Raw genomic sequence first — 224,313 nt, 5'->3', positions numbered from 1 at the left:
ATTGTCGAGGGCCCTGGTCAGGGGCCTCGTCGAGCCTCTCTTCGGTATGGAGGAGGTCGGACGTGCATTCGCTCGCGGCCAGTGGCAGCAGTGGCCTGCCGAGCAGACCGCAGCGGTACGGGAATTCCTGAACGCCTGGTGGGCCCACACTCTCATTGACACGGATCCTGCTGTGCCTGCGCACGAAGTCCTCGCTCTGTGTGCCGAAGCCTCTGCCACGCTCAGCCCATGGCTGCACGTCTGGGAGGCGCAGACGTGCGCCGTGGCCGACCAGCACATCGCCGAAGCGGTGACGCACTGGGAGTACGACTTGCTGGGAGATCAACTCCCGTGGGGAGGCTGGGACAACGAGGAAGAGATGCGTACCGAGTTGGCGGCCTGGCTGATTCGTCACGCCCCTGCCCGACTCCATGCCAGGAACGCTCCCGTAGAGCTGCTTCACCGGATACGACTGCTCAGCCTTGCCGGCCCCGCCCGCTGGGAGGACCCTCACTGGCCTGGCCACCGCTACTGAGTCAACGCCCACCACGAATCGGCCACTCCTGGCCGTCATACAACACAAGATCCGGAACGTGCGCGGAATGATCTTCCCGCAATCGAGAGGGACCGCGCGATCACGCGCAGGTCAGCGTGTTCTTGGTCCGCGAAATGGCGATCCACTTTTAATCCGACGCTCTCGGCGTGCGCTTGCCGACCTCGGCGCGGCTGACGCCACGCTCGCGCATATGGCCTGGTGTGGGGTCCATTATGGCTGGCCGGTTGTGAGCGACCGCATGGTCGACCTGCGCATCGTGGCGCCGGGCGTCAAGGTCGAACCCCTGCCCTGACTTGGGCAGCGTGGGACTCACCGCGAGCAGGGTTATCACGCGGCGGCGGGTGTCGGCCAGGGCTGCTGATCTTGTAGATCGGCGATCGGCGGGGCCTTGACCTTGGTGACCGTTGCGGTGGCGAAGCGGAGGGAGGGGCCGACCTCGTCGGCCTCGAGTTCGTAGACGGTGCGCTTGTCGCCGGTGTCGGTCTCGTAGCTGCGCTGGCGCAGGCGGCCTTGGACAATGACGCGCTTGCCGCGCTGGAGGGATTCGGCGATGTGCTCGCCGAGTTCGCGCCAGGCGGTGCAGGTCAGGTACAGGCTGGTGCCGTCCTTCCACTCCCCCGTCTGACGGTCCTGGTAGCGGGGCGTCGACGCCACCCGGAAGCGCACGACGGCGTGGCCGCCTGTGGTGAAGCGGAATTCGGGGTCGTCGACGAGGTTGCCGACAATGGCGATGGTGGTCTCGTTGGCCATGGAGTCTTCTCCATTCATAAGGGTCGGATGCGTGAGGGCGCGGGGACGTGTGCCCCCGCGCCGATGCCGGGCCGCTACGCCTTCCGGCCGGCGACGGTCGCCAGGCGGTGGGTCTCGATGGCCTCGGTGATGCAGTCGTGGCAGCTCCAGCTGTTGCTGGTGCAGCGGAACAGCTGCTCGATCTGGGTCGTCTGGCCGCAGCGGCCGCAGGTGCTCAGGTCGGTCAGGCCGAGGGGGGTGTCGAGGGTGAGGGTCATGTCCTGCTCCTTGTCGCCGGGACCCGTGCCGGGGTCCGTGCCGTGTTCTGGTGGGGGAGGACCCGCAGGCGGAAGGGAGGGAGGGCAACCGGGCGGCCCGCGCGTGCAAGATGTTTTGCGACAGCAAAAGATCTTGTAGGCGCGGGGTGAGCGGAGCGAAAGCCCGGTTGCGTGAACGACCGCGCCTGCGACACTGACCGACCAGAACACTGGGCACGGCTGAACCCGGCATAACAAGGGACGCGGGAGGACATGGCTCCTCGACACACGGTCTGCCGCCGATCCGTCCCCCGGCCGTGCACGGCCGCGTCGATGCGGCCCCGCACTCTTGCCGCAGAGGCGGGGGTGGGTGCTCAGGCGCCGGCGGCGGCCAGGTGCAGGACGCGCATCGCTTGGGCCTCCATTTCGTGGGCGGTGTCGGCGTCGTCGAGGGTCTGGGCGACGCTGGTGACGGCGTGCATCACGCCACCCGCTGTGAGGTCGCCGCCGCGGATGAAGTGGCGCAGGATCTCGCGCTGCTGGTCTTCCGTGAAGCGCAGCTTGCTGGTGACCGCCTGGATGGTCTTATCGGGGTCGGCGATTTCGGCCCCGGCGGCGGCGGTTAGTTCGCGGATTTTGGTGGTGAGGTAGTCGGTGTCGAGGAAGGTGGTGATGGCGTCGCGGGTCTGGGCGGTGATCAGCTGCAGGTTCTTGTCCTGGGTGTCGCTGCTCCAGCGGACCGCGCCGCCGTCGTCGAGTCGGCCGCCGAGGTGGACGTGGCGGTGGGCGTCGGCGGTGATGGTCATGCCGTTGCGGCAGACCTGCACCAGCAGGCGCGGGGTGATGGTGAACGCGCCGCAGCCGGTCTCGCTGTTGCTGATCACGAATCCGGCGAACACCAGCGGGTTGTCGGCGCCGGCGGCGCCGGTGAACGGGCTGCGGTAATTCTTCAGCAGCTCGGGTGCCAGGGCGGCGACCTGCTCGCACACCACCCGCACATACATGCGCCGTTCGGTCAGGTCGCAGCCGTCGATGTCGATGTCGACCCCGGCCAGCCGTACGCCGTCCAGGGCGGCCATGAGCACGTCCAGGTTGTCGATGATCTTGTAGCGGTCGGACAGGAAGGCCCGCGCGACGCCGGGGGCGTCACCGGTGCCGCGCAGGCTGCGCAGCAGGAAGCGGCGGTCGTCGGAGCGCAGCCAGGTGTTGACGTTGGCCTCGTACAGGGCGGGCTGGTGGGCGCGCAGGCGCCGAAGATACGGCAGGGGGATGCCGAGCTTGTCGGCCAGGCCCTGGTCGCAGATCTCGGTCGGCAGGTACAGGCCGGTGCTGTCGCTCACCCCGGCCTCCGACAGTACGGGCGGGGTGTCGATCAGCTGCAGGTGCGTGCCGGACGCGCGGATCTGCGCGGCGGTGACCGGGACGTCGACCTTGCGGGCGTGCTGGTCGCGCAGCAGCGCGTGCAGCTCGGCCAGGCCCGCGTTGCGGGCGGTCAGCGGAACGGGGACAACGGTGCTCATCAGCGATTCCTTCCGGTAGGTAAGAGGAAGGCCCGGCCTGGTGGCCGGGCCTATCGGGTCCAGTTGCGGTGGAGTGGTGGGGCGAGCGGGTCAGGCGGCCGCCGAGTACGGGGCACCGTCGCCGGCGTCGGGATCGGTCTGTGGGTCTGCCCCGGCGTAGGCGTCCGCCGGCACGGCGGTGCTCGTCTCCTCCGCGGCGGGCTCGTGCGGCGGTTCGCCGGCGTCGGGCGCCTGCTCGGGCTCGAGCTCCTCGGCGGGGGCGTCATCGCGGTACGGGAGCCCGTCGACGATCGCCTGCTCGATCGGTGTCGGCTGATAACCGAGCTCGACCAGCAGGGACAGATAGGCCCGTGTGTCCGAGCGGCTGACCGCACCGGTCCGGTCGTGCCGCCAGATGTAGCGGGCCGAGTCCGGGACGGTCATCTGGTGCTCATAGGCGACGGCGATCGGTGCCAGGGCCAGCAGCGGCAGCCGCCCCGGCCGGACCGCGGCCGTGCTCGCCGCATCGATGTTGCCGGTCAGCTTCGCCCACAGGGTGGTGTGCCGGGCGCCGGTGAGCTTGTCCCGCAACGGGGTGGGCATCTCCAGCAGTTGCCGGGCGACCCAGGCCAGCACCGGTTTGGGTGCAGTGGCGCGGGCCAGCAGGCCCGCAACCCACTCTTGCCGCACGGTCGCGCTGGCCTTCCATGCCCGGTTGCCCTCGATGACCAGCTTCCGCTCGAGCTCGTTGGCCGTGGCCGGCGCGGTCGATCCGACGGCGGGAGCGCCCGGTGCTGACGGTGTTTCCGGCGGCGCGTAGCCGTGCTGCTGCGGGCTGGTGCAGTAGGCCAGTGGCGTGGCAGTGCCCCGGCTGCGCAGGAACACCCCGTGCCCCTCGCAGGTGGTGTGCGTGTCGGGGTCGAAGCCTTCGACGACATCGGCCAGGCGGGTGAGGGTGAGCGCCCCGGACGGGATGTCGTCGCTCACGCGGATCCCGGCCTGTTCCAGCTCGGCGCGCACCTGGGCGCGTTGGGCCGCCTCGGCCCGCTCGGTGCGTATGTACTCGACCGCGTAGCGGACCTTGTGTCCCCAGCCGACCCTCTGGTGGATCTCCGCCAGCGCGTCTTCGTCGCCGTCGAACTCGGTCAGCAGCGCCAGGTCCTCCAGCGTCCAGGCGTAGTCCATCTCCCGGGCGGCCTGACGGGTCGTCGCCGACAGCCGTCCCGCGGTGATGGCCCCCGCGACCTCTTCGCGGGTGCGGCCGGTGAGTTTGCGGATGCGGGTACGGCTGGCCCCGGCCTCATGCGCTGCGAACAGCGCCTGTGCCTGCTCGAACGCGGTCAGCCCGCGCCGGTAGTCGTCGTCGTTCTCGACCACCATGTCGATGAACTGGCCGGCGCGGTCACCGGCCTTGCCCAGGTCGATTAGGCACAACAGGTCGGACAGCTGCTGGTGGCGGGCGGCGGCCAGGCGCCGGTTCCCCTTCGTCACCCAGAACCGGTAGCACTCCTCCCCCTCACCCCGCAGATGGTCATCGGGGATCGGAACGACATGGACGGCGACCTGCTGCTCGGCAGCCAGGGACTTGCAGAACGCGTCGGTCAGCGCGTAGTCGGCCCGGACGTTCCCGGGATGATGATCGAGCAGGTGCAGGGGGATCCGGGCGAGGCGAACATTGCCGGCCTCGCGCAGACCGTTCTCCCAGTCGGCTGTTGCGGGCATACGAGCTCCTTCTTGATGTAGCGGCACAGGAACAAGAGGGGAAGGGCCGATGGCGTGCCGGTCTCGGCACGCCGCGGCGCGACGCATCTGTGCCGGTGACGGGGGGCGGGCGGCCCGGTCCAGGGCCGCCCGCAGGTCAGGCGGCCAGCGGGGTCGCGGGCCCGTCGACGGCTGCGGAGGCGCCCTGGGCCAGACGCCGGGGTGCGGCGGCGACCGGCCAGACGGCGGGCTCTTCGCGGACCGGGCTGTAGCGGGTGGCCAGCCCCAGATCGGTGGCGATCACCTTGACCGCCGCTCGCACGACCGGCTTGCCCTCGCGGTTCTTGGTCTCGTAGGTGCGGGGCATCAGGTCGCAGCCGTGCGCCATGACCAGGTGGCCCTTGCGGTAGGACTCGTGAGCCCGGATCGCGGCGACCCCGTAGACGACGACCTCCACCTGACGTGTGGGGACGTAGGTCGAGCCGTCGCGGCGCGGGGTGGGCGGCCCGTTGACCTCCAGCACCGCCGACCACATGGCCGGCGCCTCATGATCGGAGGCGAAAAAGCGTGGATCGTAGGCGATCCTGCCGGTCAGGCTGATGTGAATGTCGAGCACGGGTCCTCCCCCTCATCGGCGGCCCCCGGATGGGGGCCTGGTGTCTGAGGCCGGGGGGAGCCGCCCTGCGGCGGTGTCCCCGTTCCGGCGAGGAGCGGACGACGCGACGGCGTGACCGGAGCTGCAACCCGGGTGGTGGCGGGATTTCAAGATGTTTCGCGCAGCAAAAGATCTTGAAATCCCGCCACTCGCCCACCGCGGCCGCGGTGACACGCGGGCGAGAACCCGGGTTGCGGCGATGGGCTAAGCCGGCGCATAGTCAGCCGCCGGAACAGGGGGTGACGCCTCAGGCGTGACCACGCCCGGACACCAGGCCCGGCGAAGACCGAGAGCTCGAGGAGGACCCGTCCGACCCTCTGCACCAGACCTAGGGGGCGACCGCACATCGCGCGACTCGAAGGCTGCTCGCCTCGGTTCCGGTCCGCCGGTTTGTCCAGCGGGCAGCCTCCTGGCGTTTCGCCGCGCTTCACACCAAAAGGTGCCGTCCTCGCCGGGAGGGCCATTTATCGGAGGCAGGAGGCGGAGCAGGTTGACGCCGGACAACGGTTCTTGGATCGTCGGCAGCGAACCGGCCGGAACCCTATCCGCAGAAGGGTCGAACCCATGGCGATGCCGACCGTAATGCGAATCGTCTCCGATGAGGAGTACCGTCCCGAGCGTCACAAGGCCGGCTCGGCCCCTCGTCGAGGCAGCTGCAGCTGGCACGGCGGGCCGCATCAGATCACCCGATCGATGCAGTTGGAGGAAGAACGCGCGAATGGCGTACGGGTGGCGCTGTATGGGGTGTGCGATGCGGCACGTGCCGAGATCATCGAGCAGGTGCAGCGGACAGCCGGCGACTGAGCGATCACGAGCGGCCTGAGGCGACACGAAACGGCCAAGGACTGGATCCGGCAGTACGCAGCCGGGGCCAACAGCTGGACCGTCACCCGCTCGAGGCAGGGAGACTAGCCTTCCCCGGACCCTGGCTCTACTGAGCGGCGATTTGCCGACCCACGACGGCTAGGCTTGTTGCGAGATGTCGCGACTCGCGTGCTGAGTCAGGACACCTGTGAGCTGAGGAGGTAACGGCATGACCGCCGAGCCACACGACTTGCTCAGTGTCCGGACGCCTGAACAGATCGTGGAATCCCTGCAGGCCGACCGGACTCCGCGCAATATTCGCGCGTGCCTGCCTCCTGCCGACCGCGAGTACTTCGACAGGGACTATCGGCGGGCCATGGCCAAGGCCACCGAGGAACTGGACCTCGCGCCGGTGAACGCTCTGCTCGCGCACTGGTGGCACATGGCCAGGATGAAGGCGACTGGGGAGTACGAAGCGGTCCTGGAACGGGGTGCTCGTATCCAGGAGCAGATCGAACGTGGCGAATATGTTCCGGGCAGGCCGTTGCGGGAGGTCCTTGCCGAACGGGCATCCGTGCTCGGCGTGGAACTCGATCTCTAGATGTACACGGTCGGCATCAGCAAGCAGGTAGACGAGCAGATCGCCGCCCTGCCTGCAGAAGCGCTCGCGGCGTTCCACGAAGCGATCGTGTTCCTTCAAGTCGCGCCGTGGAACGGCAACCCCTTCGTGGGAGAACGGCCAGACGCCCCGATGCGGACGCGGACCTTTGGCGACGGCGGTCGAGGCATGGTCGCGTACCTGATCATCGAGTACCGGCGCTTGGTGGAGATCATTCAAGTCACCTGGTACGGCTGAACGCTCAGAGAACACAACAGCGCCATCGCTCATGCGCTCTGGGCCTGGTGGAGGCTCGATTCCCTGAGGTGATCGGGTAATGGCGCGTCCGTCCCCACCCGGCAGCACTTCGCGAGCGCGCGGTACGCATGGTCGCTGAGATCGGTCTCGGAACGACCCCATGCAGTGGGCTGCGATGAAAGCGGTCGCGGCGAATCGGCGTATCGGCGCGGCGGAGACGGTGCGCATGTGGGTTCGCCGGGCCGAAATGAACGCGGGTCAGCGGCCGGGAACGACGCCCGCGCAGGCCGAGGAGATCCAGCACCGGCCGACCTCGGCGAACCTGATGGTGGCGCCCTTTGAGACGAGGCGTTCGAGCCGTCCATGTAGCGGCAGCCCCATGTGGCAACCTCGCGGCGCAGGGAACGTGATGGGTACCGCCGCAAGTGTGGCCCTCCCGACCTGCAAGCCCCGTAGGCTGGGGGCCGCATGCCGTGACGCGAATGAGGTGCTTTGTCAGCCGTGACGACGGACCCGACCCAGATCGAGCTGTGCGCGCTACAGCGAAGGCTCGGCGCCGGCACGGCCGTCCCGCCTACAGCGGGGACAGCGTGCATGCACGCCCTCGGCGGTGGCAGGCGGCACAGCGCAGTCAGGGCCGATGAGACGCTCCGGCAGATGATTTCCTGCACCGGTGACGGCTCCGTCGAGCTACGCGGTCACGGGCAGGGGCCGCCTCACGTCCCGGCCGAACTCCTCGCCTCCTCGGCGCTTCCCACCAGCGGGCGTATGCGTGCCGTGATGTCTTTTCCGCGCGTTGGGTCCGTCGTCCCGACAGGGCTCGAGCGTTCTCGGCTGGTGAGATGGTCGCACCTCTGGGACGGGCGGGTGGTTGAGGGCACCCTGGTGCGGAGATGACAAACGCGACCCCTCATGATCGTCGGTGTCTAGCCAGTCGATCAAGAACAGGGGCCGCGTTCGCGTGCCATCATCCCCGATCGACGTGCTCTCCCGCCACCTGGAGCACGTCACCATCTCCGATCCGCTGTCCGACCTGCCCGCCCTGGCCGAGGTGCTGGATGCCGTACCCGACCCCCGCAGCCGCCGCGGGCGCCGCTACCGACTCGGCCCGCTACTCGCCTTAGCCCTGCTCGCCGTACTCGGCGGAGCGACCTCCCTGGCGAAGATCACCCGGTTCATCGCCGGATACGATCCCGAGCTGCGCACCCGGATCGGTCTGCCGGTCACCGCACGGCTGGCCGCCTCCACCTTGGGACGGCTGCTGGCCCGCCTGGACGGCGACGCCTTCGACGCTGCGACCTGCGCCTTCCTGTCCAGGCTGGCCGCCGCGCCACCAGTGACCGGCACGAACGGCACAACGGCGCTACTCGGCCTGGCCGTGGACGGCAAAACCCTGCGCGGCAGCCGCACCGGCAACGGCACCACCCACCTGCTGGCCGCCACCCGCCACGACACCCAGACGGTGATGGCTCAAGCCCAGGTCGCAGCCAAAAGCAACGAGATCCCCACGTTCACGCCCCTGCTGTCCGGGCTCGACCTCACCAGCGTGGTCATCACCGCCGACGCCCTGCACACCCAGCACGAGCACGCCCGCCAGATCGTCGCGGCCGGAGAGCACTACGTGTTCATCGTCAAGGGCAACCAGCCCACGCTGCTGCGCCGGCTCAAGGCTCTGCCCTGGCGCGAGGCCATCCTCAACGACCGCACCGACGAGACGGGGCACGGACGCCGCGAGATCCGCCGCATGAAGATCTGCACCGTCCGCCCGGGCCTGCCCTTCCCTCACGCCGCCCAGGCCATCCAGGTCAAACGACGCCGCACCGACCACGCCACCGGGAAGACCACCATCGTCACCATCTACGCCATCACCAGCCTGCCCCCCGGCCGGATCACCCATCCCCACCTCGCCGGACTGATCCGCGGCCACTGGAGCATCGAAGCCCTGCACCACATCCGCGACGTCACCTACCGCGAAGACGCCTGCAAGATGAGGACCGGTGCCGCACCCCGGATCATGGCGAGCCTCCGCAATCTGGCCATCGGCCTGGCCCGCCTGATCGGCTGGACCAACATCGCTGCCGCCACCGACCACTACCGCAGCCACCCCGCGGATGGACTTCAGCTACTCGGTCTCACAACCTGAGAACGCTTCAGCCCTGGTCGTCCCGACGACGCAGAGGGTGGCGTGATGCCGCCGGGCTGGTGGGTGGTTGACGGGCAGCGGGTCGTCGCGGGCCCGTTTGAGGATCGCGGCGAAGCCGACTGTTGCGACCTGCCGCCCGAGTACGTCGACGACGATGAAGCGATCAGCCGTTTGCGATCCGCGTACGGGTCGCCTCGCGCCGACGGCACCTTCGACGAACGGCCCAGTCCCGAGGATCGGGCGTGGGAGGCGCACCTGGCCGAGCAATTGGAACGCATCCCCGGCTCCCTCGGCAAGAGGTGGCTGGCGGGCGACCGGTCCCTCGAGGTGGCGGGGGCAGTTGCCGTCGCCACCGCCTTGGTCGAGGTGGGCCTGCCGCTGCATGACTGCGAAGGTCATAGTCCGCTCGGCGGAGCGTGTGTCGCACCGGCACAGGACAGCATTTCCGTCACCTGGTCTCAGCACCGTCGTGCCATCTTCAGAGCCTCTGAACTCGACGGGCGCTTCCATGCCGTCCAGGACGTGATGACCATGGTGATCACCGACGTCCTCGCCGCCTGCCTCGGCGTCACCATGCACGGTGACGCATATGAGGCAGGGAAAGCGCACCCTGCTCTCCTCGATCGTGAGACTGCAGAGGAACGAGCGTGGCAGGCGCACCTGGCCGAGCAGTTGGAACGCATCCCCGGTTCCCTCGGCCACCGCTGGCTGGCAGGCGACCGCAGCCCGCAGGTTGTGCTGGCCGCGGAGATTGCCAGTGCAGTATTCGAGGCCGGTCTGCCGCTGTACGACAGCGACCGCCAAAGCTCGCTCGGCGGTGTGTACGTCGGCCGCGCATGGCAGGCAGACGGCTACACCGTCGTCTGGGCTCAGCACGACCGGCAAGCCCACCTTCACGTGCGCGGCTATCGGGTGTTCGACGACGTGCAGAACGTGATGAACGATACGCTCCGCGATCTCCTGCGCGTGCTCGGATTCCGTGTCGAGCCTGATGGGGAGGAGAGCGGGTTCCTGGTCACCGGGCGCGCTCGCGGGTAGGGCCAATTCGCCCCTCCTCCCGGGCGGGGTCTAGAGGCGGACACCGGTCCAGGCTTGGCATCCGAGGCGCTTCCCCTGGCGCCGTTCGTCCTCCCCGAGGCCCTGCGAGAGTGATCACTAGGGCCATCGGGGTCCGACTGCTTCCGCGCAACGTGCGGGGGTACCGCGGGCGTGGCCCCTACCACCATTGATCAACTAGCGATAAGCTCACTTACCGCTAGTTGATCAACTCGAAGTCAGCTCGATCAGCCACGCCTTGGTGTGCAGCGACCTGGCACCTTCCAAGCCCGAAGTCGAACAGATGACCAGCTACGTGCTCCGGTCCTGCAACCAGCGGAGCGTTCACACCGGCTCTTCCCCGTCACGGATCCGGTCTTCTCCTACTTTCGGCCGGTCCTTCTCTACTGTGGATCACGTCAGATCGCCAGACCTGACGTCCTCCAACGACGTAGGAGCCCACCCCCCTTGCGTTACCGCTCCCGCCGACTCGACGCCCTTCTCGGCGTGCCCCTCGCCAGTTCCACCTTCGCAGACTGGGCAGCCCTGGAGAACAACCCGGCCGCCGCCGAAGCCGAAGACCTCGACTACAAAATCAAATACGAGGCAGATAAGGCCACCGGAGACTCCGCCGCGGACTCAATCGCCATCGACGTCGCAACCTTCGCCAACCACATCGGCGGCGTCATCGTCGTCGGCATGGCCGAAGTGGACCTGGTCCCGTCCAAAGCTCTCAGGGTGGACCTGTCGGAGAAGACCCTGCGGATTTACACCGACGCCGTCGCGGCCAAGGTGTCCCCGCTGCCGCTGTTTGACGTCGTCCCTCTAGAAGACCCCGACACTCCCGGCACCGGTTTGATCCTGATCGCCGTCCCGCCGAGCCCTCGCGCGCCTCACGCCGTGATCATCAACGCGAACAGCGGCGTGACCAAATGGCCGCGCCGAGTCGGCGCCCGGAAGGTCTGGCTGTCCGAGTCTGAGGTTTACGTTGCCTACCAGCGGCGCTTCACCGGCCTCGCCAACCGGGCCGCTCGCCTGACCCAGGTTGAAGCCGACGTGGTCCGCCGTCTGGTCCTTAAGCGGTCGGGCCTGAGCCTGCCTCAGCCGGTGCTTATCGTCTCGATGGTGCCCGACCTGCCCGGCGACATGACCATCAACAACGCCGCCCTCGCCAACTTCCGTTCCGACCTCGCCGACGACCGCCTCCTGCCCGGCGCTCTGTCGCCGATGCTGACGAACCAGACGGTCGGGCCCAGGCGTCTGATTGGATACGAGCCACACCGGGACGGCGTGGCATGGGCGGAGTTCCACGCCGACGGCTCTGCGTCCATCGCCATCCCCATCGCCAAACTCAGCGGCTCTAATACCTATCAGGTGCATGACGCCGAGATCATCCTCTGGATGATCGGCACGCTGCGCCTGATGGCCCGGCACGCCACAGAGAAGACCGCCACGACCGGCACCGCCACCCTCTCGGCGCGGCTCCTCGCCGACGTTCTCACCTACGACACCGACGACGCCGAGTTGGGCCAGATGATCAGTGGACGGTTGAGACATCAGGAGTGGGGTGGCCCGGCGGGAATCCAGGTGGTCACCTGGCCTGCCACCCACGGCGCGGCGCTGCGCTCGATCGGAAACGGCGATGCCAGCAATAACGCCTACGCCGAGTCGTCGGCCATCCTCGAGGACCTGGCTGCCGACGGCCGGCCGCTCACGGCTGCCGCCGCGGAGTTGGCGTCCGCGCTGTTCCAGAACTTCGGCGCCGCCGAGGCTCTCCAGATTTGGCCAGACGGCACGGTGAACCCCACCACCTGGGGGAGCTACTGGGAGACCGCTCAGCGCTGGGTCGAAGAGAGCAACATCCCCTGCTCGGTGCAGCCGCCCACCGTGGCATTTGCCGGAGAGTAAGCGTTGCCAGGCGACGTCCCGTTCCCGTCGTAAAAGGAGGGGCAGGCCTCTCCATCGAGGCCTGCCCTCCTTCCGGGTCGCGATTGTCTGCGCCGCGCCGCCAGCGGAGTCGAACGGGGCGGGCGAGCAGCACCTCGACGGTGACAAGGCTGTCGGTCCAGCAGTCACCTTAGGAGGAGTTCAGCGGGGGCGGGAGCCGTGTGCCCAGCCCGCCGTAACAGCCGAGGCGTCGCTCCGCTTGCTCGTCCTTGAGGGGGTAGAGCGGGTTGAATCGCGCGTCTCTGAAAGCAGCCAGGACCATCAGGCGGGTCCCCGATCTCCAGAGGTTTGCAAGGGTTACCGGAGCGGCCGTGAGGATGATCCCGCGAAGTGCCAGCGTTCCTCGTCGCTCAGTTCCTGCCAGCAACCCGGACATGTCGTCCCCCTTCGAATTGCCGGTGCTGTTCGACCTCCGGCACAGCTCGAGACGCCGATAGTCCCCTACCCCTTGATTCGATGGATGTTGAATTCCGATAATGTATGTTATCGGAAATCAGCTTCGAGGATCTTGAGGTAATTCGGACATGCATGGCGAAGTGGAGCGAGAACCGGCTATCGAGGGACGTATCGTCCCGCGACCCCTGGACCTCGCCGCCGTGGAGGAGGTCCTGAGCGACGAGGCCGCCGAACTGCTCCAGCAGGCCCGCTCGGACAACACCCATCGGGCCTACACCGGGGACTGGGCGAGGTTCTCCGACTGGTGCGCCGCCAACGGCGCATCCCCGCTGCCGGCCACCACGGCGACGGTCCTCAATTACATCGCCTACCTGACCACCCTGGGCCGGGCCCCGGCCACGGTCGACCGGGCAGTCTCGGCGATCTTGTCCATTCACACCGACACGGGCGCCGAGCGGCCGAACACCCGGCCGATCCGGGAGGCCCTGCGCGCCTACCGCAAGCTGCGGGCCAAGGCCGGCTTCCGTCCGCGGCGCTCGCTGCCCATCACCATCGAGATCCTGCGGGCGATGATCGAGGCCCAGCCGGAGGACACGCCCGCAGGACAGCGCAACCGGGCCATCCTGACCGTCGGGTACGCGGCGATGACCCGCCGGATCGAGCTGCACAATCTGAACATCGGGGACCTGACCTTCCTGCGGGAAGGGCTGGAGATCTTCATCGCGATGTCGAAGACCGACCGCGACGCTCGCGGCGTCAGCGTGCCGCTGCCGTACGGCTCTCATCCGGGGACCTGCCCGGTGCGGGTCGAGTCGGCATGGCTGGAAGTCCTCGCAGAACACGGCATCACCAGCGGACCGGTGTTCCGCGCGATCGACAAGAACGGCCGGATCGCGGGCGCGATCGGCGACGACGGCATGCCCGTACGGCGGGCCGGCCGCGGCGACGGTATCCGCATGACCCCTGAGGCGATCAACCTGGTAGTGAAGGAAGCCGCCCGAGCTGCCGAGCTACCGCACGCCGACCGCTACTCCGCGCATGGCCTGCGCGCCGGCGGGGCCACGGACGCGGCCGACGCCGGCGCAACGATGTCGGGAATCTGCCAGCACGGCCGGTGGTCGGAGAAGTCCCCGGTGGTGATGCAGTACATCCGCCATCGCGACAAGTGGAAGAACAACCCGATGCTGCGCGTGGGCCTGTGACCGGGGCGGCGACTGTGCAGGGGGACAAGGCACCGCGACTTGGTCCGGGCTGTCCATGTCCCTCGGCATGACCAGTTGGCTCGAGACATCGCTGATCTGTCCAGCTCCGTACATGTGACGGGCGTCATGCGTAACAACCCAATGTGGCGGGTTGGCTTATGCCCGCCGCTGAGTAGTTCCGGGAAGTGTGCTTCCATGAAGTAGGCGAGGTGACACCGGCACCTGATCGCACTGATCGTCCCGGACAAGGGGGTACGTCTCCGGCGAGCTGGACGCCTACCTAGCCGAACGAGAGGTGCGGCTGCCGCGCGTCCTACCGCAACTGCACACCCCGCCCCGGCGAGCAGCACCTCAAGCGAGCAGCACCTCAAACCGATCCGCAGCTCATCGAGTTGGACAATGACACCCTGAAAGGCCAGCTCGACCTTATGGATAGACGATCCTCAGGCGTCGGTTCGCGAGCACAGATTTAGATGATTCGACGCGAGAAAGGGCGGGACGCCAGTCACACCGCCGTACTGGGCGGCCACCCGCACACTGCCTGCGATGGGTTTAAAACCCAATCACAGAACTTGCCCGAAGGCAACCCTTTGACTCCCGGCTCGACAGTCGAGAACAGTTGACCTGTGCGTTCGCTACCCAGTATGGGCACGCAGCACGGATAGCAGTGTTTCCATAATAGTCTGTGCCGCCGTTCTATCCTCGTCTTTCTTCCAGCTTCGCCAGTACCAACCATCTGGGGGAAACGTTACTTCCATTGCTTGCGCAGCTGCGATGGCAAGATCAGGCGGGATTGGCTTGTCCAGCCATTCCGTGATGGCATAATCCTCATTCTCATTCCAAGATAGATTCCTCCCTGTTGGCATATTGGCTGCGACGACGGCGGCAGCGGCTGTCACCTCCTCAGGTAGCACCTCGATGGTCGAACTACCGGGTGCCTCCACGGCAGTACCGAAGATGCGTTGCAGAGTGGTCAGCCGCTCCATCGCGGACTGATCCTCTAGTTCCTCTAGGAAGTCCTCGGCAGTGTCGCTGTCGAACGGCCCCGAACCCCAGGTCCCCATTCATTCACCTCGGCATCCAAGTCATTAGTAGTAACCGCCCATAGGGACGGCTATTTCGGGGTCTCTAAGATTTACAAGGCGAAATCCTTGCAGCTTCATGCCTTCCATCACAGTCTGCTCCATGCGGCGAAGGGCAGTCTTACTCGTTCCGGGAGGCACGTTGAAGTAGGTTACGTTGACTATATCGTCCATTGTATAGCCCGCTTTCCTGACTGCATGCCTTGAACTCATAGACTTGTTGGTCCTATCTCGCATGCTCTTGGTAGCGCTTCCTACATATTTGCTGCCGTCCTTGAAGTGAATGACATAGACACCAGGCTGGGCTGGTACATTGAACTTTGTTCCCGGCCGGCAAGGTGCATTGTGCACCAAGATCGGCGTGTTGTCGACTACTACGAAGTACGTATGAACAGCCGCGATCGTGAGGTTGTGCACCTCCTGATCGTGGGCAGTCCAGCTCTTGACTGCAGTGATCTGGACGTGAGTGCCGGCAGCTGTACGAAGCCATGTTCCAGGGTCGAGGTGCTTAGCGTTGACCCAGTGCCCTTGGTCCTCGGACCAGAACGGGTGCTGGTCGGTGGCGAGAATGACACCCGTCTTATCGCCGCTCGGACCGTCGATATCGACGGTAATTTTAATGAGATCCTTGTCGCCCCTACCCTCGATGACATTGAGGACCGGCTCAGCCAGCACTTCCCCGATAACTGGGTCGGCGGCCAGGACTTCGTCACCGATTCCTACCTCTTCGATGGGCTTGTGACTGCCGTCGGCCATGAGGATTTCGGTGCCGGGGACGAAGCTATTGCAGCCTAGCTTGCCCTTGCCGAAACGACCCGAGTTACGTCCATAACGGTAGTTGCTGCCGATAGTACGGTCATCGCCGTCATACATTCCTATGGCGCTGTTATTAGCATGAAAGCCATTCAGGAGGTAACCGATGAACGATTTCGGACATCCTATATCCCAGCAAATGCTTAGGGCGAGTGCATACTCTTCTGATTGCTGAATGCCGGGGTAGTGAATGCCTGGAGAACCAAGGACCTGATCGTGATACCTCTTTACCCACTCTTTTGTAAATTTATCTTTATCTACACCTGCCGGCAATTTCAGATCGATAGAGCCAAAGCCGGTTTCCACCCAGTGGCCATTAACCAACTTGTGGGTGGTCATCCATTCGAGGCAGAGCTGACTTGGGTTGGCCTTGCAATTTTCAGGCTCCGGGGAAAGTCCGGTTGGATCGGACGTGCCAATAGGGTTGTTTCCGGCATAGCCGTAGGGGTTTGCCCATTGGGGTTTGCGGAGGTCGAGGAGGGGGTCGGTGTTTAGGAACTTGGCGATGGCAGGGTCGTAGTAGCGGGCGGACAGGTAGTCCAGGCCGGTGGAGTCGTCTTCTGTTTTGCCGAGGAAGCCTCGGTCAGTGAAGGGGAGGTCGTCGGCACCGCGGCGCTGACCATAGGGCAGGTAGCGTTCGCGGGAGACTTTGCCGGTGGTGTCGTCGACGGCGAGCTGGGTGGAGCCGTGCAGGCCGGACATCAGCCAGGTGACGCCGTCACCGCCGGTGCGCATGGCGATGGTGGCGCCGTCGGAGGCCGTGTAGTAGCGCTTGCCGGTGATGCTGTCGCCGTTGACCTCGATTTCCATGGAGCCGAGGTACAGGGTGGCCTTGCCACCGGGGGCCCGGCGGATGAGGCGTTCGCCGTCGGCGTCGTACACCATGGTGGTGTCCTGGCCGTCGATAGTGGCCTTGTCCAGCTGGCCGAGTTCGTTCCAGGTGAAGGTGCCGGCCTTGCCGCCGACGGTGCGGGAGGTGAGCTGACCCGCGTTGTCGTAGGCGTAGGTGTCGGTGCCGGTGGGACGACTGATGGCGGTGACCGCGTTGGGACGGACCGCATCGGTTCCCGGTTGGGGATAGTCGTAGATGGCGGCCTGACCGTTGGAGGTCAGGCTGGTGATATTGCCGGCGCCGTCGTAGGTGTAGGACTGGGCGTAGGGGTCGATGCCCTGGTTGTCGGCCGAGGCCGTGCCCTGGCCGCAGTCGGTCGCGGTCGTGGTCCAGGCCTGGGACAGGCGGTGCAGGCCGTCGTAGGTGAAGCATTCGTACTGGCCGGTGCTGCCGCCGCTGGCTGCGGCGGCGTCGAGGATCTTGGTGATCTCGTCGGAGAGGTCGTAGGTGTAGCGGTCGTCCTGCGCCGTTACGGGGCCGCTGGTGTCGGCCTTGGTCGTGGTGGTGACGCTTTTGATTCGCCCGGTGTTCGGGTCCCAGTCCAGGTGCCGCCTGATCTTCCCGCCTGCTCCATAGGCGCGGTCGGTCAGGCGTCCGGTGCCGGAGTAGGTGGTGGAGTCGATGTAGGTGAACCCTCCGCCCAGACCACTGGTCATCCGGGAGGGGAGGTCCAGGTCGGTGTAGGTGGAGGTGAGGGTCTCGGTGGGGAGGCCGCCGGCGGCGGGCATGGTGTAGGTGGCTACCTGCCCGGTGGTGGTGTAGGTGGTGGCGAAGGTGTAGGTGCCGGCCATTAGCCCTTCGGACGAGGGGATGGTCAGCGTGGAGCCGGTGGGCCGGCCCATCTCGTCGTAGCCGGTGATGGTGTCCACGTAGGCGTTGCCGCCGAGGTACCGGGTCGCGGAAGTGAGTTCCCCCTTCCCATTAGTGGTGACCGTGTCGTAGACCCACTCGGCCAGCTTGGTGCCGCTGTTGGGCTCCCCGGACCACACGGCGGTCTTCCTGCCGATGTCATCGTAGGAGTAGGAGACCTTCTGGCCCTTGCCGTTGGTCGACCACAGCAGGTGGTCAGCATCGTCGTAGGCCTGCTGGGAGTCGCCCGCGTCGGGGTCGTGGGATGCGGTGCGGCGGCCGAGTAGGTCATAAGTGAAAGTGCTGACATTGCCGTTGGCGTCGATCAGCTTGACCGTCTGTCCGTCGCGGTCGTACTCGAAGGTCGTGTCGTAGTGGTTCGGCACGCTGACGGTGACCGATTGCCAGGCGGTCCAGTCCGAGTCGATGCCGTTCTTGACAGCGCGGGCGCGCCAGCGAACCTTCCACCCGTTGCTGAGAGTGCCGGCAGGGATGGTGACCGTGGCGTCGTTGCCGGAGGTCACCCCGTTGACAGAAGTGGTCCAGATCTGGCCGGTGCCATGCTGCGTGTCGGCGGGGTCGTGCTCGACTTCGAATTCGGCGCCGAGCTGCCCGCCCTGCGCCGAGCTGACGGTGGCCAGCAGGGCGGGAGTCAACGTGATCGTCGTGCCGTTGTTGGCAGGGCGGGTGCGGGGGTTGCCTACGACCGGGATGAGCGAGCCGTCGGTCACGGTCAGCTGCTGCCAGTCCGACCAGGCGGAGGTACCGCCAGCGGTGACGGCGCGGGCGCGCCAGCGCACCAGCCACCCGTCGGACAGCTTGCCGTCGGGGACGGTTACGGTCGCCTGCGTGCCGGAGGTCACGTCGTCGACCGCGGTGGTCCAGATCTGGCCGTTGCCCTGGCCTTCGGGGGCGGCGGGGTCGTGCTCCAGCTCGAACTCGGCCCGCACCTTCCCGCCTGCGGGGTCGGTGACCTGGGCGAGCAGTTGCGGGGTCAGCGACGAGCTGACTGTCTTGCCGTCCACGGCCTCGGACGGGGTGACCTGCAGGGTGCCCAGCACGGGGTCGGGCTGGTCAACGCGGACGGTCTGCCAGTCCGACCAGGATGAGGTGGTCTCGCCGGCGACGGCGCGGGCGCGCCAGCGCACTAGCCAGCCCTCACTCAGCGTGTCTGCGGGGACGGTGACCGTCGCCTGGGTACCGGCGGGGACGTCGTCGACCGCGGTGGTCCAGATCTGGCCGGTGCCGTGCTCGGTGTCGGCGGGGTCGTGTTCGAGCTCAAACTCCGCCCGCATCGTGCCGCCGACGGGATTGGTGACCTGAGCGAGCAGTTGCGGAGTCAGCGACGAGGTCACTGTGGTGCCGTCGACGACCTGGAAGGGAGCGACCTGTAGCGCGCTCACCGCCGGCTCAGACGGGACATTGCCAATGTCGACGGTGGCCGACTGCCAGTCCGACCAGGCGGACGTCACCTGGGTGGCGGTGTTGAGCGCGCGGACACGCCAGCGGATTCCCCACGCGTTGTTCAGTTTCCCACCAGGGACGCTAACCGACGCCTGGATGCCGGAGGCGACGTTGTCGACCGCGGCGGTCCAGATCTGGCCGGCGCCATGGGCGGTGTCGGCAGGGTCGTGTTCGAGTTCGAACTCTGCCCGCAGCGGCTGCCCGTAGGTGTCGGTGACGGTGGCCAGCAGCTGCGGGGTGAGCGAGGTGACAGTGGTGGTCTGCCCGGACGTCTGGGCGGGAGTGATCTGCAGCTGGGAGACGGTGGCGGCTGGGACCTTCACTGTCAGGGCCTGCCAGCCGGACCAGGCGGAGGTGTTGGATCCGGCGGCGACCGCGCGGGCGCGCCAGCGGACCTTCCACCCGTCGCCGAGTTTTCCTGCGGGGACGGTGAGGGTGGCCTGGGTGCCGGAGGCGACGTTGTCGACCACCGGGTCCTGCGCCGCCCTGATGGTGGCAGCCGACCAGGCCGACCAGGCCGAGGAGGTAGAGGTGCCGGTGTTGGTGGCGCGGGCCCGCCAGCGGATGTGCCAGCCGTCGCTCAGTTTCCCGGCCGGGACCACCGCGGGGGCATCGTTGCCGGAGGTGACGCCAGCGGAGCTGCCCGCCCAGATCTGACCAGTGCCTTCTGCGGTGTAGGCGGGGTCGTGCTCGACCTCGTAGTCGGCCCGCAGGCTCCCGCTGGCAGTGTCGGAGACGGTGGCGTGCAGGGTCGGCGTCAACGACGACACCGCACCCCCGGTAACGGGGGTGATCGACAGGTTGCCGAGCGTGGGAGACGACGACGGCAGCGAGTAGGTCACGGTCAGCTCCGGCGCCTGCGAGTAGCCAGGGTAAGCGACGGCACCTTCGGAGGAGTCGTAGACGCGCCAGTCCTCATCCGCGTTCTCGTCCGCAGCTCGCATCTGCAGGCCCCACCTGGGTTGGCCGACGGCCCAGTCCTGGGCGATGCCGGTGACGTCCCACGTGACCGGTATCCCGCCCATGCCGTTGTCGCCACAGCGTTCGATGTCGTAGGCGTCCTGGCGGGCTACCGCGTCCTCGCTGGTTGCATACGGCTGGCTGTTCCAGGTGACGGTGTAGGGGTCCCAGGCGGAGGTCACCCTCCTGACCTGAATGCCAGAGCCGAACGGCGCGCACTGAGGGGCACCATAGTTGAACAGCGACAGTTGTGCCTGCGCCACCGTCGCACCGGTGAGGAATGCGGTGTCAAAGTTGAGGTAGCCGCGCGTGACGTCGCCGCCGTCAACGCCGATATCGAGGTAATTGTCATCGGCGTGGGTATCGCCGACGCTGTCCCAGTTAGCGACGAAGGTGTCGGCTTGAGGTGAGAAATCCACTGTCGGGTCGACGGTCACCGGGTAGGTGAGCGTGGGGTCGGCCAGGAACGCCGCGTCCGGGGTCAGCTCCAGCACCTGGTGATCACCTTCACCGGTGAGGCGGGTGGCGATACGGCCCATGCGCCGGTGCCGGCCCTTGGCCTCCTTAGTTCTGGCGTCCGCCTTCGCATTCGCGTTGGTCCCGGCCTGGGCGTCCCCCGCCTTCCTCTCTCCACGGTCGGACACGGGGTACATGACCGGCTGTGCCAACGGGGCGACCAGCTTGCCCGTACTGTCGGTCAGCGTGAGCCGGCCCTGGCCGTCCTGCTGCAGCTTCCACCCGGTGGTCTTCACGTTGATGCGGTAGTTGAGTTGGGCAGTGGGGCGCTCGCGCAACTCGATGTCATGGCGGACACCACCAGGCAGCACCGTCACCACCAAATCGGCACCAGGACCAGCCGCATCGGCATAACGGGCCTTGTTCCGCTCGACCATCGGCTTGGGCAGCGGGGCCGGCCAGCTCAGCGCAATCGAATTACCCGCCTCATCGGCCACAGTGGCGAACGGCCCGTCACCACCGTTGGACACCTTCACCTGGGGCCCGGCCTTGGGCACCAAGGCGCCGTCCTTGTCCACCAAGCTGGTGTCGATCGGCACCCACGCCCCGTCCCGCTTGACCCTGGCCGGACGGGTGCTGAGCGTCGTGGTGAACGTCTTGCCATCCGGGTTGGCCACAGTCGAACTCGTCGCCGAGGTCAACCCTGCCACCGCGACCGGCTTACCCGACCGCTTCGCCTCAACCGACGCACCCATGCGCGCGTCGTCCTGCACGTGCGATGGCGGCGCATCCGCGGCCGGCGCGTTCGAGGCTGGCACGTTGGCGGCGGGGGCGGCGCCAGCCGCTGCGGACTTGGCCGTCCCTGTCTGCGTGTTGCCGATGGTCCAGATGCTGCCGGTGCCATGGGCGGTGTCAGCCGGGTCGTGCTCCAGCTCGAACTCCACTCGCGACGCCCCCGCGTCGGGTGTGGTTACCCGGGCGGCCAGCGCAGGAGTGAGGGTGGAGGTAACAGTCTCCCCCGACAGCACCTGCGACGGGGTCACCTGGAACTGGTCCACCAGCGGGTCCGGCACGTTCACGGTCGTGGTTTGCCAAGCCGACCAGGCCGAAGAGACGGAGGCTCCGGTGTTGGTGGCCCGGGCCCGCCACCGGATGTGCCACCCGTCGGTGAGTTTCCCGGCCGGAACGACGGCGGGGGCATCGTTGCCGGAGGTGACGGTGGCCGAGCTGCCGGTCCAGATCTGGCCGGTGCCTTCCGCGGTGTAGGCGGGGTCGTGCTCGATTTCGTAGTCGGCCCGCAGGTTTCCCCCGGCGGGGTCGGAGACGGTTGCGTGCAGGGTCGGTGTCAGCGACGACACCGCGGACCCGGTGACCGGGGTGATCGACAGCTTGGAGGCCGCGGGGGCCGAGGGCAGGGTGTAGGTGACACTCAACGTGGGAGGGTCGCCGTAGCCGACCTCGGACGATGCGAACCCGACCTCATAGTCGGCGGCGTTGCTCTCATCAGTTCCGCGCAGTTCGATGCCGTAGTTCGCAGTCCCCGACGCCCACGCCTGCGCCATCGAGGTGACCCTCCACGACATGGACCGGTCGCCGGAACAGCCACCGGTCTCCGACGCCGTGGCCTGGCCGCTGGTGGTCGTGGTGGGCTTGTTCGTCCACAGGACGGTGCTGGGGTTCCAGCTGGAGGTCACCCGCGCCGCGACGATGCCACCGGTGGCGCATTCGAAGGAATCGACCCACATCTGATAGGCGCTGAGCGTGGCGCTTGACACGGTCGCGCCCGCCAAGGAGCTGGTGTCGAACTTCAGATAGGAACGCGCGACTTCGACACCGACGAAGTTGAAGACCGCACCGGCGACGAGCTCGGAGTCACCCGCGTGAGTACTGCTCTCGCCCTTGATGACGTAGGTGTCGCTGCTCAGCGGAAGCGTGGTCGTGGGATCGATCGTCACCGGATAGGTGGTGGCCGGGTCAGCCAGGAAACCGGGGTCGGGCTGAAGCACCAGCACCTGGCGGCCCTGCTCCTGCACGACACTGGTGGTGATCTTCCCACGCTTTCGCGGGCGCCGCTTACCCTTCGCGTCCGCGCCGGCATCGGGCGTGGAGGACGCCCACATGACCGGCGTGGGGGCCGCCGCGACGACCGTGCCACCCTTGTCGCTCAGGGTCAGGCCACCGGTCTCCGCGGTCTTCAGGGTCAAGCCGGATGTCTCGACAGGCAGCCGGTATTCCACCGGACCGGACGGCCTGCGCCGCAGCACGACATCGTGCCGGAACCCGGTGGCCAGCGCGGTCACCACGAGATCGGCCCCCGGCCCTGCCGCATCGGCGTAGGTCGCCGTGTTCCCCTTCACGGAGGGGCGGGGCAGCGCGCTCGGCCACCACAGCGCGAAGACCGTGCCGTCCTGCCGTGTCATCTTCGCGAACACGCCTGTCCCTCCGGTGGAGAACTCCACCTGAGCGGCCGCGGCCTTCGGCCGCAATACCCCATCCTCGTCCACGAGCGAGGTGTCGATCGGCACCCAGGACTGCCCCTGCTTCACCCGGGAGGGGCCAGCGGTGAACTCGGCGGTGAAGGTCTTGCCATCCGGGTTGGCATACACCACCGAGGAATCGGTCGTCGCCGCGTCGACCTGCACCCGCTTGCCCTGCTTGACCGCGGCCTTGAGCGCCGCATCGGCAGCCGCCCGGACCTCAGGCTGCGCGGCAGCCCCGGAAGAGGCAGCGGACGAAGACGGCTGTGCGGGCGCGGCCTGCGACGTCGCCGAGGCAGTCACGGCAGAGGAGTTGGACGAAGAACCCGGCGGCACCGGCCCTGCCACAGCTGCCGCCTGCTGACCGCTGCCCCCGCCGCTCAGCCATTCTTCGATTTTGGTGACCTGGTCGGCGGCGTCGGTGTAGTACACCGTCTTGCCGCCCACCGGCGGAATCACCTCGTACTTGTCCGCGCCCAGGTAGTTGGTGGTCGTACGGCGGAACTCTTTCTCGCCGGTCGCGTCGGCCGTCATGTCCACCTGGGCGGTGACTCGGCCGAGCCGGTCGTACTCCTGCTTGGACCATTGCGGAACCGTGCTCCATGCGGGGTTCAGCAGGCCCGATCCAAGCGCGCTCCCGTTGTACACCGGAGCGGAGGTCCGCTCGGTCAGGCCGCGCTCGTTGTAGGCGGTGACCTGAACGATCCGGCCGCCTGTCGGCGAGGCGGTTTGCACCTCACGCTCGCGGCCGAAGCCGTCGCTGTAGGTGTAGGTGGAGGTGTATTTGGGGGTTCTAGTGCCGGCGCCGGACTGCAGGCGCGACACCATGGTCCGGGATGGCTGGCTACCGGTGACGGCGTAGGCGACCTTCGCCGCGGGGGGATTGTCGCTGAGGTCGGTGTCGTTGCGGTCAGGCTTGGGCGCATCCGGAGTCCACAGCTGCAGCGTTCGGCCCAGGACGTCGTAGTCGATGTTGACCTTGTTGTCGTTGGCGTCCTGCATGCCGACCGGCTGACCGTTGTACTGGGAGGACCAGGTGGTCACCTGGTGCTGGAGCGGATTTTTGACCGTCACGCCCTGCCATGGCCAGCCGACGGCTGGGGTGTAGGTCGTGGTGGTCTTCTTTGGGTTTTGCTCGGACGGGTCGGACGGCTCGGTCGTGGTGAGCGGCCGGCCGTAGTTGTCGAAGGTCGACTTGATCGTGGCGTAGTGAGTGGTGGTGGAGTAGGCGCGGGTTTCGGTGACGTTCCCATGGGTGGGAGTGTTGGCGGACGGGTCGCTCGCTCCGTCGTAGAGGTAGACGATACGGCTCAGCAGGTCACCGCTGGTGCAGTCGTCACCCGCATGCTTCTCCTCCGACGCGTGGTAGTTGAGCATCCACGTCGTCGTGTTGCGGGCGTAGGTGATGGAGGTGCAGGTGTTGTCGGACGCGATGCTGGTGTCGCCGTAGTCGTTGACCGTTTTCGGCAGCCCGTCGGAGTTGTAGGTGGTCTTGGTGTCGGTGTAGCGCCACCCGGTGGTGGTCTTCTCCCGGGACACCTCCCGCGTCTGGTTCACGCGAGAGGGGTTACGCGTGCCCGGGCCGCCGCCGGTCTCGACTACCTCGTACTCATACCGTGTGGAGGAGTTCTCCCCATTGCTGTCGCGGACTTGTTCCTGCAGGGTGCGCCCGTTCAGCTCGATGGGATCCGGGACGCTGTGGCCGTCGAAGTCGGTGATGGACCGGCCCAGGCCGCGGAAGAACTTGGCCGAGGTAGTGCTGACCCCGGAAGAGCCGGACCCGCCGCCGACGGTGGTGGTCACCTGACCGTAACCGCGCCATTCGGTGTAGTCCTCAGGCATGAACGGGTCGCGCACGGCCAGGGGGTTGTCCGGGACCGCCCAGCCCGGATCATCCTCATAGGAGTAGCTGGTGACCTGGCTGGGTGAGCCGCCCACCATGTCAATGTCGGTGACCGACGTCACCAGCCACTTGGCGTAGACCTCGCCGTAGTAGTACCAGTCGTCGTTGACGATGTCGTAGCGGGTGGTGATGAAGTAGCAGTCGTAGCCGGAGTCGTCCCAGATGTCGCTCGGGGGATACTGCGCCATTTCCGGGCAGGGGTTTTCCTGCTCGTACTCCACCTCACTGCGGCCGCCCAGCCCGTTGTTCACCGCGCCGATGCGGGGGAACTCCACCGAGTCCAGCTCGATGCTGACGGCATTGTTCCGGAAGGTCGCCTCGAACGTGGTCGGCGGCAGGGCGATCTGCGTTCCGTTGCCGCCGGCCAGGCCGACCTGCTGGATGGAGTCCAGCCACAAGATGGGGTACTCGTCCCCGTTCCAGCCACCGCCGTCCAGCCACTGATACGACAGGTCCCACCGGGTGACGTCCTCCCAGTCGTCGGTCGTGCCCGGGACCAGGGTCTGGGTGGTGATCGAGCTCAGTATCCGGCTTGTGTAAAACCGCGGCCCTGTGCCGTACACGCAGTCCGAATAGTCGCGCCCGTCCTCGCAGAACTCCGGCTCGTCGGTAACGCCGCCGGAGGCCCGATCAGAGGTGGTGAACACGATCCGCGCGGTCGGGCTCGAGCCGGGAACGTTGATGTTATGGCCGTAGCTCACCGCGGACACGTTGACGGCCCTGTCGTACTCCGGGTCGCACCTGCTGTCGTAGTCCAGCGCGACCGTGCAGTAGCCGTCTTCTTCCTTGTCGTAGGAGTAGTCGATCACGTTGCCGTTCGGGTCGACCTCCTGGTCCAGCATCCAGCGCCAGGGCTTTTCACAGAGCTGCTGAACGCTGTCCTCGCCGCTGCCGGGCTCGGGGTAGTACTGATGACACGGCTCGCCTTCGTCGTCACCGATGAACGCCATCGCCAGCGAGGAGTCGGTGTTGTAGCCGAACCGGTAGACCGAGCCATCCTGGGTGGTGATCCGCCACCACGACTGCGACGACATCGGCTCGATCTTCCAGCCGTAGTCCTCCACCGTGCGCCACTTGCCGGAGGTGTCTTTGACGATGTCGGTGGAACGGCCGTCCAGCGACAACGTCAGCTTCGAGGAGGTCGGATCCCCGTACGGCGACTCCCAGCACTTGTCCGGCCACCCCACCTGGGCGGTGTTGTAGCCCATCCGGCCCGACTTCGCATACCCCGAACACGACACGAACGACCGCTCGATGAACCCGGTGTTCAGCTCCCAGCCCATCCCGACCAGGCCGGACTGGTTGTTGGTCTGCGAGGTCAGCGAATCCACCGCCGCCGACGAATACTGCAACGCCAGCTCAGGGGCGTCCCCGGACGGGGCGGGCGGGGCCGTGATTGGGTAACTGTAGGAGAACGCCCCACCCGACTGGCCCGCCTGCCACGTCCCCGACGGCTTCAACGGCGACGCCGCAAAATCACCCGTCAACGACCCCGACGCCGTCGCCGCAGCAGAGGCCGCCACCGCATAGACGAACCCATCGGCGGAGCCGGCAGCGGTGTCTCCAGCGGCAGCAGCCCCGGCCGAGGCGCTTGCCGGAGGCGTGGCCTGCGCCCCACCGGTTACGGCGCTACCGGCCGCGGCCGTGGAGGTGCCGCCCGCCGCGGGGGCGACCTCGACCTCGGCCGTCAGATGGCCGGTCTTCACGTCGTTGACCACCGGCAACACCCGCAGCTGCGCCGACCGCTGCTTGGCGCACTCGGCCGTCAGCGGCTGGGCCAGCACACACGCCGGCAACCGCACCAGCGTCAACCGGGAGGCGAACCCACCCCCGCCCGCACCGCGAAACGAGGAGTAGTCCACCGTGACCTTCGCCGCCGCAGGAGCCGTGCCGCCGTCCGCTCGAGTCAGCTGCAGCACCATGCCGACACCGCCGACCTTTCGGGCCACGGTGTTGTCGAACGTCTTCACCGTTACAGAACCCGGGGTCGGCTTCACCGGTTCCTGCGACGGCGCAGCCTTCGGCGCCTTCTCACCCCGCGCGGCGGATGCCGGCTTCCTACTCGAGGGCGACGCGCCCGGCCGCGGCGTGGCGCTCGCTTTCGCGTCCGGCGCGGCCACCGTCACCGGCAACCCCGGTACGGCCGCGGCCTTGCCCGCCACCACGTTCACCCGCGCCGACCCGCTCTTCGGCCACACCGGCGCCGGCGGCTTCTTCGCCGGGTGGGACGCCTCCTCGCCCTTCACACGGGGAGTCGGGACCGCGACCGGACGGGCTTCCACGCTCCGCTCCTGCTGCGGTGCCTCCACGGCGGCGCTGGCCGGTGTGACCAACCCGTCCGGCACGCCGACCCCGGCGACGAACACTCCGAGGATGACCACCGCCCCAACCCACGCCCGAGAGAAACGGCCATGAATTGTGCCGGGCAGCAGTTTCCGGGCACGCGAAATCGGCACGCCGAGCTCCTCCGCACGCAAAGCGAAGCGCGCGGCAGGCATCGCCGCTCGCCCCAATAAAGCCGAAATAAAGAGACCAAACGGGATCATGCGTGCCTGACAACCCCAGGTCAAGACCTACTTCGCATCTGGATGATCACGTGCCGTTACGTGGACGGCAGGCCAGATTCCCGTCCATAACGCCCCACCAGGCGCGTTCCAAAAACGAAGAGGGGGCAGCGAAGCACAGGTGTGCGATCTACATCACATCGCCGAATCCCTCTTGACGTAACAGCGCAGGAGACGTGCCGGTAGTGCCTATGACGCCGGAGACTCACCCCTGTAGGCGCACGCCCCGAAACGGGATCGATACCAGGCCTGAGATACGGCCGTGGTTGCCGGGGGCGGGAGCTGAGGGGCTGGCCGCGGCCAGCCCGGTTGTCGCATCAGCTGCTCTGATCACCGCCGAAACCGCTTGGCGTAGCCGCACGGAAGCCATCAGGTGGGGCGTCGGGCAGAGGTGAGCCGTCCGTAGAGGGCGGCGGTTTCGGGGTGAGGGTCGCCGTCGGCGCTGACTTCGGCGATCGCCTTGAGGCAGGCCTTCCACGCCTCGTGGACCCTGCTCATGTTCCCGGCCTCGTACTCCGCCCGCATCAGCGCCCGCCACAGCTGCTCGGCGTAGGGGTCGGAGGTGAGTCCCTGCCGTGCTGCGCGTGCGGAGCGGTCAGGGCGGCCGGCATCGAGTTCGAGTTCAGCGAGCAGGTCGGCGGCGTCGACGATTTCGGCGCGAATGTTCTCGATTACTGGGGTTTCTAGCCACCAGTGGTAGCAGCCGTCCAGCACCGGCCCCCTGACCAGGGCAAGGGCGTCCCAGAGGTCGATGGTGGAGTTGCGTTTGGCGCCGCGGTCGGCGAGTTCCTGGAAGCGGGTCCAGTCCAGAGTGATGGCGTGGGTGCGGTAGACGTAGGTGGAGTCGCACAGGATGCGTGCCTGGCCGTCGGAGGCCTTTCCGAGTTTGCCGCGGGTGCGGGTGATGAGCTGGCGCAGCTGGTCGGAGGGCTTGGGGGTGTCGGGGTCGGGGCCCATCATGGCGGCGAGCTGGACGTTGCGTAGCCCGGTCGGCCCGGCCAAGGCCAGGGCGAGCACGAGCTCGGCCATCTTCGGCTGGAGGTCGGCGACTGTGCCGGTGATCTCCAGCGGCCCGAGGATGGACACCTGCACAGCGTTCTGTACCTCATCGCGCTGCGGCTCGGGCTGGGCAACTTCTGGCAGTGCGGGTTTTCCCCCCGACTCCCCGTCTTCCTGCTGGCTATCGGCCGCTCCAGCGACGTATGACCTGCTTGCTCCGCCTGCCAGCGGCAGCTGGCTTTCGTCCGCATACGCGTTATACAGCGGGGCGTCGGCGGCGACGTCGCTGATGTCGCCGGCAACGGTGAACAGTTCCCCGAGCCGCTGGTAGGACTCGGCCGAGATCAGGTGCGGCCGCACTGTGAGGCCGAGCGGGGTGACGTCCAGCCGCGGCCCCTGGTCGTCCTGCGACAGGGCGAACCGCGCGGGCGCGCCTGCGGCGTCTACGGGAACGAGGGCAGCCAGACCGCCGGGCAGGGCGGTGACGGTGTCGACCAGCCGAGCCATCTGATCGGGCGACGGAGTGGTCCTGCTGATGAGGACGGTGAGAGTCCAGTCCCCATCAGGGTCGTGCAGGCGCCGGCCGGACACGCCGGTTGGGCCGTCAGTGGTGGCGAGCCGTCCGCGGAGGTCGCGGGCCCGGTCGGCGAGCAGGCCGAGCGCTTCGGCCAGGTCCGTGCAGGGTCGGATGCGATCGCCGGCCGCCTGCAGTTCGGGAAAGCCCACGGCGAGCACGTCGAACCATGGCCCATCACCGGTGGCGAGTTCGGTGGCCGCGGTGGTGAGGAAGCGGTCGACCAGCTCATCGGGGCCGGTCGCGGTGGCGGTCTGCAGGCGTTCGAGATTCACCAGGAGTGCGTGTCCGTCGTCGAGGTATCCGGTGGTGAGCAGTGCAGGGAGCACGTCCCGGGCGCTGTCCGCGTTGGGTGCGCTGTCGAGGTCGATGCGCCAGGTCGCCTTCGTGCGGCCCTGGGTGAACGGGGCTGGTGGCGTGCCGGCGGGCTGGGCCAACAGCAGTTCGACGGCATCCACGCAGACGCGTGCGCCGAGCACGTGCGGCAGGTCGCGGCCGGCGGCGGTTAGGACGCCGCCAAGCGTGGCCAGGGCCTGGCGGGCGCATGTGCGGGCGTCGGGTGCGGCCAGGCGGCGCAGTTCCTGCTCGGTGCGCAGGGTGTCTGGGTCGGCGGGCAGGGCGATGCGGCGGCCGCGGCGGCGTGTTTGGCGTTGGGCGTGGCGGAGGCGGGCGAGGGTGAGCAGGGACCCTACGGCTACTCCCCCGGCGAACGCCGCAACCGGCGCGCTGGGACCGTTGTCTTCCGCCTCCCCGCCGTCGGTCAGCAGGATCGCGGTCGGTTCCGGCGCCGATGCACGCGCCTCGCCGGTCTGCGGTGTGCGTGCGAGCGGGGCCGCGTCTCGTACGGCTGCCGGTTGCTCCCCCGCCTTCGGGAAGTCCTGTGTGGCCGGTGGTTGGGGCGAGGAGGGAGCGCCATCGTGCGGGCGGGAGAACTCGGAGGCGTCGCTCGGGTGGCCGAGATGGCGATCCGGGAGGGGCGGTTGTGGCCGGTCGAGGTCGGTCGCGGCGGCCGGCATGCGCAGCACCCAGCCGGGACGGATCACGTCGGGCCGGGTGAAACGGGCGCCGTCGGTCATCACACGGCCCCTGTTGAGCTGGGCGATTTCGGTGTAGCGGTCGCCGTTGCCGAGGTGGCGTTCGGCGATGGTCCACAGGCAGTCGCCGCGACGCACCTGGTAGGCCGCGTGCGTGAGCCGCAGCACCCGGGCGTGCGCCTGGTCAGACGCGGTGTGCGCCCCAGTCATGGTGGGCTGTCCAACCCCCGATGGCACGTCAGCTCCGGCGAAGCGTGGCGGGTCGTGCCCGGCGTCCGGTGAGGCGGTGGTGGTGTCGGCCAGTGCGGCGGGTGCGGCGGCGACCACGGCGGCGGGCGGGACGGCGGCCATTACGAACGCGGCCGGCGAGCCGGCGGCGAGCGCGACCGAGGAAATGAGCTGGGCCGACAGCCATTGGGTGGCGCCAAGGCCGGGCAGGTGCGGCGTGGCGCGGCCGCGGATGCGGGAGGCGAGCTCGACCAGGGTGCTGGCCACGAAGCTCGCCCACGCCGCCCAGCTGACGACCTTCACGACAGTGAGGAAGAGGGTGCCGTCGTCGCGGTGGGTCAGCGCGTGGCCGATCTCGCCCAGGCTGGGGAGGTGGGCGGGTACGGGGGATCCGGCCAGCGCATACAACATGAGGGGTACGCCGGCGATGAGCGCGGTCAAGACGGCGGCCGCCAGCAGCGCCCGCAGCCCGTCCAGCAGACGGAACCTGATCATCGAAGTTCTCCCTCCACGCCGGGAACGAGGCGGGCGGTGGCCGACCCGGTCACCGCGATGTCGTTGATGCCGATCAGGGCCAGGAACAGGGTGGGTTCACTCACCCGTACGCGGACCTGGATGGCGTGGGTGCCGACCGGCGCGGCGGTCCCGGTGTGGCCGGTCGTGGCGAGGTAGGAGCGCGCGGCGCGCAGAGCGGCGACCTGGTCGACGATGTATCGGCCGTCGGTGTAGGCGGCGCGGCGGTCGACGTATCCGGCGCCAGCCCGGGCCGCCTCTTCCGCAATGTTGTAGGCCTCGCGGCCGGCGCGGAGCTTGGCGGTGCCGTCCCACAGGAAGCCGGCGAGCACCAGCATCAGCGGGAACACCGCCACGGCGGTAAACAGCGTGACCGACCCGCGGTCGCGTGTCCTGGTCATGTCGACGCCATCAGGGTCAGATGGCCGTGGTGGACCGTCTGGCCTGGGAAGGCGCTCAAGGACGGGGCGATGGTGACCTGGTCGACATGAGCGTTCACGCTGCCACCCGCTGCGCCGCAGCCCCCGAGTATCTTGGCCTCGTCACGTCGTGCCCTGTCAGTCGCGTCCGGCATCCTAAAGCGATGACGCGCTGGTTCCGCACCTATTGGGATGAAGAGGACATCTGGTTCTACTTCGAGGTTGATGCCGACGGTTGGGTGAACCGCCAGGTCGAACTCCGGGGACCGGACGGCATCCCCATCGTCGCGGCGTCCCTGACGGAATGGCAGCAGGCTCAGGCAGCAGGCCGGCTCAGCCAGTACGAGGCGACCTACGGCCTGACCGCGGAGAGCCCTGTGCAGGAGTGGGACGGATACGAGCCTCACGCTCTGACTGCGGCCGAGTTCGAAGACGTGTGGAACCGGGCCCGCCGGCACCTCCGCAGCAATCACTGAGCTCGCACAATCCGGCAGGCGGCTCGTCTCGGTCCGCTGGCTCACACCTTCACACACGGACGCCTCCCGTCTTGGCACGCTCGTTGCCGGCTGAGGAACCGCCAGGATCTGCGAACCCCAGAGCTCTCCCCCGGTAGGGGTCGATGGGCGAGGCGAAGGACGCGCGGACCGTCTTCTGGCCGGGCAGTCCGGGCAGCAGGTCGCCGAGCTGGACGGTGCAGGTCACGCGGGCGACGACCTGGGCAGGCGTGCCGACCTGCCGGGAGAATCCACTGGTGTCCACCGCGATCGACGGGGCGCAGCGCAGGCCCTCGCGGCGGAGCGCGGCGGCGGCACTGGTTGTGGCGGCGCGCCGGGCCTCGGCGGGGGCGCGGGCGATGGACGCCCGCCGGGCGGCGTCGCGAGCGGCCGACTCGACCGCACTGTAGGCGGTGGCGATGCGCCCGGTGAGGACGACCAGGGCGATGAGTGCCAGCAGTGCGGGGGCGAGGACCACCAGTTCCAGCGTTGCGCTTCCCCGCTCGCCGTCCTGCGGCGTGCGTCGGCAGCTCATGGGCGGTCCGCGGGGATGAAGCGTTCGACCGGGGCGCGGGCGACCTCCGAGACGGTCCACTGAGCGATAGGTAGGAACGACGGCACCCGGCCGGTGACGACGACTTCGACGGTGCCGGCGTCGCCGCCCGCCCGGGCGTCGGGGTGGGTGAGGAAGGCGCCGCCGACGCGGGTAGCGAAGCGCACCGCGGCGGCTGGTCCGGCGGAGCGGGAGGCGCCGTCGGTGCGGGCCGCGCGGACGCCTTCCTGCGCGGCCGCCTGGGCGGTGGAGTGGGCCTGGTAGACGAAGACGGCCTGGACCGCCGCGGCCACGACCAGGAGCAGCAGCGGGAACAGGATGACCATCTCCAAGGTGGCCGCCCCGCGATCGCGCAGCACCTGGCACCGCACGCCACGGCGGGAACGCCGCAAATCGGCGGCATCAGGAGTGGTCACGGGATCTTGGCGAGCCATTCGGTGACCTTGTCCTTCATCACCGCGGCGGCGGCGATGGCGATGCCGATGATCAGGGTGGTGAGGACGACCCATTCCAGGGTGCTGGCGCCGCGGTCCTCGCGCAGACGCTGCAGGCCGGCCTGCGCGCGCACGAGCAGGAGGGTGAGCTGCGAGGACATGACAGTGGGAAGGCGCATCGGTCTCCTTGAGGGGGTCAGCCGGCGATGGCCAGCCGGTAGATCTGGGGGAAGGTCAAAAGCAGCAGGAAGGCCGCGCCGAGCAGGGCGATGGGGATGACCATGGCGGTGGTGCGGCCGTTGGCCTCGGCTTTGGCGGCGGCCAGGGCCTGGCCGCGCATGGAGGCGGCCTTGCTGATGAGGGTGTCCAGGACGCGGGCGCCTTCCTGCCCGGCGAGGGCGGCGATGTCAGCCAGGTTGGTGAGCTCGGCGATGCCGACCTGCTCGCCCAGCCGGGCAAGTCCTTCCCAGGCGGGCCGCTGGTTCCGGCGGGCCAGCTCCAGCACGGCGGTGATGCGGGCGAACGCCCAGCCGTCGCTGACCGAGGCGGCCTTTTCCAGGGCGTCGACGGGTCCGGCGCCGGCGCTGCGTTCCAGGGCCACCAGGTCGAGGTAGCCGGTGATGGCGTGCCGGAAGTCGGCCCGTCGGCGGGCGGCCTCGGACCGCACGGTCAGGTCGGGGGCGAAGAACAGCACCACCCCGCCGAGCAGGGACGCTCCGGCGGGCAGCGCCACGCCGGGGGTGCTACCTGTGGCCGCTATCAGCGCGGCGATCCCGGCGGGCAGCAGCAGGCCGAGCACGGCCAGGCCGAGCTTGGTGGCGAGGAAGCGTTCGACCGGGCGGCCGAGCAGCGCCAGGTCGCGGTGGGGGCACGGCAGCGACCCCAGGTGGGTGGCCATGAGGCGGCCGAGCCGCTGGGCCAGGTCGCCGCTGGTGTCGGGTGGGACGTAGTCGGCGCGCAGGCGGGCGACCGCCTCCTCCAGCCGGGGCGGGGCCGGCCGCAGCTCGCGCACCAGCAGGAACAGCCCGAACCCGATCAGGGCCCCGGCCAGCAGGAACAGGTTCATCGCACTCCCCCGGTGAGGAAGCGGCCGGGTGGGCGGGCGGTGCCGAGGCGGTGCAGCCACCACAGCCCGACGGCGTAGCAGGCGACGACGACCGCAAGCGCTATTTGTCCGGCGGTGGTGCCGAACGGGGCCACGTAGTCCCTGTTCAACGCGGCGAAGCCGCTGTAGCCGAACAGGAAGGCCATGATCCAGCGGACGGTGGCGCGGTGGCGGGCACGTTCGGCTTCGACCTCCCGCCGGGCGGCGACGTTGGCTGCGACCATGGCCGCCAGATTGGTCAGCACCTGCCGTACGCCGGCGCCGCGCCGGGACGCGGCGCGGATGAGCGCGGCGGCGATCAGGTCGGCCACCGGGTCGTCGAGGGCTTCGGCGAAGGCGCGCAGCGCCTGCTCGGTGTCCGCCCGGGCGGCGAGTTTGCGGCCCAGGTCGCGCACTTCGGCGGCGATCGCCTCGGGCGGGTGCTCGACACTGCGGGCCAGGGCGTCCTCGAGCCCGGAGGCGGCGCCGAGCAGGTCGGAAAGGCGCCGCGTCCACTGCTCCAGCCCTTCCAGGCGGGCGATGCGCGAGCGGGCGCCGCGCCCTCCCGTCAGGCGTGGCACGGCGAAGCAGGCGCCGATGGCGGCGAGGCCGGCGACGGGCCATCCGGTCAGCAGGAACACCGCGGGGCCGAGCAGGATCGCTGCCCCGGCCTGCCGGCGCACTGCGACGTCGCCGGCCGCGCGGGCAAGGGTGGCCAGGTGGCCGTCCGGCCTGGGCGGCGCCGGGGCCCTGCCGCGTACGGCGAGCACGAGGCAGACGATCCCGGCCGCGCCCAGCCCGCCGGCCAGCGGCGCGAGCAGCGCGCCGGTCATGACGCCCTCCACAGCACGGCGGGGTCGAACCCGGCGGCGACCAGGTCGTCCAGGCACTGCGGGGAGGTCGCCGGGATCGCACGCCCGTCGGGGCCGGGGCGGTAGATGTGGTTGCGCGCGGGCGTCGGCGTGTCGGCGGGCGGCAGCACCTCCAGCACCTCGGTGACGTAGCGGCGGTTGGTGCGCACGTCGCGGCGCAGGTGGACGACGAAGTCGACGGCCATGCCAACCAGCCCGTGGATGTCCTCGGAATCCAGCACGAGGCCGCCGGAGCGGCACAGCATGAGCAGGCGGGGGAAGACCTTCTCGGCGGAGTTGGCGTGGATGGTGCACAGCGAGCCTTCCTGGCCCGAGTTCATGGCCTGCAACATCGACCACGCCTCGTCGGCGCGGACCTCGCCGACGATGATCCGCACCGGGTTCATCCGCAGCGAGTGTTTGATCGCCGCATCAAGGGTGATCTGGCCGTGGCCTTCGCTGTTGGCTTGGCGTGACTCGAAGGCCACCACGTCGCGGTGCCGGTGCGGCAGCTGGTCCAGGTAGAGCTCGTACTCGCTTTCCAGCGTGGCGATCCGCTCGTCGGGGTCGATCTCGGCGGCCAGGGCCCGCAGCATCGTGGTCTTCCCGGCGTTGACCCCGCCGGTGACCAGGATGTCCTTACGCGCCCGCACCGCCGAGGCGAGAAACGACGCCTGCCCGGCCTCGAGAGTGCCGAGCTCGACCAGGTCGGTCAGGGTGACGTCGACGTGCCGGTGGCAGCGGATCGACACGTGCGGGCGCGGTGTGATCGCCATGACCGCCGACAGCCGCACCCGCTCCTTCAAGGCGGCGTTGAGCACGGGGGTGACGGTGGAGAACTCCCGGGAGGTCTGGCCGCCGTGGACGCCCCACATGCGGATCCGCTGAATGAGTTCCTCGTCGCTGCCGGCGACCGCCGGACCGCGTACCTTGCGCCCGTCGGCGTAGGTGACCCAGACCTCGCGGCAGCCGTTGATGTCGATGTTCTGCACCGCCGCATCGGCGATAAGCGATTGCAGCGCGCCCAGGCCGTAGCGCTCGTCCTCGACCGCGCGGACCAGACGGGCGTGCGTCCCGGGTGAGATGACGACGCCGTCGGTGAGTCGCTCTCGGGACCAGGCGGCGGTTGCGGCGTCGATGAGCTGGACGGCCTCCTCCCGGCCGGCCGCCCCTTCCAGGGCGTCGGCCACGCGGGCGCTGATGTCGCCGACCGCCGCACGGAACGCCACGTCGTCGAGGCCGTCGTCGGTCGGGGTGGGGATGCCGGGGATCGGCGGCAGGCTTCCCGGCCCGGCCGGGCGGGCGGCGGGGGCAGCGGGAAGGTCCTCGGCCAGCCACAGCGGGTGCTCACTCATGCTCGCCCTCCCCCAGACTCGGCACCCGCGGCGGGGCCGGAGTGAAGGTCGGGGCCGGCGCCGAAGGACGCAGGTGGCACCACCCCAACCGCGGCGACCGGCTGCTCCTCGGGTGCCGCTTCGAGGCGCTCCCGCAGTTGGGCCCCGAGGTTGCCCACCGTCCGCAGCAGGGAGGACATCTGCAACCGGCCGGCCCACCTTGTGCGGCCGGCGGCGCCGTCCGACAGGATGTGCGCGGCCTTCGGCAGCATTGGGACCGTCCCCAGGATGGGCGTCCCTCCGAGCGTCCGGCTGACCTCCGCCGCGGGGTAGGGCCCTTCGCCGATCAGGAGCAGGAAGCGGGGCGTGGCGGCGAGGGCGCCGCGGCTGAGCGCCTCGATCCGCGGCCCGGCCATCGCAACGAACCGCACCGTCGGCCGCAGCACGAGCACCACGGCGTCCGCAGCGGTGAGGATCGCGTACGGCACGCTCTCCACGCCGAGCGCGCCCACGTCCGCGATGACGTCGCGTCCGGCGGTCGTCAACACCTGGGCGATCTGCGGCCAGGAGCCCTTGATCTGCAGGGCCTGCCGCGGGTCGGCCACCCCGGGCAGCAGCAGCCTGCGCCGGGCGTCCCCATCCAGCGGAACGGCCTCCTCGGCCAGCTGCACCCGCGCCGCCTCCAGGTCGCGCGCGGCCGTCATGGCCACCTCGGCGACACCGATCCGGTACGGCTGCTGCCCGGCGAAGTAGCCCGGCAACACGCCGCCGCCCGACGGGTCGCATTCGGCGAGCAGCACCGGGTCGGGCCAGGTGAACGCGGCGGCCAGGCACACCGTGGTGACCCCGGGCGCCCCTCCAGGAGACGTGACCGCGATCAGCGCCATCCGCCCACCTCCGAGCAGGACGGCAGCGGTACGGCGGACACCAGGGCGGCGGCCGGCCCGCGCGAGCCGTACCGGCAGCAGCGCGGCCACCGCGCAGAGGAACCTCGGCCGATCACGCCGCGTCCCTGCGGGAGGTGAGGATGAGGGCGATGTGGCCACCCATGGCCTCCCGCGCGATGAAGCCGCCGGCCCCGGGGCCGACCAGCAGGTCGACGACTCGCACCCCGTCGGGGTCTGCCTCCCCCACCCGATCGACGACGGCGGCCAAGTCCTTCGTCACGGCCCTGGTTTCCTGCCCGGGGTCGGCCAGTTCGGCGGCGACCAGGACGCGGTCGCCGGCACGCAGGCCCCGGGCTGGAAGCTGACCCGGCTTGAGCGCGAGCGGCACCAGCTGCTGACCGGGGCCCGGCGTCATCGCGTCCGTCGTCTGCGTCTCCGCCAGGAGCGCGCCGGCCGTCAGGTCGGCGGCCGCGACCCGGCCGATTGTCTCCGGCAGCCGCCCCGCCGGGACGGTGGCGATCTGGGGGTCCGCCGAGATCTGTACCGAGGCCAGGTCGTCGGCGGTGATCACCTGGCCGATCGGGACGTCCCGGGCGACCATCAGCACGGGGCTGCGCCGGTCGAGTTCGGTGTAGGCGTACTGCCCGGCCAGCACGCCCGCCCCGATGAAGACCAAGACGAGCAGGAACATCGGCGACCGGCGCCGCCTCGGCAGGGGAAGCGGCGTGACCGTATCGCGCGTACGCGTGCGCACCATCGGAAGGGAACTCCTCAAATTTCAGTCGGTGACCAGGGCCTGCGCCTCGGCCACGGTCAGGGCGTAGGAGGTGGACCGGCTGATCGGCGCCAGCGGGCCTCCCGCTCCCCCAGACCCTCGCCACGTCGCGCCCCACACGACCGTCACCGACACCCGGTAGGCGTTTCGCGGCTGACCGGCCGACGACCGCTCATACAGATAGGTGCAGCCGCTGTCCTGCTCCTGTGGCGGGCGATGCGGGTCGTACGGCGTGCCGGGGCCGTCGCAGACGACGTCGGGCAAGCCCGCGCCCGGCGAGATGAGAAGCCGCCGCGGGGACGCCGTCACCTCGGCCCAGACAGCCCCGACGTGCACCCGTTTGGACTTGGTCGTCCACTGCCCCGAGCCGTTCAGCCAGAACCACTGCCGAATGCCGACCATCCCCGGACGGCCGCGCGGTGGCGCGGTGCTCACCTGCGGCAACGGCAGAGCCAGTTCCTTTACGGCCTGGCCCACCAGCATCTGCGGGGTCACCCCGGCTCCGCCACCCGGCCGAATCAGCCCGCAGTAGAAGTCGTCGCTGCCCTGAGGGAAACCATCGACCATCGGAGCGCAGTCGGCGTCAACTTCCTTCTTCGCCTTCCGCACCGGGGCCGGACGGACAGGGGCCCGGCCGGGCGATGTCTCCTTGGCCCAGATCGACCAGCCCTTGGGACTGCGGCTGGCTCCGGCCCCACTGCCGGGATCCCCATTGGCTACCGCAGCAGGTGAGGCAATCAGCGCGAGGACGAGCAGGGCGGTCACCGCGTGCACTTCGATTCCAGTGCCTTCTTCTGAAGGATGCGCCAGCGCCCGTCCGCACCCCTGCGCATCGTGGCTTCAACCGAGAAGTAAGGAGTGCTGAGCGTGCCCGGGATGAGCTTGTGGGTGCGTGAATCAGCTTCTCCTGTCCGAGATGCATCCATGCAGTCAAGGACGGTGGCCGTGTCGCCCTTCACCGTGACCTTCTTGACGTGCACGACAACCTCCCCCCATCCCTCGCGGTCCATCTCCTGGTAGCGCGCGATGCCCTTGAGCTCGCCCTCGACCTGGTCGTCGGTCTCGTACTGACTGAGCAGTCGCCGCGCCTCCTCGCGCGGCAAGGTGACAGCACGGGTGCTCGCTGGCCAGTAGGCGGTGTAGGCCTCGACGATGGCGTCCTCCACGGTGGTCGCCCGTGCAGAGGGCGCCGCCAGCGGAGGACTCCCGGTCGGCGAGGCGGGGGGTGTCGCCGTACGACCGACCTCCTGCGAGGCGGTGCAACCGGAGACGGCGGCCAAGAGAGCAAGGAATCCCACTCGCCACGTCACACAAGACACTTCAGCACTCTCTGTAGTCGAATAATTGCGCGCTGTAGGGTAAAGGGGCGGCCTGATTTAGATCAAGAGCAAATTGCGGTTGGCGACCCAGCTTTAGCTCCGCGCCTTCCTGCGGAGGTATGAGAGTCGCGCGCAGTGGCGGACAACACGTCGCAAGGATCACGAGAACCCATTGCTTACGCCGTGACATCGGACGCGAGAAACAGCGAGCTGAGCCGATGACCGTGAACTTTCCACCGGCATTTCGGTCGTCCCAATTCGCCAGGAAGCACGCAGCTCTCAGAGAGGCCCTGTTGCTCGTGATCGCGAGGGCTGATCCCTCTCCCTGACCGCCGACGAGGCTTTTCAGCCGGAAGGGCGACGAGCAGCTTGTACGCTTCTCCGTGGACGCCGCGACTACTCGCCGCAGGTCACGCGATGACGGCGATTGCCCATGGCTGGGACCGGAGGGAGGAGACAGAGGCAGATCGGAAAGCCCAGCGTTCTCACCAGCGCAACCGCGCCGAGAAGACGTGGAGCTGAGGGCGATTTCCTCTGGCTCTTTAGAGGGTTTACGGGCGTGACGTTTGTCGGGAGAGTCCCGCCTCGGCAGAAGGAGCCGCAAGCCGCGATGCGACTCTCACGGTTGGGAAGCGCGGCGAGTTACTCTCCTGCACCCATACGGGCCGAGTATTCCAGCAGGTACAGATCCGCCGGCAACACGATGTCGGCCGTCTCGACCACCTTCCCGCGCGACTCGTAGACCCGCTCGATCGTCAGCATGACGGAGCCCTGCGGGTGAGCGAGCTTTGCGCACTCCTCGGCAGTGCCCAATCGCGCTCCGACGGTCTCCCTCCAGTCGTCGATGGGGTGGCCGATGACGAGCATCCGCTCGGCCACACCTCGCCCGGCGTGCGGACCCTCCTCCGGCATAGCGATCGGCGTGCCCCTGGTGATCTCGAGCGGTTCCCAACTCGTGGAGAGCATGACGGGTTGTCCGTCCGCGGAGAAGAGGTACTCCGTACGGAGCACATCGGGCAGGTCCCCGGTCGGTTCGCCGAGGCCCAGCCGTTCCCGAATTGACGTGGGCGCCTGCGCGGTGTGTGAGGTGTAGTCCCATGCGGCCCGACGGCCCTGGGCTTCCATCTCCGCGGCGAAGGGGCTGCCGGAGCGGTTGCCTCGGTACCAGGCCCGAACGAGACGCTGAAGTTGGGGCTTGCTGCGCACGTAGGTGCCGGAGCCGGGCTTGGCCACAGCCAGGCCCTCGGAGACCAGAACTCGGGCGGCCTGCTTGGCGACCGCATCGGACACGCCGAACTCGCGCATGATCTCCGGACGGGACGGCAGGCGTGCGCCCGGAGGCAGCTCACCCGTGCTGATCTGCTGCCGGAAGTGTTCGACGATGCGCAGCCATAGCGGGCGATCGGAATCCATCGGAACAGGTTGACAGGCTGTGTCCCCAGGCTGCAAGCTGAGGACTCAGAACGTAAATCAGTGTCACCAGCTTAGGCGGTCTCCTCCCATGTACAAGCGAACTTTGCCCGGGCTCCCGGAGGCGGCCGACAAGGTGCGATCGTGGGCACGCAGCACTGCCAGCAGGCATCGCCCGGAACTCGCTGATCGGTGCGAGCGAGTGGTGTCCCGACTCGTCGCGAACGCGGTGCCCCGCACGCCCGAGGACGGGGTGATCGCGGTCACGATCACTCCGTCTGCCGGCCGCCTCCGGGTAGAAGTCCACGACCCGGGCGAACCCGTGGGAGGCGACGAGAAGGACGAATGGTCAGAGGTGTCGGAGCTCACGCCGTGGTACGGCAGCAGCCGTACTCGGAACGGGCACGTGACGTGGGCTGAGCTAAAAGGACCGGCGCCGTGATAGGTGCGATCCCCACGCTCTGCGCCGGGTGAGTCGTACGCACCTCGGTCGGCAAAGAGCCTGCGTGCAAGTCAGCACCTGCTTGAACAGGCGCATCGAAGCTGCCCCGCTGGTCGAGTTGTCACGACTGGCGGGGCTCGGGCGGCCCCACACCTGAGGGGGTCACGGGGCCGCCCGCCCTATCCGCACGCTGGCCGCCGAAAAAGCGAGCCCGCCGCGGCGACGAAACCACCGGACGGGCTCTTGAGATCAGGAATCGAGGTCCTGACCGTGAACAACGATCCCACACGTTCCGCCCAGCCCGACTCCGATGACGATTCGTCGTTTCGCCGACTCGTTGACGCGTACCGCGACGACTGGGTGGTCCGACGCCAACCATGGCTGTCGGCGACCAGGCGACGTCAGCTCCCCTTCGGTGTGCTCAGGAAGAGCGACCTGGCCATGACGATCGAGGCGTCCAATCTCGCCGACCTCGCGCGGCAGCTCGAAGAGCAGACCCGGCTCGCGAACGACCACCTGGTGAAGGAATGATCCCCCCGCCCTACCACGGCATCCACGTCCCTGACCCGCAACCCGGCGCGGAGGAGCTGCGGTGGCTGAAGCCGCAGCGCCGCTGCACCCACATCAGGGTACGGCGGCACACCTGCGAGTGCCGGCCCGCATATATGAGCTGTGTCAGGCCGGAGGCCTCGTCTTCGTCCGGCGGACCAACCGGAAGAAGACAGAGCTGGAGGTGGCGGAAACGGAGTGGCTGCTGACCGCCCGGGCGCAGGAGCTGTGGCAGAAGATCCTCACCGGCCGGAGCGTGTGAGCTGACGAGGGTGACGGCTGGCGTCACAGGCGGTGCAATCCGACCGGCGCAGCGTCAGGGGCGTGGTTGATGAGGTTCGAGACCCCGAACGCCCCGATGCTGCGGCGCTGCTGGACATGGCCGCTCAGGAAGCCTCCCTGCTGCGCAGCGGCCAGGACTGGGCGCGGTTTCTCGACCTGGCCGCCAAGCATCGCGGGTACGGTTTCGCCGCTCTCCTGCTCATCCGCGCGTCACGGCCGGACGCCACCATGCTGGCCGACTACGACTCCTGGCGACAGCTCGGCCGCCAGGTGCTCAAGGGCGAGCGAGGGATCCGCATCGTCCAGTCGAATGGCACGCGGCCGTCAACTGTGTTCGACATCGGCCAGACCACGGCCATTCCGTCCGCCGACAGCTGGGTACCAGGTGCGGCGCCGCTCGAACCTGGAGAGGCTCTGGCCTCGCTCTCCGATTTCGCTGGACGGCTGGGTTTCCCCGTTGTGCGGTCGCCGTACGACGGCGTGGCCCTGACCGTGCTTAGCAATGAGCACGGGCGCCGCTTCATCCGCGTCTCCGACCATCTGGACGACAACACCGCCGTCGCCGCGGTGGCCCACGAGCTGGCGCACGTCCTACTGAAGCACCCGGCCGAAGCCCCCGCCGTCACCTCGCCCGTCTGCCGGGGCATCGCGAAGCTTCAGGCGGACTCGGTCGCGTACCTTGTCCTGCGGCGGCTCAGCATGGACGCCCACGGGATCGGCTTTCCGAGCGTGTCCAGCTGGGCGGGGGCCGACCCCCGGGCTCCGCGCTTCGGCACGATGCTCGCGGTCGGCGACCGCGTCCTCCTGACCGCGTCGCTCGTCACCACGCACATGGACAGCGCGTCACGCACGACGACCGACGTGCAGCAGGGTCGGACAAAGGACGTACGCCGAGCGGAGCCGGATACTGCCCAGGCCCTCGAGGCGACGTCTTCGGCGGCGCGGATGCGTGGGATTCACCGTCAGGCCGAACAGTTCTTCGCGGCCCAACTGAAGGGTGGCTGGGCCGTGCCGTACCTCGGCAAGCGCGGCATCGACGCGCAGACGGCCAGGGCATGGCGGATTGGATACGCCCCGGGTGGGCGGAAAGGGCTGGTTGCGCACCTCCGCGGCCGCGGGTACGAGGACGCGGTGCTTGAAGCGTCCGGCTTGGCCAGACGGCGCGGTTCCCGTCTGGTCGATGCGTTACAGGACCGCATCGTGCTGACTCTGCGGACGCCGGAGGGCGGCATCGCCGGATTCATCGGCCGCCACTCTCCACGAGGTCACGGACCGAAGTACCTTGCCAGCCGCGGCTCGGCGAAGGGCAATGTGTTGTACGGCCTGGCGGAGAACCGGCAGGCCCTTGCCGCCGGTGCCCGCCCTGTCATCGTCGAGGGCCCGTTCGACGCCATCGCGGTCACCCTCGCCGGGCGCGGGCGCTATGTGGGCGTGGCGACCTGCGGGACGGCCCTCTCTCCCGCTCAGGTCGACGCCCTCGGACAGGTCTGCGACCTGGGCACGACCGGGGCCGTGATCACGTTCGACGGCGACTCGGCGGGGATGCGGGGTGCCGTCAAGGCGTTCGAACAGCTGCGAGGCGCGGAGGCCGTACGTCTCCCAGAGGGGAGGGACCCCTCGGCGATCCTGGCGCAGGACGGCCCCGCCGCACTGCACCGGCTGCTGGACCGCAGCCGGGTGCCGCTTGCCGACATCGTGGTCGACGCCGCGCTCGCGCGATTCCCGCGCTTGCAGTTTGCCGAAGACCGGATGCGTGCCCTGCAGGCCGTCGCCCCGATCGTCGCGGGCCTGCCGTCGGGACAGGTCGCCCGCCAGGTCGTCCGTACGGCCACGCGATTGGGGCTGGAGGCTACGACGGTCAACGATGCTGTCGTGAACGCCGTCGAGCAGGCACGCTTGCAGTCAGGACGGGTGACCCAAAGCTTTAACCCGGTCGACGTGGCTGGCCTCGATGCCCAGCCTGGGCACGCCAAGCCATATGCCGAACCAGCAGTCGCCCGTCCGACCTCCTCGGCACACCGGCCTCCATATTCTCTTCGCCCGAAAACATGATCAGTGGGCAACTCGAAGTCTGGACGCTTCGATCACCCCACGTGCGGGGAGGATCCTGGATATTGACCTGTAACGGTCGTACACCGGCTCACCCCCACGTGTGTGGGGAGGACGCCCGGCAGGCTGCTGGCGAGGTAGGTGGAGCGGGCACGTGCGTGGAGAGGACGAACTCGGCGCCCAGGCGGTGAATGTCGGCCTCGGCTCACCCCCAACTGCGTGGGTGTCCGTGGCCTTGTAAAAGTAGCCGCAGGTGGCCGGGTTGAGGTCACCGCCGGTGGCCAATTTTAAGTCCCCACTCGTCTTCGTGCGTGTTCGCGTGTCGTGGGGAGGGGTGTGCCCCTGAACGGTGATCGTGACGGTGTCAGCCAGTCACAAGATCAACGCTCAGGCAGTCTGCCCAGCGCGACCAGCGCGCCGAACGACGACTCACCCCCACGTGCGTGGGGAGGACGCCTGGAGGTGGCGCTGGTACTCGGCCACACGCGGCTCACCCCCACGTGCGTGGGGAGGACGTGGCATGGCGCCACATTAGGGTCTGACTCCAGGGCTCACCCCCACGTGCGTGGGGAGGACACCCTGATGCGCCCCGTGGAGGTGAGAATCACCGGCTCACCCCCACGTGCGTGGGGAGGGCGTGTCGAGGCTGCGGCGCATCGCCGGGCCGACCGGCTCACCCCACGCGCGTGAGGAGGACGTGCCCCGCGTCGAGATTCCGTACGTCGGCACCGGCTCACCCCCACATACGTGGGGCGGACTCCACCTTGAAGTGGCCGCGACCGGTCTCGTCCGGCTCACCCCCACGTGCGCGGGCAGGACAGCCGCGTCACCTCGTCGCGGTAGGGCGTCCCCGGCTCAGCCCGACGGGCGTGGGAGGACGGCAGCTCCATCAGCCGGTCGTGCCGTGCCTGCGGCTCACCCCCACGTGCGTGGGGAGGACTCATAGCAAGCCCATGTTTCCTTACCACCGTCCGGCTCACCCCCACGTGCCTGGGGAGGACTCATAGCAAGCCCATGTTTCCTTACCACCGTCCGGCTCACCCCCACGTGCGTGGGATGACCAGTTCGGCCCGTACGAGGTGCCCGCCTACGGTGGCTCACCCTCACGTGCGTGAGGATGCCTTCCGCAGCGCCTCACTCGGCTCCCCGGAGCGTCGGCTGACCGCGACGGACGACGATTCTTCAGGACCAGCTCGGCCTCTTACGACTCACCCCCCACAAGCGTGGGGAGGACGGGTGATGTCCTCGACCCGGAACTGGAACATCGGTCACCCCCACGGCGTGGGGAGGACAACATTGCGGCAGCGGGATCCTGCCCACCTGCGGCTTACCTCCAGGTGCGTGGGATGGAACCCTCGAAATCGCTGTCGTCCTCGGTCGGCTCTCTCACCCCCACGTGTGTGGGGAGAACGGTTCCGCGCCTCGTGCTCCGCGGCTCACTGCTCACCCGCGTGGGACCGACTCGGCCCGCTTGAAGAGGTCCTCGCCCAGCCACGGCTCACCCCCATATTTGTGGGGAGGACGTTAAGCCCGGCTGGACGCCCAGCTCCGTCTTCGGCTCACCCCCACGTGCGTGGGAGGACACACTCGCGCGTCGCGCGTACGCGCGTCGCACCGGCTCACCCCAGGCGCGCGTGGGGAGGACGCGGCCGTCGTCGCCTACCTCGTCCTGCACTTTGGCTCACCCCCACGTGCGTGGGAGGACGCTTCCCAGGACAGGGGGAACCCGGCCTCGTACGGCTCACCCCACGTGCATGGGGAGGACTCCTGCCCGCCGTTGGTCTCGGTCTCCGGCTCCGGATCACCCCCACATGCGTGGGGAACGCCCTAAAGGCAGTCAATGCACACGATTTCCTGTGGGTCACCCCAGAGCTGGGAGAGCTGCCCCATGGGCTCTTCAGTTGTCAATCTGCGACTTGCTGATCACCGCGCTGCGGCGAGACTGATTAGGCCGCAGCCGTAAGCCTTGCCCCGGCCGACGCCGTCTCGGACAGCCGACGCGAACAGACCTGGGTCTGTGACAATCAGATGACCGTCGTACCGGACGTGATCGATGGTAACTTTCTGCGCCTCATCGCCGAAGTAGGTCTTCCCCTGCATGCGGAACGCCGGGGAGGGTGCGACGTCGGGTCGGCCGTTTCTGCCCGCTGGGACGACGAACCCGTTGCGTTCCCCCTGGCGGATCATCCAGTCGATTTGAGCCTCGGGGGTGCGGTGAACGACGCGGCGCGGTTGATCCCGCTTGCCTTGCTCAGCTCGCGCGCTCTGCTGTTTCTCGTCGCGCTTGACGGCTCTTGTGGGGTTGGCGACCAGGCGGAACGCGAAGCGTCGGCCACCCGTGATGGCGTCGAAGAGAGGTCGCAGATCCCGCACCTGGTGTGGTTCGGTGAGGTAGTGCTGCGGCAGGCGGGACCAGTCGGGCTCGACACGACTTTGCACATATAGGAGGTAGCCCTGCTGGCTGGGGTCCAGCCTCCAGAGCACGCCATGCTTTTGCCGTGGCGGCTGCTCGTCGTCGACCTGCGGGAACGCCGCCATTACGGTGCGGTGCATCTGATGCACGTCGGCGAAGTCGCGGCGGAACTCCCGCGAGGTCACGTCAATGTTGAGCTTGCTCAGGAACACCCGAGTCTCCTGCTGAAATCATGTCCTCAGTGAGTGCGACGTACCCGGGCAGTACAGCGCGGGTGGTGAAGCGCCGGTCGTGCCGGACAAGGGAAATGGGCTGGTCGTGTCTCGGTTCGGCTCCGGGGACGGCCGGGTCGCAATCGATCATCGTGCGCAGCTCGATGGTCTCGCCGCGCTGAAGGTCGGCGAGCGCCCAGGCGCGGGCTTTGGGGCGTGTTTCGAGCCAGGGGTGATCATGCAGGACCGTGTCGAGGGGCTTTTCCTGGAGGCCTTCACCGGTGCGTGGTCCCCCGGGACGGCCTGAGCGGGTCAGCGGGCGGGCCGGCACGAAGGGCTTGCGTCCGAAGCACAGCGGCCAGTGCGGGCGTTGCACGGCCGCGGCGGCTCTGGTGATCGTGGCTTCGTCTCCTTCGAGCACGACGAGGAACAGCGCGTCGGCGAGGTAGTAGCGCTCGCTGACCACGGTGCGGTGGCCCGTGCCCGCGGTGGTGGGGACGTTTTGGGCTGTGTGGTAGTCCCGCTCGAGGATGCCTTCGCGATCCACGCGCACGGCCATGCGTAAGCCGGCGAGCCGGCCCAGTTCCTTCTCGTCGTCGCGGGGGATGCCGAGGGCGGCGCCGAGCAGCCCCACGATGCCTGACTTGGTGGGTTCTCTGGTGGTCTCCCGCATGGTGAAGCGGGATCGGATGCCCCAGGACTGCATGGGTGCGTCGAGGCAAAGTGCCAGGGAGAGGGTCATGGCTCAGGCCTTGAGGGAAGCCAGGACGCGGTTGCTGAACTCCTCCAGGGTCGTGGCCCGTTCGGCTTCGTCGATGCCGGGGAGCGTGCCGGTGACCGATGCGGCCGTCACGGACAGGTCCTTGCCTCCGTAGAAGTTGCGCAACTGTCCCAGGTGCTCGATGAGCCGCTGGGTGGACAGGGCCATCAGGTCGGGGCCGGTGACCGGCTTGAGGAAGGCGTTGGCCAGGTTCCAAGCTCCCGTCTCGCGGGTGACGCCGATCAGCGTGTCCGGCATGGTGCGGGCCGCCATGGAATTCTGCTTGCCGGTGGGGACGGCGTGAACGAGGGCGTACAGCCATGCCTGTGCCGTACGTGCGGCCAGATCGGCGTCTCCGCCGAGGTTCTTGTTGAGCTGGCCCAGGTCGAGGTTGGCGTATCGGTAGTAGCAGGCGCTGTTGAAATCGACCGTGCCGATCATATCGGCGCCGGATTCGTCCTGCGGCTTGAGGTCGTCGACGGCGGTGTAGTAGTCGAACTCGTTGGCCACGGCGTGGGTGGACAGGGCATGGGCCACCTGGGAGGCGGCCTCGACGCTGAAGTCCTTGTTGTCGGCGATCATCCGCCCGAACAGTGCGATGTCGGCGACTTTCTGGGCATCCAGGATCTTCTGTGCCTCTGCCAGGGTCGCCTTGTCCGGCTTGATCTTCTTGCTCTTGGCGGGAGTCTCCGGCTCGGTAGAGTCCCCGTTCTTCTTCTTTTCTGCCGCCTTCTTCGCCTCCGCCGCCTTCTGTGCGGCGGCCTTCTCAAGCTTGTCCCACTCACGCTCGCAAAAGTCGGCCAGCAGTTCGCTCGCGCTGCGGCCGACGAACAAGAGGTATTGGGTGAGCCTGGTCTCGGCGTCGATACCGAAGCCAAGGGCCTCCAGGCCGGCTCCCGCCACGACCTGACTGCGCTCCCCGTCGCGGCCGTGCCGTTCGGCAAGCAGCTTTGCTGCATTGTCCAGGAGTCGCTTGGTGCGCACGCCTGTCTCGTCGACGCTGAGCCCGTACTGGTTGAACAATCCCCTGGCTGCTCTCTTGAGGCTCTGGCTGGAGATGCGCCCGCGGGTGACCCCGCCGAAGGTGGCCGTCTTGGGCTGCCCGATGTCGTCGCGGTTGAGGTTGCTGACCGGGAACGACTGCAGCAGGTGAAGCTCGATGATCACTAGTTCTCCTGGTGGGGGGACTGGTTAGGCAGTCGGGGCGACGGGGGCGTTCGCCGGGGTTTGGCGGAGCTGGCGATGGAAGTCGCGGGCCCACGTCAGCCGTACGCGGTGGGCGCGCTCGGGATCGTGGTGCTCGCTCATGAGGATCACCACGTCGTCCAGCAGCCGGTCGTAGTCGAGCGGGATGTTTTCGGTGTGCAGGAGTTGCACGGCCTGCCGGAGGTAGTGCGGCAGGGCTGTGCGGTCGACGCCCAGCAGCTGCAGGAATCTGCGTTCCGCGGAGCTTCGGCGTTCCACGAGCCGCCTCATGGACACGCCAATGGAGCGGGACGGCGGGCGTTGCGCACCTGACGGGCCGGGCGAGGTCCGGGGCCGAGGCTGAGGATGCAGCGCGAACAGACCGGCCACGAGCAGCCATGCCTGCTGCTCCTCGATCGGCGGGTCGTAGGGAAAAACCACCGCGTACGCGTCCGCCTCCTGACGGCCGCCAGCGAGGGAACGGCGCAGCAGGGCCAGGTCGCGCCGGGCCTCGGCGCTCTGATACTGCCGCCCGGACTCGAGCTTGGCGTGCAATCCGTACAGGTGGTTGACGAATCGGCGGCGCCGTTGGCGGATCTCCTCCAGTGAGGACGCTTGGGGGATCAAGAAGAGACCTCCTCGTCGACGTAATTCATGGCCTTGGCGGCGAACACTTCCGTGAGGTGGTGCAGCGCGCCTGTGAACCTGCCGAACTGCTTGCCGGCTTCGGAAAGGTTGCGCCCCTTGCGCGGCGATCCGTAGGCCCAGCGGTCGGCGACGGCGGTGGCCGCCTTCCGCACGGCCCGCGCCCATCCCTCGATCGCGTCCGTTTCCGGTTGCCCATTGCGGCGTGCCTCGGCCAGCGCGCGCAGGAACTCGTCGAAGGGCTGGGGGAGCTGCGTCCAGTACGGAAGGTCGATGCCCACGCTGCGGTCCGCGTGCATCGCCGCGCAGAAGTCGTGATCCATGTCACGAAGGGCGCCAGCGACCTGGTCGGCGAGATCGACGGCGTGGCCGATGATGGGGCCGACCGGCGCGTGGCGCGCGCGCAGCAGCGCGACCGGCGCGGAGACGGCCTCTTCCGCCCACGACTCCACCACCGCGCCCTTGGATCCGAGCTGCTGTCCGAAGACCCGGATCGTGTAGACGGTCTCCTCTGGGATCGTCTCGCTCTCGACGAGGTCCGCGATGTGGTCCAGCGGGCGGGGCCGGCGCCGCGTGTCCTCGTCCCCGGCCAACAGGAACGCCTCCGCATGCCGCCAAATCCCACGGCGCCCATCCAGGCGCACCGCGCGGAAGTCCTCGCGTTTCTTCTGCCTGGCCTTGCGCGGCGGCCGGCGGAAGGCGGCCATCAGCTCGATGTCCGCCAGGTCGCCTCGCAGACGCGTACCGGGGGTGATGACGACCTTGTCGACGGCTACGCCGGTGCCGTCGACGTGCGGGTGCAGAAGCACGCGCCGGGATGGCCAGGTGAGCAGGTCGGTCCACCCGAGGGGGGACCGCTCGTCCGGCTCCGGGTCGGGAGGGGAGTCTGCCTCCCACGGCGGCCGGTCGTCCGGGGAGGTGGGCTCCGGCTGCTCCCGCTCGGGGTTGTAGATCGGCATGTTGAGCAGCAGGGTCTCGTGGAGCGTCGCGCCTTCGACCAGCACCATTCCGAACTGGTTCGCCGGGGCGCGTTCCGATGACTTGACCTTCGTGTAGGGGGTCTTCAGGCCGCCCGGGTCGTACGCGTGGACCGTCACCAGCCACTGCGCGGCCTCCGCGGGTTCGAGGGCGACGCGATCATGTGCGGTGGTGTGATCGAACAGTGTGACGTTGTTGCCGACGGCGCGGCTGGGTACGAGCTTGGCCGCGCCTGTCGGCTCGCACGTGGCCAGGGCCGGGCATTGCAGGAATGGCCGGTCGGGATCGAACAGATCGAAGCGCCTGGGGTGCTGGGACAGGTAGTCATCCAGCTGTTTCCGAGCGAACTCCCCGTTCCACAAGGCTGCCCATGTCTCGCTGTCGGCTGGCCCATAGGCGCGATGTGCGAAGGCGAGCACCAGGCGGTAGAGCGCGGCCGTCACCGTGGGGGTCTCGGCCGACAGCCGCCTGATGTCACGTGCCTCCAGTAACAGCTGCCGCAGCCCCAGGCAATCGGGTGAGCCGTTCCTACGTTCGACTGGCAGCCACGGCTCCTCGACGAGATCGAAGGTCACGTTCGCCTTCCTGTTGTCCGGCGTCATTCACCTGTGTCCGTTCTGAGCAGCTCGTCGACGACGAGTCCGAGGCGTGGGCTGTACCTCATCTGGAAGGCACCCAGGGCCGCGCGGCCATCACGAAGGACCAGCGCCCGGTGCGCACGCAGCCAAGGCGTCCGCGTGAAGACCGCAGGAATCGGCACCTCATTGATGGCCTCGACGACCTCGTAGGGCACCTCGGAGGGCGCGGTGAGGCGCACGCTGGAGTCGAGCAGTTGGGCGACCAGCTCGGGTGTCGGGGGCGTGCCGGCGTCAAAATCGACAGCTATGTTCCCTTCGAGCGGGATGAGCTCCCCGCTGACCGGCCCTTCACGGAGGAGCACCACCGCGACCGTCGCGTCGATGCTTTCGGAGAAGCCGAGCGCGTCGGTCATGACGGGCGTCCTTCCCTGCGGGTCTGGCGGGAGCTTCCCGCTCGCCCGGTCATATCCCTGAGCGGCATGTCCCGGCGTGGCCAGGGCAGATAGAGCACGCGGGCGTCGAATCGCTGGTTGGCGTGCGACCTCTCCAGCGTGAGCGCCGCCTCAGCAAGGGCCGTCCACCCAGGCGGACAGGTCACCGGCTGCGGCCCGTACACCTTCTCGATCAGTTCGGCCACGTCGCCTGGCGAGTGGATCGCCGTACGGTCTCGCAGCAGCGCCCACGTACGCCACGTGAACGCCTTCGGATAGATGCTTCCCGTGTAGGGGGGAAGCTTCGGCCCCTTGTCGGTCTCCTCGACCCCGGTAATGGCCAGCGTCAACTCCGTCAAGTGCGCGGGGCGGGGATGCGCGTCTCCGCGACGGTGCACACGGCCCATGCGCTGGATGAGGCTGTCGATCGGGGCGAGGTCGCTGACGAGCAGGTCGAAGTCCAGATCGAGGCTGGATTCCAGCACCTGGGTGCCCACGACGATGGCACGAGCCGGCCGAGCAACCTCGCCTCGTCGCCCCTTGCACGGACTGTCCAATTCCTCTTCCCGGGAAGGAGGACCGAAGGCGCGACGAAGCTGATCTTCAACCTCGGACCGCGCCTTCGCCGACAGCTGGCCGGTGATGACGTACAGCTCCGGCCGTTCCTCGGCCGGGAGTCTGCTGATGGCTTCCTCGAGGGCAGCCTGCGTCTTCTCGACACGTCTCACCAGATTGTGAATCACGGCGACACAGCCGCCGCGACGTACCTGTTCCAGCAACCAGGTGACCATGTCCTCATCGGGGACCCGGATCACGGTCATGCGCCGATCGGCGTTGAGGCCGCTGACAGCGGTCGGGACCGTCCTGCTTGTCTCGGCGGTCGCGTAGGTGATGCGAGGGTAGGCGACCGTGGCGTCGAGGGCAGGGCTCGTCACGTTGTCGCCGAGCAGCCCCGTACGCCAGCTGCGGACAAGGTCATTACGCCGGTGGGCCGGCAGCGTGGCCGACAAAAGGATCACCGATACGCCGAGGAAGCCCAGCCACTGCAGGACCCGGTCCAGCATCGTGGACATGTACGGGTCATAAGCGTGCACCTCGTCGATCACGACGACCTTGCCGGACAGCCCAGTCATCCTGACAAAGACGTGGCGCGACCGGATCCCCGCCATCAGCACCTGGTCCACCGTGCCGACCGCGACCGGTGCCAACAGCCCTCTCTTGCGGGTGAACCACTCACGTGCGTCCGCCGCGACGGCCGGGTCCCCGTCCTCATCCACGGCGCTCGGCTGGAGGGCCTCGTCCTCCTGGTTCCGCATCCGCTCCGCGATAAGGAAGTCCTCCGCGCTGCTGTGCAGCAGTCGCACGGCGAGTTCGGGCTGGTGCCTATTGATGAGGTCATTGATCTCGCGATAGGCCTGATTGCTGGTTGCCCTGGTCGGGGTGGCGAAGTACAGCCCATCGCCAGAGCCGGAGCCCGGGCGGGAACGTGCCAAGCGTGCGGCAGCCTGCAGCGCGGCCTTCGTCTTCCCCTCGCCGGTCGGAGCCTCCACGATCAGCATCAGTGGAGCCTCGAGCTCATCGGTGATCTGTTCGACGTCGAGCTGCATCTGCCGAGGGTCCTCACCGAAAAGGCTCTTGTACCGGGCCCCTTCCGGCGGCTCCCAGGGGACCCACTCGAGCCGCCTCACGGCTTCGCGGGCCTGCTTCGCCGCGCGCTCGACGTAAGCAGCCAGGTCGACGTCGGCTCCGGCGTAGGGGAAGTTGCTCTCAGCGGAGGCGATCCAGTCGGAGACCGAGGTCAGTCCCGACAGGACCACCAGCAAGTCGGTCTCGATGTGCAGCTGCGCCCATGCCGCCTTTGCCGGCTTCGGCAGGTTCCGCAACTGGAGAACGTGCTCCGCGAATTCGACGCACCAGTCCTTCCAGAGGTCACCTCCGTGGTCGCGGACGCCGCTCCGGGCCTGCCGCAGGGTCTCGCTCCTCAGGAAGGAGCCGTGGTGCCCGCCGATCGCATTCGCCAGGTCCTGAGCCGTGCGGGCGCTGGCTCCCCACGCCCTGAGCATCGGTTCGACCCGCACCGCCGTCAGGACTCCATGCGGAGTATCAATACGTCCAACACGCTTGTAATCCGGCATCCGCCGGATGGCACCAGCCGCGGGCTCCCCCATCAACCGCACCGCCACATCGGCTCTCAGCGCCTGGAAGGCCGGCGACAACTTTCCAAGGTCATGAAGCCCACAGAAGAACGCCACCCACATACGCGCCTCACCGATCGGCGCGAACACTGAGGCGAACCTCGAGCGGAGCCGAGCGCTCAAGAGCTTGTCAAACAGCAGCTCCGCCACCGCCATGGTGTCGATCGCATGGCAGATCAGAGGATGCGGAACGTCGCTGTTGCCCAGCTTGCCCCAAGGAGCTCGCAGATCGATGACATGACTCAAACAGCACCATCCATCACTAGCAGGGCGGAAGGAAAGGAACTCGTCCCCGTAGGGCACGCCCCCACCACAGTGGGGAACTTGGCCAATAATCAGCTCGTACTGGCACACCCCCAACAACCCGGGGAGGCACCCTTCGGGAGCATTCGCCAGACACGCCCAGGGCATCACCGCTCTTGGCCGCCCCTCGCACGAATGTACGAGAGGACTATTGCCTGCGCCAGCCAAATCACCAAATCCACCACACCGAAGCATGTCAGGGCATGGCGCATAGAGCCCGCACTAGTTCGAGGCCTACAGCTTGAGGGATGAATGCCACAATTCGACACCACGTAGGGAAGTTTCCTACTTGCGCCGGTGAGGCATAGTTCGGCGGTCGCCACGTTCGCAGGTGTCAACGACGCTCGAAAACGGGATCAGGCACACTTTCCGTGAAGTGAACCCTGGTCAGTCGGCCAGCAGGAGGCGTTTGCGCAGGAGATCGGGGTTGGCGCGGCCGTACATCTGCCGCTTGAGCATCTTGGTCCGGTTGACGTGCCCTTCGACGGGTCCGGAGCTGTAGGGCAGGGTGAGGCCGGCGGTGACGGCGTCTTGGTCGCGGCGTAGCCCGGTGACGAAGGAGTGCAGGTCAGGCAGGTCGTCGTGGAGTACCGCGTTGATCCATGCCTCCAGGTCCCGGCCGCGGAGGTTCATCATCATTTCGGCGAACTGGCGCACGTGGTCCCGGAGCGCTGCCAGCTGGGGACTTAAGGCGGTGAGTGTGTCGAGCTGGCGTTGCTCGCCGGGTTCGAGGCGGGCGGGGTTGCGCAGGAACCAGCCGGTGGCCTGCCGGACCGTGGGCGGGCGGGGTGAAGCCGGGGTGGGTGGCAGGCCGGCTCGCCAGGGGCGGACGTATTGGCGGACGGCGGTGCTGCTGCCGCGGTAACCGACATTCCGCAGTTCACGGCAGAGGAGTTCGGCGTTGGTGCATCCCTCCGCCCACCGCTTGCGCAGGTAGGCGTCATAAGCGTCCAGTGCCTTGGGGCGCTGGCCGGTGCCGATGTGCACGAGCAGGTCTTCGGGGCTGCCGGCGCGGGCGAAACGCCGGACGGTGTTGCGGCCGAGGTTCAGCCGACGGGCGATCTCCCGGACGCCGTGGCCTTGCTTCAGCAGAGCGTGAACGACGGCATGCCGTTCCCGGGTGCGGACGGCGATCCGGTCATCGCGGTCAGCGGGCGACCGAGGCGGGGTGGGCGTCTGCGCAGGTGGAGCAGGTGTGCGCTGAGCGGTGAGCGTGGGGATCAGGGACGGCAGGTGATGGCGGTGGCGGGTGAGGGTGCGTTCGACGGCCTCGCCGAGGTTTCTCCAGATATGCCAGCGGTCTGCTACCTGGATCGCATGCGGTGCGCCGCGGGCGGTGCCCTCGGCATAGGCGCTGGCCCGGTCCCGGCACACGATCTCGACGCCGGGGTGAGCGTGCAGCCAGGCTGCGAGGGTGTCGGCCGTACGGTCGGGCAGCACGTCGACCACCGTGCTGGTAGAGATGTCGATCAGGATGGTGCCGTAGGAGTGGCCCCGCCGGTAGGCGAAGTCGTCCACGCCGAGCACCTGTGGGCCCGCCAGGAGGGGCGGCTCGGGCAGGCCGCGGATCAGTCTGATCAGCGTCGTCCGGCTCACTGCGGTGGCCAGGCGCTGGGTAAGCCGGGCCCCGGCGCGACCGCCCAGCGCCAGCGCGATCGCCTGCAACACCTTGCCCGCTGGGATGCTGCGGCGGCCGTATCGCACCGTCAGGTCGGGGATTTGCTCGGCGAACGTCGCTCTCGCACACGTGGGATTACGGCAGAAGAATCGGTGTACCCGCAGGTGGATGAGCAGTTCCTGGCCGCCGGCTGCGGTGTCGGACAGCCGCCGTTCATAGTGACTGTGCCTGCGCCGCGACTGAACCCCGCAGTCCGGGCACGCGGCCTCCATGGTGCCGGTTCTGGCTCGGATTCGCACCGTCGTTCCCGCATGGAACACCTGGTCGATGCGCACGCGGGCGAGGTGGGGAAACAAGACCGCGACCATCTCACTGATCAACACGCCGCAGATCGTCGCCATTGGGAGGCGAGCTACTGGCTAGAACACCTGAACTGTGATCAGCTCAGCCGGGGTCCGATCACGGAAAGTGTGCCTGATCCAGTTTTCACGTGTCGTCGACATCGCAGGGAGCGGCAGACCGATAACCACAGCTGATGGCGGCGGCGATCCGAACCCCAGCAGTGATGACGGGACGGCGGCCGGAGGTGGTCGGGGCGGACAGGACCCGGGATCGGAACTGGCTTGGGGTATTCCGGCCCGGGTAACGTCACCTCGCATCACAGTCTCAATCAGGCCCAGCCGACGCCAAGCCTATGGGTTAACACTGTAGACGTCGGGATTGACATGTCACGTGGGCCGCCGATCGGTGTCGGTGAGATGGGTACGAGGCGAGGCGCAGTTGCGGACCTGATCAGGATCAATGACGTAGTACGATCCGAGCCCTTCGCAGTCGAATGGACCGCAATGAAGGCTTGCTTGAGAACAGAATCATCGTCATCCGGGCTATCCGGATGAGCACGAGACCCAAGCTTGCGATCGCATCGGCACCGCTAGGCCTGCTTCCAGGATGCGAGTGCGTTTGTAGAAACAGCAGGTCGCGAAGTGTGTGTGTCCCCACGCTCGTGGGGGTAGCCGGGCGACCCCAACGAGATCTTCACCCCGTTCTCGTCCTCCCCACGCACGTGGGGGTGAGCCGCCTCCACGGCTGTGGAGACGCTTCTGGGCGCCGTCCTCCCCACGCACGTGGGGGTGAGCCGGCCTTGGCGGGGAGCTTGTGGACGTTGGGCATGTCCTCCCCACGCACGTGGGGGTGAGCCGCCTTCTACTCCGTTGCCCAGCTCCGCATTCTGGTCCTCCCCACGCACGTAGGGGTGAGCCGCCCCGCGGCCGGGACAGCACGCGCGTCGCCGCGTCCTCCCTACGCACGTGGGGGTGAGCCGGAAGCCAGCCCCGCGTCCGACCCGCTGCGCACGTCCTCCCCACGCACGTGGGGGGTGAGCCGACCCGTGACACGTTGTGCAGGGCGAACGTGTAGTCCTCCCCACGCACGTGGGGGTGAGCCGGAGTTCCTTGCCATCGTCGTCTCCCGCCTGCTGTCCTCCCCACGCACGTGGGGGTGAGCCGCTGGCGCCCGTGCCGATCGACACCGTGCCCCAGTCCTCCCCACGCACGTGGGGGTGAGCCGCCGGGCGGCACGCTGCACTGGATCGGCCGCGACTCCTCCCCACGCACGTGGGGGTGAGCCGACCGCGGTGGGAATGAACGCGGTGGTGATGTCGTCCTCCCCACGCACGTGGGGGTGAGCCGCTGGGGCTGTATGGGGTTGTAGAGGTCCGTCGGTCCTCCCCACGCACGTGGGGGTGAGCCGCAGGCGATGGCGTACTCGTCCTCAAGGGCGGCGTCCTCCCCACGCACGTGGGGGTGAGCCGGACCCGAGCGTGCGTATCCTGATCTGCTCCGAGTCCTCCCCACGCACGTGGGGGTGAGCCGTTCCCGCTGTACTTGCATGACCAGCAGATGAAGTCCTCCCCACACACGTGGGGGTGAGCCGTCCGGATGGGTCGAGTCTCTTTTTCAATACGTGTCCTCCCCACGCACGTGGGGGTGAGCCGCTGTCCCCGGCGGAGCGGGAGGGCCTGTACCTGTCCTCCCCACGCACGTGGGGGTGAGCCGTACCGCGCCTGGGAGGACGAGGGCTGGGACAGGTCCTCCCCACGCGCGTGGGGGTGAGCCGTGGTCCCACGGGAAGCCGGTCCCGGGGTCGGTGTCCTCCCCACGCACGTGGGGGTAAGCCGGTGGCGACCAGGGCGACCCACACGGTGGCCACGTCCTCCCCAAGCAGGTGGGGGTGAGCCGTCTCCGCCGAGTGACTCAGCACCGGATACTAGTCCTCCCCACGCACGTGGGGGTGAGCCGGACCTGGGCCGGGCCCGGGTCAAGGAACTTCTGTCCTCCCCACGCACGTGGGAGTGAGCCGATGTCGGGATACCGCTTGATGTTCTCGATATCGTCCTCCCCACGCACGTGGGGGTGAGCCGTCCTGGCGGTCGAGCCTGCCGGTGATCCCGACGTCCTCCCCACGCATGTGGGGGTGAGCCGTGGCCGGTCCCGCAGGTGGGGTCGACGGTGCGGTCCTCCCCACGCACGTGGGGGTGAGCCGGCGAAACCGTGGTCGATCTACAGGGGGGACGCGTCCTCCCCACGCACGTGGAGGTGAGCCGTCCTGGCGGTCGAGCCTGCCGATGATCCCGACGTCCTCCCCACCCACGTGGGGGTGAGCCGGACGTCTGGGCCGCTCGCGAGGGCATCCTGGAGTCCTCCCCACGCACGTGGGGGCGAGCCGCCCCGACGCCTCACGCGTCGGGGCCTGCTGTCGTCCTCCCCACGCACGTGGGGGTGAGCCGAAGGAGTACGAGGACTGGCAGCGGTCCCTCGAGTCCTCCCCACGCACGTGAGGCGAGCCGTCTTACTCTTCATCGTCGGCCCAATCCGGGAAGTCCTCCCCACGCACGTGGGGGTGAGCCGCTGGGGCACCCGCAGGGGTGGCTTTGGGGCCGTCCTCCCCACGCACGTGGGGGTGAGCTGTTCAAGGTCGGCGACCGTGTCTGGGTACGGTTGTCCTCCCCACGCACGTGGGGGTGAGCCGTCCGGGCCGTCGCACAGATAGACGCGCTGGAAGTCCTCCCCACGCACGTGGAGGTGAGCCGGTCGCGGAGATCGACGCCCAGTACCCGCTCCCGTCCTCGCCACGCACGTGGGGTGAGCCGACCGCCGAATGGGCCGGCATCGCCGCGCAGAAGTCCTCCCGACGCACGTGGGGGTGAGCCGACCGTGCGGTGGAACGCCACGCCGACCTCCGTGTCCTCCCCACGCACGTGGGGGTGAGCCGGTCTGACGTGGCGATCTCTGGCAGCTTCGAAGGTCCTCCCCACGCACGTGGGGGTCAGCCGCGGGCATCACCGCGCATTGGTAACGCTCTCGAGTCCACGTGAGGTGAGCCGTCTTCCCTTCATGGAGCAGGCGGATTGGCTGTGGGCAAAGAAGCTTCGTGGCGCATGGGATGGACCGGGGAAGTTGAGATGGGTGCGGGGTCGTCGACGGCGGACTTCACCACCTGGTCGATCGTGTTTGGGTGGTCGAGGGCGGCCAGAGCTGCCGCCGTACTGGTCCGGGTGGCTAGCGCAACGTTGACAGCTTGCAGTGGCAGGTTCGTACGGCTCTCCAGGACCAGCCGCAGTTCCTCGTCCGTGGGTGCAGCGGCGCCGGGGCAGGCGCCCAACTCGTCCAAGAGTCCGTGCGCGCGCTGCTCAGCGGCGCGTTCCCAGTCCTCACGGAAGGGGCCGTGCTCGAAGTTGTCGAACACCGCCTCGTGGCCCACGCCGACGGTGACCGCCGCGCGACGCGGGGCGGGGCCACGGGCGTCTCGGGAGAACGACGGGGTGGCCTGATGCATCGCCTCCAGTCGGCTCATCCCGTCTGCGCGCAGCTGGTCGTAGTCCGCCATCGCCTGCGGGTGCAGCGTGCGCAGCCGCTCCTCGCACTTACGCACGGCGGCCTCGGCTGTTGGGTCGTCGGCGGCGTGCGGCACGGCGGCGCTCCAGATCTTGCCGACGTCGAGCAGGTCGGCTTCGCCGAGCCAGCGCGCGTCGTGCGCCGGCGCCCAGCGGGATCGAGCGGCCTGCCGTACGGCGTGCGCCTGCCGTTCCAGCTCCCGTCGGGCGGCGAGGTCACGGGCCTGCGCGATTTCGGCCTGGCGCCGCGCGACGTCGACTCCCACCTGGACGGCGACCGCGACAAACGAGGTCAGCTGGGCCGTTCGCCCGGACGCCCGTCCCAACGCTTCGCGCATCGGGTCGTCGTAGTGCTCACCATCCATGCCGGGGCTCCCTGACCGTGCTGCCGGGCTGCCCGGGAGGGTCCTGGAGCAGCCGTACGGGCTGAGGGTGAGCGGGAGGCGTTGCCGACACCGTGACCTGGGTGAGCAGCCGGTTCGCCGCCTGGCGGGCGGCGGCGGCCTGGGCGGCGTGCTGCTGGGCTCGGCGCAGGTCGGCGACCGCATTGACGAGGGAGGCCAGCACGCCGACCAGGACCATGCCGGCGAGCGTCGTGTCCCGGCTCATGGCGCCCGACAGGGCTAGCAGCCGGACCGCGGAGCGTAGCCGTACGCCCTCCGGCGACGGCGCCGGAATCCGGCCGTAGCCGGCGCGGGCGGCGCGCTCGTATTCCTCGGCCGCCTTGGCCAGGACCGGGTTGCCGAGCGCGGTGGCGGCCATGCGCAGGGCGTCGGCGGCGGCCCATGCGGCGTCGGCGGCCGAGGCCGGATCGTCCCTGATGCGGGCTGCCGCGGCGGACGCCGCCTGTGCGGCCTGGCCGTATAGTGCCTCTCGCTCGGCTCGTGTCCAGCCGGCCTCGCCGGTACGCCACAGCCGGCGTAGCTGGGGCAGGGTGAGCCAGCCGGCAAGGCGGCCCCCGGCGTACCAGATCAGCTCCCCGCTTCCCCCGCCGGCGCCGTCGGCCGTATGGGTCATGCCGGGCAGGCTGACGGCGTATCCGGTGACCTGGCCGGGGTTGGTCTGGCTGTGGCGCAGCCGTAGGAGCACGCCCTGCTCGGCCAGGCGGCGGAAGAACTCCTGTTCGTCGTGCGCGTCACGAGCGGCGGTCGCGACCTTCTCCCGGAGTTCGTCCTGGGGTGTACGTCGCCAGCGGGCGCGCAGCTTGGGCCAGGTCAGGTCGGGGGCCAGCGCCCCTCCCCCGTACCAGACGAGGGCGCCGGCGGCGGTGCGGTGGTGGTCGAGCGCCACCGCGTACCCGACGACCTCACCGTCGTCGCGCCGTCGCAGCCTGACGCGCACCCCCGCCTGCGCCAGCCTGGCGAGGAAGTCCTCGGGGGACGCCGCGCCCGCGGCCGCCGCGACCACCTGTCGCCGCAGGCCTTCGCGCGGGATCTGCGACCAGCCGCGCCGCCCGGCCTGCTCGCGCTCGGCCCGGGTCGGCCGCTTGGCCGCGGTGCGGTCCCCCGGCGCGGTACGGCGCAGGCCGAGCTCGGCCTCCACAGCCCGGCAGGCCTCCCGCAGCCGGTAGAAGTCGTTGGAGGTGCGGGCCTTGCCGCCGTCCTGCCGGGCGAGAGTGGCGACGATGTGGATGTGGTTGTCGCCGTGGTGGACGGCGACCCAGCGCACCGCCTCCGCCTCCTGCCCGTACGGCGCGAGCCCAACGCGGTGCAGGACCTCGCGTGCGACGTGCGCCCATTCGGCGTCGGTCAGGTCCCGATCCTGCGGGGCGGCGCGGACGATGCAATGCCATACGCGCTCGGCCTCGCCGATGGCCGCGCACGGCTGCCGGAGCAGGGTGGTGAGCCGGGTGAAGTCGCGCTTGCCGTCCGCGCGCGGCGGCGGCTCCAGTTCGTCCTGTCCCCGCCAGCCGGCGACCAGGTGCGGGTTGACGTGCTCGTTGGCCTTCCCCGGGCCGTACAGGTAGCGCAGCAGCCCGGCCACGCGGCCGCCGCGCCGCACCTTGCCGATCATGGAATCTTCTTCAGTACGGCGTGCGCCGCCTCATCCAGGCGGGCGACGAATCGCATGCAGGCCGCGGCGTACAGGCGCAGGGTCGGCGGGACCTCCCCCGTCGCGTGCAGCGCCGCGACGGTCTGGTTGAGGTTCACGCCGATCTTGCGGACCTGCTCGCTCGCCCGCATCAGCTCACGGAGCGCCTCCCGCAGCACGGGGACCTGCGGCCCGGCCTGGCCCCGTGCGGCGGTCAGTGCGGCGTTGGCGGCGTACGCGCCGCGCGACAGCCCGTCGCGGGCGGCGGCCTCCTCCAGTTCGGCGTACTCGCCGTCGTCGAGCGAGAACTGCACGACGCGGCGCCGCTTGGGCCCCCGCCGCCGACGGCGCCCCTGCCTGTTCCCCTCCATCGCCGCCGACCCTGGCCGTACGGCGTTGCCCGCACCGTGACGTCATCGCCGAGGCAGGATTGCGAGCATGCGCGGAGGCAGGAAGGTCCGGATCACCATCACCGTGGACGCCGGCATCCTCGAATACGCCGAGCACCTCGTCGCGGCAGGCAAGGCCGCCAGCGTGACCGCGGTCTTCAACGACGCCGTCACCGAAAAGCACATCACCGACCAGCGCGCGCTGGCTCTGCTGCGCGAACGCGCCCGGCAGGCCGACCCCGCCCGGGTGGCCCGGATGACGCGGCACGTGAACCGCCAACTGGCTGAGCACGGCTTCCCGGTGGCACCGGCCTCGACATCACTATCCGCCAGTCCGGTTCGCAGTGATCGTAGCCGTTTCATCCCAGGTCACCCCGAGGCGTGTTCACCGAGTGACCGCCGGATTCCGCCCGAGGCTGTCAGGGGTCTGTCACGCTGTGTGACGTGCTGCTGGCGTACGTGGACGAGAGCTACACCCGCGACCGCTACTCCATGGTTGCGCTGCCGGTCTCGTACGTCCAGGTGATCTCCCTGACACGCGCCCTGGACGAGGTCGTGGCCGGCGCCGGGCAGGCGTACGGGGTCGTCCCGGAGGAGTTGCATGGCACGGACCTGTTGCACAGTGACCGTGGCTGGGAGCCGATCGTGAAGATGCCGCGGGCGACGATCGGGGTCTACCGTGCGGGGTTCCTGGTCATCGCCGACCACGAGGTGCTGCGGGCCCGATTCCGAGGAGGCCCCCGGGGGACGATGCCGCGTGAGGGTGAGCACCGCTTGGGCGGATGAGTCGTTTCAGGAGCACGACACGGCCGGCTTCTACATCATCGCTGCCGTGATCATCCCCGCTTCCGCGCAGGAGTCGGCACGTGCGCAGATGCTGCAGGCGCAGGCCCGGCACGCCCCGGCCAAGCTGCACTGGGTCGCCCGCGATGACAAAGAGCGGTTGGAGCTGGCCTACACGGTGGCCGAGATCGACGGGTTGCATGTCGTTGCGGTCGGGTCTCCGGTCCATCAGCGCAGACAAGAGCGCGCCCGCGCCTACTGCCTTCACCAACTGGTGCTCGAACTGCACGGGTTCGGAGTCGAGCAACTGTTCATGGAGGCCCGCCAGCCAACGCTCAACACCAGGGACGTCACCACTGTGCAGCACGCCCGCTACACACTGCCCAAGGGCACCCGCTTCCGCATCGATCATCTGCCCGGCGCGGGCGAGGCCCTACTGTGGGTCGCCGACATCGTGGCCGGCGCCGTCCGCGCCGAGAAGCTGGGCGACCCTCGCTACCGGGAGATTCTCGGCGACAGGGTGATCGACTTCCCCGTGAGGGTGCTCTGATCCGAACCCTGAAAAGCGCCAGGCCAGGCTCCCGGTCATGCCCCAGGTCACCTGGCCTCACGGCTTCCAGGAACCCGCGGTTCCCGGCGTCACCGACAGACTACCTCGGGTGACTATCTCACCGGAAGCGCAGCAACTCAGCCGGAACCTCAGCCGCTACAGATCAAGCGCGCCCCGGATAACTTCGATCTTTCGGCGAACACTACGGTTGATGCCGGTCACCGACACTGCATGCATCTTGAACGTCGCGCCTTGGGCGCTCGCCGCCTACCGGACGCTCCCTTGCCTGGATGGGGCGTGGGAGCGTCAACCCGGCCTTCTGTTATCTCTGCTGACCAGCGTCTGGCTTTGTTCGTGAGTTCTGGCATCAGATCTCGCTGATTTTCGGCACCAGCGGAATTTCACCGACCTCGATGTTCGTAAGTTTGGGCGCCACCCCTCGGTGGGGGCGGGATATGCCTGTCGTCTGCCAGCGCACCGCTAACGCACGGTGACGGGGTGTCGGCGGCGGGGCGCGCCTTGTCTGCGGCAGATCCCCATGGATCAGAATGTGCCGATGACGATCTCCGCTGACGACTCCGGTCCCGTCCGGATTGTGACGGCAGTTCTTCGCGACGGCGATCGGGTGTTGCTGTGTCATCGAAGCGCCGGGCGCCGTTGGTATCCCGACGTGTGGGACCTACCGGGCGGTCATGTTGAGGAGGGGGAGGATCCGAAAGAGAGCCTTGTCCGCGAGCTTCGGGAGAAGTTGGCAATCACGGCATCGGAGCCGTCCAGCCCGCCGATGCATGAGATCCGGACCGCGACGTTCGACATGCAAATCTGGTTGGTCGACAGGTGGACCGGAACACCCGTCAACGCCGCGCCGGACGAGCATGACGCTGTGGCGTGGTTCGAGACGTCCGACCTTGACAGCCTGCGTCTCGCCCATGAGTCGTATCTCTCGATGCTCACCGCCGTGCTCGTCACGTGACGTCGCTCCGAAAGCCAGGGGTGCGCGCTCATCGGCAGATCCGCGCACTCGCACCCGGCTCGGTCCATGAGTGATTGCACGGAGGTGAACGGGGCTCCGGAGCTACCGCCGACGTCACCGGCGGGCAAGATCCGCAAGTGGTGCCAGTTCTCACGAACATCTCGGCACGCGGCGCCAGCAACGTGGCGCCGAAAGTCGCGAACATCTGGCGCCCAATCTCGCGAACGAAGCCAAGCGTCATCAGGTTGTGAAGATCTCAAAGTTGGCGGGAGTCGTCGCGATCGCCAGGTGAGGCCAGCCGCTGCCGCCAATGGGCTCCTCCGGGTGCGGGCCAGGTGTCTTCCGCCACCCGCCTCTCCCACCGATGCACGTAGTCCCGGAACCCGGTCTCAGTCCGCGGCATGTCCAGCCACTCCCGCGCCGCGAGTCTGAACTCGCGCATGACCAGGTCATCGGTGTCCGCCCCATAGTCGACGGGCCAGCCGTCGAGAATGTCGTCGATTTCCATCCAGGCACGGTAGAGCCCGCCTACCCCCCGCAGGTGCTCGAAGTACGGCCGCTCCATACAGTTCCACGCTGCTTCGAGGACGAAGCCGCGTATCTGCTTCACATCCCCACTGACGAGGACGCCCTGCATGAGCGGATCAATCCTTGCGGCGGTCCCGGCGAGCAACTCCAGATCCACAGGCTCGAGATCGGTCACGACTCTAGAATCGCAAGAGGTGCTGGACTGCTTACGGTCGGCGCGGCCAGGGCCCCGATGATCGCTGGCCTCACCGGCTATGAGCTGCGATTTCAGGATGAAAGAGGCTTGCGGATGTGCCACGTCTCTCCGGGGCACATGGGCCGCCCGTAGGTGTAGCGCTTTCCGGTCTCCGTCGTCGCCGTGAACCGGTCGTCGGGCAGGGGAGTGACCCGGCAGCGGTTTGGCGGCGGAATCTTCTCGATGGATCCGCCGGGAGGAAGGTTGGCGTACAGGTCGCCTCTGTTCCAGGTGACCACGACGTTCTCGCCAGTTTCGTTGACGATGTTGAAGATCTCGTCCCGGTAAGGCTGGCACGCGGCCAAGGCGAGGGTCACCAAGACCACCGCCCCGGCCAACGGCCGAATGCGCTTGCGGCTCGCGCCTGGCACCACTTGTCCTCGTCTCCGTCGACCATGTGTGTCCGGGGTCTTTGAACCGCGCCGAGTTCCGTAGAGCCTCTGATGTGGCTCGGGTTTCGCCGCGCACACGCCGTTGCTCCCGCACTCGTTGCACGACCGCGCCCGGTCGTAGGACTCCCGCCGCCCCGGGAGTCGTAAGCATGGTTTATGCATATCTTGCTGCTTCGAGTGCGGCGGGTTCACGGTGACTGAAGGTTCTTCAGCAGGAACCCACGGCTGTTCGGCGTTCCAGGGTCGCAATGGCGTCGGGTTCGGGTGTCAATTCCGGCTCGATCGTGACCCGGCTGTTCCGGGTGAACTTTGAACCACCCGAAGTTTTGATCTTTAGTTGTCGGTCTTGGCTGCGGGGACACGGCCGAGGTCTCGGTCCTTGAGCCGGTAGCTGTCGCCTTTCAGCGAGACGACCTCGGCATGATGGACCAGGCGGTCGATCATGGCTGCGGCCACGACGTCGTCGCCGAAGACTTCGCCCCAGCGGCCGAACGGCTTGTTGCTGGTCACGATCAGGCTCGCCCGCTCGTAGCGACTGCTGACCAGCTGGAAGAACAGATTGGCCGCCTCGGCCTCGAAGGGGATGTAACCCACCTCATCGACGATCAGCAGCGGGATGCGGCCGAGCTTGACGAGCTCGCCCTGGAGCCGTCCGGCCTGGTGGGCCTCGGCCAGACGCGCCACCCACTCGGCGGCGGTGGCGAAGGCGACGCGGTGCCCGGCCTGGCAGGCCCGTATCCCCAGCCCGATGGACAGGTGGGTCTTGCCGGTGCCGGGCGGGCCGAGGAACACCACGTTCTCCTTGGCGGTGATGAAGTCCAGCGTGCCCAGGTGGGTGATGACCTCGCGTTTGAGGGACCGCTGGTGATCGAAGTCGAACTCCTCGATCGACTTGCGGGCGGAGAAGCGGGCGGTGCGGATGCGGCCTTCACCGCCGTGGGCTTCGCGGGCGGCGACTTCCCGCTGCAGGCATGCGGCCAGGAACTCCTCATGACTCCACTGTTCGGAGCGGGCGCGTTCGGCCAGCCGTTCGACCGCTGCGGCCAGGGAGGGAGCCTTTAGCGCCCGGGTGAGATAGGCGATCTCACTGGCCACGTTCCTGCCGGTGCTTTTGCTGCCGGTCGGGGCGCTCATCCGGCGATCTCCTCATCGGTCAGGCCGAGCAGCCGGTCGTAGTCCGACAACGGCCGCTGCTCCACCGCGGTCTGCAGCGGGCGCAGCGCAGCCAGGTGCCGCGCCTGACGCAGTTGCGCCGCTGCAGCCTGGTGGGCAGGGTCGGTGATGGTCTGATGGTCGGCCCAGCAGCGGTCATGGCGGGCCACCGCGGCGCCGTCACAGGTGACCACGACTTGGTCCAGGTCAGCGGTCACGTGGACTCGCCGGCCGATCACCGACGGGTGCACCGAATAGTCGTTGGAGTCCAGCCGCACGTAGTGGTCGCGGGGCAAGCGGGTGCTCAGTTGCCATCCCACCGTCGGCGCGACCGGCGGCAGGGGCAGCATCGCCGCCCGGTCGGCCTCCCACCGGTCGATCGGCCGGCAACCGAGCCGCCGGTGATGACGGGTACCGGCCCGCACCAGCCAATCGCTCAGCTGGGCGGTGAAGTCGGCCGGGCCGACGAACGACCGGCCGGGCAGGAATGAGGTCTCCAGATAGCCGTTGGCGCGTTCGACCAGGCCCTTGGCCTCCGGGTCGGCCGGACGGCATTGGATGACCTTGATACCCAGCGTTCCGCGGAAGGCGGTCATCGCCTCGCTCAGCTGCGGTTTCCCGGCCCGCCACTGGCCGATCGCGGCCTCGTTGTCCCACACCAGGGCCCTCGGCACCCGGCCCCACTCGCTGAGCAGTCTCCAGTGTCCGGCCAGCAGGTCCGGCGCTCTGCGCGAGGGCAGCATGACCGCGCTGATGATCCGTGAGTAGCCGCTGACCATGACCAGCACCGGCGGACGGCCCCTCTGCCCGAACCCCAAAGGGACATCGACCGGCGGGAACCACAGATCGCATTGGGCCAGCTCGCCGGCCTGGTACTCGGTGCGGGAGGCCGGATCGACCGGCCGATACAGCGGTCGCAGCTGCTGCACCCGCTCGAAGAACACCGTCTTACCCCTGCTCCAGCCGACCCGTTCCATGACGACCGAGGTCGGCATGTCCGGGAACTCCGCCAGCAGCGCCCGGATCCGCGGCTCGACCGCGTCGACGATCGATCCTTTCCCGGATCGCACATACCGGGGCGGTTCATGCGAGGCCAGTGCCTTGCGCACCGTGTTCCGAGCGATCCCGAGCCTGCGGGCGATCGCTCGGATCGCCAGTCCCTCAGCCCGATGCAACCGGCGGATCTCCGCCCAGTCCTCCACCTTCAACACCTCACCAGCGTCGGGGGTGGGTCACGATTCCGCCGGAACCACAGGGTCAGTCTTCAACCGGAACCGACATTCGGGGTGCGACTCACGCCGGGGACGGCGGTCGGCATCGGGTGCCAGTGTGGGAGGCGGCGGGCGCCTCGGCTGAGGCGGTGGCGGTTCGATGGGTCGCTCGAGCAGGTGCCGGGCGATGCCGGCGTGGGCGATCGCGGTCGCCGAGCTGAGGTTGAAGGCAATCGCCAGATGCAAAGGACGACGGCCAGAGCGATGACCGGCCGCTGCCCGGGCGTCACCGCGACGTGCTTGACCGCAGTGATCTGTTAGTCGGTCATCGGCAGGAACGCATTCTGTGGCGCTGTCCGGCGCTGAGCCGACGGGTGGGGTCGGCGAAGATCCCGCTGACGGCCTGACTCGCCGAATAGGTGGCGTGACCGTTGTTGTGCACGATCGGCATGCTGATCTTGATCCGCATCACCCACGGCCAGTCCGACGCCCTCCGGCAAGTGATGGTCGCCGCATACGACGCGACGACGTTCCTAGTCGGGATATGGGTCATCGGGTGCTCGATCGCCGGGCCAGCACATCCTTGATTTGGCTTCGCTTGATCAGCGGGCTCGTTCAGCGCATGGTCTGACGCGCAGCGGTAGGAGATTTTTCGAAATACCTCTCATCTCTCCGTGGTAACCAGTAAGTTCAACCCCGTCCCGCCTTCATCTAGGCCTCTCGTCTCTGCGTGATTTAGCCCGGGATGGTTCGTCGCCCGCTTCGCGGGCCTTCATCTCCCGCCTCCGGTGATAGCAGCCGGGTGCGACATTTCCGTTCAAGTCAAGGAGCTGAGGTTGTCTTCGATCACGTTGGACACGCTGTTACGCGCGACCGCCCCGGGAGGCGGTAGCTGTCTCACGTCCACGACCGAACTCGCCCCTGCGGGAGGGAGTCACCAGGCGGTGGCTCCGGCCAAGTTCGCGGCCCCTCGCGGCAAGGAGAGCGTCTACGCCTACGAGCGGCGGTACTTCGGCGGGGAGTTGCGAACCGCGGTGATCATTGATTCGAAGCAGAGCCAACTCAATCGGGCGGAGGCGGGGCTGGCGCTGGCCATTGAGGACGGGAACCCCGTCTTGGCACGGATGCCGCGAATCGTCGTCACGTACGAGATCGATGGGCGGGTCGAGAGGTACTCGGATCTCACTCTTCCGCACAGGGCTTATGACGGCCACATCCGCGCTGCGACAAAGGCCGGCGTTCCGGTTACTGACCTGCCGGAATACCGTGCGATCCGCGACGCCTCGCCAGCGAACGCTCGGGCGTTGCTGGATGCCAGTCCCATCACACTCGTATACGGGGGCTGGGATTCGAGCAGAAGGGCGCGGCAGGGCCGCTGGCGCAGCGCCCTGGTCGGAGAGATCATCGGATTCTGCCGCGAGCGAGAGCCGTCACTGCGTGGCGGCGCACGCGTCGACGGAGTCGGAATGCAGATGCTGCTGACGGGCAAGGATCTGCGGGAGATCGTGGAGCGCCAGAACGGCGAACTGAGCCCGAAGACGGCGGACAAGCTCCTCAAGGAGGCCGACAAAGCGACCAAGGACAAGACCTTGATCTCGGCGTCGCCTCTCGGATTGGGCGGAATTCCGCCCACGCTCAACCAACTGGCCGGTGTCGCATGCGAGCGGATCATCCGAAGCCACGTGCTGTCGTTCGCCACGCTGCGCCAGATGCGATTCGGCGCCGGCGCGGAGGGCGATCAGGCGTGCAGAGCGCTGCTGGCGGCGTTGGCGCTCAACGGGCTGGCCCGTTCGGACGCGGAGCTGTATCTGCGGGCCAACTGCGACCTGCTCGAGGCCGATGCCACCAGGGTGACCATGGATCAGCGCGGCGGCCAGACGATCAGTCTCGAACCGCTCGGCATCAAGGAGGCAGACGCCCTGCTGGCGGAGGCGTTGGCGCACGCCGAGCAGGTAGCTGGCGTTCAATGGAACGGTCCGGTGCTGGAGGTCGACGGAAACCCCGCGATCGTCGCGGGCGCCGTGGCTGGTGACGCGGCCGACGGGGAGTGATCGGCTGTGCCGTACGCCATCATCGCCGAGCTTCCGCTCGGCACCTACCACGGTCACACGGGTGACGGTGAGATCGATTCGGTTCCCTCGCCGGCTCGGCTGGCGGCGGCGCTGTTGTGCGCGGCGGCGAGCGGACCGCGGGCCGAGCAGGACGGCGAGCTGCTGCGTCCCTGCGAGGCGGATATGGCCGCGCTTCGGTGGCTGGAGACTCATCCGCCGGACGGAGTTCGTGTGCCCCCGCTGTCGGTGAACCAGCCCGATGGGCTGGCCTACCGGATTCGCCTTTTGGAGACGCGCCGGCATGGGCGGGTCTTCTCCCGAACACCGCAACCGCTGGGGTCAGTCGCGGTGAACGGAAGTTACGCATGGACATGGCAGGTCGGCCCCCCTGCCTCGCTCCGCGAGCCGATCGAGGCCCTGTGCGCGGACGTGTCACACCTGGGCATGGCAGAGACGCCTGTGCGGATGCGTGTCGGTACGGCCGAGCCCACTCATGACCTGGTCCCGGATGCGGACTGGTGGGACAACGCCAGAGGTGATCTGGACCTGGACGTTCCGGAGCAAGGTCGTGCAGAGGCCCTCCTGGCCGCCTATCGGACCGACAATGCCAAGGCTCCTGCCGCCACAAAGGACCGGCTGGTCAGCAATGAGACCCATGTGAGGCCGACGCGGGTCACGAAAGCCATCGCTCCGGCCAGGTACGCTTCCCGCCAGCCGGCGCCTCCCAGCGGCCCGTGGGGCCAGGTACTGCTCGCGGACGTCGACATGCCGCTGACCAGCGACGCTGATCGGGTGCGCTGGGCGGTCACTATGCATAAGGCCCTGATCAAGATGATCGGGTACGGCGCTCCCCCCGTGCTGACCGGGGTGTACGCGCCCGGGGTCGAACGTCCGGCCAACCGGTGCGCAATCCAGATCCTCACCGAGCGGGAGGCATCCGCCTGCGGGTGGATCTCACAATCCGTGTTCGCCCTGATGCTGCCATCCGACATCGACGGTGGGGACTACCAGGTCATCAAGGACGCATGGGCAGCGCTCACCGAGATCCGCCCCGGCCGGCGTCTGACCTTGACCGCACGCCCGGAACAGCGCGCGGACCAGTTCTGGGACGCGCCACGCGACGGGCTTGTCCGGTTGTGGCGCACTGTCCCGGCCGCTGTGCCGGAGACGCATGGCCAGGGCAGGAACTGGACACTGACCGACGCCATCCGGCTGTCGGTGGGCCTGGTGCTGCGGGACCAGCTGGGCATCCCCGCGGGCAAGGGCAGTGCGTGGTACCGAGAGGTCGCCGAAGCCGTGGGGCGAGGCGGGCTCACCGTGGCAAATGCCGAGCCGGTCCGGGATGGCGACTTGAGCCGGTTCGTCCATAAGATCCCATCCGGGCTGCCGCTGCGCCCCTATCGGGCGATCATCGACCTCGCTGACCTGGCCCCCTCCCGGGGGCTGCTCGCCATCGGCCAGGCCCGGCATCTGGGCAACGGGCTGTTCGTGCCCGAGGACGTCCCCGCCGAAGAGGTAACCCGATGACTCTGTCCATCAGCGACTTCGATGACTTCTTCTCCGCCGTCAACAGCGGGGATGGGATCCCTCACGACGGCATCCGACCGTTCGGTTGGCAGCGCAGACTCCTGGAGGGCCTCGTCGAGGACGGCAGGTGGCCCGATGTCATCGGGGCACCGACCGGCGCCGGGAAGACCAGCGTGATCGACATTCATGTGTTCAGCGTCGCGCTGATGGCGGCGGGTGCTGCACCCCGGCTGCCGCGCCGCCTATCGATGGTCGTGGACCGGCGGGTACTGGTCGACGATCAGTACCAGCACGCCTGCGGCGTGCGTGACAAGCTCGGCAATCCGTCCAGCGAGATCCTGGCCGAGGTCGCCCACCTCCTGCGGTCACTGCGCATCACCGCGGATGCCGTATCCCCCCTTATGGTCACCAGGCTGCGCGGTGGGATGCCGGCGCCGCGCGCCTGGCGCGACGACGCGACCGCCTGCCAGATCATCTGTGCGACACCCGACATGTGGGGCAGCCGACTCCTCTTCAGTGGGTACGGCTCCAGCTCCTCCTCCCGGCCTCGGGAGGCGGGGCTGCTCGCCTTCGATTCGGCGGTGGTCGTGGACGAGGCGCACCTGTCTCGGCAACTGATCCGAACGGCCCGGCGGGTGGCGGAGCTCGCCGCGATCAGCGATCGGCCGTTGCCCGTGCCCGTGCTGCAAGTTGTGGAGGCGACCGCGACCCCGGATGAGCCCGGCGCCATGGTCATGGTCGACGTGGACGAGGCCGACCTCACCGAGAGCCCAACCCTGGAGGAGCGGCTACGCACCCCCAAGCCCGTCGAGTTCCTAAAGCTGCCGACCTGGCCCATCCCGGCCAAAGGCACCCCGCGAACCGCCGCACTGGCATCGATGGTGGAATGCGCGACGAGGTTGCGCGACACCTACGGCCCCACCATCGGCTGTTTCGTGAACAACGTGGCGACCGCGACGGATCTCGCCGCGCTGCTCGGTAAGCGTGGCGTCACGCGCCTGGTGTGCGGCCGACTGCGCCCGTACGACCTGGACCGGCTGCGGGACACCAATCCGGGCTTGCTGAGCGCAGATGGTAACCCGGCGGTCGATTTCCTGATCTCCACGCAGAGTCTGGAGGTTGGCGTCGACCTCGACTGGGCCGCCGCCCTGATCGAACCGGCCTCCGGTTCTGCGATCGCGCAACGCGCTGGCCGAGTCAACCGGCGGGGCAAGCGCGCCGACACCCGCATCGTCATGGTGGTGCCCGAAAAAGACGTCGGCGACAAGGCCAACACCGCGCCGTACCAACCCGAAGACGTCAATGCCGCGCTCACGTGGCTGCACGGACGTCAGGCCGACCCACGAGGGCTGGCCCCGTGGGCGCTGCGGGAGGATCCCCCACCCAGCCAGCGCCGACACCGTACGCTGTTGCAGCGTGCCGAGCTGGGCGACGCCTGGATGTGGGCGCGCACCAGTGACCAACTGTTCGCCACCGCCGATCTGGACCTTTGGCTGTCCGACAACCTCGCTGAAGACCTCGACGTGGGAGTCGTCGTACGACAGGGTCTGCCCACCGACCCGGTCGCGGCCATCGAACTGCTCCGAGCACTCCCACCGTTCGACTACGAGGCGATCCCGGTAAGGATCAACACGTGCCGAAAGAGGATCGACGACATCTCCACGCCCGTCTTCCTCGTCCGGGACGACGAGGTGTCGATCTACTCCACGGGAGATCTGCGTCCCGGCGACATCGTCGTGGTGGACGCGAGCTCTTCCATCTTCACCGTCATCGACGGCATGCCGGTGGTGGACCAGACCGGTTCCTGCGCGGCGGCGGATGTGCTGGAAGGCCCCGCCGATCCGGAGACCGGTCAGTTCGTCTTCCGGCTTGGCCACGGTCCCTTCCTTGACCCCGCCACATGCAATGACGACGAGACCAGGACGGCAATCGCCCATGTCCTCACCGTCGCGACTACCCTCATGAGCACCGACGGCCTCGACAGTCGTCGGGCACGGACCGACCTGGCCGACGCACTGGACAAGCTCACCCCGGTGCTGGCCGAACCCGTGGCGGACAAAGTACGGGCCGCAATCCAAGTCCTCAGGAAGGCCAGGCTCAAGGATTTCGAGGTACACCTGCTCGGCGAGCCACCTGCCACCCTCCTCATCACAGACAACCGACGGATGGTGCACGACGAAACCGCCCGTCAGCAGTGGACACCCCGACAGCGCGTCCCCTTACAAGCCCATGCCGCCGCCGTCGCCGAACGGGCCCGGATCACCAGCGACCAGCTCGGCCTGGAATCCCTGAGCACCTTGCTGGAACTCGCCGGGCTCCACCACGACGACGGGAAAGCCGATCCACGGTTCCAGTTCAGCCTGGACCCCCAGCGGACGAGCGAGCAGCCCCTGGCCAAAAGCGATATGAGCACATTGCGGCAGATCACCCAGGCGCGAGCTCAATCAGGCCTGCCGGCAGGGTGGCGGCATGAGCAACTGTCCGTACTCGCCTGCTGGAGTGCCCTCGCGCATCTCCCCACCGGCGACCGCGACCTCGTTGCCCGTCTCGTGGGCACAAGCCATGGCCAGGGACGCCACGGTTTCCCCCACACCGCCACGGAACTGACCGGGGACGACACCTATCGGGAACTGGCCCGGCTCCTCTATGACGAGGGCGAGTGGGACCACCTGATCGAGCGAACCCATTCGACCTTTGGCGTGTGGGGCTGCGCCTACCTGGAGGCGCTACTACGGGCCGCCGATGGCCAAGTGTCCAGCGAGGGATCATGAGCGGCATCACTCTCGGCGGCGACCCCCGCCGCCTCATCACCCACCTGGCCCTGTACGGCCTGGCCGCAATCTGCTCCGACGCCGGCCACACTGACCTGCGCATCTCCTGGACCACAGGCATGAGCCCGCGCCCTCACCTGAACATCGACCCAGATGCCGCCGGGCGTATCGTCCAAGCTCACGCTTCCAAGTGCGACTGGGTGAAGGAGACGATCACCCTCGGCGGCACACCGCGCGGCCTCATGAGCCCCCGCCTAACCGCCATCGCCACCGACGACGGCTGGCAGGAACTCCAGAACCGGCGCCACAAGGTGCTCGACACCCTGACCACAGCCCGCGCGGACCTCGACCTCCGCTTTCTCGGCGCTCTCGGCGAGCCGGCCTACTGGCGGTTCGACAGGACGGGGAAACGGTTGCAGGACGATGCGGCCAACCGGCTCGAGATGCAGCCGCGTAATACCGGAGCGGAATTCATCGGCAGCCGCCTCAGCAAGATCGCGGAAAAGGTTGCCGAGCGGACGCACAGCCAGATCCTCGACGGGCTCCTCGGGCATCACGTACGCGATGAACTGTCCGGCGACGCCCCCGACAGCCGTTCGGCGACCGGATTGGACGCCCCGGGCCCCGCTGACAACACCGTGGTGTGGTGCGCGCTGTGGGGCATTTCCCAGATCCACATCGCCCTCCGAACCGGTGGAGCAGCCTTGACCAGCGTGTCCGTACGCAACAGTCGCTCCGAGCACTTCGCCGTCCCTCTGTGGCGTATCCCGTGGCATCCCGCGCGGCTTCGCAGCATCCTCGCCTCCGCGCAGTTCCAAGCCGTCGCCGCCGCACTCGCCCACGGACAAGCACCCGACGACATCCCTCGCTTGTGGCTGAACGCTCGCGGAGTGACCGCGATCATTACATTCCCCGTGACCATTTCCGGTAGCGACAAAGCCCCGGAACGCCGAGCGGGCACCGGCCAACTCCACCCGATCGGCAGGCGCCAATGACCGCCCTTCAACGGCCGTGACCGACGCCCGCGGACGCCGCCCTTCATTGAGGCTCCTGGTTGAACTCGATCTCCACGGAGCCGGCCTTCGGTCGCGGCGCTCGTGAGTGCCGCCCTTCATCGAGGTGCGTGGATCACGCCGTCGAAGTCGACCGCGATCGCGTCTCGGCGCTCTTGGGCGCCACCCTTCATCGAGGCTCGATCGTGAGTGGCGCCTGGCAGATCCGGACGCGTCGCGGCGCTTCTGGGCGCCGCCCTTCATCGAGGCGCGTCCATCTTCCGGCCGGCCACGTCACCACCATCGAGTCGCGGCGCTCCTGGGCGCCGCCCTTCATCAAGGCGAGGGCGTGCCTGTGAAGACCATGGTGGCGTTGGTGCGCGCGGCGCTCGTTGGTGCCGCCCTTCATCGAGGCCGCCAGCACTGGGTTCAGCAGGCCAAGGGCCGCAGTCCCGGCGCTCGTGGACGCCGCCCTTCATCGAGGCGCCTCGGCGTAGCCGCAGATCCCGGCGACCTCGCCGTCGCTGCGCTCCTGAGCGCCGCCCTTCATCGAGGCGACCCGATGAAGCCCCGTCTTCGGATCCTGCTGACTGGGTCGCGGCGCTCCTGGGCGCCGCCCTTCATCGAGGCTCGTCGTACTCGCGCTCGCCGAAGACGGGCACCAGGTCGCGGCGCTCGGAAACGCCGCCCTTCATCGAGGCTTCGTCATCTCGATCCCCGTGGGGTCGTCACGCACGTCGCGACGCTGGTGGCGCCGCCCTTCATCAAGGCCACGGTGACCGGCTGATCCGGCAATCATGGGACCTGGTCGCGGTGTTCGTGTGCGCCGCCTTTCATCAAGGCGCTTCGCCGCCAGTTTCAGGTTCGGTCCAGACACGCAGTAGCGGCGCTTGCGGGTGCCGCCCTTCATCGAGGCTTCGTGCAGGGGTCCGCCTACGACTTCCTGGCGGAAGTCGCGGCGCTGGTGGGCGCTGCCCTTCATCGAGGCCAGAAAAAGATCGACGGGCTGGTGTACCTTACGGGATCGCAGCGCTCGTATGTGTGCGCTGCCCTTCATCGAGGCCCGGTGCGCTGCTGGGTGATGTGCCGCCACACATCCCGTCGTGGCGCTCCTGGGTGCCGCCCTTCATCGAGGCGAGCGCACGGTCTGCGTGTATAAGGCCGTCGAGGCCGCCGCGGCGCTTGTAGGCGCCGCCCTTCATCGAGGCTCGTCGTACTCGCGCTCGTCGAAGACGGGCACCAGGTACGCGGCGCTCGGAAACGCCGCCCTTCATCGAGGCAGGATGTTCGCCGTGGTCGACTCCGCGGGGAACAGGTGTCGCGGCGCTCGTGGGCGCCGCCCTTCATCGAGGCCCGAGGAAATACAAGGACCAGGCTCGGAAACGCCAGTCGCGGCGCTTGCAGGCGTACCCTTCATCGAGGCAATGGCAGGTCGGTCCACCTGACCGCGGGCATCGCTGCGGCGTTCGTGGGTGCCGCCCTTCATCGAGGCTTGACCGTTCCGGCGTCTTAGGTCTCGTCCCGCGGACGCGGCGTTGTGCGCCGCCCTTCATTACGGCGGGAAAGCAGCCCGGACATGAGCGATAGTGTTCCAGCCGTGGCGCTCGTGGGCGCCGCCCTTCATCGAGGAGACGACCGGGACATTGCGTTCCTATGGGAGGACCAGAGTCGCGGCGCTCCTGAGCGCCGCCCTTCATCGAGGCCCGGGGACGGACTGGCCCGGCAGGACCAAGGTTGCCAGGTCGCAGCGCTTGTGGGCGCCGCCCTTCATCGAGGCTCCATCACGACGCGGAGGCCGAAACCCTTGTAAGAGTCGCGGTGCTCATGGGCACCGCCCTTCATCCAGGCATGAGCAGCTGGGGCGTGCCGATCACGGTCTCGTAGTCGCGGCGCTCACGGTGCCGCCCTTCATCGAGGCGAGGGCCGCTGCATGAAGGCCGCTCTGACGGAGTCCGGTCGCGGTGGTCGTGGCGCCGCCCTTCATAGAGGCGTGCCCCAGATGTCCTGATCGCGATAGACGTGACACGCGCGGCGCTTGCGAGCGCCGTCCTTCATCGAGGCTATGACCCCAACGGTGTCGTCCTGCACCCCTTCGATGCCGCGGCGCTTGTGAGCGCCGCCCTTCATAAGGCATTAACGACGACCTAATCGACCGGCGGCCGAACGCGTCGCGGCGCTCTTGGGCGCCGCCCTTCATCGAGCCACGCCTGATGACGATGTAGCTGCACAGTTGCCTGGAGCGGGTGGAGCGGGCCAGCGATGAGCTGCCCGGCGATCCTCGACCACCGGCACGGACGAAAGACTGGAGCCGTGCGGCTTCTGGGTCCTCTCCGTCTTACCCTCGGCGACAATACCGGATGTGATGGAAGTCACACTAACTCTGTCCAAGGCTTTACAGGGGGCACCTGCGTGCGTGGAACCTGACCGCCTCGGTTTATACAGTCCGAGGTGAGGAGGTATTTTCGCCAGCTAAGTACCCGTACGTTGGCCTGCGACTATGTCGCTAGGTGGATGTACTCGTCCCCCTTGCGGCGTGCCTTGTACTGCCGCCTAAAGGCGGCGCACGGATTAGGCTTCTCGGCGTAGCGCTCCCCAGGGTTCGCCCCTTTCCTTCCGAGTCCGTAGACCTCCCGCGGGGGTCTACCGGCTCCGCCCCCGGCCTCGCCGAGGAGCCCTGCAAAGGAAGGAAAGGGATGACGATGGAGGAGTGGCGCAGGAGGTCGAGTAGGCCCAGTGAGTGGGTGGCACTCGCCGTACGGGGACGGCTAATCCTGCTGGACTGGCTGCTGAACAGGAACGGGCTCGGCTGACGCCGAGCCCGAACCAAACCTTCTAGCGGGCAGTTGGCCCCGCGTTGTTGCTTGGCCGGCACGCGCGGGGCTTTCTGCTGTTGCCACACAGACTACATTCCATGTGATGGGGGTGTACTACCGGCGGTGGAAGCCGGAGATGGAAACGAGCACTCCAACTGGGCATTCGATACGGATGACGAAACGGGCATCGCCTCGGGATCGAGCGGCGGAATGCTGCTGGCGCAGGCGAGAACTCGTCGGCCCATGCGACCTGGTGGAGAGGACGACGCTGGGATTCCCGCATCCTCAAGTCACGACGAGCGTCCGCTACGGAAAGAACTAGCGTCCTCGGCACCACCACCAGGCAAGATCAATTCGACGGGCCCCTCCCCCATGCAATGCGGCCGTGGCGGTCGATTCGGACGAGCAGCGGGCCGGAGGTGTGGCCGACCTCGGTCATAAAGGCCAGAAGGTCGCGCAAGGCCCGGAGGAGGCAGGTAGCGGGGATGCGCCGTACGGGTTCGGTGACGGTCTCGGCGGTTGACGGGAGCGGGAGGCAGCCGTGCTCAGCGCACCAGGCGGTGCAGGCCGATCAGTCGCGAGCGTAGGCGCGGCGGGTCGAAGCGGAGATGCCAGCGAGGACGGCCGCCCGGGCGGCGTCGCTGAGGAAATGGTCGGCGGCGGAATAGACGGACCAGGCGTTGACGACCGCGGGGCCGAAATGGCTCCTGAGAAGAAACATTCTCAGGAGCCAAGACGGGGAGGGAAGGGACGACGCGGCACGGCGGGAGACGGACAGAGACGGCGGCGGAGTCAGCGATGGGGCGCCAAGGGGGATGGCTCGCGGCCCGAGTCGCGAGGGCAGTACCGGGCCGAAACAGGGAGATACGCGCCCGCCCGTGAGTGATGCGCTCACGGGCGGGGAGGCAAGGCCAGGCGATCGACCGGACGTCAGGTTCCGACCTCTGGGAAGCGAGGTCTGAGGAACAACGGAACTGGACCGTGCGCTGAGCGTTGTCCCTTACGTTGCGGACATCACGCCCCAGAAGCGGTCGTCTGCACCTTCGGCCGGGGCCCCTTCTTCTTGACACGGCGGGTTGGGTAGATGGCCTTAGGAGAGATCAAGCCCATGTCCTTGGCCGCCTGCTCCAGCAGCTTGCGCAGGGGGTCGCCCACGATCATGGGGCTGATGGCGTGCCCAGCCTGGATGAGCGACACCGCTATCCAGATGGCGTCGGCGTAACCGAGATTGCGGGACGTGGTGCGCAGTCGGAACTTGCCGTCCCCGACCTGCTCGGCGTACTTGTCGGCGGTCGTCACACCAGCATGGGTGTATTCCGACAGGTGCCGATACACCGTGTACATGTCCGGAGGGCCAAAGTGCTTCGCCCGCTCCTGGAAAGAGCCGATCTCCCCCATGAGAGTCCTGTACCGCTTGGCTGCATCCGGGTCGGAGGGGCCGACGGGCGGCGGGCCGGGGTCAGCGTCGGCCGGGATGTCCCAGTCATTTCCCACGGCGTCCTCATAGATGCCCTGATTCCGGTTGTGCTGAATACCTTCCGCAGCTTCTAGGCCGGCGGCTCCGACATCGGCGAGCCACACCATCGCGTAGGTGTGGTCTATGATGTTGCGGTTCAGTACGACGATCTCGGCAGAGTAGCCCGCGTTGTGGGCATGCCAGAACGCCTTGGCGCTCTGGTTAACAAATCGCCACCAGCCGAACATCAGTGGGAAGATCGGCACATGCTCGGCGCGGACGTCCACGTACCCGCCCTCAGTGATCCGGTCGGCTGCAGCCAGCAACTCAGCGGCGAAGTGATCGGCTCGCCGGAACGTGGACCTGTTGTTCTTGAACTCGTAGACCAAGGGGTCTCCTTCTAGGGGAAATCTGCAGGCCCCGGGCCCGCCAGCGGCGGGAGCTCCCGGGGCCCACTTACAAGCGTCCGAACGCTTAGCGCATGATCCGGTTCCGTTGTTCCTCAGACCTTCTTCGTACGAACGGACGCCCCTATCGACGATGTGCGCGATCTGCTTCTCAAGAGCTCTACCAGCCTCTTGGTTGCTCTCGATACCGCAGGGACGGTGGCTGGCTACATCAATTACCAGACGGCTCTGGCCGGCACATTGAGCAGGAATCCAGCAGCACCCGGCGTTCCCTGCTCACCGTGGCCCACGCCCCTCTCCCGGAAGGGGGTGAACTGTCATATCGACGAGCCGAGCGCCGACGGTGGTCACGAATCACCGCCGAACCGATCCATCGGGCGCTTGGTTGGCGCGTCGTTTCCAGCGGCGGCGTTTTCCGGTGCCGGTGAATATCAGGGGCTGAGCCGGGTGAAGAGCATGGCGTGGTCGGAGGCCGGCGCGTCGCGACGGCTGGTGGGGTCTTCGGTCATCGAGGGCAGCCCGTCGTGCGGGCTGGCCCCGTCCTCCGGACGCATCGTATGGACCTCGACGGCGCGGGCGACGAGGACGTGCGAAACCAGCAGGTGGTCGATGAGTTCGCCACGACCGTGAAAGACCCGGGAGAACCGCTCGGCAGCGGGGATACGAGGGGCGAGGTTCCATAGCCGGGCCTTGTCGCCCCGGTCGGGCTGGTCGGCGCCCCTGGTGCCCAATTCGGAGCCGGGCGGGCCCAGCAGGATCTGGGTGGTAGCGGCCTCCGGCTCGTCGTTGAAGTCGCCCATCACCATGACCTGGCGCGCCTCTCCCTGACCAGCGAGCAGTTCGTCGGCCAAGGCACGTACGGTGACGGCCTCAGCGGTCCGCCGGTACAGGGCGTAGGCAGCTACCCGGGCCCGTTCGCCCTCGTCCCGGGGCTGGAAGCGGGGCCGCCCATTGGGCCCTGTCGGGAACGACAGCAGCTTGCTCTTCAGGTGCGCGACGATAACGTTGATGGTCCGGCCGTCGGGTTCGGTGACGCGGACGGCCAGGGCGCCCCGGCCCATCTGGTGGGCCGTCGCGCCGTCATCGCCGGCTTGAATCGCAGACAGCTGCTGGGGGAAGGTCGCTCGGTCAGCGACAACCTCGACCGAAAGTCGGGACAACAACCCGACCCGGATGGGGTGCCCGGGATCGAAGATCCCGGAGGTGACGTGCTGCCACCCATCGCCCAAACGGGCCGCCAGCTCGGCGAGCGCGTCGGGGTCGCCGACCTCCTCCACGGCCAGGACGTCGACGCCTGCCCTGGTGATGGTCGCGGCTAGGCCCTCGATCTTGGCGTCGTACGCCGCCTGGCTGGTCGGACCGAACTTGCTCCCCAGCGTGAATTTGAACAGATTCTCGACGTTCCAGGTTCCGATAACAGTCATCGTCGTTTTCCCGTCTCGTCTGTCCGGGTGAACAAGAACGCGCAACCCGTCTTACAACCAGAAGCGCATCTGTCGCAATGACCCTTAAGCCATGGTCGTCGTTGCGCCGCGCGCCCGCTCGGCGACCGGCAGTTTGGTTCCGACGTGCCCGAAGGACGGCGCCGTGTCGGCTACGGCCAGGTCGAGCGGGAGCGCCATGGCGATGCCCACGTCCGGATCACTGCCCTGCAGCGCCGCCTGGGAGCACATGGAGCGGAGGTAGCTGGTGAGCTGGTGGCGGTCCTTCTCCGGCGGCGTCGGTGACGATCGGCGAAGGCCCCGTCGTCGAGCGGCTCGGCGTCGCCAGAGCCTCATAGATCTCCGGCACCGTCAGCGACCTGGCGAAGGCGAGGAAGCCCTCCAGGTTGGTTGGAGGTCGCCGAGCATGCCGGTGAGCGTCAGCTGGCTCACGTCGCCGGGCAGCTTTGGGAAGAACGCGCCGCGCGCGTTGGCGGGCAGAGCCAGCGAGTTGATCGACAGGTCGCCCTCATAGAGGTCGGACCGCAGCCTGAAGTGTGGGTGGTGTGAGCCAGGCCGACCTTCACCCGGTCCTTCTCCGGCTTGCGGTAGCCGAGCTCCTGCAGCCACGGGGGCGTCCGCAAGCCTCGGCCGGTGGCATCGACGACCAGATCGGCCTCGACTACCTCCGAGGCACCCTAATTGAGGCCGTAGCAGTGGGTTTCGCCGGTCTCGAGGGTCTTCTCGCCCATGTACGGGTTCGGCGATGCCCTCGCCTGATCCCAGCGGGATGCCGCCGAGGGAGTCCCGGTAGGGCAGGGCAGGAATGAGCCAGCGTGGGAACTCCGACGCGGAGGGCTTACCCGACCCTGAGGAGCCGAGTAGCTCAACGCACATGTTCAGGGAGGCCGGCGAGCCGACCCGGTGTCCGTCTGAGGCGGCACCAGGTCCCACCCAGGCCAGCTCGCCGCCCCACACCAGCTGAGCTCATGAGAGCGGTAACGGGAGTGCGCCGCCTGCCGGGCGTCCCAACATCCTCGACGCGCGCCGACGCGCCCCGGCGCACCCCCCTCGTCGTGCTCTACGCCCGCTTCCAGTGCCACCGCCGGTTGCTCGTGTAATACGAGCAGCGGTACCGCTTGCCCGTGACCTTCGCGTACCCGTACTTCCCGTGCGCGGCCGCCGGGCAGTATGCGCCGGGGGTGATGCAGTTCCAGTGGTTGCCGACCCGCTTGTAGCAGCTCGCCGCAGCGCTGGCCGAATGGGTGGCTGTGGCACCGGCCGGGGCCTCGAGCGTAGCGGGAGCGACGAGGGCGGAGGCGACGAGCGCACCCGCAACGAGGACACGACGGAGCATCAGCTCTCCCGTGATTGGGGGACATTGACCGGTGAGAGGACGGCTGCGTGGCACCACGAGTTTGCAACTGACAGCACGAAGTTGTGATCCCTGGTAGGCACCCGATCAAGGCCGGTGCAGGCCCCGCCGGTCACACTGCCGGAAGTTGTGATCAATCTTTCGGATTCGCCTGTTTGTCGTGGCCTGATCCGTTAGATCGGCGTGTGTGACGCGTGCTCAACTGACGGATGAGGAGTGGGGAGTTCATCAAGCCTTATCTGCCGATCGGCAGGTTCGGCCCGTACCCCGAGCGGCTGCGGCAGCAGTTTGAGGGTGTGATCTGGCGGTTCAGGACGGGCGGGCGGTGGCAGGAGATGCCGCAGGAGTTCGGCGCCTGGCCGACCGTCCACAACCGCTTCCGGCAGTGGAGGGATACCGGCGTCTTCGACGCCCTGCTGGAAGGGGCGATCGCGGAAGCCGGCAGGCGCGGCGAGGTGGATTTGTCTTTGGTCAGTGTGGACTCCACCGTCGCCCGGGCGCACCACGACGCTGCGGGGATACACCTCGGCCACGAGCTTTCGCCGCGCTGGAGAAGGCCGCCGAGGAGGAGAAGGCCCGGCAAAAAGGGGCGACTCGGAGGGACGACAGGAGCAGAACGCGGTTAACGACCCCGGAGCAGAACAACGGCGATGCATCCGGCATCGGCGGAGGCTCCGGCTGAAAGCCGCCCTGGTCGGACGGTCCAGGGGCGGGCAGACCAGCAAGATTCACCTTGCTGCCGACCGCAGGTGCCGCCCGCTGGCGTTCGTTCTGACCGCGGGACAGGCCGCCGACAGCCCGCAGTTCATCCCCGTGCTCAAGAAAGTACGCGTCCGGGTGCCCGTCGGCCGTCCCCGCACCCGGCCCGATGCGGTCGCCGCCGATAAGGCCTATTCCTCCCGCGGCAACCGCGCTTACCTGCGCAGACGTCGCATCAAGGTGGTCATCCCGGAAAAGAGGGAGCAGGCCGCGAACCGGAAGAAGAAGGGCAGCAAGGGCGGCCAGCCGGTCAGCCACGACGCCGGCTTGTACAAGGAGCGCAACACCGTCGAGCGCCTGATCAACAAGCTGAAGGCCTGGCGAGGCATCGCCACCCGCTACGACAAGACTCCTGCCAGCTACCTCGCCGGCCTCCACCTCCGCGCCGCGATGATCTGGATCAAAGACCTCACCCGGACCACCCCTTGATCACAACCAAATACACGCCCTAGTACGCCTGAGCCTGGACCCGCGTCGACACCCACCGGCCCGGTCACCGGTGGCTGCTGATCCGTCGCGACCTGACCACCGGGGAACTGGCCTTCTACCGTTGCTACGCATCCACGCCGGTGCCGCTGGTCGCCCTGGTGCGCATCGCCGGCATCCGCTGGACGGTCGAGGAGTCCTTCCAGGCCGCCAAGGGCCAGGTCGGGCTGGACCACTACCAGGTCCGCAGCTGGAACGGCTGGCACCGCCACATCACGCTGGCGATGCTCGCCCTGGCCTTCCCCGCGGGCCTGGCCGCATCCCAGCCCGGCGGCGACGAAAAGCACCTGCCTTGACTATGCCGGAGATCCGTCGCCTGCTGATCAGGCCACCGCCCGCCGATGCCACTACCAGCGCAGACCTCACTCATGATCTCAAAATGTCACTGGAGTACTTAGGTGGTCCTCACCGTGCCGAAGGCAGAGTTCGTGCATGTGCTTGAACGAGACCACCGCTGCGATCAGCGCCAGAAGCGCGACACCCGCGATCGTCATACACCGGATGCGTCGCGCAGCCAGGGAGAGACCGGTTTCCACAACCGCTCACCTCTGGTCGAGTAGGAAGCGGGTGGTGAGGGCGAAGGGATGTGTAATTGGTTCGTCTCCCCCCTCCGACATCAACCCCCATGTGAGATCAAGGATTGCCCCCGAGCTGCGGCTCCACCCCAAGAAGCTTGAGCAGTTCGGCTGTAGGGACGAGGTAGGCGACGCCGACGCGGATGACGCGGCAGGGGAACTCGCCCTTCTTGGCCAGCTCGTACGCCTTGGTCCGCCCAAGCCCAAGAGCCCGGGCGGCGGTGAGCAGGTCGACCGTCGCAGGCAGTTGCTGCAGCTCGGCCAGGGTGAGGCCCTTCATTTCTTCTCCATCAAGCTTGCCGGCCGGGTGAACCCGACCACATCAGAACGAGCGGAATAGGACGCGTAGCGCACGACGTCTCCGGTGTGCGGCGCGTGGATCATCTGGCCGGGAGTGACGACGACCCCGACATGCCCGGGCCCGCCGGCTCCCGGGTGCATGAAGACCAGGTCGCCGGGCTGCTCCTGGCCGCGAGTGACAGTGGGCCCCTGGCGCCACTGGTCGGCGGCGACACGCGGCAGCAGGATTCCCGCGTACTGATAGGCGCGCATGGTCAGCCCCGAGCAGTCGAACGCGCCTGGCCCCTCAGCTCCCCACGCGTACGGCTTGCCAAGCTGCATCCGCGCGTAGGCGAGGACACGGCCGGCCACGGCAGTCCGCGCCGCAGGAAGCGCGCACAGCTCCTCCCCCACACCAGCCGAGCCCGAAGAGTAACCGCGGGCGAAGCCGAGGACCCGGCGGACGTACCAGTCGGCGTGGTTGTAGCGCCAGACGGCCCGGTACATGTCCGCCGGCGCCCCGTTCGCCTTCAGGTACTTCGCCGCCGACGGGATCGCGTCGGCCGGGTCGTAGACATCCGTTCGGCCGTCGCCGTTCCCGTCCACGCCGTACGCCGCCCAGGTCGTATCAAGGAACTGCATGGGGCCCATCGCGCCGGCGCGGTTCGCACCATCCCGGATGCCGACACCGGTACCGCGCCCGTGGTCGCTTTCGGCCTTGCCAATCCCCGCGAGCACTTGCCAGGGGATGCCGTACTTCTGCCCAGCCTGCTGATACAGCTGCAGGTAGTCCGGCGGGATGCCACCGTCCTGCCCCTGACCACAGCCAACGGAGCCGTTCAAGGCGGTGAACGCCAGGATCAGCCCGAGCGGTATCGCGATGAGCAGACCGGCGGCCGCCACGAGCAGCCGCGCGGTCATCGAGACCGGCCGGTGTCACAACTCCCGCGCAGCTCGGTCCCGAGCTTGCTGCGTCGCCAGCCGTCCGGCGCCCGGCCTGCTCTCCTCATTTCCACTGCCCCCCGCTATCGGATGGGGCTGTTGCAGCACGTCGAGGACCGCGTTCCACGAGTAGCGGTAGTCCTTGCCGGTCCGCAGCGCCGGGATCTGGCCGGCGCTGGCCATGCGGCGGACGGTCTGGGCCGACAGCCCGAGCTTGGCGGCCAGTTCCTTGGTGGTCAGCACATCCGGATCACGCCCAAGCGGATCGGTCATGGTCACTCCTCGTGGTCAGCGGTCACCGTTCAGTTTCCCCCACGCGACTGCGACAGCACGTCTTGTGAATACCTGAAGACGGATGCAGCCGTTTGAGACTGCTTGCGCTCTGGAATACCCACGGAGCGTGACAGTCACGCTACCGATTGCGACAATCCATCGACCCCATGTCAGCAAAGGGAGGGCAATCCATGCTGGTCAGCGCAGTTGCCGACATGCTTCAGGCGGGGCCGGTGCCGAATCCGGCGCCGATCGCACCGCCGGGCCTAGAGAGGCCGATCACGACCATCCTCGGCTGGGGCAAGTGGGGCGTCATCGTCGCGGGCGTCGCCGGCCTGCTCATCTGCGGCGCGCAGATGGCGATCGGCCGCAAGAACCGCTCGTCCTTCGCGGCCGACGGCGCGTCCGGCATCCCCTGGGTGCTCGGCGGGCTCAGCCTGGCCGCGACCGCCTCCGGCATCGTCGGGATGTTCCTCCGATGAAGGCGCCCGCCCTCGTCCTGGTGCTGCTGACGGCGTGCGCCTGCGGCACGTCGACAACACCGGCTCCCCCGGCCCGCCAGGCGCGCATCACCTGGCTGGACTTTCATGGAGTACGGCTGCCGCTGTCGGACCTCGACGGCCCGCGCGTGCTCGACCATGACCGCGCCAAGGGCTTCTCCCACACCCGGGAGGGTGCGCTGCTCGCCGCGCTGCACATCGGCGTACGGGCGAACTCGCAGTGGGGCCCGACCGTGTTCGAGCCCACCATCACCGAGCAGGTGGTCGGTCCGGACGCAGGTCGTCTCCTGGAGCAGACGCGGACCACATACGAGGAGAGCAGGCAGGAAGCCGGACTCCCCCAAGGCAGTCCGCTCGGCAAGGCCTACGTGGATGAGGAGGCCTACCGCTGGGAGTCCTACGCCGCCGATGCCGCCACCGTCGACATCGTCAGCGCCGGCCCGGACCGACGCGGCACCACGGTCCGAGCCACCACCCGCATCCAGGTCGTCTGGCGGGACGGCGACTGGCGCGTGGTCGCGCCACTGGACGGCGACTGGGGCAACGCCGCGACGGAGCTCAAGTCTCTCGACGGCTACACCCGCTTCAAGGAGTGACCAACCATGCCGTGCGAGAGCCTGCTTTCTCCAAGCTGTTCAGTGACCGAGTACGTCGCCGGCAAGGTGGCCGCCGGGGCCGCCAACGGCGTGCTGGGCGAGATCGCCAAAGCCATCCAGGACGGCGTGGCATGGGTGGTCGGCAACAGCATCTCCTGGTGGGTCAGGGTGCCCTCGCCCGACCTCGCCACCGAATCAGCCGTGGACCGTTTGCGCGAATGGACGTTGCCGATCGCGATCGCGGTCGCCGTACTCGGTGTGCTCAGTGCGGGCGGCAAGATGGCACTGACCCGCAAGGGCAGCCCGCTGGTCGACGTCGGCTCCGGCCTGGTCGTCATCGCGACGACCTCGACCATCGGCGTGCTGACGGCTTCGATGCTCGTCAAAGCTGGCGACGCCTGGTCCACCTGGGTCCTCGACACCGTCTCCCATGACGACTTCGGCCGGCGCCTCACGAAAATCCTGGCTCTGACCGGCGCGGCACCCGGTGTGGTGATCGTGCTGGGGGTCGTGGCCATCTTGATCGGCGTGGTGCAGGCCGTGCTCATGCTGTTTCGCGAGGCGGCCCTGGTCGTGCTCGCCGGCCTTCTCCCCTTGGCCGCCGCCGGGTCGATGACTGTGATGACCAAGCCGTGGTTCCGCAAGGTGACCGGCTGGATGCTCGCCCTGATCTTCTACAAGCCCGCCGTCGCCGCCGTGTTCGCCACGACGTTCACCATGGTCGGCGAAGGCAAGGACGTACGGACCATCCTCATGGGGTTCGCGATGATGCTCCTGTCGCTGATCGCCATGCCGGTGCTGATGAAGTTCTTCACGTGGACGACGGGCTCGCTGGCAACCGCCGGTGGAGGTGGCGGCATCCTCGGAGCGAGCGTCGCCGGAGCCGTCGCCCTCAGCTCCTTCCGCAACTCGTCTTCGTCCTCCTCCCCCACGGGCGCGAGCAGCCACGCCGATTACTTGTCATCCCAGCTCGGGGGCAGACGAGCGTCAACTGGCGCGCCCCCATCCTCTGGGACGACGACCGCGGGCTCGACGACGGCAGGAGCAGGTGCCAAAGCGGCGGGACCAGCTGCCGCCGCGGCGTCGACCGCGGCGAGTGGCGTGGCATCCGGCGCGAAGACCGCGGCGAACTCCATGCGAGAGGACCACCAGCGATGACGGACATCCGTACCTACGGAGGCTGGCGCCGACGGCGCGGGCTCGGCCTGCTCGGCCTGGGCACGACCGGGACGTTCGTCGCGCTGGGTGCGCTCACCGCACTGGTCCTCACCGTGTCCGTGGACCTCCGTGCCGCGCTCTACACCGGGCCGCCCACTGCCCTGGCTGGAGCACTGGTGCTTATCCGGGTCAGCGGCGTTCCCGTCGCCCACCTCGTCACGCGCCGGATCCGCTGGTCGTACGGCAAAGCCCGCGGTCACACCCGCTACCGCGCCGGAGTCGTCGTCGCTCACCCCCGCGCCTTTCAGCTCCCTGGGGTTCTGGCCGCGACTCGGCTGATGTCAGCCGAGGACGCCTTCGGCCGGCCGTACGGCATCGCGTGGGATCGCCGCACCGGGCTGTTCACCGCGACGCTGAAGGTGTCGCCCGCGTCGACCTGGCTGGCGGAGCGGTCGGACGCCGACGCCTGGGTGTCCAATTGGGGTGCCTGGCTGGCCTCGCTCGGACACATGCCGGCCGTCCGCTGGGCCACGGTCACCGTCGACACCGCGCCCGAGCCCGGCTCCGCGCTCGCCGACACCGTCGGCCGCGCGCTGTCCTCCACGGCTCCCGAGGCGGCGGCCCTGCTCATGCGGCAACTGGTCAGTACGGCACCGCGTACGGCGGCCCGCGTGAACACCTACGTGAGCGTGACGTTCGACCCGGCCCGCTCCCCCGCCGGACAGGGCGACATGAGCACGGCAATCGGCGAGCTCGGCCGCACCACCGACGCGCTGGCCTCCGCGCTCGGATCGTGCGGCGTCACCGTCACCGGCCGGGCGACCGCCGCCGAGCTGGCTGGAATCGTCCGTGCCGCATACGATCCCGCCGCCAGAGCCGACACCGCCCGCGCCGATGACCTGACATGGGCGGACGCCGGTCCGATCGGCGCCGAAGAGCACCCAGATCACTACCGGCACGACAGCGGGATCAGCGTGAGCTGGGCCTGGCACGAGGCGCCACGCCAGAACGTCCCCGCCGACGTACTCAGCCGCCTGGTCGCTCCGGGTCCATACCCGAAGCGGGTCAGTCTCCAATACCGTCCGTTGCCCGCCGCCGAGGCCACACGGGTGCTCGAAGACGAGGTCAACGCCGCCGCGTTCCGCGAGCAGTACCGCCGCCGGACCGGGCGGGACGAGACCGCCCGTGACGCCTACGACCAGGCCCGCGCCCGGCAGGCCGCCGCCGAGGAAGCCACCGGGGCCGGGGTCACGCTCGTGACGCTGTACGTCACCACCACGGTCACTCACGAAGAGGACCTGGCCCAGGCCGTCGCGGTCACCGAGGCCGCCGCGGAAGCCTCCCGAATCCGGCTGCGCCGCCTGTGGGGCAGCCAGTCCGCCGGGTTCGCCACCACCTTGCCCTGCGGCGTCTGCCCGGCCGAGCTGACCAGGAGGTCATGGTGAAGACTCCCGCACGCGGCTGGCGAGAGCCGTACGGCGGATGCGCCGTGCACGTGGAGGCCGGCGCGGAGTTCCAGGCGACCACGGCACAAGTGTGCGGCCTCTTCCCGTTCGTGGCCGGCTCGGGCTCCCCCGCCATCGGCACACCGATCGGCCGCCACCAGCTGTTCGGGGAGGTCGTCTGCCTCGACCCACTGGCCTGGCTGCGCGCCGGGCTGGTCACCAACCCGGGCGTGTTCGTCCTCGGCCAGCCGGGGACCGGCAAGTCGACCCTGGTCAAGCGGCTCATCGTCGGGGCCATCGCGTCCGGCTCGACCGCGCTGATCCTCGGCGACACCAAACCCGACTACACCATGCTCGTCGAGCACGTCGGCGGACAGGTCATCCGCGTCGGTCGCGGCCTCGACCGCATCAACCCCCTCGACGCCGGGCCGCTCGGCGCCGCCGTACGGACCCAGCGCGGGGCCGAAGCCGAACGCACCCGCTGGGAGCTGCGCGGACGGCGGCTCTCGCTGCTGATGGCGCTCTGCACGCTCATCCGCGAGGCACCGGTCAGCAACGCCGAAGAGGTCATCCTCGGCCGGGCCATCGACCTGCTCGACGAACGCCTCACCGCCCCGACCGTGCCCGACGTGCTCGCCGTACTCGAAGAAGGCCCCGAAGCGCTGCGATCGGCCGCGCGGACTGACGACCCGGAGCGATACCGCGAGCGGGTCAGCGACCTCGTCTTCACTCTCGAACTGCTCTGCACCGGTTCGCTTGCCGGCGTCTTCGACGGGCCGACCACCCGCCCCATCGACCTGACCGCGCCCGCGGTCTCCGTGGACATCTCCCGCGTCGGCGCGGCCGGCGACAAGCTCCTGACCGCAGCGATGCTGTGCACTTGGGCATACGGCTTCGCCATGGTCGACGGCACGACCGGCCACTCCTATATGGCGGTCATGGACGAGCTGTGGCGGGCGCTGCGCGGGGCGCCGGGTTTGGTCGAGTACGCCGACAGCCTGACTCGGCTCAACCGCGCCAAGGGCATGGCCTCCATCATGATCACTCACTCGCTTGCCGATCTGGAGGCACTGCCCACCGAGGAGGACCGGGCAAAGGCTCGCGGCTTCATCGACCGCAGCGCCATCACCGTGCTGGCCGGGCTGCCCCCGCGCGAGCTGGCCCGCGTCAGCGAGATCACCCGCCTGACCGGGCCGGAGCAGGAGCTGGTCGCCTCCTGGTCCGCGCCGGACACCTGGCAACCGGGCGCCCGGCATCCGGGTCGCGGCAAGTACCTCATCAAGACCGGCGACCGGCTCGGCATCCCGGTCGAGCTCGCGCTCGTCGGCGTCGAGCACGAGCTCTACGACACCGACCAGGCGATCCGATGACGAGAGCGGTGGGACCGCGCACCGGATTCACCCCGCACGGCGCGACCGGAGCGTGGATAGCGCTCTTCGCGGGGTGGGGCGTCGTTGCGTTCTTCGGCCTCATTTGGGTCGCCGCCCGCGTCGCGGCCGCCCTGTTCGGCGGGCGGGTCCGCGAGTTCGGCACCGACTTCGCATGGCGTGTGCTCGAAGGCCGTACGGCATCCGCCTGGCCCAGCACCCCGACGCTCGCCGTTGTCGTCGTTGCCGCCGTCCTCCTGACTACCGCGCTCGGCATCGTCGTGGCCGCCTGGTGGTTCGTCATCGGACGGCTGCCCGATCCGGTGGATCCGGTGGCCGCCCTCGCGGACAATCCCGGGCTCGCTGCGCTGAAGCCGGAGGCGGCAGAGAAGAAGGCGCGCGAGCTGCGGCCGTCCCTGTCCGGGGCGGTGATGCCCTGCGACATCGGGCTGGCGCTCGGCGACCTGATGCGAAGCGGGCCCACGCTGTACGCCTCCTGGGAGGACACCATCGTGGCCTTCATGGCCCCCAGGTCGGGCAAGACGACCTGCCTGAGCATTCCGTACGTGCTCTCGGCTCCTGGGCCGGTCATCGCGACGTCGAACAAGTCCGACCTGTGGGCGGCGACAGCCTCACTTCGTGCTGCCGAGGGCACTGTGTGGCTGTTCGACCCACAGCACATCACCTATCAGCCGCAAACATGGTGGTGGGACCCGCTACGCGGTCTCGCGACGGTGGAGGACGCTCACCGCCTCGCTGGGCACTTCGTCCTCACCGTCGACGACGGCACCAAGCGTGACCTGTGGGGACCCGCCGCGCAGGACCTGCTCTGCGCGTTGTTCCTCGCCGCCGCGTCCTCCGGCCGCACGATGCGCGATGTCGCCAAATGGCTCGACACGCCTGCCGTACCAACGCCGGTTGAGCTGCTGGAGGCCGCAGGCTTCTCCCTGCTCGCCTCGTCGCTGCGCGGCGCGCAGAACGGCGCGGTCGAGACACGCGACGGCATCTACCAGACAGCCCGCACAGCCGCCAAAGCACTGCGCGACGAGGCGATAATCTCCTGGGTCACGCCGTCGGCCCTGCCGGTCTTCGACCCGCAGGCTTTCGCCGCTGGAACCGACACCCTCTATCTGTTGTCGAAGTCGCGCTCGGCTGCCGCGCCGCTGATCGCCGCGCTCACCGACACCGCGATGCGGGCCGCCGAACGCCGGGCTGAGCGCATGGGCGGCAGGCTCGACCCGCCGATGGTCGTCTCCCTCGACGAGGCGGCCAACATCTGCCGGATCGCCGACCTGCCCGAGCTGTACAGCCACCTCGGCTCGCGCGGCATCGTCCCCGTGACGATCCTCCAGTCGTACGAGCAAGGCGTCACGGTGTGGGGCGAGGCGGGCATGGCCGCCATGTGGGGTGCGGCCACCCGCAAGGTCATCGGTGCCGGCGTCGACTCCCCGCGCCTGGCTCGTGACCTGGCCACGCTCGTCGGCCAGCACGACGTGCCCGTCCGTTCCGTCTCGTACGCCGACGGCCGGGCCTCGGAGCAGATCTCGCTGCGCCGGCAGGACATTCTCGAACCCGCCGCCATCCGCGCGCTCCCGCCGGGGACCGCGCTGCTGCTGGCCACCGGCGGACGTCCCGCCCTGATCTCACTGCTCCCCTGGTACGAGAGCCGCGACGCCGACCGGATCCAAGCCTGCCGTGACCGGCTCGAACGGCTCATCGCGGAAGGAGCGGCACGATGACCGAACCGGTCTACGAGACGGTCGAGGAATGGGTGACCGAGCGATTTGTCCCCATGTACCGGCGGACGCTCGGTGGGGAGTTCCGCTGGTGCGCCCAGTGGTGGAGGCACGCCGAGGCCATCTCGCGGCTCACGGCACTCTGGCACGCCTGGGAGGTGTTGCGCCTGGAAGCGGGCACCGGCATGGGCGTCTGGTACCGCGACCACCTCGACCACCAACTGCCCATCCTGCTCGGTGCCCGCGGCCCCTTCTATCAGTGCAGTGAGGACGAACACCTCGAACCCCATCTGGCCAACGTCGACCCCGCCCCGCCTGGCTGGTGGCCCTCTTCCACAGAATCCGCTTCGGATGGTCCGGCGGATGAGCCCGAGCTCGACAGTCATGTCTGAATCACTAGGAGGTCTCATGTCCCTGATCGATGAGCTGTCCAAGGCGCACGCCGAGCTGGAGGCATGGCGCGACGTCGACACCGCTCTGCACGCGTTCCTGGTCGCGTCGGAGGCGGCCAGAGCCATGGAAGGCGCGAGCGCCCCAGAGGAATTTCCGGCGTGGGTTTCGGCCGGAAGCGCCGCGTTCGAGGGAGCGTCGGCGTTGAGGTCGGTTCCTGCCACGGCGTACGACATGCCGCTGGTCTTCAAGGACGCCGACGACCGGTCAGCTGTCACAGAGGCGATGGCTGCCCTGGGCGGGCTTCTCCGAGAGGTGATGGCCGAAAGGGCTCTCGATCTGAAGACCCCGGACGCCCGGCTTGCCGCGCTGACCGCCTCACGCTGCGGGACCCGTATTCAGCTTTTCCTGGGCGGGTGAACGGCCATGACTACTGTCTTCGGCGTCTTCTTGCGTGAGGCGTCCGAGCAGATGAACACGGCCGTCTATTGCGCGGAGCGGTCCGTTTCCGGTGTCGCCGCCATCGCGACGATCCAGCCGGCGCGCCGGATGACGACGGTCCTGCTCCGCTACCTGGACGATCTCGCACCCGAACGCGCCCCCGCGCACGAGCGGCTGTCCCATCTGTGGGACCGGGTGAACCATCCGCGCGTCCTGCTGCAGGAAGCCGACGTGATCCTACGCGACCTCGACCGGCAACTCACCGGCCGGAATCGCAACACCGCGCATCCCGTTCCGGTCCATGTCGCCGGCGCCGCGCTCGCCCTCGGCACCGGCCATGACCTGCTGAAGACGCACTACAACCCACGGTCGGACTGGGCGAACGCGATCGAGGACATGAGCGTCCGGCACGCGGTGCTGGACATCGTGGCACGCCAGGCACAGCTCCTCGGCCGAGTCATGAAGGCGGCCCGAGCCGAAGTGCGCAGGGCGGGTCTGGACAGCGTACGGCTCGACCGGTTGGTCACCGCTCTGCAGACTGCGGGTGACATCGCCTTCCGGGTGACGGCGCCGGGCGCCACCGAGACGCTGGCCGCCGTACCCCTCAGGGCGACCCAGCCACCGTCCGCGCTACCTGCGACCGCTTCGGTCGAGCAGCTCTGCGCCGGGATCATCACGAACGCCGAGGGGATACGCACGGCCCAGCCCGAGGCGGGAGGGCAGCTGTCGTCCGCGGACTGCCGGCGCAACGCCACCGCCGCCGTCGTGGCCCTCCACTGCGCCTACCAGGCGGTCACGATGCTGACCCGACGGCACATCGAACTGCATCCCGCCCGCGAACTGCTTGTCCGCCGCGCACTCCGCCAATCGGCGGAAGGTCTTCACCGTGTGCTCGACCGCTGGCAAGCCGTACGGCACCGCTGGCAGCGGCTCCTGTTCGACCAGCGGCGTCCAGGCCCCGCGGATCACCTTGACCAGATGACCATTCGCCTGGGCCGTCTCATCTCGGCCAACCCGGAGTGGACCTTCGAGCTGCGGAACCTGCCGGCGCTGAAGTCCCCAGCCGAGCTGGCGCCGACGACCGCGGACATGTCGCAAATTCTGCTTTCCGTCCGGCATGCCGTAGAAGCCCTCGCCGTACTCGGCCATCGTGATCTGGCGCAGGTCACCGCCCCTGGCCAGATCGAAGCGATCCACGCGATGTCGAGAACCACCGCTGCCGTGAACGGCCAGGTGGGAGCATCCGGGGTACGAGCCCTCGTGGGGGCGTACCGAGACGTCGTCGGCTACACGAACGCGGTGCTTGCGGATCTGAACCGGGCCGCTCTCGACACTGCGACTCCCGCGGAACGTCCGAGCGTCATGGTCGCGCTGTCCATCTTGGACCGCCGCCGAGATCCCGCCCTGGTCTCGGCACTCTTCGACGATAACACCGTGGCCAACAGCGCGACGGCATCGCAGTACACCTCGAATATCCCGGGGGCTCCCGTCGGCGCGGTCACGGCAGCCTCAAGGTCCAACTCCGACGGCGGACGGCAGGCAAGCAAGCCGACGAGGTAGTGGCGGGGAGCGGGAAGACTTTGGTTGTCTCCCCGGCTCTCGTGCGCTCCGCCATCCTGGCCCTGGGCGGCCCGAGCCGAGCCGTGAGATCGTGACGGTCATGGCGACCGAAGATCCTCTGCGCCTTTTAGGACGGCTCCGGCTCGGCCGGGAAGAATATTGCCAGCGGCTGCTGACCATGCTGATCCTCGGCGGGCCCTATCCACGGTGGAATACGCCCAACGCTCCCTCGGACCGCGGAGCCCGTTTCCTGCTTGAGCTGGACGCGCTCTCGTTCGGCACCGGCGCCTGGGATGTTCGGCCGCAGTTCGTCGACGAGTTCGACCTTCCACGGCGGCATGACGACGAACAGGGCGGAGCACCGGACTACGCGATGCTCTGGCCCGAGCGCCTGTGGATGATCGAGCTGAAGACCGAGACCGCAAGTCACCGTCAAGGGCAGCTCTCGGGGTACCTCGACCTCGCCGAACATCATCATCCGGCTCGCCGCATCGACCTCACCTACCTGACTCCGCCGATGCCTCACACACCGCCGGCCGCCCAGGCGCTTCAACCACCTCACCTGGGCTCAGGTCACTCCGCTGATCACCGCTGTGTGGGGAAACGGCGACGACGCAGAGCGGCGCGCCGTCGAACTACTGCTGGCCGCCTTGGACAGCATCGGAACCGACTGGAGCACCTGGCGCACAGCCCGGCTCCAGGTAGTGCCGGGCACCGAGCTCGAGGCTCCCGTCGCTGACACGCAGCCGACGGCCGACCCTTTCAAGCAGGCGATGGCGCTTGTCGATGCCACCGCCCGGGACGGACGGCAACGGGCCCTCAGTCACGCGGTGACGGACCTGCAGGATCTGCAGGAGCTGCGCCTATCCCTACGGCAGGCCATCTGCGCCTCACCCGGCCCCTCCCCCATTCACCACGTACTGCCCTGGATCTGGAACGCCACGACCAGCGGCGGCACGGCACTCACCGCCGCTGGCGCGGAGACGGGATACGAACTGCGCCTATCCCGGTATCGCAAGCCCATCTGCTGACGGGCTGCTCGGGCGACGCTCGTATCAATCGCGCAGGGACGTGAAGGGCCGGGAGGGCATGCTGACGAGTTCGGCCATCCACGAACGGATCGTCTCCAGATGCGTCGGCAGCAGCCCGACTCTGGGATCCGGCTGGACGAGCAAGGTGGGAATTCCTGCTGCCGTCCGGCCTGCGGCCCAGGCGTGGTCGGCGGGGGTGAAGTCGTCGTCGATCCAGACGGCCTGAGCTGTGCCGAGCCAGGCCGAGACGTCGTCCCGTTTCCAGAGGTAGCCGTTGGGGTGGCTCGTCGTGATGTCCTGACGCGCCAGTTCGACATGCGCGAACGGCTCCAGGCCCAGCTTGGCGCCGATCAAGGGGCTGGCGTCGCCACGCCAACTGGTGCACCAGACCGGTGTCAGAGGCAGCTCGCTGATCAGCTCAGCCAGCATGGGCCCGTGCGTGGGATCCAGCCATATGGGAACCGGTGAGCCCGCGTCATAGCCGGTGGGTACGACGCTGTGCCTCACGTGAGTAGCCGGTCCGTTCCCCTCGCTGTCGGGGAACGGGATCAGCACGCCGTCGACGTCGATGAGCAGATAAACCTCGGGCACGACAGCCTCCTCGAACCGTCATGATTTACGGGCGACAACGAGCAAGGTGTTCGGGCCTGCCGGCGACTCACCCAGGTGCTGGAGGTCCTTGACCCGGAAACCGGCTGCCAACAGCAGCGCGACCCAGGCGAGCACGCTCGGCTCCCAGCGGCGGATCGGCATTCTGCCGCCGGACGGCAACAACAACGTGCTGTCCCGGTCACTGCGTCTGGGATGCGGAACGGCGAAGGCCAACACTCCGCCGGGCCGCAGCACCCGCGCGATCAACGGCACGAGCACATTCGGCGAGGTGAGTCCCACGGCGCCGAAGACGGAGTAGCAGATGTCGTGCGAATGGCACGACGCCTCCAGGAACTCAACCGCGTCGGCAGCGACGAAGGAGATCCCCGGCAGGTGCCCATAGCGCGTGCGCGCCCGTTCGATCTGCCTCTCCGAGATGTCGACGCCGACCCCAGTGGCGCCATGGACTCCTACAAGGTGCGCGAGGTGATGGCCCGGGCCACACCCCAACTCGAGAACGCGCGCACACGCGAGGTGTCCCAGGATCTCGGCTCCTGGCCCGCCGTCAGGCTCCGGCGTCCAATACATGCGAGGCGGAGCCGCCGCCGGCGCTGCCGACTCGACAGCCTGACGTTGCCGGGCGTGCTCCTGCCATGCCTGGCGGTTCATGGCGCGAGCAGCCGTACGGCTTCACGGAGGTGACGCCGAACGGCCTTGATGTAGACCGGATCGCTGCTCGGGTCGTTGATCCAGTGCACGGTCTGGTCCATGAACCACTCCACGATCCAGACCCGGTGCCAGCCGAGGGCCCACGCCTCGGCGGACAGGCCACCCCGTGGCGCCAAGGCCTCCTGCGATCCGCCGGCGGCGACGTAGGCTTCGATCAGCCGACGGACCCGTTGCACGTTGGCGGGCTGTTGAGTTCCAGGCCAGGAGGCCAAGTCGAGCAGGCCGGAGCCGTTGAAGGCGCGGGCGAAATCGAGCAGCCGCCATCCTGTCCGCCCGACGTGCAGCGAGCTGGGGTGGAACTCCGAGTGGCACAGCCCGAACGGCGCCAGCTCCGCCCCCTGAGCACGTACGGGAGCCACCTTGTCCAGCGCGGAGAGCATCTCGGCAATGTCGAGAGTGGATTTCCAGCGACGGACCTGCCGCAGGTAGTCCAGGTGGGCAAGCGCGCGCAAGGGCAGGGCCCGCAGTTCGTCGGCGTCGAGGGTCGTCGGCAGAATCTCCGAGGGGCGGACCCGGTGGAGTACGACCGCCGCCTTCACCCCGTCATCATCCGATGCCTCCCGGGCCGGTTCGCCAAGGTCCTGCATCAACATGCCGAGGATGCCGTCGCTGACGGCGGAGGCGTACAGGTCGGGGACGGGCACGCCATGGACAGCGGCCAGCTTGAGCGCCCGGTCCTCGCCGGTGAACGGCTCGGCGGCGAATTTGAAGATGGCCGTGGAGCCGCCGGGAAAGTGCAGGCGTTCCACCGCCGACAGCGACCAGGCACGCATCGGCTCACGTTTCGGCTCACCCGGAAACCTCGCCTTGGCGCACAACTCGGCGCACAGCCGGGTGACGGTCAGCTCATCCACCACGGTTACTCCTTTGGCATCTGAGGCGTACGGCCCGCGCTCACCGAAGCGCGGGCCGTACGGGAAGGGTCAGCTGGCGGTGCGGCAGGCGTAGACCTTGGCGAGCCACTCCTCGCGGAAGCTCGTCAGCTCGGTGCGGAAGGTCTGCATCGAGGCGCCGTACGGCACGCAGGCACCGCCCGACTGGTTGGGCACCGACTGGCAGCCATGGACCAGCCGGCCGCCGAGCGCGGCGTGCGCCTTGATCGACTCGATGCGGCGGTACTCGTTGAACCATGTGCCGTGGTAGACCTCGTCGAGCATGCCGCCCTCCTCCTCGTCCAGCTCGTAGACGACGGAGGTCGCGGCGGGGAAGAACCAGCATGGGCCGACGTTGGAGATGTGGCCGTCCAGCTCGACCTTGTTGAGCGCCATGAAGGTGGCGGCCTCGCGGAGCATCCGCAGGTGGTCGGCGGTGATCTGGGGCAGGCCGAGGGTGGGCAGGTGCTCCTCACGGAACAGGTAGCTGTAGACCTCCCAGGCCGTGGCCAGCACCCGGCCCGCGTCGGAGGTGGAGTAGCCGTGCTCCTGCACGAACTCCAAGGCAAGCTGTTCGACAGCGGTCTCCGCGGACTCCTCGATGCCGAGAAGCTGGCCGGCGACGAGGTTCCAGTCGCACAGGAGCCAGGTGGAGTTCTCGAACCGGAAGAAGTACTTCTCGGGGTCGACCGTGATGGTGGCTCCGTCCACGGTGATCCCGGGGATACGGTTCCAGCGCGGGTCGAAGGCGACCGGCAATTCGACGGCGAACGCGTCGAGCTGGGCGCTCAGGGTCATTGAGGCACTCTCCTTCTGACGTGGGATTGCTGGTGGAGGGGGAGCTATCGGGCCTGCCCGGTGAGCAGGCGCTGCCAGAGCTCCATGGCTCTGGCCGTCAGGAACCACTCCGTCTCGCGTACGGACAGACCGGCCGGCTTGCGGACGGTACGGCGGATGAACACCAGGCCGCCGGAAACGCACAGCTCGTAGACCACCGGCTGGCACTCACAGGTGTGCCGTCGTACCCGCAGGTGTGTGCACCGCGCCGTCGGTTTCCTCCACACGAGCCTTTCGCAGCCTGTCTGCGGTGGCGCGACGTGGACGCCGTGGAACGGCGCGGGAAGCTGCGCGTCCTTGGGAGCGCCGCGAGGTGCACCGTGCGAGACCATACGGGTGTGCTCCGGCTAACGGTCGACCTCGGCCAGCACACGCTCGATGCGTTCGGCGGCCTCGGTGACATTCGTGACGAGGGCGATCCGTTCGGGCCAGGGGAACCAGAAGCTCCACTCCCCCTCCGCATCCGGCGCGATCATGATGTGTTCCGTGAGGACGGGAGCCTCAGGGTTCATCACGAACAGGTGGAGCGAAGACCCCTCACCGCCGCGGAGCCGCGCGGCGAAGCCCCGGCCATCGAGTGCGGCGGCGAGCGACTGGAGGGCGTCGCGGACCACCGCCGGATCGGCAAGCTGCGTACTCATGGCGCGACCGTACGGCCGGCTCACGTGGGCAAACCCAACCAGCGGTTGGGGGTGGCATTCAGGCGATGACGCGGGCTCTTGTCGCGAGGTCCAGCAACAGAGCCGGAGGACGGTGCCTCGCCTCGATCATCTCGCCGATGGTCTGCCGTGCGAGCGGATTGAAGACGACGGTCTCCGTCGACTGTGTCTCCGACATCCGGAGGCAGGTGAGGGCCGCGTCGAAATCCCGCTGCCGCATGTGCCCTCGCGCCAGGTCCAGCAGGTGCTGGGCCCGCCGATTCGTCGAGGGGATGGCGGAGACGGTGATGGCCTTGGCCCGGTCGATCGCCGCGCTGGACCGCCCTGTCTCCACCTCTATCGCGACGCCGTAGATGGCGACGTTGGCTTGGCCGAACATCGTCAGAGGGTTGTGATGAGCAGGGCCGAGAGCGGAGGCGGCCCGGTGAGCGAGGTCCCAGTGCCGCCAGGCGTCGGCGCCGCGGCGGTTCTTCGCGCAGGCGATGGCGGCGAACAGGTGCAAGGAACCCCACGCCGACAGCACGGCATGCGAGGAGTTCGACCTCGGCTCCAAGTAGGTCGCCGCGGTCGACGCCACCTCGAATGCCTCGTCAGTCTGTCCGCCTCCGAGTGCGGCCATCGTGGAGGTCCAGGCGGAGATCGCGATCAGTTGCGGATCGTCGGTCTCCTCGGCGGCGACCATCGCACGGTCGGCTGCGCGGGCCGCCAGCTCGGCCTCCCCGACGCAGTAGAGGAAACGCTGCGCGAGCTGGAAGGTCTCGGCGAGAAGCGCCCACGTGCTGCGCCGCATGCTGGGCGCGGCCGCTCGGTGCAGGTTCAACGCGTCTTGTAGCAGGCCGGGCGCCACCGCGCCCAAAGCGGTGTACGGCCGAGCCGACCCATGCCACGCCGCCCAGGCGACAGCCAGCCGGCGCCGCAGCTTCCCGCTCTCGGCGGATAGGTCGTCCACGGGCTGCGGCGGATAGATCGGCGTGGACAGCACCTGACGCATGGCGGGGACGGCCTCGTGCCGGATCCTGCCGCCCTCGGTGACGGCGCACGTCATGCCTTGCAGCCGGTCTTCGACGATGAGGCTGAGATCTCGTACGCCGAGCACGTTCGCCAAGGCGACGAGCGTGGAAAGCTTGTCCAGGCGCTGCTCACCGCGCTCGACCTGGCGGAGCCACTCCTCGGTCCGTCCGCACAACTCCGCGCAGGCGCGCAGTCCAAGGCCTCGACGCAACCGAAGCGCTCGGACGCGCCTGCCGATGCGCCGGTCCAGCTCTCCACTTTCCACGTGCTCAGTCGCCATGGCACGACCTCACGTTGGGGACGTAGTCTTCGCCTCGACCACGGTAACCGTGCTCGTGGGTCAGCGGATAGTAACCGATGGTGATCACAGAGGGATGGGGAACGGCGGGATATGGCAGAAGGCAAGCCGGTTCTGTATGTGATCGCGTGCGGAGGTCGGCCGGCGGGCGACCTCCCCGCCTTCGTCGAGCGCCTTCAGGCGGACGCCTGGACGGTCTGCGTCATCGCGACGCCGTCAGCGACGAAGTTCGTCGACGCCGAGCGGCTCGGCAAGCTCACCGGCTATCCCGTACGGCACGACTACAAGCGGCCGGAGGAACCGGACGTCCTGCCGGCGGCCGACGCCATGGCGGTCGTCCCGGCAACCTTCAACACCACCAACAAGTGGGCCCAGGGCATCAGCGACACCTTGGCACTGGGCCTGCTGAACGAAGCCCTCGGGCTCGGCCTGCCGATCGTCGCCGTCCCCTGGCCCAACCACGCGCTCGCGAGGCACCCCGCCTTCCCCAGCAGCGTGGCCCGGCTCAAAGAGTGGGGCGTACGGGTGATCCTCGATTGGGACCGTCTCCCCGCACCCAACTCAGGCGCACCAGGAGCGGTTTCCTTCCCCTGGGCCGATCTTTACGAAGCACTGCACGCCCTACGCGAAGGCTTCGATTCTTCATCCAGCTGAAGCGGTTTCACTGCCCCGCTCTCCACATCACGGTGGCCGTCACACGCGAAGGCCTTTCGCCACACGCCCTGCAGGCCACCGTGGTCCGCTTCCCCGTCTACCCGGTCGGCGGGCTCATCGCGGTGCTCGCCACGCTGTACCTCATGTGGCGCTTCATGGCCTCCCGGTTCACCCTGCAACGCCGCCCACCACAACCACCGGCATGACGGGGACAGCAGCCGAAAGCCGCGCACTCGCAAGTTGCGGTGATAGCCCCCCGATACCCGGGCATCAGGGGGAGGCCGGGCATCGCTCACACGCCCGGTAAGGCGGGCAGGTCGGCTCCCAGCGGCCTGCTCATCGTCCCGCTCCCCGAGCGAATCGCCTGGTGAGCGGTGCCGTCTCCCTCATGCACGACCTGAGGTGCGGACAGGGTGTGACTACGGAGCCTGGGGCCTGTAGTAGCGGGCCCGGCTCTCGCGGTTCGTCACGGGCTCCCTTCGCGCCTCAGGCGGCGAACAGGAGAAGCAGCCCCACGACGGTGTAGACCACCATCAGCACGAGCAGGGGGATCTGCCCGAGTACGGCGGTTCGGCGGGGAAACAGGGCCAGCGCGCGGTCGTGCGCCAGGACGGTGCCCAGCACGTGGCCGATGACGATGACCGTGACCTGGAGGGTGGCGACCCCGGCCGGAGTGGTGCCGAACGCCTGGATGGTCCACCCGGCGGTGCCGAGCCAGTCCGCGCCGGTGTCCAGCGGATCGGACAGCAGGGCGATGGTCCGCTGCCCCTCCAGGAGGAACAGGGTGTAGTAGTGGGCGACGACGTATCCGACGGCTATCGGCACGATCGAATGAGCGATCTCGCCCGCCGTCATGCCGGGATCGGCCGCGCCCCATCGGCCGGCGAGCGCGGTCGCGGCCCGGTACGCCGCGAGCACCACAGCGATGACGGCGACCAGGCCCGCGGTGCCCGTGACCGGGGCCGGCACCGCGCTCTCCTGAATGAAGCGCACCCACACCGGGGCGTTGGACAGGCTGTCGTACATGGTGGAGCCAAGGAGCACGACCACCAGCGTCGTCAGCCCCGGTGCCGGTCGCAGCCCGGCCATGCCGTCGAGGGAGTTACGCCAGACCACGACGCCGTCGCCGCGTCTCGCCGACGGGGCGAGTCTGCCCACGAGGTCGCTGTAGACCTCGAACGGATCGGCGTGGCCGAACCACCGGGAGCCGAAGACGACGGCTCCGGCGAGCATGAGCACGGCGTAGCCCGCGAGCCAGGCGCCGATGACCGGCAGGGTGGCCCGTTCGGGGGCGACGAGTTCCAGCCAGACGAAGGCGAACAGACCGGCGCAGGCGGGCCAGTATCCGACGCGAACGGGCAGTGGCCGCAGGCCGAGTTCGGGGTCGCGTCCGAGCCCCTTGCAGGCCAGCAGGTGCAGCGTCCGCAGCGGGCTCAGGCCGCGCCACACCGGGCCGAACAGCACCGACAGCGGCACCAGGCCGACCCAGAACAGGACGTAGAACGCCCCCGCCGTGGGGTTGTCGGCCCGATCGGGCCCGAAGATCAGCCCGATGCAGAAGTACGCCGCGACGACGAGCCCGGCGATCCGCCAGCCCCACCGCCAGGCCGGCGAGGTCACCGCCGTCCGCAGGGCGGCGGGCACCGAGCGGGCAGCGGTGAGGGCGGCGTCCAGGCGCGGTTGTTTCCACAGCGCGCCGAGCGCCACGAACGACACCAGCAACGCGAGGGCCGCGCCGGTCAGCGCGGCCGAGAACGGGATCGGCAGGTCCTGACGGCCCCCGACACCGTGAGCCAGCAGCATCCCGGCGGCCTAACGCACGACGAGCTGGAACAGCTGCAGTCCCGAGCCGTGGGTTTCCATCTCGAACAGACCGGTCTGATCGGCGACGAACTCGATGCTCGCCGGGGTGCCGGGCTGCAGCTCGGCCTCCTTGTCGTACCCGTGCAGATGCGCCTCGTCGGCGGCGTCGCCGGTGACCGTGATCCGCACCGTCTGGCCCTTGGTCACCTCGATCCGTCCCGGCGGCGGGGTGACCGTCCGACCGGCGATGGTGACCGTGATCTCCTTCACGGCCGAATCGGCGGGGGCGGCGGCCGACTCGGTGGATGCCGGGGCGGCCGATTGGGCGGGGGCGGCGGCATCCGACCCGCCACAGGCAGACGTGGCCATCAGCAGGGCCACGCCGAGCGGGAGCGCGGCGAGCAGCGGGCGCAGGCGGGCAGGGACGATCATCATGGGGGGATACTCCTGAGGGGCGGGGCGGATCAGCGTCGCTTGGTGGATTTGGGGCGTTGGGGGCTGCGTGACGCCGGGGCGCGTGCGGGTTTCTTCGCCTGTGGGCGGCCGGAAGGCCGCCCGGGCGCCGGGGTGACGGGCGCAGGTCTCCGCGCTGCCCGCACCACCAGGACGCCCGCTCCGACGACCAGGACCGCGGGCACCAGCCATACCGACAACCCGCTGCCGGAGTCGCCCGGCTGCGCTGCCCTCGCGGCGGTGCCGGCCGTGCCGGTTTCGGGCACGGCGCCCTGACTGCCACCGGTTTCGGGAACCGCGGCCGCGCCGGCGCCAGCCTGTGGCGCCGCGGGGCCCATCGCCGCCGGGCTGCCCCCACTCTGCGGCGCCGGGGGCTGGGCGCCGCTTCCTGGCTCGGCCGAGGCGAGCAGGCTGGGGTCGGGCTCGTCGTCCGGGGCCTGCCAGCCCTTCGGCGGTCCCGAGGTCGGGCCCTTGTAGGTGAACCGCAGCTCACCCTGCACCGGCTCCCCGTCCGAGGCGATCGACAGATACCGGACGACGTACTCGCCCCGCTCCGGCCAGTAGGCGACCGGGATCTGCGCCGGGTATCCGGTGTTGTACACGCTCGGTTCCCAGAAGCCGTTCACCAGGTGATACTCCTGGACCGGCTTGTCGAGGCGCTTGGGTCCACCGTGCGTCCAGGGCCGGTCGACCCGGGCACCGCTGGGAGCGGTGACCGCGAAGTACGCGTTCGGAGCGGGCGCCTCGGTGAAGTAGAGCGCGAGGGACTCCATCGGCTCGCGCACCGTACTGTCCTTGACCGGTGTCGACATCGCGAGCTGGCCGTGGGCGGAAGCAGGCGCCGCCAAGGCGGCCATCGCCAGCACACCGACGATGATCAGCAGAAGCAACCGGCCCAACCAGCGCGCCATGGTCACTTCTGCTCTCCACGAAATACGGCCCCTGAATAGGGAGATTCGGCTCGGACCGATAAGACCGACAGCGACGAGATTACCGACTTTCACCACAAAAGAACACAACTTGGATCGCTGACAACAGAAGTAGATATGTTGCCGTTAGCGCTGCCGCGCGGGTCCGCCTGTAGACTGCTGCTCTACGCGGCGTAGAGCAGAGGTGGAGGTCGTGCGGCGCCCGCCTGGATGGTTTCGGCTGATGCGTGCCGGGGTTTTCGCCCTGGTGTGCGTTGGCCTGTCCCAGGTAGGTCATGATCTGATGGCCCCGCGGCCGGTGCCGGCATGGTCGGTAGGCATGGCATTAGGCCTGGTCACGATGATCGGCTACCGGCTGGCCGGTCACGAGCGGTCGACCCGCTGGCTTCTGGCGGCGGTGGAGGCGGTCCAGCTCTACCTACACGCGTGGTTCACCTGGACGACCCCGGCGGACGGAACCTACAGCGTCGGCGCACACACCATGATGCCGGGGCACACGGCCTCGGTGGCCCTCGCGCACGGCGCGATCCCCGCACATCACGGGATGTCTGTCCCGGCGATGTTCGCCGCGCACGCGGTGGCGGGCGCGTTGGTCGCCTTCTGGCTGTCGGTGGGTGAACGCGCGCTCTGGCGGGCCCTGCGTTCGCTGGCGTTCGCCGTCTCAGCCCACCTCTGCCGCGTTCTCGCTCTTATCGGGCCTGTGGCGATCCCCACCCACCCGGGCGCGGCGCCCGTGTCGCACGACGAAGACGATCTTTCGGCCACGACCGCGCTCCGGCACACCGTGGTCCGTCGGGGGCCCCCGAGGCGACGGCGTATCTCCCTTCATCCCGCCTGACCGCGCCGGATCTCGTCCGGGCAAGGCACCGCGTCGTCTGAAGCACCGCGTCGTCTGAAGCACCGGGCCGTCCACGGCCCCGGGCCGCCTGTGGTCGTCCTCGGCATCGTCCTGGTCAGGCGTGCCGTCAGCCTGCCCGAGAACGAGGAACGACCTTGACCCATCCACCAATTACTTCGGCGGCGCCCCGGCGAAGGTCCGCTGTGCGACGATCGGCGGCCGGGCTCGCCCTGCTGCTCCTGACCGGAGTGCTCGCCGGCTGCGCGGGATCGGCGGACACCGCCGCAGCGCCCGTGCGGTTGCTCGGCCCCGCGCGCGAGTTCCACGGGACCTGGCTGGAGCAGCCGCTTCCCGAGCCCGACGTGACGCTGACCGACACCTCCGGCAAGCCGTTCGACCTGCGGCGAGACACGGCGGGCCGGCTCACGCTTGTGTACTTCGGCTACACCCACTGCCCGGACATCTGCCCGACCACGATGGCCGACCTCGCCGCAGCCCTGAGAGATCTGACCGGACCCGAGCGCGACAAGATCTCCGTCGTCTTCATCACCACCGACCCCGACCGGGATACCCCAGGGGTCGTCAAGTCGTGGCTCGCGGCCTTCGATTCCTCCTTCGTCGGGCTCACCGGCGACTACGCGACGATCCGGTCCGCGGCCAAGTCGGTGGGGATCGCGCTGGAGCCGCCGGCGACCGAGAAGGGCACATACGAGGTGACGCACGGCGCCCAGATCATCGCCTTCGACGGCACCCACCGAGGCCGCCTGATCTTCAGCTCGGGCACCTCGTCCGCCGATTACGTGGCCGACCTGCGCAAGCTGCTCGGGCGAGTCACGCTCGGAAGCTCCACACCGGGTGCCGGCGGCCAAGGAGCGGCGTCATGACCGCTCTCGCGAGAACCCGCACACCTCTGATCGTCGTGGCCGCCGTCGTGGCCGCGATCGCCTGGGTGTCGACCGGCCACGCCGGGCCCATGAAGATTTCCGATCTGCGGGTGACGGGGGCGTACGTTCCGCAACCGGCCTCCCCGGACGTGGCAGCCGCCTACTTCACCGTCACCAACTCTGGCAACGTCCCCGCCGTGCTCACCGGCGTCCACACGGATGTCTCCGACATGTCGATGATGCACGAGAGCACCGGCACCACCATGACGATGCTCCACTCGGTGACCGTACCCGCGCACGGCACCGTCGCCTTCAGTCCCGGCCGCTACCACATCATGATCGAGTCGCCGACGCGGGCGCTGAAGCAGGGCGACCACGTGACACTCATGCTGAGCTTCGCCAAGGTCGGCCAGATCACGGTGACCGCTCCCGTCATGCCGGTGGGCTACCGTCCCCCGGCCCAGGGCCGATGAGCGCCGCGGGCGCACCGCGCCGGTTCACCCGGCGCGGCGTGCTGGCGGCGACTACGGCGGCCGGCGCCGCGGCCGTCGCGGGAGCGGTGGGCGGCGACGCCGCGGCCTCGGTCTTCGGAGGGGAGCGTGCCGAGGAGGTGGGGGGACGGCGCATTCCGTTCGACGGCGCCCACCAGGCCGGCATCCTGGCCCCGACCGCCGCACACGGGTGGTTCGCCTCCTTCGACCTGGCCCCCGGCGTCACGGCCCGCCATCTGGAAGCTCTGCTGCGCACATGGACACGTGACGCCCGGCTGCTGACGGCGGGCGAGCCCGTGCCGGGAGACGACGCCATGGCGCTGGGCCACGGGCCGTCCTCCCTGACGATCACCGTGGGGTTCGGCGCCTCGCTGTTGCGCAAGTTCACGATGGCCGTTCCCGCCGCGCTCGCCGCGATCCCGCCCTTCCCCCGGGACCAGTTGGACCCGCGGCGCGGCGACGGCGACATCGGCGTGCTGCTGACCGCCGACGACGCGGTCGTCGCCGCCCACGCCCTGCGAGCGCTCAGCCGTACGGCACGCGGAACGGCGGCCCTGCGATGGCAGATGAGCGGCTTCAACGCCGTCGACGGAGTCACCGTGGCCAGGGGAGCCACCCCCCGCAACCTCATGGGCCAGCTCGACGGCACGGGTAACCCGAAACCGGGCGATCCGGGGTTCGACACGCAGGTCTTCGCCACCGATCCGGGATGGATGCGCGGCGGCAGCTACCTGGTGTTCCGGCGCATCCGGATGCTGCTCGACACGTGGGACACCCTGTCACGCGAACGGCAGGAGCAGATCATCGGACGACGCAAGGACACCGGGGCCCCGCTGTCCGGCGGCACCGAGTTCACCCCGCTCGACCTCGGCAAGCAGAACCCCGACGGCGGGCTGGCCATCGGCCCCAGCGCCCACGTACGGCAGGCCGCCCCCGCGTCGAACGGCGGGGCGACGATCCTCCGGAAGGGGTTCTCCTATTTCGACGGCTTACGGCCCGACGGCGCGCCGGACGCCGGGCTGCTGTTCCTCGCCTTCCAGCGCGACCCCAGGGACGGATTCACCCGGATCCAGCAGCGCCTGGCGCTGGCCGACGAACTCAGCCGGTTCATCGTGCACGAGACCAGCGCCCTGTTCGCCGTCCCGCCCGGGACGAGTTCCCACGGCTACCTCGGCCAGAGCCTGCTGGAGGCTCTGTGACCGCGCCGCACGACCGAATCTCGAAGATCAGGAGAGATGCATGAGCACATCGAAGCGCGAGCGGCTGCGTCAGGAGCGGATCCGGCAGGCGCAGAGGGAGAAGCGACGCCGGAGACTGGTGCTCGTGTCCGTCTGCCTGGTGGTGCTCGTCGCCGCCGTGGCCACCATCCTCGTGCAGATGAACCGCACGAAACCCACGTCGTACGCCGGCGACCTCGCCCCCGTCAGCGTTCAGGAGGACGGGACGGTCGTCATGGCCCGATCCGGGACGACGAAGCCGGTGCTGGACATCTACGAGGACTTCCAGTGCCCGATCTGTAAGGAGTTCGAGCACATCAACGGCGCACAGATCAAGCAGTTCGCCGCGGAAGGCAAGATCAAGGTCGTCTACCATCCGATCGCCTTCGTCAATCCGCAGGGGTCCCTGCGGGCCGCCGCCGCCGCGCGGTGCGTACCCGGCGACTCCTGGACGGCCTTCCACGACGAACTGTTCGCCAAACAGCCGGACGAGCGGGTCGCCCTCACGGTCGACGACTTGAAGAAGTTCGCCGACGACGCCGGAATCACCGACTCGGCCGTGCTGTCCTGCATGGAATCCCAGAGGCATGCCGCCCAAGTCCAGCAGTACACCCAGGCGGCCTTCTCCTCCGGTGTCCAGGGCACTCCCACGGTCCTGCTCGACGGCAGGAAGCTGCCCGACGACCAGGTCCTCACCTCCAGCGGCCTGCGCGGCACGCTGGAGAACGCGACCAAGTAAGAGACGCGTGCCAACCCCGGCCGTTCCCCAGCGAGAAGACGGACGCCACGGCCGGGGCCGGTGTCAACGACGCCGCCGCGCCGGTTCAGGCGGTTCCGCGCATTCGCGATGGGCACCGGTACTGACGCCGTTGTCGACGCCTCCGGCCTGACGCTCATTGGCGACAGCCTCCGGCCGCGCCGCTTCCGCTGACCCGCCGCACCTTCCGGGGCTTTCGCGGAGCACCCGTCGGGCCGTCGCCGTGATGTGCAGCTCATCGGGCCCGTCGAGGATGCCGGCCGTCCGGCCGGTGCGGAACAGCCGGGGCAGCGCGGTGTCGGGACCCAGTCCTTCCGCACCGTGGACCTGGATGGCCGCGTCGGTCACCTGCCGCAACATGCGGGCGGCCGCGACCTTCGCCAGGCCCGTCTCTGTTCTCGCGTCCAGCCCCGCATCCAGACGGGCGACGGCCTCGAAGACGAGCGGCCGGGTCGTCCTGATGGCGAGCAGCGCGTCGAAGACGAGCTTCTGGACGAGCTGGTGATCGGCCAGCCGTCCCGTGGAGGTCCGCCGGTCACAGGCTCGCCCACACATGAGGGTGAAGGCGCGTTCGGCCTGGCCCAGCCAGCGTAGGCACCGAAGCAGACGGCCGAGCCGTACGCGCCGCGCCACCACGCGCAGGCCCTCGCCCTCCTCACCGACGAGGTGGTCGGCCGGCACGCGCACGCCGTCCAGGGCGATCTCCCACTGACCACCCGCACCGAGGACGGGCAACTCGCGCACCACCCGGAATCCCGGCGAGGACGTGGGGACGAGCAGCACCGACAGTCCGTTCTTGCCGGGCGGCGCGCCGGCCGTACGGGCGAGCACGGCGGCGAGGCTGGCAGCGGCAACGCCGCTGACGAACCACTTGCTGCCGCGTAACGTCCAGGAGCCGTCGGGCTCCCGAGTCGCGCGTGTCGTGGTGAGGGCCGGGTCGGATCCGGGGGTGCCCGGCTCGGTCATCGCGTTGCACAGCGACAACCGCCCATCGGCGACCTGCTCGCGGTACGCGTCGTGCCCGGCCAGGGTCACCAGGTCGAGCAGCGCCGATCCACCGAGCACGGCGGGGCCGTGGTCGCTGGCGCCCTCCGCCTCGGCGACGTGCGCGTACTCCAGCAGGGACAGTCCTGCCCCGCCCAGGTCGCGCGGGAGCGCCAGCCCCCACAGGCCCTCGGTCCGAGCCTGCCGGGTGAGCCGCTCGGTCAGTTCCCGAGCGCGCCTGCCACCGGCGTCGAACGTGTCCTCGTGCGGGACGATCCGATCGCGGACGAACGCGCTCACTCGCTCGCGCAGTGGGCGGACATGCGGCGGGCAGGCCGGTTCGCCCCATTCAAAGTCCGACATTGCAACCTTCCAGACATTCCGGGAACTCGGCGAAATATCCGTACGACTCCTCCACGGGACACGTCGCCGAAAGACGCCGACGAGTTCCACACGCGGCATGCACGGCTCGCGGGGCCTCACCGCGGGGAAGGAGAGTCATGGCACATCCCGAGACGATTCGATCGGCCCTCCCGCTCACCGACGCCGTGGTGCGTACGGGCGGCCCGCCCTCGCTCACCTCGACGATCGCGCGCCAGCTCCGCCTTCTGGGAGCACATGACCTCGAAGGAACACCGACCGGGAGCGATGGGGTCGTGACGCTCACCGGCGTGGACGGAAGCCTCAGCGCGGAGATCGCCTGGGCCGGCGTCACGCCGGCGGAGGAGGTGACCGACGAGGCCACCGCGCAGGCCGCCACCGGGGTGGCGCACGTGCACGGCCGCCGGGACGGCACACCCCGCGGGCTCGCGGTCGACTACTTGTCCATGGCCGCCGGAGTCCTGGCGTCGCAAGGGCTGCTGGCGGGCCTGATCGGCCGGTATCGCGGCCTGGCCGTCCAGAGCGTGCGCACCGCCGTGGACCTCGCCGGGCTGCTCGCCGTGGCCCAGTATCTGGCCTGCGCGGCGGCCGAGGAGGACGAGGCGGTGCCGCTCGCCCCGGGCGGTCCGCCGTTCACCACCTCTGACGGCGTCGTCTTCGAGGTCGAGACGCTGGACTCACGGGTGTGGGTGACGTTCTGGCAGCGCCTCGGGACGACCGAGCGCCTCGCGGGCTCTGCCTGGCGGTCCTTCCAGTTCCGGTACGCCACCGCGTGCTGTCCTCTGCCGCCCGAGTTGCACGCGCGGGCGCGGGCGCACACCTGGGATAACGTACGGGCCGCCGCGGATCGGTCAGGCGTGTCGCTGTGCGTGCTCACCCGGCTCGTCGACCGCCTGACCGATTCGCGCGCGGACGCGCCCTGGCTGCTGTCCCTTCTGGGACCGGGCGCCACGGCGGGTGCGGCCGGCAGGCCGGCCTCCGCCGACATCGCCCGGCCGCTCGCCGGATTCACGGTCGTGGAGGCCGGCCGGCGCATCCAGGCCCCGTTGGCGACCTGCGTTCTGCGCATGCTCGGAGCCGATGTCATCAGGATCGAGCCGCCCGGTGGCGACCCGCTCAGGGGCATGCCGCCGACCTGCGGCGGACTGTCGGCGCGCTGGCTGGCGCTCAACCGGGGCAAGGGGGCCGTCGAGATCGACATCAAGTCGGCGGCGGGGCGTGCCGAACTGCTCGACCTCGTCGCGGGCGCCGACGTATTTCTGCACAACTGGGCTCCCGGCACCGCCGAGCGCCTCGGCCTCGACGACGGCGATCTGTCGGCCGTCAACCCCCGGCTCGTGTACGCGTACACGAGCGGCTGGGCGGGACGGCTGCCCGACGCGCCGCTGGGCACCGATTTCATGGTCCAGGCACGCTCGGGCCTCGCCGAGGCCGTGCGGCCGTCGGGCGAGGCCCCGGCCCCGTCGCTGATGACGCTGCTCGACGTCTTCGGCGGCCTCATCGGGGCCGAGGCCGTGCTGGCCGGGCTCCTGCTGCGCGAACGGGAGCGGCGGGGCGTACGGGTGGACTCCTCGCTGCTGGGCGCGGCGGAGATGCTCACCGGGCCCGCGCTACTCCGGGCCGCCCGAGGTGAACAGCCCCGAGCCCCGGAGGGATTCCGGCGGCCCCTGCGCACCGCCGACGGCTGGGTCGCCGTCGCCGACGACGACGTCACCCGGGCGCAGGAGCTCACCGGTCCCCGCGGCCGGCTGAGCGACCAGGGCGAGATCACCACGGCGGAGGCGGTCCGCTTCCTTCGAGCCGAGGGCGTTCGCGTCACGGCGGTGACAGCCGCGCTCGACGCCATGACCGGCGATCCGCGCTTCGCCGCGGCCCTCACCCGTGACGCGCACGGGGCTCTCATCGTGCCGACCCCCTGGAGGTTCTCATGACCGCTCAGCTGATCGACCTCGTCCCGGCCACGCTGCGCCGGGAGTGGGCCGCCGAGGGCACCTACCCCGATCTCGACCTGTACGCGCTGTTCCGGGCGCACCGTGTCGCCGATCCCGGCCGGATCGCGGTCGTCGACGCGGCGGGACACCTGAGCTATGCCGAACTCGACATCCTCACTCGCTCCGCGGCGGCGGGCCTGCGGGCGCTCGGCGTGTGCGAGGGCGACGTCGTCGGAGTCCAGTTGCCCAACGGCGCGGACGCCGTGATCGCCGACCTGGCGCTGGCCGCCCTGGGCGCCGTGGCGCTCCCCTTCCCCGTCGGCAGGGGCGCCTCCGAAGCGGTCTCGCTGCTCGGCCGCTCCGGGGCGAGGGCCGTCATCGCCGCCTCGGAGCATCGGGGCGTCCGCCATGCGGCCGATCTGGTGGCGGCGGCGGAGCGGCTGCCCGCGTTGCGGTTCGTCGTCGCCGTGGGACCGGGCGAAGCGCCCGCGGGCAGCGTGCCGTGGGCCGAGTTGACGGCCGGGTACGACCCGGGGTTCGTCCCGGCCCGGCCCGATCCCGACGAGGCCGCCCGCATCCTCGTCTCCTCCGGCTCCGAGGCCGATCCCAAGATGATCGCCTATTCGCACAACGCGCTGGCCGGCGGGCGCGGCAACTTCCTCGCCACCCTGATCGAGGACGGCTGCCCTCCGCGGTGCCTGTTCCTGGTCCCGCTGGCCTCCGCCTTCGGCAGCAACGGCACCGCCGTCACCCTGGCCAGGCACGGCGGCACGCTGGTGCTGCTCGACCACTTCACCCCCGAGCACGCCCTTGCCGCGATCCGCGACCACCGGCCCACGCACGTGCTGGCCGTACCGACCATGGTCCGCAAGATGCTCACCGGACCGGTGCCGGAACCGATGCCGCCGATGACCGCGCTGGTCCTCGGCGGCGCCGACCTGGACGCCCCGACCGCCGCGGCGGCCCGTGAGCGGTTCGGCTGTCCCGTGGTCAACCTGTACGGCTCGGCCGACGGGGTGAACTGCCACGGCGGCCTGCGGCCGGAGCCGCCGGCCGCGGGGCCCGGCACCGTCGTCGGCTCACCGGATCCGCGGGTCACCGACATCCGCATCGACCCGCTCGAGAACGACGACCCGGTGGGAGAGATCATCGCCCGTGGCCCGATGACTCCCATGTGCTACGTCGGGGCGCCCGAATTGAACCAGCGCTACCGAACCGCCGAGGGCTGGGTGCGTACGGGCGATCTGGGACTGATCGACGAGCACGGGCGTCTGCGTCTGGTGGGCAGGCTGAAGCAGATCGTCATCCGAGGAGGACTCAACATCAGTCCCGCCGAGGTCGAGCGAGCCGTGGCCACTCATCCCGGTGTGGCCGAAGCGGTCTGCCTGGGGGTGCCCGACCCGGTGTTCGGTGAGCGGCTCGCCGTGTGCCTCGTCGCGCGGCCCGGTATGACCGTCGACCTCCCCGGCCTGTGCGCGCATCTCGCCGCGCATGGCCTCGACAAGCGCAAGCACCCCGAGTCGCTGCTCGTCGTGGAGTCAATCCCGCTCAACCCCGCCGGCAAGCCCGACCGGCGGGCGCTGCGCGATCGCTTGCTGACATCAGGCTGAGCGACTGCTGGGGCCGGAGCTGCCTCCGGCCCCAGCAGTGTCCGCGGCGCGAGCGGATCAGGCCGCTCGTTCGGCGGCCAGCAGGGATGCGACGAGTTGACGACGGGCCCGCGCCACCCGCGAGCGCACGGTGCCCACCGGACATCCGATCAGCACGGCGGCCTCCGCGTACGACAGTCCCATGAGCTGAGTCAGGACGAACGCCTCACGCCGCTGGGGCGGCACCCGGGAGAGCAGGTCGTCGAGGGCCACGCCATCCTCGTGACCGGGCAGTCCGCGCGGCAGGCACCGTTCGGCCGCACTCTGCCAGTCGGCGACGTCGGCGACGGCGGGCCGCACCGCCGCCGAGCGGAACATGTCGACGACGACCCTCCGGGCGATCGACAGCAACCAGGTGCGTGCCGACGACCGGCCGGCGAACCTCGGCAGACTGCCGAGCGCCCGCACGAAGGTCTCCTGGGTCAGGTCGTCGGCGGCCTGCACGTCGGACAGATAGGCGACGAAGCGGCGCACGTCAGGGTAGAACGCGCGGGCGAACGCCTCCACGTCCTCGGAGGTCCCTTCGCGTGCGGCCAGGGCGAGCCGTGAGCCGGTGGTCGTCGGCAGATCGATGGTCACTGGTGACAGAGAACATGGTGAGCGTTCCTTCCGTCCCGGGCGGTGGCTGAGCAGCTCGGAGGATGCGGCGTCGGGTGACTGGTGCGCGGACAGGTCGCCGGGACGAGGCGGCGGCCCGCGCGTCCGGCGGGACGGCGTCACCGGAATCCCTCCGTCCGGGAACTCACCGGGGCCCACCCACGACTTCTGGTGCGCGATCGTCACGCGCTACTGCGGGCGGAATCCCGGGCGAGAGGAGAAGGCCATGCGAACGCCGGTGCGTCCGCCGAACGAGGCGGCCGGGACGAGGAGCGTCACCGCACTGCTCACCGCTGTGATGGGCGTCTCCATGGTGCAGTTGTTCCTCATCGGGGCGCTCGGCCCGCGTCTGGTGGAGGCGGGCGTACCGCGCGCGGTGCTCGGATTGACGACCACGGCAGGCTTCGGCATCGCCGCCGCGCTGTCGTTCACGGCGGGCCGATGGGTGGACCGGCTCGGTGCCCGCCGGTGCCTCGTCGCCCTGCTGGTGATCGCGGCCGCGGCCCTGGCGCTGATCTCCGTCTCCGGCGGGTCGTGGATGCTCCTGCTGGCGGTGGCGCTGGGCGGGCTTCCGCAGGCGCTGGCCAATCCCGCCACCAACAAGGTGATCCTGGCCGTGGTCGAGCCCACCCGGCGCGGCGCGGTCACGGGCTGGAAACAGTCCGGCGTCCAGCTCGGAGCGCTCGCGGCCGGACTGCCGCTGGCCACTGTCGCCGTGTGGGCGGGCTGGCGGGGTGCGGTCGCTGTCTCGGCGGCCATCGCCCTGCTCATCGCGGTGTGGGCGACACGCGCCCTGCCGCCCGACCCCGCGCGGGCCGACTCGCGGCGCCCGGCCGCGCCGCCCGGGAGGGGCGTCGCCGTCCTGGCCTTCTTCTCCTTCCTCCTCGGTTGCGCCATCGCGGCGGTCAACACCTACCTGTCGCTGTACGGGGCACAGCGGCTCGGTCTGAGCCCGGTGGTCGCGGGGTGGCTGGTCGCGGTGCTCGGCGTCACCGGTGTCGCGGGCAGAGTCGGCTGGGCACGCCGGGCCGGACGCATCCCCCGGGCCGACGCGCTGCTCGCCCCCCTGGCGGCCGGCGCCTGCGCGGCCGCCCTGCTGCTGTTCGCCTCCGGAAACGTGTCCCTCCTGGTATGGGCGGGGGCAGCCGTCGTCGGGGCCTTCGCCGTCGCCGCCAACGCCGTCAGCATGGTCGCGGTGATCAGGTGGGCGGATCCGCGTACGGCCGGCCGCGACTCCGCGCTCGTGTCGTCCGGTTTCTTCGCCGGCTTCGCCGCCGGGCCTCCCCTTTTCGGGATCGTCGTCGACGCCACCGGCTATGGCCCGGCGTGGCTGCTGGTCGCCGGCGAGTTCGCCGCGGCGGCCGTCGTCGCGGCGCCTGCGTGGTTCGGATCGAGGGCACACGCGTGAGCTGGGAGCGGCGGGCCCTCGGCCAGATCCTGGAACGGGTGGCGGAAACGGAGTCGCGAGCCGCGACACGGTGGCCGCTGTACGCCGACCCGGCGTCGGGAAGCTGGACGACCACCGCTCGCGGTTCATGGGCGGGCGGCTTCTGGACTGGTCTGTTGTGGTTGCGGGTCGTCGTGCATGGGGACGAGGGCGCCCATGCCGCCGCGAGCAGGCGGACGGCGGCTCTGGCTCCCTGGGTCGAGGCCGACACCGCAGCCCGCGGCCTTATCTTCTGGTACGGCACCGCCCTGGCACGCGACTGCCCGGAGTCTGAAGCGCTGCGAGAGCGTGCGGCACAGGCCTGCCTGGACGCCTTCGATCCCGCGCTGGGAATGGTGCCGTGGGGCACGGCGTTCGGGGGCCCCCGTGAGCTGGCCAGGGTCGACGCCCTGCCCGGCCTGGTGCCCCTGCTCGGCCTGGCCGGGTCGCCGGGGGACGCCGCCGCCGGTGCGCAGTTGCGCCTGCAGATCGACCTGACGGACGACACGGCTGTCCCCGCGTGGGCGCTCCAACCGGACGGCATGTGGCGGGCGCATCCCGAGCCGCCTCCCGGCTGGAGCCGCACCATCGGCTGGCTGGCGCTCGCCTGCGCCGACGCCGCGCACACGGGGCGGGTCCTGCCACCCGGCGATCTGCGCCGGATCCTCGCCCGGCCCTGCGTCGCGGCCCGTTTCGCGCCCGGCTCGCCCGCGGTTCCTCCCGCCTCGGCCGTGCGACAGGGCAGTCCGCCCGACACCTCCGCCGCGGCCATCGAGGCCGTAGCAGCCCTCAAGCTGGCCGCGCTGGCCGAGGGCCGGGTCGCCTCCGCCCTGCGCGACCGGGCGGCAGGTGTGCTCGCCGAACTGGTGGGATCGCATCTGCGTGACGGCCGTCTGCTCGACGGCTGCTACGACCTCGTCCACGGTGTGGCCACCCGTCATGAGCTGGTGTGGGGAGACTTCTTCCTGGCCGCGGGCCTCGCGATGCTCATCGGGGCGATCGGACCGTTCGCCTGCTGAGCGTCGCGTCCAACCACCGCGGCGAGCTTCCAGGCCAGGTTGTCGGCGTCCTGGATGCCGCAGTTCTTGCGAAACCCGCCGTACGGAGTCATCGGGTGGGCGGCGTCACCGGCCAGGAAGACAGGGCCCGACCGGTAGCGATCGGCGAGCATGGCCGAGGCCGTCCACTCCTGCGTCGCGACGACCTTCACCTCCAGGTCCGGCACGCCCGCGGCCTGCCGCACCAGATCGGCGCAGTCGTCCGCGGTGAGCCCGTCGACGGACCGGCGGGTGGGGTCGTGCACGAGGTTGAACAGCCATCGGCCATGGTTGTCCACAGTCATGAACGTCCCGGTCAGGGCCGGGTCCGCGATGCTGTAGACCAGGCTGAGCCAATCGGCGACGTGCGGGCGCAGGTCGGCCTCGAACAGGATGTCGAGGTTACGGCTCAGCACTCGGTCGCCTGGCATGGCGATGCCGAGCATGCCCCGTACGCGTCCGGAGGCTCCGTCGGCGGCGAGCAGGTACGCGGCGCGGAGAATGCAGGGCCGGCCGTCCGCGCCCGTCAGCCGCGCGGTGACGCTGTCGGGGTCCTGCTCGAAACCGGTCAGCTCCCATCCGAAGAGCACCCGGGCGGGAGCGAACGACTCGGCGTGCTCACGGAGCAGCGGCTCCAGCACGTCCTGGGACCTCGCCGCGGTGAAGGTGGAGCTGAGCGCGGCCCTGGCCGGGTCGGGCACGTTGCTGTTGCGGGTGTGCTCGGCGGCCGTCAGCGACGCGCCGAAGTAGAAGTGCAGGCTCTCCTCGCGGGGCACCCGCGCCGCCACGACCCGGTCTTCCAGGCCGTAGCCGCGCAGCACCTCCATGGTCCGGATGCTGAGCGCCCGGCCCTTGGGAAAGGGTGAGCTCGCGGGGTGTCTTTCGACCAGTGTCGAGGCGACTCCGGCGCGGGACAGGGCGATCGACGTGCACAGGCCGACCGGTCCGCCCCCGACGATGAGCACGGGTGTGTCCACGAGATCCTCCAGGGCAGGGGCGGCCACGGGCAGGGCCGCCCCTGGTCGGCGCGTCAGCTGAGTGCGGCGGTGAGGGCGTCGGCGTTGCGCTGGAACACCTCCAGCAGGTCGAGCCCCTGGCCGGGGAAGTTGTCGATGACCACCCGTTTGGCGTTGACGTTGGCCAGGGCGTCGCCTCCGGGCATCGCGGAGTTGTCCAGAATGAGCTGCGGCTTCTTGGCGGCCAGCTCGGAGATCTGACTCACCGTGGGCGGCTGGGGGCCGTAGGTGCCCGCAGGAGTGGTGCCCGCGAGGTCGGCGGCCCAGGCGACGAACGCCTGGGTGACGACGACCGGCGGGGTGCCGCCCGCGGCGGCGCTGACCTTCTGCTTGAGCGCCGCATACTTCGTGTCGAAGGAATCGATCCACTTCGTGGCGGCGTCAGCCGTGCCGAACTCGGCACCCAGCCGCTGGACCTGGCTCTTGACGGTGGCGGGCGCGTTGTCCAGCGTCAGCGCGATCAGCTTCGCCTTGGATCCCGCCGCATCCTTGATCTTGCCGGCGAACCCTTCGAAGTCCGCATAGAGCACGACGTCGGCCTGGGCCACCTTGGCCAGGTCGGACGGCTTCGGGTCGTAGTCGGGCGCGTGCTGAACGCCGGGAGGGACGATGACGGCGACGTCGGTGGCTCCCGCTGCCCTGGCGAAGCCGGCCTCCCATGTGGACGCGGCCACGATCTTCAGTCCCTTGGCTGTGGCGGCGGGAGTCGCCGCCGTACCGCTCTGGTCGCCGCCGCAGGCGGCGGTGGCGAGGGCGACGACGGCGGTCACGGCGGCCACGAGGCGTAGTCGGTGCAGGGTAATCATCGGGAGATGGCCTTTCTTCGTTGGGAGTAAACGGCGGGTACCGCATGGAGGAGGAGGGTGCACACCCCGCCCAGGAGCACGAGCGTGGGGCCCGGCGGGAAGTCCAAGATCAACGAGACGAAGAAGCCGCCCACGTTGAACGCGAGGCCGAAGATCACCGACCAACGGATCATGGCGGGCAGGGAACGGCCGACGCGGCGTGCCGCCAGGGCCGGCAGCAGGGTCAGCGCGTCGACGAGGAGGGCTCCGGTCAGCCGGATCGCTGACGCGATGGCCACGGCGACCACGACCAGCAGGATGAGGGTCAGCCGTTCGACCGCGACCCCCGAGCACAGCGCGAGCTCCCGATCGTGCAGGAGCAGGGCAAGATCACGGCGGCGCAGGGCGTACAGCAGCGGGACGACGACCGCGAGCGCCGCGAGCGCGAGCACGTCGGCGGGCCTGGTGGCCAGGATCGACCCCCACAGCAGTTCGAAGGCGCCGTTGGCGTTCACGCCCGAGATCGACAGCACCAGCAGCGCGGCGGCGACCGCGAGCGTCATCAGCAGGCCCATCGCCCCGGACAGGCCGGTGGCGCTGCGGGCGAGCGGGGTCAGCGCTCCGCCGGTCAGCCCGCACAGCACAAGAGCGCACAACAGTGGGTCGAGCCCGGTCAGCAGCCCGATCGCGATGCCCAGCAGCGCCACGTGCATCATCGCGAAGCGGACCGGCATGATGTCGAGCCCCACGATGAAGACCCCGACGATCGGCAGCGCGACGGACCCGAGCACCAGGGCCACCAAGGCCAGCCGTACCGACGGGATGTCAAGCAGGACGCCGAGCGAGCTCACGCGATCTCCCGCAACCGTCCGGCCGCCATCTCGGCCACCCGGCCACTGGCCTCGACCACGGCCCGATCGTGCGTGACCACCACGACCGTCACCGCGAGCCCGGCGAGCACGCCCGCCACCTGCTCCTGCCCCGCGAAGTCGAGCGCGGCCGTCGGCTCGTCGGCGAGCACCAGCCCCGCGCCCGCCGCCACCTGGCCCAGAGCACGCGCCAGGTAGGCCCGCTGCAACTGGCCACCCGACAGCGTGCCGAGCGGGCGGTCGAGCAGGTCGCCGACGCCCAGCTCCTCGGCGGCACGGACCGACCGCTCCATGTGGCCGCCGCTCGCGAGCAACTCGCTCACCAGGAGCGGGAAGCGGCCCGCGGTCTGCCGCTGGGGCACCCAGGCCACCTCCGATCGGCGCCGGGCCCAGTCGGCCGTCCCGCTCGCCCGGACTCCGCCGACCTCGATCAGGCCGCTGGTCTCGCGGTGCAGGCCGAGGATCGCGCGGAGCAACGTGCTCTTGCCCGACCCGTTGGTGCCGGTGATGGCCAGATGCTCGCCGGGGGCCAGGTCGAGATCCACGCGATCCACCGCGGCGAGCCGGCCGTGCCGGCAGGTGACACCGGCGAGGCGGAGCGGGGTGGCGCGCGCGTACAGACCTCGGGGAGGTGATGACATGGTCATGCTCCTGCGGAAGGTGGGTAGGCGTGACCGACCGCGGCCCGGCGCGGACCACGGCGAAGGAACCGGCGGACCAGGCGGTCGACCGGGAAGTGAAGCAAGCTGACGACTGACGCATCCGGTGATGCATCCGGCGCCAATCAAAGGCGGGATGACCGCGCGGCTACACCGGAAGGCGGTCGCGCGACCGGAATAGGCGTGTCATCGCCTACGCCGACGGAGGCGCACGGAATGATGCGGCGTACCCAGGATGGCATTCCGCCTTGTCACCCGATCGCGACACCGAGGCAGGAAAAGCCCATCAAGGACGTCGACAGATGTCAGCCGGCCAGGACGGACACGGGCGGCCCACGTCGGTGGATCGCTGAGACGATCTCCCGCCTGCCGCCGTACGCCCGCGCACACGCGATCGGCGAGACCTGCTTCACCGGCGTCGTCACCGGCGTGGCGCCGCCGAGCAGCCAGCGCAGAACCGTGACCGAGCCCATGGCCAGCAGGCACAGCAGGAGCCAGATCGCGACCTCGCCGCGGTAGAGCCACCAGCCGGAAATCGTCCCGATCACGAGATGCACCAGCGCCATGCCGATGCCGAGATGCCCGTGGTCGGCGTGCGCGCCGTGGGCGAGATGTTCCGCGCTTGACGTCGCCGTCCGGGCGAACAGCTCGTGAAGAAGCGCCTGAGTGCCGATGCTCGCTGTGAGCAGGACCTCGGGCCGGGGCTCACGCCCGCTGAGCGCGTACGCGAGCACCGTGGCCGCCAGGGCCCCGGCGCCCAGAATGCCCGGCGGCACGGAGCCGCCCCCGGCGAAGGCATGGCCGGCCGCGGAGATGACGACGCACACCGTCGCGAAGACGAGGGCTCGCGCCATGCGCAGCACCGGATGCCGGGGGGACACGAACATCATCCTGTCAGCCTGACGCCTTGCCGAGAAGACCCATCGGCATCAGCGTGATGAACGTCGCCTGTGGATGTGCGGACGCGTTCGGCCTCGCAGCCCTGTCGCTCCGTGGGTTGTTCGGACATCGGTAGGTGGCCGGGGAACGACCGGAGAGCCGGTCGTTCCCCGGCGAGCGGTGCTACCAGGCGACCGGCAGGGAATCGAGACCGTAGACGATGGAGATCTCGCGAAAGGCGAGTTGCTCGAACGGCACGTTCAGCCGCAGATTGGGAAAACGCCGTAGCAGCGCGGGGAAGGCGATACGCATGTCCATCTGCGCCAGAGGAGCCCCGATGCATCTATGGATGCCGTGTCCGAAGGCGACGTGAGGGCTCACCTTTCGCCCTGGGACGGCCCGGTCCATGTTCGCGCCGAGGGCGGGATCGCGATTGGCGGCGGTCAGCGAGCACAGCACCATCTGCCCCTTGGCGATGGGCTGCCCGGCGAGCACGAGATCCTCGCGGGCGAAGCGCGGGAAGGCGACCTGGACAACTGTGAGGTAGCGCAGGAGCTCCTCCACGACCTTGTCGACGTGGTCGTCGGTTTCGCGGACCAGGGCGGCCTGCTCCGGATTGTCCAGCAGCCACAGCGTGCCGAGAGCGAGCATGCTGGTGCTGGTGTCGTGCCCGCCGGTCAGCAGGCCGTCGGCCAGGCCGGCCAGCTCGCGATCGCTCACCTCGTCACCGTGCTCACGCAGCAGCGTGCCCAGCAGGCCGTCACCGGGGTTCGCGCGTTCCTTGGCGACCAGATCGGTCAGGTAGGTGATCGAGTCGTTGACCGCCTGGATGGACGCTTCGGGACCGGCGGACAGGTCGAACCTGTCGGCACTCATCCGGAGGAAATCAGACCGGTCGCCGTACGGCACGCCCAGCAGTTCGCAGACGACGAGCGACGGGATGGGAAGGGCGAAAGACTGGACCAGGTCCGCCTCACGCCCGGCCTGCTCCATCGCGTCCAGGTGGTCGTTGACGATCTTTTGGATGCTGCCGTCCAGCCGCCGCAGCCGCCGCATGGTGAACTCGGGCGTCAGCAGGCGCCGCAGCCGCGTGTGCTCAGGCGGGTCGCGGAAGCCGAGACCGCCCGGGTCTTCCTGGTTCGCTCCCGCGGCGATCACGTTCGCGAAGTCGTTGCTGAACCGGGCCGCGTCGCCCAGCACCGCCCGGACGTCGTCATACCGGGTCACCAGCCAGACGGTGGACCCGTCGGGCATCCGCATCGGGAAGACGGGCTGCTCGGATCGAATGCGTCCGAGCTCCGCCACAGGATCGAAACCCTGACGGAGGAACTGCATGAGGGGAAATTCGTCATCTGCCATCGAAGATGATCCTTCGTACGAAAGGCGCGCCGGCTGTCACATCGGCCGGAAGCCGGCGCGGACGATGGGAGGCCGGAGGGAGACATCGCATCAGCGGCTGTCCGGTCCGGAAACTGGTCTTGGGAAATACGGCGGTCAGGAAGGGGTGTCCCCGCCGGCGGGTTTCCTTCTCCGCCACATCAGCAGTGCCACGGCTCCGGCGAGTGCCAACCCGGCCATGACCGCCCATGTCCAGCCGGGGAGGGCGCCCTGCTCGTCCGTCTCGCCCGTCGCGCTCACGGGTGTGTGGGCCGGAACCGGGCTGGGCACGGGGATACTGGACACGGGGGTGCTGGAAACGGAGACGCTGGACACCGGGGTGCTGGACACGAGGGTGCTCGGCAGCGCAGCCGACGAGGAACCCACGATGAAGGGGATCTCTCCTTCGATGGGGCGGCCATCGGCGGAGACGACCCGCCAGACGACGGTGTAGCTGCCGGAGGGAAGCGGCTCGTCGACGTCCACAAGCACCTTGGCGCCGCGGGTTCGGGGTGTGCCGGAGGGGAAGCGCTGCCCGGCCGCGTCGTGCAGGAGCACGACGGGATAGCGCACATTGTTGTTGAACTCCAGCTCGATGAGGTCGAGGCTGGAGACCACGGCGTTGCTGGCGGGTGTGCTCGATCGCAGGGTGTCGTGTGCCAGCGCCGGTGCGGCGAATGCTCCCAGGACGGCGCACAGAAAGCCGAGGAGGAGAAACGCTCTGGCTGTTTTCCTTGTCACCCGCGTTCACCGTTCTCGGGACCCGATGGGCGGTCCTCCACGTCGTCCGGGAGCGGTGGCGTCGGCGGTTTCCTGCCCCGCGCCACCAGGACGGCGGCCACTCCGAGAACCACGACCGCGGCCACGACCGCCCAGATCCAGCCGGGTGTGCCGGTCTCCTGACGTGGGCCTTCCTCTCCGGCCACCGGGGAGGCGACGGGCGCCGTCCCTCCGGCCGATGCCGCCGACGAGGATCCGACGATGAACGGTATCTCCCCTTCGATGGGGTGGCCGTCGGAGGAGACGACCCGCCAGGCGATGGTGTAGCTGCCCGGTGGAAGCGGGCCTGCGACCCCTTCCACCACCGTGGAGCCGTCGACGCGCGGAGTCCCCGATTCGAAGCGACGCCCGGCCGCGTCATGAAGAACGACCACGGGAAAACTGACATGCGCGCTGAACTCCAGCTCGATCTCGTCGAGGCCGGAGACGACGGCGTTCGCAGCGGGTGTGCTCTTCTTCAGACTGTCGTGCGCAGACGCGGGTGAGGCGAACACCACCGCGAACAGGCACGAGATGCCGAACAGAAAAACCGCTCTGACCGAGGGATGCTTCACGACAGGCTCCAGGCATGCGGGGAGGTCGTGGCCCGGCGTGTGACGGTGGACGGCGGTGTCATCGGGGTATCTCCAGTCGTCGTGTGTGGGTACCTGCGGGCGCGCGGGCCGTACGGACCGGGATGAGTGGTCCGCGGGTCGTCGGGACGAGCCGCTGCGGGCAGGCGTGACGTCCGACCGGATAAGCCGCGCGAAGGAAACCTCAGAAGGGTTCGGAGAGGATCACAGGAACACGAGAACCGGCGGTCCACGCCGTACGACGGCGTGTCGCAGGACAGCCTCACGCCGAGGTTCGCGGTCAAGGTTGTACGACGCGAGCCGGGGGCGGGGGCGTATGCGGGCAAGGAACTGGAACAGCGTGAGCAGCGCCCGGAGCCAGTGGATCGCGCCCGTGCCGATCCTGTGCAGGATCGACCACAGCGCCGCTTCGCCCCGCGACAGCCACCACCCCGTGATCAGCGCCGCGGTGAGATGCGCGGTGAGCATCCCGGTGCCCACCCCCAGCCGGTGCGTGTGCGCCACGGCCGTTGTCTCCGTCGAGAGCGCGAGCGACCCGAGGAGTTCGTGCAGGAAGACCTGCGCTGCCAGGAGCAGGCCGATGACGACCAATGGTGACCGCTCCCGGCCCGCCGTCGCCGCGGCGACGGTCATGACGCCCGCTCCGCCGATGAGAAGTGCCTGGGGAGTCGGGGCGGCCCCACCGGCGAACCAGTGCGCGCCCACGGCGAGGAGCACGCAGACGACCGAGAAGGCGGCCGACCGCGCGAGTCGCAGAGGTAAGGCGGCGCGCATGACGAAGACGACTATCGCACAGAGGCTGGTCGGCCCCAAGACCGCCGCCATCCGTTCGCTCGGTCGGGCTCGGTCTGGCACACGAAGGGGAGAATCGGTGCCGGACGACAGGGTGGGCGCCTTGGTTCCTTCGTCCTCATCGACCGCTCGCACTCCTTCACGAGGCATTCGGCCCGATTATCACGATTTGCGCCGCATGCACTGAGGGGCGGAGAGGCGGTGTGCGATGATTGCGGCGCCATGACAGCAACCATGCCCTTCCGTGCCATACGGGCCGCCGCGTTCGCCGCGGTCTCGGTGGCGCTCGGCGTCGGGGCGCATGCTGTCGGCGGCGGGTCGGTCTCCGTGGCCGCCGTTCTCATGGCCCTGCTCATCGCCTTCCTGCCCGCGCACGCCCTAGCGCGGCGTGAGCGGACGCTGGCCGTGATCCTGCCGGCGCTGGTGGCCTCGCAGGCGGCGCTCCACCTGCTGTTCTCGTTCGCGCACACCCTGGAACCGAGCGTCGCCGGTTCCGCGATGAGCGGCGGGCACGTCCATTCCGGGTTGGTGCCCGGCCTGGGCATGCTGGTCATGCACGGCTGGGCGGTCGCGCTGACGGCGGTCTGGCTGGCGCATGGTGAGGCGCTGCTCTGGGCCCTGCTGCGCCGGCTGGCCGTCCGGCTGCGGATCGTGTTCGCCGTCTTCCTGGACCCGGCGTACGGCGCGATCGTCGTCCCGGTGATCGAGCACCGGGTGGTCGCGCGGTCGGTCCTGCTCGGCCATTCGATGGGTCGGCGCGGCCCTCCTGGCACCGTTCGCACTGTTCCTGCCTGACCGGCATCTGGTCGGCGGGCTCTCTCTGATGTAACCAGCACCCCGTAGTGGCGGGGTGCGTCGGTGTGCGCTCGCGCGCGCCGAATTCGTTCAGTGCAGCGGTACCAGTACCGGCTCTCAGCCGGATGAAGGGATCTTCATGTTCTCCCGCGTCATGCTCGTCGTTCTCAGCCTGGGCGCAGTGACGGCCACGGCCGCCTGCGGCTCTGAGGAGGCGTCCTCCGTATCAGCGGCTGCTTCGCCCGCTGCGGTGGCGGCCTCCCCGTCGTCCACCTCTGCCCCACTCAGCATCACCGACCCGTGGGTCAAGACCGCCAAGAAGGGGATGACCGCCGCCTTCGGCACCCTGGTCAACAACTCCGATTCGGACATCACCGTCATCGCCGGCAGCACTCCCGCGGCACCCAAGGTGGAGTTGCACGAGGTCGTGGAGTCCGAGGGGAAGATGGTGATGCGTCCGAAGGAGGGCGGTTTCGTGGTCCCCGCCCACGGCTCCCACGTCCTGCAGCCCGGCGGCGACCACATCATGGTCATGGACGTGCCTTCCGAGATCAAGCCAGGGTCCGAAGTGCCGTTCACGCTGGAGCTTCAGGGGGGCGGCACCTACACCTTCACGGCTCTGGGCAAGGACTTCGCGGGAGCCAAGGAGAACTACCAGCCGGGCGCCGACATGGGCGGCATGGATGAGTGAGCGGCTCAATGGGACAGATGACGTCTCCCGCCCGCGACTGAGCCGCAGGGCGCTGCTGTCCGGCGGCGCCGTGGTCGCCGCCGCCGCGACGAGCGGGGCCGTCGTGGCGCGGGCGAGCGCCGACGCCGACGACACGGTTACGGCGGGCCGTACCGCCGATCCGGACGTGAACTCGCCCCGGGCGACGGCGGTGGAGCCGTTCTACGGCGCCCACCAGGCCGGTGTCGCGACGACTCCGCAGGCGCACGCCGCGTTCGTGGCGTTCGACCTACGGGCGGGCTCGGACCGTGAGAGCGTGGCGCGGCTGATGCGCGTGCTCACCGACGACGCCCGGCGCATCACTCAGGGACAGCCCGCGCTCGCCGACACCGAGCCCCATCTGGCCGTGCTGCCCGCCCGATTGACCGTCACCTTCGGCTTCGGACCGGGTCTGTTCGCGGCCACCAAGACCTCCGATCAGCGGCCGGAGTTCATCGCTCCCCTCCCCGCGTTCGGCATCGACCGGCTGAAGAAGCGGTGGACGGGCGGCGACCTGCTCGTCCAGATCTGCGCGGACGACCCGCTCACCGTCACCCATGCGCTGCGGGTGCTCGTCAAGGACGCCCGGTCGTTCGCGAAGGTCCGCTGGACCCAGCGGGGCTTCCGGCGGGCCGCGCACTCCCAGCAGCCCCACACCACCCAGCGCAACGTGATGGGACAGCTCGACGGGACCGTCAACCCCGTCGCCGGCACACCCGACTTCGATCGGGCGGTCTGGTTCGCCGGGGAGCAGGAGTGGCTGCGCGGCGGGACCACCCTGGTCCTACGGCGCATCCGCGCGGAGATGGAGACCTGGGACGCCGCCGACACCGTGGCCAAGGAGTTCACGATCGGCCGCCGCCTCACCGACGGCGCCCCGCTCACCGGCGCCCGCGAGCACGACGAACCGGACTTCGCGCGGCTCACCCCCGCCGGGCTGCCGGTCATCTCCGAATACGCCCACATCCGGCGAGCACACGTGGCCGACCCCGGCGCACGTATCCTCCGTCGCATCTACAACTACGACGAGGGCGTTTCCCCCGACGGCACCGCCGACACCGGGCTGCTGTTCGCCTCCTACCAGGCCGACATCGCCCGGCAGTTCATCCCGGTACAGGAGCGACTGGCCGAGGCGGACCTGCTGAACGAGTGGACCACACCGATCGGTTCCGCCGTGTTCGCCATCCCTCCCGGCTGCGACCCCAATGGGTGGATCGGAGAAACCTTGCTGTCATGACGCAGTGCCGGCCAAGGCCGGGCGGATCGCCGCCACCCTCAATGCCCGCGGAGTGCCCTGCCCGTCCGCCCATGACCGCGCGCGGAACTCTCACCGCTCCGGCGAGATGCGGACGGACGGCACCACGTCCATCCTCCGCAACCCTCGCTACACCGGCAACCAGGTGTGGAACAAGCAACGCGCGACCGAGGTGCTGACGTGATGGATCCCCGTGGCGACGCCACGGGGGTCCATCACGTCAGGCAGCGTGATCCCGGGTCCGCACGGACTTCGAACGTGTCCAGTTCGCTCCTGTGATCCTCGGTACACCACGGACCTATGCGTTCAGAGGGCTGCTGCGCTGCGGCCTCTGTCAGCGGTCCATCAAAGGGTCGCGGACCAACAACCGGTCCAATTATCGGTGCCGCCAGGGGGTGTCGCGATACTGGCGCTGATCGCGGTGGTCGTGTCGTTCAGGCACATGCACGAGCCCTGCCTCCGCCACTGTGAGCACCACCTCGCGGCCAGCAGGAAAACGCCGGCGATCGTCGTACGCTAGATCTGGTGTACCGCAAGGAAGTTCGGGGCCATCACTGTTCAGGCCTCCTCGTCCAGGGAGAGGTCAGCGGCAGCGATCCGCGCATAGTGATTTGATTCCAGACCCCCACCGACTCGAACCCCTATAGAGCAAGATCATGGTGTGCTACAGAGGTACACCGAACCTTCAGTGACCTCTGCCGCGTTCGAGGCGGGCGGCACTGATGATGAAGTCGGCCACGAGCTGGCGGCCGCCGTCGGACATCTCGACCAGGGCGCGGAGCGCCTCACGGTTGAGCCCGGATTCTCCGGTTAAAGAGGACGCCGCCACCTGGTCGGCCATCGCCTCAGCGTCCTCGTCGTCGCCGAAGTAGCCGATCGGCACGCCGAAGAACCTGGCCAGCGCCTTCAACGTCTTGAGCTGGGGATTGTCCGACCTACCCGTCCGCAGCTTCCAGATCGTTGTCGACGACAGTTCCTCCCCCGTCGCCTCCGAGATTGCCGCCGCCGCCTCGAGGTTGTTCTTAGGCGGCCGGTTACCCGCCGGCCAGCGGTTCTGGATCAACCACTCGATCTTGTCGGCGAGGGACCGCGTGGTGTTCGCCGCGCTTCGGTCGTCAGCCACTGCTCACCACATCAAGTTGGAGCGACACGCGCCCTGCTTCATCGCTTTTAGTTGACAGCCGGTGACGGAGAGTGCCTATCCTGCTCTCGCCATCAACTTTAGTTGATGGAGTCCGCCTCTCCACGCCCGAAGGTTACCGATGCGAGCCACACCGATGCGAGCACCTGACGAGAGCAAAGCTCGTCATGAACGACTCGTCCGCCTCGGCCTTGAGGTCAGCCGCCACCTGCCAGCCCGGCTGATCCGCCGCCGCAACGGCCAGTGGGCCCTCACCGTCGGCACCGAGACTGTGTACTGCGCGGGCGCCGAAGGCGTCTACGCCTACGTCACCCATCACGGCCTGATCCTCTCCCCCGCCAACGACGAGGGCGTCGCCCAAGCCGCGACCCACCTTGCAGCAGGTGGCGGCCGGTGACCCGCAACCTCACCCAGGCCGTCGCCCTGGCCGCGTGCGTCGTGGCTCCGCTCGTAGTCGCACTGGCCGTACTCGGCGGGATCGGCTCCTTCGCCACCCTGCGCCACCTCGCCGAGCCGTGGTTCGGCCCGCAAGCGTGGATCATCCCGATCGGCATCGACCTCGGCATCCTCGCCCTGCTGGCCTGGGACCTCCTCATGGAATTCGCCGACCTGCCCTGGCCGGTCCTGCACTGGATCGCCTGGGCGTTCATCACCGCCACCGTCATCCTCAACATCGCCGCCGCGCACGGCAACCCGATCGCCGGCCTCATGCATGCGGCCATGCCCGTCCTGTTCGTCACGGTGATCGAGGGAATCCGCCACCTCATCCGCCGCTGGGTCGGCCTGGCCACGGGCACCCGGCGTGAGCGGGTACCTCTCTCACGCTGGCTCCTCGCCCCCGTCTCCAGCTTCATGCTCTGGCGACGCATGGTGCTGTGGAACGTTACGAGCTACCCCCGCGGCCTCCAGCTCGAATACCTCCACCTCGAAGCCGTCTCCGCGCTCCACCAGGCGCACGGCCGCTGGCTGTGGCGGTGGAAGGCGCCCCTGTCCGAACGGACCGCCGTACGACTCCAACTCGCTGGCGCGGCCTTTCCCACTCCTCAGATCCCACAGCAGCAGGACTCCGACGACCAGCTCATCCAGGCTGCTCAGGCCATCGTCGCCAGGGCCGAGCAGCGCGGCGTACGGCTGAGCCAGATGGACCTGGCCGCCCAGCTCCGTGCTCAGGGCCACCGCATCGCGAACGAGCGGCTGCGCTGGCTGGCCACCGCCATCGGGCTCCGCCGCGAGCCGGTCTAAGGACGCGACCTCATGCTCCTCGCTATCCACGAGCACGCCGAACGCTTTTTCCAGGCCCACGTCTCCACCAGCTGGGTCCCCGACTACCTGCGTCAGCGTGGATTCGACGACGACGTGCAGCGTCAGTGGCGCATCGGCTACGCCCCGAACGAATGGCGAGCGCTGACCAGACACCTGCGCAGCCTCGGCTTCCCTGACACCGCGATCGAGGCCTCCGGCCTGGCCCGGCGGACCACCCGCGGCATGCTCATCGACTTCTTCCGCGACCGGGTCATGTTCCCCATCACCGAGCGCGACGCGACCACGATCGCCTTCATCGGTCGCAGCCGTACGAGCGAACCCAAATACCTCAACAGCCCGAACACCCTTATCTACGCGAAGGGACGGGCGCTGTTCGGCCTGCACACGCTCAGCGCCGGGGCCAAGCCGGTCATCACCGAAGGCCCCCTGGATGCCATCGCCGTCACCGTCGCCGGCGGGGGTCGTCTGGCCGGGCTCGCCCTGTGCGGCACCAGCCTCACCCCCGACCAGGTCAGGGCTCTCGACGCAGCCGCCGACCTGCGCGCCGACGGTGTGCTGGTCGCCTTCGACGGCGACCGCGCCGGGCGGCAAGCCGCGGCACGCTCCTACTCGCTACTCAAAGACGCCGGTACGGCGGAAGCCTTCGTGCTCCCATCGGACTGGGATCCAGCTGCGGTACTCAGCGACGCCGGCCCCCAAAGGCTTGCGGCACTGCTTCGTGTGCGAGTACGGCCCCTGGCCGACCTGGTGACCGACGCCGCCATCGAGCCCTGGCACGACTCCCTGCAGTACGCCGAAGGGCGTGTCGGCGCACTTCGCGCCGCCGGTGCGGCTATCGCCACGATGGCACCCCGTGACGTCGCCCGGCAGGTCGCCCGTGTCGCCGCGCAGCTCAACTTCGACCATGCGACCGTCACCGAGACCACCACCGATTCGGTGACCGCCCAGCTGGCCCTCGCCGATTTCCCGGCAGCGCCCACATCCGGCAGCACGACCACACGCTCGGGCGAGAGGAGAGCGAATGAACGACCACTACGCGGACCCACTCCGTGAGGCAGCCGCCCACGGCATGCAGAAGGTAGTGCAGGTCACCCCTACTGCCGCGGCGGCAGTTCAGGTGTGGCTGCACGTGAAGGCCCAGCGCGTACGCGAACAGGCCGAGCGGGAGCGTCAGGCAGCAGACGCCCTCCGCACCAAGCAACGCGCCGCCCATCGGGCGGCACGACTGCAGTGGCTGCCCGCCAACGACCCGGCATGGCTGCGCACCGCCGACCTGCTGCAGGTGAGCCGCGCCTGGGGAGCGGCCCTGCCGTACGCGACGAACGACCCGGGCGCCGAGCGCGCACTGTTGAGATGCGAAAGCCGGCTGCGAGAGCTCCACCCGTACGCAATGAACCGCTATGACCGGCTGCGAGTCGAAGGACATACTCCCGAAGCGGCCATGCGGGAAGTCACCCCGTTGTTCGCCCGAGAGCCATGCCCGCGAACCGGATATCCAGCGCCCGTTCGGCCTCAGCTGCCTCCGGTCGTGAGGCTCGCCCAGGAGGACTTCCCGCACACCATCGACAAAGTTGTCGAAGCGTGTGGCAGCACCAGGGCGACGGCAGGAGCTACGGCGCAGCCAGCTCGGACAGCTACTCTTAATCGCCGCCCGTGATCGGTCGATTACGAAAGGATGGGAGAGGTGGACGCCCTCGCGCACAGCTACCTGTTCTGGATCGGCCTGATCCTGCTGCTCGTTGTGCTGTACCTCCTGCCAACGCTGATCGGGCTCTTACGCGGCGTGGAGAACGTCCTTCTACTCATAGCGTTCAACTTCTTCGGCGGCCTCACCTGCATCGGCTGGCCGGCAGCGCTCTTCCTGGCCTTCGCACTGCCCATCCGCCACGACCGCCGATGACGTCCGTCAATCACAGCCCTCCAGATGCCGAACCGCGTCGGACTGGCTGCAGATCGCCAGGCGATGCGCGGTCCAGGCTGGGGCCGAGCGTCCTTCCAGATCTAGGATGACGCCGTGTTCGTCGACGGTGCAGGTGATGCCATACGGCCAGTCGCCGAGGAAGACCCCCAGAATCAGATCCTCCGTACCGCCCTGGACGATTCGGTGCAGCCGCTCAGCTGCGGCACCCGGCGAGGCAATGACGAACAACCAGGACTGGCCCTCCGGAACTCTCGCGTCCGTACGCTGCCCGCTTCGTCTGACGATCTCCACTTCCAGCTCGGTCACTACCTCCTGCATGGTGTCGAGCACCACGAGCCCCGGATTCGCCGTGTGTAGCGCTTCCTCGCCGAACAGGCGCACCGCGTCTTCGCGCGGCACGAGTACGCGAGCCGCCATATGACGCCCGGCCAACAGCTCCAGGACCATGGCACGCGTCACGTTCTCCGCGCCCGGTCCGGTGAGTCCCGTCCCGTTCATGGCCGCCAGCGCGACGAGGTAACCCAAGCTCGTCGACTCCTGTTCGAGCATGGAGTCGAGCGTTGTGACCGGCACATCATCGTCGGACCTTATGACGGTGACCGGCCTCTTCCGAGGCTTCCACCGGTGGGAACGGCAACATGTCCCTCACCTCGCTGTAGCGAACCAGCCGATCGCCCTGCCTGGTCAGACGGGTACGCCGCCACCACATCACCGCAGCGCCGACACACTGACGTCGTCGGTGGTAGGCGATGGCGAGCACAAGCAGCGCGGCAAGGCCGACGGGAATCGTCAGGGACATCGTCGACGCCGACGACTCCAGAGTGGCGTTCGCTGCATAGGGAGCCGGCTCATGCTCTTCGCTGAGCGTCGACCGCGGTGCCGGGCTCCTCTTTGGCCGCGTCAGAGGCTTGGCTGAGGGCGTTCGAGCGATGATTGCCGTTGGCCGATGGTCAAGCCCACGTCTCGCCGCCACCTCCTCTATCACCTGCGGATTCTCCCTCGTGGCCGTTGCTGCCGGGCTCGCCGCAGGATGGCCTAGCGTCCGCCGGTGATCGCGCCGGGGCCGGTTCCGGACGTGATGCTCCTCCGCTTCACCGTCACGGCTTACGGGCGCCGCCGCCGCCACCTTCTCGGGACTCTTTGTAGCCATGAGAGAAGGTGCGGCGGCTGGAGCAGCTGTCGGCTGCTGTGGAACCTGCGGAAGGCGTACGACCTGTTGGGACTGCTCCGGGGCCGGCTGCGAGGCCTGCCCGCGCCACGAGTCCCGTACGGCGCGGCCCACGTCGATGCTGTCACCAGCGAGCCAGTTCTGCACCTCGCGCTGCATGGCCGCACACAACTTCGTGTTGTCGACGTACCGGCCTGCCGTACCGGTCAGGTGCGGGCACCCGGGCGGCGGGTCCGCCTGAGCCGTCCCCGCCCCGGCCAGCGCTGCGGCGCCTGCCAGCACTCCTGCGGCAGCCGACCGCCACATCGCCGTCCGGCCTCGGAACGGATTGCTGGCTGTCACGACGGCACCCCCGGGTCGATCACGAAGCGAAGATGATCAACCACGATAGGCAGCTAGGCCGGTGCAACAGCGCAGCTCAGAGCCGAGTCGCACGAGCAAAATAACGATCTTCCAGCTACCTATGCCGGGGTGACGCGGACGGTGCCAGAGGACCGGCGGAACGCCCGGACGAGCGAGGATTCTGGCCGGAATCCGCGCCGAGCGGCCTGGCGACGGGCTGCGGGAAGTCCGCCGCGGCCAGCCGCACCGGGGCACCCGCCGCAGGTGACACCACAGCGAGCTGTTGCGCGGCCGCTCGTGCCGCGACCGCCTGGGCCATCCTGCCCTGCGCCGTACGGAGCTCGGCCACGGCGGCGACGAGCGCCGCGATGTCGGCAATGAGCGATCCTGCGGGCCCGCGCGCCCCGGCAGCGAGCCCTCGCACGGCCCTCCGCAGCTCCAGCCCTGCTCGTGTCGGGGGCGGAATCCGCGCGTACGGCTCTCGCGCGGCGCGGTCGAATGCCTCCGCGGCATTGCGAAGCCGCTGGTCCTTCAGCAGGCGCGCCGCGACGTGAAGCAAATCAGAGGTGGCGCCCGGCACGTCCGCCGCGCCGCCCGGTTCGCCGGCTGTGGCCTCGCGCAGCTGCGCGGCGGCCTGACGGGCAGCCGTCACCACCAGCTCCCAGATCTCCCGGCGTTCGTCGGCACCCGTTCCGTCGGGGTGGTGATCGCTTCCGCCGCGCCACCGGGCGCGGAGTTTCGGAAGAGTGAGGTCGGCGGCGAGCCTGCCGCCGCCGAACCACACCAGCTCACCGGCGCGGTTGCGATGCTTCGGCAGCGCCACCGCGTACCCCGTCACCTCGCCTGGATTGCGCTGGCTCATCCGCTGCCGCACCAGCACCTCCGCGGCCTCCAGCGACCGGAAGAACTCCTCTTCCGACGCCGCTCCGGCGGCTGCGGTTACGACGTGCTGCCGCAGCACCGTCCGCGGCACCTCATCCCACCCGCGCCGCCGGGTCTGTTCTGTCTCGCTGCGGGTCGGCCGGCGCGCCGCCGTCCGATCTCCGGGTGCGGTCACGCGCAGGCCGTACCGGCGCTCGACGGCTTGGCAGGCCTCCCGTACCCGGTAGAAGTCGTTCCAGGTCCGGGGCTTGGTGCCGTCCTGGCGGGCGAGCGTGGCGACGATATGGATGTGGTCGTCGGCGTGCCGCACGGCGACCCAGCGCACGCCGTTGTCATCGTCGGCCGGCGCGAGACCGGTGCGGGTCATGATCTCCTGGGCGACCTGCGCCCACTCGTCATCGCTCAGGATGCGGTCCTGGCGTGCGGCACGGGCGACGCAGTGCCACACCGGCTCGGCGTAACCGCGCTCCCCCAGCGCGGCGAGCGGCTGGTTGAGCAATCCGATCAGATTTCGGAAATCCCGCCCGCCTTCCGGTCGGAGCGACGGCTCCACCTCGGCCGGATGCCGCCACCCGACGACGATGTGCGGGTTGACGTGCTCGTTGGCCCGGCCCGGGCCGTACAGGTAGTACAGCAACCCGCCGACGCGGCGCCCGCGCATCACCTTTCCGATCACCGGATCGCCTTCCGGACGCCTTCCGCGATTCCGTCCAAGCGTTGCACCGCCCGCAAGCACGCGGCGGCGTACGGAACCAGGTTGCCGGGATCGGCGCCGGTCGCGTTGAGCGCCGCGACGGCCTGGTTGAGGTTGACCCCGATGCGGCGCACCTGGCCAGCGGCGTGCATCAGCTCGATCAACGCCTCACGCAGCGGGTCGGGCATCGGCGGGTTCACCATCCGCGCCGCCGCCAGGGCCGCCTCCGCCGCATAGGCCCCGCGCGCCAGCCCAAGACGTTCGGCGGCCGTGCGGAAGTCGGCGTACTCCTCCTCGGTCAGCACGAACTTCACCACATGCGGCCGCGGCACCGCCTGGCGTTGACGCCGCCGCTGCCGCACCTGCCTGGACCCGGTGTCCTCTCCCTCATCAGACATCTTCGTGACCGCTCCCCCGACGACCGCGCCCGGTCGCAATCGATCAGAACCCACCCCGAACCAGTGGCGGGAGTGGGCGGTTCTGATCACGAATGTTCCCCGCCACATCCCGCCGGATGCAGCGGTAACGGGACATTACGAATATCTTGCTCCCGCCCTGCGGGACTCAGACTGCGGGTGCAGCGCCGTGGACCGACTGCCGCCATTCCAACGCCTCGGGCACGTCGCGGTACTCCAGCAGGTACTGTCCGTGATCTTTAGAGGTGACAGGGAGAGGCTGTCGCCTGAACGGCAGAACTAGCACGAGGCGGGGGCGTCAAACGGCGCAGGAGACTGAACCTCGCCGCTGCATGAAGGCGTGGGATGGAGTTCCAAATTCCGAGCTGGTTCTGCCTGCCAGAGAGCGCCACGTCGGCGACAATTTGCACATCGCCGGTTTCAGTAAGCAACAGAGGGTGGGCTCCGCAATGCCTCACCCCGCACAGCTACGAAGGATGTCGAGGCGGAGTGAACCATCCCTGGGCCATCTACCTGCGGGCGTACCTGGGTGTTCGGATTCAGCACGCGCGAACAGCTCCGACGCGTGGAGCCTCGGCCGTTGAGTGGGTGATCATCACGGCCATCATCGCCGGCGTCGCACTGGGCCTGGCCACGTTGATCAAGACAGTGGTGGAGCAGAAGCAGGGCGAGATTCAGCACACCCTCGGGGGCGGCGCGAGCGGCTGACCGGTTGCCTACGACAGTCGCGCCGCCCCGAGCAGGGTCGGTCAGCGGCCGCCCGGCCATACCGCCGCTCTGCAGGCACCCCACCTGACGCGCTTGTCCGAACCGATCTCCCCCTGGCAAAGCTTGAAGACCTTGACCGATCCGAACAGGGAACTGTCGGTAGCACAGCCGCCCTGCGGCGCCCGCACCTCGAACGGCTTGCGCGCGTCGACGGGATTGTCGTTGTGCCACACGGCCTTGTAGGCCACGTTGTCCTTCCTGCCGTCGCAGACCTTGATCATCGATCGATCCGCCGGAACGCTCACGCGGCCCTCGCCGTAAGCATCGCTCCAGCCTGGCGCGCCGGCCCGCGCCGATCCGACCGTCCCCAAGACCAGCGCCCCGGCCAGCAGCGCGACGGACAACCCTGCCCTCGATGCCATGTCTCCCCCGTTGATCCTCGACAGCCGTCCCTACTCTAAGTATTCGATCTTGCACTTCAAGCATTTGCGAGGCTGTTTCTAACAACTCAAGTGGGCTCTTCTGGCCGTCGTACAACCAGGACACGCCTCATTGCTGGCATCTGCAGGAAAGTGATGGCCAGCTGAATGAGCGCGGTTGCCGTCACCGGCGTGAACCATCAATTCACCTTGTAGGGGTCGTAGTGGGCGATTGCCGTTTGGAGATGTCGCCGACCCGGTTGACGAGCACGGAGGAGAAAGGCAGACCTTGGGCTCAGAGGCGTACAAGGCATGTCCCCGCATCGCCGTACCGGCCAATTTCCGCTCATGCGCTCACGGAGACGTGGTTCTCTCGCGCGTAGACGACGAGGCGGTGACCGGCAGAGCTATCGAACTCGCCCTTGGACATCCATCCGAGATGCTGGTAGAGACGAGCGGCCGGGCTGTCTTTCAACGTCAGCAGCCACGCTCGTTCGCATCCACCGGCCACACGGTGGAGAAGCGTCCTGCCGAGGCCACTGCCTCTCGCTTTTCCGGCGACCATCAGTTCCACTACTTCGAAGGCGTTGCGCGACATCTCCGCGAAGGCGGCGGGACCGACCGCGTCGTGTACCTGCTCTATCAGCGGATCGGCGTCTCTGGTCGTGCGTGCGGGCCAGCCGTAACAGACGCCGAGCAAGGTGCCGTCCTCCGAGGCTAGCGCGGAGCGGAACCCGGGTTGCGCCACGTGGCCCGCGAGTCGCGAGGGGAAGGCACGCAGGCGCTCCTCCGGCTCTGACCAGGGCGGTACGGAGAAGCATTCGATGTAGAGATCGTGCATCGGTTGTTGCCATCTGAGCACTTCGGCCGCGTCCAGGTCATCCACCAGCACATAGCAAGTCTTTCGCAGTTGCGAATAACTTGCAATAAGTTGCCTGGGCGCTTTACCTTCGCCCCATGAAGATCCTCCGTGCCCGGTTTGTCACCCTCGCCCGGCTCGGCGTGGTGGCGATCCTCGGCCTGTCCGCCTCCTGCACGGCGCCATCGTCACCTGGCACCTCGTCGAGCAATCCGGGAACGCGGGACACGTTCGTCCTCGGTCTCGCTTCTGAGCCGGACACACTGAACCCGGTGCTCGGCTATGAACCTGATGGCGGGTCCTTACTGTTCGACGGTCTGGTCCGGCGTAATGCGGATCTCACGCTGGCGCCGGCGCTGGCCGAACGGTTGCCCGACGTCAAGGGCACGACCGTGACCTTCACCCTCCGCCAGGGTGTGCGGTTCCACGACGGCACGCCTCTGACCAGCGATGACGTGGCCTACACCTATCAGGCCGTGCTGGACCCGAAGAACAACTCCGGCATCCGGGGTGACTACACGGCGATCGAGTCCGTCGAAGCGCCCGATCCGGCCACGGTGGTGTTCCATCTCAAGCATCCCTACGCGCCGATCCTGCAGCGCGCCACGCTGGGCATCGTGCCGCGGCGTCTGCTGCAGGGCCAGAGCTTGGACAAGGCCGCGTTCAACACCAAGCCTGTCGGAACGGGACCGTACCGGTTCGTGTCCTGGACCCCGGGCGACAAGGTCGTCCTGGAGGCCAACCAGTCGTACTGGGGCGGCGCCCCGGCGATCAAACGCCTGGTCATGGCGTACTCGGCCGACGACAACGTACGCGCCACCCGGATGGCGGCGGGCGAGTTCGACGCCACCGAGCTGCCACCCAAGGCGGCCGCCCGCTTCGAAGACCAGGTCGGCCTGACCGTCTACAAGGTGCCGAGCGCGGACTACCGCGGTGTGATGTTCCCCCTGGACGCGCCGGTCACCGGCGACAAGGCCATCCGCAAGGCGCTGAGCCTGGCGCTGGACCGCTCGGCCATGGTCGGGGCCATCCTCGCGGGTGCCGGTCGGCCGGCCTTCGGTCCCGTGGCGCCCGGCACCACCTGGCACAACCCGGCCGTGGACGGCACGCCCACCCCCGACCGCGACCAGGCGGCCCGGCTTCTGGACCAGGCGGGATGGAAGCCGGGCTCGGGTGGCGTCCGAGTGAAGGACGGAACGCCCGCTTCCTTCACGCTCATGTACCCCGCAGGCGATTCCCTGCGGAAGGATCTCGCCCTCGCTGTCGCCTCGGACGCCAAGAAGATCGGTGTCGACGTACGGCTGGCAGGGCTGGACTGGGACGCCATCGAACCCCGCATGGCCAAGGACGCGCTCATCATGGGCTACGGAAGTCCGTACGACCCCGACTACATCAACTACGAGATGTTCCACTCCAGCTTCTCCGGCCAGGGATTCTTCAATCCCGGCCACTACAAGGAGCCTGACGTCGACGCCCTACTGGAGAAGGGGCGGGCGGAGACCGACCCGACCGTGCGCAAGCAGACCTACGACGCCTTGCAGCAGCGCATTCGCGACGACGAGGTCTGGACCTACCTGGTCTATCTCCAGCACGTCTACGTCGTGCGCGGGAAGTGGACCGGCATCGCTCCGGCCGTGGAAGCGCACGAGCATGCCACCGGCGGGTTGTTCCGCACCCTGGCGGAGTGGAAGCCCGCCGCATGACGCGCGCCCTGGGACGGATGGCGGCATGGAGGCTGGCGTTCACCGCGCCGCTGCTCCTGGTCGTCACGCTGGGGATGTTCGTGCTGGCGAAGGCGTCGCCCTTTGATCCGGTGCGGCAGTATCTCGGCGATCGGGCGCTGACCACGAGCCCGGAGATCGCCCGGCAGATACGGGCCAACTGGGGTCTGGACCGGCCACTCGCCGAGCAGTACCTCACCTGGCTCGGCAACCTGCTCCGCGGCGATCTCGGGGAGTCACGGAGCATGCACCGGCCCGTCGCCGAGGTGATCGGGGAACGGCTGGGATGGACCCTGCTCGCGGCCGGCTGCGCCATGGTCGTCATGCTGGCCGCAAGCCTCGTGCTGGGGTCGCTGGCGGCCTGGCGTCGTGACTCCTGGGCCGACCGGTTGATCAGCGGCACGGCCTATGCCAACGAAGCGGCTCCGGTGTTCTGGACCGCGCTCATCGTGATCTGGATATTCGCCGTGAGACTGCGATGGCTGCCTCCCGGCGGCCTCACCGACGCGGCGTCCGGGACGGTGGAGCCCGCCGACGTGCTCCGGCACATGATCCTCCCGGTGGCCGTCCTGGCGTTCTCGCAGTCCTCATGGCTGGTGCTGTTCGTCCGCGAGTCGCTGATCACGACCTTGCGGGAGGACTTCGTCATCGGCGCCCGGGCCCGTGGCCTGCGCGAACGCACGGTCGTCGTCCGCCACGCGCTCCGGTCGGCGCTGCTGCCGTTCATCACCCTGCTGGGCGCCCGCGTTCCCGAGCTCGTCACCGGGGCGATCCTCGTCGAGACCGTCTTCTCCTGGCCCGGAGTGGCCTCCGCGTCCGTGCAGGCGGCGCTCGCCGCGGACTTCCCGCTGCTCGCCGCGCTCACGCTGCTGGCGACCCTTGCGGTGGTCGCCGGCAACCTGCTCGCCGACACCGCGTACGTGATCGCCGACCCGCGGGTGCGGGTCCTGGGGGTGAGCTGATGGCGACAGGAGTCGCGGGTGGGCTCACACGTTCCCGACGCCGCTTCCCACGCGGCGCCGCGGTGACGCTGGTGTTGCTCCTGCTCGCCGTGGTGCTCGTGCCGCTGTTCGCCAGGCTCGACCAGCAACTGGTCGACCTTCACGCCGCCTCGCTGCCGCCCTCGCTCAGGCATCCGTTCGGCACCGACGAGGTGGGCCGCGACGTGCTGCTGCGCGCCGTGTACGGCCTGCGCGTCTCCGTGCTCGTCGGTCTCGCCGCGGCCGTCGTCTCTGTCACGATCGGCACGTTGGCCGGGCTCGCCGCCGGAGCGGCCGGCGGGACGCTGGACCGGCTCATCATGAGGATCGTCGACGGTTTCAACTCCGTGCCGCACCTGCTGTTCGGCATCTTCATCGTCGCGCTGTTCACCCCGAGCACCACCGCCGTCGTCGTATCGGTCGCGCTCACCCATTGGATGACCGCGGCCAGGATCGTGCGCTCCGAGGTCCTGACCCTGCGCGCCCGGCCGTTCGTCGACGCCGCGATCTCCGGCGGATCGAGGCGGCTGCGGATCGTGCGCCGCCATTTCCTGCCCCATCTGATACCGCACATCATGCTCGCCGCGGTGCTGATGATCCCGCACGCCATCTGGCACGAGACCGCGCTCAGCTTCCTCGGCCTGGGACTGCCGGCCCATCTCGCCTCACTCGGGAACATGATCAACGACGGTGCGCGGTCCCTGCTCGCCGGCAACTGGTGGGCCTCGCTGTTCCCCGGCCTGTTCATCTTCCTGCCGACCCTGGCGATCTCCGCGCTCGCCCAGTACTGGCGCGACCGATCCAATCCGCGCTGGCGATCGGAGCTGCAGCTGTGAAACCACCACGTCTCCGCGTCGAGGGCCTGTCGGTTCGCTTCCACCTACCCGGCGCCACCGTGCGGGCCGTCACCGACGCCCACTTCGAGGTGCGGCGCGGTCAGTGCCTCGCCCTCGTCGGAGAATCCGGCTGCGGCAAATCCGTGATGGCCCACGCCCTTATGGGCCTGCTCCCCGGCAACGCCTCGGTCGAGGGCGCCGCCTGGCTCGAGTCCGGCGACACACCCCCCGTAAACCTGATTGCGGCACCGGAGAAGGTCCTCGCACGCACCGTGCGGGGCCGACGCATCGGGCTCGTCCCGCAGAGTCCCGCCACGCATCTCACCCCGGTCCGCACAGCGCGCGCCCAGCTCACCGAGGCCCTGCGCGAGCTCGGCAACCCCGATCGAGCCGACACGCTGGCCGAGCGGGCAGGCCTGAGCCCATCTGACCTCGACCGTTATCCCCACCAGCTCTCCGGCGGGATGGCGCAGCGTGTGGTCAACGCGATTGCCCTCGCCGGCGACCCGTGGCTGATCATCGCCGACGAGCCGACCAGCGGCCTCGACCGCCCCCTCGTCGAGGCGACCATGACCGAGCTGCGCCGCCTCGCCGACGACGGCCGGGCCGTCCTGCTCATCACGCATGACCTGCGGGCGGCGCAGCAGGTCGCCGACCACGTCGCCGTCATGTACGCCAGCCGTATCCTGTCCCTCGAACCGGCAGCCGACTTCTTCACCGGGCCCCGTCATCCGTACGCCGCAGGGCTGCTGGACGCGCTGCCTTCCCGGCGTTTCGCCGCGATTCCCGGCCAGCCGCCCGAGCTCACCGATCTGCCCGGAGGGTGCGCCTTCCGGCCGCGCTGCGCCAGGGCAACCGACGACTGCGGACGACTGCCCCTGCCACCCCTCGGTGACAACCGGGTGGCCTGCCACCACCCTCTGGAGAGCCATGTTGCGCGCTGAGGGCGTCGTCGTCTCCTACGGCCGCCAACGGGTACTGGGCGGCGTCGGCATAGAGGTATCGCCCGGACAGGTGACCGGACTCGCCGGGCCGAGCGGCTGCGGGAAGTCCACGCTCGCCCGCGTGCTCGCCATGCTACTGAAGCCCGCCGCGGGCAGGCTCACCGTCGACGGAGTGGACGTCCGCCGCTGGCGCCACCGCGTCCCACGCGAGCTTCGCGGCCAGGTCGCACTGATATTCCAACAGCCCCGGCTCGCCGTCGACCCCCGCTTCACCCTGCTCGACGTTATCGCCGAACCCCTCCGCGCCGCCCACTGGTCGATCGAGCACGCGCGGGAACTGGCCGAGGAGATGGGCCTGACGTCCGAATTGCTCTCCCGCCGCCCACATGAGGTCTCCGACGGTCAGCTCCAGCGGGCGTGCGTCGCCCGGAGCCTCACCCTCCGCCCTCGCTACGTGATCTGCGACGAGATGACCACCATGCTCGACGCGTCCACCCAGGCCCATCTCGTCGCACGGCTGGAGGCCTACCGCCTCGAATCGGGGGCCGGAGTGCTGGCCATCACCCACGACGACGAATTGCTCATCCGCTGGACCGGACCGTCCGGCGGATCCATCCGTCACCTGTCTGAGATGGCTCCTGCCGCCTGACGACGTCGATCCGCTCACAGCGATCGACGCGGACAGCGGCAGCGTGGTCCTGCACCCCGATGGAGGTTCGAGTTCGACGATCACAGCGATCACACTCACACCTTCGTGTTGCGTGATAGATGTAGTTGCAAGTGATTCGCAATAAGCTTTTGGAGGGACCTGATGGGCCAGTACGCCCTGCCCGACCTGCCCTACGACTACGCCGCGCTCGAACCGGCGATCACGGGCGAGATCCTGGAGTTGCACCACGCGAAGCATCACGCCGCCTACGTCAAGGGCGCCAACGACACCCTCGATCGCCTCGCCGAAGCCCGGGACAAGGGCGACTTCAGCGGACTGGTCGGCCTGGAGAAGACCTACGCCTTCAACCTGTCCGGGCACGTCCTGCACACGATCTTCTGGCAGAACCTCTCACCGGACGGCGGTGACCGGCCCGACGGGGCACTGCGCGACGCGATCGACGAGCACTTCGGCTCCTTCGAGGCGTTCCAGAAGCAGCTGACCACCGCGACCAGCACGGTGCAGGGCTCCGGCTGGGGAGTTCTGGCCTGGGAGCCCCTTTCCCGCCGGCTCGTCGTCGAGCAGGTCTACGACCACCACGGCAACGTCGGGATGAACACCACCCCGCTCCTGGTCTTCGACGCCTGGGAGCACGCCTACTACCTGCAGTATCGCAACGTCCGGCCGGACTACGTCGAAAAGCTCTGGAGCCTGGTCAACTGGACCGACGTGACTTCCCGCTTTGAGGCCGCGCGAGGCGTGGCCTGAACCTTCCCGCCCAAGACCGCGGCGGCCCGTGGTGCTAGGAGATCCTTCCGCAGCACTGTTCCAACCACGGGCCGCCGCCCGGGACTTCTCTCCCCAGCCCCGACAACCTGATGCGGAGAGGCGCGAACGAGCCTCCTTCAAACTCTCGCGCCGCGTCCGTCAGTCGCGCTCACCGTTCTCCGGTCCTGATCCGGGGTCCTCCGAGCTGTCCGGGAGCGGCGGCGTCGACGGTTTCCTGCCGCGTCCAGCAGGACGGCGGCCACTTCGAGAACAGCGAGCGCGGCCACGACCGCCCAGATCCAGCCCGGCATGCCAGTCTCCTGATCCGGGCTGTCCGCCACGGTCACCGGGGTAGCGGAGGGTGCCGCACCTCCGGCCGATGCCACCGAGTTCCTCCTGGATGGGCAGCGGACCATCGCCCTGCTGTCCGACCCGCTGGACACCGGCGCGAACTGGCTCGGCACCGCCGGGTGAACCACCCAGGCGCTCGGCACCACCCCCGCCGGAGTCGCCACCCTCCAGGTCACGGTCATCGTCATCGGCCACGTGCTGGGCACCGTCCTGGCACACGACCGCGCGCTGGCCCCGTCCCCCCGCCGGACCGCCGTCCTCGGCCAGATCCCCCTGCTCGTGCTGATGGTGGTCTACACCGTCGTGGGCCTGCTTCTCCTGTTCGCCGCCTGAGGCGCGAAGGGAGCCCGCGACGAACCGCGAGAGCCGGGCCCGCTACTACAGGCCCCAGGCTCCGTAACCGCGCCCTCCCCGCCGTACGCGCATCACGGTCATGTCCACACACGCCCACTGTTCACCACTCGGCGGGTGATGTGGCCGGAGCCCGAATTCTCGCGGATCCGGGCTCCGGCTGCACAAGCCATGCGCCTAGCCGGCGACCCTGGAACGGAGCCCGAGTAGGGTGTCAATCACCAGGAACGCGGCCAGGGAGATGCCCATCAGGGGCAGGAAGTACCCCACGACGAGGGCGAGCAGGGCCAGCGGCGCCAGAACTCCCCAGTGCACCGCCCGCCAACCGCCGCGGGGGTAGGGCCGGCCGAATCCGGGGGTCGGACGGCGCCGCCACCACATCCGGTAGCCCAGCACGATCAGCGTGACGAGCCCGATTGCGATCGCGGCCAGGACGATCTGGTTGGCCAGGCCGAACAGCAGCCCCATATGCGCGTCGATGCCCCACTCGGTGAGCTTGGCGGCCAGCGGGTAGTCGGCGAACCGCAACTCGCCCACGAACTGCCCGGTCGCCGGGTCGAACGCCAGCTGGTCCAGTCGCGTGGGAGCGGTCTTGCGGATCTCCTTGACCACGTACGCGGCCCCGGGCTCGGCCGGCGGGACGATCTCCAGCGGGCCGGACAGCCGCCAGCTGGCCGCCGCCTGCGCGATCTTGTCGATTCCCACGTCCGCGGTGTCGCCGGCCTGGCCGCCGCTCGCGGCGTGCCCGGCGTGCCCCGTGTGCCCGGCGTGCTCACCGAGATCGGTGCTGATCGACGGAGTCGCCCAGCCGAACCTCGTACGCAGCTCGCCGATGTTCTCTCCGGCGTACTTCGACCAGGTCAGGCCGGTGGCGGACAGGAACAGCACGCCCAGCACGGCCCACAAGCCCACCGAGCCGTGCCAGGACAGCGTGCGGCGTAGCCCAGTGGCGGCGCGGTCGGGAGTGAGCAGGCCACGGAGGCGGCGGCCGTTGCGGCGACGCCTGCTCAGCCACAGCGCCAGCCCGCCGAGGGCGACGACCCACAGCCAGCTGGCGGCCAGCTCGCTGTAGATCCGCCCGGGCTCTCCCAGGTGGAGGCGACGGTGCAGGTCGGAGATCCAGGCGCGTACGGGCAGCGCGCCGGAGCCGCCGTAGCTTTCCAGCGTGCCGCGCACCTGACCGGTGCCGGGGTCGACGAAGACCGCCATCTGAGTGCTTTCGGGCAGGTTCGGCACGTCCAGCAGCACCCGGGTGGTCAGGCCGGGCTCGGCCGCGGGCCGCACCGCGGTCACCTTCCCTTCGGGGAGCGCCTGGCGAGCCGCAGTGACCTGCTCGCTCAGGGGAACGCTGGTCTGAGTCACCGGCGCGGTCAGCTCATGCCGGTAGACGACGTTCTCGATCTGGAAAGAGGCGGCGTACAGCAGGCCCGTGGTCGCGGCCACGAGCAGGAAGGGGGCGATGAGGATTCCGGCATAGAAGTGCAGGCGCAGCACCAGCGGGCGCAGCACCGCCCAGGTCGCACGCCTGGGCTGGGGAGGCCGGGCCGGATCGACGGCACGCTGAATATCAGCGGTAGAAGTCATGGGGTTCTCCGTTCACGGCGAGCGCACACCGACAGGTACGCGTCACCTGCGTAGGGGGGTTACGCCGCGGACCGCGTTCAGCGCGGTTCAGGGCGGCGAAAACGGGCGTACGGCATGGCGAGCCGATGCCGCCAATGGCAGGCGGCAGCCCGTATCAGAGAACGGAGACGGCCAGAGGCGGACCGCGCCGAGCGACCACCACGACGAAGTCGGAACGACGAGGGACCCGGAGGAGAGGTTCCACCACGGGGCGGGGAGAGGGTGCGGCGATGCCGACCAGCGCACCCGCGAGGACGCGCAACACGGCCCGCAGACCGCGCACCGGCGTGACGGCCAGATGCACGATCAACGCCAGGGCCGACTCACCGTGTTCCAGCACCCAGGCGGACAAGACCGCCAGCGCGGCATGGATCAGCAGCATTCCCAAACCGGTGCCGTGCTCACCCGTCCACGGCGACGGCGACGCGTGCGCGGCGCCGAGAGTGAACAGATGGTGCATCCCGTACTGCGCGCCGAAGGAAGCGCTCAGCAGGACCCCCAGGCCCCGCTGACGGCCTGCGAGGAGGAACGCGCCCAGCCAGGTCAGCGCCATTGCGGCGACCAGGGTTCCCCCGCGCACGGGAGCCCCGCCGGCCAGCATGTGCAGAGCGGCTGAGACCAGCACGCACGCTGCCGCGAACACCGCGGCACGTAACGCACGCAGGGACGATCCGCCGACATGCACAGCGCAATCGTCCCAGAACGCCCATATACCTTCCATTCTTGACATGTTTGATCGCTGTCGGATATGGGTGTCCATTTCCTTCATATGGGGCCTGGCCAGGCTCTACAGCCTGCCGCGGTTGCGGAATCAGCCGGAGGAACTCCTGAAACGCTCACAAGACGGGTAGATCAGACGATGGCCAGGTCTTCGGCACCAGCGTCGGCCGGGCGAGGCTGGCCTGGGCGCGGCTGGTGCTTTTAGCCCCGGGGACGACCGGTTCCTACGTCCCGCTCTCGACCGGCAAGAGGGTCCTGCGACCGGCTTCGTCGTACGGCCGAAGAAGAAAGACCGCTGGTACGTCACCCGCATGCGGATGAGCTGCTGCGCGGCCGACGCCATCGCCCTAAGGTGGCTGTGCTCGGCGCCGCTCCGCCGCCCGACGACACCTGGGTCGAGGTGACCGCCACCTGGGTCCCGCCGAGGTCCCGCAAGATCCCGAACGGAACCGTGCCACCGGAGATGACCGCCATCCAGGTGACGGAAATCCCAGAACCGAGCGAGCCGTACGAGTAGGCCGACACCACCCCCCAACTCTCCTCCGCCTTCCCACCCGACCCCCCACCGCCGGTCGCTTCGCCCTCTCGCTGACGCCGCTTCCGGATGCTTCACGAAGCAACGGACCGGTTTGGAGCTACGAGAGACAGGCGAGGGCGCTCTGCTCGGCGAGACGGCTGATCACGTTTCGAGCACCAGGAACATCAAGCTGCCGGGCAGCGAAAGATCGGGCCAAGAGCTCCTCCCCGATCAATTCGTCGTACTTGTCGATTCTCTTGTCGGGGATCAGCCGAGCCAGCTCGGTCGCTGCGGGCAGCTCGGATTCGCTCATTTCTCTCAGCAGGTCGGCGGTGGTCTGCGGCGATGCTCCGGACAGTGCCAGTGCCAACCCCTGTCGTTCCACACTGACTCCCCTGGTATGCAGGGTGAGCGCGATCGTCGTCATGATCGCATCACCGCAGAACGGGAAGAGCAGGGTGTCGTTTCCGTAGGCCAGGATCGGCTGGGCTTCCAGGCCGAAGCGGCGGTAGGCGGCGCGGCCCTCCTCCAAGAGGCGCTGGGCGGTCGCATCCAGGTAGATGGGAACAGCGCTGTCCTGGTAAACGCGCCGCATCTCGGTCCGAATGCGGTCGTGTACCTCCGGGCCGGCTCCCGTGAAGCGTGGCGGGCGGCCGCCTGATGCTCGCGCGACCTCGATGACCTTTGCCCGCGCGTCGATGGCGAGGACTCGCCAACGCCGGCCCGCGAAAATCAGCAGAGCACCTTCGGGGAGTGACTGTTCGATGGGCAGGCTTCCGAGAGCCCGTCCCCCATGCACGATGCGGTATTCGGTGGGAGCCGCGAAGGCGGCGTAGAAGGTGTAATGGTTGACCAGCTTCTCCCCCGCGTCACCGTGCAGAAGGAGGCCATCGGTCTCCTGCCGGATGATCGTCGCTTCGCCGAGGTCGCGCAGCAGGGCGGCGAAGGTCGCGGCGTCGACCAGCCGAAAAGGGCCCTGGCCGCAGAGCGTTCGGTAGGCGTCGTTCGGGGTGATGCCGCCGTGTTGGGCGATCAGCGAGAGAGTCTGCTGCACCAGGGTGGACAGATGCAGCGCCGTTCCGTGTGGGGGTTCGTACCAGCGCTGTAGCAGAAGCTCGATCGTCGCGATGGTCTGCACGAGCTGAGCGCGAAGTTCCTCGGCTGGGTGCAGCGTTGGTGACAGCTCACGCTCGCGGATGTAGACCCGCAGGATCGCCGGCCCTCCGCGTCGCCCGGAACGTCCGAGGCGCTGACGCAGGGCGGCGACCCCGGGGGGCGCTCCGACCTGCGCGACCGACGAGACCGATCCGATGTCGATCCCCATTTCCAAGGTGGAGGTGCAGACGGCGGTGACCGGCCGGGCACGGTCCTTGAGGCGGGACTCGGCATGCTCGCGGATGTCCTTGGAGAGGTTTCCGTGGTGCGGGACGAACTCGTTCGGCACGCCCGCCTGGTCGCATCGACGGCTGAGCAGGTCGGTGTACTCCTCCACAGCGCCCCGGGAATTCGCGAAGATCAGGTTGTGGGAGCCGCGCAGGGTCGTGAACAGGTGATCGGCGATGGCGGACCGCTCCCCTGAGTCCTCCTCGCCCGTCTGTTGCTCCGCGTCCTCATCGGCGGTTCTGTCCAGGGCAGAGAGGTTGGGCTGCGTTTCGACGTAGCCGCGCACCTGCAACTGAAGCTCTTGACCGTCGGCGTCCGACACGATCACGGTGACCTTGTCCCCGCTGCCGGGCCGGAGGAAATCCGCCGCCGCGCGCATGTCGCCGAGTGTGGCCGATAGTCCGATCCGTGGGACGCGGCGGCGGGCGGCCAGGTCGAGCCGGTGCATGAGGGACTGCAGTTGTGCTCCGCGCTCGGTGCCCATGAACGAGTGCATCTCGTCGATGACGACGTAGCGCAGGGCACCGGCCAGGTCGCGCATCTTCCACCCGCGCAGGACGAACATCGCCTCCAGCGATTCGGGGGTGATCAGGAGGATGCCCCGGGGCCGGTCGAGGAGCTTGCTCTTGACGCCGGCGCCGACGTCGCCGTGCCAGCGGGCCACCGGGATGTCCAGGTGTTCGCACAGCTCGTCGAGCCTGCCGTACTGGTCGTTGATCAACGCCTTAAGCGGGCTGATGTATATCGCAGCGAACCCGCCGGTTTGCGGCGGATCCGCGGTCAGCGCCGAGCAGACGGGAAGGAACGCGGCCTCGGTCTTCCCCGAGGCGGTTGCCGCGGCGATGAGCACGTCTGTCTCACCCGCGAGAACGGGAGCGGCGGCCGCCTCCTGGGCCGGGCGCAGCTCGGGCCAGTCCTGCTGCCAGATCCACCGTTGCACCTTGGGGTGGAGCAGCTGGAAGGCGTCAGAGCCGGAAGGAGGCGAGGTCGTCGTCACCGAAAGCTCCGGGCTGGGTCACCGATGCCTGCGTGGCGAGACCCTCGTCTTCTTCGAGCGGGGCCAGATCGGGGTTGCTCTCCTGGTCCAGCTCGACCGAGGGGAGAATCCGCCGCCAGTCCGCTCCGGGATTCTGCTCCAGTACGGCCAGCAGGTCGCAGAAGGCTTTGATCGTCGTTCGTGGCGTGCGGAAGTAGGCGTCACCGACCCGGCTGGAGCAGTGGTGCATGAACGCGGGCAGCGCGTCGTCGGCGACGAGATAGCGGGACGGGTCGCCGAAGGCGTAGACGTGCCGGATCTTCGTGAGTAGGACGTAGAGGTCCTCCGGGGTCAAGGCGGTAAGACGGAGCACTGGCCCGGAGTAGTCCACCAGCCCGTCCCTGGCGAAGGAGTTCTCCGCCAGCCGCGACTGCAGTGCGGCGTAGCTGTAGAGCCCGCGACGGGAATCGGTGAGGAACTCGGGGGTGCCGCCGAACAAGAAGCCCAGGTGCGCGGCCGTGCCCTGCAGTGTGTCGTTGAAGATACGCAGGATCTGCTCGTAGTTGGCGTTGCGGGCCTGCGTGGAGGCCAGCTTGTAGAGGTTGACCATTTCATCCAGGCACACCAGCATGCCGTCGTATCCAGCCAGGCGAACGAACCGGCTCATCAGCTTGAGGTGGTCGTGGAAGGTCGCGTCATCGATGATCGTCCGGACGCCGAGCGCGGACCTGGCCTCGGTCTTGGTGGAGTATTCGGCCCGCAGCCAGCGCACCGCGGCGGCCTTCAGTTGCTCGTCACCGGTGTCGTGCCCACGCCAGTAGGCGCCGACAACCTCGGCGAAGTCGTACCCCCCGGTCATCTCGGCCAGATGGGCAAGGCGCGTACGGATGACCTGCCCGGGGTTGACACCGGTCTGCTGGGCCTCGGCCAGTGCGGTCGAGACGAACCTCTCGACGACTGCGGAAAGTGCCCCGCCGTCGGGCTTGGCTCTGGTGGCCATGTTGCGCATCAGCTCGGCATAGAGACTGCGCGCCTGGCCGCCGGTGGAGTGCAGACGGCGGTCGGGGTTGAGATCGGCGTGAACGGTGACCAGTTTCTTCTCCAGCGCGATGGACCGCACCAGGTGCAGGAAGAAGGTCTTGCCCGCACCGAAGTCCCCGATGACGAAACGCACGGCCGAACCACCACCGGCGATTCTATCGATGTCGGTCACCAACGCCTGGACCTCGGGAGCCCGGCCCACCTGCACATGCCGCTGGCCGACCCGAGGGACTACGCCCGCCCGAAGCGACTGGAGCAGAGCATCACGCTCGCGGGGGCGAATCGAGATCGTCGTGGTCACGTCAGCATCTCTCCCAGCAGGTGTCGATTGACCCAGATCGGGTCGTCTCCTTCGAGCAACGGCTCACCGCCCACCTCGTAGGCGGCTTCGTTGACTCGATCGAGTGCTCCATCGGGGAGCAGGTTCCATTTCGCCGCGAGGTCCTCGAACTCCCCCCGAGACAACTGCTCCACGTTGGGGAGGCCGCGTAAGAGGCCGGAATGCGGGCCGTCCAGTCCGGCGGCCGAATCGGCAACCGGAGGCGGCGAGGGCACCTGCGCCGGCTCCTCTTCAACGAAGATCGAGCCCAGCAATGCCCCCACCCTGGCCGTCTCCTCAAGCTTGGCGGCGATGGCACCGTGGTCGAGGTGCACGACGGCCGGGGCAGTTCGAACGTCGGCAGGGCGGGGAATTGCAAAGCCCGGTTCCGGCCCGGCCTGACGAACGACCACTGGACCGGCCGCTGGAGTGGGGGGAGCGGTCGCCGGCAGGACAGACTTCACCATGGCAGGGTCGAGCCCGAGCAGACGGTAGATACGGCTGAGGGTCTTGACCTCTTCAGAAGAAATGTGACCGTCGGCCGCGGCCACCCCGGTGAGGAACTCCGCCACGTAGGCCCGCTGTTTCTCGTCGATCTCGGCCAGGCGCCGGGTCAGGCCAGTGAGCTTCACCTCGGTGGCGATGAGCCAGCGCAGGTGCGCATGCAGGCGCCGGCGTTCGTCCTGCGTCAGGTGCAGGGCCCGTTCGAGGTGATCGCTGAGATGACGCTGCTCCGCCTCCGAGGTCTCCCCGTCGGCGGCGCTCACGGCCGCCGCCAGATGGAGCAGGATCGTCGCGGCGCGGTAGGCGTCTGAGGACGCCGCGGTGGGTACGCCCGGAGCGGCGAAAAGTACCATGGGACCGCTCGACAGGACCGGCCCGCCCAGCCGCGGATCAGGCTCGACTCCGATCCTCACGCTGCCCAGAAGTTGTGCCAAAGCGACGACGTCTTTCTTCGCCGGCTTGGCCGTAGGCGCGCCCAGCAGTGCGGCGAACTCCTCCGCCGGCACGAGAGCGGTCTCCTGCGCGCCGAGACGGTCCCGCGCCCACGTCACGGCGCGGCCCGCACCTCCCGACTCAAGGTCCAGCAACTCCGCTGGAAGCAGTGCTTGCGCCTGCACACTCGCCTGCCGGTCCGGGAAGCGTCCGACGAAACGGCTGTAGGCATCCAAGTCGGTGGTGCACTCGTCAGCCAACGCCACGAGCTTGCGTGTCGGCGCGGCCAGCGTCAGCACGTCCGGGATGCCGTGGAGTGTCAGCCGGGGATACCCGCCGAAGCCGGCACTGGCGGGCCGATAATCCAGGGAGACTTCCTTGCGTCCGGGCCGGACCACCAGCCCCGCTCGATGACGCGCGGCGTACCGCGACCGGAACAGCGCATCGAACTGAGCGGCGCAACGCGTTGCCGGAGTACGCGGGTAGTAGTCGGGGTGGGAGCGGATCCAGGCCAACGCCCACTCGGCGGGGACTGGTCGTCCCTCCGCTGCGAACTCCCCCAATCCCACCCTCAGCCGGAGCGGCGTCACCTCGCGAGAAGGCTCAGGGGGATGTCCGGCACTGGGCAGCGTGTCCTGGCCCGCCAGGATCAGCAGGTCGAGGACTTGGTCGAACTCACCGGCATAGCTTCGGAAGGAAGAGTTTTCGCCGTAGATCCGGAGAAGCCGGCGGACCTCGGCCTGAATGATCGACAGCTCGTGGCCCGTACTGGAACGATCCAGACGCAAGTCATGCAGAGCCCGTCGTTCCAGGCCATAGAAGTACAGGAACACATAGCCGATGGGTACATGCGGATAGCGCCGTCCATCGGCGAGCCAGGACAGGTAGGCGGCACGCGAGTCCGGCGGAATCGACGCATACGAGGGCCAGTAGCGCAAGCCCTGCCCCGTCCAATCCGGACGGCGCAGGTCGACCGGCAGTCGCGGGTCGATCAACGCGGGTTCGACCGTCTGTCCCGACGCTGACGCTAGACCGGCGCCCACATACAGCAGGCCGCCGACGATGTTCAGCCCCGCAACGCTGACCCCGAAGCCTGGCGGCAGCCAAGGCCCAGCAGTAGGCGGCGGAGGCGACTGCTGCGGATATCCCGTTTGAGGAGGGACTGCGTGGCGGGGAGCTTGGTCCTGCCTACCGTCGGGCCCGGACGGGTGATGCGCCGCGGCCGCTCGACGCTGGCCCGGCTCACTCCGAAAACGGTCGAAGAATCCCACGCGTTCACCTCTTCCGATCACACGCACGATCAGCAGATTGAGAAGCCGTGTGGATGCGATCAAGAAGCACCAGTGAACACTAGCTCCGAACGCCTTTGCCTGACCGTTCGAGCAATCACCTCGTTATCAACTTGAACCACAATTACGGACAGGACTAAAACCGCGATAAGGAAGAATTCGACGCCTTCCCTACCCAACCCGATGACCTAGTGGAAGCACCTCCGACTATCGTCCAGCTTTGAGATCGGCCCGGAGAAGTCGCAGTTGACCATCCAACCTCTGCGCCGGTTCGGACCAGCCGGTCGGCCACCGACGCACCCGAAGTGGCCCCGCGCTGGGCATCAGAGCGCCAGAGCCGGCTTCAACGGGGGATCGCGGCACCGAGAACGGGACGCTCGGCGTGCGCCGGTGTGACCATGACGCCGGAGATCCGGCTGGCAAGCGCGAGAACGGCCTGGATGGCGTTGTCGATCCACTCGTCGGAAGCCGGGTCGATGCCGAGCTCGCGAAGATGCCGGTTGAGCCGGTCGGGTGCGGTGCCCCACCGGGTTCCGGGCCGGCTCGGATCGTAACTGGTGACGAGCTCACCGTCGAGGGCGTAGGCGAAGTCGTGCCTGGCGGCGTAATCGTGTCGCATCACCGCGACGGCCTCGCCGCCATCGCAGGACAGCTCACCGATGACCTCGCGTTGCACGCCGCGCCAGCCGCACTCCTCGATCACGATGGTCCAGTCCCCCACCCGCCGGGCCACGACGATCTGGGTGCGGCTGGAATCGGGGTACTCATCCACGTCGATCAGGCGGATGTGTTCCAGGGCGGCGCCCAGGCGCCGGAGCACCTCGTGCTCCTCCACTCCCCTGACGAGCGTGATCGTGTAGATCGGTCCCAGCGGGCCCTCGTCCTGCCACGCATAGTCTTCCGGTGAGGCACCAGGCGTGCGGGCGGTGGCATGGACCGCCTCGGTCTTTTCAGCCCGCTCATACGCATCAGGGTTGGCGGCGAAGAATGCCTCGATGAGCCCGTGCCCGACCCGGCCGCGCTCGCTGACCGGGTGTCCGTTGGCCCGTGCCCACTCCCGGATCGCCAAGTCGATGTCACGCCCGTACGCCAGTTGCGTGACACGCAGCGGAGTGAAGTCGGCGTCGGACATGATCGGAATCTACCGATGCTCGCTACAGGTGACAACGCACTGCTCCCCCAGCCGCGGCTCGTAGCTGCCCGCGCTACTAGGCGTCGGCGTGGCGAACGACGGTCACCAAGCCATAGCCAGGAAGGTCGCCACGGCAGCCACGGGCGTCTGCGATGGCCCCCACAGAGGATGCGTTGTCGATCAAGATGAATCGCTCAGAAGCGGCACCCTTTACGGTGTAGATCTCCCAGTCCGTTTGAACACCAGGCGCTCCCCCGGCCAGAGGACCGGCGAATGCGGTGACACGCTGGACATACATCTGTCACCGGGCGGCACGGTCCGGGAGGGCGACTCTTGATGACACCTGGGTGACACAACAGAAAAGCCACAATCCCCGATCTTGGGAACTGTGGCTCTGACCTGCTACAACAGTGTCGGGACGGCGGGATTTGAACCCACGACCCCTTGACCCCCAGTCAAGTGCGCTGCCAAACTGCGCTACGTCCCGTTGCCCTGGTCTCCCCGGGCACACCCAAACCTTAGCGCAGTTTCCGCCCTCGTGCGTACACGAACCGCGCCGGTGGGCCTAGGCTGGCGATCATGGGGCGGAAGGCGCACATCGACCAGGAAGAACTCGTCCGGCTGGCCGCCGAAGGGTGGACCAACGCCCGTCTCGCCGAGCACTTCGGTGTGACGGAGTCGGGCGTCCTTCAGGCGAAGCGGGCCGCCGGCCTGTCCAAGCCGATGACGGACCACAGCCGTGCCCTGCCGTGGAAGCTCCGGCGCGAGCACAGCCAGAGCGGCCCCGCCACCAATCTGCGGAACCTCTCCGCCGCGGCCCAGGGTCGCCGGATCCCCAAGGACCGGCTCAACACCGCCCTTCGGTGGGCGAACCGGCTGGTCGACAACGGGCTCGACATCGCCTATGACCCGGAGCGCGGCTTCCACGAGGTGCCCGCCGGGGACGACTCGCACGTCGCCCGGGTCCTCGCCGAGGCCCGCGAAGCCACGGACGCGGCGGACACCACTCCCTGACCGTACGGCTCACACACCGTCGCGCGGCAGGGGCGTGGTCTCCTCGCGTACGTGCACGCGGCGCTCGCCCGGGTGGACGGCGGTGCGCGACTCGGTCTCCTGGACGTGTACGTGCGGCTCGGCCGCCGGGTCCACGGTGTACATCGTGTCCGGCTCGATGGTCTCCACCGTCTCCTCGGTCCGGGGACGGCGGGTGTAGCGGCCGGTCAGCACCATGCCGACGACCCCCACGGCCATGAGAATCCAGCCGATCATTTGAAGGTCGATTCCAGGAACGTCCCATTTGACGGCGAACGCGAGAACCGCGCCGACCGCGATGAAGGCGAGACTGGCCCCGAAGCCCATGGCTACCTCCTCTGCTGGTCAACGGCCCTTTACCCCCAGAATCCGTGATTACGCAAGGCGTGAAGGCCGCATTCCCGGGCAGTGCGGATGAACAACGCACTCACCCCTGGAGGCAGAAATGACCGCCGTAGCATGGGTGGCCGTCGTGATCGTCGCCGTGCTGGTGATCCTGGCAGTCGGCTACCTTGTGTCGGCACGCAACCGCCGGCGCCACCTGCAGGACCGTTTCGGGCCCGAGTACGAACGGGCGGTGCGGGACAGCGACAGCCGGAAAGAGGCGGAGCAGGAACTGCTCGCCCGCGAGGAGCGCCACGCCAAGCTGGACATCCGCCCGCTCGACGCGCAGACCCGGGAACAGTACGCGAGGAAGTGGACCGAGGTGCAGGAGCGCTTCGTGGACGCTCCCGGCTTCGCCGTGACCGAGGCGGACGCGCTGGTCACCGCGGTGATGGCCGAGCGCGGCTATCCCACGGACGAGTTCGAGCAGCGTCTGAGCGACCTGTCGGTGGCCCACGCCGCCACGCTCGACCACTACCGCAACGCCCACGACATCAGCAGCCGCGCCGCCCGGCAGGAAGCCACCACCGAGGAGCTCCGCCAGGCGATGGTCCACTACCGCGCGCTGTTCCAGGAGCTGCTCGGCGACGGCGCCGACGTTCCTCTGAACGACCACGCCGACGGCGCCGCGTACGCCACCGGCGGCTACGACGGCGCCTCGATGAACGACCACCACGCGGACGTACGGAAGGCGGAGCGATGAGCATCCGGACGAACAGGCAGCGCGACGACATCGCCGAGCGGCCGACTCCCGAGACCCCCGAACCCCTCGAGGAGGAGGCGCGCAGAGAGAGGGCCGTCACGGACACCGGACGGGACGAGCACGAGGGTCCCGGCCCGGTCTACTCCCCCAGCGACGCGTACACCGACGGCACGACCCGGGAGACCGGCGACGACGCGGTAACGGACGGAACCGCCGACGCGGACGGCGACGGCAACCGATTCCGCCAGCCGTACGGCGAGGCGGGCGACGACGTCCTCACGTCGCCCCAGACCGGCGGCAGGCACACGGCGGAAAGCGACCGCCTCGTCGCCGGCGGCCGCACGGACGACCACACCGACTCCCTCACTTCGGCCGAGCGATCCGGCGACGCCGCGACCGGCGCGTACGGCACCTACGGCGACGACGCGGATCGCGGCCCCGAGACGGACGGCGCCGGCTACGGCCGGGACGGTGCGCTCGCCGGGGACACCGCGGCCTCCGGCGACACCGTGACAGACACCACCACCGGCACGGCCACCGACACTGCTACCGGCGACACCGTCGACGGCCCGGTGGCCTACCCCGTCACCACCACCGCCTCCGGCACGGCGTCCGTCCTGGACGAGGCGTTCGACAGCCGGTGGCGCGAGATCAAGACGGGCTTCGTCGACGATCCCCGTCAGTCGGTCGAGCAGGCGGACGCACTGGTGGAGGAGGCCCTGTCGGCCCTCACCAGCCGCCGTCAGGCGCTGCTCGACCAGTGGAAGGACAACGAGCAGGGCGACACCGAGGCGCTGCGCCTGGCCCTGCACGAGTACCACGCGTTACTTGCCCACCTGAACCGGAAGTGAGGTAACAATGCTCGCCATCGCCGCGGCGGTCGTCTTCGGGATCGCCTTCCTCCTTGACCTACTCAACGCGAGCATCGGCATCGGCCTGACCGCGCTGCTCGCCCTCGGCCTGTGCCTGCTGTCCCTGCACCAGGCCGGCGTCGGCACCGCCGGGGTGAACTCCTGGCGCGGCGGCTGGCGCGGCGGACGCGTCCGTCGCTGACGCCCGCGACCACAACGTCGTCCCCGGCCGGCCAGAACCCGAAGCGGTCTCGCGGGAGCACTCCTTCCGCGGGACCGCAGAGCCGTATAACCATGAGGACTACGCCCACCGGCCCCTCAGGAGACCGCGATGCCCCACACCGTGGAAGAGGTCATGACACGCGATCCGGTCACGCTGCCGGAGGAGGCCACGGTGGTCAAGGCCGCCAAGCTGATGCGCGACCGCGGGATCGGCGACGTGCTCGTCGTCGGTGACGGCCGGCTGCGCGGGCTGGTGACCGACCGGGACATCGTCGTACGCGCGGTCGCGGAGGGCAGGGACCTCGCCACCACTCCCCTGGCGACGCTGTGCACCTGCGACGTGGTGACCGTCGGCCCTGACCACGACGTCGCCGAGGCGGCGCGGCTGATGCGTGAGAAGGACGTGCGTCAACTCCCGGTGGTCGTGGACGGCCGCCCGGTCGGCGTCGTCGCCCTGGCCGACCTCACCCTCGCGCTCACTCCCAGCGATGCCCGCGGCCTCACCCCCGGCCTCACCCCCGGTCTCACCCCGGGCGATGCCCCCCGTCTCACCCCCGATCGCGTCTCCGGCCACGCTCCCGCCCCCGCCTGACGGCCCTTGGACGTCCTCGTTCCCGTCGAGATCGGCGAACGCCGTCCCTGTTCGCTCCTGCCGAAATTCCCGCGTGAGTGAGCTAGCTGCTCATATAGCGTGTTCGGCATGATTTTCCCCTCCCCGCGACACCTCCCTGGATCACGGCCGTGCTGAGCCGCCTGCTCCGCACGTACCTGCGGCCCTACTCCCCCGCGCTCGCGGCGGTGGTGCTGTTCCAGCTCGTCGGCACCATCGCCTCCCTGTACCTGCCGAGCCTGAACGCCGACATCATCGACCAAGGGGTGGCCACGGGCGACACCGGCTACATCCTGACCACCGGCGGCTGGATGCTGACCGTGTCCCTCGTGCAGATCGCCTGCTCGATCGCGGCGGTCTATTACGGTGCCCGGGTCGCGGCGGGGTTCGGCCGGGATGTCCGGTCGGCGGTCTTCCACCGCGTGAGCGGTTTCTCCCAGCGGGAGGTCTCCGAGTTCGGGGCTCCGTCGCTGATCACCCGCAACACCAACGACGTGCAGCAGATCCAGATGCTCGTGGTGATGACCTGCACGATGCTCGTCGCCGCTCCCATCATGGGCGTCGGCGGCATCATCATGGCCCTGCGTCAGGACGTCGGGCTGTCGTGGCTCATGCTGGTCTGCGTCCCGGTGCTGCTGGTCTCGATCGGGCTGATCGTCTTCCGCATGGTCCCGCAGTTCCGCGCCATGCAGACCCGCATCGACGTGGTGAACCAGGTGCTCCGGGAGCAGCTTTCCGGCATCCGCGTGGTGCGGGCGTTCGTCCGGGAGCGTGAGGAGACCCGCCGGTTCGCGAAGGCGAACGACGAGCTGACCGACACGGCGCTGCGCGTCGGGCGGCTGACCGCGCTCATCTTCCCCACCGTGATGCTGATCCTCAACGCCTCCAGCGTCGCCGTGCTGTGGTTCGGCGCCGCCCGGGTGGACAGCGGCGAGATGCAGGTGGGCGCCCTCACCGCGTTCCTCATGTACCTGATGCAGATCCTCATGTCGATGATGATGGCGACCTTCATCTCGATCATGATCCCGCGCGCCGCGGTCTGCGCGGAGCGCATCTCGGAGGTGCTGGACACCGAGTCGTCGGTGCGCCCGTCCGACGATCCCGTACGCCAGGTGGACCGCCGGGGCGAGCTGGAGCTGCGCGACGTCGAGTTCCGCTATCCGGGCGCGGAGGCGCCCGTGTTGTCCGGCATCTCCTTCCGCGTGGCCGCGGGACAGACCACCGCCGTCATCGGGAGCACCGGGTCCGGGAAGACGACGCTGGTCTCGCTGGTGCCCCGCCTGTTCGACGCGACGTCCGGCGCCGTGCTGATCGACGGCGCCGACGTACGCGAACTCGACCCCCAGATGCTCTGGACGCGCATCGGCCTGGTGCCGCAGAAGCCGTACCTGTTCACCGGCACCGTCGCGAGCAACCTGCGGTACGGCAACCCGGACGCCACCGACGAGGAGCTGTGGGAGGCGCTGGAGATCGCCCAGGCCCGCGACTTCGTCGAGGCGATGCCCGAGGGCCTGCAGGCCCCGATCTCCCAGGGCGGCACGAACGTGTCCGGCGGGCAGCGCCAGCGCCTGTCCATCGCCCGCGCGCTGGTCGCCAAACCCGAGATCTACCTGTTCGACGACTCGTTCTCGGCGCTCGACCTGACCACCGACGCCAGGCTGCGCGCGGCGCTGCGCCCGCACACGGCCGACGCCGCCGTGGTGATCGTCGCCCAGCGGGTCTCCACCATCGCCGACGCCGACCAGATCGTCGTCCTGGACGACGGCGTCGTCGTCGGCATCGGCACCCATGACCAACTGCTCGATACCTGCCCGACGTACGTCGAGATCGTCGAGTCCCAACTGACCGCGGGGAGTGCGGTATGAGCGACCGGCCCACGACACCGGCACGGCCCACGACACCGGCGCGGCCCGCCGGAGGCGGCGGTTTCGGGCCCTTCGGCCGCGGCCAGATGCCGGCGGAGAAGTCGATGAACTTCGGCCCCTCCGTACGGCGGCTGCTGCGCCGGTTGAGCCCGGAACGGCCGAAGATCCTGGCCGTGATCGGCCTCGCCGTGATCAGCGTGGTGTTCTCCGTCATCGGGCCGAAGCTGCTCGGCCGCGCGACGGACGTGATCTTCAGCGGTGTGATCGGCGGACGGCTGCCCGCGGGAACGACCAAGGAGCAGGCCGTGCAGGGCCTGCGCGCCTCGGGTCACGGCGACTTCGCGGACATGCTCGCGGGGATGGACGTCGTCCCCGGTCGCGGCATCGATATCGGCGCGCTGGGCACGGTCCTGGCCTGGGTGCTGGCGCTGTACGTCGCGGCGTCGCTGTTCATGTGGCTGCAGGGCCGGCTGCTCAACGACGTGACACAGCGCACGGTGTTCCGCCTCAGGGCCGACGTCGAGGACAAACTGCACCGGCTCCCGCTGAAGTTCTTCGACGGCCAGCCGCGCGGCGAGCTGCTCAGCCGGGTCACCAACGACATCGACAACGTGTCCCAGACCCTGCAGCAGACGCTGAGCCAGCTGCTGAGCTCGCTGCTCACCGTGGTCGGCGTGCTGGTCATGATGTTCGTGATCTCGCCGCTGCTCGCGGCGATCGCACTGGTGACGATCCCGGTCACGATGATCGTCACCGGGCAGATCGCCAAGCGCTCGCAGAAGCAGTTCGTCGCCCAGTGGGCGCACACGGGCACGCTGAACGCCCACATCGAGGAGGCGTTCACCGGTCACGAGCTGGTGAAGGTCTTCGGGCGGGGCCCGGAGGTCGAGCAGGTGTTCCGGGAGCGGAACGAGGCCCTGTACAAGGCGAGCTTCGGCGCCCAGTTCATCTCCGGGATCATCATGCCGACGATGATGTTCATCGGGAACCTCAACTACGTCGCCATCGCGGTCGTCGGCGCGGTACGGGTGGCAGGCGGGTCGATGAGCCTGGGCGACGTCCAGGCGTTCATCCAGTACTCCCGGCAGTTCACCCAGCCGCTGACCCAGGTCGCCTCGATGGCCAACCTCCTGCAGTCGGGGGTGGCCTCCGCCGAGCGGGTCTTCGAGCTGCTGGACGCCGAGGAGCAGGAGCCCGACCCGGCCGACCCGGTGCTGCCCGAGACCCGGCGGGGGCGCGTCGAGTTCGAGCACGTGTCCTTCAGCTACGACCCCGAGCAGCCCCTCATCGAGGACCTGTCGCTGGTGGCCGAGCCCGGGCACACGATCGCGATCGTCGGCCCGACCGGCGCGGGGAAGACCACGCTGGTCAACCTGATCATGCGCTTCTACGAGCTGGACGCGGGCCGCATCACCCTCGACGGCGTCGACATCACGGCGATGCGCCGCGAGGACCTGCGTGCCCAGATCGGCATGGTGCTCCAGGACACCTGGCTGTTCGGCGGGACGATCCGCGACAACATCGCCTACGGCAACCCCCGGGCCACCGACGAGGAGGTCCAGGCGGCCGCCCGGGCGACGTACGTGGACCGGTTCGTCCGCACCCTCCCCGACGGGTACGACACCGTGATCGACGAGGAGGGCGGCAACATCAGCGCCGGAGAGAAGCAGCTGCTGACCATCGCCCGCGCGTTCCTCGCCAACCCGTCCCTGCTCATCCTGGACGAGGCGACCAGCTCGGTCGACACCCGCACCGAGGTGTTGGTGCAGCACGCGATGGCCGCGCTGCGCAGCGACAGGACCAGCTTCGTCATCGCCCACCGGCTGTCGACCATCCGCGACGCCGACCTCATCCTGGTGATGGAGGCCGGGAGCATCGTCGAGCACGGCACCCACGACGAGCTGCTCGCCGCCCGGGGTGCCTACCACCGGCTCTATTCCTCGCAGTTCGCCGGCGCCCTGACCGGCGACGACGCATCCGCCGCCGAAGTGGGGTGACCGGCGCCGGCGCGCCTGCTCCTCATCGCCGCCCGGCCACCGGTCTCACGGCCCGGCCGGGCGGTGCGGAGAGCCGGGAGGCGGCCGCCTCGGCCGCCTCCGGGGCCCGCCGGCGCTGAAGGCGGGAGGTGACGGGTGCCGCGACGCTCACGAGCGGGCGGACAGCGTGAACTCCTTGCGCGGCTCCTCGATGGCCCCCAGCGAGATGATCTCCCGGGGGAAGAACAGCCCGAGCGTCCAGTCCATGAGAATCCGGGTCTTCTTGTTGAAGGTCGGCATCCGCGTCAGGTGATAGGTGCGGTGCATCAACCAGGCGGGGAAGCCGCGAAGCTCCCGGCCATAGATCTGCGCGACTCCCTTGTAGAGTCCCAGGCTCGCCACCGACCCCGCGTACTTGTGCCGGTAGGGCCGCTGGGCCTCCCCCCGCAGTACCCCCAGCAGGTTGTCGGCCAGCGTCTTGGCCTGCCGTACGGCGTGCTGGGCGTTGGGCGGGCAGAACTCCCCCGGCCGGGTCAGGTCGGGGACGGCGGCGGAGTCGCCCGCGGCGAAGGCGAAGTCGGTGCCGTGCACGCGCAGGCAGGGGTCGACCCTGATCCTGCCCTTCTTGTCCAGGGGCAGGTCGCCCGCGCCGACCAGCGGGTTGGGCTTGACGCCGGCCGTCCAGACGAGGGTGTCGGCGCCGAACTCCTCGCCGTCGCTCAGCACGACGCGGCCGTCCTCCGCGGACTTCAGCCGCGTGCCCATGCGGACCTCGATGCCCCGCTCGCGCAGCTGGAGGGCCGTCCACTTGCCCATGTCGGGGCCCACCTCGGGCAGGATGCGGTCGGTGGCCTCGACCAGGATCCAGCGCATGTCCTCACGGCGCAGCCCGGCGAAGTACTTGAGCGCGCCCGCCGCCATGTCCTCCAGCTCGGCCAGGGCCTCCACGCCGGCGTAGCCGCCGCCGACGAAGACGAAGGTGAGGGCCTTGCGGCGGACCTCCTGGTCCGGCGTGGACGCGGCGATGTCGAGGCGGCCGAGCACGTGGTTGCGCAGGGCGATGGCCTCTTCGATGGTCTTGAAGCCGATGCCGTGCTCGGCCAGGCCGGGCACCGGCAGGAGCCGTGAGATCGAGCCCGGCGCGACGACGAGGTAGTCGTAGTCGATGGTGAGGTCGGGCCCCTCGTGCGGGGTGAACTCCGCCTTGCGGTCGCCGAGCCGCACCTGGGTGATCCGGCCGCTGAGGATCTGGCACCTGTTCAGCACCCGCCTGAGCGGGACGACGACGTGCCGCGCCTCGATGTTGCCCGCGGCCGCCTCCGGGAGGAAGGGCTGGTAGGTCATGTAGGAGTCGAGGTCGGCGACGGTCACGAGCGCCTCGCCGCGGCGGAGCCTGCGCTGCAGGCGGAGTGCTGTGTACATGCCGACGTATCCGCCGCCGACGATCAGAATCCGTGGGACAGCCATGGCTGTCCCCTACCCCTAGTCCAGGAGGAAACGCATCGTCACCGTGGTCCCTGCGGGACCGGTGGTGACGTGGAGGTCGTTGCTCAGCATGCGCGTGACCCACAGCCCCATGCCGCTGGTCGCGTTCTCCGGAGGCGGGTCGTGGCCCGGCTCGCCCTCGAGACGCCATTGCCTGCCGTCGTCGTGCACGGCGACCACCAGGGCCGCCCCATCGCGCCAGATGCCCAGCCGTGCCTTGGTCGACCCGTGGGTGACCGCGTTGGTGGCGACCTCGTTGAGCGCGACGAGGAAGTCGCCGATCGCGCCCTCCCTCATGCCGCGACGCAGCGCCTCGGCGGCGGCGAACTCCCGCAGATCGGGCAGATCGGCTAAGGAGAAGGCACGCTCCCTTGCCGCTCTGGTGACGTGCGCGGGAACGCCGTCATCTTTCACCCGGTACACGCCTCCCGCCGGAATCTGGCCGTCTCAGGATCTATGGGCTATGGGCAGGACGAAGATACCCCGGGACACCGCCTTGGCACAGACGGTGTCCCGGGCATCGCCGCATCCTCTCATCCCGCGACGAGCTCCGCCCGGAGCTGGTCGAGGGTCTTGCGGAGGATCCGTGAGACGTGCATCTGCGATATGCCGAACTCCGCCGCGATCTCGGCCTGCGTCATGTTGCCGTAGAAGCGCAGCAGGAGGATGTTCTTCTCCCGCTCGGGGAGAAGGTCGATGAGAGGCTTCAGCGCCTCGGTGTCCACCAGGGTGTCGAGCGCGTCGTCCTCTTCGGGGATCACGTCGCCGAGCGCGGCGGCGTCGTCGTCGGCGCCGATCGGCGCGTCGAGGGAGAGCGTGCTGTACGCCGCGGAGGCGTCCATGGTGAGGAGCATGTCCTCCTCGGACAGCCCCATCTTCTTGGCGAGCTCCGCGACGGTGGGGAACCGGCCCAGCTCCTGCGTCATGTCGGCGACGTGCCGGTTGAGCTCGGCCCGGCGCTCCTGGTAGAGGCGGGGCACCCGGACGGCCCAGGTGCGGTCGCGGAAGTGCCGCTTGACCTCGCCCGTCATGGTGACCATGGCGTACCCGCGGAAGCTGTGGCCCAGGGTGGGGTCGAAGCCGTTAATGGCCTTCATGAGGCCGACGTACGCGGCCTGCAGGAGGTCCTCCATCGGCTCGCCACGGTTGAGGTACCGCCGGGCGATGTCCCTCGCCATCGGGCGGTGCATTTCTACGATCTTCTCACGGAGGCGTTCCCGCCGCTCCTCGGACTGTCCGTCCTCGGCCAGCTCGGCCAGGAGTTCTTCGGCGGTCGGATTGCTGGCGGTCTCTACACGGACCTCGGCAGCCATCTGCGCAGTCCCCTCGTATTTTCTCGCGAGGGCGCCTACGCGCTGGGATGACCACGCAGAAGGCACGCCTCGCTACAGTATCGAGACGAGGCCCTCTGCTGGACCTCTGCTTCAGTATATTGCCGCAAAATCAGGAGTATCACCACCCCTTCGGCACCAGTAATGTTGCCGCAGAGGAGGCGCGAGGTGTCTAACAACGGGCTGCTGTCCCTGACGTCCAGCATGGCAGGGGACATCGTGGTGATCCATGTGAACGGCGTCCTGGACGCCACGACTCGTGAGCAGTTCTCGGACTACCTGGACGCCGCGGCCGACGACCACGGCCCCGGCATGGTCCTCGACCTGGGCGGCGTGACCTTCATGGACTCCCGGGCGCTGGGCCTGATCGTGCACCACTGGCAGCGCTCGACCACAGCCGGCGGCAAATTCGCACTGGTCTCCGTGCAATACCCGAACTCCAAGGTGATGTGGGTCACCGGCCTGTCGGAGCGGCTGCCCCTGTTCGACACCCTCGACGAGGCCCTGGCCGCGTTCGCCGCCTGAGCCCGCCGCGCCCCCGCCGCCGGTCGCCGCATCTCGGCTGCCGCCGCCCGCGGCGTACGGCCCCGCTCAGGCCGGGGCGGCTCCCCCGTGCTTCTGCTGGTGCTCGGTCACCAGGAGCTTGGCCAGGTCGGCCACCTTCACCTGGTGGTGCTGCGACACCCGCCTGAGCTCCTCGAACGCCTCCTCGGCCGAGCAGCCGCTCTTCGACATGATGATGCCCTTGGCCTGGTCGATCACCGACCGGCCCGCCAGGGCCTCCTGCATCTGCGCCGCGCCGGTCAGGACGTCGTCGAACTCCCAGATGTTGGCCAGCGCCACGGTGATCTGCTCGCGCAGCAGGGCCATGAGCGGGCCGCCGGAGCTGAACACGCCGGGGCGCACGCCGTACAGGCCGATGATCACGACGGCGCCTTCCACCGCGATCGGCACGACGAGGACCGAGCGCACCCCGTGCCGTACGGCGGTGGCGGCGTAGCGGGACCAGCGGGACTCGCGCATGACGTCGGGGATCGCCATCGGGCGGCCGGTGGACAGCGCCTCCCTCGACGGGCCCTCGCGCAGGTCGCGTTCGCGGTCGATGAGCACGGTGAGCTCGCTGTGGGAGGCGGCGAGCAGCACCCGCTCCTCCATCCACAACTCGGCCGTTCCGCCGGCGCAGCCGGGGACGCCACGGGCGACCGCCTCGGTGATGCCGCGCAGAACGCTCTCGGCCGACGTGCCCTCGGTCACACGGCCCAGCGCCGCGAGGTCACGCGCGAGAATGGATGTCGTCTCCATGGTAGAAAGACCATTCCCATAGTTTTCGGGTTAATCCAGGCTGGATCGATTAGACCCGGGGTTTGGCGTAGCGTCTACGTCGAGAGAGGGGGGCAGCTTGCCCGACACCGCCGAGCTCGAGCGCGCGTTGAGCGGGCTCGCCGACCGCATCGCCACCCTACGGGAAGATCCCGATCCGGGTGCGATGCTACGGGAGCTGGACGCCGCAGAGGAACTGGTCCGCAAGTCCCTGAGCGAGCTGGCGCGCAGCCGCAGGCGCAGGGACGGCGGCAGCCAGCGCGAGCAGAAGCTGCTGCGCCAGGTGTTCCGCGCGCTGCCGATCCCCGTGGTCATCATGGACACGGGCGGCACGGTGCGCCGTATCAACAACGAGACCACGCGCCTGCTCGGCAGCCCCGCCGGCTACCTCATCGGCCGCGCCTTCCCCCTGCTCGTCGACGTGGCCGCCCGCGCGGCGTTCCGGCAGCGCTTCGCCGCCATCCTCCGCGGCGACGACAGCGCCTCGTTCCAGACCAGGCTGGCCCACCAGGGCCGCGCCCACACCGTACGGCTGGTGCTGAGCCGCCTGCGCATGCCGGGCGAGCCGCAGGAGATGATCGCGGGGGTCGTGCTGCCCACCGAGGTCCAGCTGCCCGAGCCGGCCGTACAGGGGGCCGTGCCCGACGACGCGGCGGTCCTGGCGGCGGCGAGGCGGCACGAGCTGCTGTCGCGGCTGACCGGGCTGCTGCTCGACGAGGAGAGCCTGCGCGAGCCCGTCGCCCTGCTGCGGGCGGCCCGCCTGCTGGCCGCGGAGACGGCCGACTGGGTGATCGCGGACGTCGCCAGGGGCGACGGCCTGGTCCGGTCGGTCGTCATCGGCCCGAGCGACCAGCCGGTCGGGCGGCTGCAGCGGGCGGTCGAGGAGGCCTCGCCGGCGCTCGCGCCGGTCGTGGACCAGGTGATGACCACGCAGAGCGGCGTCGTCCACGAGATGCTGACCGACGACTCGCTGCTCGGCGGCGACGTGCTCCAGTCGATGCGCGCGGGCTCGCTGCTCAGCGTGCCGATCCGCGCCGACGGCGAGGCGCGGGGCGTGCTCACGCTGGTGCGGCTGCGCGACCGCCCGCCGTTCGGCCTGGCCGACCTGGGCCTGATGGAGGAGATCGGCCTGCACATCGGCCTGGCGATGCGGGCCCAGCAGGGCTTCCAGCGCCGGGCCCAGGCCGCCGACACCCTGCAGACCGGCGTGCTTCCCCGGACGCTCCCCGAGATCCCCGGCTTCGAGATCGCCGCCGCCTACCACCCCGGCTCCGGCATGCGCGCCATCGGCGGCGAGTTCTACGACGTGTTCCCCGTCAAGAACGGATGGGGCTTCGTGATCGGCAGCGCGGCCGGACGCGGCGAGGAGGCGGCCGCCGTCACCGCCATGGTCCGCAACGGCCTGCGCGTGCTGAGCGTATGGGAGGACGACCCGGGGCAGGCCCTGCGCAAGGTCAGCGACGCCCTCGTCGCGCAGAACACGGGCCTGTTCGTGATGGCCGCCGCGGGCTTCGTACGGGGCCGCAAGGTGCGGCTCGCCTCCGCGGGGCACCATCCGGCGGCGCTGATCCAGCCGGGCGGCGGCGTCCGGTTCTCCGAGGGCGGCGGCGTCCCCCTGGGCTTCGAGGAGGGCTCGGTCCCCGCGACGGAGGAGCTCACGCTGTCGGCCGGGGAGACGCTCGTCCTCTACAGCGACGGCCTGGTGGGCTCGCAGAGCCCCGCCGGGGACAACTACGGCGAGCAGCGGCTCACCGAGGCTCTCGCCCGCTGCGCCGGGCAGCCTCCGGGCGCGGTCGTCAAGGCCATCGAGGAGGACCACCGGGCCTTCTGCGGCAGCCACGCGGTCGACGAGATCACCGTCCTCACGCTGCGCCGATCCCGCTGACGGGATGTGCCCGCGCCACGCCGAGGCGGCGGACCGGGATGGATGCGACGCGGCCCCGGGGCGGCCTACGTCCGCCCCGTCAGGTCCGCGGCCACCTGCGCATACGGCAGGAGCGGGCGGCCGCCGTGTCAGGGCACGGACGGCCACGTCGCGATTGCGGGAGTGCGCGTGATTTTTCCCGATTAGGCGTTTAGCGCGAATCAGAGTAAGGTAAACATCATCTACATCGATCGTGCCTAGGACGCAGGCACACCCTTTCAGACGCCTTCATGTCTCGAGGTGTGCCATGGATATCGCGATCGTCACCGCGCACGAACTGACTCCCGACACTCCCGCCATCGCCCGTGAGCTGGGGCGGGGCCACCGGGTCACCGTCTACACCCGCTCGATGGTCAAGGGGGACGGCGTCGAGCACGTGCCCGCCGGACCCGACATGGAGCTGTCGGAAAGCGACCTCCTCCCCTACATCTCGGACTTCAGCGACGGCCTGCGGCGCAGGTGGCGGGAGCACCGCCCGGACATCATCCACGCCTACTCGTGGTCCAGCGGCCTGGCCGCCATCGCCGGGTCCGAGGGCCTGGGCGTGCCGGTCACCCAGACCTTCCACAGTCACTACGACGACACCCGGAGCGCCGCGCCGGTGCGGCGGCTGGAGTGCGCGATCGGGCGCCGGGCCAGGGCGGTGATCGCCGCCTGCGCCGACGAGGAGTCCGAGCTGATCCGGATGGGCGTGCCGCGCCGCAACATCTCGGTGGTCCCGCACGGCGTGGACATCGAGCGCTTCCGCCGCCAGGGCCCCGCCTTCCCGAGGGGCGAGCGGCCTCGCCTCCTCCACGTGGGGCACGTGGGCGCCGACTGGGCCGTGCACGCCCTGCGGGCCGTACCGGAGGCCGAGCTCGTGATCGCCGGCGGCGACGACCAGAGCGTCGAGCGGCTGCGCGCCCTCGCCGGGGAGCACGGCGTGGCGGACCGCGTGGAGATGCTCGGCATGGTCCCGCACACCGCGATGCCCAAGCTCATGCGCAGCGCCGACCTCGTGCTGTCGCTGCCGCCGACCGTCCCCACGGGCACGGCCGCGCTGGAGGCCATGGCCTGCGGCATCCCGGTCATCGCCTCGGCCACCGGGGCGCACCTCGACTCGGTGGTGGACGGCGTGACCGGATTCCTGACCCGGCCCGACCGCCCGCTGGAGATCGCCCACCGGATCCGCCGCCTGCTCGGCGACGCCACGCTGCGCACGGCCATCGGCTACGCGGCCGCCGACCGCGCCCGTTCCCGCTATTCGGTCGAGCGAATCAGCATGGAACTGCTCCGCGTTTACGAGAAGACGTGCGCGTAAAAGGCAAGAGATATTACCGGATTTAGGCCGTTATCCGAGTGAAATGATGTGATTAACTCGGCTCATGTCATCTCATGGGCCTGGTTTAGCGGTGGCGGCGGCGATGCTCATCGCCGCCGCCACGGCCTGTTCGAGCGGGGACTCCGCGAAGGTGTTCAACGCCGGAGGCGAGTCCACCGCACAGGGACCGGCGTCCTCCCCCGGTTCGTCCGGCGCGCGGCCGGGCAACGCGAACGCGGCGGGACTGAGCGCGACGCGGACCGCAACCGCGGCCGCCGCACCCGCAGGCGAGGACCGGAATGGCGAGAAGGTCGCGGGCACGACCGGCGACACCACGATCGCGGAGAAGATCGGCGACCTCCCCGCGGCCCCGTCGCCGCGTCCCTCCCCCAGCCTGTCCCCCCTCCCGTCTCCCGGCCTTTCGCCCGGCCCGCGAGCGACACCCGCGCCCGCGACGGGAACCGGGACCGAGCCGCCGATGCAGCTCGCACAGCCCGCGCGCACCGCGGACCGGCCGGTCGTGGTGAACGCCATCGAACCGGAGGACGTGCCCCGGGCGGAGCGCTCGCCCGCCACTGCGACCCCCGCGGGCGCGACCGGGGCCGCACGGCAGTCTTCCCCGCCCCCGAACACGCCCCCGAACACGCCCCCGATTACGCCGCCGAGTACGCCCCTGAATGCGTCGCGGGGTACGCCCGCGAACACGCCGTCCCGCACGCCGGCGTCCCGTACGCCGGCGCCCCGTACGTCCGGCGCCTCCGCGGCCGGCTGGGGCGAGCCGGCCCTGACCGAGGACTTCGGCGGGCAGACGCTGCGCCTCACCGCGGGCGGCGGCGGCATGGACTTGTCCGGCACGTCGCTCCAGCGGTACGGCCGCTGGGAGGTCCGTTTGCGGGCCGAGGGGGGCGCCCTTCCCGTCGCGCTGCTTCAGTCTCCCCGGTCAGGCGCCGCCCAGTACGGCGGCTCGCGCCGCGGCGGCTCCCGATACGACCAATCACGGCGCGGCCAATCACGGCTCGGCCAATCCCCGTACGACGGCTCGCTTTACGACGACTCCCAGTACGACGACTCGGAGTACGGCGAACCGCGGTACGGCGACTCGTGGCGCGACGGCTCGGAATACGCCGGCCCGCAGGACAACGTCCCGGCATCCACGCGGTTCGCGGAGACCGGCGGCGGGAAGACGGGCGCGGAATCCGAGGACGCGGCGATCGGAGTGGCGGGGATCGCGGGCGGGCGCGCGGAGCTCTCCGTCCGGCAGGGCCGGGAACTGGCCAGGGCCGAGTTGGGGGCCGACCTCACCCAGTGGCACACGGTCGCCGTCGACTGGCTGCCCGGCCGGGTGACCTTCTGGCTGGACGGCAGGCAGGTGTGGAACTACACGGGCCCGTACGTCCCCCGGTCCCCGCTGGGCCTGGTGCTGCGCAACGACGCCTCCGGCGGCACGGTGTACGTCGACTCGGTGCGGATCTACCGGGCTCCGCAGCGGTAGCCTTCCCGGATGATCTCGGATGCGTGATGGAGACGCGGGGCGGGTGTGAGCGAACGGCACGGCACGGCAGGGGAACCCCCAGTCGATCCAACGGCGGACTCCGCGGCGGATTCCAGCGCCGAACCCGCGGCGGAGGCGGTCCGGGCGGGCGACGAGGCCGTGTTCGGCGCGCTCGCCGCCCGTCACCGGCACGAGCTGCGGGTGCACTGCTACCGGATGCTCGGGTCGTTCACCGACGCCGAGGACCTGGTGCAGGAGACGCTGCTGCGGGCCTGGCGGGCACGGGAGAGCTTCGAGGGACGCTCGACGTTCCGGGCGTGGCTGTACCGGATCGCCACGAACGCCTGCCTGGACGCTCTGTCCGGCCCGGCCCGCGCCCGCGAGGTGGTGGCGGCGGACGTATCGGAGGGCCCGGGGCGTCCGGCATCGGCCGACGTCCCCTGGCTCCAGCCCTATCCGGACGACCTGCTTGATCTGGCGGCGCCGGACGAGGGCGGGCCGGATGCGGTGGCCATAGCCAGGGAGACCGTCGAGCTGGCGTTCCTTGCGGCGATCCAGCACCTCCCGCCGCGACAGCGGGCCGTGCTGATCCTGCGCGACGTCGTCGGCCGGCCGGTGGCCGAGACCGCCGAGGCGCTGGAGATGAGCGTCGCCTCGGTCAAGAGCGCGTTGCAGCGCGCCCGCGCGACGCTGCGCGGGCGGCTGCCCAGGCGGCGGGCGGACTGGGCCGCGGCCACCCGGCCCAGCCGCGACGAGCTCGACCTGCTGGAGCGCTACGTCACCGCCTCCAGAAGCGCCGACCTGACGGCGCTGGCGGCGCTGCTGCGCGAGGACGTCCTGCAGGCCATGCCGCCCGCCGCCCTGGTGTACGACGGGCGGGCGGCCGTGCTCGACATGTGGCGTCCGGTCCTGGAGGGCGAGGAGCGCTGGGGCGAGTGGCACTGCGTCCCGCTCGCGGTGAACCGGCAGCCCGCGGTGGCGAACTACGTGCGGCGGCCCGGCGAGACCTCCTACACCGCGGTCAACATCGACGTGTTGTGCGCCGAGGACGGCCTCATCACGGAGATCACCACTTTCGGCCCCGAGCTGCTGCCCCTGTTCGGCCTGCCGCTCTCGGTCGGCCCTGCCATCCCCGAACGGGCCGTTACCGGATCGTGATGCGAGATGGCCGCGCGGGCCGATTCCCTTTCCCGGCCCGCGCCGTCGTACGAGCGCTATCGCAGAACGCCACTGACGGAGAAGGGGAACACCATGCCGGACATCATCGAGACGACGCAGCCGGACGAGCAGGTCAGAGCGCTGGACCGGCTGGTCGGCTCATGGCGCGTGACCGGCGGCGCGGAGGGCACGGTCACCTACCGCTGGATGGAGGGGGGATTCTTCCTCATCCAGGACATCCGAATGGAGCAGGACGGCCAGCCGATCACCGGCATCGAGGTCATCGGCCGTGAGAGGTCCTACGGGGCCGACAAGCCGAGTGAGGACATCAAGTCGCGCTACTACGGCAGCGGGGGCGACACCCTCGACTACGTCTACGAACTCGACGGCGACACGCTGACCATCTGGTTCGGTGAGAAGGGGTCTCCGGCGTATTTCCGGGGCACCTTCACCGCCGACGGCGACGCCATGACCGGCCGCTGGAACTACCCGGGCGGCGGGGGCTACGAGTCGAACATGACCCGGATCGGGTAGCCCGTCACGAGTGGGTGGGGAGCAGGGCCGCCGCCTTCAGCGACAGGTGGAGCAGCAGGCGGTCCTCCCCGTCGGCGAGGTCGAGCCCGGTGAGGCGCCCCGCCTTGCCCAGGCGGTAGTACAGCGTCTGCCGGTGCACGCCCAGCACCGCCGCCGTCTCCTGGACCTGCCCGGCGTGGTCGAGGTAGGTCTCCACGCTCGCCGAGATCCCGGGCGTGAGGGCGGCCGACTCCGCGGCGAGGTCGGCCAGCTCGCGCGGGGACAGCCGGGCCAGCAGCCGGTAGACGCCGAGCGTGCTCCAGTCGGCCACCGGGGCGTGCCGCTCGACGTGCTCGGCCACCCGCAGCGCCGACAGCGCCTCCCGCCAGCTCTGCCACGCCTCCCCCGGGTCGTCGCGCGGGCCCCCGACCCCGGCGGCCAGGCCGTACAGGTTGTGCAGGAGGCGCGCGACGTGCGCGGCCTGCGCGGCCGGCGCCAGCACCGCGAGCAGCGGCGCGTCCACGGCCGTGTCGGTCACGTCCGGGTCGGCCAGCACGCCGCGCGGCAGCGTGCGCGGTGGCCCGGAGACCACCGCGGGCGTCCGCACGGCCACCGCCGCCACCGGTCCCTCGACGTCCACCCGGACGGTGGCGCGGACCGCGGGGTCGGCCGAGAAGAACTGGCGCAGCGGGGCGTGCCGGCCGCGGGCCTGCGTGGCCAGCAGCGCGGCCGCCCGGCCGACCAGCGGCGCGACGGCGGCCAGCCGCTCGTCGGTGAGCGCCCCGGATTCGAGCGCCCACAGGTAGCCGTAGGTCACCCCGTCGTGCCGCAGCGGCACGCATACTCGGCCGAGCAGGCCGGGCAGCCCGGGGATCCGCACCGGGCCCGTCGCGGTCGCGATGCCGTACGCCTCGAAGTGGGCCCGCACCTCGTCGGACGCGTGCCTGCGCAGGATCGACTCCTGCCGCACGCGGTCGATGTCCCCGCTCTGCGCGCCGTACGCCAGCAGGTTGAACGAGCGGTCCTCCAGCGTCACGGAGGCGTCGAGCAGCCGGGAGATCTCATCGACGATGTCTTGCATGCTGACATTCTTGTACATTTGTCGAAAAATGCTGTGGCGGATGTCCGTGGAACTTCTGTGACGTGCGGATTTAGCCTGAGGCCATGCTCGGTTCCCTGCTTCTCGCGGGCTCACGCAGCCCGCTCGCCCGCCGGGCCGTGTCGGGGCTCCCGCTCACGCGCAAGGTCGTCGACCGCTTCGTGGCCGGAGAGTCCACCACGGACGTCGTCGCCGCGACGCGCCGCCTGACCGGCTCGGGGCTGTCCGTCACCATCGACCATCTGGGCGAGGAGGTCCGGGACCCCGGCACCGCCGTCGCCGCCGCCAAGGCGTACGTCTCGCTGCTCGAGGAGCTGCGGCCGCTCGGCCTCGGCGACCGGGCCGAGGTGTCGGTCAAGCTGTCGGCCGTCGGCCAGGCCCTCGACCCGGGCATGGCCCTGGAGAACGCGCGGCAGATCTGCGCGGCGGCGCGGGAGTGCGGCTCCACCGTCACCCTGGACATGGAGGACCACACCACCGTCGACGCGACCCTCGGCGTGCTGCGCGCGCTGCGGGAGGACTTCCCGGAGACGGGCGTGGCGATCCAGGCCTACCTGTTCCGCAGCGAGGCCGACTGCCGCGACCTCGCGGGGTCGCGGGTGCGGCTGGTCAAGGGCGCCTACGCCGAGCCCGCCTCGGTGGCCTGGCAGAGCAAGGCCGAGGTCGACCGCGCGTACGTGCGGTGCCTGCGGGAGCTCATGTCGGGCACGGGCTATCCCATGGTCGCCACGCACGACGACCGGCTGATCGCGATCGCCGAGTCGCTCGCGGTGAGCGCCGGGCGCGGCACCGGCGACTACGAGTTCCAGATGCTCTACGGCATCCGGGCCGACAGGCAGGCGGCGCTGGCCGCGGCCGGGTCCCGGGTGCGGGTCTACGTCCCCTACGGCGACGACTGGTACGGCTACTTCATGCGCCGGCTCGCCGAGCGCCCGGCCAACGTCGCCTTCTTCCTTCGCGCTCTGAGGGGTAAATGATGGATGCGATCACCGACGTCCCGGTGCCGGCGAACGAGCCGGTGCACGCGTACGGACCGGGCAGCGCCGAGCGCGCGGTCCTGGAGACCCGGATCAAGGAGCTGTCCGGGACGTCCCTCGACCTGACGATGACGATCGGCGGCGAGCGGCGCATGGGCGGCGGCGCGCCGATCGACGTCGTGCAGCCGCACAACCACGCCGCCGTGCTCGGCCGTACGGCCGATGCCACCTCCGCCGACGTGCGGGCGGCGGTCGACGCGGCGCTGGAGGCCGCGCCGCGCTGGCGGGCTCTGCCGTTCGAGGAGCGCGCCGCCGTGTTCCTCAGGGCCGCCGAACTGCTCAGCGGCCCGTGGCGGGCCACGCTCAACGCGGCCACCATCCTCGGCCAGTCGAAGTCGGCGCAGCAGGCCGAGATCGACGCCGCGTGCGAGCTGATCGACTTCTTCCGGTTCAACGTCGCCTACGCCCGGCGGCTCCTCGCCGAGCAGCCGCAGTCGTCGCCGGGCGTGTGGAACCGCATGGAGTTCCGCCCGCTGGAGGGCTTCGTCCTGGCGATCACGCCGTTCAACTTCACCTCCATCGCGGCCAACCTGCCGGCGGCGGCGGCGCTGATGGGCAACGTCGTGGTGTGGAAGCCGTCGCCGACGCAGCAGTTCTCGGCGCACTTCACCATGCGGCTGCTGGAGGCGGCCGGGCTGCCGCCCGGCGTGATCAACATGGTCACCGGCAACGGCGGCGCCGTCTCCGAGGTGGCGCTGCCCCACCCCGAGCTGGCCGGGATCCACTTCACCGGCTCGACGGCCACGTTCCAGCACCTGTGGCGCGCCGTCGGGGAGAACATCGCGGGCTACCGGGGCTACCCGCGGCTCGTCGGCGAGACCGGCGGCAAGGACTTCATCCTGGCCCACCCGTCCGCCGAGGCCGGGATGCTGTCGACCGCGCTGCTGCGGGGCGCGTTCGAATACCAGGGCCAGAAGTGCTCGGCGGCCTCCCGGGCGTACGTGCCGCGCTCGCTGTGGAGCCGGATGCGCGACGACTTCGTCTCGGCGGCCGAGTCGCTCACCGTGGGCGACGTGTCGGGCGACCTGTCCACGTTCATGGGCGCGGTGATCGACGCGCGGGCCTTCGCCAAGCACAGGGAGGCGATCGACCGGGCGCGTTCGGCGGACTCGATCGAGGTGCTCACCGGCTCCTACGACGACTCGACCGGCTACTTCGTGCGGCCGACCGTGCTGGAGTGCGCCGACCCCGCCGACGAGGTCTTCGTGAAGGAGTACTTCGGCCCGATCCTCGCCGTCCACGTCTACGACGACGCCGCGTACGACACCGTGCTGGACCAGATGGAGAGCGTCTCGCCGTACGCGCTGACCGGGTCGATCATCGCGCAGGACCGGTACGCGATCGACGACGCCACCGAGCGGCTGCGCTTCGCGGCGGGCAACTTCTACGTCAACGACAAGCCGACCGGCGCGGTCGTCGGGCAGCAGCCGTTCGGCGGGGCCCGCGCCTCGGGCACCAACGACAAGGCCGGCTCGATCTTCAACCTGATCCGCTGGGTCAACGCCCGCACGATCAAGGAGACCTTCGTGCCCCCGGTCGTGAGCGGGCCGTACAAGGGCGACGTGCCGCAGGGCGGCTGGCAGCAGCCCGAGCTCGGCGACCTCGGCTACTGACGGATCGCGATGCCCTCGGACCCCTGGTGGGCTCCCGAGGGCATCGCCACCGCGATCCGCGCCGCGACACGTGGGTCGTCCTCGCCGAGCAGCGTGAACGGCTGAGCGTCGAGGACGAGCACCGTCGTGGGTAAGGATGCTTCCCCGCGTTTCAGTCCTCGGTGGGGACGGCCATCTCGCCGAGGAGGGACCAGTCGTCCTGCGGGACCGTGACGTTCACGATCCTCGGGGTCTCGGCGAGGTGGGGCGGCAGCGTCCGCCGGGCCGTCTGGAAGTGCTCCGACCCGACGTGCGCCGCTCCGGCCTCGTCGTCGCGGAACGCCTCGACCAGGACGTACTCGGCCGGGTCGTCGAGGCTGCGCGACCAGTCGAACCACAGGCAGCCCGGCTCGGCGCGGGTCGCCTCGGTGAACTCGCGGGTGATCTCCGGCCACCGGTCGGCGTGCTGCGGCAGCACCCGGAACTTCGCGGTGATGAAAATCATCTGGCGTCTCCTCGTGTGATCGCGGGCAGGACCACATTCTCCAGCACCGCCGCCGGCGCGGCGTCCTGCCCGGGTCCGTTGTAGTCGCCGGCGGTGACGGCCACCACGAGGTCGAGATCGGGCAGCAGGAACAGCCGCTGGCCGCCGTTGCCGATCGCCGTCGCCCGCGCCCCCGGGCCGGCGTACCACATGTAGCCGTAGGAGACGCCCTCCCAGGCGGGCACCCGCGGGCGCAGCATCTCCCCGATCCAGCCGGGGGCGACCTCCCGGCCGAGCACGGCCTGCCCGATCCGGACGAGGCCGCGCGGCGTCAGGCGCAGGCCCGAGGCGGCCAGGGCCCTGCCGTCCGAGCCCGCCGACCACTCGAAGGCCCCGACGCCGAGCGGCTCGAACAGCGCGGTGCGGGCGAACTCCTGAAGGCGCAGGCCCGTGCCCTTCTCCACGATCGCGCCGACGAGGGCCGCGGCGCCGCCGCTGTAGCGCCACCGCTCGCCCGGCTCCTCCACGAACGGGCGTTCCAGCACGTAGCGGCAGCGGTCCGGCGCCAGGTCCATGGCGATCTCGCTGTTCGCCGGGCTGGTGTAGGGCGCGCTCTCGTCCCACTCCAGGCCCATCGTCATCGTCAGCGCGTGCCCGACCGTCAGCCCGGCCCTGCGGGGATCGGCGGCCAGATCGGCGTACTCGGGAAAGGCCGACAGGAGCGGCTCGCCGGGGTCCGGCACCAGGCCGGACTCCAGCGCCATGCCGTACAGCAGCGCCACCAGGCTCTTGGTGACCGAGCGCAGGTCGTGCAGCGTGTCCGGCCCGAAGTCCACGTGGCCGAGCGGCGTGTTCAGCACGTGGTCCTCGCCGCCGCCGTACCACTCGAGGACGACGCTGCCGTGCCGGGCCACCACGACGCCGTGCAGGGCCGTAGCCCCGCCCCGACCTACGAAGACGTCCAGCAGGTGGTGCAGGTCCGATGCGAACCCCGCCTCATCCGGGGCCTTCTCGGGGGCCTTCTCCGGGGGGATCAACCGCATGCCGTTTCCTCCACTCGCTCGGGGATTGGAGCCTCGCATAATTCACCGGCGATAGACGACGGGCAAAGGGGGTACCGCATCCGAAAGACGCCTCCGAGCGAGCCGAGGTCGACATGCGCGCGATACTGGCGGCTCTATGCGTCGCGGCCGCGGCCGTCACCGCCGCCTGCGGCGACATCAAGCAGGACTACTACACCCAGACGATGCCCCAGAACGAGGGGGCGAACGTGAACCTGCCCGGTCTGCTGCTCCGCAACGCCTTCATCATCGGCTCGCAGCAGCCCGCCGCGCCGGGGACGGACATGCCGATGTACATGATGCTGCTCAACGAGAGCGGCGCCGCCGATCGCCTGCTGTCGGTGGACACCGGGGGCCTGTTCCGGGAGGCCCGGCTGCCCGCCGGCGGCCTGGAGATCCCCGGCGGGAGGTATGTCGGCGGGACGGCCCTTCCCCAGGTGCTGCTCGCCGGCCTCACCCGCCCGCTGGGCAGCGGTGGCACGATCCCCGTGACGTTCCGGTTCCAGAACGCGGGGACGGCCAGGGTCGACGTGCCGATCCTGCCGCCAGGAACGTGGCGGAGCACCTACTCCCCCTGGCCGGGCACGTCGCCGAGCCCGTCGCCGGCCGTCTCGCCCAGCCCGTCGCCTGCTCTTTCACCCGGCTCCTCGCCGCCCGTCTCGCCGAGCCCGTCACCCGCCGGGAGCTGACCCGTCCCGGATCCCGGGGTTCGCGGCGATGATCTCCTCGGCGACCGCGCGCAGGCGGGGCAGGTACGCGGTCAACTCGCTCGCCCTGCGCCGCAGGGTGTCCGGCGACCCGGCGCCCAGGTCGGCCGCCAGGTCCGCGAACCCGGCCGGGTGTCCCGTCTCCCCCGGCGCGTCCGCGGCGAGGATCTTCAGGCAGCGGGCGTACGTCGCGGCGATCCAGAAGACGGCCTCGCGGTGCAGTCCCCGCGCGACGAGGTCGGCGCTGCCGTCCACCGCCACCGGCCGGGCCGCCTCGGCGACGTCGGCGGAGAAGGGGAACGGCGTGCGGGCCGCGGCCGCCGCCGCGTCGAAGGCCCTCGTCATCGCGGCGAGGTGGGCGGTGACCCGCTCACGGGTCAGCTGCGCGCAGCCGAGCAGGCCGAGCAGTTCCTCGTAGACGTCCATCCGGTCGTACGCCCGCAGGAGCTCGCGGACGGCCGGGTAGCGCAGCCGTACGGTGGGGTTGCGCAGCCCCGCTGTGAGGAGCACGTGGGTCGTGATGCCGGCGGGGAACAGCCAGGCGGTGACCTGGTCGTGGAACGGCGCGCGGGAGTCGAGCGCCGCGAGCCCGCCGGTGATGCGGCGTTCGGCGTCCTCGCACCGCAGGCGGACCCAGCGCCTTTCGGCGAAGCCCGCCGCGACGGCGGCCTGGAGCCTGGCCAGCCGCCCGGTGGGGTCGGAGATCACGGTGTCGGTGCGGAAGGCGCCGGCCAGGTGACAGGAGGCCAGCACGTCGCGCGGCGAGGCGAGCACGTCCCAGGACACGTACGTGACCTCGACGAGCACGCCCTCCCAGGGGATCTTGCCGAGCTTGGGCGGGCCCACGGGGTCGGTGACCACGACCGCCACGTCGACGTCCGACGTGGGCGGCAGCACCGCCCCGGGATCGGCCCAGGCCGCTGACCCGGTCAGGAACGCCCCGGCGAAGTTCGCGGCGGAGGCGGCCTCGCGGGCCACCCAGCGGGCCGCCGCGGCCCGCGCGTCCCGCACCCGTGTCACCGATGTCGTCATCCCTCCATCGTGGCGCGGCCGGCGGGGATCTTGAGCACGACGACGGCGATGTCGTCGCGGGGCAGCCCGGACTGGAAGGCGACGGCCTCGTTCACGACCGCCTCGGCGATCCCTGCCGCCCCCATGGCGCGGGAGTCGCCGAGCAGGCGCCGCAGCCGATCCTCGCCGTAGAGTTCCTCGCCCCTGCGCGCCTCGACGACGCCGTCGGTGTAGAAGAGGACCGCGTCGCCGGGGGCGAGGTCGACGTCGACGTCGGTCAGCCTGACCCTGGGCAGCAGGCCGAGGACGTTGCCCGGACGCCCGATCTCGCCGACCGTGTCCCCGCCGGCCCGCAGCGGGTGCGGGTGACCGGCCAGGGAGACGGTGAGCCTGAAGTGCTCGCCGGCGGGCACGAGCCGGCCGTACACGGCCGTCACGAACCGGCCCGCCCGCTCACGCAGCAGGGTCCGGTTGAGCGCGGACAGCACCGCCGAAGGGCTGGGCTCCCGGATCGGCGCGGCCCGCGGCGTGTAGCGGGCCAGGCTGGTGACGACGGCGGCCTCCACGCCCTTGCCGCACACGTCGCCGAGGGCGAGCGCCCAGCCGCCGGCGGTCTCGTACATGTCGTAGAAGTCGCCGCCCACCACGTCGCCGCGCCCGGCGGGCCGGAACGCCCCGGCGACCTGGAGCCCCGGGATGTCGGGCAGGGCCGGGGGGATGAAGCTGCGCTGCAGGGTGCGGGCCAGCTCGCGCGCCTCCGCCTCCGACCGTTCGGCGCGCTGGCGGGCGCGCAGCAGCTCACGCTCGTACTCCCGCCGGTCCGTCACGGCGAACAGACAGAAGCGGATGACGCCCGGCTCGTCCCGCATCACGGCGTTGAGCAGCACCGGAAGCCGCGTGCCGTCGGCGCGGCGCACGTCGACCGCGATCTCGCGGACGACCGACTGCATCGCGAGCAGCGGGGCGAAGTGGGTCTCGTAGAAGATGCGGTCGCCGACGGCCAGCAGGTTCTGGATCCGCATGCCGCCGGTCAGCTCACCGGGGCCGTACCCGGTGAGCTCCAGCAGCGTGCCGTTGACCCGGACGATCGTCCCGTCGGGCAGCGTGGACAGGTATCCGCAGGGCGCGTGTTCGTAGAGCTCCTCGAAGTCGTCCTCGACTCCGTCCACCTACAGGAACGCCTTGATCGCGGAGATGGTCTCCTCGGGCGCGCTCAGGTTGGGGCAGTGCCCGGTCGCCCGCATCAGCACCAGTTCGCTGCCGGGGATGTTCTTGTGCACGTACATGCCGACCTCGACCGGGGCGATCACGTCCTCGGAGCACTGCAGGATCAGGCAGCGAGCCGGCACCCGCGACAGGTCGGCCCGGTTGTCCGACATGAACGTCACCGTCGCGAACCGCTTGGCGATGTCCGGGTCGGTGCGGCAGAAGCTGTTGGTCAGCTCGGTCCCCAGCTCGGGCCGCTCCGGGTTGCCCATGATCACCGGAGCCATGGCGCTGGACCAGCCGAGGTAGTTGCTGTCGAGCGACTCCAGCAGTTCCTCGATGTCGGTCGCGCTGAAGCCGCCGACGTAGTCCTCGTCGTCGATGTAGCGGGGCGAGGGCCCGACCATCACCAGCGCCCCGAAGCGCGCCGGCTCCCTGATGGCCGCCAGCGCGCCGATCATCGCGCTCACCGAGTGGCCGACGAAGACCGCGTCGGTCAGGTCGAGCTCGGCGCAGATGTCCAGGACGTCCTGCGCGTACCCCTGGAGGGAGGAGTACCGCTCGGGCGAGTAGGCCGACAGGTCGGAGTCGCCGGAGCCCACGTAGTCGAACAGGACGACCCGGTAGTCGTCCTCGAACGCGGGAGCGACCAGCCGCCACATGTTCTGGTCGCATCCGAACCCGTGGGCGAAGACCATCGGGCGGCCGTCCGCCCGGCCGGTGACCCGTACGTTGTTCCGCACCTTCACACTCATGACGCGCAAGCGTACAAAGCATTCGCAATCACGCGTGAGTTCGGGGGCGACCGTGTACGCCGCACGGCCGGGGGTAGGCGGCGGGAGTCCCTAGTCCCCCTGGAGGCGTCATGGACACCCATCCCACGAGGACCACCACGCGTACGCCCGTGCGGATGGCCGCACTGGTCGTGGGCGCCCCGGCAGGGTGTGACCCGGGCTCCCTCCGCGTGGCCGGTCCCCCGGCCGCGCGTACCGCACACGAAGGAGAGGAGAAGGTATGACGACCGCTCGCGACATCATGACCCCCAGGGCCGAGTGCGTGAACGCGGACGAGACCGTCCTCGACGCCGCGCAGAAGATGGCGCGCCTCGGCGTGGGCTCGCTGCCGATCTGCGGCACCGACGACCGGCTCAAGGGCGTGCTGACCGACCGCGACATCGTCGTGAAGGTGCTGGCCCAGGGCAAGGACCCCAGGTCGTGCCAGGCCGGCGAGCTCGCCCAGGGCGAGGCCGTCACGATCGGCGCCGACGACGACGCGGCCGAGATCCTGAGCACGATGGCCACGCACAAGGTCCGCCGCCTGCCCGTCGTCGACGGCCACGAGCTGGTGGGCATCGTCGCGCTGGCGGACGTGGCCCGCGCCCTGCCCGACCGTCCCGTGGGCGACCTCGTCGACGCGATCAGCACAGACTGACATTCGTCCGTCGCCGAACGGCAGGCGGTCGCCGGAGCCCCGGCCCTTCCCTCCCGGCCGGGGCTTCGCGGCGTAACGGCCCTGTTTGATCTGGACCGAGGGGGTATGGCGGCACTTGCGTGCTTCGTCCCGGCGGGACTCGCCGGAGCCGGAGCCGCCGCGGCCGGGAGCGGGGCGCGGGACCTGCGCCCCGAGGCCCGCCGGTTGGACCCGTCCACGACCGAGGCGCCGGAAGGGGTAGCGATGACCGACGACACCACGGCGGGCACGCCGGAACGCTTCGCGTTCGACTTCGACTCCCGGTTCGCCCCCCCTGCTGTCCGTCCTGGGCATCCGCCCGGACACCGCCGGGGTCCTGGCCGGCCCCGGCACGCTGCGGGTCCGCTTCGGGCCCTGGGTGATCGAGACCCCGCTGGCCAACGTCTGCGGCGTGGAGACGACCGGCCCCTACTCGCCGTGGCGGGTGATCGGGGTCCACGTGTCGCTCGCCGACCGCGGCCTGACGTTCGCCACCAACGCCCGCAAAGGGCTGTGCGTGCGGTTCCACGAGCCGATCCGGGGCGGCGAGCCGCTCGGGCTGCTGCGCCACCCCGGCCTGACCGTGACGGTCGCCGACCCCGCGGGACTCGCCGGGAAGCTGTCCCGGCGTCTGTAGAAGCTCCTGGAGGAGGATCCTTGATCCGGCAACTCGTACGCGGCGCGGCCGCCGGAGCGCTGTCCACCCTCGCGATGAGCGCGGTGATGCTCGCCGGGCAGAAAAGCGGCCTGATGCCGGGCCAGCCGCCCAAGCACATCGTGAGGGCGGCCCTGCCTGGCCACCGGCAACGGCCCAAACCCGGCGAACGCGTCCTCGGCGCCGCAGCGCACCTCGGATTCGGCGCCACCAGCGGCGCGGCGTTCGCGCTGCTCACCCGCGGGCGCGGGAGCGGCGTTCCCCTCGGTGTGGGCTACGCCCTGCTGATCTGGCTCGGCGCCTACGAGGGCTGGGTGCCCGCACTGAACATCCTGCCGCCCGCCTCGCGCGACCCCGCACGCGGACGCCCGGTCGTCATGGCCGCGGCGCACGTGGTGTACGGCGCGACGCTGGCGCTCGCGGTGCGCGCCATGCGCGGGGCGGACGGACGACACGAGAAGGAGGAGAGATGACGACGACGGAACGGCCGCTGGCCCTCGTGACCGGCGCCTCCAGCGGCATCGGGTACGAGCTCGCCAGGCAGTTCGCCCAGCACGGCTTCGACGTGGTGGTCACGGCGGAGGACGCGGAGCTCGACACCGCCGCCGAGTCGCTGAAGGAGTACGGCGGCCAGGTCATGCCGGTGCGCGCCGACCTCACCCGCTACGACGAGGTCGAGCGGCTGTGGACCGCGACCGTCGCGGCCGGGCGACCCCTCGACGCCGTGGCGGTCAACGCGGGCGTCGGCGTCGGCGGCGCCTTCGCCCGCGAGACCTCGCTGGAGGCCGAGCTCACGCTCATCGACCTCAACGTCACGTCCTCGGTGCACCTGACGAAGCGCGCCGTCGCCGCCATGGCCGGCCGCGGCAAGGGAAAGATCCTGTTCACGTCGTCGGTCGCCGCGCTCACGCCCGGGCCGTTCGAGGCCGTGTACGCCGCGAGCAAGGCGTTCCTCCACTCGTTCGCCGAGGCTCTACGAAACGAGCTGAAGGACTCCGGCGTCACCGTCACCTCGCTCCTGCCGGGCCCGACGGACACCGAGTTCTTCGAGCGGGCCGGCATGGAGGACACGCGCGTGGGCTCGGGCAAGAAGGACGACCCGGCCGAGGTCGCCCGGCAGGGCTTCGACGCGCTGATGAAGGGCGACGACAAGGTCGTCGCCGGGTCCTTCGTGAACAAGGTCCAGGGCGTGGCCGGCCGGGTCACCCCGGACACGGCCAAGGCCGCCATGCACCGCCGCATGGCCGAACCCGGCAAGGGCGGCACGTCCGGAAACGACGGATAGGCGCGTCCCTTCCTGTCCACGATGCCGCGGCGGGGAGGCCGCTCAGGAGGTGACGGCTTTCGCGGAGTTCCACAGGACCCCGCGGTTGAGCCGGTCGGGGTAGAGGGCGACGACAGCCTCGTACAGGTCGGCGTGGCTGTCGGTCTTCTCCACCGCGGCCGTGAAGTCCTCGATGTACCGGCGGGTCCTGGCGATGTCGTCGGGGCTGTCGGGATCGCCGTCGCGCTTGTGGCCGGAGACGACGGCGCTGGGCCGGAGGCTCTCGATGGTGTCCAGGGCGTCGAGCCACCGCCGATGGCCGCCGCCCTTCGACTCGGCCATGTAGAGATGGACGTCGCCGTACACGGCGTCGCCCGCCACGACCAGCCCGATGGACGGGACGTGCAGTGCGCTGGTGCCGTCGGTGTCGGTGTGCCCCAGCTCGATCGCGCGAAGCCGCTCTCCTTCCAGCTCGATGAGGCCGTCGCCGGTCAGCGGTCGCGCGGCCACCCGCCGATCCGCGATCTGGCCGGGGAAGCGCGGGGCCCAGAACCCGTCGAACCAGCGCGGCCCCCATTGGGCGCCCATCTGCGCGGCCACGACCGGCGTGGCGACGAGCGCGGCGTCCGGGAAGCGCTCGAGTATCGCGGCGGCGCCGAAGAAGTGGTCGCCGTGCGCGTGCGTGACGAAGACGGTGGTCACGTTCTTGCCGGTTGCCACCACCCAGTCGGCCAGGGCACGCGACTCGTCAATGGTCATGAGCGGGTCCACCAGGACCGCGTCGTTCGCGCCGTGGATGAGGGTCGACGCGGTCGGCGACCACATCCGCCGTGCCTCACCGGGGGGCAGGTCGTCGGAGACCACGAACTTCGAGGGTGCGACATACACGGAATAGTCCAGGCGTGCCATGGGGCGTGTCCTTCAGGAATCGTTTCGGCGACGCTCAGCCAGGAGATGACTGAGGCATAGACCATTTAGGCTCTGTCATCATGCGCATCCCGGCGACAGGAGTCAAGTAAGCTTTGCCTATGTCATGGATGGCGACGGAGAGATTCCGGACCCGCACCGCGCCGGACGGGCTGGCGATCGTGCAGGAGCTGGTCAACACCCACGGCCTCCCCGGTCACGGTGCGGATCTGCTGGCCGGCCTCGATGTCGCCCGGCACTGGCTGCAGGTGGTCGCCGGCCATTGGGCGAAGGTCCACGGGCTGGAACCGCCGGAGGTGTCCCTGTCCGCCGCGGACCTGGACGCGCTGCGCGAACTGCGGACCGTGGTGCGGGAGATGCTCGCGATCCCGCCCGGCCGGCGGTCCGCCGACCCGTTCCGCACCACCGGTGCCGTACTGCCGCGCGCACAGACGAACCTCGTCTCCGACGAGCGGGGCCGCGTGGCCATGATCCCGGCCGGCACGGGTGCGAACTGGCTGGCGTCGGCGATCTGGTCGGAGATCCTTCTGGCCCAGCACGACGGCCGCTGGTCACGCGTCAAGCTGTGCCGTGAGCCCCGGTGCCGCGTGGCCTTCTACGACGCCTCTCGCAACGGCAGCGCGACCTGGCACAACGTGCGCGTCTGCGGCAACATCACGAACCTGCGCGCCTCACGCGCGCGCAGGAAGGAGGCGAACCGGGGCGCGCAAGAAGGCCACTGAGGGCCTGACGCAGGGTCCAGTCGTCGCCGTCGCGGCGGGCGCGGGTGCGCATGGACCCCGGCGGCGGTCTCGCACGCCGAGCGGCGTCCTCAGCCGGCGACGTCCTTGAACGCGACGAACCTCGCCGACGCGCAGCCGCACGAGGAACTCCCCCGGCACGCCGTTGCGCCGGCCGTACTCCTCCGCCCGTTCCTCCCCAATGTAACGGCCGTTTTCTTACGCCCTACGCACAAAGGCCGTCGCTTTTCCGTAGATGTACGGATATCGATACGGATGTTCGCGTCCGGAGCGTGGTTCTAACGTCGCGCACGGGCCGGTTTTCCCGGCCGGGTCGGCGAAACGAGGAGTCCCGTGACGTAGAACTCCCCTCTTTCTCCCAGCCGTCTCCGCCATGGGAGAGACGTCTCCGCTCGTGCCCGCCACAGCGGAAAGCACCATCCATTTCTCTCATCACCCCCCAAATCCCACTGTGTCCGCCGCCCGGGCTCGACTCCCGGAGGCGTGGCCGCCGGCGCCCGCTCACAAGGCGGACGCCCCGTGGGAGGCAGAGAAAGGAAGACGCCCATGAGGCGCACAGCACTGCTCGCGGCGGCCGCCGCGCTGGCCGTGACCGGTGTGGTGGCCCCCGCCACCGTCGCCGCCGCCAAGCCCCCGCCCGGCAGCGAGAGCGCGATCAGGTCCCTCGCCGACGACCCGGCGCAGCGGGCCGCGGCCGCCGCCGACCAGGCCGTCGCCAGCGGCCTGGACGACCTGCGCGTGTCCCCCAACGAGACCTACCGGCGCACCGCCGTCACGCCGGGCGGCGGCATGTACTACGTCACCTACGAGCGCGCGTACAAGGGCCTGCCCATCGTGGGCGGCGACGCGGTCGTGGTCACCGACGCGGGCGGGCGGGTGCGCGACACCGAGGCGGCCTCCGGCGCGCTCCCCCTGGGCGTGCCGACCTCGCCGGCGGTCAGCGCCGAGACCGCCACCGAGACGGCGAAGACCGTGCTGTCCCGCGTCGACGACACCGCGGCCCCGCGCCTGGTGGTCCTCGCCTGGGGCGCCAAGCCGCGCCTGGCCTGGGAGGCGCTGGTCTCCGGCATCGCGGAGGGCAAGCCGAGCATCCAGCACGTGTTCGTGGACGCGGCCACCGGGGAGATCGCCGACTCCTACGACCAGGTGAAGGCGGGCACCGGCAACGGCTACTACTACGGCACGGTCACGATCAACACGAGCGGCTCCGGCAGCTCCTACTCGATGACCGACTCCACGCGCAGCGGCCTCAGGTGCGGCGGGCAGAACGGCTCCGCCTACACCGGCGCCGACGACTCCTGGGGCAACGGCGGCGGGACCAACCTGGAGACCGCCTGCGTGGACGCGCTCTACGGCGTGCAGCGCGAGTGGGACATGCTGCGCGACTGGCTCGGCCGCAACGGCATCAACGGCAGCGGCGGCGGCTTCCCCGCCCGCGTGGGCCTGAACGACGTCAACGCGTACTGGAACGGCAGCTACACCAACTTCGGCCACTCGCAGGACAACGCCCGGCAGGCCACGCCGATCGACGTCGTGGCGCACGAGTTCGGCCACGCCGTCTTCCAGACGACCCCCGGAGGCGCGGGCTCGGGCAACGAGAACGGCGGCCTGAACGAGGCCACCGGCGACATCTTCGGCTCGCTCACCGAGGCGTACGCCAACAACCCGAACGACCCGCCGGACTACCAGGTGGGCGAGGAGGTCAACCTCGTCGGCGACGGGCCGATCCGCTACATGTACAACCCGTCCCTCGTCGGCGACCCCAACTGCTATTCCTCCTCGATCCCGCGCACGGAGGTCCACTCCGCGGCCGGCCCGCTCAACCACTGGTTCTACCTGCTCGCCGAGGGGTCGTCCCCCGGCGGCGGCAAGCCGAGCAGCCCGATCTGCTCGGGCGGCCCCTCGTCCGTGAGCGGCGTCGGCATCCAGAAGGCGGGCAAGATCTACCTGGGCGCGCTGCAGCGCAAGACCTCGACGTGGAAGTACGTCAACGTCAGGACCGCGTCGCTGGCGGCCGCGGTCGAGCTGTACGGCGCGAGCAGCGCCGAGTGCGCCGCCACCAAGGCGGCCTGGAACGCGGTCGGCGTGCCGGCGCAGTCGGGTGAGGCGAGCTGCAGTTCGTCGGGCAGCGACTTCTCGCTGTCGCTCAGCCCCACCTCCGGTACGGTGACGCCCGGCCAGTCGGCCACTGCCACGGTCGCGACGTCGACCACCTCGGGTAGCGCGCAGACGGTGAGCCTCAGCGCCTCCGGGCTTCCCTCGGGCGCCACCGCGAGCTTCAGCCCGTCGTCGGTGACCTCGGGCGGCTCCTCCACCCTGACGATCGCCACCGGCGCGTCCACCCCCTCCGGGACGTACACGGTCACCGTCACCGGCAGCGGCTCGTCCGGCACCCACACCGCCTCCTACACCCTGACGGTGTCGGGCGGCTCCGGCGGGCGCACGTTCACCAACGGCACCAACTACACGATCAACGACCTGACCACGATCACCAGCCCGATCACCTCGACCGCCACGGGAACGGCGGCCTCCCCGGTGCAGCTGAGCATCACGATCTCGCACACCTGCGCCGAGGACCTGCGGATCAGGCTCCAGGGCCCGAACGGCACCTGGTACACGGTCAAGTCCAGCGGCGGCTCCAGCTGCACCTCCTTCGGCACCAGGACCTACTCCGTCCCGGTCACCCAGACGGCGGCGGGCACCTGGACCCTTGAGGTCCGCGACCAGTACACCTACGACACCGGCTACCTCGACTCCTGGAGCATCACGCTCTGAGTGACGGCGGCACAGCCCCCGGGATCGCGCGGTCCCGGGGGTTTCCGCGTCCGGGCCGGTCAGGCGGGCGGCGCGATCTGGGTCCGCGACCTCACGCCGAGCTTGCGCAGCACGGTCGCGACGTGGGTCTCGACGGTTCGCGTGGACAGGAAGAGCACGTCGGCGATCTCGCGGTTGGTCCGGCCGAGCGCGACGAGCCGGGCCACCTCCCGCTCCCGCTGCGACAGCGCGCCGGCGCCCCGCCGCCCGCCGCGCGGGAGCGGGACGTCCACTCCGATGTCGCGCAGCACCCGCCTGCACCGCGCGGCGTCGTGGGTGGCGCCGAGCCGGCCGTACGACTCCGCGGCCTCCCGGAAGCCCGCCGCCGCGGCGCCGTCCCCGAGCGCGAGCCGGGACCTCGCCTCTCCTTCCGCCGCCCGCGCCGCCGCGTACGGCTGGGGCAGGGCGGCGTACGCCTCGCGGGCCCGGGCGAAGAAGGCGGCGGCCTCGGCGTGCCGCGGCTGTGCGACGGCGAGCGCGCCACGGGCGGCGTCGAGTGCGGCGTGCGCGGCGGGCGCCACCCGGCCGGCGATCCCGGCGGCGTACTCGTCCACCAGCTCCGCCGCCGTCTCCACGCGCCCGGCCCGGGCGAACGCGGCGACGGCCGGCGGGACGAGGCTCGCGCCCCACACCCACACGCCTTTGCGGCGCAGCCGCGCGGCCGCCGCCTCGGCCTCCGCGGCCGCCTCGTCCGTCGCCCCCCTGGCGAGGTGCAGATCGACCAGCCCCCCGGCGGCGGCCGTCACTACCGGGACGTTGCGGGCCTCCGGCGCGTCCAGCCCCGCGCGGTGGAACTGCCTGACCGCCTCCTCCCATTCGCCCGTCGCCAGGGCGAGCAGCCCGAGCACCAGCCACAGGTCCACCGCGACCAGCGGCGTCTCCGTGGCGGACTCCCCCAGGGACGCCGCCCGGTCGCGGAGCCCGTCCCATCGTCCGGTGAGCCACTCCCTGCGGATCGCGGAGGCGTCGAGGAGAAAGGCGGGATACTGCGCGCCGGTCTCCACGGCGAGCCGCCGCCCCTCCCGGGCGAACCGCTCGGCCGCCGCGTAGAGGCCCACGGTCGTCGCCGAGTCGTGCAGGTTGCAGTAGGCCCGGGCGACCTCCCGCCGGACACCCGTACGCGGGTCGCCGGCCGGAAGCCGGGCGGCGACGTCGAACGCGCCGGGAGAGCCGGTCGTCATCTCGAACGAGGCCCGGTTGGCCAGGACCGCGGCCGACAGCTCCGGGTTGTCGGCGGTCGCGACGAGCGCCTCGGCTCGGGCCATCCACTCCGCGTGCTCCGCGAGCGACTCGGCGCCCCACTCGGGCATCGCCATGCTGGCCAAGCCGCGGGCGGCAAGCGTCGGCCGGTCGGTCAGCTCGGCGAGGGCGGCCATGATCTCCGGCCGCCCCGCGGCGGCGTCGCCCGCCTGGTTGGACAGGACCACACCGAGGTTGAGCCGCACCTCGCCGCGCACGTCCCGGGACAGGAAGTCGCCCCGCAGCACCTGACGCAGCAGCCGCACCACGCGCTGGTGCGACAGGCCCGTCGCCGCGAAGCGGCTCAGCATCAGCACCAGCGGCCCCCGGTCGCGCACCGGCAGGTCGGGGTCGTCGAGCATGCCCTCGACCACCTCGACGGCCAGGGCGGTGTCGCCCAGCGCGGCGGCCTGCTGGGCGGCGGCGGTCCCGTGGCGCACCCAGGCGTCGGTGTCCCCGGCCTGCCGGGCGTGGAAGGCCAGCTGCACCAGCGGCGGCGCGTCCGTCGCGGCGAGCGCGGCCATCGCCCGGACGTGCGCGGATCGGCGTTCCGGGCCGGGGATGGCGTCGTAGACGGCCTGCTGGGCCAGCGCGTGGCGGAAGCCGTACCGGCCGCCGGGGTGCTCGTGCAGGACCCCGGCGCGCAGCGCTTCGGCCAGTCCGGCGGAGCCCGATCCGTCGGGGTCCGGTCCTGCGGGGCCCCGCCCGGCCTTGTCCTGCGCGGCCGGGTCCTGCGCGGCCGGGTCCCCGCCGACCGCGGTGATCAGCTGCTCACCCGCGGGGAGCCGCAGCACCGCCGCCGCCCGGACCGCTCCGGCCGCCGCCGGAGACAGACCGGCCATCCGCTCGGCCATCGCCTCACGCAGCAGCAGGGGGACGCCGGCACGGTCGACGGCACGGTCGAGCGCGTCCGGGTCGTCCGCGCCGGGCAGCGCGGCGGGCAGGGATCGGACCAGCTCCTCCACCACGAACGGGATGCCCGCCGTGCGCTCGTGCAGCCGACTGACGAACCCGGGTGACAGGTCGGACCGCTCCAGCAGGGCACCGGCCAGGCTGGCCACGCCGGACGCGTCCAGCGGCGTCAGGCGTACGACCACGCTGGCCGTGTCCGGCTGGTGCCGGTAGGCCCGGCCGAGCGGCGGGCCGGCGACGCCGTCCCTGCGGCACGTCGCGACCACCGACAGCCCCTGCGGCGGCTGCCCGGCCAGGAAGCGCAGCAGGTCGAGCGTGCCGTCGTCGGCCCAGTGCAGGTCCTCGACGACGAGTACGGCCGGTCCGACGGCCGCCAGCAGGGCGCGTATCGCGCGGAACACCCGGTGGCGTTCGGCCCGCGGGTCGTCCAGGGGCTGCGGCGACGGCGGCAGCGCGCCGGCCAGTTCGGGGAGGTGGTCGCGGAGCGCGCCGGTGACCGGGTTGAGCCGGTGCGCCGCCGGGAGCCGTCCCCTGATGTCCCGCAGCGCCTCGAAGACCGGCCCATACGGGAAGGGCTCGCGGATCTGGTGGCAGTAGCCGAGGAGGACGGCCCGGTCGCCCGACGGCAGGCGGTCGAGCGCGGCGCGGACGAGCCGGGTCTTGCCGATGCCCGCCTCGCCCTCCACCAGCACGACCGCCGGGGGGCGGGTCACCGCGTCGATGAGAGTCCGCAGCTCAGTGGCGCGTCCGACCAGCGGGGGCGGGGGCACGATGCTCATCCACGGCTCCAAGGTACGGGTTGCGAGTCCCCCGGGCTCGGCTACGGCTCAGTTATCCCCGCCCCTTGACCGCCGGTCAACCCTCCGGCGTAACGGCCGTGTTGCGGAACCGGACAGACCTCCGGACCCCTATGCGCGGCGGGGCCGGGCGGCGGCGTCGAGCGCGGCGGCCTCCTCCGGGGTGGGCGCCGTGCCGCCGAGGTGAGCCGGCTGCCACCACACGCCCCGCCGCTGGTCGGGGTAGGTCCGCTGGGCCTCGTCGAGCAGGTCCGCCATCCGCCGCCGCAGCTCCCCGGTGAGCGCGGCGAGGTCGTCGCCCGGACCGGGAGGCATCGGCTCGCCGACCAGGATCGTGATCGGGACGTGGCGCTGCAGCAGCTTGCGGGGCCGGCCCTTGGTCCACAGCCGCTGACCGCCCCACAGGGCGACCGGGATCACGGGCACCCCGGCCTCGGCCGCCATCCGGATCGGGCCGCTCTTGATCTCCTTGATCGTGAACGACCTGCTGATCGTCGCCTCGGCGAAGTTGCCGATGATCTCACCGTCCTTGAGCGCCCGTACGGCGGCGTCGTAGGCGCCCGCTCCGGCCGACCGGTCCACCGGGATGTGGTGCATGCCGCGCATCAGCGGGCCCGACACCGGGTGGTCGAAGACCTCCTTCTTCGCCATGAACCGGACCAGCCGCCCGGCCGGGTGGGCGGCGAAGCCGGCGAAGATGAAGTCGAGGTAGCTGACGTGGTTGCTCACCAGGACCGCGCCGCCGCTGCGGGGTATCCGCTCCGTGCCCTCCATGCGGAACCTCAGGTCGAGCAGTTTGAAGGCGGTCAGCGCGGTCCACAGGACCGGCGGGTACACGATCTCAGCCATGCCTGAACCGTAACCTACGCGTCAGTAGCTTTTACGGGTCGAAAGTCCTCTTCTTGGCGGCGCCGCTCCGGCCCCCGGCACCCGGCCGGCGGCAGCTCCGCTCCCGTCCCCTGCGCCCGGTCGGCGGCAGCTCCGGTCCTGTACCCACCCGGTCAGTGGCCACTCCGGCCTCGTGCCCACCCGGTCAGTGGCCGCGGAAGGCCTCCTCCAGCCACCACGACGGGCGGTCGGCGGTGACCTTCGCGTGGACGAGCAGGGGTCTGTCGCGCGGCCCCTTCAGCCACTCTGCGACCCCCGACAGGTCCTCCTCCCGCCGCACGGTCACCGCCTCGAAGCCGAAGCCCCGCGCGATCCCCGCGATGTCGGCGGGCGGGAAGGTGACCGCGCCGAGCGGGAACCCGTGCGGGCCGAAATGGTGGACCTCCGCGCCGTATCCCTCGTCGTCGTAGACCACGACCACCATCGGCAGGCCGAGCCGTACGACCGTCTCCAGTTCGGCGACGCCCATCAGGGCCCCGCCGTCCCCGAGGGCGGCGACCGCGAGCCGGTCGGGCCGCGCGACGGCCGCGCCGATCGCGGTCGCCAGTCCGAGCCCGATCGACTGGTAGGCCTGGGTGAAGCAGAACGCGCTGCCGTCCGGGATCGTGAGGAACATCGACGGATATCCCATGAAGTTCCCCGAGTCGACGGCCACCAGCCGCTCCTGCGGGAGCAGGTCGTCGAGCCCGATCGTCAGCGTGCGGGGGTCGATGCGCCCTCCGGCGCTCAGGTCCTCGTACGGCACGTCGCGCCAGCGCCCCTCGCGGGCGATGCGCTCGGCGATCTCCGGAGCGCGGTAGCCGCGCGTCCCCGTCTCGCCCTCCGCCGCAGGCTCGCCTTCGCCGAGCAGAGCGGCGACCGCCCGCGCGGTCTCGCGTACGTCGCCGACCACGCCGAGGTCGATCTCGCGGTGCACGCCGAGCGCGTCGGAGTCGAGGTCCACCTGGACGACCCTGGTCTCCGGCCCGATCAGCGCGCCGTGCCGGGTGGTCCACATGGTGAACGAGCAGCCCCAGCCGACGACGAGGTCGGCGCGGCGGATCAGCTCGGCCGCGAGCGGGGTGGCGAAACCGCCGCTCACGTCGAGGTCCCACGGGCTGCCGTGGAACTGGCCCTTGGCGACCGCGGAGGTCGCGAACAGCGCCCCCACCCGCTCGCCGAGCGCCTCCAGCTCCCGCCGCGCGCCGCGGGCTCCCCGGCCGGCCACGAAGACCGGCCGCTCGGCCTCCGCGAGCATCCGCGCGAACCGCGTCAGCTCGTCGGACGGCTCGGCGGTAATGCCCCGCGACTCCTCGTCGTCCCCGGCCTCGACGGGGAACGTCAGCCCCCACGCCGCAGGCACGCGGCTCGCCACGTCGCGGTGCGCGCCGCCCCGTCCGGCCAGCAGTTCGCGTACGGCGTCGGCGGCCTCGTCGGGCAGCGACTCAGCCTGCACGTCGAGGGGCAGGTTGAGCACCACCGTCCGGCGTCCGAGCAGGGCGGCGAGGAAGGCCATCACGGTGTCGTCCACGACCGTGGCGGCCGAGCCGACCCTGGCGCAGTGCGCGCCCACGGCCTCGGCGAGCGCGGTCTGGTCGATCCGGAAGTTGGAGGTAGGCGAGGTCACCTCCGGGGCGAGCACGAGCAGCGGGGTGCGGCTCTTGGCCGCCTCGGTGACACCGGTCAGCGCGTTGGTCAGGCCCGGCCCCTGGTGGACGGTGAGCACGGCGACCGTGCCGCTCATCCGGGCGTAGGCGTCGGCCATCGTGGCGGCCCCGCCCTCGTGCCGCGCCGCGACGTAGCGCACGCCGTGCTCGACGAGGGAGTTGGTGACGTGGAAGTTGCCGCTCCCGACGACGCCGAAGGCCGCCCGTACGCCGAGGGCGGCGAGGGCCGCGCCGACGGCCTCCGCGACGTTCACCGCTCCACCAGCGCGAGCACGCGGACCGGGCTGCCCGAGCCGCCGACGATCGGCAGCGGGCCCGCGACCACCACCGCGCCGGTGGGCGGCAGCCGGTCAAGGTTGCGCAGCTGGGTCAGGCCGTACTTCCCCGCGCCGAGCAGGAAGGAGTGGCACGGGAAGGCGGGGTCGAAGGAGTGGGCCGCGCCCGCGTCGGTGCCGACGGTCTCCGTCCCGATGCCCGCGATCGGCGTCTCCTCCGCGAGGTAGCGGGCGCAGGCGATCGACATGCCCGGCGTGTGCGGCCCCGTCTCGTCCGCGTTCAGGAACTCCGCCTGGTCGTGGGCGCGGGCGTCCCACCCAGTGCGGTAGAGCAGCCAGCCGCCGTCGGGCAGCGGTCCGTGCTCGGCCTCCCACGCCTTGACGTGGTCGACCTCCAGCAGGAAGTCGGGGTCGGCGGCGGACTGCGCGCTGAAGTCGAGCACCACGGCGGGGGCGATCAGCTTGGCGGGAGCCACCTGCGACACGTCCTCGCCGTCGCGCCCGGTGACCCAGTGGACCGGCGCGTCGAAGTGCGTGCCGGTGTGCTCGCCCGTGGTGAAGTTGTTCCAGTACCAGGCCGGGCCGCGGTCGTCGTACCGGCTGATCTCCTGCATCGAGAACGGCACCGTCTGGCCGAACGGCTCGGGCAGCAACAGGATCGGCGTCTTGTCGCTCAGCGGCGCGGTGAGGTCGAGCACCTCGATCCCCCCGCTCCGGATGCCGTCCACCAGATCCCGCAACACCGACATCAACGCCTCCCTTGATTCAGGCCCCTGCGATACTCCTACACCGGCCCACCGGAACGCCATATCAGACGCGGGTGAACCGTACGCGACGATGATCGTCCAAATCATGCGGGCGACGCCAGACGCGGCGCGCATCCCGGCCGCCCCGGGGACAGCTCGGCGCGGCTCGGGGCGTCTCCGGGCGACCAGGGGCGGCTCCGGGCCTCCGGAGCCGCCCCTGGCCGAGGTGTGACGCACGGACGCGTGAGGGGATCACGCGCCACGGCTACACGCCGCTAGTCCCCCGCCAGCACGGTGAAGGTGAACCCGGCGCTCGTCGGACGGCGCAGCGGTATGTCGCACTTGATCCGGCGCAGCACCTCGTTCCTGCTGAGGCCGAGCCCGTGCGCGATGAGCCGCTCCGGGCGCACCGGCACCGGATCGTCGAAGACGACCTCCACCCGGACGGGCCACGCATCGTCGAGCCGTGCCGACGGAGCGTCCAGCCGCCAGGCCCCCTTCCAGTCGAGAGCGAAGCGGTTGCGCCGGGCGAACAGCGGATCCAGCAGCGTGGACGCCACCAGCTCCGGATCGTTGGCGTGGTAGCCGTCGAGCTCGGCCAGAGTGAACGAGCTGACCGGCGCTCGCTCGTGCACGCCGAGCTTGCTCGTACGGCCGCAGGACACGCAGCGGACCAGCAGCCACACGTCCAGCAGCTTGCCGTTGGCGTTGACGCGGAACCTGCCCTCGCCGGTGGTGGCGGACTCCGACCGGCAGTCCACGCACCGCAACGACAGCAGAGGCAGCCCGGTCCGGCGGACGACCCAGGGCAGCACAGTATGAGGTTGTGAAGACATGATCTCTCTAGACCTGACACGAGGCCGATTGCGCGCGGCCTCAAACGCTGCATGACCGGGCGCGCACGGGCAGCCCGGCAGAGCCGACGGAACGGTCGGCTTGAAGGTGAGCGGAAGAAGGTGTCAGGTCTGAAGAGCAGGCGGGGTCACGCGCTTATGTCCTCTGTCCTCGCTGCGACGGGGCCGCAGGCACCCTACGGGAGCGCGAAAGTCAGGCTCAAACGGTTTTCCGGCGACGGTGGCGCGACCTCGGCCCGGCAGCGGGAGCGGACGCCGGCGCGGAGCACGCACCTCCGGATCGCAGGGGCACCCAGATCGCAGGGGCGGCAGTTCGGCTGCGTTGTGCTGAGGGGTCAGGCCAAGTCCGCCGGCCTGACCCCGGCACCGTCGTGGGAGTGGCCGGTCAGCCGGTGAATGCGCCGGGACCGAAGCGGCCCCAGGCGACGAACAGGGCAAGCGCGAGGTAGGCCAGGTTCAGCGCCGCGAACCGGAATTCGCGGCGACGGCCGTGAGTGATCATCGCTCCGGCCATCAGCGCGATCCAGCAGAGGGCTGTCACCGGCACCAGGTCCGGTGCGATGCCGGCCGCGGCGGGCAGTGTGAAGCCGGCTGCGGCGAGGATCTCGAGGACGCCGAGGGTCTTGACTCCGCCGGCGCTGACGCTTCGCGTCCATGCTCCACCTGGAGTCGCGGCAAGCTTCTCCTTCGGCACGAATGCCTTGATGGCACCGCCGGTCAGGGCTATCACGGCCAGCAGTCCGGCGACGAGCCACAGTGCGAGGTTCATCGAGTCGTCCAATCATGATCAGGCGTACGGACGCCGTGGGACGCGCCCAGGGGCACGGATGGAGTGGAGGCCGCTGAGCGCGGTTCAGCCCTTGCCGGTTCCCCCGTGCTCCGGGCGTACCAGGGCGCCGAGGTCGCCGACCCGGTCGAAGTGCCGGAGCTTGTCGGGGTTGACGATGGAGTGGATGGTCTGGATCCGGTCGTCGGCGATGTCCAGTCCCATCACCCCGACCAGTAGGTCGCGGGCGTCGAAGACCAGGGCCCCCGGCTGGCCGTTGACCTGCGTGAGGTGGAAGCGAACGCCGCCGGCACGGGCCAGCAGGGGCGCCATCGCCGCCAGGACGCGCGCCACGCGCCGGCGTCCGTTGACCGGCCGTCCGAGCGCCGGCACCTTGCCGCCGCCGTCGCCGTGCATCGCCACATCCTGCGCCAGCAGCTCTTCCAGCGCGCTCAGGTCGCCGTGTTCGACGGCGGCGAAGAAGCGCCGAGCGAGCTGTTGGCGCTGCTGCCGAGAGGCGTGGTAGCGCGGGCGGCGCTGCTGGAGGTGTCTGCGGGCGCGGGCGACCAGGTGCCGCGTGCTGTCCACGTCGGTGCCGACGATCTCGGCGACCTCCGGGTACGGATAGTCGAACACCTCGCGTAGCAGGAACGCGGCCCGCTGCTGTGGCGTCAGGCTTTCCAGCAGCACCAGGACGGCCAGCGACAGCGAGTCGGCGGTTTCCGCGTGCTCCCCCGGCGAGGGATCGGTGGCGAGCGGCTCCGGTAGCCACTCGCCGACGTATCGCTCCCGCCGTACGCGTGCCGAGCGCAACTGGTCGATGGCCAGCCGAGTGACCAGGGTGGCGATGTAGGCCCGCGGTGAGGCGATCGTCTCGCCTCCACGCTGGGTCTGGTGCAGCCGCAGGAACGCCTCTTGCACCACGTCTTCGGCTTCGCCGACGCTGCCGAGCATCTGGTAGGCGATGGCGAAGGCGCGCGGCCGCAGCTCGCCGTACAGATCCGAGGTGGACATGCCGGGTCAGCTCAATCCGTGAACGAACCCGGTGCGCCAGCTCGGGTGCTGCGGCGTCCACCCCAGTTCGCGCTTGGTCTTCTCACATGAGATCCCGCGGGCCCGCGTCATCATGTCGACCGCGCCCTCGCCGGCCAGCGGGCGGGCGAGCCAGGCCGGCACGCGGCGCGGCGGTTCGGCGCCGAGCGTGCGGGCCAGGTAGGGCAGCCAGACGCGCACCGGCGCCGGGTCGTCATCGGCGACATGGTAGATCCCGGTCTCGCCTTCCTCGACGGCCGCGACGGTGGCCGCTGCGGCATCGGCGATGTGCACCAGCGACCACACGCCATCGCCGCTGCCGATGATGGGGAACCTCCGCTTGCGGATCTGCTCGGTCATGACCGCGTCCGGCGCGGCGCTGAGGCCGGTCCCGGGGCCGTAGAAGGAACCGTAGCGGAGCACGATGCCGTCGGCCCAGGTGATGCCGGTCACCGCGTCCTCCACGTGGCGCAGCGCGGCCACCGCCGCCGCGGCGTCGGCGGGCGGATTCGGCTCGATCCGGCCGGTCTCGTCGGCGACCGGTCCGCCGGTGCGTTCCATCCACAAGGAGTTGCCCTGCGCCACGAACCTGCCGACGCCGACCGCGCGCGCCGCCGCCAGCAGGTGGTCGGTGCCCTCCGTACGCAGCCGGTTGGTGGCGGCCGCCATCCGCTTGACCTGCCGCATGCCCGACGGCCCGCTCAGCGCGGTGAGCTGGTGGACGATCACCTCGGGCGCGGCCTTGGCCACCGAGTCGGCCACCGAGTCCGGATCGAGCGCGTCGACGACGACCGGTTCGGCGCCCAGCGCGCGCAGCGGCCCGGTCTTGGCCTGTGAGCGGGTCGTGCCGACCACCTGGTGGCCCCGGGCCACCAGCTGGGTGACGAGCCGGGCGCCGATCGCCCCGGACGCCCCGGCGATGAAGATCCTCATGTCGTCTCCGTTCGTTGCGCTGATGAAGTCGCGCTCAGCACTGAAGACGAGGGACCCCGTCTTCCCATGAACGGCAGTGACGCACCTCACACGCAGGCCGGTGGCACGCACCCGGGCCGGCCGTCCGGCCACCGTCTTCCCGCCCTCCCGCCACCTGTTGGAAGGCAGTCGCATTCTCGCGGCGGGCCTTGACGTGGATGGCCTCCAGATTTAACTTCTATGAAATCGCGTTCGGCATTATCGAACGACGTTCACACTCTGGACGGTCTCATGAACGACTCACCCCCCTCCGCGTTCCAGAAGCTCCTGTCAGAACTGCTCGGCACCGCCTTCCTCGTGTACGTCGGCGCCGGCTCGGCCGCGGCGACCGGGGTCATCGCCGCCGAATCCCACGCCCCCTTCTCCATGGCGCAGCTCGGCATGATCAGCTTCGCGTTCATGCTGGTCATCGTGGGCACGGTGTACGCCATCGGACACATCTCCGGTGCCCACATCAACCCGGCGGTCACGGTCGCCCTCGCCGCGACCGGGCGCTTCCCCTGGCGTGAGGTGCCGGGCTACGTCGCCGCGCAGGTCGCCGGGGCGCTCGCCGGCGCGCTCGGGATCTTCGCGACGCTCGGCGCGGACGCCGCCAGGGCCGCCGGAGGCGGCGTGACCGCGTACGCCGCCGAGGTCGGCTTCGCCCGCGGCACGCTGATCGAGGCGATCGGCACGTTCATCCTGGTCTTCGTCGTCTTCGGCGTGCTCGACAGGCGGGCCGCGCCCGGATGGGCGCCGATGGCGATCGGCGCGATCGTCTTCGCGATCATCGTCATCGTGGGCCCGGTGACCGGGGCCGCGATCAACCCGGCCCGCTACGCGGGCCCGTTCCTCGTGGACGCGGCCTTGGGCGGTGCGGTGAGCTGGGACCAGCTGCCGGCCTACTTCATCGGGGAGTTCGCGGGCGGACTGATCGGGGCACTCGCCTACACGGCGCTTGCGGCCTCGCGAGGAAGGACGAAGCTGGAGAGCACGACCACGGCAGTAGGGACCGCATCATGAAGAAGCTCATCAACAGTGTCGATTCCGTCGTCACCGACGCGCTCCGCGGCATCGCCGCGGCGCACCCCTCGCTCCGCGTCGACATCGAGAACAAGGTGGTCTTCCGCGCCGACGCCCCCCGGCCGGGCAAGGTCGGCCTGGTCTCCGGCGGCGGTTCCGGTCACGAGCCGCTGCACGGCGGGTTCGTCGGCTACGGCATGCTCGACGCGGCCTGTCCAGGCGAGGTCTTCACCTCCCCCGTGCCCGACCAGCTCATCGAGGCGACCAAGGGCGTGGACGGCGGCGCGGGCGTGCTGCACATCGTGAAGAACTACACGGGCGACGTGCTGAACTTCGAGATGGCCGCCGAGCTCAGCGGCGACGAGGGCGTCGAGGTGGCGACCGTGCTCGTCAACGACGACGTGGCGGTGCAGGACTCCCTGTTCACGGCGGGCCGCAGGGGCACCGGGGCCACGCTGTTCGTGGAGAAGATCGCCGGCGCGCTGGCCGAGACCGGCGCGCCCCTGGCCGAGGTGGCGCGGGTCGCCCGGGAGGTCAACGAGCGCAGCCGCTCGTTCGGGGTGGCGCTGACGCCCTGCACGGTCCCGGCCGCGGGCAAGCCGACGTTCGAGCTGAGCGACACGGAGATCGAGCTCGGCATCGGCATCCACGGCGAACCCGGCCGGACCCGGGCCCCGATGCGCGAGGCCCGGGAGATCGTCCGTACCGCGATGGACGCGATCGACGCCGACCTGCCGCTGTCCGGCGAGACGCTCGTCATGGTCAACGGCATGGGCGGGACCCCGCTCATCGAGCTGTACATCGTCTTCGCCGAGGTGGAGGCGTACCTGCGGGAGAAGGGCGCGACGGCGGTGCGCAGCCTGGTCGGCAACTACGTGACCAGCCTCGACATGCAAGGCTTCTCGGTGACGACGTGCTCGCTGACCGGCGAGCTCACCCGGCTCTGGGACGCGCCGGTGGAGACACCCGCGCTGCGCTGGGGCCGCTGACCGCCATCCGAACCTCTGGAGTCCCCTCGTGAACACCCAGTTCTTCGCCGCCTGGATCGAGGAGATCGCCACCGCCGTACGGGCGCAGCGCGACCACCTCACCCAACTGGACGCCGCGATCGGCGACGCCGACCACGGCGCCAACCTCGACCGCGGGTTCACCGCCGCGCAGGAGGCGCTGGCCGGCGCCTCCCCGCAGACCCCGGGCGCGCTCCTCGTCCTCGTCGGCTCCACGCTCATCCGCAAGGTCGGCGGCGCCTCGGGCCCCCTGTACGGCACCGCCTTCCGTGAGATGGGCAAGGCGTTCGGCGAGGCCCCGGAGATCTCGCCGGCCGAGCTGAGCACGGGCCTGAACGCGGCCCTGGCCGGCGTCCAACGTCTCGGCGCAGCGGCCGAAGGCGACAAGACCATGGTCGACGCCCTCGCCCCGGCCGCTGAGGCGCTGGCCCAGGCCGTACGGGACGGGCTGAAGCCGGAGGAGGCGCTGGAGGCGGCGGCCGCCGCGGCCGAGCAGGGCGCCAGGGCGACGGTCCCGTTGCAGGCGCGCAAGGGGCGGGCCAGCTACCTGGGGCCGCGCAGCGTCGGGCACGAGGATCCCGGCGCCGCCTCGACGGCTCTGCTGTTCGGCGCGCTGAAGGCGGCCGCCTCCCGATGACCGCGAGCCGCGGCCGGGCCGCGAGGAGCCGCGCCCGCTCAAGCGGCCGGGCCGCGAGGAATCAGGCCGATTCAAGCAGCCAGGTCCGCTCAGGCAACCGGGCCTGCTCAGACGGCCGGGTCCGCTCAGACGGCCGGGCCTGCTCAAACGGCCGGGTCCGCTCAGACGGCCGAGCCGCCGGGCACGGCGGAGCGGGGCGCGCCGAGGTCGCGCGAGACCGCCCGGGCGGTCTCGCGCACGGCCAGCGCGATCTCCTCCCGCCGCGCCAGGTCCAGCACCCGCTCGACCGGTCCGACCACGGCGACGGCGCCGGCCACCGAGCCGTCCCGGGAGAAGACGGGCGCGGCGACGCCCGCGTCTCCCAGCGCCGCCTCCTGGTCCTCGACCGCGTACCCCCGGCGGCGCACGTCCGCGAGCGCCCGCTCCAGATCGTCGCGGGCGGTCCTGGTGAGCCCGGTCAGCGGGGCGAGGTCGTCCGACAGCAGCTCGTCGCCGCGCGGGTCGTGCGCGGCGATCGCGTGGCCGAGCGCGCAGGCGTGCCACGGAATCGCCGCGCCCACCTCCAGGATCTGCACGACGTCGTCGGGCCGGAACACATGGTGGAGCACGATCACCCGGTTCCCCGACAGCGTGCCGACCCACACGGCCTCGTTGACGCGCTGGGCCAGGGAGTCGGCCCACAGCAGGCTCCTGGCTCGCAGCTCCGACCCCTCCAGGTAGGCGTTGCCGAGTTGCAGCACGGCGGGCCCGAGCGCGTACTTGCCGGTGTCGGGGTCCTGCACGACGAGCTCGCAGGCGGCGAGCGTGCGCAGCAGTCCGTGCACGGTCGGCTTGGCCAGGCCCACCCGCTCGGCGATCTCGGTGACCCCGAGCCGGGGGGCGCCTGACCCGAGGACCTTCAGGATGAGCGCGGCGCGCTCCACCGACTGGATCACTTTTCGATTATGCCGAACGATCTTCAGGAATAACGAATGGTTGGCATCGTACTCATTTCACACAGCAGCGGCCTGGCCGCGGAGGTGGCCGCGCTGGCCAGGCAGATCGGCGGCGCGCACGTGCCGCTCGCGGCGGCGGGAGGCACCGAGGACGGCGGTCTCGGCACGAGCCCCGACCGGGTGACCGCCGCCATCGAGGAGGTGGACCGGGGGGACGGCGTCGTGCTGATCCCCGACCTCGGCAGCTCGGTGCTCACCGCCAGGCTGCTGCAGTCCCCGGACCATGTCGTGATCGCCGACGTGCCGTTCGTGGAGGGCGCCATCTCCGCGGTCGTCGCGGCGGGCGGCGGGGCGTCGCTGGACGGTGTGCTGGCGGCGGCCGAGGAGGCGTGGCATGTCCGTAAGCTCTGAGCCCACCGCAACCTCTGCGCCCACGGCAACCTCTGCGCCCACCGCAACCTCCGAGCGCACGGCGGCCCCTGCCACAGTTCCCCCTGAACCGACGGCGACCCTAGAACCGACGGCGACCCTAGAACCGACGGCGACCCTGGAACCGACGGCGACCCTGGAACCGACGGCGACCTCTGCGCCGGCGGTTTCCGAGGCTCACACCGGCGAGCGCGCGATCGTCCTGACCGAGGACCTGCACGCCCGCCCCGCGAGCGCGCTCGCCCAGGCCGCCGCCGCCTTCACCTCGGCCGTCACCCTCTCGTACGGCTCCCGCTCGGTCGACGTGCGCAGCGTGCTGTCGCTGATGGGCCTGGGCGCCACGAATGGGCAGACCGTGACGCTGCTCGCCACCGGCGACGACGCAGCCGAGGCGCTGACGGCCCTCACCGCGGTGCTCGGCGGCTGACGGTCTCGCCGGGAGCCGGTCCGAGGCGGCCGGAGCCGTCCTGCGCCGGAGCGGTCACGACCCCACGGGCGCAGGGTGGTCCTGCCTCGCGGACTCTCCGGTGCTCTCCAGGAGGTTGCGGACCTTCTCGGCATCCGGAACACCGAGCTCGCGGTAGAGGCCGAGAGCCAGCCGCCCGTGCTCACCCGCCTGTTCCGCGTGCCCGAGCGCGAGGTGGGCGCGTGCCAGCCCGTCGTGGGCGCGCGCCTGCTCCGGCCGGTTACGCGCCAGGTCGGCGAGCGCGAGTGCGGTCGTGTGCTCCTCGGCAGCCCGAGCCGGGTCGTCCGCCGCCTCGGCCAGCCCGTTGAGCGCGGCCGCCTCGTCGGCGGTGTTGCCGAGGGTGCGGTAGACCGCCGCGGCCTGCGCATGGCGGATACGCGCCTGGGCGAGCTCGCCCCGGCGCCGGAGGACGACGCCGAGGTGGTCGAGGATCGCAGCCTCTCCCGCCGGATCGCCCACCTTGCGGTGGAGTGCCAGCGCCAGGTCGAGATGGCGCCGGGCCTCCTCAGGGCGGCCGGCCCGGTCGAGGAGAAGGGCGAGGATGCCGAGCACGTTGGCCTCGCCCCAGGTGTCGGTATCAAGGCGGGTGAGGTCGAGCGCCTGCTTGAGGTATCGCTCCGCCTGTTCGTCCCGGCCGCGGCGCAGGGCCACGTTCCCCAGGGTGAGCAGCGCCCGGGCCCGTTCGCCGGCCTCCTCACACGCGTCGAGGGCCTGATGGGCGTGCTCCTCCGCCCGCTCGTACTCGCCGAGCCGCCAGTAGGTCCGCGCCAGGTCGGTGAGCGCTCGCGCCTGGACCCCGGGATCGCCGAGCATGCGGCTGCGCCGCAGCGCCAGGGTGTGGAGCGTGAGCGCGTCGTCGTGATGCGCGTGCCGGTCCAGGTAGGGGCGCATCGCCAGGGCCAGCATGCCCAGGCAGATCTCAGGTCCGTGGACGGCGGTCGCGATGATGTTGGAGCGCTCGGCGTCGAGCCAGGCGATCGCCTCCGCGGCGTCGCGGATGGGCGCGATCGGGGCGGCCGGCTGCGGGATGCCCTCACGCTGGCCGACCGTGAACGGGAAGAGCCGGTCCATCGCCGCGCGGGAGCGGTGCAGGTAGTAAGTGAGCACCCGCATGACGGCGCCGTCGTCCTCGGCGAGCGAGCGGGCGTGCTCGCGGAGCAGGTCGTGGAAGGTGTAGCGGCCCGGTTCGAGCTGCAGGAGCATGTGGGCGTCGAGGAGGCCTTCGAGCAGTTCCTCGGCCTCCTCCTCGGAGGTCCCGGCCAGCGCGGCCGCGCCGCAGACGTCGATGTCGCGCCCCGGCACCAGCCCGAGCAGGCGGAACATCCGCTGCTCCTCCTCGTGGAGCTGCTCGTAGGAGAGGGCGAAGGCCGCCGACACCCCGTCCAGGAGTCGGCGATGGTCCCGCAGCCGCCCGGCCAGATAGGACACGGTCCAGCGCGGGCGATGCAGCAGGCGGGCGGCGGAGATCCGGATGGCGAGCGGGAGGTGCCCGCACAGCCGCAGCACCTCGCGTACGGCGTCCGGCTCCCGGTGCGCGCGTTCGCCCACGATCCGCTCGAACAGCTCGGCGGCGTCCGCCTCGTCCAGCACGTCCACCGACAACGCCTGGGCGCCGTCCAGGTCGACGAGCCGCCGCCTGCTGGTGATCAGGACGAGAGTGCCGGAGCGTCCCGGCAGCAGGGGACGCACGTGCTCGGCGTCGAGAGCGTTGTCCAGTACGGCGAGCACCCGGCGATCGGCCAGCTCGGCACGCCAGAGGGCGCTCCGCTCGGCCGGGGTGACCGGGATGCGGTCGGCGGGCACCCCGAGCTGGCGGAGGAGTGTCTCCAGCGCTGCGGCGGCGTCGATCGGCTCCCGGCCCACAGTGTGGGCCTGCAGGTCGATGAAGAGCCGGCCGTCCGGATAACGGGCGGCCAGCCGGTGGGCCACGTGGACGGCGAGAGCGGTCTTGCCGATCCCGGCCATGCCGTCGATCGTGACGACCGCCGGCTCGTCGTGTTCGTTGTGGTGCTCGTCCGCGAGCCGCTCCAGTTCGGCGGTCCGTCCGGAGAAGTCGGGAATGTCGTAAGGCAGGAAGGTGGAGGGGGACGGCGGCCGGGGAGCCACCGGCGCCGGGACGGCCAGCCTCAGGGCCGGATCGTCCGCCAGGACCGCGCGCTCCAGTTCGGTGAAGGCATGCCCGGGGTCGAGGCCCTGGTCGTCCGCGAGAGCCGTACGGTAGGCGCGCGCGGCGGCCAGGGCGTCGGGCTGCCGCCCCGCCCGGTGCAGGGCCACGACGAGATGGCCGTTGAGCTTCTCGCGGAGCGGGTTGGCGGCCACCTGGGTCGCGAGCTCGTCGAGCAGATCGCCGTGCCGCCCGGCGGCGAGCTCGCCCTCCACCAGGCGCTCATACGCCGACAACCGCCGGTCGTTCCAGAGCTCCCGGACACCGGTGACGAAATGCGCGTGCACGTCCTCCAGGGCCTCGCCGCTCCACAGGTCCAGCGCCTTGCGCAGCTCGCCCGCGGCCACGAGCTCGGTGAACTCCTGCGCGTCGACCTGTCCGGGCTCCGGCTGCGCGACGTAGCCGCCGGCACGGGTCTCCAGGAGCCCTACGACTCCCGCGCCGCGCAGGACCTTCCGGATCGCGGTGATCGAGGCGTGGATCTGCGACCGGGCGGTGTCGGGCCGGTCATAGCCCCACATCGCGTCGATCAGCCGCTCGATGCCGATCACCCGGCCGGCGTTGAGCAGAAGGTAGGCAAGGACAGCCCGATGACGTGGGGCGATGCCCGACAGGGGCGCGCCGTCGACGACCATCTGGACGGGGCCGAGCAGGGTGAAGCGCAGCATCGTCCCCCCATCACGATCACATCGTGCGCGCATAGCGAATGTATCAATCCGGGCGGCCACTCTGATCTCACACGAACCGAGACGGATCTCACCGAAACCGATACGGAGGACCCACGATGGAAGCCCGGATGAAGAACCCCGCCGCGATCATCCCCGCCGCGATGAAGCCGATCATGGAACTGATGAAGGCCGCTCAGTCGCAGGGTCTCCCCCAGGAGCTCCTGGAGCTGGTCCACCTGCGGGTCAGCCAGATCAACGGCTGCAGCGCCTGCGTCGACAGCGGCCTGAAGAGCCTGCGCAAGCTCGGCGAGAGCGACGAGCGGATCGGCCTGGTCAGCGCCTGGCGCGAGACCCCGTACTACACCGACGCCGAGCGGGCCGCGCTGGAGCTGGCTGAGGCCTCGACCCGGCTGGCCGACCGCGCCGACGCCGTATCCGACGAGGTCTGGGACAACGCCGCCGACCATTTCGACGAGAAGCAGCTCGCCTCGATCCTGCTGATGACCGCCGTCACCAACCTCTTCAACCGCCTGAACGCCCCGGTCCGGCAGATCGCCGGCAGCTGGTAAGCCCCCCACCCCGATCCCCACGCAGAGAAGGAGACACCGACATGTCCGCCGTCCGCTCGCACCGCTACTCCGTCCCCGAGGCCGACCTGGAGGAGTTCCTGGCCCGCAGGAGCTCGCTGATCGCGACCATCAGGGAGAGGCACCCCGGCCTCACCCGTACCGTGCTGGTCCAGCTCGAAGACGGCGCCTACACCGACACCTGGCACTGGGGGAGCGGCGCGCAGATGGGCGCCGCGCTCGCCGCCCTGCCCACCTTCCCGGAGGCGCCGCTGACCATGGCCCTGACCAAGGAGGCCACCGCCCTGAACGGCCGGGTCGTCGACGAGCGCTGACCCGGCCCACACACAGTGGCCGGCCGGGCGGGACGCCCGGCGGGGCCGGGTCGGGTGAGCGGCGGGCAGGGGTGACGGCGGCAGGGCGCGACGGGCAGAGTTCGGCGGCAGGGCACGACGGCCTCAACGGCTCCGCGTGCGCCGGGCGCGAGGCATTGCGGCGAGCTGGTCGCTCCGGATCTCCTCCAGGTAGCTCCGCATCAGGTCGCCCGCGCGGGTGAACCAGTCGGACAGCACGGCGATCTCCGCGGGCGTGTAGTCGGCGAACAGCTCGTTCAACCGCCGGTAGAAGGGTTCGTAGACGGCCGCGGCGGTCGCGACCGCGGCCGGGTCGGCGACGACGCGTACGCGGCGGCGGTCCTCGGGGTCCGGCTGCCGGTGCGCGTACCCGGCCTTCTCCAACCGGTTCAGCACACCGGTCACCGCGCCTGTGGTGAGGCCGGCCTGCTCGGCGAGCGTGCCCGCGCTGATCGGGTCGTCCCCCGCCGCCAGGACGAAGCCCAGGCAGGTGAGGTCGGTGACGTTCAGTCCGAGCCGCTGGGCGATGTCGTGCTGCCCGACCAGGCTGAGTGCGATCAGCTGGTCCATCCCGGCGAGAGCCTGCTCGGGTGTGGCCGCCGGGCGCGGCTTGCCGTCCATCCGCAATCTCCTTAGAATCTAAGATGTTTAGTTCGTAAGTTAATTGTCTCGCATCGTCGAGGAGAATCATGAGCGGCATGCACGACGACGTGGATCTCGGGCACACAGTCGCGGGCTGGACCGGCTGCGTCGTCGTGCTGTGCGGCTGCGCGACGATCGGCGTGGCGATGTGCGCCGCCTCGTCCCTCGGCGTCTGGTTGGGCATCGGCGTCATCGTCCTGGGCGGTCTGGTCACGTGGGCCCTGCACCTGGCGGGCTGGGGCAAGCCCAGTGGCCCCCGTCCCCCCGAGCAGTGGGACTGGCGGGCGAAGGACCCGATGACAGGCCACGGCGACTGCCTCGCCTGCCGCCTCGCGGGCCGCGGCCGGGGAGACGCGTCCGGAGCCGGCAGCGCTCCCCACGCCGAGCCCGTCCGCGCGGAAGACGCCCTCTCCGACCTGGCGGTATTCGCCAACCGCTGAGCTCCGCCCTGTCCTGGCTTCGTGCTGTGCTCGACCAGGTGCTCAATCAACGGTGCGACGACCTCTAACGTGCCTCGGAGGCTCAGGACGCCTCGGATTTTCCGGCGACCCTACAGGACCTGCGGGGGAAACAGAGGACACTCCGACCTGCCGATGGCCGTGGTCACCGCCATGGACTCAGGGCGTTCCGCACCGGGCTCGCCCTGGCGTACGCGAAGACCCGCGACGCCGCCGCGTGATCCGACGGTGGGACGCATCACCTACACCTCGGCAGGCCGTCGGCGTACTGTCGACTTCGATCGGCGACTGCCGCTGTGCGCACCCGGCGCCCCCGGGCGATACCCGGGAGGCGTACGAAGCGTTCAGCACCACAAGCGCCGACAATCGACCTTCAGCAGCGCGTGTCGCCGTCCATAGGCCGAACGGCTCGGCCGACGACGAGCGGCTCGAACCCGAGGAGAGGACAACCATTGACGTATCCACCGCCGGTCTACAACGGTGATGCGGGCGAGCCGACGGCGTCATACCGGCGCCCGGACGCCACGCCCGAGCTCGACTACCCGAGCGGGACCACGGTGCACTACCTGGCGACCGGTGCGACGACCAATGGGCAGTTCGGGCTCTACCGCTGGGACATGGGACCACAGCCCAGCGGCCCGGCCGCACACTTCCACCGGTCGATCTCCGAGTCGTTCTACATCCTCACCGGTACGGTGCGGATCTACGACGGAAGGCGCTGGATCGACACCGGCCCCGGTGACTTCGTGCACGTCCCGGAGGGCGGCGTGCACGCGTTCAGGAACGAGTCGGGAGAGCCGGCGTCGATGCTGCTGCACTTCGCGCCCGGCGCGCCGCGAGAGGGATACTTCGAAGGCCTGCTCACGCTCGCGGACATGAGCGAAGAGGAGAAGGCGGACTTCTACCTCCGCCACGACACCTTCTGGGTCTGAGACCGGGCGGAGACGACGTCGTCGGCGCGACCGCGGCGGTGCCCGCCGCCGCGGTCCGTCCTAGAGCCTGCTCAGGTGTCCGCCGCCGCGGCGATCGACGCCGCATCGCTGTTCAGGGCCCCCGGTGTCGGCATTCCCGCCTCAGGCGCATGGTCTACGGCTACGTGTGTAGTAGAGGCGCCCGACGAGCTGGGTTCACGGCCGGAGGTCGATCGCCAGTCCGATGCTCCGCGCCGGGTGACCGGGAGTGCCGGCAGGCCACTTCTCTGGACGGCCCGCCGTTTGCCGCTGGTGTGGGTAGGCCGGTCGCTGCTCGGGATCACGGGGCCGCCCCCGGCCAGGAGAGGGAGGCCGGTGATTCGAGCCGGGAACCGAGGACGCGGGCACGCAGTCGTACTGCGGGCACGGTGTGGTGAAGCACTGCTTGGGAGAGGGCACGCAGACGCGGCCCGGACCACAGTCGACTGCCGCGCACGGCGATCCGGGGCTGCACGCACCGCGCGCCTGACCACCGGGCGGAGTGGCGATGACCGCCCGCGCCGATGGAACCGCCGGCGACTCACCCGCCCAGGCCGTGGCCGTGGCCGTGGCGGCTGGTGATGTCGCCACCGCCACGCCCAGTATCACGATCAGTTTCCGGAGCATTCTTCCCCCAGCCGTGGTGCTCGCTTCCGCCTCTGGGATGCTCGCACCGGCCGCGCCTGCTGACGGCAAAACGGCTCTCAGCAACTCGCACGGCTTACCGAAAGCCGGATAGCCGACGCTGTCACGGGAGGTGACAGCGCTCATCGGCCGGCGCGTGCCGAAGCGTGCCGGTCGATCCCTGTAGCGGTGGACCATCATCAGATCGGGCCCTGTGCGCCGGCGCATGCCAGATCCTGGCGTATCCCGCTCTGACCACCACCGGCACCATGCCACCACGCAGCCCCGCGCGGCGCGTCACGCCGCGCAGGCCGCTGCTCTCGCCGTTCGCGTTCGGGCGTCCGGCTGACGCGACCGACGGCATCCGGGCCGCGCCCGAATACCGTCGGTCGAGCTGGGGAAGTCAGCCCAGCGCGGCCGCCTTGCGCAGCAGCACTGAGCGTTCGCGCTGGTTGGCGCACAGCCGGGCCGCCAGTTCCAGCTCGGCGCGCGCCTCCTGCCGCCGGCCGAGGCGGGCCAGCAGTTCCCCGCGTACGGTCGGAACCAGATGCGAGCCGGAGAGCCGGTCCGAGGCGATCAGCTCGTCCACGATGGCCAGGGCCTGCGCCGGGCCCGAGGCCATGGCAACGGCGACGGCCCGGTTGAGCTCGACCACCGGCGAGGGCGCGACCCGGCCGAGGGCCTCGTAGAGCACCACGATCCGGTCCCAGTCGGTCTCCCCGACCGAGGGCGCCGACGCGTGGGTGGCGGCGATCGCGGCTTGCAGGCCGTAGGGGCCGAGGCCGCGGGTCGACGCCTTGGCCAGCGCGGCCAGGCCACGGCGGATCGCGGAGAAGTCCCACCGCCGCCGGTCCTGGTCCTCCAGCAGGATCGGCGAACCGTCCGGGCCGGTCCTGGCCGGGAAGCGCGCGGCCGTCAGCTCGCACAACGCCAGCAGGCCGTGCACCTCCGGCTCGTCGGGCTGCAGCGCGGCCAGGGTGCGGGCCAGCCGGATCGCCTCGTACGCGAGGTCGGGGCGCACCAGCCGGTCGCCCGATGTGGCCGTGGACCCCTCGGTGAAGATCACGTAGAGGACGCTGAGCACGCCACCCAGCCGCTCCCGGCGTTCGGCGGCCGGCGGCAGCTCGAACGGCACTCCGGCCGCCGCGATCGTCTTCTTGCCCCGGGTGATGCGGGCCTGCACGGTGGGCACGGGCACGAGGAACGCGCGGGCGATCTCCTCGCTGGACAGGCCGCCGACCACGCGCAGGGTCAGCGCCACCCGGGCCTCAGGCGAGAGCACCGGGTGGCAGCTGACGAACATCAGCGCCAAGATGTCGTCGTCGATTCTGTCGGGGTCGACCTCTTCGTCGAGCGCCGGGTCGGCCGCCGGGTCGGCCGCCAGCAGGGCGTACCGGTCCTGGAGGGCGGTCCGGCGGCGGATCGCGTCGATGGCCCGCCGCCGGGCCGTGGCCATGAGCCAGCCGGCCGGATTGGCCGGCGGGTCGAGCGGCCACGCCACCAGCGCCTCGGCCACCGCCTCCTGGGCCGCGTCCTCGGCCAGCTCGAAATCGCCGGTGAGCCGGGCCAGCGCGGCGACGATCCGCGCCGACTCGATCCGCCAGACGGCCTCGACCTCGGCCGCGCCCATCAGTTCTGGCCGTTGCTCTCGCGCCCGGCCTCTTCCCCGACGGACCCCGCGGCGTCCTGCGGCCTCTCGTCCTCGCCGGCCACCCGCCGGACCTCGATCTTCGACCCGGTGACCGCCGGGACCCGCTTGGCCCACTCGACCGCCTCCTGTTTGGAGGAGACGTCGAGCAGGAAATAGCCCCCGAACAGTTCCTTCGTCTCTCCGTACGGCCCGTCGGTGACCACCGGGACCTCGCCGCTGAAGTCGACCACGACGCCCTGGCCCGGATCGTCCAGCCCCTCCGCCGCCAGGAGAACGCCGGCCTTGACCATCTCCTCGATGAACTGGCGGGTCGCGGCCATCATCTCGTCGATGTCGGCCATCATGGCCGCGTTCGACTCGTCGGTGCCCCGCATGATCAGCATGTAGTTCGGCATCCTGTTCTCCTCCTCCGGCGGGGCCGCCTCTCGTCCCTCGCACCCATACGTCGAATGAGCGGCCCCCGGATCGACACGGCCTCGGAGAATTCTCGCCGCGCCGGGCCGATCCCACCGGCCCGCGTTCCGAACGGATGCCATCTAGTGCGGTGACCGCAACGTTCACCGGGTTCAGTTGTAGCTCGACCAGCCTTCTAGCATTGCCGGGTGATCGAACTTCAAGAGGACAGGGAGATCGCCTGCCCGGCCGCGCTGGTGTGGGCGATCGTCGCTGACTACGGCCAGGATCCACGCTGGCGGAAGGGCGTCAACACGATGGCGCCGCGCCCCGAAGGCATCGTCCAGGTGGGCACGGCCACTGCTGAGGTGATGCGGTTCGTGGGCCGGACCTATCGAAACGGCGGCGAGGTCATCTGGGTGGAACCGGGTCGTTCGTTTGCCTGGCGCACCACCTCGGGGATCGACGCCGAGGGCGGCAGGTTGGTCGAGCCGCTCGGCGAGGACCGGTGCCGCTTCACCTTCCATGTGCGCGTCACCCCGCGCGTGGCCTCCGAGAAGTTGCTGGAGCCGGCGCTGAGATGGTTGCTGCGGCGGTCGATCCGCGCCGACATTCGCCGATTGGCTGGCCTTTGTGCTTCTTGACCCCGAGGTCACCCGTTGCAGGGCTGCTGGGGACGAGCAGCTACTCATGTCGCGTAATCACCCGACCCGGTGAACGTTTGCGGTCACCGCACTGGCGCGGCACACTGCGGCGGCGGCACGGCTCAGTGCCCGGAGTGGAGTGTCGACTACGGCGGACCAGTCGCGCACGCGTTCTTCAGCACAGAAGCAGACCGGGTGGAGTGTCCTGGTTGTGCCCTGGCCGGATCACCTGACATCTCACACAGGCGGGACGCGAGACGCTTCTACTTCCACTGGAAGCGATTGAGCGCCGCTTCGACCTGCGGCGACCCGGAGGACCACCCTGATGACCTGCAATGGCTGTCTCGGTGGTTCTCGGTGTTTCACGGCTGATCTTGATGTCACGTACCCTCGTTGTGCCCTCACTGATCGCGAGAACAAGCATCTAGACACAGCCACGAGCCGCCGCATGAGGGATGCCCTACACTCCCGCGTCCTACGGCGCTGTCAAACGCTGTGACTTGCCAGCGCGTGGCCGCACATCCGGCACCACCCCTTAACCGGCGGTTCCGCGAGAGGGACGTGTCTGTGCAGACCGAACGATGCGAACAGACGTACCGATGACAGATTGTGTCGATGTGATTACGATCTACTGGGGCGGTTGTGATCCCCAATGCGAAGGGTGGCACCGGGTGGACTCGCTGATGATCTACGGGCACGGGCTTATCTCATCGCTGCGGGCCTGTGCTCGCTCCGGCGATCCGGCTGACTGTTGCGACGGTGCCGAGCCTGGCGAGGAGCCCGTCTGCTGGACCTCTGCTGGTGAGTGAAGTGCCCCCAGTGCACCTTCGGGAGCCTGGGCGTGCCGGACCTCACGCTTTGCGAGCCGCCTGAATGAGGTGTCCGGTCCGTACGGACCCCTCCGCCGCCCCAATATCTGCCAGGAGCGGTACGGCGTATGTCGTGACTAGCAGCTTGGGAAGTCTTTCGACATCATGTTGTGTGACCTGGGAAAAGGGTGAGCTGGGCGTATGCCGGTTGAGCGACCGTGAGTCCCGTGAGTCCCCGCTGGTCGCCGCCGTACGGGCACGCAACGGGCACGTCCATCCACCAGGTCCATCGTCCCGAGAAATCACTCGTCGTAGTAGAGCCCGAACTCTCGCCTGCCACTTCTCTACCTGCGCCGATGACGTTGAGTAGCGCTCTGACCAGGCAATACGGCTCTCAACGCTTCTGGTCGACTTCCGGTGTTTTACGGCCTCGGACGGAACTGGAACGGAACTGGCGGCGTCGGCATTCGGGCTTCGTCAGACCGCGCGAGCTTCAATGAAGTAGCTGAGCCCTGGGGCTTGCGGCCCATAAGCCAGGATTGCACTTACCTGTGGCCATATTTCGGTGCCGACTGGGTAGCAGCCGGCCTCCATCCACTCGTCGTCGCCCCGGTCGAAGAGATCTCGAATTAGCTCAATCTGCTCGCGCGTGATGGGCTGATCAACATGGTGCGAGTCGTCGGAGTCGTGGTAGGTGGCGAGCGTCCACTGAGTACCGGCCCCGGCTTCGGAATTCACGCTCCGATGGTAGGAGACGTCACCTCAGACGAGTACGTACGGGACGAGCCCCCCCTGTAGGCCGGGTTCTTCTCGCGGCAGATCTCCAGCCTGCGGCGGATCTCCAAGACCGGGCTGTGACTCGCGAGGAGTTCGACCCCTGGCAATCAGCAACAAACAGGCTCGGCTCACGCCAAGCTATGACCACGCGGGGAATCCGCGCTTCGATGATGAGCTGGGTGCATGTGCGCGACGTGATCGTCCTTCCGAGCAGAGCTCCAAGGTGCTGTAGATCGTCGAACCCTTAAGCCGGGCTTTGTCGATCGTCCCGAGCTTGGCGCGAGCTGCCTCCTCAGCGTGTACGCGAGGGTCTGTTTCACGGGAGTATCCGCGAGAGATCCCGTTGTCCGCGGCGTCCACGATTACGGCCCCTACGGAAAACGCCGTCGTCGACGGCGGGCACTTCCGAGCTAGCTCGATGGCAGTCATAAGCCACTGACGATCGGTTGGAGTGATGACGCTCATGAGGCGGAATCCCCGGATGTTTCCTTCGGCAGGTAGCGAATTAGAACGACGTCGCCGATGGAGAGCAGTCTCATGGCCTCCTCGATCAAGGGCGTCGTGGACACCTTGGGCGCTATCTTCGAGGTCGCCGTCGACGATCAGGTGGTTGGGCGCAACCCGGTGAAGGCGGAGTCGGTGAAACCGCCGGCCCCGGCCCGTAAGAAGGTCGTCCCATGGACTCTCGGGCAGGTCGCGGCGATGGCCGCGGCCTTCGGCGAGCTGTACGGCCCCGTGGTCTTTCTCGGCGCAGGATGCGCGCATCGGCAGGGCGAGTTGTTCGGCGTAGCCGTCGAGGACATCGACTTCCTCGGCCGTATGGTGCATGTGTACAGCCAGGTTCGGCTGATCGGCGGACGCCTGGTGTTCTCTCCGCCCAAGCGCGGCAAGACCCGGACTGTGCCCCTGCCTGAGTCGCTTGGCCTGCGGTTGAGCGCGCACATCGCCCAGCACCCGCCGGTCGAGGTCACCTTGCCGTGGGTCGAGAAGGGCAAGCCTGGGAGCGACCTGGTGACGGTGGCGCTTCTGTTTTCCGGCCCGAACGGCGGTGCCCTGCATCGCAACACGTTCAACCACACGTGGCGTGTCGGTCTTGAGCGTGCGGGCATCGTGGCCTCGCCGGCGAGGGGAGAGCGCCGGGAGTCTCACCGCGAACACGGACGCCATGTGTTGCGGCACACTGCGGCGTCGGCGTGGCGTGGTACCGGGGTGGACATTCGCACGATTGCTGAGTACCTCGGTCACGCCGACCCTGGCTCACGCTGCGGACATACACATACCTGAGCCGAACGCAGCGGACCAGGCGCACACGCGTTCTTCAGCACGGGAGCAGACCGGGTGGAGTGTCCTGGTTGTGCCCCTGGCCGGATCACCTGACATCTCACGCAGGCGAGACGCGAGACGCTTCTACTTCCACTGGAAGTAGACGAACAGGCGGCCGTGGTTCTTGGAGTCCTTGTCGATCCGGTGGTAGAGCGCCTTGATCTCCTTCTGCTCAAGGAAGCGCAGCACCTTCTTCTTGAGCTGGCCGGACCCCTTGCCCGGGATGATCTCCACCTGGGTCGCCTTCTTGCGTACGGCCTCCTGGATGATGCCGTGCAGCGCCTTGTCGATCTCGCTGCCCTTGTTGTAGATGTCATGGAGGTCCAGCTTCAGCTTCACGCAAGCGAGTCTAAATCGCCGTCCGCCACGGAGACGCGGGGCGGCGGGTGACCGCGCCCCACGCCGGCAGGGCCTCGAGTCAGCCGTTGATGTAGCCGACGAGGGCCTCCTTTTCGCTCTCCAGTTCCTGGATCGAGGTCTTGACGACGTCGCCGATGCTGACGATGCCGGCCAGGCGGCCGTCGCGGACGACGGGCACGTGCCTGATCCGGTGGTTGGTCATGGTGCGGCGCAGCTCGTCGACGTTCGCGTCCGGGCCGCAGGTGCGCACCTCCGCCGTCATGATCGACGAGACGGGCATGGCGAGCAGCGCGGCACCCTGCTCGTGGAGCCGCCGCACGACGTCGCGTTCCGACACGATGCCCGCGATGGACAAACCGTCCTCGGAAACCACGACCGCGCCGATATTGAGCTCGGCCAGCCGGGCGAGGAGCTCGGACACCGTGGCGTGCGGTGGAACGGTCGCCACACCTGTTCCCTTACTCTGCAAGATCGTCCCGATGAGCATCGACACCACCTCTCAGGGGCACCCGGGGGATCTGTCCCCGCTTCCGCTCCCGCCGGGCGGCGGAGCGGCGAATCCTGTTTCCCCAGGCAACAGCGGTCGTCCTACCTCGTCAAGGGCCCCCACCCCTACGATGGCGAAATATCACCGCACCCTGGGGGCAGAGGATGGCCGAGAAGCTCAACACCGGGAGTCACGATCTCCCGATCTCAGACGCGCTCGCGGAGTTCATGCGCGGCGGCTGGGCCGGCGCGCACGAGGATGTGGCGCCGCTGCCGGTCGCCGCGTACGCGGCCAAGCGGCGGGCGCGGCTCGCCGAGCGGCTGCCGGGCGAGCGGCTCGTCATCCCCTCGGGCACACTGCGGGCCCGCAGCAACGACGACGACCACCGGTTCCGCACGCACAGCGCGTTCGCCTACCTGACCGGCGGCCAGCAGCCGGACGACGTCCTGGTGATCGAGCCGTCGGGTGAGGCGCGGCTGTTCCTGCATCCGCGCCCGTCCCGCGCCGAGTCGCAGGAGTTCTACCGCGACCGGCGGTACGGCGAGTTCTGGGTGGGCCGCCGTTTCGACCTCGCGGAGGCCGAGGCGGCGTACCAGATCGAGTGTGCGCACATCGAGACGCTGCCGGCCGCGCTGAGCGGGCCGGCCCGCGTGCTGCGCGGGGTGGACGCCTCGATCGACGCGCTCGTCTCCCCCGCCGGCGACGACCGCGACGCCGAGCTGGCCGCGGTCCTGTCGGAGCTGCGGCTGGTCAAGGACGAGTGGGAGATCGCGGAGCTGCAGCAGGCGGTGGACGCCACCGCGCGCGGGTTCGAGGACGTCGTGCGCGCGCTGCCCGCCGCCCTCGCGCACCCGCGCGGCGAGCGGTACGTCGAGGGCGTCTTCGGCCTGCGCTCACGGCTGGAGGGCAACGCGGTGGGCTACCAGTCGATCGTGGCGTCCGGAGCGCACGCGTGCGTGCTGCACTGGATCCGCAACGACGGACGGCTCGACCCCGCCGAGATGCTCCTGCTGGACGCCGGGGTCGAGGGCGACAACCTCTACACGGCCGACGTCACCCGCACGCTGCCGCTGTCGGGCCGGTTCAGCCCGGTGCAGCGGCAGGTGTACGACCTGGTCTACGAGGCGCAGACGGCCGCCATCGCCGTGCTGCGGCCGGGGGTGCGCTTCCGCGAGTTCCACGAGACCGCCATGCGGGTGATCTCCGACGGGCTGCGCGAGTGGGGCCTGCTGAGCCGGGCGCAGGCCGACGCGGGCCTGCATCGGCGCTACACCCTGTGCAGCAGCGGCCACATGCTGGGCCTCGACGTGCACGACTGCGCCCGGGCGCGGGCGGAGACCTACCTCGACGGCGTGCTGGAGGAGGGCCAGGTGCTGACCGTCGAGCCGGGGCTCTACCTCCAGCCCGACGACCTGACGCTGCCGCCGGAGCTGCGTGGGATCGGCGTCCGCATCGAGGACGACCTCGTCATCACGGCCGACGGCGCCCGCCTGATGTCGGCCGCGCTCCCCCGCCGCGCCGACGAGATCGAGGCGTGGATGGCCGCCCTGGCCTGGTGACCGACCGCGTTCCGGGCTTCCGGTCCGGGCGTCGCCGCCCCGGCCGGAAGCCGGACGAGTGAGTCCGTCGCGGCCCTGCGGGTCGCCGGCCCGCACCTCGGAGACGGGCCGATCTCGATCTCGATCTCGATCTCGGTCGTGATCGAGGTCACATGGTCACGTACCGACCCGGTCCTTCACGAGCCGCACGCATGCGGCAGCGACCCATCTCGGCCAGTTCAGCTCACCCGGGATGTAGATCCAGTAGCTGGACCCTCCACACGAGCTGTAGTAGCCACCGCTCTCGCTCTGGCACAGCGACGGGAGGTACTGCCCGGCGTACAGCGTCGTGATGACGTAGCCGGACGTGGTGCTCTTCTGGGACCGGATGGAGACGGCGCTGACCCCCGGCGCCGGGGTGACGGAGCACGTGACCGCGGCGGCCGGGTGGGCGACGAAGACCACCGAGGCCGCCGCCGCCATCATGGTCACCGCTGCGGCGGCGCCGACACGTTTTCTCGATGTGGTCATTGCTTCCTCTCCTTCGCGGTGCGTCACGACGCACCCATCGACGTTCGGGGACCAAGCCGGGACCGGCTCGGGTCGAGGATCGGGCAGGCCGATATAGGCGAGGTATAGGCCCTGGTAGAACGTGGGTGGCAAGGCAGGCCGAAGCGGCTGCGGCCATGCCGAAGACCGTCGCTCGGCGCGGCGGTGCGGTCGCGCCCGCCCGCACGAGCGCGATGGTCACGCATCCCGCGCCGCGCGGCGGAGCCGCGGGAACACCGGCCACGGCGTGCTGGGACCCAGTTCACGTGATCGTCACATCGCTCCCCTACAGTGGCCTCGTGCGCCCCCCACTGGCCGTGGCCGGCCACACCGCCGACGTGCTGGACATGGTCGCCGGCACGCTGACCGAGGCCGAGCGCGAGCGCGCCGAGCGTTTCACCCGCAAACGGGACCGTCTCGACTTCGTCGCCGCCCACCTGCTCGTACGGCACTGCGCCGCGGAGCTGCTCGGCACCCGCGCCTGCATGCTGACCGTCGTGCAGCGCTGCGAGAGCTGCGGGCAGGCCCACGGACGGCCCTGGCTGGCCGAGACCCCCGAGGTGTCGATCAGCCTGGCGCACACCTCGGGCTACGTCTGCGCGGTCGCCGGATTCGGTCGGGTGGGCGTGGACGCCGAGCACGCCACGAACGGCCCGGCCGACGAGAGGCTGGTGGAGCTCGCGCTGACCCCCGCGGAGGCGAAGCTGGTCGGCGACGACAACCGCGGGCTGATCCGGCAGTGGGTACGCAAAGAGGCGCTGGTCAAGCGGGGAGAGCTCACGCTCGACCGGCTGCGCGAGGCGGACCTGTCGGCCCTGCCGCTTGAGGACGGGCTGTCGATCCCGCTGGAATGGCAGGGCCGTCACTTCGTCGAGTGGACGGCAGGCACGGTGATCGCCTCCGCGGTCACCGACGAGCCCGCCAAGCTACGCCTTCTTGGCGGCTGACCGCCCCGGGGTGGGGTCGAGGAAGACCTGCCGGATCTCCGGGAACCGCTCGGTGAGCCGGCGCTCCACCTGGTCGGAGGCGAGCTCCAGCCGCTCCCCGGACGTCTCGTCGCGGAAGTCGACCTTCGCCGCGACCATGACCTGGCCGGGCCCCATCATGACGGTGACCAGCTCGACGACGGCCTCCACGTCCGGCTGGGCGGCCAGCTCGCCGCGGATCTCCTCCTGCAGTCCGCGCGGCGCCGCCTGGCCGATGAGCAGTGAGGCGTTGGTCCTGATCAAGGTCAGCGCCACGCCGAGCAGCAGCAGCCCGATGACGATCGAGGCGACGCCGTCCCACACGGCCGAGCCGGTGAGCTGCGACAGCAGCAGGCCGACGCCGGCCGTGGCGATGCCGAGCAGCGCGGCGGAGTCCTCCAGCACGACGGCCTTGAGCACGGTGTCGGAGGTGCGCCGCAGCAGCCGCCCGGGGCTCACCTGCCAGCGGCGGGCCTCGCCGCGAAGCTGCCGCAGCGCCTTCAGGAGGGAGACCGACTCGATCGCGAAGGACACCGCGAGGACGAGGTACGACACACCGATGTCGCCCAGGCTCTCCCCCGCGGTGATCGTGTGCCAGCCGTGCGTCAGCGAGAACCCGGCCCCCACGACCAGCGTGAAGCAGGCCGCCACGATCGCCCACAGGTAGGCGGCGCGGCCGTGGCCGAGCGGATGGCGGGAGTCGGCGGGGCGCTCGCCGTGCCGGATCGCGGCGAACAGCACGACCTCGGTGGCCGTGTCGGCCGCGGAGTGCGCCGCCTCCGACAGCATCGCCGAGGAGGAGCTCATCAGGCCGGCGACCAGCTTGGCCAGCGCGATGGCGAGGTTGGCCGCGCCCGCGACCACGACGGTGCCAAGGCTCTCACCGTTCTCGCTGTCAGCCATTCCGCTCCATTCGCTGAAGTGATCTTATGCTGGTCGTCATGGAAGCCCCTCACTGGCTCACCCCGCAGGAGCAGCACGCCTGGCGGGCCCATCTGGCCGCCCACCGCCTGCTCTTCCACCAGCTCGACCGGGAGCTGCAGGGCGCCGGGTTGTCGCTGAACGACTACGAGATCCTCGTGAACCTCTCGGAGAGTCCCGGCCGCCGCATGCGCATGAGCGAGCTGGCCGACGCGACGGTCCAGTCCCGCAGCCGGCTGTCCCACCAGATCTCCCGGATGGAGGCCGCCGGCCTGGTGATCCGGCAGGACTGCGAGGACGACCGGCGCGGCACGTTCGCCGTACTGACCGACCACGGCTGGGAGACGATCCAGCGGGTGGCGCCGGACCACGTGGCGAGCGTCCGCCGGCACTTCATCGATCTGATGACCCCCGAGCAGGTGTCCGCCCTGGACCAGATCTACACACCGATCGTCGACCGTCTCCAGGCGGTCCGCGGCATGCGATGAGGAGGCTGCGGCGCGGTGCGGGGTGAGCACCGGTCCCGACTTCCCGCGGCGTGCCGGGCCAAACCGATTCCCACGGGAGCGCGTGCCGGCCCCGCCCGCTCGCTACGATCCGGCTGTGCGAACAATCCTCGGGCTCGTGGTGGCCGGCCTGCTGCTCGTGACCGCCTGCAGCGCCAAGAGCGAGACGGCACTGCCGGACGGCCCCGCGCTGCTGAAGCGCTCGGCTGAGACCATGCGCACGGTCAAGACAGTCGCCTTCACGATCGAGACCAAGGACAAGCCCGCCGTACCGGTCCGCCACGCCGAGGGCAGCCTCACCCGGGAGGGCGACGCCAAGGGCACCCTGCAGATCGAGCTCGTGGGACTGCAGGAGATCGAGTTCGTGCTCGTCGGCGACAAGGTCTACTTCAAGGGACCGACCGGCGGCTTCCAGACGATGACCCGGCAGCAGCTCATTGCCCTGTACGACCCGTCCGCCGTGCTGACGGGCGTACCCGACCTGCTGTCCACCGCGCAGGACGCCCGGACGCAGGCGGAGGAGAAGATCGGCGACACCGCCGCCTACCGGGTGGCGGCCGCGCTGTCGCAGCAGGTGCTGGCCAAGCTGGTCCCCGGCGTGCAGCAGGGGGTCGACGGCACGCTCTGGATCGACAAGGCCACCGGCCGCCTGCTCAAGCTCGACCTGCCGCTCACCGGCGGCTCCGTGGCCGTGACGCTGAGGGACTACGACGCCCCCCTGACCATCGCCCCGCCCGCGTCGTGACCGACGCCACCGACGCCACCGACGCCACCGACGCGGCCGGCGCGGCCGGGCGGACGCGGGCGGCCGGGTCCTCCACCCGGCGCCGGCGTCTCGCGCTGGGCGTCGGCGGGGCCGCCGTGCTGCTCGCCGCGCTCGACGCGTACGTCGTCGTCACCGTGCTCGTGGACGTCGCCGCCGACGTCGGCGTGCCGCTGAACCACCTGGAGCGGGCGACCCCGGTCGTGACCGGGTTCCTGCTCGGCTACGTCGCGGCGATGCCGCTGCTCGGCCGCCTGTCGGACCGGTACGGCAGGCGTGCGCTGATCCACGCCTGCCTGGCCGGGTTCGCCGCCGGTTCTCTTGTCACCGCTCTGGCGGCGGGCGTCCCCGCGCTGGTCGCGGGCCGTACGCTCCAGGGCGTCGCGGGCGGCGCGCTGCTGCCGATCACCATGGCCCTCATCGGCGACCTGTGGGACGAGCGCGCCCGGCCCGTGGCGCTCGGCGCGGTCGGCGCCGCGCAGGAGCTCGGCAGCGTGCTCGGCCCGCTGTACGGCGCGGGCCTGGCCGCGCTCGCCGGATGGCGCGGCATCTTCTGGGTCAACCTCCCGCTCGCGCTGCTGGCCGCCGTCGCCGTGCAGGCGGCCGTCCCCGGCGGGCGCGAGCCGTACGGGCGGCCCGCCGGCGAAGCGGGCACGGGGAAGGCAGACACGGCCGAGGCGGATACGGCCGAGGTGGGCGCGGGCACGACGGGCACGGCCGAGGTGGGCGCGGGCACGAGGGGCACGGCGGGCGCGGGGAAGGTCGACGCGGGCGGCGGCGTCCTGCTCGCGCTGGCGCTCGGTCTGCTGGTCGCCGGGCTCTACAACCCCTCCCCCGACGCGGCCGTGCTGCCGCCGTGGGGTCTGCCATGCGTAGCCGCCGGGGCGGTCGCGGCCGTGCTGTTCGTGCTGTGGGAGATCCGCTCGCCGGTCCGCCTGCTCGACCTGACGGGCGTCCCCAGGACGCCGCTGCTCGCCACTTTGGCGGTGAGCCTGCTGGCCGGGGCGGCGTTGCTGGTCACGCTGGTCGACGTGCAACTCGCCGCGCAGACGCTGCTCGGCAAGGACGCGGTGGGCGGCGCCCTGGTGCTCACCCGGTTCCTCGCCGCGCTGGCGGTCGCGGCGTTCCTCGGCGGGATCCTGGTGCGGCGGTTCGGCGAACGCCCGGTGGCCGTGGCGGGGATGGCGGTGGCCGCCGCGGGTTACTGGATGGTCTCCCGGTGGCCGCTCGACCTGGCCTCGGCCGGCGTGCGGATGGACGTCGACCTCGTGGTGGCCGGCCTCGGCCTCGGGGTGGTGATCGCCCCGGCCTCGTCGGCGGTGCTGCGTCTGGTGCCCGCGGCGCAGCACGGGGTGGCGTCGGCGGCGGTCGTGGTGGCCAGGATGATGGGCATGCTACTGGGCGTGGCCGCGCTGTCCGCCTGGGGCTTCCACCGGTTCCAGTCGCTCACCGCGCACCTGGACACACCGCTTCCGTTCGGGGTGGACGCGGCCGAGTACGCCCGCAGGCTCGCGGACTACACGGCGAAGGTCCAGGCGGCGCTGCACGCGGAGTACACCGAGATCTTCCTGATCACGTGCGGGCTGTGCGTGCTCGGCGCGGCCGCCTCCCTGGCCCTGCCGCGCCGCCGCGCCTGATCCCGCACCATATCTCGCGCCTGATTCCGCGCCTCATCTCTCGCTTCTGCCGGGTCAGGCGCCGAACCAGCCGGGCACGTCGAGGCGGAAGACGTCGTGCGGCGTCACCTTCCGCAGGTCGGCCTCCAGGTCCCTGAGCCGCTCCTCCCCGATGACGGCGGCCCAGCGGGCCCGCAGGTCGTCGAAGATCTGTGCCGAGCGCACCAGGACGTCCACCCCCGAGGGCGTGAGCCGTACGATCTTGCGGCGCGTGTCGCGGGGGTCGCGGGCGCGCTCCACGTAGCCGATGCGCTCCAGCGTCTCGATCGTCTTGCCCGCCGCCTGTTTGCTGACGCCCAGCGTGCGGCCCAGCTCCACCGCGGTCGTGCCCTCCGGGCCGATCGCCTGCATGACGAAGCCGTGCATGGGCCGGGCGTGCGGATGCCCCTGACGGGCGAGCTCGGCGTGCAGTTCGTCGATGAGAACGCGAAACCCCAGGAAGAGCCGCAGGGGCAGCTCGAAGCCGGGCGGGTCGATTGACACGAATAGACAACCTGGTTCACTATTAACGACAACGACATTGTCTATTCTAGGAGACGCCGGCGATGCCTGTCATCCGTCATGCCCAATCCCGCAGATCCGAGACCCCGGCCGGGGTCATGACCACCTTCGCCTCGCCCACCCTGGGCGGCGCCACGCGGGCCGTGTGGCGCGTCGAGGCGACCCCCGCGACGAGCGGGCCGTTGCACGACTTCGACGCCGAACAGGTGTGGACGTTCCTCGGCGGCACCGCCACCGTCGAACTCGGCGGCGAGACGTTAACGGTCGCGCCCGGCGACACCGTGGTCATGCCGCCCTCGACCCCGCGGCGCGTCACGGCGGGCGCCGACGAGGGTTTCACCGCCGTCGTCACCGCCCCCGCCGGGGCCAGAGCCATCCTGCCCGACGGCACCGTGCACGGCGTGCCGCCCTGGATCGCCTGACCTCCGGCCCTCCCCCTGTCTCACCCTTCCCCGCGGACCGGGCCCGGCGACCCGTCCGGCACCGGCCCGCGCTCACCAAGGAGTCACGCATGCCCCTCATCCGTTCGGCCGACAGCCGCAGGAGCACCACTCCCAACGGCGTCATGACCACCCTCGCCTCGCCCACTCAGGGAAGCGCCACCCAGGCCGTCTGGCGGGTGGACATGCCGGCCGGAAACAGCGGTCCCCACCACGCCAGCGACGGCGAGCAGGTGTGGACCTTCCTCACCGGCGGCGCGACCGTCGAACTCGACGGCGAGACCGTCGCCGTGGGAGCCGGAGACACCGTCGTCATGCCCGCCGACGTGAGCCGCCGGGTGCACGCCGGCGCGGAGTCCGGCTTCTGCGCGATCGTGGCCGCACCGGCCGGCTGCGAGGTCTACAACCCCGGCGGGATCACCGCCGCGGACGCCTGCGACCTCGCCCCCAAGGGGACCGACCGGCTCGTGCCGCCCTGGGTCCGCTGACCGGCCCGTACGCCTGCGGACGCGCGGGGGCCGTCCGGCGAACCCGGGGCCGCCTCCGGCGGAACCCGGACGGCTCCGCCGGCAGGGCGGGCCGCCTCGGCGGCAGACCGGCTCCTCGGGGGCAGGCCGGCTCCTCGGGGGCAGGCCGGCTCCTCGGGGCAGGCGGGACGTGGTGGACGGTCCGGCGGCGGGGCGGACGGTTCCGTGCCGAGGTGGGTCGCGCGCGCTGCGGCGGGCGAACTTCCCGGTGACCGGGGGCGGATGTCCCGGGTGCCCGGGACGTCGGACGGTCCACCATTGCGGCGTACCGCTCCGGCTCTCGCCACCGCCCCGCAGAACCCCCGGGGCTCATCCCTTCCCTGACTGAGGAGGCCCCGTATGCGCAAGGTGTTCTTCGGGTTCGCCGTCGTGCAGCTCGTCGCCGTGCTCGCCCAGTTCTACCTCGCCACGTTCGGCGCGTTCGAGACCCCGCAGCCGGCGCCGGGCGACCCGGACGCCGCCATCAACTACCACGTCACGAACGGCTCGCTGGTGATCCCGCTCGTCTCGCTGCTGACCACGATCGCGGCCCTTGCCGCCCGCGCGGGCGGCAAGCTCGCGGGCCTGTCGATCCTGCCACTCGTACTTGCGGCGGTGCAGCTGTTCGTGATCTTCCCGCTGGCGGAGCTCGCCGGAGCGACGGACGCCGCGACGACCACGGCCGGCCTGGCGGTCATGGGCTTCCACGCCCTCGACGGCGTGGCGATCCTCGCCGTGGCCGTCGTCGTCGTGCGGCGGGCCGGGGCCCTGGTCAAGGGCGTGCCGGTCGCGGCATCCACCAGCGCGCATACCGTGGCCTGACCAGCGCACGGCTGATCGCTCTCGACCCGATCCTGCTCGACCCGATCCTGCTCGTCCTGGTCGCGGCCGCCCCGGCCGCGACCGCCGGTCGTCGCCTGCCGCGCTCGAAGCGTACGCGGGGGCAACGTGAACTACTCTGTTCGGGTCGTTCGGGAACGTCGGCTCAGGGAGCGCAGGAGCGGAGATGGCAGCCACACCGCGCGGCGACGGTGACCGGCCGCGGTCCGCGCAGCGCCCCGCGGCGCAGGCCGAGCGGCGGGCCGACGCCCGGCGCAACATCAGGTCCATCCTGGACGCGGCCCAGCTCTGCCTGGCCCGCGACG

General features: G+C 69.8%; 210 protein-coding genes, 1 tRNA gene, 4 pseudogenes and 2 CRISPR repeat arrays (1 of these 217 only partly in view). Of the genes and pseudogenes, 103 read left to right on the top strand and 112 right to left on the bottom strand.

The annotated features are described in order from the left end of the window. On the top strand, positions 1–514 hold the 3' portion of the coding sequence (locus tag ACIBK1_RS33155; RefSeq protein WP_076440689.1) for a hypothetical protein. The gene continues 245 nt to the left of window position 1, outside the view; the window shows 514 of its 759 coding nt (coding positions 246–759); its start codon lies off the left edge, out of view; the stop codon is at positions 512–514. A 408-nt stretch (positions 515–922) separates the two neighbouring features. On the opposite strand, the pseudogene ACIBK1_RS33150 reads toward ACIBK1_RS33155, so the two are convergent. The 5 genes and pseudogenes from ACIBK1_RS33150 to ACIBK1_RS33130 form a co-directional block, all read right to left on the bottom strand. Further along, a pseudogene (locus tag ACIBK1_RS33150) lies at positions 923–1,285 on the bottom strand (single-stranded DNA-binding protein); the annotation flags it as partial. 74 nt (positions 1,286–1,359) lie between these two features. Then, positions 1,360–1,542 (bottom strand): hypothetical protein, encoded by a 183-nt coding sequence (locus tag ACIBK1_RS33145; protein WP_396739601.1) that lies wholly within the window; start codon positions 1,540–1,542, stop codon positions 1,360–1,362. A 353-nt stretch (positions 1,543–1,895) separates the two neighbouring features. After that, positions 1,896–3,041 carry a DUF932 domain-containing protein gene (locus tag ACIBK1_RS33140; RefSeq protein ID WP_396739599.1) on the bottom strand — a complete coding sequence of 382 codons (1,146 nt, stop codon included), beginning with the start codon at positions 3,039–3,041 and terminating at the stop codon, positions 1,896–1,898. Between the two features lie 90 nt (positions 3,042–3,131). Beyond that, the gene (locus tag ACIBK1_RS33135) at positions 3,132–4,742 is read right to left on the bottom strand and encodes a ParB/RepB/Spo0J family partition protein (protein WP_396739598.1); all 1,611 of its coding nucleotides are present in this window, start codon (positions 4,740–4,742) and stop codon (positions 3,132–3,134) included. A 136-nt stretch (positions 4,743–4,878) separates the two neighbouring features. Then, a complete protein-coding gene (locus tag ACIBK1_RS33130; protein WP_396739596.1) occupies positions 4,879–5,337 on the bottom strand; it encodes a single-stranded DNA-binding protein in 459 nt (152 codons plus the stop codon). A gap of 603 nt (positions 5,338–5,940) precedes the next feature. Here ACIBK1_RS33130 and ACIBK1_RS33125 point away from each other — a divergent pair. From ACIBK1_RS33125 to ACIBK1_RS33115, 3 genes are all read left to right on the top strand, one after another. Further along, the gene (locus ACIBK1_RS33125) at positions 5,941–6,180 is read left to right on the top strand and encodes a hypothetical protein (protein WP_387075856.1); all 240 of its coding nucleotides are present in this window, start codon (positions 5,941–5,943) and stop codon (positions 6,178–6,180) included. Positions 6,181–6,409: 229 nt separating this feature from the next. Beyond that, on the top strand, positions 6,410–6,781 hold the full coding sequence (locus ACIBK1_RS33120) for a DUF6247 family protein (protein ID WP_387075859.1): 372 nt from the start codon (positions 6,410–6,412) through the stop codon (positions 6,779–6,781). After that, on the top strand, positions 6,782–7,036 hold the full coding sequence (locus ACIBK1_RS33115) for a hypothetical protein (RefSeq protein WP_387075861.1): 255 nt from the start codon (positions 6,782–6,784) through the stop codon (positions 7,034–7,036). It begins immediately after the preceding gene. A 258-nt stretch (positions 7,037–7,294) separates the two neighbouring features. Here ACIBK1_RS33115 and ACIBK1_RS33110 read toward each other — a convergent pair whose 3' ends face one another. After that, entirely contained in the window at positions 7,295–7,417 is a 123-nt protein-coding gene (locus ACIBK1_RS33110; protein WP_387075864.1) for a hypothetical protein, read from the bottom strand. Positions 7,418–7,997: 580 nt separating this feature from the next. Between ACIBK1_RS33110 and ACIBK1_RS33105 the strand changes: the two genes are divergently transcribed. The 5 genes and pseudogenes from ACIBK1_RS33105 to ACIBK1_RS40630 form a co-directional block, all read left to right on the top strand. Then, entirely contained in the window at positions 7,998–9,179 is a 1,182-nt protein-coding gene (locus ACIBK1_RS33105) for an ISAs1 family transposase (protein ID WP_396739593.1), read from the top strand. A 45-nt stretch (positions 9,180–9,224) separates the two neighbouring features. Continuing rightward, entirely contained in the window at positions 9,225–10,217 is a 993-nt protein-coding gene (locus tag ACIBK1_RS33100; protein WP_396739591.1) for a hypothetical protein, read from the top strand. Between the two features lie 465 nt (positions 10,218–10,682). Further along, positions 10,683–12,122, top strand: coding sequence for a helix-turn-helix domain-containing protein (locus tag ACIBK1_RS33095; RefSeq protein ID WP_396739589.1), 1,440 nt, complete (start codon positions 10,683–10,685; stop codon positions 12,120–12,122). Positions 12,123–12,685: 563 nt separating this feature from the next. After that, the gene (locus ACIBK1_RS33090) at positions 12,686–13,759 is read left to right on the top strand and encodes a tyrosine-type recombinase/integrase (RefSeq protein WP_142652651.1); all 1,074 of its coding nucleotides are present in this window, start codon (positions 12,686–12,688) and stop codon (positions 13,757–13,759) included. Between the two features lie 247 nt (positions 13,760–14,006). Next, positions 14,007–14,187, top strand: a pseudogene (locus tag ACIBK1_RS40630) (IS982 family transposase); the annotation flags it as partial. Positions 14,188–14,394: 207 nt separating this feature from the next. Here ACIBK1_RS40630 and ACIBK1_RS33085 read toward each other — a convergent pair. The 4 genes from ACIBK1_RS33085 to ACIBK1_RS33070 form a co-directional block, all read right to left on the bottom strand. Further along, on the bottom strand, positions 14,395–14,823 hold the full coding sequence (locus ACIBK1_RS33085; RefSeq protein ID WP_142652652.1) for a DUF4259 domain-containing protein: 429 nt from the start codon (positions 14,821–14,823) through the stop codon (positions 14,395–14,397). 24 nt (positions 14,824–14,847) lie between these two features. Then, positions 14,848–27,201 carry a DNRLRE domain-containing protein gene (locus ACIBK1_RS33080; RefSeq protein WP_328854086.1) on the bottom strand — a complete coding sequence of 4,118 codons (12,354 nt, stop codon included), beginning with the start codon at positions 27,199–27,201 and terminating at the stop codon, positions 14,848–14,850. A 387-nt stretch (positions 27,202–27,588) separates the two neighbouring features. After that, positions 27,589–30,549, bottom strand: a complete 2,961-nt coding sequence (locus tag ACIBK1_RS33075) for a BTAD domain-containing putative transcriptional regulator (RefSeq protein WP_142652589.1) — start codon at positions 30,547–30,549, stop codon at positions 27,589–27,591. Continuing rightward, on the bottom strand, positions 30,546–30,968 hold the full coding sequence (locus ACIBK1_RS33070; protein WP_142652588.1) for a pilus assembly protein TadG-related protein: 423 nt from the start codon (positions 30,966–30,968) through the stop codon (positions 30,546–30,548). The genes ACIBK1_RS33075 and ACIBK1_RS33070 overlap by 4 nt, the downstream gene beginning before the upstream one ends. A 20-nt stretch (positions 30,969–30,988) precedes the next feature. Here ACIBK1_RS33070 and ACIBK1_RS33065 point away from each other — a divergent pair, with 20 nt between their 5' ends. Next, positions 30,989–31,462 carry a hypothetical protein gene (locus tag ACIBK1_RS33065; protein ID WP_205831258.1) on the top strand — a complete coding sequence of 158 codons (474 nt, stop codon included), beginning with the start codon at positions 30,989–30,991 and terminating at the stop codon, positions 31,460–31,462. Positions 31,463–31,511: 49 nt separating this feature from the next. On the opposite strand, the gene ACIBK1_RS33060 is transcribed toward ACIBK1_RS33065, so the two are convergent. The 11 genes from ACIBK1_RS33060 to ACIBK1_RS33010 all read right to left on the bottom strand — a co-directional run bounded on the left by ACIBK1_RS33060 (position 31,512) and on the right by ACIBK1_RS33010 (position 40,130). Continuing rightward, on the bottom strand, positions 31,512–32,015 hold the full coding sequence (locus tag ACIBK1_RS33060) for a TadE/TadG family type IV pilus assembly protein (protein ID WP_142652587.1): 504 nt from the start codon (positions 32,013–32,015) through the stop codon (positions 31,512–31,514). Next, positions 32,012–32,449 (bottom strand): TadE/TadG family type IV pilus assembly protein, encoded by a 438-nt coding sequence (locus ACIBK1_RS33055; protein WP_168066625.1) that lies wholly within the window; start codon positions 32,447–32,449, stop codon positions 32,012–32,014. The genes ACIBK1_RS33060 and ACIBK1_RS33055 overlap by 4 nt, the downstream gene beginning before the upstream one ends. Continuing rightward, the gene (locus ACIBK1_RS33050; protein ID WP_142652585.1) at positions 32,446–32,646 is read right to left on the bottom strand and encodes a hypothetical protein; all 201 of its coding nucleotides are present in this window, start codon (positions 32,644–32,646) and stop codon (positions 32,446–32,448) included. The genes ACIBK1_RS33055 and ACIBK1_RS33050 overlap by 4 nt, the downstream gene beginning before the upstream one ends. Before the next feature lie 17 nt (positions 32,647–32,663). After that, positions 32,664–33,533 carry a type II secretion system F family protein gene (locus ACIBK1_RS33045; RefSeq protein WP_142652584.1) on the bottom strand — a complete coding sequence of 290 codons (870 nt, stop codon included), beginning with the start codon at positions 33,531–33,533 and terminating at the stop codon, positions 32,664–32,666. Beyond that, positions 33,530–34,384 (bottom strand): type II secretion system F family protein, encoded by an 855-nt coding sequence (locus tag ACIBK1_RS33040; protein ID WP_142652583.1) that lies wholly within the window; start codon positions 34,382–34,384, stop codon positions 33,530–33,532. Before ACIBK1_RS33040 ends, ACIBK1_RS33045 begins: the two co-directional genes overlap by 4 nt. Next, positions 34,381–35,757, bottom strand: a complete 1,377-nt coding sequence (locus tag ACIBK1_RS33035) for a CpaF family protein (protein WP_142652582.1) — start codon at positions 35,755–35,757, stop codon at positions 34,381–34,383. Before ACIBK1_RS33035 ends, ACIBK1_RS33040 begins: the two co-directional genes overlap by 4 nt. After that, the gene (locus ACIBK1_RS33030) at positions 35,754–36,623 is read right to left on the bottom strand and encodes a hypothetical protein (protein ID WP_142652581.1); all 870 of its coding nucleotides are present in this window, start codon (positions 36,621–36,623) and stop codon (positions 35,754–35,756) included. Before ACIBK1_RS33030 ends, ACIBK1_RS33035 begins: the two co-directional genes overlap by 4 nt. A gap of 112 nt (positions 36,624–36,735) precedes the next feature. Further along, positions 36,736–37,380 carry an SAF domain-containing protein gene (locus ACIBK1_RS33025; RefSeq protein WP_142652580.1) on the bottom strand — a complete coding sequence of 215 codons (645 nt, stop codon included), beginning with the start codon at positions 37,378–37,380 and terminating at the stop codon, positions 36,736–36,738. Between the two features lie 21 nt (positions 37,381–37,401). Further along, complete coding sequence (locus tag ACIBK1_RS33020; RefSeq protein ID WP_142652579.1) at positions 37,402–37,965, bottom strand: hypothetical protein; 564 nt, start codon at positions 37,963–37,965, stop codon at positions 37,402–37,404. 194 nt (positions 37,966–38,159) lie between these two features. Further along, complete coding sequence (locus tag ACIBK1_RS33015) at positions 38,160–38,564, bottom strand: hypothetical protein (RefSeq protein WP_328854082.1); 405 nt, start codon at positions 38,562–38,564, stop codon at positions 38,160–38,162. 795 nt (positions 38,565–39,359) lie between these two features. Next, a complete protein-coding gene (locus ACIBK1_RS33010) occupies positions 39,360–40,130 on the bottom strand; it encodes a GntR family transcriptional regulator (RefSeq protein ID WP_142652550.1) in 771 nt (256 codons plus the stop codon). Between the two features lie 709 nt (positions 40,131–40,839). Between ACIBK1_RS33010 and ACIBK1_RS33005 the strand changes: the two genes are divergently transcribed. The 3 genes from ACIBK1_RS33005 (at position 40,840) to ACIBK1_RS32995 (ending at position 43,452) form a co-directional block, all read left to right on the top strand. Continuing rightward, positions 40,840–41,100 carry a hypothetical protein gene (locus ACIBK1_RS33005; RefSeq protein ID WP_142652551.1) on the top strand — a complete coding sequence of 87 codons (261 nt, stop codon included), beginning with the start codon at positions 40,840–40,842 and terminating at the stop codon, positions 41,098–41,100. Between the two features lie 61 nt (positions 41,101–41,161). Beyond that, on the top strand, positions 41,162–41,380 hold the full coding sequence (locus ACIBK1_RS33000) for a hypothetical protein (RefSeq protein WP_142652552.1): 219 nt from the start codon (positions 41,162–41,164) through the stop codon (positions 41,378–41,380). Positions 41,381–41,442: 62 nt separating this feature from the next. Continuing rightward, the gene (locus tag ACIBK1_RS32995) at positions 41,443–43,452 is read left to right on the top strand and encodes a toprim domain-containing protein (protein WP_396739586.1); all 2,010 of its coding nucleotides are present in this window, start codon (positions 41,443–41,445) and stop codon (positions 43,450–43,452) included. A 1,920-nt stretch (positions 43,453–45,372) separates the two neighbouring features. On the opposite strand, the gene cas6e is transcribed toward ACIBK1_RS32995, so the two are convergent. The 11 genes from cas6e to ACIBK1_RS32940 form a co-directional block, all read right to left on the bottom strand. Further along, positions 45,373–46,074, bottom strand: coding sequence for a type I-E CRISPR-associated protein Cas6/Cse3/CasE (cas6e, locus tag ACIBK1_RS32990; RefSeq protein ID WP_396739584.1), 702 nt, complete (start codon positions 46,072–46,074; stop codon positions 45,373–45,375). Then, entirely contained in the window at positions 46,049–46,816 is a 768-nt protein-coding gene (cas5e, locus tag ACIBK1_RS32985) for a type I-E CRISPR-associated protein Cas5/CasD (RefSeq protein WP_142652556.1), read from the bottom strand. The genes cas6e and cas5e overlap by 26 nt, the downstream gene beginning before the upstream one ends. Before the next feature lie 3 nt (positions 46,817–46,819). Beyond that, entirely contained in the window at positions 46,820–48,001 is a 1,182-nt protein-coding gene (gene cas7e, locus ACIBK1_RS32980) for a type I-E CRISPR-associated protein Cas7/Cse4/CasC (protein ID WP_142652557.1), read from the bottom strand. 24 nt (positions 48,002–48,025) lie between these two features. Further along, positions 48,026–48,646: a type I-E CRISPR-associated protein Cse2/CasB gene (gene casB, locus ACIBK1_RS32975; RefSeq protein ID WP_205831249.1), complete on the bottom strand. Its 621-nt coding sequence runs from the start codon at positions 48,644–48,646 to the stop codon at positions 48,026–48,028. Next, positions 48,643–50,217, bottom strand: coding sequence for a type I-E CRISPR-associated protein Cse1/CasA (gene casA / locus ACIBK1_RS32970; RefSeq protein ID WP_205831250.1), 1,575 nt, complete (start codon positions 50,215–50,217; stop codon positions 48,643–48,645). The genes casB and casA overlap by 4 nt, the downstream gene beginning before the upstream one ends. Positions 50,218–50,240: 23 nt before the next feature. Continuing rightward, on the bottom strand, positions 50,241–50,633 hold the full coding sequence (locus ACIBK1_RS32965) for a hypothetical protein (RefSeq protein WP_142652560.1): 393 nt from the start codon (positions 50,631–50,633) through the stop codon (positions 50,241–50,243). Then, the gene (cas3, locus tag ACIBK1_RS32960; protein ID WP_328854080.1) at positions 50,630–53,092 is read right to left on the bottom strand and encodes a CRISPR-associated helicase Cas3'; all 2,463 of its coding nucleotides are present in this window, start codon (positions 53,090–53,092) and stop codon (positions 50,630–50,632) included. The genes ACIBK1_RS32965 and cas3 overlap by 4 nt, the downstream gene beginning before the upstream one ends. 444 nt (positions 53,093–53,536) lie before the next feature. Next, positions 53,537–55,135 (bottom strand): ISL3 family transposase, encoded by a 1,599-nt coding sequence (locus ACIBK1_RS32955; protein ID WP_449566892.1) that lies wholly within the window; start codon positions 55,133–55,135, stop codon positions 53,537–53,539. A 680-nt stretch (positions 55,136–55,815) separates the two neighbouring features. Then, positions 55,816–56,088: a CRISPR direct-repeat array (repeat unit 29 nt; unit sequence GTCCTCCCCACGCACGTGGGGGTGAGCCG). 93 nt (positions 56,089–56,181) lie between these two features. Further along, positions 56,182–57,552: direct repeats of the CRISPR family, unit length 29 nt; unit sequence GTCCTCCCCACGCACGTGGGGGTGAGCCG. A gap of 605 nt (positions 57,553–58,157) precedes the next feature. Continuing rightward, positions 58,158–59,024: a hypothetical protein gene (locus tag ACIBK1_RS32950; RefSeq protein ID WP_142652466.1), complete on the bottom strand. Its 867-nt coding sequence runs from the start codon at positions 59,022–59,024 to the stop codon at positions 58,158–58,160. Continuing rightward, complete coding sequence (locus ACIBK1_RS32945; RefSeq protein WP_142652467.1) at positions 59,014–60,672, bottom strand: relaxase/mobilization nuclease domain-containing protein; 1,659 nt, start codon at positions 60,670–60,672, stop codon at positions 59,014–59,016. Before ACIBK1_RS32945 ends, ACIBK1_RS32950 begins: the two co-directional genes overlap by 11 nt. Beyond that, a complete protein-coding gene (locus ACIBK1_RS32940; protein WP_142652468.1) occupies positions 60,669–61,061 on the bottom strand; it encodes a plasmid mobilization protein in 393 nt (130 codons plus the stop codon). Before ACIBK1_RS32940 ends, ACIBK1_RS32945 begins: the two co-directional genes overlap by 4 nt. Positions 61,062–61,523: 462 nt before the next feature. On the opposite strand from ACIBK1_RS32940, the gene ACIBK1_RS32935 reads away from it, so the two are divergent. The 3 genes from ACIBK1_RS32935 (at position 61,524) to ACIBK1_RS32925 (ending at position 63,385) form a co-directional block, all read left to right on the top strand. Next, on the top strand, positions 61,524–61,865 hold the full coding sequence (locus ACIBK1_RS32935) for a hypothetical protein (protein WP_142652469.1): 342 nt from the start codon (positions 61,524–61,526) through the stop codon (positions 61,863–61,865). 46 nt (positions 61,866–61,911) lie between these two features. Next, positions 61,912–62,412: a hypothetical protein gene (locus ACIBK1_RS32930; protein WP_260617556.1), complete on the top strand. Its 501-nt coding sequence runs from the start codon at positions 61,912–61,914 to the stop codon at positions 62,410–62,412. A 556-nt stretch (positions 62,413–62,968) separates the two neighbouring features. Beyond that, positions 62,969–63,385, top strand: coding sequence for an NUDIX domain-containing protein (locus tag ACIBK1_RS32925; protein ID WP_396739579.1), 417 nt, complete (start codon positions 62,969–62,971; stop codon positions 63,383–63,385). A gap of 256 nt (positions 63,386–63,641) precedes the next feature. Here ACIBK1_RS32925 and ACIBK1_RS32920 read toward each other — a convergent pair whose 3' ends face one another. From ACIBK1_RS32920 to istA, 4 genes are all read right to left on the bottom strand, one after another. Further along, complete coding sequence (locus ACIBK1_RS32920; RefSeq protein ID WP_142652471.1) at positions 63,642–64,088, bottom strand: hypothetical protein; 447 nt, start codon at positions 64,086–64,088, stop codon at positions 63,642–63,644. Between the two features lie 92 nt (positions 64,089–64,180). Then, positions 64,181–64,519, bottom strand: coding sequence for a hypothetical protein (locus ACIBK1_RS32915; RefSeq protein WP_142652472.1), 339 nt, complete (start codon positions 64,517–64,519; stop codon positions 64,181–64,183). 354 nt (positions 64,520–64,873) lie between these two features. Then, positions 64,874–65,674, bottom strand: a complete 801-nt coding sequence (istB, locus tag ACIBK1_RS32910; protein ID WP_142652473.1) for an IS21-like element helper ATPase IstB — start codon at positions 65,672–65,674, stop codon at positions 64,874–64,876. Further along, positions 65,671–66,903 carry an IS21 family transposase gene (istA, locus tag ACIBK1_RS32905; protein WP_142652474.1) on the bottom strand — a complete coding sequence of 411 codons (1,233 nt, stop codon included), beginning with the start codon at positions 66,901–66,903 and terminating at the stop codon, positions 65,671–65,673. Before istA ends, istB begins: the two co-directional genes overlap by 4 nt. A 788-nt stretch (positions 66,904–67,691) precedes the next feature. Between istA and cas7g the strand changes: the two genes are divergently transcribed. The 4 genes from cas7g to ACIBK1_RS32885 are packed head-to-tail and all read left to right on the top strand — an operon-like array spanning position 67,692 to position 74,247. Beyond that, positions 67,692–68,954 carry a type I-G CRISPR-associated RAMP protein Csb1/Cas7g gene (gene cas7g / locus ACIBK1_RS32900; RefSeq protein ID WP_260617557.1) on the top strand — a complete coding sequence of 421 codons (1,263 nt, stop codon included), beginning with the start codon at positions 67,692–67,694 and terminating at the stop codon, positions 68,952–68,954. Positions 68,955–68,960: 6 nt separating this feature from the next. Beyond that, positions 68,961–70,481, top strand: coding sequence for a type I-G CRISPR-associated protein Csb2 (gene csb2 / locus ACIBK1_RS32895; RefSeq protein ID WP_142652476.1), 1,521 nt, complete (start codon positions 68,961–68,963; stop codon positions 70,479–70,481). Next, positions 70,478–73,252 carry a type I-G CRISPR-associated helicase/endonuclease Cas3g gene (cas3g, locus tag ACIBK1_RS32890; RefSeq protein WP_142652477.1) on the top strand — a complete coding sequence of 925 codons (2,775 nt, stop codon included), beginning with the start codon at positions 70,478–70,480 and terminating at the stop codon, positions 73,250–73,252. Before csb2 ends, cas3g begins: the two co-directional genes overlap by 4 nt. Then, complete coding sequence (locus ACIBK1_RS32885; RefSeq protein ID WP_142652478.1) at positions 73,249–74,247, top strand: hypothetical protein; 999 nt, start codon at positions 73,249–73,251, stop codon at positions 74,245–74,247. The genes cas3g and ACIBK1_RS32885 overlap by 4 nt, the downstream gene beginning before the upstream one ends. 688 nt (positions 74,248–74,935) lie before the next feature. Here ACIBK1_RS32885 and ACIBK1_RS32880 read toward each other — a convergent pair. From ACIBK1_RS32880 to ACIBK1_RS32860, 5 genes are all read right to left on the bottom strand, one after another. Next, positions 74,936–75,301 (bottom strand): hypothetical protein, encoded by a 366-nt coding sequence (locus ACIBK1_RS32880; protein ID WP_142652479.1) that lies wholly within the window; start codon positions 75,299–75,301, stop codon positions 74,936–74,938. 2,770 nt (positions 75,302–78,071) lie between these two features. Then, complete coding sequence (locus tag ACIBK1_RS32875) at positions 78,072–78,902, bottom strand: hypothetical protein (protein WP_142652743.1); 831 nt, start codon at positions 78,900–78,902, stop codon at positions 78,072–78,074. A gap of 449 nt (positions 78,903–79,351) precedes the next feature. Then, the gene (locus tag ACIBK1_RS32870; protein WP_396739577.1) at positions 79,352–80,389 is read right to left on the bottom strand and encodes an endonuclease/exonuclease/phosphatase family protein; all 1,038 of its coding nucleotides are present in this window, start codon (positions 80,387–80,389) and stop codon (positions 79,352–79,354) included. A gap of 39 nt (positions 80,390–80,428) precedes the next feature. Beyond that, positions 80,429–80,593 carry a hypothetical protein gene (locus ACIBK1_RS32865; RefSeq protein WP_168066675.1) on the bottom strand — a complete coding sequence of 55 codons (165 nt, stop codon included), beginning with the start codon at positions 80,591–80,593 and terminating at the stop codon, positions 80,429–80,431. An 829-nt stretch (positions 80,594–81,422) separates the two neighbouring features. Further along, entirely contained in the window at positions 81,423–81,698 is a 276-nt protein-coding gene (locus ACIBK1_RS32860; protein ID WP_142652731.1) for a hypothetical protein, read from the bottom strand. 205 nt (positions 81,699–81,903) lie between these two features. On the opposite strand from ACIBK1_RS32860, the pseudogene ACIBK1_RS32855 reads away from it, so the two are divergent. Next, a pseudogene (locus tag ACIBK1_RS32855) lies at positions 81,904–82,904 on the top strand (IS5 family transposase). Positions 82,905–82,936: 32 nt separating this feature from the next. After that, positions 82,937–83,333, top strand: a pseudogene (locus ACIBK1_RS40625) (transposase); the annotation flags it as partial. A gap of 2 nt (positions 83,334–83,335) precedes the next feature. Here the strand turns inward: ACIBK1_RS40625 and ACIBK1_RS32845 are convergent. The 4 genes from ACIBK1_RS32845 to ACIBK1_RS32830 all read right to left on the bottom strand — a co-directional run bounded on the left by ACIBK1_RS32845 (position 83,336) and on the right by ACIBK1_RS32830 (position 85,030). After that, complete coding sequence (locus tag ACIBK1_RS32845; protein WP_142651873.1) at positions 83,336–83,455, bottom strand: DUF2637 domain-containing protein; 120 nt, start codon at positions 83,453–83,455, stop codon at positions 83,336–83,338. A 139-nt stretch (positions 83,456–83,594) separates the two neighbouring features. Then, a complete protein-coding gene (locus tag ACIBK1_RS32840; RefSeq protein WP_142651826.1) occupies positions 83,595–83,816 on the bottom strand; it encodes a helix-turn-helix domain-containing protein in 222 nt (73 codons plus the stop codon). Continuing rightward, on the bottom strand, positions 83,813–84,736 hold the full coding sequence (locus ACIBK1_RS32835; protein ID WP_142651827.1) for a C40 family peptidase: 924 nt from the start codon (positions 84,734–84,736) through the stop codon (positions 83,813–83,815). Before ACIBK1_RS32835 ends, ACIBK1_RS32840 begins: the two co-directional genes overlap by 4 nt. A gap of 15 nt (positions 84,737–84,751) precedes the next feature. Further along, a complete protein-coding gene (locus ACIBK1_RS32830) occupies positions 84,752–85,030 on the bottom strand; it encodes a helix-turn-helix domain-containing protein (RefSeq protein WP_142651828.1) in 279 nt (92 codons plus the stop codon). 191 nt (positions 85,031–85,221) lie between these two features. On the opposite strand from ACIBK1_RS32830, the gene ACIBK1_RS32825 reads away from it, so the two are divergent. The 11 genes from ACIBK1_RS32825 (at position 85,222) to ACIBK1_RS32775 (ending at position 95,254) form a co-directional block, all read left to right on the top strand. Continuing rightward, the gene (locus ACIBK1_RS32825) at positions 85,222–85,512 is read left to right on the top strand and encodes a hypothetical protein (RefSeq protein ID WP_142624562.1); all 291 of its coding nucleotides are present in this window, start codon (positions 85,222–85,224) and stop codon (positions 85,510–85,512) included. Next, entirely contained in the window at positions 85,509–86,126 is a 618-nt protein-coding gene (locus ACIBK1_RS32820; protein WP_142651829.1) for a hypothetical protein, read from the top strand. Before ACIBK1_RS32825 ends, ACIBK1_RS32820 begins: the two co-directional genes overlap by 4 nt. Before the next feature lie 42 nt (positions 86,127–86,168). After that, on the top strand, positions 86,169–87,284 hold the full coding sequence (locus ACIBK1_RS32815; protein ID WP_142651830.1) for a hypothetical protein: 1,116 nt from the start codon (positions 86,169–86,171) through the stop codon (positions 87,282–87,284). Next, positions 87,281–88,729, top strand: coding sequence for an SCO6880 family protein (locus ACIBK1_RS32810; RefSeq protein WP_142651831.1), 1,449 nt, complete (start codon positions 87,281–87,283; stop codon positions 88,727–88,729). Before ACIBK1_RS32815 ends, ACIBK1_RS32810 begins: the two co-directional genes overlap by 4 nt. After that, positions 88,726–90,099 (top strand): hypothetical protein, encoded by a 1,374-nt coding sequence (locus tag ACIBK1_RS32805; RefSeq protein ID WP_396739575.1) that lies wholly within the window; start codon positions 88,726–88,728, stop codon positions 90,097–90,099. Before ACIBK1_RS32810 ends, ACIBK1_RS32805 begins: the two co-directional genes overlap by 4 nt. After that, the gene (locus tag ACIBK1_RS32800; RefSeq protein WP_142651833.1) at positions 90,096–91,835 is read left to right on the top strand and encodes a type IV secretory system conjugative DNA transfer family protein; all 1,740 of its coding nucleotides are present in this window, start codon (positions 90,096–90,098) and stop codon (positions 91,833–91,835) included. The genes ACIBK1_RS32805 and ACIBK1_RS32800 overlap by 4 nt, the downstream gene beginning before the upstream one ends. Beyond that, a complete protein-coding gene (locus tag ACIBK1_RS32795; RefSeq protein ID WP_142651834.1) occupies positions 91,832–92,224 on the top strand; it encodes a DUF4913 domain-containing protein in 393 nt (130 codons plus the stop codon). Before ACIBK1_RS32800 ends, ACIBK1_RS32795 begins: the two co-directional genes overlap by 4 nt. 16 nt (positions 92,225–92,240) lie before the next feature. Further along, a complete protein-coding gene (locus ACIBK1_RS32790; RefSeq protein ID WP_328854076.1) occupies positions 92,241–92,642 on the top strand; it encodes a hypothetical protein in 402 nt (133 codons plus the stop codon). Positions 92,643–92,648: 6 nt separating this feature from the next. Next, a complete protein-coding gene (locus ACIBK1_RS32785) occupies positions 92,649–94,223 on the top strand; it encodes a hypothetical protein (RefSeq protein WP_396739573.1) in 1,575 nt (524 codons plus the stop codon). A 100-nt stretch (positions 94,224–94,323) separates the two neighbouring features. Beyond that, on the top strand, positions 94,324–94,962 hold the full coding sequence (locus ACIBK1_RS32780; RefSeq protein WP_328854074.1) for a hypothetical protein: 639 nt from the start codon (positions 94,324–94,326) through the stop codon (positions 94,960–94,962). A 34-nt stretch (positions 94,963–94,996) separates the two neighbouring features. Beyond that, positions 94,997–95,254, top strand: coding sequence for a hypothetical protein (locus tag ACIBK1_RS32775; protein WP_396739571.1), 258 nt, complete (start codon positions 94,997–94,999; stop codon positions 95,252–95,254). Between the two features lie 24 nt (positions 95,255–95,278). Here ACIBK1_RS32775 and ACIBK1_RS32770 read toward each other — a convergent pair whose 3' ends face one another. The 7 genes from ACIBK1_RS32770 to ACIBK1_RS32740 all read right to left on the bottom strand — a co-directional run bounded on the left by ACIBK1_RS32770 (position 95,279) and on the right by ACIBK1_RS32740 (position 100,233). After that, positions 95,279–95,845: an HAD domain-containing protein gene (locus tag ACIBK1_RS32770; RefSeq protein ID WP_142651838.1), complete on the bottom strand. Its 567-nt coding sequence runs from the start codon at positions 95,843–95,845 to the stop codon at positions 95,279–95,281. An 18-nt stretch (positions 95,846–95,863) separates the two neighbouring features. After that, positions 95,864–96,514, bottom strand: a complete 651-nt coding sequence (locus tag ACIBK1_RS32765; RefSeq protein ID WP_142651839.1) for a class I SAM-dependent methyltransferase — start codon at positions 96,512–96,514, stop codon at positions 95,864–95,866. Continuing rightward, positions 96,511–97,431: a phosphotransferase family protein gene (locus tag ACIBK1_RS32760; RefSeq protein ID WP_205831148.1), complete on the bottom strand. Its 921-nt coding sequence runs from the start codon at positions 97,429–97,431 to the stop codon at positions 96,511–96,513. The genes ACIBK1_RS32765 and ACIBK1_RS32760 overlap by 4 nt, the downstream gene beginning before the upstream one ends. Positions 97,432–97,497: 66 nt before the next feature. After that, positions 97,498–98,244, bottom strand: coding sequence for a hypothetical protein (locus ACIBK1_RS32755; RefSeq protein WP_328854071.1), 747 nt, complete (start codon positions 98,242–98,244; stop codon positions 97,498–97,500). A gap of 44 nt (positions 98,245–98,288) precedes the next feature. Then, a complete protein-coding gene (locus ACIBK1_RS32750; protein WP_328854070.1) occupies positions 98,289–98,441 on the bottom strand; it encodes a hypothetical protein in 153 nt (50 codons plus the stop codon). A 189-nt stretch (positions 98,442–98,630) separates the two neighbouring features. Continuing rightward, the gene (locus ACIBK1_RS32745) at positions 98,631–98,924 is read right to left on the bottom strand and encodes a hypothetical protein (protein ID WP_328854069.1); all 294 of its coding nucleotides are present in this window, start codon (positions 98,922–98,924) and stop codon (positions 98,631–98,633) included. 58 nt (positions 98,925–98,982) lie between these two features. Beyond that, complete coding sequence (locus tag ACIBK1_RS32740; RefSeq protein ID WP_396739568.1) at positions 98,983–100,233, bottom strand: helix-turn-helix domain-containing protein; 1,251 nt, start codon at positions 100,231–100,233, stop codon at positions 98,983–98,985. A 111-nt stretch (positions 100,234–100,344) separates the two neighbouring features. On the opposite strand from ACIBK1_RS32740, the gene ACIBK1_RS32735 reads away from it, so the two are divergent. After that, positions 100,345–100,905, top strand: a complete 561-nt coding sequence (locus tag ACIBK1_RS32735; RefSeq protein WP_396739566.1) for a flavoprotein — start codon at positions 100,345–100,347, stop codon at positions 100,903–100,905. 32 nt (positions 100,906–100,937) lie between these two features. Next, positions 100,938–101,111 (top strand): hypothetical protein, encoded by a 174-nt coding sequence (locus ACIBK1_RS32730; protein ID WP_168066541.1) that lies wholly within the window; start codon positions 100,938–100,940, stop codon positions 101,109–101,111. A 280-nt stretch (positions 101,112–101,391) separates the two neighbouring features. Here the strand turns inward: ACIBK1_RS32730 and ACIBK1_RS32725 are convergent, their stop codons facing one another. From ACIBK1_RS32725 to ACIBK1_RS32715, 3 genes are read right to left on the bottom strand one after another with little or no spacing between them, the layout of a single operon-like run. Beyond that, positions 101,392–102,708, bottom strand: a complete 1,317-nt coding sequence (locus ACIBK1_RS32725) for a hypothetical protein (protein WP_396739564.1) — start codon at positions 102,706–102,708, stop codon at positions 101,392–101,394. Positions 102,709–102,717: 9 nt separating this feature from the next. Beyond that, complete coding sequence (locus ACIBK1_RS32720; RefSeq protein WP_396739562.1) at positions 102,718–103,143, bottom strand: hypothetical protein; 426 nt, start codon at positions 103,141–103,143, stop codon at positions 102,718–102,720. Positions 103,144–103,172: 29 nt separating this feature from the next. Then, the gene (locus tag ACIBK1_RS32715) at positions 103,173–104,072 is read right to left on the bottom strand and encodes a copper resistance CopC family protein (RefSeq protein WP_396739560.1); all 900 of its coding nucleotides are present in this window, start codon (positions 104,070–104,072) and stop codon (positions 103,173–103,175) included. 337 nt (positions 104,073–104,409) lie between these two features. On the opposite strand from ACIBK1_RS32715, the gene ACIBK1_RS32710 reads away from it, so the two are divergent. From ACIBK1_RS32710 to ACIBK1_RS32690, 5 genes are all read left to right on the top strand, one after another. Then, positions 104,410–104,928 carry a hypothetical protein gene (locus ACIBK1_RS32710; protein ID WP_142651848.1) on the top strand — a complete coding sequence of 173 codons (519 nt, stop codon included), beginning with the start codon at positions 104,410–104,412 and terminating at the stop codon, positions 104,926–104,928. A gap of 203 nt (positions 104,929–105,131) precedes the next feature. Beyond that, complete coding sequence (locus tag ACIBK1_RS32705) at positions 105,132–105,812, top strand: SCO family protein (RefSeq protein WP_187280501.1); 681 nt, start codon at positions 105,132–105,134, stop codon at positions 105,810–105,812. After that, entirely contained in the window at positions 105,809–106,285 is a 477-nt protein-coding gene (locus tag ACIBK1_RS32700) for a copper chaperone PCu(A)C (protein WP_147942091.1), read from the top strand. The genes ACIBK1_RS32705 and ACIBK1_RS32700 overlap by 4 nt, the downstream gene beginning before the upstream one ends. Further along, a complete protein-coding gene (locus ACIBK1_RS32695; protein WP_356994455.1) occupies positions 106,282–107,502 on the top strand; it encodes a Dyp-type peroxidase in 1,221 nt (406 codons plus the stop codon). Before ACIBK1_RS32700 ends, ACIBK1_RS32695 begins: the two co-directional genes overlap by 4 nt. A 40-nt stretch (positions 107,503–107,542) precedes the next feature. Then, the gene (locus ACIBK1_RS32690) at positions 107,543–108,259 is read left to right on the top strand and encodes a DsbA family protein (protein ID WP_142651852.1); all 717 of its coding nucleotides are present in this window, start codon (positions 107,543–107,545) and stop codon (positions 108,257–108,259) included. A 63-nt stretch (positions 108,260–108,322) separates the two neighbouring features. Here ACIBK1_RS32690 and ACIBK1_RS32685 read toward each other — a convergent pair whose 3' ends face one another. Next, positions 108,323–109,624 (bottom strand): acyl-CoA dehydrogenase family protein, encoded by a 1,302-nt coding sequence (locus ACIBK1_RS32685; protein ID WP_142651853.1) that lies wholly within the window; start codon positions 109,622–109,624, stop codon positions 108,323–108,325. A gap of 137 nt (positions 109,625–109,761) precedes the next feature. On the opposite strand from ACIBK1_RS32685, the gene ACIBK1_RS32680 reads away from it, so the two are divergent. Continuing rightward, the gene (locus ACIBK1_RS32680; RefSeq protein ID WP_356994453.1) at positions 109,762–111,573 is read left to right on the top strand and encodes a CoA transferase; all 1,812 of its coding nucleotides are present in this window, start codon (positions 109,762–109,764) and stop codon (positions 111,571–111,573) included. After that, positions 111,570–113,183 carry a class I adenylate-forming enzyme family protein gene (locus tag ACIBK1_RS32675; protein WP_142651855.1) on the top strand — a complete coding sequence of 538 codons (1,614 nt, stop codon included), beginning with the start codon at positions 111,570–111,572 and terminating at the stop codon, positions 113,181–113,183. Before ACIBK1_RS32680 ends, ACIBK1_RS32675 begins: the two co-directional genes overlap by 4 nt. A 57-nt stretch (positions 113,184–113,240) precedes the next feature. On the opposite strand, the gene ACIBK1_RS32670 is transcribed toward ACIBK1_RS32675, so the two are convergent. Further along, entirely contained in the window at positions 113,241–113,801 is a 561-nt protein-coding gene (locus ACIBK1_RS32670; RefSeq protein ID WP_328854067.1) for a sigma-70 family RNA polymerase sigma factor, read from the bottom strand. Between the two features lie 244 nt (positions 113,802–114,045). Between ACIBK1_RS32670 and ACIBK1_RS32665 the strand changes: the two genes are divergently transcribed. Further along, the gene (locus tag ACIBK1_RS32665; RefSeq protein WP_205831150.1) at positions 114,046–115,227 is read left to right on the top strand and encodes an MFS transporter; all 1,182 of its coding nucleotides are present in this window, start codon (positions 114,046–114,048) and stop codon (positions 115,225–115,227) included. Continuing rightward, entirely contained in the window at positions 115,224–116,264 is a 1,041-nt protein-coding gene (locus tag ACIBK1_RS32660) for a sugar ABC transporter permease (RefSeq protein WP_142651856.1), read from the top strand. The genes ACIBK1_RS32665 and ACIBK1_RS32660 overlap by 4 nt, the downstream gene beginning before the upstream one ends. Here ACIBK1_RS32660 and ACIBK1_RS32655 read toward each other — a convergent pair. The 9 genes from ACIBK1_RS32655 to ACIBK1_RS32615 form a co-directional block, all read right to left on the bottom strand. Next, positions 116,183–117,259: an FAD-dependent monooxygenase gene (locus ACIBK1_RS32655; protein ID WP_168066545.1), complete on the bottom strand. Its 1,077-nt coding sequence runs from the start codon at positions 117,257–117,259 to the stop codon at positions 116,183–116,185. The two genes, ACIBK1_RS32660 and ACIBK1_RS32655, sit on opposite strands and share 82 nt — an antisense overlap. Before the next feature lie 53 nt (positions 117,260–117,312). Then, entirely contained in the window at positions 117,313–118,104 is a 792-nt protein-coding gene (locus ACIBK1_RS32650) for a metal ABC transporter solute-binding protein, Zn/Mn family (protein ID WP_142651858.1), read from the bottom strand. Then, positions 118,101–118,934 (bottom strand): metal ABC transporter permease, encoded by an 834-nt coding sequence (locus ACIBK1_RS32645; RefSeq protein WP_142651859.1) that lies wholly within the window; start codon positions 118,932–118,934, stop codon positions 118,101–118,103. Before ACIBK1_RS32645 ends, ACIBK1_RS32650 begins: the two co-directional genes overlap by 4 nt. Beyond that, positions 118,931–119,593, bottom strand: coding sequence for a metal ABC transporter ATP-binding protein (locus tag ACIBK1_RS32640; RefSeq protein WP_142651860.1), 663 nt, complete (start codon positions 119,591–119,593; stop codon positions 118,931–118,933). The genes ACIBK1_RS32645 and ACIBK1_RS32640 overlap by 4 nt, the downstream gene beginning before the upstream one ends. A gap of 323 nt (positions 119,594–119,916) precedes the next feature. Next, the gene (locus ACIBK1_RS32635) at positions 119,917–120,501 is read right to left on the bottom strand and encodes a hypothetical protein (RefSeq protein WP_142651861.1); all 585 of its coding nucleotides are present in this window, start codon (positions 120,499–120,501) and stop codon (positions 119,917–119,919) included. A gap of 172 nt (positions 120,502–120,673) precedes the next feature. Next, a complete protein-coding gene (locus ACIBK1_RS32630; RefSeq protein WP_396739555.1) occupies positions 120,674–121,849 on the bottom strand; it encodes a cytochrome P450 in 1,176 nt (391 codons plus the stop codon). Positions 121,850–121,984: 135 nt separating this feature from the next. Continuing rightward, complete coding sequence (locus ACIBK1_RS32625) at positions 121,985–122,608, bottom strand: copper resistance protein CopC (RefSeq protein ID WP_396739553.1); 624 nt, start codon at positions 122,606–122,608, stop codon at positions 121,985–121,987. Further along, positions 122,605–123,201 carry a copper resistance protein CopC gene (locus ACIBK1_RS32620; protein WP_396739551.1) on the bottom strand — a complete coding sequence of 199 codons (597 nt, stop codon included), beginning with the start codon at positions 123,199–123,201 and terminating at the stop codon, positions 122,605–122,607. Before ACIBK1_RS32620 ends, ACIBK1_RS32625 begins: the two co-directional genes overlap by 4 nt. A 222-nt stretch (positions 123,202–123,423) precedes the next feature. Beyond that, the gene (locus tag ACIBK1_RS32615; RefSeq protein ID WP_328854066.1) at positions 123,424–123,993 is read right to left on the bottom strand and encodes an MFS transporter; all 570 of its coding nucleotides are present in this window, start codon (positions 123,991–123,993) and stop codon (positions 123,424–123,426) included. 240 nt (positions 123,994–124,233) lie between these two features. Between ACIBK1_RS32615 and ACIBK1_RS32610 the strand changes: the two genes are divergently transcribed. The 4 genes from ACIBK1_RS32610 (at position 124,234) to ACIBK1_RS32595 (ending at position 126,954) form a co-directional block, all read left to right on the top strand. After that, the gene (locus ACIBK1_RS32610) at positions 124,234–124,806 is read left to right on the top strand and encodes an MFS transporter (protein ID WP_147942097.1); all 573 of its coding nucleotides are present in this window, start codon (positions 124,234–124,236) and stop codon (positions 124,804–124,806) included. Between the two features lie 139 nt (positions 124,807–124,945). Then, the gene (locus ACIBK1_RS32605) at positions 124,946–125,497 is read left to right on the top strand and encodes a copper chaperone PCu(A)C (protein ID WP_261985600.1); all 552 of its coding nucleotides are present in this window, start codon (positions 124,946–124,948) and stop codon (positions 125,495–125,497) included. Then, positions 125,490–126,752: a Dyp-type peroxidase gene (locus tag ACIBK1_RS32600; protein WP_147942098.1), complete on the top strand. Its 1,263-nt coding sequence runs from the start codon at positions 125,490–125,492 to the stop codon at positions 126,750–126,752. Before ACIBK1_RS32605 ends, ACIBK1_RS32600 begins: the two co-directional genes overlap by 8 nt. Before the next feature lie 4 nt (positions 126,753–126,756). Further along, a complete protein-coding gene (locus tag ACIBK1_RS32595; protein ID WP_205831152.1) occupies positions 126,757–126,954 on the top strand; it encodes a recombinase family protein in 198 nt (65 codons plus the stop codon). A gap of 501 nt (positions 126,955–127,455) precedes the next feature. Here the strand turns inward: ACIBK1_RS32595 and ACIBK1_RS32590 are convergent. Further along, the gene (locus ACIBK1_RS32590; RefSeq protein ID WP_147942099.1) at positions 127,456–127,893 is read right to left on the bottom strand and encodes a helix-turn-helix domain-containing protein; all 438 of its coding nucleotides are present in this window, start codon (positions 127,891–127,893) and stop codon (positions 127,456–127,458) included. A gap of 139 nt (positions 127,894–128,032) precedes the next feature. Here ACIBK1_RS32590 and ACIBK1_RS32585 point away from each other — a divergent pair, with 139 nt between their 5' ends. Genes ACIBK1_RS32585 through ACIBK1_RS32565 form a run of 5 tightly spaced genes read left to right on the top strand, consistent with a single transcriptional unit; the run spans position 128,033 to position 131,074 of the window. After that, positions 128,033–128,308 carry a hypothetical protein gene (locus ACIBK1_RS32585; RefSeq protein WP_222709371.1) on the top strand — a complete coding sequence of 92 codons (276 nt, stop codon included), beginning with the start codon at positions 128,033–128,035 and terminating at the stop codon, positions 128,306–128,308. Next, entirely contained in the window at positions 128,305–129,153 is an 849-nt protein-coding gene (locus ACIBK1_RS32580) for a DUF2637 domain-containing protein (RefSeq protein WP_328709741.1), read from the top strand. The genes ACIBK1_RS32585 and ACIBK1_RS32580 overlap by 4 nt, the downstream gene beginning before the upstream one ends. 12 nt (positions 129,154–129,165) lie before the next feature. Then, positions 129,166–130,227: a toprim domain-containing protein gene (locus tag ACIBK1_RS32575; protein ID WP_147942101.1), complete on the top strand. Its 1,062-nt coding sequence runs from the start codon at positions 129,166–129,168 to the stop codon at positions 130,225–130,227. Continuing rightward, a complete protein-coding gene (locus ACIBK1_RS32570) occupies positions 130,196–130,831 on the top strand; it encodes a hypothetical protein (RefSeq protein ID WP_147942102.1) in 636 nt (211 codons plus the stop codon). Before ACIBK1_RS32575 ends, ACIBK1_RS32570 begins: the two co-directional genes overlap by 32 nt. Before the next feature lie 27 nt (positions 130,832–130,858). Next, a complete protein-coding gene (locus ACIBK1_RS32565; protein WP_167530297.1) occupies positions 130,859–131,074 on the top strand; it encodes a superinfection immunity protein in 216 nt (71 codons plus the stop codon). 6 nt (positions 131,075–131,080) lie between these two features. On the opposite strand, the gene ACIBK1_RS32560 is transcribed toward ACIBK1_RS32565, so the two are convergent. The 3 genes from ACIBK1_RS32560 to ACIBK1_RS32550 form a co-directional block, all read right to left on the bottom strand. Then, positions 131,081–131,644, bottom strand: a complete 564-nt coding sequence (locus tag ACIBK1_RS32560; RefSeq protein WP_396739547.1) for a hypothetical protein — start codon at positions 131,642–131,644, stop codon at positions 131,081–131,083. Between the two features lie 1,076 nt (positions 131,645–132,720). Further along, complete coding sequence (locus ACIBK1_RS32555; protein ID WP_396739546.1) at positions 132,721–134,163, bottom strand: relaxase/mobilization nuclease domain-containing protein; 1,443 nt, start codon at positions 134,161–134,163, stop codon at positions 132,721–132,723. Beyond that, the gene (locus ACIBK1_RS32550) at positions 134,160–134,579 is read right to left on the bottom strand and encodes a MobC family plasmid mobilization relaxosome protein (protein WP_142617316.1); all 420 of its coding nucleotides are present in this window, start codon (positions 134,577–134,579) and stop codon (positions 134,160–134,162) included. The genes ACIBK1_RS32555 and ACIBK1_RS32550 overlap by 4 nt, the downstream gene beginning before the upstream one ends. A gap of 507 nt (positions 134,580–135,086) precedes the next feature. Here ACIBK1_RS32550 and ACIBK1_RS32545 point away from each other — a divergent pair. Then, the gene (locus ACIBK1_RS32545; RefSeq protein ID WP_142617315.1) at positions 135,087–135,305 is read left to right on the top strand and encodes a hypothetical protein; all 219 of its coding nucleotides are present in this window, start codon (positions 135,087–135,089) and stop codon (positions 135,303–135,305) included. A gap of 41 nt (positions 135,306–135,346) precedes the next feature. Here ACIBK1_RS32545 and ACIBK1_RS32540 read toward each other — a convergent pair whose 3' ends face one another. Continuing rightward, on the bottom strand, positions 135,347–135,709 hold the full coding sequence (locus ACIBK1_RS32540; RefSeq protein WP_142617314.1) for a hypothetical protein: 363 nt from the start codon (positions 135,707–135,709) through the stop codon (positions 135,347–135,349). Positions 135,710–136,070: 361 nt separating this feature from the next. After that, the gene (locus ACIBK1_RS32535; RefSeq protein ID WP_142652669.1) at positions 136,071–136,616 is read right to left on the bottom strand and encodes a GNAT family N-acetyltransferase; all 546 of its coding nucleotides are present in this window, start codon (positions 136,614–136,616) and stop codon (positions 136,071–136,073) included. 65 nt (positions 136,617–136,681) lie between these two features. On the opposite strand from ACIBK1_RS32535, the gene ACIBK1_RS32530 reads away from it, so the two are divergent. The 7 genes from ACIBK1_RS32530 to ACIBK1_RS32500 all read left to right on the top strand — a co-directional run bounded on the left by ACIBK1_RS32530 (position 136,682) and on the right by ACIBK1_RS32500 (position 143,165). After that, entirely contained in the window at positions 136,682–138,286 is a 1,605-nt protein-coding gene (locus ACIBK1_RS32530; RefSeq protein WP_147942104.1) for an ABC transporter substrate-binding protein, read from the top strand. Further along, positions 138,283–139,266, top strand: coding sequence for an ABC transporter permease (locus ACIBK1_RS32525; RefSeq protein WP_142617311.1), 984 nt, complete (start codon positions 138,283–138,285; stop codon positions 139,264–139,266). Before ACIBK1_RS32530 ends, ACIBK1_RS32525 begins: the two co-directional genes overlap by 4 nt. Beyond that, positions 139,266–140,120 (top strand): ABC transporter permease, encoded by an 855-nt coding sequence (locus ACIBK1_RS32520; RefSeq protein ID WP_142617310.1) that lies wholly within the window; start codon positions 139,266–139,268, stop codon positions 140,118–140,120. The genes ACIBK1_RS32525 and ACIBK1_RS32520 overlap by 1 nt, the downstream gene beginning before the upstream one ends. Next, positions 140,117–141,064 carry an ABC transporter ATP-binding protein gene (locus ACIBK1_RS32515; protein WP_328709736.1) on the top strand — a complete coding sequence of 316 codons (948 nt, stop codon included), beginning with the start codon at positions 140,117–140,119 and terminating at the stop codon, positions 141,062–141,064. The genes ACIBK1_RS32520 and ACIBK1_RS32515 overlap by 4 nt, the downstream gene beginning before the upstream one ends. Next, a complete protein-coding gene (locus ACIBK1_RS32510; protein ID WP_328709735.1) occupies positions 141,051–141,713 on the top strand; it encodes an ABC transporter ATP-binding protein in 663 nt (220 codons plus the stop codon). Before ACIBK1_RS32515 ends, ACIBK1_RS32510 begins: the two co-directional genes overlap by 14 nt. A gap of 162 nt (positions 141,714–141,875) precedes the next feature. Beyond that, positions 141,876–142,481, top strand: coding sequence for a superoxide dismutase (locus tag ACIBK1_RS32505; protein ID WP_142617307.1), 606 nt, complete (start codon positions 141,876–141,878; stop codon positions 142,479–142,481). A 546-nt stretch (positions 142,482–143,027) separates the two neighbouring features. Beyond that, positions 143,028–143,165 carry a hypothetical protein gene (locus ACIBK1_RS32500; RefSeq protein ID WP_167530296.1) on the top strand — a complete coding sequence of 46 codons (138 nt, stop codon included), beginning with the start codon at positions 143,028–143,030 and terminating at the stop codon, positions 143,163–143,165. 195 nt (positions 143,166–143,360) lie between these two features. Here ACIBK1_RS32500 and ACIBK1_RS32495 read toward each other — a convergent pair whose 3' ends face one another. Together ACIBK1_RS32495 and ACIBK1_RS32490 are read right to left on the bottom strand one after the other, a co-directional pair. After that, positions 143,361–144,767 (bottom strand): PepSY-associated TM helix domain-containing protein, encoded by a 1,407-nt coding sequence (locus tag ACIBK1_RS32495; protein WP_142651614.1) that lies wholly within the window; start codon positions 144,765–144,767, stop codon positions 143,361–143,363. 154 nt (positions 144,768–144,921) lie between these two features. Next, positions 144,922–145,449 carry a hypothetical protein gene (locus ACIBK1_RS32490; RefSeq protein WP_396739543.1) on the bottom strand — a complete coding sequence of 176 codons (528 nt, stop codon included), beginning with the start codon at positions 145,447–145,449 and terminating at the stop codon, positions 144,922–144,924. 429 nt (positions 145,450–145,878) lie between these two features. Between ACIBK1_RS32490 and ACIBK1_RS32485 the strand changes: the two genes are divergently transcribed. Then, positions 145,879–146,043: a hypothetical protein gene (locus ACIBK1_RS32485; RefSeq protein ID WP_167530295.1), complete on the top strand. Its 165-nt coding sequence runs from the start codon at positions 145,879–145,881 to the stop codon at positions 146,041–146,043. A 118-nt stretch (positions 146,044–146,161) separates the two neighbouring features. Here ACIBK1_RS32485 and ACIBK1_RS32480 read toward each other — a convergent pair whose 3' ends face one another. The 5 genes from ACIBK1_RS32480 to ACIBK1_RS32460 form a co-directional block, all read right to left on the bottom strand. After that, positions 146,162–148,423 (bottom strand): DEAD/DEAH box helicase, encoded by a 2,262-nt coding sequence (locus ACIBK1_RS32480; RefSeq protein ID WP_328854063.1) that lies wholly within the window; start codon positions 148,421–148,423, stop codon positions 146,162–146,164. After that, positions 148,392–149,744 carry an ATP-binding protein gene (locus ACIBK1_RS32475; protein ID WP_396739541.1) on the bottom strand — a complete coding sequence of 451 codons (1,353 nt, stop codon included), beginning with the start codon at positions 149,742–149,744 and terminating at the stop codon, positions 148,392–148,394. The genes ACIBK1_RS32480 and ACIBK1_RS32475 overlap by 32 nt, the downstream gene beginning before the upstream one ends. Continuing rightward, positions 149,741–151,969: a tellurite resistance TerB family protein gene (locus ACIBK1_RS32470; RefSeq protein ID WP_396739675.1), complete on the bottom strand. Its 2,229-nt coding sequence runs from the start codon at positions 151,967–151,969 to the stop codon at positions 149,741–149,743. Before ACIBK1_RS32470 ends, ACIBK1_RS32475 begins: the two co-directional genes overlap by 4 nt. Before the next feature lie 361 nt (positions 151,970–152,330). Beyond that, complete coding sequence (locus ACIBK1_RS32465) at positions 152,331–153,119, bottom strand: DUF6461 domain-containing protein (protein ID WP_396739539.1); 789 nt, start codon at positions 153,117–153,119, stop codon at positions 152,331–152,333. Positions 153,120–153,532: 413 nt separating this feature from the next. Beyond that, positions 153,533–153,606: transfer RNA gene (locus ACIBK1_RS32460), tRNA-Pro, on the bottom strand. Between the two features lie 92 nt (positions 153,607–153,698). On the opposite strand from ACIBK1_RS32460, the gene ACIBK1_RS32455 reads away from it, so the two are divergent. Then, positions 153,699–154,133 carry a hypothetical protein gene (locus tag ACIBK1_RS32455; protein ID WP_396739537.1) on the top strand — a complete coding sequence of 145 codons (435 nt, stop codon included), beginning with the start codon at positions 153,699–153,701 and terminating at the stop codon, positions 154,131–154,133. Positions 154,134–154,142: 9 nt separating this feature from the next. On the opposite strand, the gene ACIBK1_RS32450 is transcribed toward ACIBK1_RS32455, so the two are convergent. Beyond that, on the bottom strand, positions 154,143–154,478 hold the full coding sequence (locus ACIBK1_RS32450) for a DUF6458 family protein (protein ID WP_036407543.1): 336 nt from the start codon (positions 154,476–154,478) through the stop codon (positions 154,143–154,145). A 118-nt stretch (positions 154,479–154,596) separates the two neighbouring features. On the opposite strand from ACIBK1_RS32450, the gene ACIBK1_RS32445 reads away from it, so the two are divergent. From ACIBK1_RS32445 to ACIBK1_RS32420, 6 genes are all read left to right on the top strand, one after another. Further along, entirely contained in the window at positions 154,597–155,238 is a 642-nt protein-coding gene (locus tag ACIBK1_RS32445) for a hypothetical protein (RefSeq protein ID WP_030509493.1), read from the top strand. Continuing rightward, complete coding sequence (locus ACIBK1_RS32440) at positions 155,235–156,089, top strand: hypothetical protein (RefSeq protein WP_051761986.1); 855 nt, start codon at positions 155,235–155,237, stop codon at positions 156,087–156,089. Before ACIBK1_RS32445 ends, ACIBK1_RS32440 begins: the two co-directional genes overlap by 4 nt. A gap of 7 nt (positions 156,090–156,096) precedes the next feature. Beyond that, positions 156,097–156,291 carry a hypothetical protein gene (locus ACIBK1_RS32435; protein ID WP_030509495.1) on the top strand — a complete coding sequence of 65 codons (195 nt, stop codon included), beginning with the start codon at positions 156,097–156,099 and terminating at the stop codon, positions 156,289–156,291. A 129-nt stretch (positions 156,292–156,420) separates the two neighbouring features. After that, on the top strand, positions 156,421–156,903 hold the full coding sequence (locus tag ACIBK1_RS32430; protein WP_396739534.1) for a CBS domain-containing protein: 483 nt from the start codon (positions 156,421–156,423) through the stop codon (positions 156,901–156,903). 149 nt (positions 156,904–157,052) lie between these two features. Continuing rightward, positions 157,053–158,786 carry an ABC transporter ATP-binding protein gene (locus ACIBK1_RS32425; protein WP_030509497.1) on the top strand — a complete coding sequence of 578 codons (1,734 nt, stop codon included), beginning with the start codon at positions 157,053–157,055 and terminating at the stop codon, positions 158,784–158,786. Beyond that, positions 158,783–160,783 carry an ABC transporter ATP-binding protein gene (locus ACIBK1_RS32420; RefSeq protein WP_030509498.1) on the top strand — a complete coding sequence of 667 codons (2,001 nt, stop codon included), beginning with the start codon at positions 158,783–158,785 and terminating at the stop codon, positions 160,781–160,783. The genes ACIBK1_RS32425 and ACIBK1_RS32420 overlap by 4 nt, the downstream gene beginning before the upstream one ends. Positions 160,784–160,930: 147 nt before the next feature. Here ACIBK1_RS32420 and ACIBK1_RS32415 read toward each other — a convergent pair whose 3' ends face one another. The 3 genes from ACIBK1_RS32415 to ACIBK1_RS32405 form a co-directional block, all read right to left on the bottom strand. Continuing rightward, positions 160,931–162,229: an NAD(P)/FAD-dependent oxidoreductase gene (locus tag ACIBK1_RS32415; protein ID WP_030509499.1), complete on the bottom strand. Its 1,299-nt coding sequence runs from the start codon at positions 162,227–162,229 to the stop codon at positions 160,931–160,933. A gap of 15 nt (positions 162,230–162,244) precedes the next feature. Continuing rightward, a complete protein-coding gene (locus tag ACIBK1_RS32410) occupies positions 162,245–162,661 on the bottom strand; it encodes an ATP-binding protein (protein WP_197042727.1) in 417 nt (138 codons plus the stop codon). Between the two features lie 119 nt (positions 162,662–162,780). Continuing rightward, positions 162,781–163,560 (bottom strand): SigB/SigF/SigG family RNA polymerase sigma factor, encoded by a 780-nt coding sequence (locus tag ACIBK1_RS32405; RefSeq protein WP_030509501.1) that lies wholly within the window; start codon positions 163,558–163,560, stop codon positions 162,781–162,783. 186 nt (positions 163,561–163,746) lie between these two features. Here ACIBK1_RS32405 and ACIBK1_RS32400 point away from each other — a divergent pair, with 186 nt between their 5' ends. Continuing rightward, positions 163,747–164,103, top strand: a complete 357-nt coding sequence (locus ACIBK1_RS32400) for an STAS domain-containing protein (protein ID WP_231513984.1) — start codon at positions 163,747–163,749, stop codon at positions 164,101–164,103. Between the two features lie 66 nt (positions 164,104–164,169). On the opposite strand, the gene ACIBK1_RS32395 is transcribed toward ACIBK1_RS32400, so the two are convergent. Beyond that, positions 164,170–164,880: a GAF and ANTAR domain-containing protein gene (locus ACIBK1_RS32395; RefSeq protein ID WP_030509503.1), complete on the bottom strand. Its 711-nt coding sequence runs from the start codon at positions 164,878–164,880 to the stop codon at positions 164,170–164,172. A 97-nt stretch (positions 164,881–164,977) separates the two neighbouring features. Here ACIBK1_RS32395 and ACIBK1_RS32390 point away from each other — a divergent pair, with 97 nt between their 5' ends. The 5 genes from ACIBK1_RS32390 (at position 164,978) to ACIBK1_RS32370 (ending at position 171,306) form a co-directional block, all read left to right on the top strand. Then, positions 164,978–166,783: a SpoIIE family protein phosphatase gene (locus tag ACIBK1_RS32390; RefSeq protein WP_396739531.1), complete on the top strand. Its 1,806-nt coding sequence runs from the start codon at positions 164,978–164,980 to the stop codon at positions 166,781–166,783. 286 nt (positions 166,784–167,069) lie between these two features. Continuing rightward, complete coding sequence (locus ACIBK1_RS32385) at positions 167,070–168,122, top strand: glycosyltransferase (protein ID WP_030509505.1); 1,053 nt, start codon at positions 167,070–167,072, stop codon at positions 168,120–168,122. A gap of 91 nt (positions 168,123–168,213) precedes the next feature. Further along, complete coding sequence (locus ACIBK1_RS32380) at positions 168,214–169,614, top strand: hypothetical protein (RefSeq protein WP_396739529.1); 1,401 nt, start codon at positions 168,214–168,216, stop codon at positions 169,612–169,614. Between the two features lie 45 nt (positions 169,615–169,659). Further along, positions 169,660–170,772, top strand: a complete 1,113-nt coding sequence (locus ACIBK1_RS32375; RefSeq protein WP_396739527.1) for an RNA polymerase subunit sigma-70 — start codon at positions 169,660–169,662, stop codon at positions 170,770–170,772. A gap of 93 nt (positions 170,773–170,865) precedes the next feature. Continuing rightward, a complete protein-coding gene (locus ACIBK1_RS32370; protein ID WP_030509508.1) occupies positions 170,866–171,306 on the top strand; it encodes a hypothetical protein in 441 nt (146 codons plus the stop codon). A 4-nt stretch (positions 171,307–171,310) separates the two neighbouring features. Here the strand turns inward: ACIBK1_RS32370 and ACIBK1_RS32365 are convergent, their stop codons facing one another. Then, on the bottom strand, positions 171,311–172,366 hold the full coding sequence (locus ACIBK1_RS32365; RefSeq protein ID WP_396739525.1) for a PucR family transcriptional regulator: 1,056 nt from the start codon (positions 172,364–172,366) through the stop codon (positions 171,311–171,313). Positions 172,367–172,449: 83 nt separating this feature from the next. On the opposite strand from ACIBK1_RS32365, the gene ACIBK1_RS32360 reads away from it, so the two are divergent. Both ACIBK1_RS32360 and pruA read left to right on the top strand, forming a co-directional pair. Then, complete coding sequence (locus ACIBK1_RS32360) at positions 172,450–173,361, top strand: proline dehydrogenase family protein (RefSeq protein WP_076440426.1); 912 nt, start codon at positions 172,450–172,452, stop codon at positions 173,359–173,361. After that, positions 173,361–175,034 carry an L-glutamate gamma-semialdehyde dehydrogenase gene (pruA, locus tag ACIBK1_RS32355; protein ID WP_396739523.1) on the top strand — a complete coding sequence of 558 codons (1,674 nt, stop codon included), beginning with the start codon at positions 173,361–173,363 and terminating at the stop codon, positions 175,032–175,034. Before ACIBK1_RS32360 ends, pruA begins: the two co-directional genes overlap by 1 nt. On the opposite strand, the gene ACIBK1_RS32350 is transcribed toward pruA, so the two are convergent. From ACIBK1_RS32350 to ACIBK1_RS32340, 3 genes are read right to left on the bottom strand one after another with little or no spacing between them, the layout of a single operon-like run. Beyond that, positions 175,028–175,156, bottom strand: coding sequence for a hypothetical protein (locus ACIBK1_RS32350; protein WP_357319832.1), 129 nt, complete (start codon positions 175,154–175,156; stop codon positions 175,028–175,030). The two genes, pruA and ACIBK1_RS32350, sit on opposite strands and share 7 nt — an antisense overlap. A 29-nt stretch (positions 175,157–175,185) precedes the next feature. Then, positions 175,186–175,518: a putative quinol monooxygenase gene (locus ACIBK1_RS32345; protein WP_076440430.1), complete on the bottom strand. Its 333-nt coding sequence runs from the start codon at positions 175,516–175,518 to the stop codon at positions 175,186–175,188. Next, positions 175,515–176,540, bottom strand: coding sequence for a serine hydrolase domain-containing protein (locus ACIBK1_RS32340; protein ID WP_396739520.1), 1,026 nt, complete (start codon positions 176,538–176,540; stop codon positions 175,515–175,517). Before ACIBK1_RS32340 ends, ACIBK1_RS32345 begins: the two co-directional genes overlap by 4 nt. A 113-nt stretch (positions 176,541–176,653) precedes the next feature. Here ACIBK1_RS32340 and ACIBK1_RS32335 point away from each other — a divergent pair, with 113 nt between their 5' ends. After that, the gene (locus tag ACIBK1_RS32335; RefSeq protein WP_076440432.1) at positions 176,654–177,247 is read left to right on the top strand and encodes a copper chaperone PCu(A)C; all 594 of its coding nucleotides are present in this window, start codon (positions 176,654–176,656) and stop codon (positions 177,245–177,247) included. Here ACIBK1_RS32335 and ACIBK1_RS32330 read toward each other — a convergent pair. The 3 genes from ACIBK1_RS32330 to ACIBK1_RS32320 are packed head-to-tail and all read right to left on the bottom strand — an operon-like array spanning position 177,230 to position 180,237. After that, complete coding sequence (locus ACIBK1_RS32330; protein ID WP_396739518.1) at positions 177,230–178,297, bottom strand: hypothetical protein; 1,068 nt, start codon at positions 178,295–178,297, stop codon at positions 177,230–177,232. The genes ACIBK1_RS32335 and ACIBK1_RS32330 overlap by 18 nt on opposite strands. After that, positions 178,294–179,445, bottom strand: a complete 1,152-nt coding sequence (locus ACIBK1_RS32325) for a PP2C family protein-serine/threonine phosphatase (protein WP_396739516.1) — start codon at positions 179,443–179,445, stop codon at positions 178,294–178,296. The genes ACIBK1_RS32330 and ACIBK1_RS32325 overlap by 4 nt, the downstream gene beginning before the upstream one ends. Next, positions 179,446–180,237 (bottom strand): alpha/beta fold hydrolase, encoded by a 792-nt coding sequence (locus tag ACIBK1_RS32320; RefSeq protein ID WP_030509517.1) that lies wholly within the window; start codon positions 180,235–180,237, stop codon positions 179,446–179,448. Between the two features lie 259 nt (positions 180,238–180,496). Between ACIBK1_RS32320 and ACIBK1_RS32315 the strand changes: the two genes are divergently transcribed. From ACIBK1_RS32315 to ACIBK1_RS32300, 4 genes are all read left to right on the top strand, one after another. Beyond that, positions 180,497–180,913 (top strand): CBS domain-containing protein, encoded by a 417-nt coding sequence (locus ACIBK1_RS32315; RefSeq protein ID WP_030509518.1) that lies wholly within the window; start codon positions 180,497–180,499, stop codon positions 180,911–180,913. 397 nt (positions 180,914–181,310) lie between these two features. Then, on the top strand, positions 181,311–181,568 hold the full coding sequence (locus ACIBK1_RS32310; protein ID WP_396739513.1) for a hypothetical protein: 258 nt from the start codon (positions 181,311–181,313) through the stop codon (positions 181,566–181,568). Between the two features lie 20 nt (positions 181,569–181,588). Further along, entirely contained in the window at positions 181,589–182,059 is a 471-nt protein-coding gene (locus ACIBK1_RS32305) for a DUF6789 family protein (RefSeq protein WP_030509520.1), read from the top strand. After that, a complete protein-coding gene (locus ACIBK1_RS32300) occupies positions 182,056–182,871 on the top strand; it encodes an SDR family NAD(P)-dependent oxidoreductase (RefSeq protein ID WP_396739511.1) in 816 nt (271 codons plus the stop codon). Before ACIBK1_RS32305 ends, ACIBK1_RS32300 begins: the two co-directional genes overlap by 4 nt. Positions 182,872–182,913: 42 nt before the next feature. Here the strand turns inward: ACIBK1_RS32300 and ACIBK1_RS32295 are convergent, their stop codons facing one another. Beyond that, the gene (locus tag ACIBK1_RS32295; protein ID WP_030509522.1) at positions 182,914–183,759 is read right to left on the bottom strand and encodes an MBL fold metallo-hydrolase; all 846 of its coding nucleotides are present in this window, start codon (positions 183,757–183,759) and stop codon (positions 182,914–182,916) included. Positions 183,760–183,878: 119 nt separating this feature from the next. Between ACIBK1_RS32295 and ACIBK1_RS32290 the strand changes: the two genes are divergently transcribed. Then, entirely contained in the window at positions 183,879–184,499 is a 621-nt protein-coding gene (locus ACIBK1_RS32290) for a CGNR zinc finger domain-containing protein (protein WP_396739509.1), read from the top strand. Positions 184,500–185,063: 564 nt separating this feature from the next. Then, positions 185,064–187,292: a M4 family metallopeptidase gene (locus tag ACIBK1_RS32285; RefSeq protein ID WP_030509524.1), complete on the top strand. Its 2,229-nt coding sequence runs from the start codon at positions 185,064–185,066 to the stop codon at positions 187,290–187,292. Between the two features lie 59 nt (positions 187,293–187,351). On the opposite strand, the gene ACIBK1_RS32280 is transcribed toward ACIBK1_RS32285, so the two are convergent. The 8 genes from ACIBK1_RS32280 to ACIBK1_RS32245 all read right to left on the bottom strand — a co-directional run bounded on the left by ACIBK1_RS32280 (position 187,352) and on the right by ACIBK1_RS32245 (position 197,419). Continuing rightward, positions 187,352–190,261: an ATP-binding protein gene (locus ACIBK1_RS32280; protein ID WP_396739507.1), complete on the bottom strand. Its 2,910-nt coding sequence runs from the start codon at positions 190,259–190,261 to the stop codon at positions 187,352–187,354. Positions 190,262–190,390: 129 nt separating this feature from the next. After that, positions 190,391–191,128, bottom strand: coding sequence for a lysophospholipid acyltransferase family protein (locus ACIBK1_RS32275; protein ID WP_030509526.1), 738 nt, complete (start codon positions 191,126–191,128; stop codon positions 190,391–190,393). A gap of 184 nt (positions 191,129–191,312) precedes the next feature. Then, entirely contained in the window at positions 191,313–193,067 is a 1,755-nt protein-coding gene (locus ACIBK1_RS32270) for a thiamine pyrophosphate-binding protein (RefSeq protein ID WP_396739505.1), read from the bottom strand. Further along, positions 193,064–193,837: a cyclase family protein gene (locus ACIBK1_RS32265; RefSeq protein ID WP_030509528.1), complete on the bottom strand. Its 774-nt coding sequence runs from the start codon at positions 193,835–193,837 to the stop codon at positions 193,064–193,066. Before ACIBK1_RS32265 ends, ACIBK1_RS32270 begins: the two co-directional genes overlap by 4 nt. Before the next feature lie 272 nt (positions 193,838–194,109). Further along, positions 194,110–194,649: a DUF1062 domain-containing protein gene (locus ACIBK1_RS32260; protein ID WP_396739502.1), complete on the bottom strand. Its 540-nt coding sequence runs from the start codon at positions 194,647–194,649 to the stop codon at positions 194,110–194,112. Between the two features lie 424 nt (positions 194,650–195,073). Continuing rightward, positions 195,074–195,457: a DoxX family protein gene (locus tag ACIBK1_RS32255; RefSeq protein ID WP_030509530.1), complete on the bottom strand. Its 384-nt coding sequence runs from the start codon at positions 195,455–195,457 to the stop codon at positions 195,074–195,076. Positions 195,458–195,541: 84 nt separating this feature from the next. After that, the gene (locus ACIBK1_RS32250; protein WP_396739500.1) at positions 195,542–196,468 is read right to left on the bottom strand and encodes an RNA polymerase sigma-70 factor; all 927 of its coding nucleotides are present in this window, start codon (positions 196,466–196,468) and stop codon (positions 195,542–195,544) included. Positions 196,469–196,474: 6 nt separating this feature from the next. After that, the gene (locus ACIBK1_RS32245; RefSeq protein ID WP_396739498.1) at positions 196,475–197,419 is read right to left on the bottom strand and encodes an NAD-dependent epimerase/dehydratase family protein; all 945 of its coding nucleotides are present in this window, start codon (positions 197,417–197,419) and stop codon (positions 196,475–196,477) included. A gap of 270 nt (positions 197,420–197,689) precedes the next feature. Here ACIBK1_RS32245 and ACIBK1_RS32240 point away from each other — a divergent pair, with 270 nt between their 5' ends. The 3 genes from ACIBK1_RS32240 to dhaL are packed head-to-tail and all read left to right on the top strand — an operon-like array spanning position 197,690 to position 200,104. Then, positions 197,690–198,460 (top strand): MIP/aquaporin family protein, encoded by a 771-nt coding sequence (locus ACIBK1_RS32240; protein ID WP_030509533.1) that lies wholly within the window; start codon positions 197,690–197,692, stop codon positions 198,458–198,460. Then, positions 198,457–199,449: a dihydroxyacetone kinase subunit DhaK gene (dhaK, locus tag ACIBK1_RS32235; RefSeq protein WP_396739496.1), complete on the top strand. Its 993-nt coding sequence runs from the start codon at positions 198,457–198,459 to the stop codon at positions 199,447–199,449. The genes ACIBK1_RS32240 and dhaK overlap by 4 nt, the downstream gene beginning before the upstream one ends. A 28-nt stretch (positions 199,450–199,477) precedes the next feature. Beyond that, entirely contained in the window at positions 199,478–200,104 is a 627-nt protein-coding gene (gene dhaL, locus ACIBK1_RS32230; protein WP_076440468.1) for a dihydroxyacetone kinase subunit DhaL, read from the top strand. A gap of 161 nt (positions 200,105–200,265) precedes the next feature. Here the strand turns inward: dhaL and ACIBK1_RS32225 are convergent, their stop codons facing one another. Continuing rightward, entirely contained in the window at positions 200,266–201,039 is a 774-nt protein-coding gene (locus ACIBK1_RS32225) for an IclR family transcriptional regulator (protein WP_396739493.1), read from the bottom strand. 36 nt (positions 201,040–201,075) lie between these two features. Here ACIBK1_RS32225 and dhaM point away from each other — a divergent pair, with 36 nt between their 5' ends. Beyond that, complete coding sequence (gene dhaM, locus ACIBK1_RS32220; RefSeq protein ID WP_030509537.1) at positions 201,076–201,450, top strand: dihydroxyacetone kinase phosphoryl donor subunit DhaM; 375 nt, start codon at positions 201,076–201,078, stop codon at positions 201,448–201,450. Continuing rightward, positions 201,434–201,895: an HPr family phosphocarrier protein gene (locus ACIBK1_RS32215; RefSeq protein ID WP_396739491.1), complete on the top strand. Its 462-nt coding sequence runs from the start codon at positions 201,434–201,436 to the stop codon at positions 201,893–201,895. The genes dhaM and ACIBK1_RS32215 overlap by 17 nt, the downstream gene beginning before the upstream one ends. Positions 201,896–201,949: 54 nt before the next feature. On the opposite strand, the gene ACIBK1_RS32210 is transcribed toward ACIBK1_RS32215, so the two are convergent. After that, positions 201,950–204,766 (bottom strand): AfsR/SARP family transcriptional regulator, encoded by a 2,817-nt coding sequence (locus tag ACIBK1_RS32210; protein ID WP_396739488.1) that lies wholly within the window; start codon positions 204,764–204,766, stop codon positions 201,950–201,952. A gap of 116 nt (positions 204,767–204,882) precedes the next feature. Here ACIBK1_RS32210 and ACIBK1_RS32205 point away from each other — a divergent pair, with 116 nt between their 5' ends. Then, positions 204,883–205,335, top strand: coding sequence for a carboxymuconolactone decarboxylase family protein (locus ACIBK1_RS32205; protein ID WP_076440472.1), 453 nt, complete (start codon positions 204,883–204,885; stop codon positions 205,333–205,335). Positions 205,336–205,376: 41 nt separating this feature from the next. Next, positions 205,377–205,667: a hypothetical protein gene (locus tag ACIBK1_RS32200; RefSeq protein WP_396739486.1), complete on the top strand. Its 291-nt coding sequence runs from the start codon at positions 205,377–205,379 to the stop codon at positions 205,665–205,667. A gap of 123 nt (positions 205,668–205,790) precedes the next feature. Here the strand turns inward: ACIBK1_RS32200 and ACIBK1_RS32195 are convergent, their stop codons facing one another. Beyond that, a complete protein-coding gene (locus tag ACIBK1_RS32195) occupies positions 205,791–206,306 on the bottom strand; it encodes a MarR family transcriptional regulator (protein WP_357319454.1) in 516 nt (171 codons plus the stop codon). 68 nt (positions 206,307–206,374) lie between these two features. Between ACIBK1_RS32195 and ACIBK1_RS32190 the strand changes: the two genes are divergently transcribed. Then, entirely contained in the window at positions 206,375–206,767 is a 393-nt protein-coding gene (locus tag ACIBK1_RS32190) for an HGxxPAAW family protein (RefSeq protein ID WP_036407555.1), read from the top strand. Positions 206,768–207,237: 470 nt separating this feature from the next. Then, complete coding sequence (locus ACIBK1_RS32185; protein WP_396739483.1) at positions 207,238–207,717, top strand: cupin domain-containing protein; 480 nt, start codon at positions 207,238–207,240, stop codon at positions 207,715–207,717. Between the two features lie 1,045 nt (positions 207,718–208,762). Here ACIBK1_RS32185 and ACIBK1_RS32180 read toward each other — a convergent pair. Next, a complete protein-coding gene (locus tag ACIBK1_RS32180) occupies positions 208,763–209,989 on the bottom strand; it encodes an RNA polymerase sigma factor (protein WP_396739481.1) in 1,227 nt (408 codons plus the stop codon). After that, on the bottom strand, positions 209,989–210,405 hold the full coding sequence (locus ACIBK1_RS32175) for a YciI family protein (protein ID WP_036407558.1): 417 nt from the start codon (positions 210,403–210,405) through the stop codon (positions 209,989–209,991). Before ACIBK1_RS32175 ends, ACIBK1_RS32180 begins: the two co-directional genes overlap by 1 nt. A gap of 207 nt (positions 210,406–210,612) precedes the next feature. On the opposite strand from ACIBK1_RS32175, the gene ACIBK1_RS32170 reads away from it, so the two are divergent. Continuing rightward, a complete protein-coding gene (locus tag ACIBK1_RS32170; RefSeq protein WP_396739479.1) occupies positions 210,613–211,047 on the top strand; it encodes an SRPBCC family protein in 435 nt (144 codons plus the stop codon). Positions 211,048–212,333: 1,286 nt separating this feature from the next. Here ACIBK1_RS32170 and ACIBK1_RS32165 read toward each other — a convergent pair. Beyond that, complete coding sequence (locus tag ACIBK1_RS32165) at positions 212,334–212,594, bottom strand: hypothetical protein (RefSeq protein ID WP_396739477.1); 261 nt, start codon at positions 212,592–212,594, stop codon at positions 212,334–212,336. 177 nt (positions 212,595–212,771) lie between these two features. Next, positions 212,772–213,062: a hypothetical protein gene (locus ACIBK1_RS32160; RefSeq protein WP_396739673.1), complete on the bottom strand. Its 291-nt coding sequence runs from the start codon at positions 213,060–213,062 to the stop codon at positions 212,772–212,774. A 108-nt stretch (positions 213,063–213,170) separates the two neighbouring features. Between ACIBK1_RS32160 and ACIBK1_RS32155 the strand changes: the two genes are divergently transcribed. Beyond that, positions 213,171–213,917, top strand: coding sequence for a tyrosine-type recombinase/integrase (locus ACIBK1_RS32155; RefSeq protein ID WP_396739475.1), 747 nt, complete (start codon positions 213,171–213,173; stop codon positions 213,915–213,917). Between the two features lie 123 nt (positions 213,918–214,040). Here ACIBK1_RS32155 and ACIBK1_RS32150 read toward each other — a convergent pair whose 3' ends face one another. Together ACIBK1_RS32150 and ACIBK1_RS32145 are read right to left on the bottom strand one after the other, a co-directional pair. Next, positions 214,041–214,295 carry a Smr/MutS family protein gene (locus tag ACIBK1_RS32150; protein WP_030509549.1) on the bottom strand — a complete coding sequence of 85 codons (255 nt, stop codon included), beginning with the start codon at positions 214,293–214,295 and terminating at the stop codon, positions 214,041–214,043. A 79-nt stretch (positions 214,296–214,374) separates the two neighbouring features. After that, positions 214,375–214,803, bottom strand: a complete 429-nt coding sequence (locus ACIBK1_RS32145; RefSeq protein ID WP_030509550.1) for a CBS domain-containing protein — start codon at positions 214,801–214,803, stop codon at positions 214,375–214,377. A gap of 164 nt (positions 214,804–214,967) precedes the next feature. Between ACIBK1_RS32145 and ACIBK1_RS32140 the strand changes: the two genes are divergently transcribed. Continuing rightward, positions 214,968–216,362: an aminopeptidase P family protein gene (locus tag ACIBK1_RS32140; RefSeq protein WP_030509551.1), complete on the top strand. Its 1,395-nt coding sequence runs from the start codon at positions 214,968–214,970 to the stop codon at positions 216,360–216,362. Positions 216,363–216,518: 156 nt separating this feature from the next. Here ACIBK1_RS32140 and ACIBK1_RS32135 read toward each other — a convergent pair whose 3' ends face one another. Beyond that, on the bottom strand, positions 216,519–216,872 hold the full coding sequence (locus ACIBK1_RS32135; protein WP_156081021.1) for a hypothetical protein: 354 nt from the start codon (positions 216,870–216,872) through the stop codon (positions 216,519–216,521). A gap of 317 nt (positions 216,873–217,189) precedes the next feature. Here ACIBK1_RS32135 and ACIBK1_RS32130 point away from each other — a divergent pair, with 317 nt between their 5' ends. Next, positions 217,190–217,837 carry a 4'-phosphopantetheinyl transferase family protein gene (locus tag ACIBK1_RS32130; protein WP_030509553.1) on the top strand — a complete coding sequence of 216 codons (648 nt, stop codon included), beginning with the start codon at positions 217,190–217,192 and terminating at the stop codon, positions 217,835–217,837. Here ACIBK1_RS32130 and ACIBK1_RS32125 read toward each other — a convergent pair. Continuing rightward, positions 217,817–218,758: a cation diffusion facilitator family transporter gene (locus ACIBK1_RS32125; RefSeq protein WP_396739472.1), complete on the bottom strand. Its 942-nt coding sequence runs from the start codon at positions 218,756–218,758 to the stop codon at positions 217,817–217,819. The two genes, ACIBK1_RS32130 and ACIBK1_RS32125, sit on opposite strands and share 21 nt — an antisense overlap. 38 nt (positions 218,759–218,796) lie before the next feature. Between ACIBK1_RS32125 and ACIBK1_RS32120 the strand changes: the two genes are divergently transcribed. The 3 genes from ACIBK1_RS32120 (at position 218,797) to ACIBK1_RS32110 (ending at position 221,682) form a co-directional block, all read left to right on the top strand. Further along, a complete protein-coding gene (locus ACIBK1_RS32120) occupies positions 218,797–219,264 on the top strand; it encodes a MarR family winged helix-turn-helix transcriptional regulator (protein WP_030509555.1) in 468 nt (155 codons plus the stop codon). 115 nt (positions 219,265–219,379) lie between these two features. Continuing rightward, the gene (locus ACIBK1_RS32115; RefSeq protein ID WP_396739470.1) at positions 219,380–220,027 is read left to right on the top strand and encodes an LppX_LprAFG lipoprotein; all 648 of its coding nucleotides are present in this window, start codon (positions 219,380–219,382) and stop codon (positions 220,025–220,027) included. 95 nt (positions 220,028–220,122) lie between these two features. Beyond that, the gene (locus tag ACIBK1_RS32110; RefSeq protein ID WP_396739671.1) at positions 220,123–221,682 is read left to right on the top strand and encodes an MFS transporter; all 1,560 of its coding nucleotides are present in this window, start codon (positions 220,123–220,125) and stop codon (positions 221,680–221,682) included. A gap of 54 nt (positions 221,683–221,736) precedes the next feature. Here the strand turns inward: ACIBK1_RS32110 and ACIBK1_RS32105 are convergent, their stop codons facing one another. Next, positions 221,737–222,204 carry a MarR family winged helix-turn-helix transcriptional regulator gene (locus tag ACIBK1_RS32105; protein WP_030509558.1) on the bottom strand — a complete coding sequence of 156 codons (468 nt, stop codon included), beginning with the start codon at positions 222,202–222,204 and terminating at the stop codon, positions 221,737–221,739. Positions 222,205–222,266: 62 nt separating this feature from the next. Here ACIBK1_RS32105 and ACIBK1_RS32100 point away from each other — a divergent pair, with 62 nt between their 5' ends. The 3 genes from ACIBK1_RS32100 to ACIBK1_RS32090 all read left to right on the top strand — a co-directional run bounded on the left by ACIBK1_RS32100 (position 222,267) and on the right by ACIBK1_RS32090 (position 223,990). After that, positions 222,267–222,644 (top strand): cupin domain-containing protein, encoded by a 378-nt coding sequence (locus ACIBK1_RS32100; protein ID WP_396739468.1) that lies wholly within the window; start codon positions 222,267–222,269, stop codon positions 222,642–222,644. An 89-nt stretch (positions 222,645–222,733) separates the two neighbouring features. Next, entirely contained in the window at positions 222,734–223,150 is a 417-nt protein-coding gene (locus tag ACIBK1_RS32095; RefSeq protein ID WP_396739466.1) for a cupin domain-containing protein, read from the top strand. A gap of 378 nt (positions 223,151–223,528) precedes the next feature. Further along, positions 223,529–223,990, top strand: a complete 462-nt coding sequence (locus ACIBK1_RS32090; RefSeq protein WP_030509561.1) for a DUF6220 domain-containing protein — start codon at positions 223,529–223,531, stop codon at positions 223,988–223,990. Positions 223,991–224,313 lie beyond the last annotated feature (323 nt).

The sequence above is a fragment of the Microbispora rosea genome (assembly GCF_044460045.1).
In the GTDB taxonomy this organism is placed as follows: domain Bacteria; phylum Actinomycetota; class Actinomycetes; order Streptosporangiales; family Streptosporangiaceae; genus Microbispora; species Microbispora rosea.
This window is presented reverse-complemented; position numbering and strand designations above follow the sequence as displayed.

What these genes read in the sequence shown, in the direction of transcription:
- ACIBK1_RS32190 (WP_036407555.1), top strand. Translation starts at nt 206,375, where the DNA reads ATGAGCGGCATGCACGACGACGTGGATCTCGGGCACACAGTCGCGGGC.
- ACIBK1_RS32765 (WP_142651839.1), bottom strand. Translation starts at nt 96,514, where the DNA reads ATGAACCGCCAGGCATGGCAGGAGCACGCCCGGCAACGTCAGGCTGTC.
- ACIBK1_RS33020 (WP_142652579.1), bottom strand. Translation starts at nt 37,965, where the DNA reads ATGGTCGATGGTTTCCCTCAGGGCAGCGACGACTTCTACTGCGGGCTG.
- ACIBK1_RS33010 (WP_142652550.1), bottom strand. Translation starts at nt 40,130, where the DNA reads ATGGATTCCGATCGCCCGCTATGGCTGCGCATCGTCGAACACTTCCGG.
- ACIBK1_RS32700 (WP_147942091.1), top strand. Translation starts at nt 105,809, where the DNA reads ATGACCGCTCTCGCGAGAACCCGCACACCTCTGATCGTCGTGGCCGCC.
- ACIBK1_RS32845 (WP_142651873.1), bottom strand. Translation starts at nt 83,455, where the DNA reads ATGACGATCGCGGGTGTCGCGCTTCTGGCGCTGATCGCAGCGGTGGTC.
- ACIBK1_RS32680 (WP_356994453.1), top strand. Translation starts at nt 109,762, where the DNA reads ATGGCACATCCCGAGACGATTCGATCGGCCCTCCCGCTCACCGACGCC.
- ACIBK1_RS32955 (WP_449566892.1), bottom strand. Translation starts at nt 55,135, where the DNA reads ATGGTCGCGGTCTTGTTTCCCCACCTCGCCCGCGTGCGCATCGACCAG.
- ACIBK1_RS32290 (WP_396739509.1), top strand. Translation starts at nt 183,879, where the DNA reads ATGTCATGGATGGCGACGGAGAGATTCCGGACCCGCACCGCGCCGGAC.
- ACIBK1_RS32945 (WP_142652467.1), bottom strand. Translation starts at nt 60,672, where the DNA reads ATGATCGGCAAGGTGCGGCGCGGCGGCCGCGTGGCCGGGCTGCTGCGC.
- ACIBK1_RS32785 (WP_396739573.1), top strand. Translation starts at nt 92,649, where the DNA reads ATGACTACTGTCTTCGGCGTCTTCTTGCGTGAGGCGTCCGAGCAGATG.
- ACIBK1_RS33050 (WP_142652585.1), bottom strand. Translation starts at nt 32,646, where the DNA reads ATGCGCCTTCCCACTGTCATGTCCTCGCAGCTCACCCTCCTGCTCGTG.
- ACIBK1_RS32245 (WP_396739498.1), bottom strand. Translation starts at nt 197,419, where the DNA reads ATGAGGATCTTCATCGCCGGGGCGTCCGGGGCGATCGGCGCCCGGCTC.
- ACIBK1_RS32810 (WP_142651831.1), top strand. Translation starts at nt 87,281, where the DNA reads ATGACGGACATCCGTACCTACGGAGGCTGGCGCCGACGGCGCGGGCTC.
- ACIBK1_RS32710 (WP_142651848.1), top strand. Translation starts at nt 104,410, where the DNA reads ATGGCATTAGGCCTGGTCACGATGATCGGCTACCGGCTGGCCGGTCAC.
- ACIBK1_RS32790 (WP_328854076.1), top strand. Translation starts at nt 92,241, where the DNA reads ATGTCCCTGATCGATGAGCTGTCCAAGGCGCACGCCGAGCTGGAGGCA.
- ACIBK1_RS32755 (WP_328854071.1), bottom strand. Translation starts at nt 98,244, where the DNA reads ATGACCCTGAGCGCCCAGCTCGACGCGTTCGCCGTCGAATTGCCGGTC.
- ACIBK1_RS32440 (WP_051761986.1), top strand. Translation starts at nt 155,235, where the DNA reads ATGAGCATCCGGACGAACAGGCAGCGCGACGACATCGCCGAGCGGCCG.
- ACIBK1_RS32530 (WP_147942104.1), top strand. Translation starts at nt 136,682, where the DNA reads ATGAAGATCCTCCGTGCCCGGTTTGTCACCCTCGCCCGGCTCGGCGTG.
- ACIBK1_RS32510 (WP_328709735.1), top strand. Translation starts at nt 141,051, where the DNA reads ATGTTGCGCGCTGAGGGCGTCGTCGTCTCCTACGGCCGCCAACGGGTA.
- ACIBK1_RS32125 (WP_396739472.1), bottom strand. Translation starts at nt 218,758, where the DNA reads ATGGCTGACAGCGAGAACGGTGAGAGCCTTGGCACCGTCGTGGTCGCG.
- ACIBK1_RS32795 (WP_142651834.1), top strand. Translation starts at nt 91,832, where the DNA reads ATGACCGAACCGGTCTACGAGACGGTCGAGGAATGGGTGACCGAGCGA.
- ACIBK1_RS32180 (WP_396739481.1), bottom strand. Translation starts at nt 209,989, where the DNA reads ATGGGCGCGGCCGAGGTCGAGGCCGTCTGGCGGATCGAGTCGGCGCGG.
- ACIBK1_RS32615 (WP_328854066.1), bottom strand. Translation starts at nt 123,993, where the DNA reads ATGCGCGCCGCCTTACCTCTGCGACTCGCGCGGTCGGCCGCCTTCTCG.
- ACIBK1_RS32415 (WP_030509499.1), bottom strand. Translation starts at nt 162,229, where the DNA reads ATGGCTGTCCCACGGATTCTGATCGTCGGCGGCGGATACGTCGGCATG.
- ACIBK1_RS32365 (WP_396739525.1), bottom strand. Translation starts at nt 172,366, where the DNA reads ATGCAAGACATCGTCGATGAGATCTCCCGGCTGCTCGACGCCTCCGTG.
- ACIBK1_RS32675 (WP_142651855.1), top strand. Translation starts at nt 111,570, where the DNA reads ATGACCGCTCAGCTGATCGACCTCGTCCCGGCCACGCTGCGCCGGGAG.
- ACIBK1_RS32360 (WP_076440426.1), top strand. Translation starts at nt 172,450, where the DNA reads ATGCTCGGTTCCCTGCTTCTCGCGGGCTCACGCAGCCCGCTCGCCCGC.
- ACIBK1_RS33060 (WP_142652587.1), bottom strand. Translation starts at nt 32,015, where the DNA reads ATGAGCTGCCGACGCACGCCGCAGGACGGCGAGCGGGGAAGCGCAACG.
- ACIBK1_RS32155 (WP_396739475.1), top strand. Translation starts at nt 213,171, where the DNA reads ATGGCCTCCTCGATCAAGGGCGTCGTGGACACCTTGGGCGCTATCTTC.
- ACIBK1_RS32525 (WP_142617311.1), top strand. Translation starts at nt 138,283, where the DNA reads ATGACGCGCGCCCTGGGACGGATGGCGGCATGGAGGCTGGCGTTCACC.
- ACIBK1_RS32825 (WP_142624562.1), top strand. Translation starts at nt 85,222, where the DNA reads ATGCTGGTCAGCGCAGTTGCCGACATGCTTCAGGCGGGGCCGGTGCCG.
- ACIBK1_RS32345 (WP_076440430.1), bottom strand. Translation starts at nt 175,518, where the DNA reads ATGATTTTCATCACCGCGAAGTTCCGGGTGCTGCCGCAGCACGCCGAC.
- ACIBK1_RS33145 (WP_396739601.1), bottom strand. Translation starts at nt 1,542, where the DNA reads ATGACCCTCACCCTCGACACCCCCCTCGGCCTGACCGACCTGAGCACC.
- ACIBK1_RS32175 (WP_036407558.1), bottom strand. Translation starts at nt 210,405, where the DNA reads ATGCCGAACTACATGCTGATCATGCGGGGCACCGACGAGTCGAACGCG.
- ACIBK1_RS32630 (WP_396739555.1), bottom strand. Translation starts at nt 121,849, where the DNA reads ATGGCAGATGACGAATTTCCCCTCATGCAGTTCCTCCGTCAGGGTTTC.
- ACIBK1_RS32840 (WP_142651826.1), bottom strand. Translation starts at nt 83,816, where the DNA reads ATGAAGGGCCTCACCCTGGCCGAGCTGCAGCAACTGCCTGCGACGGTC.
- ACIBK1_RS32520 (WP_142617310.1), top strand. Translation starts at nt 139,266, where the DNA reads ATGGCGACAGGAGTCGCGGGTGGGCTCACACGTTCCCGACGCCGCTTC.
- ACIBK1_RS33085 (WP_142652652.1), bottom strand. Translation starts at nt 14,823, where the DNA reads ATGGGGACCTGGGGTTCGGGGCCGTTCGACAGCGACACTGCCGAGGAC.
- ACIBK1_RS32800 (WP_142651833.1), top strand. Translation starts at nt 90,096, where the DNA reads ATGACGAGAGCGGTGGGACCGCGCACCGGATTCACCCCGCACGGCGCG.
- cas5e (WP_142652556.1), bottom strand. Translation starts at nt 46,816, where the DNA reads ATGACCCTCTCCCTGGCACTTTGCCTCGACGCACCCATGCAGTCCTGG.
- ACIBK1_RS33090 (WP_142652651.1), top strand. Translation starts at nt 12,686, where the DNA reads ATGCATGGCGAAGTGGAGCGAGAACCGGCTATCGAGGGACGTATCGTC.
- ACIBK1_RS32740 (WP_396739568.1), bottom strand. Translation starts at nt 100,233, where the DNA reads ATGGCGACTGAGCACGTGGAAAGTGGAGAGCTGGACCGGCGCATCGGC.
- ACIBK1_RS33080 (WP_328854086.1), bottom strand. Translation starts at nt 27,201, where the DNA reads ATGATCCCGTTTGGTCTCTTTATTTCGGCTTTATTGGGGCGAGCGGCG.
- ACIBK1_RS33115 (WP_387075861.1), top strand. Translation starts at nt 6,782, where the DNA reads ATGTACACGGTCGGCATCAGCAAGCAGGTAGACGAGCAGATCGCCGCC.
- ACIBK1_RS33045 (WP_142652584.1), bottom strand. Translation starts at nt 33,533, where the DNA reads ATGAACCTGTTCCTGCTGGCCGGGGCCCTGATCGGGTTCGGGCTGTTC.
- ACIBK1_RS32320 (WP_030509517.1), bottom strand. Translation starts at nt 180,237, where the DNA reads ATGAGTGTGAAGGTGCGGAACAACGTACGGGTCACCGGCCGGGCGGAC.
- ACIBK1_RS32450 (WP_036407543.1), bottom strand. Translation starts at nt 154,478, where the DNA reads ATGGGCTTCGGGGCCAGTCTCGCCTTCATCGCGGTCGGCGCGGTTCTC.
- ACIBK1_RS32395 (WP_030509503.1), bottom strand. Translation starts at nt 164,880, where the DNA reads ATGGAGACGACATCCATTCTCGCGCGTGACCTCGCGGCGCTGGGCCGT.
- ACIBK1_RS32455 (WP_396739537.1), top strand. Translation starts at nt 153,699, where the DNA reads ATGGGGCGGAAGGCGCACATCGACCAGGAAGAACTCGTCCGGCTGGCC.
- ACIBK1_RS32735 (WP_396739566.1), top strand. Translation starts at nt 100,345, where the DNA reads ATGGCAGAAGGCAAGCCGGTTCTGTATGTGATCGCGTGCGGAGGTCGG.
- dhaM (WP_030509537.1), top strand. Translation starts at nt 201,076, where the DNA reads ATGGTTGGCATCGTACTCATTTCACACAGCAGCGGCCTGGCCGCGGAG.
- ACIBK1_RS32200 (WP_396739486.1), top strand. Translation starts at nt 205,377, where the DNA reads ATGTCCGCCGTCCGCTCGCACCGCTACTCCGTCCCCGAGGCCGACCTG.
- ACIBK1_RS32335 (WP_076440432.1), top strand. Translation starts at nt 176,654, where the DNA reads ATGCGCGCGATACTGGCGGCTCTATGCGTCGCGGCCGCGGCCGTCACC.
- pruA (WP_396739523.1), top strand. Translation starts at nt 173,361, where the DNA reads ATGGATGCGATCACCGACGTCCCGGTGCCGGCGAACGAGCCGGTGCAC.
- ACIBK1_RS32570 (WP_147942102.1), top strand. Translation starts at nt 130,196, where the DNA reads ATGAACGACCACTACGCGGACCCACTCCGTGAGGCAGCCGCCCACGGC.
- ACIBK1_RS32205 (WP_076440472.1), top strand. Translation starts at nt 204,883, where the DNA reads ATGGAAGCCCGGATGAAGAACCCCGCCGCGATCATCCCCGCCGCGATG.
- ACIBK1_RS32140 (WP_030509551.1), top strand. Translation starts at nt 214,968, where the DNA reads ATGGCCGAGAAGCTCAACACCGGGAGTCACGATCTCCCGATCTCAGAC.
- ACIBK1_RS32445 (WP_030509493.1), top strand. Translation starts at nt 154,597, where the DNA reads ATGACCGCCGTAGCATGGGTGGCCGTCGTGATCGTCGCCGTGCTGGTG.
- ACIBK1_RS32640 (WP_142651860.1), bottom strand. Translation starts at nt 119,593, where the DNA reads ATGTCATCACCTCCCCGAGGTCTGTACGCGCGCGCCACCCCGCTCCGC.
- ACIBK1_RS32650 (WP_142651858.1), bottom strand. Translation starts at nt 118,104, where the DNA reads ATGATTACCCTGCACCGACTACGCCTCGTGGCCGCCGTGACCGCCGTC.
- ACIBK1_RS32885 (WP_142652478.1), top strand. Translation starts at nt 73,249, where the DNA reads ATGAGCGGCATCACTCTCGGCGGCGACCCCCGCCGCCTCATCACCCAC.
- ACIBK1_RS32775 (WP_396739571.1), top strand. Translation starts at nt 94,997, where the DNA reads ATGGCGCTTGTCGATGCCACCGCCCGGGACGGACGGCAACGGGCCCTC.
- ACIBK1_RS33125 (WP_387075856.1), top strand. Translation starts at nt 5,941, where the DNA reads ATGGCGATGCCGACCGTAATGCGAATCGTCTCCGATGAGGAGTACCGT.
- ACIBK1_RS33140 (WP_396739599.1), bottom strand. Translation starts at nt 3,041, where the DNA reads ATGAGCACCGTTGTCCCCGTTCCGCTGACCGCCCGCAACGCGGGCCTG.
- ACIBK1_RS32550 (WP_142617316.1), bottom strand. Translation starts at nt 134,579, where the DNA reads ATGTCTGATGAGGGAGAGGACACCGGGTCCAGGCAGGTGCGGCAGCGG.
- ACIBK1_RS32605 (WP_261985600.1), top strand. Translation starts at nt 124,946, where the DNA reads ATGTTCTCCCGCGTCATGCTCGTCGTTCTCAGCCTGGGCGCAGTGACG.
- ACIBK1_RS33135 (WP_396739598.1), bottom strand. Translation starts at nt 4,742, where the DNA reads ATGCCCGCAACAGCCGACTGGGAGAACGGTCTGCGCGAGGCCGGCAAT.
- dhaK (WP_396739496.1), top strand. Translation starts at nt 198,457, where the DNA reads ATGAAGAAGCTCATCAACAGTGTCGATTCCGTCGTCACCGACGCGCTC.
- ACIBK1_RS32160 (WP_396739673.1), bottom strand. Translation starts at nt 213,062, where the DNA reads ATGACTGCCATCGAGCTAGCTCGGAAGTGCCCGCCGTCGACGACGGCG.
- ACIBK1_RS32465 (WP_396739539.1), bottom strand. Translation starts at nt 153,119, where the DNA reads ATGTCCGACGCCGACTTCACTCCGCTGCGTGTCACGCAACTGGCGTAC.
- ACIBK1_RS32925 (WP_396739579.1), top strand. Translation starts at nt 62,969, where the DNA reads ATGACGATCTCCGCTGACGACTCCGGTCCCGTCCGGATTGTGACGGCA.
- ACIBK1_RS33035 (WP_142652582.1), bottom strand. Translation starts at nt 35,757, where the DNA reads ATGAGTGAGCACCCGCTGTGGCTGGCCGAGGACCTTCCCGCTGCCCCC.
- ACIBK1_RS32575 (WP_147942101.1), top strand. Translation starts at nt 129,166, where the DNA reads ATGCTCCTCGCTATCCACGAGCACGCCGAACGCTTTTTCCAGGCCCAC.
- ACIBK1_RS33065 (WP_205831258.1), top strand. Translation starts at nt 30,989, where the DNA reads ATGGCCGTGGTGGACCGTCTGGCCTGGGAAGGCGCTCAAGGACGGGGC.
- ACIBK1_RS32635 (WP_142651861.1), bottom strand. Translation starts at nt 120,501, where the DNA reads ATGATGTTCGTGTCCCCCCGGCATCCGGTGCTGCGCATGGCGCGAGCC.
- ACIBK1_RS32145 (WP_030509550.1), bottom strand. Translation starts at nt 214,803, where the DNA reads ATGCTCATCGGGACGATCTTGCAGAGTAAGGGAACAGGTGTGGCGACC.
- ACIBK1_RS32100 (WP_396739468.1), top strand. Translation starts at nt 222,267, where the DNA reads ATGCCTGTCATCCGTCATGCCCAATCCCGCAGATCCGAGACCCCGGCC.
- ACIBK1_RS32665 (WP_205831150.1), top strand. Translation starts at nt 114,046, where the DNA reads ATGCGAACGCCGGTGCGTCCGCCGAACGAGGCGGCCGGGACGAGGAGC.
- ACIBK1_RS32210 (WP_396739488.1), bottom strand. Translation starts at nt 204,766, where the DNA reads ATGCTGCGCTTCACCCTGCTCGGCCCCGTCCAGATGGTCGTCGACGGC.
- ACIBK1_RS32090 (WP_030509561.1), top strand. Translation starts at nt 223,529, where the DNA reads ATGCGCAAGGTGTTCTTCGGGTTCGCCGTCGTGCAGCTCGTCGCCGTG.
- ACIBK1_RS32725 (WP_396739564.1), bottom strand. Translation starts at nt 102,708, where the DNA reads ATGCTGCTGGCTCACGGTGTCGGGGGCCGTCAGGACCTGCCGATCCCG.
- ACIBK1_RS32405 (WP_030509501.1), bottom strand. Translation starts at nt 163,560, where the DNA reads ATGGCTGCCGAGGTCCGTGTAGAGACCGCCAGCAATCCGACCGCCGAA.
- ACIBK1_RS32585 (WP_222709371.1), top strand. Translation starts at nt 128,033, where the DNA reads ATGCGAGCCACACCGATGCGAGCACCTGACGAGAGCAAAGCTCGTCAT.
- ACIBK1_RS33120 (WP_387075859.1), top strand. Translation starts at nt 6,410, where the DNA reads ATGACCGCCGAGCCACACGACTTGCTCAGTGTCCGGACGCCTGAACAG.
- ACIBK1_RS32300 (WP_396739511.1), top strand. Translation starts at nt 182,056, where the DNA reads ATGACGACGACGGAACGGCCGCTGGCCCTCGTGACCGGCGCCTCCAGC.
- ACIBK1_RS32340 (WP_396739520.1), bottom strand. Translation starts at nt 176,540, where the DNA reads ATGCGGTTGATCCCCCCGGAGAAGGCCCCCGAGAAGGCCCCGGATGAG.
- ACIBK1_RS32095 (WP_396739466.1), top strand. Translation starts at nt 222,734, where the DNA reads ATGCCCCTCATCCGTTCGGCCGACAGCCGCAGGAGCACCACTCCCAAC.
- ACIBK1_RS32560 (WP_396739547.1), bottom strand. Translation starts at nt 131,644, where the DNA reads ATGCTCGAACAGGAGTCGACGAGCTTGGGTTACCTCGTCGCGCTGGCG.
- ACIBK1_RS32135 (WP_156081021.1), bottom strand. Translation starts at nt 216,872, where the DNA reads ATGACCACATCGAGAAAACGTGTCGGCGCCGCCGCAGCGGTGACCATG.
- ACIBK1_RS32820 (WP_142651829.1), top strand. Translation starts at nt 85,509, where the DNA reads ATGAAGGCGCCCGCCCTCGTCCTGGTGCTGCTGACGGCGTGCGCCTGC.
- ACIBK1_RS32430 (WP_396739534.1), top strand. Translation starts at nt 156,421, where the DNA reads ATGCCCCACACCGTGGAAGAGGTCATGACACGCGATCCGGTCACGCTG.
- ACIBK1_RS32370 (WP_030509508.1), top strand. Translation starts at nt 170,866, where the DNA reads ATGCCGGACATCATCGAGACGACGCAGCCGGACGAGCAGGTCAGAGCG.
- ACIBK1_RS32860 (WP_142652731.1), bottom strand. Translation starts at nt 81,698, where the DNA reads ATGCTCCGTCGTGTCCTCGTTGCGGGTGCGCTCGTCGCCTCCGCCCTC.
- ACIBK1_RS32295 (WP_030509522.1), bottom strand. Translation starts at nt 183,759, where the DNA reads ATGGCACGCCTGGACTATTCCGTGTATGTCGCACCCTCGAAGTTCGTG.
- ACIBK1_RS32250 (WP_396739500.1), bottom strand. Translation starts at nt 196,468, where the DNA reads ATGTCCACCTCGGATCTGTACGGCGAGCTGCGGCCGCGCGCCTTCGCC.
- ACIBK1_RS33030 (WP_142652581.1), bottom strand. Translation starts at nt 36,623, where the DNA reads ATGGCGCTGATCGCGGTCACGTCTCCTGGAGGGGCGCCCGGGGTCACC.
- ACIBK1_RS32285 (WP_030509524.1), top strand. Translation starts at nt 185,064, where the DNA reads ATGAGGCGCACAGCACTGCTCGCGGCGGCCGCCGCGCTGGCCGTGACC.
- ACIBK1_RS33025 (WP_142652580.1), bottom strand. Translation starts at nt 37,380, where the DNA reads ATGGTGCGCACGCGTACGCGCGATACGGTCACGCCGCTTCCCCTGCCG.
- ACIBK1_RS32600 (WP_147942098.1), top strand. Translation starts at nt 125,490, where the DNA reads ATGAGTGAGCGGCTCAATGGGACAGATGACGTCTCCCGCCCGCGACTG.
- ACIBK1_RS32240 (WP_030509533.1), top strand. Translation starts at nt 197,690, where the DNA reads ATGAACGACTCACCCCCCTCCGCGTTCCAGAAGCTCCTGTCAGAACTG.
- istB (WP_142652473.1), bottom strand. Translation starts at nt 65,674, where the DNA reads ATGAGCGCCCCGACCGGCAGCAAAAGCACCGGCAGGAACGTGGCCAGT.
- ACIBK1_RS32385 (WP_030509505.1), top strand. Translation starts at nt 167,070, where the DNA reads ATGGATATCGCGATCGTCACCGCGCACGAACTGACTCCCGACACTCCC.
- ACIBK1_RS33110 (WP_387075864.1), bottom strand. Translation starts at nt 7,417, where the DNA reads ATGGGGCTGCCGCTACATGGACGGCTCGAACGCCTCGTCTCAAAGGGC.
- ACIBK1_RS33040 (WP_142652583.1), bottom strand. Translation starts at nt 34,384, where the DNA reads ATGACCGGCGCGCTGCTCGCGCCGCTGGCCGGCGGGCTGGGCGCGGCC.
- ACIBK1_RS32195 (WP_357319454.1), bottom strand. Translation starts at nt 206,306, where the DNA reads ATGGACGGCAAGCCGCGCCCGGCGGCCACACCCGAGCAGGCTCTCGCC.
- ACIBK1_RS32330 (WP_396739518.1), bottom strand. Translation starts at nt 178,297, where the DNA reads ATGACGACATCGGTGACACGGGTGCGGGACGCGCGGGCCGCGGCGGCC.
- ACIBK1_RS32280 (WP_396739507.1), bottom strand. Translation starts at nt 190,261, where the DNA reads ATGAGCATCGTGCCCCCGCCCCCGCTGGTCGGACGCGCCACTGAGCTG.
- ACIBK1_RS32745 (WP_328854069.1), bottom strand. Translation starts at nt 98,924, where the DNA reads ATGAGTACGCAGCTTGCCGATCCGGCGGTGGTCCGCGACGCCCTCCAG.
- ACIBK1_RS32610 (WP_147942097.1), top strand. Translation starts at nt 124,234, where the DNA reads ATGACAGCAACCATGCCCTTCCGTGCCATACGGGCCGCCGCGTTCGCC.
- ACIBK1_RS32265 (WP_030509528.1), bottom strand. Translation starts at nt 193,837, where the DNA reads ATGTCGGTGTTGCGGGATCTGGTGGACGGCATCCGGAGCGGGGGGATC.
- ACIBK1_RS32695 (WP_356994455.1), top strand. Translation starts at nt 106,282, where the DNA reads ATGAGCGCCGCGGGCGCACCGCGCCGGTTCACCCGGCGCGGCGTGCTG.
- ACIBK1_RS33100 (WP_396739591.1), top strand. Translation starts at nt 9,225, where the DNA reads ATGCCGCCGGGCTGGTGGGTGGTTGACGGGCAGCGGGTCGTCGCGGGC.
- ACIBK1_RS32830 (WP_142651828.1), bottom strand. Translation starts at nt 85,030, where the DNA reads ATGACCGATCCGCTTGGGCGTGATCCGGATGTGCTGACCACCAAGGAA.
- ACIBK1_RS32435 (WP_030509495.1), top strand. Translation starts at nt 156,097, where the DNA reads ATGCTCGCCATCGCCGCGGCGGTCGTCTTCGGGATCGCCTTCCTCCTT.
- ACIBK1_RS32215 (WP_396739491.1), top strand. Translation starts at nt 201,434, where the DNA reads ATGTCCGTAAGCTCTGAGCCCACCGCAACCTCTGCGCCCACGGCAACC.
- cas3g (WP_142652477.1), top strand. Translation starts at nt 70,478, where the DNA reads ATGACTCTGTCCATCAGCGACTTCGATGACTTCTTCTCCGCCGTCAAC.
- ACIBK1_RS32715 (WP_396739560.1), bottom strand. Translation starts at nt 104,072, where the DNA reads ATGGCGCGCTGGTTGGGCCGGTTGCTTCTGCTGATCATCGTCGGTGTG.
- ACIBK1_RS32315 (WP_030509518.1), top strand. Translation starts at nt 180,497, where the DNA reads ATGACGACCGCTCGCGACATCATGACCCCCAGGGCCGAGTGCGTGAAC.
- ACIBK1_RS32720 (WP_396739562.1), bottom strand. Translation starts at nt 103,143, where the DNA reads ATGATGATCGTCCCTGCCCGCCTGCGCCCGCTGCTCGCCGCGCTCCCG.
- ACIBK1_RS33075 (WP_142652589.1), bottom strand. Translation starts at nt 30,549, where the DNA reads ATGATCAGGTTCCGTCTGCTGGACGGGCTGCGGGCGCTGCTGGCGGCC.
- ACIBK1_RS32420 (WP_030509498.1), top strand. Translation starts at nt 158,783, where the DNA reads ATGAGCGACCGGCCCACGACACCGGCACGGCCCACGACACCGGCGCGG.
- ACIBK1_RS32495 (WP_142651614.1), bottom strand. Translation starts at nt 144,767, where the DNA reads ATGACTTCTACCGCTGATATTCAGCGTGCCGTCGATCCGGCCCGGCCT.
- ACIBK1_RS32275 (WP_030509526.1), bottom strand. Translation starts at nt 191,128, where the DNA reads ATGGCTGAGATCGTGTACCCGCCGGTCCTGTGGACCGCGCTGACCGCC.
- ACIBK1_RS33070 (WP_142652588.1), bottom strand. Translation starts at nt 30,968, where the DNA reads ATGACCAGGACACGCGACCGCGGGTCGGTCACGCTGTTTACCGCCGTG.
- ACIBK1_RS32685 (WP_142651853.1), bottom strand. Translation starts at nt 109,624, where the DNA reads ATGTCGGACTTTGAATGGGGCGAACCGGCCTGCCCGCCGCATGTCCGC.
- ACIBK1_RS32965 (WP_142652560.1), bottom strand. Translation starts at nt 50,633, where the DNA reads ATGACCGACGCGCTCGGCTTCTCCGAAAGCATCGACGCGACGGTCGCG.
- ACIBK1_RS32880 (WP_142652479.1), bottom strand. Translation starts at nt 75,301, where the DNA reads ATGAAGGGCAGCGCACACATACGAGCGCTGCGATCCCGTAAGGTACAC.
- ACIBK1_RS32940 (WP_142652468.1), bottom strand. Translation starts at nt 61,061, where the DNA reads ATGGAGGGGAACAGGCAGGGGCGCCGTCGGCGGCGGGGGCCCAAGCGG.
- ACIBK1_RS32690 (WP_142651852.1), top strand. Translation starts at nt 107,543, where the DNA reads ATGAGCACATCGAAGCGCGAGCGGCTGCGTCAGGAGCGGATCCGGCAG.
- ACIBK1_RS32505 (WP_142617307.1), top strand. Translation starts at nt 141,876, where the DNA reads ATGGGCCAGTACGCCCTGCCCGACCTGCCCTACGACTACGCCGCGCTC.
- ACIBK1_RS32120 (WP_030509555.1), top strand. Translation starts at nt 218,797, where the DNA reads ATGGAAGCCCCTCACTGGCTCACCCCGCAGGAGCAGCACGCCTGGCGG.
- ACIBK1_RS32835 (WP_142651827.1), bottom strand. Translation starts at nt 84,736, where the DNA reads ATGACCGCGCGGCTGCTCGTGGCGGCCGCCGGTCTGCTCATCGCGATA.
- ACIBK1_RS32780 (WP_328854074.1), top strand. Translation starts at nt 94,324, where the DNA reads ATGGCGACCGAAGATCCTCTGCGCCTTTTAGGACGGCTCCGGCTCGGC.
- ACIBK1_RS32865 (WP_168066675.1), bottom strand. Translation starts at nt 80,593, where the DNA reads ATGTGCTCCCAGGCGGCGCTGCAGGGCAGTGATCCGGACGTGGGCATC.
- ACIBK1_RS32255 (WP_030509530.1), bottom strand. Translation starts at nt 195,457, where the DNA reads ATGAACCTCGCACTGTGGCTCGTCGCCGGACTGCTGGCCGTGATAGCC.
- ACIBK1_RS32950 (WP_142652466.1), bottom strand. Translation starts at nt 59,024, where the DNA reads ATGGATGGTGAGCACTACGACGACCCGATGCGCGAAGCGTTGGGACGG.